Below are 230,686 nucleotides of genomic sequence, written 5' to 3'. Positions count from 1 at the left end.
GCGTACAATTTCATTATGGTGTTAAGGTTGTGAATGTGGAATTTGATATTCAGAAGGGGCAGAAGACGGCCCGCCGTGTCGATATCATCCGGGAAGAAAAAGAAGAAGCCATTGATCTGACGGAGAATGACCTGGTGTTCATCACCAACGGAGGCTGTGTGGAGAATTCCGCCCTGGGAAGCCAGGAAAGCCCCGCCCCCTTTGTCAGTGATATAAAAGAAGGCGGCGGCTGGGATATGTGGCGAAAAATAGCGGCGCAGGACTCCTCCTTCGGACATCCGGATAAGTTCTGCAGTGATCCGGAAAAAAGTAATTGGATGAGCGCAACAGTTACCACGCTGGATCAGAAAATTCCTCCCTATGTGCAGAAAATCTGCCGGCGGGATCCTTTCTCCGGAAAGGTGGTGACCGGGGGAATTGTCACTGCCAAAGATTCCAACTGGCTTCTGAGCTGGACTTTTAACAGGCAGCCACAGTTCCGCAGCCAGCCGAAGGGACAGCTGGTGGGGTGGATCTACGGCCTGTTCAGCGATAAGCCGGGCAATTATGTGAAAAAAGCCATGAGAGACTGCAGCGGGAAAGAAATCTGCATGGAGTGGCTATATCACATGGGAGTGCCTGAACAGGAAATTCCGGAGCTGGCGGAGAAGAGCGCCAACACAGTTCCCTGCATGATGCCTTATATTACTGCATTTTTCATGCCCAGGGCAAAAGGAGACCGGCCGCTGGTAGTTCCGGAGGGAGCTGTGAATTTCGCCTTTCTGGGACAATTCGCGGAAACGCAGAGAGATACCATATTTACAACGGAATATTCTATCCGCACCGGTATGGAGGCGGTTTATACACTTCTGGATATTGACCGCGGGGTGCCGGAGGTTTGGGGAAGCACCTATGATATCAGGGATCTTCTGAATTCAACCGTACAACTGCGGGACGGCAAAAAACTGACGGATATGGATATGGGACTGAAGGGAAAGATTGTTATGAAAGAAGCTTTGAAAAAGATTAAAGGTACGGATCTGGAAAAGCTGCTGGAAGAGCATCACGTAATCTGAGCCGTCCCTTCGCCGCGTCTGGCACGCCGGAAGTTCATGCCGGGCGCCGGATGAGGAGGATGGAAGAATTAAGGAAAATATGACAAAGCTGTCCTGAAATCGTTACTCTTGATAACATTTTCAGGACAGCCTTGTCATATTTTGATTGCATCGTCTATACGGTTCGGATCATTTTGCACATAAAATTTTGCCAGACCATTGATACCTGTCTCCCGGTAGCCATGGTGAATATCCTTGCCGGTCTCATACATCGTGTTGACAATGGTGTCAAAGGATACATTTCTGGTAGTAGCCAAAAAATTTGACAGGGAAACCGCATTGATCGCCCTCATCGCAGCTACAGCATTTCGCTCGATGCACGGGATCTGTACCAGTCCCTTTACAGGGTCGCAGGTCAGTCCCAGATGGTGTTCTATGGCTATTTCGGCCGCATATTCAATCTGTTCCAGGTCCAGCTCATACAGCTCAGCCAGTGCCGCCGCCGCCATGGCGCAGGCAGAGCCGATTTCCGCCTGGCATCCACATTCCGCTCCGCTGATGCTGGCATTTGTTTTTATTAAATTGCCGATGATCCCTCCGGTTGCCAGTGCATTGCAGATCTGCTTGTCCGTAAAATGATGTTTTTGCTGCATGAAAAACAGTACGGCCGGCACTACGCCGCAAGACCCGCAGGTGGGAGCGGTTACGATGGTTTCTCCGTCCGCATTCTGTTCGCTTGTCGCAAAAGCGTATACAGAGATGAGCCGGTTTTCCCGGATGACATCTGTCTCTCCTATATGTCTGGATTTCAGGAGAAACCGGGCTTTACGCTCAACCCCCAATCCTCCCTGCAGATAGCCTTCTCTCTCCGTGCCCTCTTTAATGGCGGCCTTCATCTGCTGCCAGACCTTTTGAAGATAGAGGAAAATTTCCTCTCCCTCACATTCACGGACGTAATCGAATATGCGCATATTGTGATTTTTGACATATTCGGATATCTGGTAAAAGGAAGTCAGTTTATACGGCGTAGATTTCTGGGGATGCACTGTATCAAAAGAAATTGCGCCGCCTCCGAGGCTGTATGCGCGCTTCATCTGATGATTTTCACCATAATAAGCATACAGATCCATCGTGTTTGGGAATTCTATCGTCTGGTGCTGAGTGTCAAAGACGATCTCTGCCTTGTCACCGAATACCTTCTGAATCGCCTTGTCTGTCCCATGGCCTCTCCCTGTTAGGGCGAGAGAACCGTATAAGACCACTTTATATCTGTCGGCAGTACGGTGCTGAGAATAAAAGATACGGCAGATTTTCTCAGGTCCCATAGTGTGAGAGCTGGAAGGACCCACTCCGATCCGGTATAATTCTCTCAATGATTCCATGCCACTCTTAGGGCTCTGTTCCTCATGAACGGACGAGACAGGTTCGTGGGAATCGTGTATTCCATATAGATCATCAAGGGAAACCTCTAATTTGTCAGCAATTTTAGGCAAAAGCATGACATCAGGCAGAGAAACCTCAGATTCCCATTTAGATACTGCCTGATTTGTCACGCCAATGGTTTTGCCAAATTCTTCCTGGGTCATCTTTTTTCTTTTCCTGAATTTAGCGATATTTTTTCCTATCGACATGGTTGAATCTCCTGACTGTACATTAAAGATATTATATTGAATTATTGCCAAAATCTCAATAGAAGAAATGGGGATAAGAGATCTTTTTAAGATAAATAAATCGCCATTTGGTTGGAAAATTATAGTTTTGTGGCGAGGGGTGTGGATGGCCGGACGAAAAGCAGCGGCAGGCCGCAGCCGCCGGAGGTCTCCCGCCGCTTTTCTGGCTGTTCCAGACGGTACAATGGCTCTCGCCAGGGCTGGGAACCCCGATGGTCTCAGGCGGTAGATTTCAATATTCAATAAAACAATACTGGCGCCCGTCGGCCGCGATTAGCCAGTAATTACTGTCTGAAATGATCCTGATGGTACTTTCGGGGAGCCTGGGTGAAGCGTTTTAGATCACCAGAGAGGGTGGGGGGAGGCGGGGTGGAACAGGGACGGCGCAATGGAAGGCTTCGCCTCCTCCCAGCCTTTTGTCCGGGTATCCAAAACCCTCCCCCCATCCCCGACCAATTGGAAGCAAAATCGAAATTAATAAAAAATTTAAAATGCTATTGCAATATACCCTGTAAGGGTATATAATTTTCCTTAGAAGATATACCTATAGGGGGTATATTGATAATGGAAAGGATGGTCAAAATGGCTGATAAGAAGAAAAAAAAGAATAAGATAGATGACAAAGCAGAGACTAAAGTAGATTTGAAAGTGGATAATAAACCAGATTCTGTATCGGAATCTGAAGTAGTGACGGGCTCGTGTGAATGCTGCAGTAAAACGAAAGAACGTTCAGAGAAGGAGTACAAAGACCTTCAGAACCGTCTAAGCCGCATTGAGGGGCAGGTGCGAGGCATCCGCGGGATGCTGGAGAAGGATGCTTACTGCACGGATATACTCGTTCAGGTGGCGGCGGTGAACGCGGCTTTGAACAGCTTTAATAAAGTCCTGTTGTCGAATCACATCCGTACCTGTGTGGCGGACAGTATCCGGTCAGGGAATGATGAGGTGATTGATGAGCTGGTAACACTGCTGCAGAAGCTGATGAAGTAAAGGAGGTAATTATGGAACAATATACAGTTACTGGTATGACTTGTGCGGCCTGCAGCGCCAGAGTGGAGAAGGCAGTTTCAAAAGTTCCCGGCGTGACCGGCTGTTCTGTCAGCCTGCTGACCAATTCGATGGGTGTGGAAGGAACGGCGTCTCCGGACCAGATAATCACGGCTGTAGAAGAAGCGGGATACGGCGCGGCGCAGAAGGGCGGCAGGGGGAAGAGTGGAGGTTCCACTGCTGCAGCCTCCGGAACGGCGTTTGAATATGAAGAGATGCTGAAGGACCGGGCTACGCCGGTTTTAAAGAAACGTCTGATTGCATCCGTGTGTCTTCTGATCCCGCTGATGTATGTATCCATGGGCCATATGATGTGGGGCTGGCCGGTGCCTGCGGTACTGGAAGGCAACCATGTGGCGATGGGGCTGATACAGCTGCTGTTTACTTCTGCAATCATGGTAATAAACCAGAAGTTTTTTATCAGTGGCTTTAAGAGCCTGATTCACAGGGCGCCCAATATGGATACCTTAGTTGCTCTGGGGGCAGGGGCTTCCTTTGGCTACAGCCTCTATGCTCTGTTCGCAATGACAGACGCCCAGCTGAAGGGGAATGCCCATGCAGTGATGGAATATATGCATGAATTTTATTTTGAATCAGCCGCCATGATCCTGACGCTGATTACTGTAGGGAAGATGCTGGAGGCTTATTCCAAAGGGAGGACTACCGATGCGCTCAAAAGCCTGATGAAGCTGGCGCCGAAGACGGCGACGGTGCTGCGGAATGGCCAGGAAGTGGAGGTGGGAATTGAACAGGTAAGGACCGGCGACCGTTTTGTGGTGAAACCGGGAGAGAATATCCCGGTCGATGGGGTCGTTGTAGAAGGCAGCAGCGCTGTCAATGAATCTGCCCTGACCGGGGAAAGTATTCCGGTGGACAAGGAGCCGGGGGACGCAGTATCTGCCGCAACCCTGAACCAGTCGGGCTACCTCCAGTGCGAGGCCACAAGAGTAGGAGAGGACACAACTCTTTCTCAAATCATTCAGATGGTCAGCGACGCCGCAGCTACCAAAGCGCCGATTGCGAAAGTAGCCGATAAAGTATCAGGCATTTTCGTGCCGGCCGTTATAATCATTGCGTTAGTCACGATCGGCATCTGGCTTCTGGCCGGAGAAACCATAGGATTTGCCCTGGCACGCGGCATTTCCGTTCTGGTTATCAGCTGCCCCTGCGCGCTGGGACTGGCTACTCCGGTGGCGATCATGGTGGGCAACGGCATGGGGGCCAAGCACGGCATAATGTTCAAGACGGCCGTATCCCTGGAAGAGGCCGGAAAAGTACAGGTTGTCGCCTTAGATAAGACCGGCACCATTACCAGCGGCGAGCCGAAGGTCACAGACCTGTTTCCGGCAGAGGGCATCGGGGAAGAGGATCTGTTGTACGCAGCGTTAGCGCTGGAGCAGAAGAGCGAACATCCCCTGGCCAAGGCTATCCTGGTTCTGGCAGAGGAACGGGAAATGAAAAAGCAGGAAATCAGTGATTTTCAGGCGGTACCGGGCAACGGCCTGACCGGGACCTGGAAGGAGCAGCAGCTGGCAGGAGGCAATCTGGCATTCATCCGCGGAAAAGCGGAGATCCCGGATGCTGCAGAACAAAAAGCCGCAGAATTTGCCGAGACAGGGAAAACCCCGCTGTTCTTCAGCCGTGACGGTGAATTTATAGGGATTATCGCTGTAGCCGACGTTATCAAGGAAGACAGCCCCAAAGCGGTAAAAGAACTGCAGAACATGGGCATTCATGTAGTCATGCTGACCGGAGACAACGAACGGACCGCCAGAGCGATCGGTGCCCAGGCTGGAGTAGACGAAGTGATTGCCGGCGTCCTGCCAGACGGGAAAGAAGCGGTCATCCGTTCACTGAAAAAGAAAGGGAAAGTAGCCATGGTGGGAGACGGAATCAATGACGCCCCCGCCCTGACACGCGCCGATATAGGAATCGCCATCGGAGCCGGAACCGACATAGCCATCGATGCGGCCGATGTGGTGCTCATGAAAAGCCGCCTCAGCGATGTACCGGCAGCCATACGTTTGAGCCGTGCAACCCTGAGGAATATCCACGAGAACCTGTTCTGGGCGTTCTTCTATAATGTGATCGGAATCCCCCTGGCCGCCGGCGTGTGGATACCGATCTTCGGCTGGAAGCTAAATCCCATGTTCGGAGCCGCGGCCATGAGCCTGTCCAGTTTCTGCGTGGTCAGCAACGCATTAAGGCTAAATCTTTTCTCCATGTATAGTGCCAGAAAAGATAAAAAAATAAAAATTAAAAAGAAAAAGGAGAAACAAACAATGGAAAAAACAATGGAGATCAAAGGAATGATGTGCGGTCACTGCGAGGCAAGAGTAAAAAAATGCCTGGAAGCCCTGCCGGAGGTAAACGAAGCGGCTGTGAGCCATGAGGAAGGAACGGCAGTTGTAAAGCTGAATGCAGAGGTGGCAGATGAACTGCTGAAAAAAGTGGTAGAAGATCAGGATTATGAAGTGACGGCAATTCATTAAATTATGGTTTTGTGGCGAGGTGGGGGTGGATACCCGGACGAAAAGCAGCGGGGGACCTCCGGCGGCTGCGGCCTGTTGGGCAGACTGGGCTTCGGGTTGAAGTGATTCTAAGACTTCCGGAGGCCGCTCTCCAGGGGTACCGGGGAAAGTCCGGTGGAAGGCTTGATGCCTTCCATCCTCCGTTCCCCTCGCCCGCCGTGCTTGAGGCACAGCGGACGCCCCCTGAAGAGCGGCCTCCGGAAGTCAAGAATCACTAACAAGCCTGCAGAGGTCTGCCCAACAGACCGCAGCCGCCGGAGGTCCCCCGCTGCTTTTCTGGCTGTTCCAGACGGTACAATGGCTCTCGCCAGGGGTGGGACCCCGATAGTCTCAGGCGGTAGATCTCGATATTTAATAAAGAAATACTGGCGCCCGTCGGCCGCGATAAGCCAGCAATTACTGTCTGAAACCATCCTGATGACACTTTCGGAGAACTTGGGTGAAGAGTTTTAGATCACCAGAAAGGCTGGGAGGAGGCGGGGCGGAACAGGGACGGCGCCATGGAAGGCTTCGGCCTGAAGTTCTGCTTAGCGGGCAGCAGCGCCGGAAGGGAGGGCAGGTATTGTGCCTCACGCACAATGCCTGAAGGGCACGGAGGATAGAAAGACATCAGTCTTTCTACCGGACTTGCCCTGGTACCTCCCTGTAGGTGCTGATGGCCGCTAAGCAGAACTTCAGGCCGAAGCCTTCCATGGCGCCGTCCCTGTTCCGCCCCGCCTCCTCCCAGCCTTTCGTCCGGGTATCCAAAGCGCCCTCCCTTCCCCGACCAATTGGAAGCAAAACCAAAATTTAATTTTCCTGAGCCTTTAGTTTTCCTACCGCCAGTGTGAGGCAGAAGCATGCCAGTGCGAATGCCGCTTGGATCAGGAAGCCCTGAAATACGGTGTTTTGCATTTCTGCTGACAGGGTATTGTGGCTGCCCAGCAGGTCGTTGGTGGTTTCGTACCAGTAGACGGGCAGGAATTGCGAAACTTTTTTTACACCGTCGCTCAGGAATTCCAGTGGGACGAAGACGCCGCAGAGAAAAGACATTCCCAGGGAAAGGATGTTGGTGATTCCGTTGATTGCGTTGTCTCCACGGATCAGATGACCCACCAGGAAGGCGATGGAGGCTGCTACGGCCAGCATGAGCAGCGAATTGGCCAGGTAGAGGAGTATGTGGCCTCCGGTATAGAAGGAGCGGTAGCCTGCGATGAGCGGAAGAAGCATGCTGATACCCCAGAAGACCATGAAGAGGAACAGGAAGGCCATGATCCCCTGAAAGTTCTGGCTGGCCGGGGAGATGGCGGAGGCCATCATCCTGCGGTGTATTTCACGGTTGTTGAAAGCTGTCAGTATATAGCTGACACAATAGCAGAGAACCGAAATATACAGGTAGGGGAGGAAACGGAAAAGGTAGGCATAGCCCGGCATTTCCCCGCCGTTTCCGCTGGAATCCTTCAGCGTCACGGGCGCTTCTGTTTCTGAAAGGGCCAGCGCCTTTTCTATGGCTTCCGGCCTATCGAAGCCGGCAGCCTGATAGACCCGGACCTGGTTTAAAAAAGAATCGGTCTGTGTGTCCAGATAGTAGCCTTCTGTAGAACCCGGGACCTTTGTGGCCTTTAATGTCTCACCGCCATCGGGGAAAGAGCTGCCGAATCCTTCCGGGATGGTCAGCACATAGGCATAGGTCCGGTAGTAAAGGGCGGCGGTGAGCTTCTCCTGGTCGCCGTCGGTGAGAGTGACCTGGTTGTGGAGCGATAAGTAATCTATCAGGCCCTGGGACAGGGTGCTGCTGTCCAGGTCTACGACGGCGATATCTACGCTTTCTGCCCTGAAGATCCCCTTCTGTGCATCACTGGTAAAGGAGTCCATCATCAGAGTGATGATGAGAAAAATGAAAATCCAGGAAATCATATAGGTCAGATTTTGCTTTATAATTTTAAGATAACCTTTAAATACTGTCATAGCGTTCCCTCCTCATGCTGAAGAAGGCCAGTGAGGCCAGCCCCAGACTGATGACAGCCAGTGTGATCAGGTTGACGGCCAGCTTGCCGAAGTCATTGTAGACGATCAGATAGTAAAAGGCGTCGCTGATCAGTGTGGCCGGATTAATGCGGTTGATGACTGGACAGGTCTGTTCTATGAGCTGTTTGATATTGCCGAACATCAGGCCGGCCAGGAAGCAGGTGATCAGCGGGCAGACGACTGCCAGAAATGTTTTCATTCCTGCTTTCAGCCTTCCGGCACAGCCAACAGCGATTCCAAAGGACACACCTGTTAGGGTGCCCAGGAGGCAGATCAGCAGCATACCGCCCCAGTTCCCGGAAAAATCGATTTTCAGGACAAAATTCAGGTAACAGAGCAGCAGAACCACATTGATAAAATGGATCAGGAAGCCGGTTCCCATGTCTACAGCCACCAATTTCAGCTTGCTGACAGGCGCGCTGCTCCGTCGGGCGCCCAGTGGGGACATGTTGGCCATATTTTCGTTAGCGAGAGAAATTCCCAAAAAAGATCCGTAGAAACAGCCCATAGCGATCAGGGCGAAAAAGTAATCCAGAACATTGTCATAGGTCCGGCCTCCCAAAGAGGAGTTTTCTGTAAAGGAAGAATAGTCTGACAATTCGGACAAGGCAGTTTGGAGATTTTCAGGATGCGTCTGCAAGATGTCAGCAATCATAGAAGCATTTTTGGCATAGGAATCCATGAGAGAAGAAAGCATCGTTTCTTCCATCCCATTGGCCGCCACAGTCAGAGAGGGTTCTGTTTCTTCATAAAAGATGCCGATGACGGTGCCTTCCTGCAGTGCGTTTTCTGCCTCCTGCTCCGACATGCAGGTAATGTCCAGAAGGTCGCCGTCCAGAGCGTCCATATACTGGGAAAAGGCCTCATTGCTGGAAGCTTCAACAACCGCCACCGGGATGTTATTCCAGGTTTCCGTTCCCAGGCTCCCGAAGGCGAAATAGAAAAAAGTGCCCAGGATAATGGGAAAAGCCAGGCCCCAGAACATGTTCCCTTTTTCGCGCAGGGTCTGAATAAAACGGTACTTAAATAAATTAGCCATGCTGCTCCTCCTAATCCCTCAGCTCTTTTCCTGTGATTTCCAGGAAGACGTCGTTTAATGTGGGCAATTCCGAAAAGACTCTTCCGAAGGTAACTTCCTGTGATTCCAGATAATGAAGAATCCTGACAAAATTGTGGTGAGCGCTGCTGAGGCTGATTTTCAGCGTCTGATCATTATAAGTGAGGGAAAACACATGCGGCAGGGCCCGGATTTCTGAAAGCTGTTCCTCTCGCAGTGCAACGGCCTCAATCGTTACAGTTTCCCCGGTTTTAATCATAGATTTTAATTCTTCGCTCGTGCCGGAGGCAATGCAGCGGCCGTGGTCCAGGATTGCGATTCTCGTGCAGATCTGCTCTACCTCTTCCATATAGTGGGTGGTGTAAATGATTGTAGAGCCCTGACGGTTTAATTCCTGAATACCCTCCAGGATGCGGTTCCGGCTCTGGGGGTCGACAGCTACGGTCGGTTCATCCAGAATAATCAGCCTGGGCTTGTGGGCGATGCCGCAGGCAATGTTCAGTCTCCGGAGAAGACCACCTGACAGTTGTTTCGGCCGTTTTTTCCGGAAATCTTCCAGACCTGCAAAAGTAATGGCTTCTTCTACCAGCGCCTTCCGCTTTTCCTTGTCTGTTACATAAAGACTGCAGAAATAATCTATATTTTCATAAACAGACATCTGTTCAAAGACTGCCACATTCTGAAGCACTACGCCAATCTGCCTTTTCGATTCGTAAGAGGCCGGGGTCATGGGTTTGCCAAAGACCTCGATGGTGCCTTTATCATATTTCAGAAGGGCCAGCAGGCAGTTCAGAGCCGTAGTTTTTCCGGAACCGTTGGGGCCGAGAAGTCCGAAGATTTCCCCTTCCTTGATCTGCAGGTTCAGATGGTCCAGCGCCAGCAGATCGCCGTAGCGCTTCACCAGATTTTCGATTTTAATCATAAAAACTCCTCCTTATCTTTGCCGCATCCGTCTGCAGGGTCATGATGTATGATAGGCAGGCGGATGGTTCAGGGACTGCTTGATATGATTAAAGTTTAACGGAAAAAATGATTGAGCGGTAGTGAAGAATGTCAGGAAACCGTATGACAAATGTCACATTCAGCCTTGCTTCCGGGTAATCGTGGAAGATATCCTTGTCATAGATTTGGAAATGCGTTAATATGAGCACAGAATGGAAATTATCTATTAGAGGATATGAATATGAGAAGGTTGGCGGATAAGGGGTTTTTAACCATATATGGAATAGCGGCCGTTTTATTTGTGCCGGTAACGCCGGTGTATGTCACGGGGTTTTTTTGGGCTGTGGCTGTGTCGGCCTGTGCGGCGTTTCTGGAAAAGCGGACGGCGGCGGCGGTATTGTTGGGTGGTTATTGCGCGGGTGCGGTTATCTGGCCGGGTATGGTATGTTTTTTACCGCTGATCTCTTACGATATTTTGAGATGGAGGCTGTATCTATTGCTGGTTCTGGTTGCGCCGGCTATGGCCCAGAGCGGCGGTGCGGGCATAGAAATGATCATATTCCTGCTGCTGGGAATTGGAGCTGCAATGCTGCTGGAGGTGAAAAGCACGCAGTTGGAAATAAAGGAAGAGAAGCTAAAGAAAATCCGGGATGACAGTGCAGAGAGGAACCTGCTTCTGAAAGAGAAGAATAAAGAACTGCTTGAGAAACAGGATTATGAGATTTATACGGCTACCTTAAGGGAGCGTAACCGGATCGCCAGAGAGATTCATGATAATGTGGGTCACCTGTTGTCGAGGACGATATTGATAACAGGCGCGCTGAAGGCAGTGAATAAGGATGCGACGGTGGGGGAGCCTTTGGCTCAGCTTGAGAATTCTCTTAACCAGGCCATGGACAGCGTCAGAAAAAGTGTTCACGATATCCATGATGATTCTGTAGATCTACAGAAGGCAGTGGAAGGGTTGATCCTGGAATTTCAGTTCTGCCGGGTGGGGCTGGAATATGATATGGATATGGACGTCCCGAGAACGGTTAAGTATTGTTTATTGTCAATTCTGAAGGAGGCTCTGGTTAATGTGGCCAAGCACAGCGATGCTACAGAAGTGCATGTGCTGATGCGGGAGCATCCGGCGCTTTATCAGATGAAGATACAGGATAATGGCTCCGGAGCCGGGATAGCTGAGAAAACAGGAGGAATAGGGCTTTTAAACATGAAGGAGCGGGTAAAGGCCCTGGATGGAAACATTCAGATTAGCAGAGACCACGGCTTCGGAATATTTATAACTATACCGAAAGAGGGGTAAACTATGAGAGTAGTAGTGGTAGATGATGATCCGCTGATTACCATGGCGTTGAAGACAATACTGGAAGCAGACCCGGAGGTGGAGGTCTGCGCAGAAGGGAGCAGCGGCCTGGAGGGTGTGAAGCTGTACCGGCAGGAACGTCCGGATGTGCTGCTGATGGATATACGGATGAAGGAAATGAATGGTCTGGAAGCTTCAGCCAGGATTCTCAGGGAGTTTCCGGAGGCCCGGATTTTACTGCTGACCACATTCCTGGACGATGAATATATTATCCGGGCAATCAGGACCGGCGCCAGAGGATATCTGCTGAAACAGGACTATGGAAGTATTCTGCCGTCTCTTCGGGCTGTGTGCACCGGTCAGACGGTGTTTGGCAATGAGATTACGGCTAAGATACCGGATCTTTTGAAAAAAAAGGGAAATTTTAATTATGAAGTCCATGGGCTTCTGGAGCGGGAGTATCAGCTGATCTGCCTGGTTGCGGAAGGTTTGTCTAACCGGGAAATTGCAGAGCAGATGTATCTAAGCGAAGGTACGGTCAGGAATTATCTCAGCAGTATCCTGGACAAACTGGAGCTTAGGGACCGGACGCAGCTGGCAATCTTTTATTACAGGAATTTGCCCTGAATCGCCAGATGCTTCCAGAAAAAGCTTGAACTGGCCGGAGAAAAAGGTTACTATATAAAAAGAATTCTGAAGGAGGTACTGGTGAGTGCTTGACGTGTTAAATGATTTTATGACTAAATTCGGCCAGGTTGCGGTAGTGTTTTCTGTAGCGTTTGCTCTTCTGCAATGCTTTTTGGGCTATCGCCTGCTGAAGGTATGGGTTACCGTGATCGGTTTCCTGGTGGGATTTGCGCTCGGATTCGGCATATCCTCAGTGCTGATCAAAGGAGAAGCATATCTTCCCGCGGTAATCGGACTTGTGGCAGGTATTTTGCTTGGGCTGATTGCTTTCAAGCTCTATCTTGCGGGAGTGTTTGTTTTCTGTGGTTTTATCGCTTTTGCAGCGGTTAGGACGATTCCCCTTCCCGATGAACAGGTATGGAATATCGTACTGATGGTATTGGCAGTGGCTGCGTTTGTGGTGGCTGGAATACTGGCGGTAAAATTTTCGAGGCCCTGTATTATTGCTATTACGGCGGTCAGCGGCGCTTTCAATGCCGTTCATTCCCTGAAGACGCCCATACCGGTTCTGGGTTCCAATTATGCGCTGGGTCTTGTGGTGACGCTTGTGATTGCTGCCCTGGGAATAGCCGTGCAATTTGCGACGACGAAAGAAGTGAGCAGGAGAAGAAGATAAAAGGAATAGCGGAATGCTGAACTGCTGCCAGGGATACTGTGATGAGGCGAAAATAGGTTGACACCCGAAACTGCAGATGATAGTATAATATATAGTTTTGAAAACTACATCATAAGGTGTGGAAATATAAAATTTGGAGATTAGAAAATATGTCAGATTATGTGATTACCTGTTGTTCAACTGCAGATATGGCCCCAGAATTCTTTGAAGAGCGGGGGATTCCCTATGCCTGTTTTCATTTTACCATGGATGGCAAGGAGTATCCGGACGATATGGGGAAATCAATGGCACTGGATGAATTCTACAGAAGAATATCGGCAGGGGCCACGCCGGTCACTTCCCAGGTGAATGAAGAAGATTATATGAAGCTGTTTGAACCATTCCTGATCCAGGGTAAGGATGTGCTCCACATCACGCTTTCCAGCGGAATCTCCGGAACCTATAATGCGGCCAGCATTGCGAAGCAGCGTCTGGAAGAGAAATATCCGGAGAGGAAGGTAACTCTCGTGGATTCACTGGGTGCCTCATCGGGTTATGGGATGCTGGTAACCATAGCGAAGGATCATCAGGACGCCGGGATGTCCTACGGGAAGAATGTGGAAGAGCTGGAGAAAATCAAGCTCCATATTCATCATTGGTTTTTTTCCACGGATCTGAGCAGCTATTTCCGTGGAGGGAGGATCTCAAGAACTTCAGCGATTTTCGGTACAGTTCTGAATATTTGCCCTCTGTTGAACATGAATACGGAAGGAAAGCTGATTCCCAGGAAGAAATACCGCGGGAAAAAGCGAGTGATGGAAGAGATTGTGAAGCGCATGGAAGAACATGCGGAGGGCGGTCATAATTACTCGGGAAAGTGTTATCTGTCACAGTCGGCATGCTATAAAGACGCCCGGGAGGTAGCGGATGTGATTGAAGAACGTTTTCCAGCGCTCAGAGGGAAAATTATCATCAACAATGTAGGAACGGTGATCGGTTCCCATACGGGGCCGGGGACGGTTGCGTTGTTCTTCCTGGGCGATATGCGGGAAAAATAAGTAATCCAACAGGGCAGTTTAGAATTCTTCCGGATTCTGAACTGCCCTGTTTATGAAACGGTAAATATAAAATTTTTTTCAGAATGGTGGACTTCTGTAAAAAATTTGCTATACTTAATGGGTGACATGAAATATTCAGGGGTATTAATTGGAGGAGGCTGTACATGATGGATAGCATTGATTATAAAATTTTGAAGATCCTGCAGAAAAATGCCAGGGAAACTGCATCCAATATCAGCAAGGAGATTCATCTCTCTGTCTCTGCAGTGATTGAGCGGATCCGCAAGCTGGAGGAAAATAAAATCATCAAGGAATATACGATCATTGTTGATGAGAAACGCACAGGGAACGCAATGACAGCTCTGATGGAAGTGAGTCTGGGGAATCCGAAATATTTTGACAGCTTTTCAGAGGCCATCAACAGTATGGATACGATTGTATCCTGCTATTACCAAACGGGGGATTTCGATCTTCTGCTGAAGATATCCTGTGAGTCTTCAGACGAGCTGGAACATATTCACAGGGAAATCATGAGCTTGGACGGTGTGTCCGATACCAGGACCCATGTAGTGCTGAAGAATGTCAAGAATATTTATTCAGCGATCAGAAAACCGGAGAAGCGGTGAGGCAGCGCCTCCCAGATGAAAGAAGGAAAGATCATGAGCGACTATCTGAGATGCTATGCAGAAGTATCTTTGCCTGCGATAGGACATAACATTGCTGAAGTGAGAAAAAGAATTGCCCCGGATGTAAAGCTTTTGGCTGTAATCAAGGCTGACGCCTATGGACACGGGGCGGTAACGGTGGGAAAATATCTGGAAGACCGGGTGGATTATTTTGCAGTGGCCACTCTGGAGGAGGCGGTGGAACTGCGGGAGCACGGGATACAGCTGCCGGTGCTGATCCTGGGATATACGTCGCCGCAACAATATGAGGATGTGGTGGCTTATGACATCACTCAGACGATCTATAGCCGGGAGACGGCGGAGCTGCTGGATGCGGCTGCCGCGAATCAGGGGAAAAAGGCTAAGATACACATTGCCCTGGATACCGGGATGACCCGGATTGGCTTTCAGGCGGCAGAGCCTGACGCAGATGAGATCAAAGGAATCTCCTGCCTGGAACATATTGACCTGGAAGGGATGTTTACGCATTTTTCCTGCGCGGATCAGGTGGATAAGACGTACTGTTCTTCACAGCTGGAGAAGTTCGACCGTATGGCAGCCATGCTGGAACGGCGGGGAGTGGACATACCGGTTAAGCATGTGTGCAACAGCGCCGGCATCATGGAATTTGATGATTACAGATACGACATGGTGCGGTCGGGGATCGTGACATACGGACTTTATCCGTCTGAGGCAGTGCAAAAGGAACAGCTGGACCTGATCCCCGCCCTGGCGTGGAAAAGCCATGTGATCCATGTCAAAGATGTGGGGCCGGGGCTTGGAGTGAGCTATGGCGCTACCTATGTGACCAGCGGGCCGTTGACGAGGATTGCCACGGTATCTGTGGGGTATGCCGACGGATATCCCAGGGCTCTTTCTTCCAGAGGGCGGGTCCTGATTCACGGGCAGTACGCGCCGATACTCGGGCGTGTCTGCATGGATCAGATCATGGTGGATGTTACGGGGATACCGGAAGTGAAGACTGAAGATGTGGTAACTCTGGCAGGACGTGACGGGGACAACTTTATCTCCCTGGAGGAAATTGCAGATCCGGCAGGCAGATTTAATTATGAGATGGCCTGCGGCATCAGCAAGCGCGTGACAAGAATATATCAGGAAGAATAGGCGGCAGGATATCATCTGGCCCTGGATACCGGAATCCTGGGATATAATGAAACCGTAAGACTCCTGTCAATGTGCGCTGCGCTGGGTAATGGGCCTTTCGCGGCAGATTAAAAGGCAGTTGGGTAATAGAATCGTTGAAAGAAAGAGACAGACCGGTGGAGATTCAATGCTTTGAAAAAGCTAGAATTTCACAGGGCTGTCTCTTTCTTAAGTTTTAGGAGGCTAATATCGGAATGATCCGATTGCCTCCTCTTTTTAACTTAAGTTTTAAAGCTTAGATTTTTATTCCTGGTCATATGCTGCTTCGGGTTCCTCCCATGTGCGGGAAGTGGGGCATTTCCACAGATACAGCCTGTTTCCTGAGGGATCATTGACATAAGCGGAGGATGTCCAGCCTTCGGTTTCTTCAGGAATTCCGTCAACTAACACGGCGCCTTTTGACTCCATCATTTTCAGCGTGTCTTCGAGGGGCTTCCACATATCAATTTCCAGCATGCAAACGATGGGTTCCAGCTCGCCGTCTGCTTTGTGGCACATAGCGTTCATATGTCCGGGCGTGGCGCCCTCGTAGGTTTCGTAGCTCGGACCGGTTGCAATCAGGAGTGTCGGGCTGGCGCTTCCCTTGGGCTGGCCTCCGGCAGCTTCCGGCAGCTCAAACATATCCCATCCGAATACGTTTACGACGAATTTGTGCCAGCGCTCATAGTCGAGATAGGAATAGGTGATAAAACGAAGGCGGCCATGAAGATCCTTTTTTGGGTATTTTTTTGGCGCTCTTCCAGGATACCTGTTCGGGTCGGCAAGGGCTGTGGAAACATAGGGCTCGATTTTTTCAGGACGTTTGGAAAGGTAAAGAGCCTCAGGAAGCGACCAGTCCATATCTGCGGGAGTTTCCCAGAGATAGAGGATATTACCTTCGCTGTCTTTGATCATAACATATGTATTTCCGGCCGCTTCATATTTCTCTGAAAGCACTTCTCCGCCATATTTGACAACATTTTCAAGAGTCTCCTCCATATTGTCAATTTCAACAACAAAGCTGGCTTGCTGTACTGCGTGCCCGCTGGCCTTTGACTTCAGAAAACCGTATCCGAAAGAAGGAACGCTGGGTTCCCAGTTGGCATTTCCGGGGCCTGTCGCGCAGTACATGAGCGGATTGGCGGGATCGGTGTTTTCCACATTGATGATATCCCAGTCCATCGCTTCGGCATAGAATTTACGTGTCTTTTCAGCGTCGTCATAGGGAAGGACAAAGCGGCGGATTCTGCCCTGCATGCTTTGTGGTTTAAAGTGCTTGGGATGATGGAAGCGGATATCCATAGGATCCCAGTCAGGATCGGGGACAGGGAAGTCCACATGAATTCTGCGGGCTTCAATACTGCCGTTCCAGGGCTCTTCCAGGTACTGTGATTTTGGAGAACCGCAGGCGGGACATTCCGCGGGAACATCTTTTTCATCGACAGCAAACGGAAATCCGCAGGTAAAACAAGTATAGATTTTTTTCATTGTTGTGCCTCCTTTAGCTTGTTGGTTAACATTACTAAATAAGTGATGTTTTTATGAAAGTAACACAGACAAAATAACGAGTGCAAGGGAGAAAAAACTCCTCATGTAATATAAAAATTACAAAAAATAAAAACTGTCTCATTATTAATAAAGTCTTGTCAAAACGGACAAAATCCAGGAAATATTATGAAATAAAATTTGTATAAAATGTATAATTGACCGTTAAGTAACACAACGATTTAAATTAAAAACAGAAAACACAATACACTTGGCTGCAGCAAGTGCGGCTAAATATGTGAAAGGCAGGATGAAACGTATATGAAAATCGGAGTTTTGTTTCGTCAGATTCAAGAGGTTCCGCCTGAAAACCGGGAACTGCAAAAGGAGCTTGAACACAGAAGTGATTTGGCAGCGTTACGGCTTGGCATACCGCTCCCCGTGAGGCTAACGCCTTTTACAGGCAGCCTGAAGTCCACCGTACGGGTGCATGAGCGGGAATATGATTCCATCGCTGAATTCACGAGCCTGCATGAAAAATGGCTCAGGGATGAAGAATGCCAGAGAATCGCCAGGGAATGGGAGCTCGTGTATCGCTGGCAGAAGCAGGAGATACTCTATATCGATGATCCGTCAAGGCCTGTGATTCCCTGGCTGCAGATGGCCGCCGTACAGGATTACCAGCCCAAATATACCGTAAACCCAAATTACAAAATGCCGGAGAAGCAGGAGAATTACACTGGCTGACAGTGAGGAGTGATGAATATGAGAATCGTATACAGACAGATACAAAACATCCCTTTTGAAATGTGGATGAAGGAACTGGAACTGGAGCATATCACAGATGAGGAGGAGGCCAGGCTGGGACATCCGATGCCCAAAAGATACCGCTATTACAGCGGCGGGGAAAATTCCCAGACCCGCGTGCATGAAAGAGTCTATGAGGATTTTGAACAATTTGGAAGGCTGTTTGAGGAATGGGCGGAGGATGAGACCGGGCAAAAGCTGGAAATTGAGCGCCACAATTATTACAACTGGGAAAGAGAAGAATTGTATCTGATAGACGATCCGGCCGATGTCGGAAAACTAAGGAAAGAGCTCGAAGCGATGAGCAGGATGGCGGAGGAAGAATGAAACATGAAAAAAGATATTATAAAATCGGCGAATTTGCTGAAATGTGCGGAACAAAAAAATCTACCCTGCAGTATTACGCCAGGGTGGGAGTGCTGCAGCCAGCGTTGATCGGCGAGAACGGATACTTTTATTACGAGTTGTCTCAGATTTACATTTTTGAAGCTATTTATGCGATGCGGGTGATGCAGATTCCACTGGAGGAAATCAAGGAATATCTGAAGGAGCGCAATCCCGGCAGATGTGTGGAGATGCTGAAAAGCAGGCTTGCGAAGCTTGAAGAACAAAAGAAGGTGATTGAACGGACCGAGAATCTGATTAAAAGGTCTCTGGAGGAAAGTGAAGCGGCGCTCAGCGCGAAATGCGATGAGTTCGAGTTTGTGACCTTTCACGAGGATGCGCCCTATTACGCCTATACATTTCATGACAGGCTGGCGGCAAACTATAGAGCACTGAAAAACGCCAGAAAATGGATCACTCATTGCAGAGATAACGGATATAACGAAAGCTTGCGTGTCAGCGAATTTGTAATGCCCAAACACGTCAGGGACGGCAGCTTCGAGAAAACCTACGGAGCATTCAAAATGTTTGATGAGAACTCGTCAGACAGAGATACGGATGGAAATATATTCATCAGGCCCAAGGGGATTTATGTGACAGCCATCAGGCATAGCAGCGGAACCGACATTCCTTCAGTGTACAGGGCACTGGTGCAATATGCGGTTGAAAACGGGTATGAACCGTGTGGGATAGCCTTTGAAGAGGACCTGATGAATCAGATGATCGACCAGAACAGAGATAATTACCTGGTACAGTGTTATGTGCAGGTCCGTAAAGTGTAACACACAAGTGACGAAATGAAAAAAATGTCACATTTATCAGAGAAGTCCCGGATATTGTATATTGAAAATGCACATATAAATTTATATTATTATAAAAAACATAAACAAAATGCATAAAGGGAGTTTAAAAAATGAAGAAAATCTATACTTGTTTTACATGCGGCTTTCCGTTTGCAGTGGATGAAAGCGAGGTTCCCCAGTGGTGTCCGAGCTGCGGAGCAAATAAAGATCAGTATCTGTCTGAGCCGTGGAATGGGAGTATCGAGACGAGAAGGATCCATGTAGATCCTCCGCTGGCGGATAACAACTGGGATCCGATGGATTACTCCTATCATATAGCAAAAGATTTTGCCGACTTAAAGGGAGAGGGAAGAATCCGCCGCTGGATTATGAGATACGACGATCCGGATGTGTCGAGAGCGTTTTATGAAAAAGTATTTGGATGGGATATTGTCAGTACGGCAGGCTCTGATAAAAATGAGCCGCTGATGTATTGCGCCACTGGCCCTGGAACGCCTGACTGGGAGCCGAGGGTTCCCTCCTTCGGATACGGATACCTCACTCCGAAAAAAGGAATTTCATCCCCCTCGTTTGTTGTCGAGGTGAAAAATATTAAAAAGACCCTTGAAAAAATACCAGCTCTCGGTGGAAGGGTGCTTGCAGCCAGTATGGAGATAGAGGGAGAAACCTGCGCGGCTGTCGAGGACTCAGAGGGCAATCCCTTTTATCTCTGGGAAATAGAAGGAACACAAAAGCAGGCCGTGAATCCTGGAAGACCTCCTAAAAAATTTACAGCAAAGGATCTGCACGGGAGAACCAGATGCTATGTGATGTCCTACAAAGAAAGGGACCGCTTTATCAGATTTTATACTACTTTATTCAAATGGGATATGATCGAGGCCCCGGAAGCGGCCAGCGGAGTAAAGCCGGGAGATCCCCATCCGATGCTGATCTGCGCAACAGGGCCAAGCCAGCCTGATTATGAAGGCGCGGTGGCGGGACATATGACCATGTTTGTACATCACGCGCCGGAGGAACTGTTTACGCCCGGACCGTTTATGGAAATACATATGGATCAGCCGCTGGATGAAACACTGAAAATGATTACAGACAACGGCGGAAAGATCATTACTGATAAAAAACGCTCCGCATTTGCGAAAGAGCCCACCGACGAGGGCTGGCTTGTTACGGCTGTTGCGGAGGACCCGGCCGGTAATCTGCTTTATCTGTGGAAATGCCCTCCGTCAAGAACCTGGGAGGAACCTGAGACGGATTACGACAGAGAGTAACTTATAAAACACATGAAGGAGGCTGAGCAATGACAACAAAGACCACTTATCCCAACACCGGCAGAGCGCCGAAAAAGTTTACGGCGAAAAGTCTGCACGGAAGAACGAGACTTATGTTTGTAACCTATAAGGAACTGAGACGTTTCCAGAATTTCTGCATCCATGTATTCGGATGGGACATGATCGAGACGCCTGAGGCAGCCAGCGGAAAACCGGCGGGAGATCCCCATCCGGGCATGCTGATCGCCACAGGACCTGCGCAGTACGACTATGAAGGCGTTACGCCGGGGCATATGAATCTGTTCACACACTGGGCGCCCGGAATACTCAATAAAATCGGGCCGTTTATGGAGATAGACATGGAGCGCCCGCTGGAGGAAACCATTGAGAAAATTCTCGGCCACGGCGGGAAACTGATACTGGATAAGTCCAAAGCGGTGGTTGCAAAGCCGTTGGACGACAGCAAGCAGAGCTGGGAGCCTCACGCGGTGATCGAAGATCCGGCAGGAAATTACCTCTATCTGTGGAAATGCCCGTCATCCCGAACCTGGGACGAGCTTGAAACGGAATACGACGAGGAAGAAGGCTGAAGCAGTTATCTGTACATAGAAATGAATACGGCAAGGAGAAAGAATATGAAAAAAATATATACATGTTTTGCGTGTGGATTTCCCATCGCGTTTGAAGAAACAGAGGTTCCGAAGGCATGCCCCGGATGCGGCGCTCCCCGTTCACAGTTCTTGGAGGAGCCGTGGTGCGGAAGTATCGACAAGAGAAGAATCCATGTGGATCCGCCCGTGGTAGATCCCGACAGAGACCCCTTTGACCTTTCCTTCCATCCGGCCAAAGATTTTATTCCTCAGAAGGGAGACGGCCGGGTGAGGAGATGGATTATGCGGTATCACAAAGGCCAGGCGGAAGAGATGCGTTCCTTTTATGAGGATCTTTTTGGCTGGGATATCATCGATGTAGAAGGTACCGATCCTGAAAATCCGGTCATGTACTGTGCAACCGGTCCCGGAACTGCCGACTGGGAGCCGAGAGTCTGTTCCTTCGGATACGGCTTTCTCGTGCCGGTCAGCGAGGAGTGGGGCGATCAGCCGTGCTTTATCGTGGAAGTCAAAGATATTGATGAAACAGTCAGAAAAGCTGTGAAATGCGGCGGAAAGCAGGTGAAAGGAAAGTTTGAACTGCTTGGCGATACATATTCGGTGATTGAGGATTCCGAGGGCAACCTTTACTGTCTCTGGGAGCTTCCGGACAGTGTTCCGGATTACTGTATTCAAGGCGTGATCAACACAGGAGCTCAATAATTACTCCGTAAATATAGGGAGGAGAAGAGATTGAAGGAAGTAGTATTAAAAGCTGAACATATGTATAAAGATTTTGGCCCCACAAAGGCAGTGACTGATATGACTCTGGAACTGAAACGGGGAGTTGTGACGGGCCTGGTGGGCGAGAACGGTTCAGGCAAATCAACGATTTCAAGTATGATTTCCGGGGTTTATCCGCCGACGAAGGGAACGATGACCTACAAGGGTCAGCCGTACAGCCCTAAATCCGTGCTTGATGCCCGGAAGCAGGGAATCCAGTACCTGACGCAGGAGCAGGGAACAATCGACGGAATGACGGTTGCGGAAAACATGTTTTTGGGTGAAGAGGAATCTCTCGGTAAAAAGGGCATTGTGAATATCAAAAAGATCAATGCAAGAAGTGCTGAGATCCTGAAGGAAAATGGGCTGGAAAATGTAATTCCGACAAAGATGGTGGATGATTATTCTTTTGAGGAGCGAAAGATGATCGAGACGGCACGGGCGCTCAGCCATCAGCCGGAGATCCTGATCATAGATGAGACGACAACCGCCCTCTCTCAGAAGGGCAGGGACAGGATTTATGAAATTATCGCCGAACAAAAGGCAAAAGGAACGGCGGTGCTGATCATTTCTCATGATCTTGACGAGGTGAAACACCTTTGTGACGAAGTGGTCGTGATGCGTGACGGCATTTATATCAACACTCTTACCGGCGGGGATATAGAACCTCACAATATCCGGCAGAATATGATCGGCAGAGAAATCGACGGCTCCTATTACAGAGCCGACTATGAGTGTAGCTACGACGAGGAAGTAGTCTTAGAAGTAAGAAACCTGAGTGTCAGCGGCATCTTCGAGGATATCAGTTTTGAACTTCATAAGGGTGAGATTCTCGGCATCGGAGGCCTCAGCGAATGCGGAATGCACGAGCTGCTGAAGACGGTTTACGGCGCTTTAAAACCCAGCTCCGGAAGCGTGATTCTCAAGAAAAACGGAGTGCAGCTTAAGAATACGACAGTTTCTGTTAAAAATAAGATCGCCTATATCCCCAAGGACAGAGATAAAGAATCCCTTTTCCAGGCGACGAGCATCAAGGATAATATTGTCACCGCGGCGCTGGATAAGTTAAAAAAGGGATTTATCATCACCCCATCGTCTGAAAGGAAAATGGCAGATAAAGAAGCCGCAAACATAGAGGTTAAGATGCGGGATATTGAACAGCAGGTGCGTGATCTCAGCGGAGGAAATAAGCAGAAAGTCGTAATCGCCAAATGGATGGCAAATGATTCCCGGCTGTTTATTATGGATTGTCCCACAAGAGGAATTGATGTGGGCGTCAAGGAAAAAATCTATAAGCTCATGAACAGGCTGAAAAATGAAGGCATCGCTATTCTGATGGTTTCTGAGGAAATGATGGAACTGATCGGAATGGCAGACAGGATTATCACGATGAAAGATGGAAAGCTCAGCAAAGAATTTGAACGTTCCGCAGGGCTTACAGAATCCACGATCATCAGTGCAATCGTCTGAGGAAGGAGAATCATCGACATGATAGATATAATTAGAAAGATTGTCCCGATTGCCGGACTTATTATTCTGTTTGTACTGTTTTCGGTCACTACCAGCGGGATGTTTTTGAAATGGAATAATCTTCAGAGCCTGATCTTGCAGTCTGCAATTACCATGGTGGCGGCAGTCGGTACGGCGTTTGTAATGGCCCATAACAACCTGGATTTCTCATTGGGCGGCGCATGTGCCATGAGCTGTGTGTTCGCTTATTTGATCGTCGGAAATAACCTGTGGCTGTTTTTCCTCATGTGCATCGTGATCGGCGTTTTATGCGGCTTGTTTTCTGCAGTGCTGCATATAAAGGGAAAGGTGCCTGCCTTTATAGCCGGGCTCTGCCTGATGTTCGCGGGCCGCGGAATCGCAGAGAGTGTCTGCTCTACGCAGTCGATGCTGTTGGTTCAGGCGGCAGCGCTGAACCATATTGGGTTTTTTATCATTGTTCTGGTCATAGTGGTGGCTGTGGGGGTCCTTTTGTTCAATTTTACAAAGATAGGAAAATACCAGAAGCTGATCGGAACCAATCCCAAAGCGGCGGAGCTCAGTGGTATCAGTGTATCCAAATATAAAACCATCGCCTTTGTGCTCAGCGGACTGACCCTGGGGATTGCCGCGTGCCTGACGGTTGTGCGAAGCCCCAATATCGTCTCGAGCATTGGTACGAATCTTGAGACAAATGTATTGCTGGCTCTCAGCCTCGGCGGAATGTCGATGACCGGGGGATCTTCATCGAAGATGCGCTCAGCGGTGATAGGTACCTTAATCTTCTACATACTTAATAACGGCCTTACGCTGTGGGGGCTGGACGCCAACTATGTGGATATTGTCAAGGCGGCGTTCTTCCTGTTTACAGTAACGATATCCATAGACCGGTCACAGTATGAAGTGATCGTCTGAGATATAAAAAACAAAAAGGAGAGAAAAGAAAATGAAAAAAAGAATTCTTGCCATAGTGATGGCAGCAGCAATGTGTTTGGGACTCACTGCCTGCGGCGGTTCCGATTCAACGAGTGTATCCGCCGGCACAAGTTCAGCGGATCAGAGCGCGCCGGCGCAGCTCTCAGATGATGGGAACGCTTCATCAGCCGCCGGCGCGGATGCATCAAAGGAAGAGAAAATTAAAATCGGAATGATTTGGTATGGAAATACCGACGCGATGGGCGGGACCTTTTATTCATGGGCCAATCACGCGGCAGAAATACTCAACGTAGAGCTGATCTGGAAGCTGGGAAGCTACACAACGGCCGATGAGCTTACAGACTGTGAAAATCTGATCAGCGCTGGATGCCAGGGTATCTATTTTATTCCCATGGATACATCGGCAAATCTTCAGCTGGGAACTGCCTGCCAGAACGCGGGCGTTTACTGGTCCATCAGCAACCGCCAGATTTCTGATGAAGAAATCCTGGCTGCGTGCGAAGCGAACCCGTATTTTGTCAACAGAATTTATGACAACAGCTATGATGTATGTAAGGAGATGGTGAAGGTCCTGGCGGATCAGGGCATCAAAAAGGTATGTGTGCTTACCGGAGATCCCAACGACGGCATGATGGTTGAGAGAAATCAGGGATTTGCGGATGGCTGTGAGGAATACGGCGTGGAGGTTCTGGCGGAATCAAGGCTGGTATCCGGCGACGCCTCGGCGAATGTAAACAGCGTCAACAACTTTCTCACTCTTTACTCTGACATGGAAGGGATACTCGCCGCGTCAGGCACCGCAGGTGTCGGCGAGGGAATTATCACTGCTCTGAACGCATCGGGACGGGAGCCCGGATCTGTTAAGGTAGCCGCATTTGATACCTTTGATGGAAATCAGGAAGCCTTTGAGCAGGGCTGGATCGCGGCGAGCTGCGGCGGTTATACCTCCGAATGCCTGGTTTCCTTCCTTTCACTGGTAAACAGAGTGCGTGGAAATGAGATTTCTGATCAGGTAGCCGTGTGGTCGCTTTCCCCGCTTCTGATCACGAGCACAGAGGAAATGGAAATCTTCTCAAAGTACGTGGATAACCCGGATGTACAGCTTTACAGCGATGAACTGATCAAAAGCCTCGTAGGACCGGATGTGACCGCAGAGGATTATCAGGCAGTCCTTGACGACTGGAACATCGAATTTGTAAAAGAGGCTGTTGGAATCTGATCAGATTGAGGTGAAACGAATGAATGTTGTTTCGGCTATAAAAAAGAATGCGCTGGCGGCAGCCGCTCCCATAATGATTGTCGTGCTGCTGTTGGCGATATCGCCAGCCACAAGGTCTGTGGAAGCGATCGCGTCTCTGCTCAGGCAGGGGTTTGCGCCGGCAGTCCTGGGCTGGGGTGTGTTATTCAACATGAAGGTTGGAAACTGGGATTTTTCGATAGGTGCGAGGTTTGTCCTGGCGTCTATCGTAGCGGGAAACATGGCCATGGGAATGCGGCTGGGTGTATTGGGCGTTGTCGTTCTTTGTATCGTACTTTCGCTGATCATGGGAGTTGCAGTGGGACTGGCCTACAGGTTCCTGAAAATTCCGACGCTGATCGTATCCATAGGCATTTGCCTTATTTTCGAGAGTGTGACAAGAATCATATACGGTGGTGCGGGAACGCATCTCACACCGGAATACATGATTCTCGGCACCCTGCCTTATGAGGTGATCGTATTTATTATCTGTTTTGCAGTTGCGGCGTATTTTTATTACAAGAACAAACTGGGCTATAATGTACGCGCAGTGGGAAGCAATCCGACGGTTGCCCAGACCAACGGCATCAGCGCGCTCAATACAAAGACAAAGGCGATTATCATATCAGGCTTGTTCGCGGGTCTGTACTGCATTATGACCCTCAGCAGATCCAGCGTATGCTCAGCAGTTTCAGGGACTCTCGGAAGCGCGGCGACGGTATTTGACGCCATGATGTGCGTTCTGATCGGAATGGCAATCTGTGGGAAAGGCAATATTATATTTGCCATCTACAGTGGCGCGCTGATCACTCAGGTCCTGAAAATGGGAATGATGGCAATCGGCCTGCCCACCTCGTATAATAAGGTGATTATCGCTGCGTTCGTAGTGCTCTTTATGGTCATCTCCTCTTATTCGGATGATCTGAAGAAAGTCTTCAGCAAGAGAAGAGCAGGGGCGGCAGCATAACAGACAATGTATAAAATAAAGGAAGTGGGGGGAAGGAATTGAGTACTTTCTCCCATTTCTGTAATAAGGGAGGAAATAAACAGACATGAAAATCCTGGCGCTTGACTTTGGCGGCAGCTCTGTAAAATACGGAGTAATTGATGAAAACGCGACACTTTTAACATCAGGCAAACGCCCTGCTCCGCTGAATTCGGCGAATGAGTTTTTGGATACGGCAGAAAAGCTCTGCCATGAATTTAAAGGTGCGATTGAAGGAATCGGAATCAGCCTGCCTGGGAATATTGATCCTGACAGCGGTGTTCTTCTGGGAAGCGGAGTGTATGACGAGATACTGCATGGATGCAGCATAACGGAGATGGTGCATGATCGCTGCGGGCTTCCCGCTGCCGTTGAAAACGACGGAAAATGCGGCGCTCTTTCTGAAGCGTGGAAGGGCTCGCTGGCGGATGTGGATGATGGGATAGTCATGATACTCGGAAGCGGCATCGCCGGCGGACTGATCAAGGATCATAGGGTACACAGCGGAAAAGGCTTTAATGCGGGCGAATTTTCCTATACGGTGTGCAGGCCGGGCGATTACAGCATGATGTCCTGCGCGACGATGGCTGTCGGAGCCCTCGGCATCACCTATAAGCTCTGCAAAATGAAAAATTTAGACCTGTCCGTGCAGGACGCGGCTCCCACCCTTCTGTTTCTGGATACGGTACTCGGAAAGTATTTTCCGGCGATGGACGGTGAACCCGGGAAAACAGTGGCGGATGGAAAGCAGTTCTTTGCCTGGGTGAAAGAAGGGGACAGGGACGCGCTCAGGGTATATCAGGATTTTATTACCGCTCTGGGAGCGATGGTGTTCAACGCCCAAATCTGCTATGCGCCGGACCGCATTGTGATAGGCGGCGGGCTGAGTATGGGGGAAACCGTTCTCACGGATCTGAAGGCCGAGCTCGCAAAATATGATGCCGGTTTTGGAATGAACGGCCTGATGAGCGCGGAGGTGGTCAGAAGCACTTATCTTGGCGAGGCAAATCTGTATGGCGCCGCCTATCATTATATTGGACGTTGTGTAAATCAATGATTACCAGGACAGAAGGAGGATATGTATATGTTTAAAGAAGGATTCCTGTGGGGCGGAGCAACGGCCGCCAACCAGTTTGAGGGAGGATGGAACGCAGATGGAAAAGGAGTCTCTATATCGGATATGTGTACCAATGGCAGCCGGGATGAGGCTAAGTGGTTTACACAGGCAATTCACGCGGACCGGCTGTATCCCAGCCATGAAGCCAGTGATTTTTACCATCATTACAAGGAAGACATTGCGCTTCTCGGAGAGATGGGCTATAAATGCTTCCGTCTTTCCATCGCGTGGTCTAGAATCTTTCCTACGGGTATGGAGGAAACGCCAAACGAGGCAGGGCTTCAGTTCTATGACCGTGTGTTTGATGAATGCATCAGATACGGCATAGAGCCGCTGGTTACTATTTCTCACTATGAAATGCCTTTTGAACTCGCCAGAAAAAACAACGGCTGGCTGTCAAGGGAGACGATAGGATGCTATGTGCGCTACGCGGAGGCAATCCTCGACAGATATCACGATAAGGTTAAATACTGGATTACCTTTAATGAGATCAACTGCGCTCAGATGCTGATGGGAGATATCGTGGCTACCAGCATGATCCGTGATTTTGAAGGCCCGATTGACACGATCAGGCGCACGGAGCAGGACAGATATCAGGCGCTCCATCATCAGTTCGTTGCTTCTGCAAGGACGGTAAAGTATGCCCATGAAAACTATCCGGAGTGCAAAATGGGAAATATGACCGCTTTTCTGGCGGCGTATCCCGGAACCTGCAATCCCACGGATATCCTCACCGCGCAGAGATTTATGCAGGATGATAACTGGTATTGCAATGACGTGCAGATAAAAGGGGAATATCCATATTTTGCGGAAAGACTGTGGAAGGAGCATCAGGTGTCCCTGTCCATTGAGGACGGCGATTTGAATATTTTGAAGGAAGGAACGGTGGATTTCACCAGCTTTTCGTACTATATGTCGGTATGCGTGGGAGAGAGCGGCGAGGAGAACAGCATAGGCGGCAATCTCACAAACGGAAAGAAGAACCCGTATCTGAAGGCCAGCGACTGGGGCTGGCAGATCGATCCGGAGGGCTTGCGGTATGCCCTGAATGAGACGTATGACCGCTACAGGATACCTGTAATGGTGGTAGAGAACGGCCTGGGCGCCTTTGACGAGATTGTTGACGGCAGGGTCCATGATATCTACAGAATCGATTATATGAGAGAGCATATCCGTCAGATGGAGCTTGCTACGGAGGACGGGGTTGATCTCATGGGATACACCTGCTGGGGATGTATCGATCTTGTGAGCGCCACCACCGGCGAGATGAGAAAGAGATATGGCCAGATTTTTGTCGATAAGTACGATGACGGAACAGGGAGCCTGGAGAGAATCAGGAAAGATTCGTTCTACTGGTATCAGAAGGTTATATGTTCTAATGGGAAAGAGCTTGACTGAAATCATTGATTTCTTTGCTTGAAGGCCGTCATGTTAAGCTGCTCGTAATTGCTGATTGCCCGCTCAAGCTCTTTGCCGGACAGAATATCGCCGACAGGAAGGTTCGAGCACAGCGTATGATATACCTCAGGTATGGGAGTTTTATAGCCTGCTGTGATCCATTCACGGATAGTGCAGAGCCATATATGGCTGGTGTAGGAGGAGGCGCTTGTGCCGGTCAGTTCCCTGGAAATTCTGTAAACGGCCTTCAGGAATATTTCCGTGCCCTCCAGATCTGTAACAAGGTTTTTAAAATATTCTTTGTTGTTTAAAATGATGGCAAGCAAAGAATAAGATGTATCCTTCCAGGTGGCGTTGGGGCCGTAGATTGCCTGAAAACTCCAAAGCAGCTCAAATACGGCGGTTTCTGCGAGATTATATTTATCCAGAAACAGGCGGTAGAAGGTCTGATGGGAAACACCGCTTACGCGGATGATATCTACGGTTTTTATTTTTGAAAAAGGCTGTTTTCCTAACAACGAAGTAAAAGCATTCTTGATTTTATCAATAGCGAATTCTGTTCCTGCTGCCATAGGTTTACCCCTCCCTGGATGAAAAACTGTGAGTTAATTGAAATTATATAAAACCATTAAAAGTTTAACATGTTGCAGTTTTGAAATCAAGGGGGAGGGGGTAGTATATAGGGGGCGGCGGAAGTGTCATCAGGTTGTCCGTATTTGGCTTTGAAAGGCGGTTGACAGATTTGCAGGCGGTATGATAGTATAACACTTGTGAATACAGTTTCGCGTGGTAGAGTGGCTCATTGATAAAAGAGTGAATTCCCGCGCGGGCGTGTTTCAAGTCAAAGGAGGAAAAGGGATTATGAAAAAGAAAATAGTTGTATGCATACTGGCTGCTTCAATGGCGGCAGCGCTGGCAGGGTGCGGAAGCGGGAACGCGGCTGCGGGGAGTTCTAAATCTGAATCAAAGAGTACGTCATCCGGCGTTTCATCTGCTTCCAGCGAGAGCAAATCTGACAGCAGCGCGGCTTCCAAGAGCACTTCTTCTGAAGGCGCCGGGACCGGTGTGGAAGACGGCGTCTTTACGGTAGGGTTTGATGCGGAGTATCCGCCCTATGGATATATGGGCGAAGACGGTGAATATACCGGATTCGACCTGGAGCTGGCTCAGGCTGTCTGTGATCTGGAGGGCTGGGAGCTGGAGAAAAAGCCGATTAACTGGGATTCCAAGGATATGGAGCTGGAGTCCGGATCTATCGACTGTATCTGGAACGGATTCACCATGAATGGCCGTGAGGATGACTATACGTTCTCTATTCCTTATGTGGACAACAGCCAGGTGATCGTGGTAGCCGAGAATTCCGGAATCGATAAGCTGACGGATCTGGCCGGAAAGGTAGTGGGCGTACAGGCTGCGTCTGCGGCGCTGGACGTGCTTCAGAGCGATGAAGAGGGAGGCAAGAAGGAACTGTCCGATACCTTCTCGTCATTGAATGAGTTTGCTGATTACAATACGGCGTTCACGGAGCTTCAGGCAGGCGCTCTGGATGCTCTGGCAATCGATATCGGCGTGGCCAAATATCAGCTGAATTCCAGAGGAGAGGGCTTTAAGATGCTGGATGAGACGCTGAACACTGAAGAATATGCGATCGGCTTCAAGAAAGGCAACCAGGCACTGTGCGACATTGTAAACGCAGATCTTCAGAAGCTGGCGAATGACGGAAAAGTGGCAGAGCTGGCAGAGAAATACGAAATTGCGGATATGGTGAGCCTGAAGGCCGAATAAAGCAAAAAAAGCAGCAGACCCCGCGGGATTTACCCGTGGGGCGCGCTTGTTTCTGGGAGGATCGTGTATGAGCTTTCAAGTGATGTTGGAGAAGCTGGCAGGAGGGTTTGGGCAGACCTGCCTTATTTTTGCGCTGACTCTGGTTATTTCGCTGCCCGTGGGAATGATCGTGTATTTTGGCCGGGTGTGCCGGTTTAAGCCGGTTAGCTGGCTGGTCAAGATCTTTATCTCCATCATGCGGGGAACCCCGCTGATGCTGCAGCTCTTAATCTGGTATTTCGCTCCATACTATCTGTGGGGAATGAATATCGGAGGCTATAAGTTTACCGCGATCATTCTGGGCTGTTCGCTGAATTACGCGGCGTATTTTGCGGAGATTTACCGTTCCGGAATTGAATCAATTCCGAGAGGCCAGTATGAAGCAGCCCAGCTGCTGGGATATGGAAGGCGCCAGACCTTTCTCAAGATTATTCTTCCCCAGGTGGTTAAAATCGTAATGCCTTCTGTGACGAATGAGGTAATTACGCTGGTAAAGGATACCTCTCTTGTGTATTCACTGTCCTATGTGGAGATGTTCGCGGCGGCAAAGCAGATTGCGGCTGCTGAAACTACGGTGCTCCCGCTCTTTATTGCCGGAATTTTCTATTATGTCTTTAACTTCGTTGTGGCATGGGTGATGGAACGGATTGAGAAGAAACTGGATTACTATCATTAGGAGGAAACCGGTATGAGCCTTTTGGAAATGAATCATATACAAAAAGAATTTGACGGGCTGGAAGTGTTGAAGGATATTTCGGTTTCCGTAGAGGAAGGAGAAATCCTTTCAATCATCGGACCCTCCGGTTCGGGAAAATCAACGCTGCTCCGGTGTGCCACCATGCTGGAGGCCATTGACGGGGGAGAGATATTCTACCTGGGCGAGCAGGCCGCCACGGCCCGTGAGGGCAGGGCAGTCTATGTAAAAGGGGAAGCGATGAAGCGAGTCCGCAGCTATTTCGGGATGGTCTTTCAAAATTTTAACCTGTTTCCTCACTATTCTGTAATGAAAAATATCACGGATGCTCCGATCCACGTACAGAAGCGGAACCGGGAGGAGGTCTGGGACGAAGCCAGAGAGCTGCTGAGAAAAATGGGGCTGGAGGATAAGGAAAACGCATATCCCTGCCAGCTGTCGGGCGGCCAGTGCCAGCGTGTGGCCATTGCCAGGGCACTGGCTCTGAATCCCAAAATACTTTTCTTTGATGAACCCACATCGGCCCTGGATCCGGAGCTGACCGGAGAAGTGCTGAAGGTCATCCGTTCACTGGCTGATCTGGATATAACGATGGTCATTGTCACGCATGAGATGCAGTTCGCCAGAGATATATCTGACCGTATTGTGTTCATGGATCAGGGGGTGATTGCGGAGGAGGGTACGCCGGAACAGGTATTTTCTTCGGGAAATGCCAGGATGAAGGGATTTTTAGGGCGTTTTCACCAGATGTAAGGCATCGTGCATTTTAAATTTGCATTGCTTTTGGTATTGCAATGCATTATAATTTATACGGAATACCCCAAGCCGGGTATCGCTGTGAAATGGCGGATAACCGCCCCGTTGATAATAAAAATACGTCAGGAAAAGAAAGGTGTCAAAGCTCATGGAGAAAAAAGAACAGCTATATGAGGGAAAAGCAAAGAAGGTATACGCAACCGAGGATCCGGCAGTTGTAATCGTAGACTACAAGGATGACGCTACCGCATTTAACGGTGTGAAGAAGGGTACAATTGTAGGCAAGGGCGTGATTAACAACAGAATGTCTAACTATGTCATGAAACAGCTGGAGAAAGAAGGCGTTCCCACCCATCTGGTAGAAGAGCTGAGCGACCGTGAGACTGCTGTCAAGAAAGTCAGCATCGTGCCGCTGGAAGTGATCGTGAGAAACGTGGCTGCCGGAAGCTTTTCCAAGAGAATGGGAGTGGAAGAGGGAAGAGAGCTGCTCTGCCCGATTCTTGAATTCAGCTACAAATGTGACGAGCTGGACGACCCGTTTATTAACGACGATTATGCGTTGGCACTGGGCCTGGCCACACAGGAAGAGATTGATATGATTAAGAAATATACAAGAAAGGTGAATGAATTCCTGAAAAAATATTTTCTGGAAGTGGGCATTAAGCTCATTGACTTCAAGATTGAATTCGGACGCCTGGCAGATGGTACGATTATCCTGGCAGATGAGATTTCTCCGGATACCTGCCGCCTGTGGGATGTGCATACTAATGAGAAGCTGGACAAGGACCGTTTCAGAAGAGACATGGGAAATGTTGAAGAAGCGTATCAGGAAGTATTCCGCCGTCTGGGCCTCGCCTGAAGCTGACAGGGAGGACATGGGAATATGAGTACAACGGACAGATATGTAAGCCCTCTTTCTGAGCGGTATGCCAGCAAGGAGATGCAGTACATTTTCTCACCCGATATGAAGTTCAGCACCTGGAGAAGGCTATGGATCGCTCTGGCGGAGACGGAGATGGAGCTGGGGCTTCCGATCACCCAGGAGCAGATCGATGAGATGAAAGAGCATGTATCCGACATTAATTACGATGTGGCAAAAGCGCGTGAAAAAGAAGTCCGCCATGACGTCATGTCTCACGTATATGCATACGGGGTACAGTGTCCAAAGGCCAAGGGTATCATCCATCTGGGGGCCACCTCCTGTTATGTTGGCGACAATACAGATATCATTGTCATGAACGAAGCTCTGAAGCTGGTGAAGAAGAAGCTGGTGAATGTGATCGCGGAGCTGGCCAAGTTCGCCGGCGAGCAGAAGGGGCAGCCGACGCTGGCGTTCACCCACTTCCAGCCGGCGCAGCCGACGACAGTGGGCAAGCGTGCGACCCTGTGGATGCAGGAGTTTGCCATGGATCTGGAGGATCTGGAATATGTGCAGAGCACGCTGAAGCTGCTGGGCTCTAAGGGGACTACAGGCACACAGGCCAGCTTCCTGGAGCTGTTTGAGGGAGATCAGGAGACCATCGACAGGATTGATCCGATGATCGCTGAAAAGATGGGATTTTCGGCCTGTTATCCTGTATCCGGGCAGACCTATTCCAGGAAGGTGGATACGAGAGTGGCCAATGTTCTGGCAGGAATCGCTGCCAGCGCCCATAAATTTTCCAATGATATCCGTCTGCTGCAGCATCTGAAGGAGGTAGAAGAGCCATTTGAGAAGAGCCAGATTGGTTCCTCAGCCATGGCCTACAAGCGGAATCCAATGAGAAGTGAGAGAATCGCATCTCTGTCCAGATATGTGATGATCGACGCGCTGAATCCCGCGGTTACTTCGGCTACCCAGTGGTTTGAGAGGACTCTGGATGATTCGGCCAACAAGCGCCTGTCCATACCGGAAGGCTTTCTGGCGATTGACGGCATTCTGGATCTGGTGCTGAATGTGGTGGATGGCCTGGTAGTATATCCGAAGGTAATCGAAAAGCGCCTGATGTCCGAGCTGCCGTTTATGGCAACAGAGAATATCATGATGGACGCGGTGAAGGCGGGCGGAGACCGTCAGGAGCTGCATGAGAGAATCCGTGAGCTTTCCATGGAGGCGGGCAGGTCCGTCAAGGTGGAGGGGAAGGATAACGATCTTCTGGAGCGGATTGCGGCTGATCCGACCTTTAACCTGAGCCTGGAAGATCTGAAGAAGACCATGGACCCGTCCAGATATACCGGACGCGCGGAAGTGCAGGTTGAAGCTTATCTGGAGCAGGTGATCCGTCCGCTTCTGGAAGAGAACCGTGAACTTCTGGGGATGAAGGCTGAAATCAACGTGTAAAACAGCTTTAGTTATAAATTTTGGTTATAAAATAAGAGCACTTTATTAGTAATAATAAGTTTAACTTATGAGATGTTTATGGTATACTTTTTCCTGCGGGGGCCGTTCTGAGCATCCCGCGGGAAAATTATCTTAGGAGGAATTTAAAGATGATCAAGGCAGTAGTCGGAGCAAACTGGGGAGACGAAGGGAAAGGAAAGATTACGGATATGCTGGCTGAAAAGGCCGATATCATCGTACGCTTTCAGGGAGGAGCCAACGCGGGACATACCATCGTAAATAATTATGGGAAATTCGCGCTGCACACTCTGCCTTCTGGTGTGTTCTACAATCACACGACCAGTGTGATCGGCAATGGTGTGGCATTGAATATTCCCGTGCTGAAGAAGGAATACGACGATATTGTCAGCAAGGGAGTGCCGGCGCCGAAGCTTCTGGTATCTGACAGGGCGCAGATGGTCATGCCTTATCATATTTTATTTGACGGGTATGAAGAGGAGAGGCTGGCCGGCCGTTCATTCGGCTCCACAAAATCCGGCATCGCTCCCTTCTATTCTGATAAATACGCGAAGATCGGTTTTCAGGTGAATGAGCTTTTTGATGAAAAAGTGCTGCTGGAGAAGCTTAAGAATGTCTGTGAGACTAAGAACGTGCTGCTGGAGCATTTATATCACAAGCCGCTTCTGGTTCCGGAGGAGATTTTCGGAGAGCTGATGAAATGGAAAGAGATGATCGCGCCGTTCGTGTGCGATACCTCCTCATTCCTGTATGAGGCGCTTCAGGAAGGCAAGGAGATCCTGCTGGAGGGGCAGCTGGGTTCGCTGAAGGATCCGGATCATGGGATTTATCCCATGGTTACCTCTTCTTCCACGCTGGCCGGGTACGGCGCTGTGGGAGCCGGTGTTCCGCCCTGTGAGATCAAGAAGGTTATCACGGTCACAAAAGCATATTCAAGCGCTGTGGGAGCAGGGGCGTTCGTTTCTGAGATCTTCGGAGATGAGGCGGATGAGCTGAGGCGCCGCGGCGGTGACGGCGGCGAGTATGGCGCGACCACAGGAAGGCCAAGGAGAATGGGCTGGTACGACTGTGTGGCTTCTAAATATGGTTGCAGAATACAGGGTACCACGGATGTGGCGTTCACCGTGCTGGATGTGCTGGGATATCTGGATGAGATTCCGGTCTGCGTGGCCTACGACATTGACGGCAGGATCACGACAGAATTTCCGACCACGGGGCTCCTGGAGAAGGCAAAGCCAGTCATTGAGACTTTGCCCGGTTGGAACTGCGATATCCGGGGCATTAAGAAATATGAGGATTTGCCGGAAAACTGCCGGAAATATGTAGAATTTATTGAAGAAAAGATCGGATTCCCGATTACGATGGTTTCCAACGGACCGGGAAGAGATGATATCATCTATCGTGAAGGGAAATAATATGAAGAGATGCAGATGGACTCTGCTGGGAACACTGCTGTCGGTTCTTCTGCTCCTGTCTCTGGGCGGATGCCAGAAGGCGCAGGATGTGGAGACGACGACGGTCTCCGCTGATAAGAAAGGGAAGATTGAACAGATGATTGTAGAGCCGCTGGGCAGCGACGATTACACTGCCGAAGAGCTGGAAGCCTACATCAGCGACAGTCTTGCCGCTTATACAGAAGAAGCCGGATCAGAGAACATTAAGCTGGAATCCTGTGAGATGAAAGAGGGAACTGTGAAGATTCGTATCAGTTATGAATCCTGGAGCGACTATATGGGCTTTAATCAGGTTGCCTGTTTCTTTGGCACGCTGGAGGAGGCGCAGGAGGCTGGATATTCATTTGACAGGAATTTCCTGGACAACAGCGGTAAAGCAGCGGCGGGGGCGACGATCCTGGCTCACGGGCAGGAGTGGAAGATCCTGATTTTGGAAGAACCTGTGCAGGTAATGGTGCCTGGGACAGTCCTTTATACCACCGATAATGTGTCGGTGACCGGGACCAGGACAGCATCGATCGGCGGCGGCACTCCGGAAAGCATTGCGGGACAGTTTGTGGCCACCACTGATGAGGCAGCATACATCATATTTAAACCGTAAAAATCAGCTGCTCTGCCGTACCGGCCGTTGCTAATTGCGTGTTTCTGACATGACGCAATCGGGAAAAGGCTTTTATAGCAGTGTAAGAGCATCTGTGCAGGTGGATGAATTAAGTAAGGAGATGATAGACATGGAAAAGACAATGGACAAAATAGTAGCTCTGGCAAAATCCAGAGGCTTTGTATATCCCGGCTCCGAGATTTACGGCGGCCTGGCGAATACCTGGGATTACGGCCCGCTGGGTGTGGAATTGAAAAATAACGTGAAAAAAGCCTGGTGGCAGAAATTTGTGATGGAAAGTCCCTATAACGTGGGGGTGGACTGTGCGATCCTGATGAATCCCCAGACCTGGGTGGCTTCCGGTCATCTCGGAGGTTTTTCAGATCCGCTGATGGACTGTAAGGAATGTCATGAGAGATTCCGCGCGGATAAGCTGATTGAAGATTTCTGTGAGGAAAAGGGCATGCCTATTGAAGGCGGCAGTGTGGACGGCTGGACCCAGGAGCAGATGATGGAATTTATTGAGAGCAATCAGATTCCCTGCCCGACCTGCGGAAAGCACAATTTTACAGATATCCGTCAGTTTAACCTGATGTTCAAGACTTTTCAGGGGGTCACCGAGGATGCGAAGAATACAGTTTACCTGCGTCCGGAGACCGCACAGGGCATCTTTGTCAATTTTAAAAATGTCGCCAGAACTACCAGGAAGAAGATTCCTTTCGGCATTGGTCAGATTGGAAAATCTTTCCGGAATGAAATCACACCTGGAAACTTCACCTTCCGAACCAGGGAATTTGAACAGATGGAGCTGGAATTCTTCTGTGAACCAGGTACGGATATGGAATGGTTCCTGTACTGGAGACAGTTCTGCATCGACTGGCTGAAGAGCCTTGGTATGAAAGAAGAAGAGATGCGCGCCAGAGACCATTCCCCGGAGGAGCTTTGCTTCTACAGCAAGGGCACGACAGACATTGAGTTCCTCTTCCCCTTCGGATGGGGCGAGCTGTGGGGAATTGCCGACCGGACGGATTATGACCTGACACAGCATCAGAACACCTCTGGCCAGGACATGACTTATTTTGATGATACGAAGAATGAAAAGTATATTCCCTATGTCGTAGAACCTTCGCTGGGAGCCGACCGTGTAGTGCTGGCCTTCCTCTGCAGTGCTTATGATGAAGAGGTGCTGGACGCGGAAAGAAACGACGTGCGAACCGTCATGCGTTTTCATCCGGCGCTGGCTCCGGTTAAGATTGCGGTGCTGCCGCTGTCCAAGAAGCTGAATGAAGGCGCAGAGAAGATTTTCACAGGCCTTTCAAAGAAATATAACTGTGAGTATGATGACCGCGGCAATATCGGGAAGAGGTACCGCAGGCAGGACGAGATCGGAACGCCTTACTGCATCACGTATGATTTTGACTCAGAGACAGACGGCGCCGTAACTGTCCGTGACCGTGATTCCATGGAGCAGGAACGTGTGAAAATCGAAGAGTTAGAGGCATATTTTGCAGATAAATTTGTATTTTAATGACATATGATTCAGGAGACTCCCGGATAGGGCGGCATATTGATTCCGCTGCTGTCCGGGAGTTTTCTGCTTTTCTTCCTGTCCTGAGCCAAAAGGAAAAAGAATAACCGGGATATTCGGACATTATGCTGGGAAAAATAATGTTCAGGAGGTAAAAATATCATGAAAGGAAAAGTAGAAGAATATCTGGAATATCTCGAGAAGGAAGAAAAGAGTATTGCTACCCGGAAGCAATACGGGCGGGATGTCATGAGCTTTCTGCGTTTTGCCGGAGGAGCGAGGGTCACGAAAGAGCTGGTGATCCGTTACAAGGAAAACTTGCAGAAAGCTTATCAGCCTGCCAGTGTCAATACAAAGATTGCAGCAATTAACGGTTTTTTTACATTTTTGGGCCGGGAGGATCTGAGAGTGAAACAGCTTAAGATCCAGCGCAGAGCATATTGTTCCAAAGAAAAGGAATTGACCAGGGCGGAGTATCTGCGGCTCATTCAGGCGGCAGAGTCCAGAAATGATGGGAAACTGGCCCTGATGATCCAAACTATCTGCGGCACCGGCATCCGGGTATCTGAGCTTTCAAGCATCACTGCTGAAGCAGTTCAGAGTGGGGAAGCAGTCATATATCTCAAAGGCAAGACCAGGAGCATTCTGATTCCGGGTAAACTGAGAAAGGTTCTGAGTGCCTACATGAAGCGTCTCAATATCGTCTCAGGCCCCGTATTCATCACCAGGACGGGCAGGCCGGTGGACCGGTCCAATATCTGGAAGATGATGAAGTCACTGTGCGCCTGCGCCGGTGTAAAACCCAGCAAAGTATTCCCACACAGCTTCAGACACCTTTTTGCACGCTGCTTTTATGCGATAAACCGGGACATCGCCAAACTGGCCGACATCCTGGGGCACAGCAATATCAATACCACGCGCATCTATATTATCTCGTCCGGCCGGGAGCACCGCCGGCATATGGATGCCCTGGGTTTGGTACTCTGAAGGCAGCAGGCATAAAAAACCACATAATTTACATTATGTGGTTCGTATGAAGCGGATGGCGCCACAGGAAAGAAGCCTCAGCCTGTAAAATCTATTTATGAGCCTTTATTCTGAAAATTTTGTACACGAAACAAAGCCCTCGCATAAGAGCCGCGCCAGAGGGCCTATTTGTCATACCTGTAAGCCGGACTGCCGTTGAATGGCCCCCGTTTATCTTGACGAAAATCTGAAAATTTGCTATGCTAATTAGCAAAGATGGACTGAATATGTAAACTCACCACCACATAATGTAAATTATGTGGTTCGTATGAAGCGGAAAAGGAGGAGGGCATGGATCTTAACAAACTTCAGCAGACAGAGGCCATATTTCAAAAACTGCCTTCTTTTTTTCAGGAACACTGCCGGAGAACAGGGAAGCTTGCGGGAGGCTTCCTTGAATATCTCATGAAGGAGCAAGCCGTTTCCGGGATGTCTGATCCCGGCGGCTTTCTTCCGTCGGATATGGAGCTGATGGGAAAGTATCATGATATAGGAAAAACAGCTATTTCCCATTCAGTCTGGCTGAGCAGAAGGCCTTTAACGGCGGCGGAACAGAGCCTTGTGCGCACTCATCCGCTCTTTGGCGCCTATCTGATCCGGGGTATGGCAGTCCCGCCGGAAGCGGAGTCCCTGGAGAACGGATTTTGGGAAGAGGCTGCACGATGCTGCCAGTACCACCATGAGCGTTGGGACGGGGCAGGTTATCCCTTCGGCATTTCCGGTGAGAGTATTCCTTTGCTTGCCAGGATCATCTGCATTGCAGACGCATATGACGCCATGACGTCAGTTCGGCCTTACCGTGCCGGTATGCCGGAGGAGGAGGCGCTGGAGGAAATCTTCCGGAATAAAGGCAAACAGTTTGATCCGGTGCTGGCCCCGCTGTTTTGTGAGCTTATGCAGGCAACACAGGTCGCGGCCGTACAGTAGCGGCAACTGTTTCATTCCGGAGCTTGCTTTTTCTGTATAGACTAATTATAATAGAGCTATAGTTTTAAACAATTAGTCCAAGAGAGGAATTATTTCATGCAGAAAAAAAAGGTTGTTGTAGCCCTGGGCCATCGGGCGCTTGGAACGACGCTGCCGGAACAGAAAGCTGCTACAGAGAATTCAGCAAAGGCAGTGGCTGATCTGATAGAAGCCGGTGCGAATGTGGTGATCACACACAGCAACGCGCCGCAGGTGGGTATGATTCATACCGCCATGAATGAATTTAAGAAATTACATCCGGACTATACTGTAGCGCCCATGTCCGTCTGTTCGGCCATGAGCCAGGGATATATTGGCTATGATCTTCAGAATTCCCTGCGCGCTGAGCTGCTGAGGCGGGGGATTTATAAGCCTGTGGCGACTGTTTTGACACAGGTGACTGTCGATCCCTATGATGAGGCATTCTATAATCCTTCTAAAGTGATCGGCCGGATCATGACGAAGGAGGAAGCGGACGCTGAAGAAGCCAAGGGGAATTACGTAACCTCTGTAGAAGGTGGTTATCGCAGGATTGTGGCTGCGCCGAAACCGCAGGATATCATTGAAATCGATACCATTCAGCTGATGCTGGATGCCGGACAAGTTGTTATCGCGGCTGGGGGCGGTGGAATTCCAGTCTTGGAACAGGGAGAAGAGCTGCGGGGTGCCAGCGCGGTCATTGAGAAGGATCTGGTCAGCGGGAAGCTGGCGGAGCTGCTTCACGCCGATGAGCTGATGATCCTGACCAGCGTGGAGCATGTTGCAGTCGGTTATCATACAGAGCATCCGTCTCCATTGTCGAAGATCACGGCAGCGGAAGCGGAACAATATATTGCGGAAGGGCAGTTTGAACCGGGAACCATGCTTCCGAAGATAGAAGCCGCCGTAGAATTCCTGAAAAAAGGAGGAAAGAGGGCGGTGATCACCTCCATTGACGAGGCGAAAGCGGGATACCTGGGCAGGACCGGAACGGTGATTGAATGAATAAAGTCAAAATAACGGTGCTTAAGACAACTCTTGACCGGGAGCTGGCGGAAGAATACGGCGTTCAGGGCCTGACAGCCTGCCCGATGATGCAGGCCGGACAGATTTTTTATGCGGATTATGCGAAGCCAGAGGGGTTTTGCGATGAGGCGTGGAAGGCCATCTATCAGTATGTATTTGCTCTGTCGCATGGCATGGGGGATGAGCTGTTTTATTATGGGGACTGGATCAGGAAGCCGGGAGTTGCGATCTGCAGCTGCAATGACGGGCTGCGCCCGGTGATTTTCAAACTGGAAGCGACAGACGAGGAATCAGTGATAGATTATGAACCCATCACGAGATAGAACAGGCCGGGTGTTCCCCGGCCTGAACATTTTCAAACAACAGGAATACTCCCCGGCCCGTGAGGGCATAAAAAAAGAAGCGCAGCAAAATGGTTCGCATCACAGCCGTCCATTTTATCAGCACTCCTTTTCATGAGGGGGGAGATAGTGAGTGGTTAATCAACTATCTGACTCTTATTATAAGAGGAAGATGTGTTCAAAATATGTCCACATTCTGAAAGAATCCTAAAAATCCTTAAGAATTATTAAAGAAAGAGATCGGAAAGACCCGGTTACCGTTCTGGCAGCCGGGCCTTTTCAGACAATGGAGGAAGGCATGAAAATTCAATTATCAGATCATTTTACTTACAGAAGGCTGCTGCGTTTTACCCTGCCTTCAATTGTAATGATGATTTTCACATCCATTTACAGTATCGTTGACGGTCTTTTCGTATCTAATCTTGTGGGCGATCTGGCGCTTTCGGCGGTGAATATTGTAATGCCGGTCATTATGATTGTCGGGGCCTTCGGTTTTATGCTGGGGACCGGGGGGAGCGCGGTGACTGCCAAGACCATGGGCGAAGGAAAGCAGGAACAGGCAAACCGGTATTTCTCCATGTTCGTATGGGTGATTGCTATTTTGGGAATTGTCCTGTCTGTGATTGGCATCATTTTTATGGAGCCGCTGGCGAGACTGGCTGGAGCCAGTGACCTGCTGATCGGGGACAGTGTCTTATACGGGCGGATACTTTTGGCTGGTTCAGCTGCTTTTATGCTTCAGACCACATTCCAGAGCTTTCTGATTGTCGCTGAGAAGCCGCACATGGGCCTGGGGCTCTCATTGGCGGCAGGAGTGACGAATATGGTGCTGGACTATGTGTTTATCAAAATCGTTGGGCTGGGGATAGCCGGGGCCGGGTTTGCAACCGTTATCGGCTATGCGGTGGGAGGAATCATCCCGCTCGTTTACTTTCTGAACAAGAAAAGCGGGGGCCTTCGGCTGGTCAGGACGAAGTTTTACGGGAGAATCCTTCTGAATGCCTGCGCCAATGGTTCTTCTGAGATGATGAATAATATAGCGGCGTCCCTTGTGGGTATCATTTATAATATTCAGCTCATGAGGATGTTGGGAGAGGCAGGCGTGGCCGCCTATGCGGTTATGATGTATGTGGATTTCATTTTCCTGGGAACATTTCTGGGATTTTCTTTCGGCGGCGCCCCTGTAATCAGTTATCACTACGGGGCAGGAAATCATGGGGAATTGAAAAATCTGTTCAGAAAAAGCTTGGTGGTAACCGGAGTGTTTTCAATTATAATGGTAGCGGCATCTGAGGTATTAAGTTATCCGCTTTCTGCAATATTTGTGGGTTATAACCGTGATTTGCTGGATATGACCGTGCATGGCTTCCGGTTGTTTGCGCTGAATTATGTCATTTGCGGGATTAATGTTTTCTCTTCTTCATTTTTCACTGCACTCTGTAATGGAAAGATATCTGCGTTCCTGTCATTTATGCGTGCTCTGGTGCTGAGAGGAGGGATGGTACTTTTTCTTCCGGTACTTCTGGGTGTGGATGGAATCTGGCTGGCGGTAGTGGCGGCGGAAGCGCTGGGCGCGGTGTTCTCTATTTTGTTTTTTATCACGCAGAGGAAGAGATATGGATATGCGTAAGCTGAGTAACATAAAAAGAAGAAACCGAATCACTCCGGTTTCTTCTTTAATGAGGGGGGAGATAGTGAGTGGTTAATCAACTATCTGAGATTTATTATAAAAGCAAGATGTGATCAAAATATGTCTATATTCTGAAATAATCCTAAAAATTATTAAGAAATATTAAAAGCAGGAAATAGCAGTCCGTGTATAAAACAAGACGGCCTGCGATGGCAGGCCGTTTGTTTTAAAAATGAGGGGGGAGATAGTGAGTGGTTAATCAACTATCTGAAACCTATTATAAATGGAAGTTGTGTTCAAAGTATGTCCATACCCTTAAAGAAAGATAAAAATCTTAAAGAAATACTAAAAATAAAAGAAATGTATTCAAAACCGGGAATTGACGCGCCGGGTTACTTCAGAGATAATAGTGAGAGAGAAAAATGTAGAGGAGAAAAGCGATGATTCAAATAGAGAAAGAGATCCAGGCCAGGCTGTTTGAACTGCAGGATTTGAAATATAGGGATTTCCAGTGCAAATTGATGCCGACGGTTGATCCTGATTCTGTAATCGGAGTGCGGACGCCGGAGCTGCGGAAGCTGGCGAAGGAATATGCGAGAATGCCGGCGGCGCGGGAGTTTTTGGACGTTCTGCCGCACAGGTATTATGAAGAAAACAATCTCCACGGATTTTTGCTGGAAACAGTTAAGGATTATGAGGATGCCGTAAAGGAGGTGGAACGGTTTCTGCCATATGTGAATAATTGGGCCACCTGTGATATGATGTCTCCCAAGGTATTCGGCAAGCATTTGCCAGAGCTGTTCGATAAGATCAAGGAGTGGGTGAAGAAGGATGATACGTATACGGTGCGATTCGCTGTCGGCATGCTGATGCGGTTTTACCTGGATGATGCATTTAAGCCGGAGTATCCGGAGCTTGTGATTGGTATCCGTTCGGATGAGTATTATGTCAATATGATGCTTGCCTGGTATTTTGCAACGGCCCTGGCCAAGCAGTACGGGCAGATACTTCCGTTCCTGGAGCAGAGACGGCTGGATAAATGGACGCACAATAAAGCGATCCAGAAAGCAGTGGAGAGCTGCCGGATCACTGAGGAGCAGAAGGCCTATCTGAGGACATTGAAGATAAAATAGAAGCGCTTTTCTGGTGATCAGCCTTTAATGAGGATCAGGAGCATTTTGAATGGCGTGAGTGCTTCGACCGCGTGGGGAATTTCTGCCGGCATGACAATCACTTCGCCGGCGGTTAAGTGATGGCTTGTCTGGTCAACGGTGATTCTGGCTTCGCCTTCGAGGATATAGGCCATAGCGTCTCCGGGGGCGGTGTGGGGGTTTAGTGCTTCTGTAGCGTCGAAAGCAAACAGCGTGATCCCGGCGTTTGGCTGTGCGGCCAAAGTCAGGCTGACAATTTTTCCGGGCTCATAATTTACCCGGTCTTTCAGGGACAATGGCTGCGCTCTCCCAATGTTTTTAATCAGATCATTCATAATTATATACCTCCATATTTTTTGAGTGGTTTTCAGTAAATTTAATTTTCCCGCGGCATGAGTTGCAGTAATTTCAGCGGTTGTTCTGCTAGTATTGCATGTGGTAATCCGGCCGGGACAGCGATGTAGCTGCCGTAACAGAAGGTTTTTCAGATATTCTATGTGTTTATATCTTACTTATTTCAGTATACCCCAAAATCTAAAAAAACTGTTTCCGCAATAACCTTTAAAAAACATACAGGATATATAACAGTAAGTATTTTTTAGATCAGAATCAGGAATGCCGCAGAAATCTATGGTGCATTTCCAGTTTTGGCCTGCCCCCGCCTGTCTTTCTTGTGACCTAAAACGCTTCAATGAGGTTCTCCAAAAGTGTCGCCGGTATAGCTTCAGACAGTAATCATTGGCCAATTATGGCTGACTGGTGCCAGTATTTCTTCGTTTGTTTCAAAGCCTATTGTCTGAGACCATAGGGTATCCATTATCTTGCTACAAAACCCAGATTGGGTTGTGTAGGTAGATTGTACACAAAATCTTCATCAACTTAAGCGGTTCGCATAATTGAAATCTCATCCTGAGTATGTTATTCTATTAAGGAATATAAACAGTAATCCATGCTGTGTGGAGGATAAGCCTATGCGATTATCAGTATTGCTGAAAGAGATACAATATACGTGTCTGAGGGGGAGCGAGGACATTGATGTTGCAGGAGTAGCCTATGATTCCAGGAGGGTGGAAACAGGCTCTCTTTTTATTTGTATACGTGGCGCTCTGGCCGACGGGCACGAATATGCCGGGGATGCAGTAGCCAAGGGGGCGGCTGCCCTTGTGGTACAGGAGCCGGTGGAGGTTCCGGAGGGTGTTACTGTGATTCTTGTGGAAGATACGCGCTATGCGCTGTCGCTGATCTCAGCCGCCTGGTTTGACTATCCGGCCAGGAAGCTTAAGACCATAGGCGTCACAGGGACCAAGGGTAAGACGACTACCACTTATATGATTCAGTCCATTCTGGAGGCGGCCGGCCATAAGGTGGGACTGATCGGAACGATTCACTGCATCACGGGCAAGAGGGTATTTTCTTCTGAAAACACCACGCCGGAGTCCTATCTGGTGCAGGAATATTTTGCTGAGATGGTGGATGCCGGTTATGACTGTGCGGTCATGGAGGTATCTTCCCAGGCGCTGATGCTGCACCGGGTGGCGGGGGTGATGTTCGATTATGGCATTTTTACTAATATTGAGCCGGATCATATCGGGCCGAATGAACATTCCAGCTTTGAAGAATACCTGGAGTGCAAACGCCAGCTGCTCCGTCAGTGCAGGGTAGGGATTGTCAACAGAGATGACAGGCATTTTGACCAGATGATCCGGGGACACACCTGTGAACTGGAAACCTATGGCTTTTCAGAGCAGGCGGACTTGAGGGCGGAAGAAGCCCGGCTGGTGGCAGAGCCGGGATACCTGGGCATCCGGTACCATGTGAAGGGGCTGCTGGATCTTCCAGTGGAAATTGACATTCCGGGGAAATTCTCTATATATAATTCTCTGGCTGCCATAGCTATCTGCCGCCGCTTTGGCGTGACGGAAGAAAATATACGGTCCGCGCTGAAGAAGGCGAAGGTCAAGGGACGTGTGGAGATGGTGAAGGTTTCTGATGAGTTCACTCTTCTGATCGACTACGCCCACAACGCTATGAGCCTTAAGAGCCTGCTGACTACCTTGCGCGAATATAAGCCCCACCGGCTGGTGTGCTTATTCGGCTGCGGAGGCAACCGGTCACGCTCTAGGCGCTTCGAGATGGGAGAGATTTCCGGGCGGCTGGCCGACTTAACCATCATCACTTCGGATAATCCGAGGAATGAAGCCCCCCAGGCAATTATTGACGATATCAAGACAGGGATCGGAAAAACAGAAGGGAAATATGTGGAAATCATTGACCGGAAAGAGGCCATCGCCTATGCGATCCATCACGGTGAACCGGGCGATATAGTCATATTGGCCGGAAAAGGGCATGAAGATTACCAGATCATCAAGGGCAGGAAGTATTCAATGGATGAACGTGTTCTGATTCAGGAAATCCTGGAGGAGGACAGGAAAGCACAGTGAGGGGAGAACGAGGCAGGTAAAGAGGCAGCTGGTCACGAAGTGAACAGTAACGTTAAGGAACTGCCGCGGGCGGCTGATAAGAAATAAGAGGGCAGCATGAACGAACGATACGCGGATATTATTGTTGACATCACTCACGAGAAGCTGGACCGGACCTTCCAGTACCAGATACCTCCGGAGCTGGAAGGACGGGTACAGGCGGGAACGCGGGTGAAGATCCCTTTCGGCGGAGGCAACCGCATCATAGACGGCTATGTGATCGGCCTGGGGAGCAGGCCGAAATACGAACCCGCTAAAATTAAAAAGATTGCTGCGGTGGCGGAAGACGGGATCACCGTGGAGACCAGGCTGATCACGCTGGCCGCCTGGATTCGGGAAACCTACGGTTCCACGATGATTCAGGCGCTGAAGACAGTGGTGCCGGTGAAGGATAAGAAAAAAGCTAAATCCGGCAGGAGAATCCTGCTGAATGTTGACCAACTGCAGGCAGCCTCCTGGCTGGAGCAGTTTCGGAGAAGGAAATACAAGGCTAAGATCCGGCTGCTGGAGGCGCTGGTGGAGCGGCCGGAGCTTACCGATGAGTATGTTTCCAAGGAGTTGAAGATACCGGGAGAGACGCTGAAAAGCCTGGCAGAGCAGGGAATTATCCGGCTGGAACAGTTTACGGTATACAGGAACCCTATTGGGGAATCGGATGTTTTGGTTCAGGAGAAAGAAGCTCCCGGTTTGACGGCGGAGCAGAAGGAGGTTCTGGACGGAATCCTCAGAGAATGGGAAGCCGGGGGACGCCCCTGTCTGATTCAGGGAATAACGGGCAGCGGCAAGACTCTGGTCTATATGGAGCTGATAGAGAAGGTGCTTCTGGAAGGCCGCCAGGTGATTATACTGATTCCGGAAATTGCCCTGACCTGGCAGACGGTCCAGCGGTTTTACCGGAAATTTGGCAGTCTGGTGACTGTTCTGAATTCTAAAATGTCCCCGGCAGAGAGGTATGACCAGTTTGAACGGGTGAAACAGGGAGAGGTCCAGATTGTGATAGGGCCAAGATCAGCTCTGTTTACCCCGTTTCCGAGGCTGGGGCTGATTGTGATCGATGAGGAGCATGAGAACTCGTACCGGAGCGAGGGAACGCCCAGATATCATGCGCGGGAGACTGCGATTGCCAGAGGAAAGCTGGAGGGAGCGCATGTGGTTCTGGGATCGGCGACGCCGTCGGTTGATGCTTATTATCGCTGCAGACAGGGGAGCTATGCGCTGTTTCAGATGAAGAGCCGGTATGGAGGCGCAGTTTTGCCGAAAGTATATCCTGTGGATATGCGGGAAGAATTAAAGAAGGGAAACCGTACAGTTTTGAGCGGTCCCCTTCAGGAGGCCATCGGGCTTCGGCTGAGGGCCGGAGAACAGGTTATGCTGTTTCTCAACAGGAGAGGCTACGCAGGCTTCATTTCCTGCAGGGCCTGCGGCCATGTGGTTAAATGTCCCCACTGTGACGTTTCCCTCACGTATCACAATAACGGCAGGCTGATCTGCCATTACTGCGGTTTTGAGAGGGAACAGCTAACGAGCTGTCCGGAGTGCGGATCACCGTATATCGGAGGCTTTCGCGCCGGAACCCAGCAGGTGGAGCAGGTGGTGAGGAAGTTTTTTCCTGAGGCCAGGACTCTGCGTATGGATGCGGATACCACCAGAGGAAAGGACGGCTATGAGAGGATTCTGAAAGCGTTCTCCGGAGGAGAGGCGGATATTTTGATCGGCACTCAGATGATTGTGAAGGGGCACGATTTCCCGAAAGTGACGCTGGTGGGCGTGATTGCTGCCGATGTATCTCTGTTCGCCAGTGACTACCGGGCGGCAGAACGGACGTATCAGCTGCTGGTGCAGGCGGTTGGCCGTGCAGGCCGGGGAGAATTGCCGGGAGAAGCCGTGATACAGACTTACCATCCGGAGCATTACAGCATACAGGCGGCCCTTTCCCAGGATTATGAAGCTTTCTATGAGGAGGAGATCGGCAGCCGCGAGCTGATGGGCTATCCGCCCGTGTCAAATCTGCTGGCCGTTCATGCCTCCTGTGACAGGGAGGATACCCTGCAGAATGCTATGGAGTATATCAGAAGATATTTGATCAGGATCAGGAGGAGGAACGATCTGCAGCTGGTAGGCCCGGCGCCGGAAAGCGTTGCCAAGGTCCAGGATTATTACAGGGAAGTGCTGTATCTAAAGAGCGGAGAGGAACAGGAGCTGATCCGGATGCGGGAGCTGCTGGAACGTTACATAGAGATCAACAGGGGCTTTGCTTCTGTTCATATACAATTTGATTTTAATGCTTAAAGGAGAGATGAAAATGGCGTTGCGGAATATCAGAATCATGGGTGACAAGGTGCTGGAAAAGGTTTGCAGGCCGGTGGATGCGGTGACCCCGCGAATCCGCGAGCTGGCGGGAGACATGCTGGAAACTATGTATGATGCCTATGGAGTGGGCCTGGCGGCCCCTCAGGTAGGGATACTGAAAAGGATCGTGGTGATTGATGTGGATGGGGAGCATCCCCATATCCTGATCAATCCGGAGATTCTTGAGACCTCCGGCGAACAGACGGGGGATGAAGGCTGCCTGAGCCTTCCCGGCAAGTCGGGTACGGTCACACGGCCAAATTACGTGAAGGTCCGGGCCTTTGATCTGGATATGAACCAGTTTGAACTGGAGGGAGAGGGCCTTCTGGCCAGGGCGATCTGCCACGAGTGTGATCATTTGGACGGGATTCTGTATACCTCCCATGTCGAGGGAGAACTGCGGGACAATGCCGCGCTGGAGGATGAGGACGAGGAATGAGAATAGTATTTATGGGAACCCCGGATTTTTCTGTGGGTACACTGGAAGCGATTTTGGCGGCCGGCCACCAGGTGGCGGCGGTGGTGACGCAGCCTGATAAGCCGAAGGGGCGGGGCAAAGCCCTGCAGGCCACACCTGTGAAGGAAGCTGCCCTAGCCCACGGTCTGACTGTCTATCAGCCCAGGAAGGTCCGTGAGGACAGTTTTTTGGAAGAATTGAAGAAAATTAATCCGGATGTAATAGTTGTCGTGGCATTTGGGCAGATTATTCCCAGGACGATTCTGGAACTGCCTAAATTTGGCTGTATTAACGTGCATGCCTCGCTGCTGCCTAAATACCGTGGGGCGGCGCCGATCCAATGGGCTGTGATTGATGGTGAAGAGGTTTCCGGAGTAACGATCATGCGGATGGACGCCGGGCTGGATACGGGGGATATGTTGTCTAAGGTTGAGGTTCCCCTGGCAGAGGACGAGACGGGCGGCTCACTGTTTGACAAACTGAGCGAAGCGGGAGCCAGGCAGCTGGTTCAGACGCTTGACCGTCTGGAGGACGGCACGGTTCAGCCGGAAAAGCAGCCGGAAGAGAGTCCTACGGGTTATGCGAGGATGATAACCAAAGCGGACGGGCTGATTGACTGGACGAAGGACGCGAAATCCATCGAGCGTCTGATACGGGGGCTGAACCCCTGGCCCAGCGCTTTCACGCGCCTGGAAGGCAAGAATCTGAAAATCTGGAAAGCGGCTGTACAAGAACAGGATTCCGGCCTGGCGCCGGGAACCGTCATCAGTGCGGGCAGAGAGGGCCTGTCTGTCCAGACCGGACAGGGACGGCTGAACATATTGGAGCTGCAGTTGGAAGGGAAGAAGCGCATGGAAGCAGATGCATTTCTGCGTGGCTGCACCCTGGAGACGGGCGCGGTTCTGGGCTGAGAATAAAAGGAGGCAGTTGAATGGGACTTTATTACTGGGGGTTTGACTGGACGTATCTATTAATTTTGGCGGCTTTTTTGGTTTCCCTGGTGGTTCAGATGAACATGAACGGGACGTTTCAGAAGTACAGCCGGGTCAGAAGTATGAGCGGGATGACGGGAGCAGAGGCAGCGGAACGGATTCTGCGGAGTGCCGGAATTTTCGATGTTCAGGTGGTTCATATTCAGGGGAACCTGAACGATCACTATGATCCCCGGACGAAGGTGATTAAGCTGTCTGATCCCATATACGGCAGCTCTTCTCTGGCGGCGGTGGGAGTAGCGGCACATGAGTGCGGCCACGCGATGCAGCATGCCACGGAATATACGCCTCTTTCTGTCAGAAGCGCCCTGGTACCGGTTGCCAATCTGGGTTCCCAGCTCTCATGGCCGTTGTTCCTGATAGGCCTGATCTTTTCCGTGAGGCCTCTTTTGACGGCCGGCATTTTCCTCTTCTGCGGAGCGCTGCTGTTTCAGTTGATTACGCTTCCTGTGGAGTTTAATGCTTCCCGCAGGGCGCTCAGGACGCTGGAACAGACAGGGATTATGGGGCAGCAGGAGATATCAGGGACCCGTAAGGTGCTGGGAGCCGCAGCTATGACCTATGTGGCTGCCGTTGTGGCATCCCTGCTCCAGTTGCTGCGGCTGATCTTACTTTCAAGGAGACGCAATGACTAATTATGTGAATATGCGTGAGCTGGCTCTGGAGTCCATGCTGAAGCTTCAGAAGGAGGGACGCCAAAGCCATACGGTTTTCCGGAAGGTTTTGGAGAAATACCAGTATCTGCCCAAGCAGGACCGGGCTTTTTATACCAGGCTCTGTGAAGGAACGCTGGAGTACAGAATTTTGCTGGATTATGTGATCAATTATTTTTCCAAGGTTCATACGGAGAAGATGAAGCCCGTGCTTCGGGAAATCCTGCGGCTTTCTGTCTATCAGATAAAGTATATGGATGGAGTCCCGGATTCGGCCGTGGTAAATGAAGCGGTTAAGCTGGCGCAGAAAAAAGGTTTTTATCAGTTGAAGGGCTTTGTGAACGGCGTGCTTCGGACGATCTCCCGGGAAATTGGACAGGTCCGGTATCCGGACTGGAAGACGCCCGTGGATTATTTATCGGTCTGTTATTCAATGCCGGAATATCTGGTGAATCAGTGGCTGGATCAGTTTGGATTCGTGGATACGGAGGCGATCTGTCAGTCGTTTCTGGAAACAAAACCGATGACGGTGCGGGTCCGCCAGACCGGGAATTCAGAGGAAGAGACCCTTGAAAGTCTCCGGAAGCAGGGTGTGACGGTCAGTAAGGCGCCTTACCTGGATTATGCCTGGTATCTCTCAGGATATAATTACCTGAATGGGCTGGATGCATTTGCAGAAGGCAGGATACAGGTGCAGGATGTGAGCTCCATGCTGGCGGTGGAGGCAGCGGGCATCCGGCCGGGTGACCGGGTGCTGGATCTCTGTGCCGCGCCGGGTGGGAAGAGTCTGCTGGCTGCGGACAAGATGGGGCTGTACGGCCATGTGGAAGCCAGAGATCTCACATTACATAAGGTAGAATTGATACAGGAAAATATTGAGAGAAGCGGAGCGATTAATATCACAGCCAGGCAGGCCGATGCCACGGAATTTGACCGGAGCCTGGAGGGGAAGGCCGATGTGGTGCTGGCTGACGTACCCTGTTCCGGATATGGCGTGATCGGCAGAAAGCCGGATATCAAATACCGTGCCAGCGCCCAGAGCCAGAGGGAGCTTGTCCGTCTGCAGCGCAGGATTCTGGAAAATGCTGCGGCGTATGTGAAGCCGGGCGGAATCCTGGTTTACAGTACCTGTACGATTGGAAGGGAAGAGAACCAGGATAACATAGAATGGCTGTTGTCCGGCAAGCCGTTCCGGCTGGAAAGTCTGGAACCCTATCTGTGCCGGGAACTGCAGGGAGGTACGGCGCCGGAGGGTTATCTGCAGCTCCTGCCGGGCATTCATAAGTGTGACGGTTTTTTCATGGCCCGGTTAAAGAAGGCAAAAGGCTGATCAGCGATACAGATTGGAAGATTAAGAGTATGGATGAATTGTGTGAACAGGCAGATATTAAATCAATGCTCCAGGAAGAGTTGCAAAACCTGGCCGCCGGGCTGGGGGAGAAGCCCTTCCGGGCAAAACAGCTGTTTTCATGGCTTCATGAGAAGCGGGTGGAAAGATATGAGGAAATGACCAATCTTTCTAAAAAATTCAGGGAGCAGCTGGAAGAAAAATATCCGCTGACGGTTTTAAAGCCTGTGGATATGCAGGAATCGAAGATAGACGGCACCCGTAAATACTTGTTTGCCCTGGAGGACGGGAATGTGATTGAAAGCGTTTGGATGCGGTATCAGCACGGCAATTCAGTCTGCATTTCTTCTCAGGTAGGCTGCAGGATGGGCTGCCGTTTCTGCGCGTCGACCATCGGAGGAAAAGTACGTTCCCTGAAAGCTTCAGAGATGCTGGAACAGGTCTATCAGATTCAGCGTCTGACCGGGGAACGGGTGTCCCATGTGGTAGTCATGGGGACGGGAGAGCCTCTGGACAATTACGATCATCTGGTGCGTTTTGTGAAACTGGTGAGTTCTCCGGAAGGTCTCTGCATCAGCCAGAGGAACCTGACGGTATCCACCTGCGGCCTGGTGCCGGAAATGTACAAGCTGGCGGAGGAAGGCTTTGCGATTACTCTTGCGCTGTCTCTTCATGCACCCAATGATGAGAAGCGCAGAGAGCTGATGCCGGTTGCGAATAAATATTCGATGGAAGAGGTAATCGGCGCCTGCAGGAATTATTTTGAGAAGACAGGGCGGCGGATTACCTTTGAATATGCTCTCGCAGGGGGCAATAATGACAGCGACGAGGACGCGGGGGAGCTTGCCAGGCTGTTGTCGGGGTTGAACTGTCACGTAAATTTGATCCCGATTAATCCTGTAAAAGAAAGGAATTTTGTGCGTTCTGACAAAAAAGTGATCGTGAATTTTCAAAATAAACTTGAAAAATACGGAATTAATGTTACTATTAGAAGAGAAATGGGCAGCGATATCGATGGCGCCTGTGGACAATTAAGAAAAAGCTATTTGGATAACCAGCGCAGTTAGTGCGTCATGGGAGGAAAACATATGAAGGTATTTTCTGCGACCGACATAGGACAGAAACGACAGATGAACCAGGACTTTATATATACTTCAGAAGAGCCGGTGGGAAACCTTCCCAATCTTTTTGTGGTGGCTGACGGTATGGGCGGCCATAACGCGGGGGATTTCGCATCCCGCTACGGCGTGTCCGTGCTGGTGGAGACAGTCAGGAAAGACAAGAATTTTAATCCTGTCAAGATCATCCGGAACGGAATTGAAGCGGCGAACCGGGAGGTGCTGGATCAGTCCAGGAAGGACCCGTCCATGTCTGGAATGGGTACGACGATGGTAGCCGCGACGGTTGTAGGCGGCTATGCATATGTGGCAAATGTGGGAGACAGCCGTTTATATCTGGCAGGCGAGAAGCTGGACCAGATTACGCAGGACCATTCCCTGATTGCTGAAATGGTACGGCTGGGGGAATTAAGTCCAGAGGAAGGAAGAAATCATCCGGATAAGAATATTATCACCCGCGCAGTAGGAACAGGGGATGAGATAAAGATTGATTTTTTCGACATCAAACTGGAACCCGGAAATCAAATTGTGATGTGCTCGGACGGCCTGTCCAACATGGTGGAGGATGGGGAAATCTTCAGCATCCTGAAGGAAAGCGGCGCAGAGGACAAGGCCCAGGCGCTGGTTGACCGGGCAAATGCAAATGGCGGCAAAGATAACATAGCTGTTATTGTCGTTGAACCATTTACAAACGAGGTGAGAGAATGTTAAAAGAGGGAATCATTATTGGAGAGAGATATGAGATCATATCCAGGGTAGGGTCCGGCGGTATGGCTGATGTCTACAAGGCGAAGGATCATAAGCTGGACCGGATGGTGGCAGTAAAGGTATTGAAGGCGGAGTTCCGTGAGGACACGACCTTTATTGCGAAATTCAGGAAGGAAGCCCAGGCCGCGGCCGGGTTGTCACATCCCAATGTCGTCAACGTGTTTGACGTGGGAGAAGACAGGGGGCTCTATTACATTGTGATGGAATTAATCGAAGGCATTACGCTGAAGGATTACATCACGAAAAAAGGCAAACTGAGCGTTAAAGAGGCCACCAGTATTGCGATACAGGTTTCTCTTGGGCTGGAAGCCGCACATAACCGCGGGATCATCCACAGGGATGTAAAACCCCAGAATATCATTATTTCCACAGATGGCAAGGTAAAGCTGTCTGATTTTGGAATTGCGAAGGCGACAAATTCGAATACGATCACCGCCAACGTGATGGGATCTGTGCATTACAGCTCTCCGGAACAGGTGCGGGGCGGTTTTTCCGATGCGAAAAGCGATATTTATTCGCTGGGCATCACGATGTATGAGATGGTGACAGGCCGCGTGCCCTTTGACGGAGATACGACGGTTTCCATTGCGATCAAGCATCTTCAGGAGGAGATGATTCCTCCGTCCAGATACACGCCGGATCTGCCTTATTCGCTGGAACAGATCATATTAAAGTGTACCCAGAAGAATCCGGAGCGCCGGTATGCGAATATGGCTCTTCTGATTGAGGATCTGAAGCATTCGCTGATTGATCCTCAGGGGAATTTTGTCGCCCTGGCGCCGCTGAGCGCACATGCGCAGACAGTGAAGATGTCAGACCGGGAAATGGAGGAGATCCGTGCGGGGATGACTTCCTCTACCAAACCGGTGAGCTCAAAGACCTCGAGATATGATGATTATGACGATGACGAAGATGAAGAGGATTATGAGGATGACATTGACGACGATGAGGATGACGATGATGACGCAGTGAGCTCGAAGCTGGAAAAAGCCATTACGATTGGCGGATTTCTGATTGGGGCAGTAATCATTATCATTCTGATCGTTGTAATTGGAAATATGGCGGGACTTTTTAATAAGAAATCCCCCACAAAAGATAATTCAGCAAGTACGTCTATTTCCGCCAGCAGCCCATCCGATTCAGAAACTGAGGAGGTTGCGGTTCCTGATTTCCGGGGAAAGACGCTGCAGGAGGCCCAGGAATTGGCCGGAAAGCTGGGTATCGGGGTGAAACAAACGGCTACACAGGCGTCAGATGAATATGCGCAGGGGCAGATTATCTCTCAGGAGACGGAAGCCAAGACCAAGGTGGCCAAGAATTCCACGATTAATGTAACGGTGAGCAGCGGAAAGGCGAATGTGACTATTCCCAGCGGCCTGGCGGGAGCCACCCAGACAGATGCAGAAAGCATTCTGCAGGGACTGGGGCTTGTGACCAGTGCAGAGCTGCAGTACAGTGATACGGTGGAGACGGGAAGGGTTATATCTGTTGATCCAGCTGAAGGAACATCTGTGCTTCCGGGCTCCGCAGTTAAACTGTATGTGAGCAAAGGCGCTGAGCCGACCCAGGATCTGGTCGAGGTACCTTCTCTGAGAGGATACAGCGAGGCCGATGCCAAAAGCATTCTGGACAGCAAGGGGTTGAATTATACAACAACTACGGGATATACCAATGAGCTGAACATCGGCGATGTAATTTCACTGAGCCCGGGTCCCGGAGAGCAGGTTCCGGCAGGAACCACCATCACTCTGACGATCAATACGCAGAGCGCGTCCGGCGGGGATACTAATTGGGTTTGTTACAGCCCGCTGACAGAGCCGGAAGCCTATAACGGAGGGAGCGTGCGGCTGGAGCTGGTGCAGAACGACACTGCGATCACAATTTATGAAGGCGCCAATCCATGGGCCAACGGGGCGTACAGTGAACCTATTTACGGTGCGCCGGGAGTTTCTACAGGCGTGATTAATGTGTATGAAAATGATGAACTGATCGCGAGATATCCAAATGTGACGTTTGAGGCGCCGTAATTTATTATGATAGGTAAGATTGTAAAAGGTATTGCCGGGTTCTACTACGTTTCTGTAGTGGAATCCGGCATCTATACTCCCGAATATCCCAAAACACAGGCCCCTGACGGGCGGGGAAACGGTTTACGCTGTTCCACAATGTATACTCCCGAGTATCCCGCAACACATGCCCCTGACGGGGCGGGGGAACAGCTTTGCTATTCCACAATGTATGAATGTAAGGCGAAGGGGATTTTTAGGAAAGAGGGCAAAAAGCCTTTGGTAGGCGACAATGTCCGGATTGAGGTTCTGGATGAGGACGATAAAACCGCGAATCTTGTGGAAATTCTTCCCCGGAAGAATGAACTGATCCGGCCCGCTGTATCCAATGTGGATCAGGCTATGGTGATTTTTTCACTGGAAAGCCCGAAACCAAACGGAGCCTTGTTGGATCGTTTTCTGATTATGATGGAAAAACAGGGGGTTCCTGTTTTTGTCTGTTTCAACAAAGAAGATCTGGTTTCCCTGGATGAGGCGGAGCACTGGAAAAAGATTTACAGGAGCTGTGGCTATGACGTGCTGCTCTGCAGCGCCGGAGATGGAAAGGGCCTGGATGAGATAGAAACACGGCTGACCGGGCGCACAACAGTTGTGGCCGGGCCTTCCGGTGTGGGAAAGTCGACAATCACGAATCTGATGCAGACAGAGATCTGCATGGAAACTGGTGAGATCAGCCGCAAGCTGAAGAGGGGAAAGCATACTACCCGTCATTCCCAGCTGATCCCGCTGGGAGGTGATACGTATCTGTGCGATACTCCAGGATTCACGTCCCTGTATACAGCGGAGATGGACAAGGAAGAGCTGAGGAATTATTTTCCGGAATTCGCCCCCTTTGAAGGTGGATGCCGTTTCCAGGGCTGTGTGCATGTGAATGAACCGGACTGCAGGATTAAAGAGGCTGTGGAAGCGGGAAAGATCAGCAGTGAGCGGTATGAAAATTACAGGATGTTTTATGAGGAGTTAAAAGAAAAAGAGAAAAGGAGATATTAATATGTATCAGTTGGCACCTTCTATGCTTTCAGCAGATTTTAACCGTCTGGGAGAGCAGCTGGCCCTGCTGGAACAGTGCGGATGCCAGTGGCTGCACATCGATGTGATGGACGGGATGTTTGTGCCCAGCATTTCCTTCGGTATGCCGGTAATCTCTTCGATCAGGAAAGAAAGCGGGCTGTTTTTTGATGTCCACATGATGGTGGAGGACCCGGGCCGTTATGTGGAGGAGATGAAGAAAAGCGGCGCAGACATGCTGACCGTCCATGCGGAAGCCTGCAGACATCTGGACCGGACGCTGCAGACGATCCATGAATGTGGAATGCAGGCGGCCGTCGCCCTGAATCCCGCCACCCCCCTGAATGTGCTGGATTATGTGCTGGATAAGACGGACATGGTACTGCTGATGACTGTGAATCCGGGCTTTGGAGGCCAGTCTTATCTGTCTGCGATGACGGATAAAATCAGAAGCCTTCGGAAAAAGCTGGACGAGGCCGGATATCGGGAAACCTCCATAGAGGTAGACGGCGGAATAAACAGTGAGACAGCCGGACTGGTATTGGAAGCAGGGGCCAATATTCTGGTGGCCGGTTCAGGCGTATTTAAAGGTGATATCCCGTCGAATGTTGCCCAGTTCCAGGAAAAATTTAACCAGAGGAAATAAAAAATGAAAACGATCATTATATCCGGGGGCGCCATAGAAGATGGCTTTGCCCTCGGTTTTCTCGAAAAAATAAAGCCTGATTGTATGGTAGCCGCCGACCGCGGTCTGGATTTCTGCTACCGGAACAGAATTCAGCCTGATTGCATCGTGGGAGATTTTGACAGCATAGCTCCGGAAGTGATTGGGTATTACCGCGCAAATAAGGAAATACCGATCTACACCTTCAACCCGGTTAAGGATACCACCGATACGGATATTGCTTTAAATCAGGCTTTAAAGCTGGGAGCAACAGAAGTCTATTTCCTGGGAGCTACCGGAAGCAGGCTGGATCATGTCCTGAGCAATATTTACAATCTATACTTACTCTGGCAAAAAGGAATCACCGGCTGGATTGCCGACCCGGGTAACCTGATTACAATGCCTGTAGAGAGAGAAATAGTTCTCAGAAAAAAAGAACAATTTGGAAAATATGTGTCTTATTTTCCGTTTCGGGGTGAGGTGCGCGGATTGACGCTGGAAGGTTTTCAGTATCCGCTTCAGGAGTATACACTCGTGCAGGGCGATGGGGGGCTTTCAGTCAGCAATGAAATTCTGGAAGAAGAAGCTAGGATAAGGTGGAGAGAGGGGATATTGATCCTGATGCAGAGCAGGGATTAATTATGGTTTTGAGGCGAAGCGGGGATGGATACTTGGACGAACACACCGGGGCAGGACTTGTACCGGAATGTAAAGAAAGTGCCGGTAAAAAGATGAGCAGCCGAATACAAAAGGGAAAAAATGGCTCCTTTTTGGTAAGAATTCAGATATGATAATTCTTATTAAAAAGGAGTATTTTTACTTTATAGGAAAGTTCTCCTTTTGGAGAACTTCTGAATTAAAAAAGCTCGGGGGGAGGCGGGCATGAGAAACAGACGATCCTGGATCAGAAGAGATAAAACCCTTCTTCGTCAAAATCGTCATCATCAAAATCGTCAAATTCATGAAGAAAATAGTCCATGTCCAAGAGATCTTCATCACTCATTTCACGGACTTCATCAGAAGTTACACCTTCTGGCGGTTCTTTAATATATTGTTCTCGAAGTTTCTTTGCAAGTTCTGCTTCTGTTATGTATTCCATAGTGACAGCCTCCGCTTTCTGATAGATAGTTTGATTGTATCACGAAAACGTTGGAGTTGGAAGATTTGGAATTAGGGCGGGAGACCGGCACATGTGCTTACGCATTACCTTTTCATATAATTCATGCAAAGAAACAGGTTTATGATTGAAATATAGTTCTTGAAAAAGCATTTTGCTGCCACAGTTAGGACATTTCAAAGGATCATAGCCAAAAGAGGAAAGGATACATTCTCGCCAACGGTTAAAGGATAAGAGAATCTTATGTTTTTCCTTGGAAATAGCTCGTCGCAGATAACAATCCGATTTACAATGCCTTGCATAGATACCATAATAGCGAATCATTTTGAAATGCTTTTCCGGTATGTGTTGCGTAAGACGAGAAATAAAATCAAGGACTGGAAGATTTTCAGTCATAAGTTTGTTATCCTCATGACGGTTGTAATGGAAGGTAACAAAGTCACCATCGTAAGCATCGATACGAGAAGTAGCAATTACAGGCCGGCCAAGATATCTTCCAATATATTTGATTACATTGGAAGGATTGCATTTATTAGGCATGGCACGGACATAGAAACCATTTTTGTGGTCAGCATAGATGGTAGATTTTACTTTTTTAAAGGAGTTGCCAAGGTGTATATGCAGTTCGTTAAGCAGGGCGGTTTGAAAAGAATCCCGAAGGAGCTTAAAGTTGAAATGTTTTATATGACGCCAAAGCAGAGAATTGCCGACCCCACCTTCTGAGACAAGACAATGTATATGGGGATTCCATTTTAAGTCTCGTCCAAAAGTATGCAGGACACAGATAAAGCCAGGAGTGAAGGACTCTGATTTGTTGAGCTTATGGAACATACGGGAGACCACGCTGTTAACAGCGGAGAACAGACAGTTTAGAAGGGAACGGTCTTCGAGAAAAAAATGACGGAGTTCGCTGGCGATGGTAAAAACACAGTGTCGATGCTGGACATCAATGATTTTAAAAGACATGGAAGTAGACCTGTCAATGGAGTACATGTTGCCACAGGTAGGACAGAAACGGGAATGGCATCGAAAGGGAACATATTTGAAAGTACCACAACAAGGGCAGGCAAACATGGCGCCACCAAAGGAAGGATCGCCACAATGAATCATTTTTTCGACATTTTCGATGACAGAGTCACGAGGATGTAAGATATAAAACATTTCTTCGTAATGGTCTTTAAAAATATTTTGTAAGATATTCATAAAACTATTATGAACCAAAGTAACAAAAAAGAAAACCCCACCCCTCATGAATGAGGGGCAGGGGAGTTGAATAGGCGAAGCCTATTTTTTATATAACGGATCTTTCAATAAAATAGCCCACATAAATGCGGACATAGAAAACAAACGATGCCAGAAAAGGTCGATGTAAAACCCTTCTTCAAATTCATCATCGTCAAGACCATCAGCACGATAGGGAAGTAGCACATATCCGGCAAATCAGAGTCAGTCATGTTTTTGACGGGTTTTGCAGTCCTTCCTTCTGGTAGATTTCTGATATATTTTTGTCTGAGTTCCTCTATAACTTTATGAAAGGACAATGGTGAAAGCCAAATCCTGTATCATACTAAATTTATTAACAGGCATGAGGCAGCGCCAATGGATCCAAAACTTGTCAGAGAAGACAGCGGCCCGGAATAGGCGGCTAGTGTTGCATTGTTTTCTGGTGTTTGATATAATTGAAATGAGTAGGATTCCTCTGCTTTAATGGAGGAATAATATAGTGTTGAAAAAGAAGCTGGATGAGCTTACTCTGAAAGATAATTTCATGTTTTGTGCTGTTATGGCGGACGTTGATAATTGCCGTGGGTTTTTAGAGATGTGTCTGGGGATCTCCGTTGGAAGGGTGGAGGTCAGCAGTGAGAAGAGTGTGGTATTCCGGCCGGAGTACAGGAGCGTGCAGCTGGATGTCTATGCGAAGGATGCTGACAATACCCATTACGACATAGAGATGCAGGTCGTACAGAAGCCCGGGCTGGCAAGGCGCAGCCGTTATTATCACAGCCAGATGGACATGGAGCTTTTGCACTGTGGGCAGGATTATCAGGAGCTGTCGGATTGTTTTGTGATATTTGTCTGCGATTTTGACCCGTTCGGGAAAGGACGGTATCTGTATACCTTTGAGAATTGCTGCCTGGAGGAAGGGGAGCTGAAGCAGGAGGAAGGGTGCCGGAGTGTTTTCCTGAACACCTGCGTGAGGAACCTGGAGGAGGTTCCGGCCGGACTGGTAAATTTTTTGGAATTTGTGAAGGCGAATTTGGCAGAGAGCCAGAGGAATTTCAGGGACGTCTATGTGACGCAGCTTCAGGATTCGATCCGCCTGATAAAATCAAGCAGGGAGATGGAGGATAAATTTATGACCTTACAGGAAGTAATTTTGGATGAGCGGGCAGAAGCGAAAGTAGAAGGAAGGGCAGAGGTGATTTTGGAATTGTTAGAAGATCTTGGAGCCTTACCTGATGAGGAGCTGGCCGAGAAAGTCATGAATGAGAAGAGACCAGAAGTGCTGAGGCGATGGCTGAAGCTGGCTGCCAGGGCCACCTCTGTCGGGCAGTTTATGGAAGAAATCCAGTAAGTCAAATCTTAAAGTATCTTATGGCGGGTGCTGCAGGTCAACAGTACCCAATGCCTGTTTCTGTTTTTATCTTATAGTCGATACCGTATCTGGTAATTTCAATAGAACAGGGAAGAGGAGTTCTACGCAAATTTAATAAAATAAAGATATCTGAATCAATGTAAAAATAAATACGCAAGCCTGAATTACTGTTTAATTCCTGTACAACTGGGGTGGAGTGCTTGCTTTTACACAATATATATCCCAGAAGTGTCCTGTAACACATGCTCCTGACGGGGCGGGAAGCAACAGGGCGGGAAACAGCTTGCGCTGGTACACAAAGTGTGCTAAAATGACGAAAGAATTTATAGAATAAAGAGGTCATGATCGATGAAATTAGGTATTGTGGGGCTTCCCAATGTGGGAAAGAGTACCCTTTTTAATTCTTTGACCAAAGCCGGGGCGGAGTCTGCTAACTATCCGTTCTGTACGATTGATCCTAATGTGGGAATAGTACCGGTTCCGGATCAGCGGATTCAGCTTTTGGGAGATTTTTATCATTCAAAGAAGGTGACGCCGGCCGTTGTGGAATTTGTGGATATTGCGGGGCTGGTCAAAGGAGCTTCCAAGGGCGAGGGACTGGGGAACCAGTTTCTGGCCAACATCCGGGAGGTAGATGCAATCGTTCATGTAGTGCGCTGCTTTGAAGATGAGAATGTGGTGCATGTGGATGGGAACATCAATCCGTTGAGAGATATTGAGACGATTGATCTGGAGCTGATTTTTGCCGATCTGGAAGTTCTGGAGAGGAGAATGTCCAAGACCGGTAAGAGCGCCCGGATGGACAAGACTGCGGCGAAGGAATTCGCCATGCAGGAGCGGCTGAAGCAGCATCTGGAGGACGGGAAGGACGCGATTCTTTTTGAACTGGAGAGTGAAGATGAGGAAAGCTGGTTTGCTGAATATAACCTGCTGACGGCCAAACCGGTCATTTATGCAGCGAATGTCAGTGAAGATGATCTGGCGGACGATGGGGTATCAAACGGGAATGTGCAGGCTGTCCGGGAGTATGCTGCAGAGCACGGCAGTGAAGTGTTCGTGATCTGCGCGGAGATTGAGGCGGAAATCTCAGAACTGGACGATGATGAGAAGCAGGAGTTCCTGGAAGATCTGGGACTGGCGGAGTCAGGCCTGGACAAGCTGATCGAAGCCAGCTACCGCACGCTGGGTCTCATGAGCTTTCTGACCAGCGGGGAGGACGAGACCCGTGCATGGACCATTAAGGTGGGTACGAAAGCGCCCCAGGCTGCAGGTAAGATTCATACGGATTTTGAGAGAGGTTTTATCAAAGCCGAGGTGGTGAATTATCAAGATCTTCTGGATGCCGGTTCTTATGCGGGAGCCAGAGAAAAGGGCCTTGTACGGATGGAAGGAAAAGATTATGTGGTTCGGGATGGAGATGTAATATTGTTCCGGTTCAACGTATAAAAATAAGAGCACTGTCTGAGAAAATATTTTTCAGGCGGTGTTTTTTTACTTTTCATGATTGAGGAGTGGAAGAAATGAGGTGGGCCCGCCCACTTGATTCATGGCAAAAAATGTAGGCCAAATCCGACATTTTTTGCAGCGGACACCACATCTTGTGGTAGACATAAAATAATTTTGCAGGTATTGTGTAGGAGGGGAAATGCGGAGTCATTTTCCCTCCTTTTGTGCCCGCAAATGCCCGTAAATGGAGGATTTTACCAATAAATATTAAATGTGAATTTTCAAAAAAAGTATTGATCTTTTAGGGCTGATGGGATAGAATAGGGACATAAGTGGTAGAAAGTGGTGAATAGTGGTGGTAAATGGAGGGAATGTGGCAGTTCTCTCCATACCACTCAGAAAGTGGAGGAGGGGAGCCCTTCACTTTTGCTAAAGAGGGAAATGCTTATGTTCATGGGAGAGTATAGTCATTCAATCGATGCGAAGGGCAGATTGATCATACCGTCCAGGTTCAGAGACGAATTGGGAGATGATTTCGTACTGACGAAGGGACTGGATGGTTGTCTTTCGATTTACCCGCAGAATGAATGGGAAGCCTTTGAACAAAAGCTCCGCGCCCTGCCACTTACAAGTAAAAATGCTAGAACTTTTACCCGGTTTTTTGTTGCGAGTGCAGCACCGTGTGAACTGGACAAGCAGGGGAGAATTCTCGTACCGGCGACGCTGCGGGAATATGCTGGTCTGGAGAAGGATGTGGTGCTGACGGGCAACATCAACCGGATTGAGATCTGGAGTAAGCGCAAATGGAGCGAAAACAGCAATTATGATGATATGGATGCCATTGCAGAAGGGCTGCAGGATATGGGCATCACCATCTGAGGCTGAGTGCTCCGGAGACAGGAGCCTTAAGTCTATGGAGTTTAAACATGCATCCGTATTGCTGGAAGAGACCATTGAAAATCTAAAGGTAAAACCTGATGGGATCTATGTGGACGGCACCCTTGGCGGCGGCGGACATGCCCTGGAGGTTTGCAGGCGATTATCTGCCACGGGGAGATTTATAGGAATAGATCAAGATGAGGATGCAATCGCTGCTGCGCGCGGACGTCTGAGGGAGTATGAAGAACAGGTGACGATCCTGCGCAGCAACTATTGCAACATGGTCGGCGAACTGAAAGCAAGGGGTATTCAGGCCGTTGACGGGATCCTGCTGGATCTGGGGGTATCCTCCTACCAGCTGGATAATGCTGACCGGGGATTTACGTACCGGGAGGACGCGCCTCTTGACATGCGTATGGACAGAAGACAGGCGCGCACTGCTTATGAGATCGTAAATACCTACGGTGAAAGTGAGCTGTATCGAGTCATACGGGATTATGGCGAAGAAAAATTTGCGAAAAATATTGCGAAGCATATTTGTTTGGAAAGGGAGAAGAAGCCGGTTTCAACGACTGGGGAGCTGATTGAAATCATTAAGGCTTCTATTCCGGCAAAAATGCGGGCAACGGGCGGTCATCCGGCCAAGAGAACGTTTCAGGCCCTGAGGATTGAGGTAAATCAGGAACTGGAGGTTCTCGAAACTTCACTGGACGGCATGATTGATTTTTTGGGAGATGGCGGCAGGCTTTGTGTGATCACCTTCCATTCACTGGAGGATCGCATCGTAAAAAACATTTTCAGAAGGAACGAGCATCCGTGTACCTGTCCGCCGGAATTTCCGGTGTGTGTATGCGGAAAGAAGTCCAAAGGATTTGTAGTAACCAGAAAACCCATAGTACCAACAGAAGAAGAAATCAAGGCCAACAAGCGCTCAAAAAGTTCAAAGCTGAGGGTCTTTGAGCGAAAGAGGGAGTAACGGCGGACGGGAGATTTTTTTATGGCTAGAGCAGCAAGAAGGGTAAATTCACGTTCGGAAAAATCAAGGATACAGAATTATGAAGACGGCAATGCAGTAAGGCAGATATATGAGCTACCGGAAGAGGAATATGAGAGCCGGCGCTCTGCGAAGCCAAGGGTCAGCACCCAGGTCAGGAAAAACCGTGTGCGTGCCAGAAATATAAGCGTAGGATACGTCATGTTTCTGGCGGTCATTTGTGTGGCAACGCTGTTTTTATGTGTGAACTATCTGCAGATGAAGGCAACACTCACGACTCAGAATGAGACGATCGCGTCCATGGAGAGCCAGCTGAGCAAATTGAAGGCAGACAACGATGCTTATTATAACCAGGCAATGGCTTCCGTCACACTGGAAGATGTGAAGGATGCCGCCCTGAACAGGCTGGGCATGCATTATGCTACGGAGTCCCAGATACAATATTATGACACCACTGAGAACAGCTATGTAAGGCAGTATCAGAATGTGCCCAATGAATAATAGCTGTAACCGGATACAAAGCGGGTGAACGTGTGAAAAGTAACAGGGAAAAAAGACGTCAGGCGAAGATGCGCGGGCGGAAAATAAGCGGCAGAATGAGTAAAAAGCTGGTAGGATTGTTTGTTGCAGTCATACTGGCTTTAGTCGGTTTATCCATCCGTATCACTTATATCAACGCCACAGACGGTGAACAATATAAAAGAATTGTGCTGAGCCAGACACAGCAGCAGTACGAGAGCCGGGTGATCCCATTTCAGAGAGGCGATATCCTGGACAGGAACGGGACGATTCTGGCCACCAGTGAAAAGGTCTATAATGTGATTCTGGACTGCAAGGTAGTGAATGATATCAGCAAGGATAAAGAGGGCAAAGACGTCCAGAAATATCTGGAGCCTACGGTAAAAGCCCTGGTAAAAGTGCTGGGCTTAGAGGAAAAGGAGATCCGGAGCAGGCTGGAAAATGAAGAGACGAGGAACAGCCAGTATCAGATCCTGAAATCGGACCTTTCAATAACTGAAAAGAAAAAGTTTGAAGAATACCTGGCGGAAGCAGAGGACGAGGAGTCGGAGCTTTCAGATGAAGAGAGGCTGGAACGCCAGAATGTAAAAGGAATCTGGTTTGAAGAGGATTATCTGCGTGTATATCCCATGAATTCACTGGCCTGTGACCTGATTGGATTTACTTATTCGGGAAACGTGGCGGACTGGGGGATTGAAGGCTATTATTCCAGCGTGCTGAACGGTGTGAACGGCCGTCAATACGGGTATTTTAATACGGATGCGGATGTGGAGCAGACGATTATATCGCCGGTGGATGGCAAGAATGTGGTTTCAACAATCGATGTAAATGTGCAGCAGATCATCCGGAGCGCTCTGGAGACTTACCAGACGGAAATGGCCGCAGGGCCCAACGGGACGAAGGGAGCCCAAAATGTTGGCGTAATCGTTATGAATCCCAATAACGGTGAAATCCTTGGAATGGATTCTTCTGACTGGTATGACCTGAATGACCCAAGAGATCTGACTCCTTTCTATACCCAGGAAGAGATCAATGCCATGGACAATGAAGCCATGCTGGAGAATCTCAACAATATCTGGAGAAATTACTGTGTGTCCGATGCTTTTGAGCCTGGTTCCACGGTAAAACCCATGACGGCGGCAGCAGCGCTGGACACGGGCTCGATCAACACGGCGGAAGGCTTTTACTGTGACGGCTATGAAATGGTCGCCAATCAAAGAATCCGCTGCTCTATTTTCCCGGATGAGCACGGGGAACAGACGGTGGGAGACGCTCTGGTGCACTCCTGTAATGACGCCATGATGCAGATCGCGGCAAAGACGGGCAGTGAGAATTTCCTCCGTTACCAGGACATTTTTAATTTTGGATCTAAGACCGGGATTGACCTGCCGGGTGAAAATTCCGGAATTTTGCATACGGCTGACAGCATGGGCGAAGCGGAATTGGCTACGGCGGCGTTTGGACAGGGCTTCACCTGCACGATGGTTCAGGAGGCGGCAGCCTTTTCCTCTGTCATTAACGGCGGATATTATTATAAGCCCCATGTGGTCAGTGCGATCACCGACAGCCAGGGAGCCGTGGTTCAGGTGGTTGACAGTGTGCTGGAACGCCAGACGGTTTCGTCTGCGGTCAGCGACGCCATCAGAAAGGATCTGGGCGGTGTTGTGGAAGAAGGCGGAACGGGTACGGATGCCAAGGTAGAGGGCTACAGCATGGGCGGAAAGACAGGTACGGCTCAGAAAATCCCGAGGGACAGCGGTAAATATCTGGTTTCCTATATCGGATTTGCGCCTCTGGACGATCCTCAGGTGGTAGTCTACGTGGTGGTGGACGAGCCGAATGCGGCGGATCAGGGCAGCAGCGTATATGCCCAGAAAATCGCTAAGAATATTTTCACCGAGCTATTGCCATATATGAATATATTTCCCGATGAGGGAACGGCTGAAGGAGGAAACGGCGGAGGGGCGCCGGAGCAGGGCGTTTCTGATCCCGGTGTGCCGGAGCCGCCGGCCAGCCAGCCGGATGAATCGGTGGTAAACGGAGGAAACGGACTTCTGAGCGACGGGATCAGCAACAATGACCAGAAGCTGACAGAGTAAAAGAACTGAAGTGCAGGAACGCACTTTTGCATAACTCCGCAGAGCCTGCCATATAGTAGAATGACAGGTTCTGTGGGGTTTTTTATGCGGAAAAATAAGACATCCAATAAAAAGAAGGTAGTGGTCATCTTCTTCCTCTGCGCCGGCCTTCTGCTGGTGCTGGCAGGGCGTCTGGTCTATCTGATGGTTTTCCGTTCGGATTACTATTCAGAGAAGGCAGATGACCTCCACGAAAGAGAGAGGGATATAAAAGCGGCCCGCGGTAAAATACTGGACGCCAACGGGACGGTGCTTGCGGCCAATAAGACAGTTTGCACGATTTCCGTCATACACAGCCAGGTAAAAGAGCCGGAAAAGGTGATCGCCATGCTGGTAAAAGAGCTGGGTATCACAGAAGAAGCGGCGCGGAAACGGGTGGAAAAAAGATCCTCCATTGAGAGAGTAAAAACCAACGTGGAGAAGGACGTGGGCGACCGCATCCGGGCCTATGGTTTTGCCGGAGTTAAAGTGGATGAGGATTTTAAACGGTATTATCCCTATGATGAACTGGCGTCCAAGGTGCTGGGGTTCACCGGCGGCGATAATCAGGGCATCATTGGTCTGGAGGTGAAGTATGATGAGATACTTCAGGGGATTAACGGGAAAATTCTGACCACCACTGACGCCAGGGGGATCGAACTGTCAGAGATCGGGGAAAGCAGAGTGGAGCCGATTGCCGGGTATAATCTGCAGATCAGCCTGGATATGAACATACAGGAATACTGTCAGCAGGCAGCTCTGAAGGTAATGGAGGAAAAGCAGGCAGACAGCGTTTCTGTGCTGCTGATGAATCCTCAGAACGGTGAGATTTATGCCTGTGTCAATGTGCCGGAGTTCAATCTGAACGAGCCGTTCACTTTGAATACTGATGTGGATACATCAGGAATGACCGATGAAGAGGTGCAGGATCTGCGGAACAGAATGTGGCGGAATGCCTGTATCAATGATACATATGAGCCAGGTTCCACGTTCAAGATCATCACTATGTCTGCGGGGCTGGAGGAGGGCGTCGTGACGCCGCAGGATACTTTTTCCTGTCCGGGATATAAGATCGTCGAGGACCGGAGAATCCATTGCCATAAAAGGGCCGGGCATGGGGCGGAAACCTTTGTCCAGGGCGCCCAGAACTCCTGTAATCCTGTTTTTATCGAAGTGGGTCTGCGCCTGGGTGTGGATAATTATTACAAATACTTTGAACAGTTCGGGCTGCTCACTAAGACGGGGATAGATCTGCCGGGTGAAGCCGCTACGATCATGCACAAGAAGGAGAATATCGGCCAGGTGGAGCTCGCGACGATTTCTTTTGGCCAGAGTTTTCAGATCACGCCGATCCAGCTTGCTACGACAGTCAGCTCACTGATTAACGGCGGGACCAGAGTAACCCCTCATTTTGGTGTCCAGGTGATGGATGATGACGGAAATCTGGTAAAAACCTTAAAATACGATACCAAGAAAAATATAATTTCTGAGGAGACTTCAGAAACCGTGCGGACGATCCTGGAGACGGTTGTGTCCGAGGGGTCCGGCAAAAACGCATATATTGAAGGATACACGATTGGAGGCAAGACGGCTACTTCACAGACATTGCCCAGAAGCGCCAACAAATATATATCCTCATTCCTGGGATTTACGCCGGCTGAGAATCCAACGGTACTTGGATTACTGGTGATTAATAATCCACAGGGAGTATATTATGGAGGAACGATAGCGGCGCCTGTCATGAAAGATATCTTTGAAAACGTGCTGCCTTATCTGGGAATAGAAAAGGCGGAAGTGCCGGATGCTGAACCGTCTGAAGAGGCACAAAACAGTTGATTATTAAATAGAAAAGCTATATACTGTTACGTGTGTGAAATACCCTGCACAGGCAGAGTATTTCACCCCGCGGACAGCCGCCGGCCGGTTCATGTGGAGCAGCGGAGGCTGCTTCCTGCCGTTTTAAGGGGCGGATTCCGGTCTGCAGGAGAATGTGTCTTATGAGGCACGGGCAATACATATGTATACTCTGGAATATGAAAATGGTTGGGGAATCTCGCGGGAATAAATACGATTATGAGTACTGATAAGAGGTGGATTATGGATTTGACTTTTGTGGTTCCGGTTTTAATTTCTTTCGCTGTCAGCGTGGCTCTCGGCCCGGTGATCATACCTTTTTTGAGACGGCTGAAGATGGGGCAGACTGAGAGAAAGGAAGGGGTGCAGTCCCATCTGAAGAAGGCGGGGACTCCGACGATGGGAGGTTTGATTTTTCTCATCGCGACGACAGTGACTTCACTGTTTTTTGTCAGGGATTATCCGAAGATTGTCCCGATCCTGTTCCTTACGCTGGGATTTGGGCTGATCGGATTTTTGGATGACTACCTGAAGGTGGTGCTGAAGAGGTCTGACGGACTTCTGGCCTGGCAGAAGCTGCTGTGTCAGTTCGTGGTGACCGGCATTTTTGCTTTTTACATGATACGCTATACGGATGTTACGCTGGAGCTGCTGCTCCCGTTCTCCGGCGGTAAGGCCCTGGATATCGGCTGGCTTGCCATTCCGCTGCTGTTTATCGTGGTTCTGGCGGTTGTCAACGGCGTGAATTTTACCGATGGCCTGGACGGCCTTGCTTCCAGCGTGACTGTAATGGTAGCCGTATTCTTTACGGTGGTCGCAGTGGGGCAGAAAAGCGGGATATCACCGATTACCTGCGCGGTTGTGGGGAGCCTCCTGGGCTTTTTACTGTTTAACGTATTTCCGGCCAAGGTTTTTATGGGAGACACGGGTTCTCTGGCTCTGGGCGGCTTCGTGGCAGGTACGGCGTATATGCTGAACATGCCGCTGTTTATACCGATTGTGGGGCTTATCTATGCCGTTGAGCTTCTGTCTGTTGTGCTTCAGGTGACCTACTTTAAGGCGACTCATGGGAAACGCCTCTTTAAGATGTCTCCGATCCACCATCACTTTGAGCTGTGCGGATGGTCAGAGACCCGCATTGTGGCGGTTTTTTCGATCATCACGGCACTGCTCTGCCTGGTGGCGCTGATGGGTATTTAAGGAAGACAGATAGTTAAGAGGAGGACAAGCAGCTATGGATTGGAAGGATAAAAAAGTGCTGGTATTTGGCTCGGGCAAAAGTGGAACCGGAGCCTGTGAGCTTTTGATAAAGGAAGGAGCGCGGCCGGTCATCTACGACGGGAACGGTGAGCTTTCCAAACAGGAGATTCTGAATAAACTGAGTGAGCCGCAGCGGGCAGAGGTGGTTCTGGGTGAATTCCCGGAGGAGATGATACGGGAGCTGTCGTTGGTGATCATGAGTCCGGGCGTGCCCTGTGACCTGCCGGTGGTCAGAAAATTTAAAGATTCCGGCCTGCCGGTTTGGGGAGAAATCGAACTGGCCTACAGGCTGGGCAAGGGAAAAGTGCTAGCTGTGACTGGAACCAATGGAAAAACCACCACCACGGCCCTTCTCGGACAGATCATGAGAGACTACTGTCCGGAAGTATACGTGGTTGGAAATATCGGGACCCCCTATACCGGTGTGGTGCCGGAGCAGACAGAGAATGCGGTGACCGTTGCTGAGATCAGCAGCTTCCAGCTGGAGACAATCGATACCTTCCATCCGGAAGCAAGCGCGATCACGAATATCACGGAGGATCATCTGAACCGCCACCATACGATGGAAGAATATATCCGGGTAAAAGAGCTGATTGTAAAAAACCAGACAGAAGAGGATGTATGTGTCCTGAACTACGAGGATGATGTCCTGAGGGAATTTGGAAAAGCCATCCGCCCGAAGGCCATATATTTCTCAAGCAGAAGAGTTCTGGATCGGGGGATTTACCTGGAAGGCGGCGAAATAAAGATTTCTAATGGAAAAACAGTTACCTCAGTGGTGCGCACCGGCGATCTGAAGCTTCTGGGGCTTCATAATTATGAAAATGTCATGGCAGCTGTTGCAATGGCCAGCCATGCTGGTGTTCCCCTGGCCAGCATACGGAAAACCATCTGCAGTTTTGCAGGAGTAGAACACAGGATCGAATATGTGGCGGAAAAAGACGGCGTCAAATACTATAACGATTCCAAGGGGACCAACCCGGACGCTGCCATAAAAGGTATACAGGCCATGAACCGGCCCACTGTGCTGATTGGGGGCGGTTTTGATAAGGAATCCTCCTATGAGGAGTGGATTAACAGCTTCGACGGCAAAGTAAAAGACCTGGTTCTGATCGGCCAGACCAGGGAGAAAATCGCGAAAGCAGCCATTGCCTGCGGTTTTCCGGAGGAGCATATCCTATTCTGTGAGAACCTGGAAGAAGCGGTGAGGACCTGCGCCGCAAAGGCAAAAAGCGGAGACGCAGTGCTGCTGTCGCCGGCTTGTGCGAGCTGGGGGCAGTTTGACAATTATGAACAGAGAGGCGATAAATTCAAAGAGTATGTGAAGCAACTTTAAATATGGGTTTGTGGCGAGGGGGGAGCCAAAGACATCCCCTTCCCGCCCAATTAGAAGCAAAATACATATTTTGGGGGTTGGGTTAATAGGATAGGATAAAGAATTAAGGCCGGGCCATGTGATGAAAAAAACAGATAGCCGGAAGGTTGACGGCACTCTTTTGATACTTGTGTTGATCCTGGTGATTTGCGGGCTGGTGCTTTTGTACAGTACCAGTGCGTATAACGGACGGGTGAAATTTAATGATCCTGCCTATTATTTTAAGAAGCAGATTTTTGCTACGGCGCTGGGGGTGCTGGGGATGTATGTGGTTGCGAAGATGGACTACCACAATATCCTTAAGTATGCTCCGGCTCTGTATCTGGTCGCGCTGGGGCTGTCTACGGCTGTGTTGTTTTTTGGCCAGGAATATAATGGCTCTAAGAGATGGCTGTCTCTGGGGCCGCTGTCATTTCAGCCCTCGGAATTTGCCAAGGTGGCTGTGATTCTGTTTCTGGCATGGGTGATCGAAAGGACGAGGCGGAAAACCACTAGCTTTCTGTTTATGGTTTTGGTTCTGGTCAGCATTCTTCCGATTGTGGGTTTGGTCGGATCGAACAATCTGAGCACGGCAATTATTGTTCTGGGGGTGGGAATAATCACCATATTTGTCTCTAATCCCAGATATCTGCCATTTTTCTGGATTGGAGGCGCCGGGATAGGGTTTATCGCGGTGTTTCTGAGTGTAGAAAGCTACCGGATGGAGCGTCTGGCGATCTGGAAGAATCCGGAGGCTTTTGATAAGGGGTTTCAGACGATTCAGGGGCTTTATGCGATAGGCAGCGGAGGGATTTTCGGAAAAGGGCTGGGAAGCTCGCTGCAGAAGCTGGGATTTGTGCCGGAAGCGCAGAACGATATGATATTCTCTATCATCTGCGAGGAGCTGGGGCTCGTGGGGGCGATTTTGGTCATGCTGGTGTTTGCCCTGCTGATCTGGCGCCTGATGGTGATTTCTACGCATGCGCCGGATCTGTGCGGGGCGCTGATCGCGGCCGGTATCATGGGACATATAGCAATTCAGGTTATCTTAAATATTGCCGTGGTGACAAACTCAATTCCTAATACTGGTATTACGCTTCCATTTATCAGCTATGGAGGAACCTCGGTTGTGTTCCTTCTGGGAGAGATGGGGCTGGCTCTTTCGGTATCCAGGAATCAGGGCTTTTATCTGGAAAGGTGATAACAGTCCCGTCCGGGGGTTCCTGTGTGGCAAATTCCGGAAGCCTGCATATGATAATATGAGAAGGTGTACGGGAGAGCGGACGGTGGATCTATATCAAATGGAAGGCGGATATCCCCTGTCGGGAAATGTCCGGATACAAGGATCAAAAAATGCGGTTCTGCCCATGATGGCTGCCGCCCTTCTGCAGCGGGGAACCGTAGTATTTCATCATTGTCCCAGAATCGCAGACGTATGGTGTATGGAAGAAATTCTAAAATCTGTAGGCGCCAGAACCAGATGGTGCAGGGATAGCCTTTTGATAGACTGCAGCAATATATATTCGGGCGAAATTCCGGGAGCGTATGCGGATAAAATGCGCTCCTCTGTTTTTTTACTGGGCAGTTTTCTTCCCAGATACGGGCAGATTTCAATCAGTTATCCGGGCGGATGTACGATTGGCCGGAGGCCGATCGATCTTCACCTGGCAGTGCTTAAGGCTCTGGGGGTGGAGATCTATGAGGATAGCTGCGGCCTTCATGCCCGTGCGGGAAAGCTGACGGGGTGCCGGTACTGTTTTCCGAGAATCAGCGTAGGGGCCACTGAGAACGCCGTGATGGCGGCAGTTGTGGCGGCGGGAGTGACTTGCCTGTCCAATTGCGCCAGAGAACCGGAAATTATCCATCTCTGCCATTTCCTGCGGGCCATGGGTGCCAGGATTAAAGGAGAGGGAACCGGAGAAATCCTCATTAAAGGCGTATGCCGGCTGCATCCGGCTGAATTTTCGGTGCCTTCCGACCGGATCGTGGCAGGTACGTATCTGTTTGCCGGCGCCGCGACCAGGGGAAAGGTTGCCCTGGAGAGTGCTCCGGTAGAGGAGATGGAGGCTGTCCTGGGCGTATATCAGAAAATGGGTGGACAATATCAAGTGAAAAGTGGTACACTAGTTACGGACAGCAGCCGCGTGAGAAAGGCTGTTCCTTTTCTGGAAACTGCAGGATATCCGGGATTTCCGACGGATCTTCAGTCACCGCTGGCAGCAGTGTGCGCTACGCTGGAGGGAAGCAGCAGGATCCGGGAGACGATTTTTGAGGATCGTTATAAAGCGGCTATGCAGATGCGGAAAATGGGCGCCGATATCCAAAAGTGCGGCGATGTGCTGGAGATAAAGGGCGGAAGCCTGCACGGTGCCTGTGTGAGCGCCGAGGATCTGAGAGGCGGCGCCGCTCTGGTTGTGGCCGGTCTGGCAGCCGAGGGCAGCACTGAGATTGATGAGCTGACCTATATTGACCGGGGCTATGAGCATATAGAAAAAGACATTACTCTGCTGGGAGGAAGAATCAGCAGGATATACAGGAGTTAAGATGCGTAAAAGAAAGTCAAATTACCGAAAAGCCTCCAAAAAGACCAGGCGGATGATCCGGTGGTCTGTTGTTGGTGTGGTAGTTCTGGCGCTTTTGCTGTTCTGGGGGTTGTTTTATATCACAGAGGTGGAGGTTGTCGGGAATACCAGGTATACAGAAAAGGAAGTGGAGAATATGGCGCTGGAGGGCTTCTTCGCCCACAATTCCGTTCTGCTTTCCACCTTCCAGGGGCATATTAATCTGGATGATATCCCGTTTATGGAATCCGTAGATGTGGAATACTTAAACAGGAATAAGATCCGCCTGCATGTCAATGAAAAACAGCCCATCGGCTATGTCCGGCAGGAGGATATGGATTACTATTTTGATAAAGACGGTCTGGTGCTGGAATCTCTTTCGGCAGCGGAGTCACAGAGTACGGATGACAGCAACTCCCCGGCCGCCGGACCTGCCGGAGAGGATGGGCAGGCAGAGAGCGGCGGCGCCATGAGCGGAAGCAAGACAGATACCACAGCCTTCCGTCCGGCTTTGACGGACGTCCCTCTGATTACGGGCCTGAATTATGAGAGTGTGGCTGTCGGGGAGATTCTTCCGGTGGAAGATCCTTCGGTATTCAACACCATACTGGCGCTGACCCGTATGATTGACAAATATGAGATTCAGCCTGACAGCGTGGAATTCGCCAGAAATCAGTCAATGACCCTGAATTATGGACAGGTCCGGATCTCGTTGGGCACAGATTCCTATCTGGAGGAAAAGATGACCAGGGTTGCGGCAATATTGCCGAAGCTCTCAGGAATGTCAGGAGTCCTTCATCTGGAAGATTTTACAGACGATACCCAGAACATCATATTTGACCAAGATTAAAGCGCCTTCCGACAGAAAAAAAGTGGGGAAAAAATCGAAAAAACAGTTGATAAATTCAGGAATAAATTATATTATATATCTGTATACGTAACTGATAATGAGATTAAGATACATTTCGAGGAGAATATAAATAGGCGAAAGCCGTGAAGGAGGAAGTACTTTGTTAGAAATTATGACAAATGAAGCAGAATCATCTGCAAAAATCATCGTCATCGGTGTCGGGGGAGCAGGTAATAATGCTGTGAATAGAATGGTGGAGGAATCCATCGGTGGTGTGGAATTTGTAGGCGTAAATACAGATAAACAGGCACTGACACTCTGCAAAGCGCCAACCGTACTTCAGATCGGCGAAAAGATCACGAAGGGTCTTGGAGCCGGGGCTAAGCCGGAAGTGGGGGAGAAGGCGGCCGAGGAGAGCATAGAAGAGCTGAAGCAGCTGATGGAAGGTGCCGATATGGTTTTCGTAACATGCGGAATGGGCGGTGGTACTGGTACCGGCGCTGCTCCTGTTGTTGCCAATATTGCCAAGGAGATGGGCATACTGACCGTCGGGGTCGTGACAAAACCCTTCCGTTTTGAAGCGAAGACCCGTATGAGCAACGCCCTGATGGGTATTGAAAAGTTAAAACAGAGCGTGGACACATTGATTGTGATCCCGAATGATAAGCTGCTGGAGATCGTTGACCGCAGGACAACCATGCCGGAAGCCCTGAAGAAGGCTGATGAAGTGCTGCAGCAGGCCGTACAGGGAATCACTGACCTGATTAACCTGCCGGCTCTGATTAACCTGGATTTTGCGGATGTGCAGACCGTCATGACGGACAAGGGCATCGCGCATATCGGTATCGGCGAAGCGAAGGGAGACGACAAGGCTCTGGAAGCTGTACAGCAGGCCGTATCCAGCCCGCTGCTGGAGACAACCATTCAGGGAGCGAGCCACGTTATTATCAATATTTCCGGTGACATCAGCCTTATGGATGCCAACGACGCCGCCAGCTATGTACAGAATCTGGCAGGCGAGGATGCGAATATTATCTTTGGCGCGATGTATGATGATACCGTTGCAGATACTGCGAAGATCACGGTGATCGCTACGGGACTGGATGATGCGACAGCAAGGCAGGCCAGCGTATCCGATGCCAAGAAGGCGGCCGAGGCCACTAAGAAGAGCGCTTTCAGCAATGCCGGCTTTAAGATGCCGACCTTCCAGATGCCGCAGCAGCAGGCTCCGGCACAGGGGTATAACATGCCGAAGGCTTCAGCGCCTATGACCAGCAATGTACCGAAGAAGGATATCCAGATCCCGGATTTCCTGAAGAACAGAAAGTAAGAATAACAAAGAAAATAGCTATGAAAAATCTCAAAAGTCCCTTGCAGGGCAGGCAGATGCAAACGTGTGATCTGGCTGTCCTGTGAGGGGCTTTTTGGTCGTATACCTCAGTCCCAGAACCAGAAGGGTCCTTCCAACTCCCGGAGACTCAAGGAAAATAAATATCCGATGAAAGAAGAGGAATACGGGCTATCTTAAAATTTCGTTTTTTGCCGAAGAGACTTTAATGAATTATATGAATATGATATAATTGAAATGTATAGTCGGTGTGTTACAGGGCAGTTGGAGCTTTTTTATTGATATTCTAATACATTTAAATAATAGGGGCAAATATTCCCCATATGAAGTTTAACAATAGTCCTGAATAAGCACTTAAAAGAAAAACAAGATCTGAATTGATGATAAGTTTCCAGAGGACTTGTGGTTAGAAAAGGCAATAGGGGTCTTTTCTTTTTTTGTGCTTGTGTAAAGGCTCTGGCGTAGTGAAAGATGTACAAAAAGAATTTCGGAAAAAGCACAAATGTGCTTAATTAAACAAAAGAATTTTGAATAAAAAAAGATGATAATATAAAACTACAAAAATTAAAGATCAAAAGCCGAGGAGGATTGTAAAATGGCTGAAAATTACAGAGAACCGGAGATTATTTTTGAAGGGTGGATGGCTCCGGAAGGTACCGGGATTATTGTGACGGGAGCAGCGTCAGGAATTGGAGCGGCGACGTGCATTCTGGCGGCCCAAGGGGGACTGAAGGTAGCTGCCTGGGATATGTTTGCTGAGGGAATACAGGAAACGATTGAACGAGCCGGGGAATTTGGGGAAAATATTAAAGCTATTCAGGCAGATTTAGGATCGGATGATGCGGTAGATAGGGCAATGAAGGAAACTTTGGATTTCTGTAAGCCGTTATACCTTGCAAATGTTGCAGGGCCTAAGATGCTGAATAGCCAGTGGAATTTTGAAGAAGTAATTGCCCTTGCCCTTGGAATGATTCATCGTGTTTGTCTGGCTTTTGAAGCGACTAATCCGGGACCTGGTTCAGCGATTGTAAACGTTGGGGCTCTGGCCGGAACTTTTGAAGCCGGAGGAGGACTTCCCTGGTATGCGGCAGCTAAAGCAGGAATTACCGGCTATACAAAGCACCAGGCAGTAGCCTTAAAAGGTGAGCCGCGAATGAACTGTGTCTGTCCCGGCGGCCCGATTCATACCCCCAGGAATCATGAAGCGCAGATGGGAGAAGAAATGCAGCATCTGATTTCAATCAATCCCATGGGAAGGGCCGGGCGGCCGGAGGAAGAAGCAACGGCGATTATGTTTTTGCTGAGTCCTGCTTCCAGCTATGTGAACGGAGTAATACTGCCGGTTGACGGCGGACTTTGTCAGGCAAGATAAAGAGGAGGAGAAAAATGGTTACGGAAATCAGAAAAAAAGAACTGATAAAAAATATTGAAAAACTGGAGGCTTATCAGGAAATCCAGAATGAGATGGGAAGAACGATAGCTGCATTTAATTTCAGGGAAGCGGATAAGGTACTTTCACACTTCGCCCTGGAGGCAGAGGGCGTATCTGTGGAAGTAGCGGATGAAGGTGTCTTTGAGGGAAAGGAAGCGGTAGAGACAATCATCAAGGAAACAGTCGGGGCAGAGCCTAAGGCCGGAGAAATGATAGATATTCAATTGACTACACCGATGATAGAAGTGGCTGGTGACAGGAAGAGTGCCAAAGCGGTATGGTGGTGTCCCGGAGGGGGTGCAATTCCCAGGGAGGGAGAGGATCCTGAGGCAATCTGGGCATGGGGAATGCTGGCTGCAGATTTTATAAATCTGGGCGGAGAATGGAAAATCTGGCATCTGCATTATTTTCGATATATCAAGTGTTTATATTCAAAGGGATGGGTTGAAGACACCAGCATGATTCATCGTCTGAATAAACCGGTGCATCCGCTTGCGAAGCCCACTACATACCATAATCCCTATTCACCCCTCTCTGTCCGTGAAGCAATCCCGGCCTGTCCGAGACCCTATGAAACTTATACAGATAACGGCTGGATGCTTGAAAAAGATAAGACAAAATAAAAGCGGGGGATATGGCGAATGGATGATTATATGGAAATTATAAATGAGATGTCTGACGAAGAATTTGCCGCATTGGAGATCAGGATTGAAAAATTGCTCTCCGTGTGGGAAATAAAAAATCTTCGGGGGCAGGCCGCTACGTTCCATGATGACCAGCATATTGGGGAACGACGCAGAGAACTGAAGGCGCTGAAACACCCCAGTTTTGATGTGGAAGGAGAGATGGCGTTCCGAGCGAAAGCGGTAGTGGACAGTCTGGAAGGAAACTCGCTGATTCATCCGCTGACGACACCAGTGATCGAGATAAATGATGATTGTTCAAAGGCCCGTGCGGTGTGGTGGTCCTTGGGGGTAGAAGGTTTATCAAAATTCAGGGAACAGCCGATGGCAATCATCAGCCTTGGGATGGTACCGGGTACCCATGTGAAGGAGGACGGAGAATGGAAAATTCTGTCTGGCGCTTGGCAAAGGACAACAAAATGCGAATATCATAAGGGGTGGGTACACAGCATGGAGCCGACAAATACAAGGCCTCCGCTTACACCGGAGCAGGATAGGAATTTTCTAGGAAAATATGCGTATCAGAAGGATGAGATCAGAAAAGCCGTTCCGGAGCCGCCCCGAAAGGATACCTGGGAACAATTTCCAGAAGAAACAGATAATCAGTGGATGTATATTAATATTAAGTAACCCTGGTAAGAAGTATAAAACGGAGGATGATGTATGCTTAAGTATATTTTCAAGCGGATTTTGATGATGATTCCCGTGTTAATAGGGGTGTCAATTATCGTATTCATGCTTCAAGTTCTAACTCCAGGAGATCCGGCCGATATGGCATTGGGGGCGGATGTTACGGAAGAGGCGAAAGATGAGTGGAGAGAATCTTACAACCTGAATGACCCTATTGTAGTCCAGTATGGAAAATATATGTTTCGTTTGATTACAAAAGGAGATCTGGGGCTGAGCTATCGGTCTGGAACATCAGTGAACGCAGAAATTGCCTATCGTTTTCCGATTTCCTTTCAATTGGCCCTGTACGGGACCATTGTTGCATCCCTGATTGGCGTACCGCTGGGAATTGTTTCAGCTAAGCACAGAGGAAAAATCTTAGATTCTCTGTCAAGGCTGGTTGGAATTGTGGGAATTTCAATCCCCATTTTCTGGTTTTCCTTCCTGATGATTATGCTGTTTGCTGTGAATCTTGGATGGTTTCCGGTGTCTGGCCTCTACAGCTGGAAACACTGGGTGCTGCCGGTGGTTACACTGGGGGTTCTGAGTTCGGCCTCTATCCTGCGTGTTACCCGTTCCTCTGTACTGGACTGCATTTCTCAGGATTATGTACGGACTGCGCGGGCCAAAGGGCAGGCTGAAGGAGTAATTACGAAACATCATATATTGAGAAATGCTATGATACCGATTACTAACAGTATTGGAACGCAATTTGCTAATGGGCTGGGCGGTTCGGCAATTATAGAATCGGTCTTCGTGCTGAATGGTCTTGGAACCTGTATGGTTACAGCAATCAACAGCCGTGATTATGCGTTGCTTCGGGCCTGTGTACTTTTGATAGCGGTAGCAGTATCTGTTGTAAACCTGTTGATTGACGTTATTTATACATTTATTGATCCACGGGTGAAATCTCGTTTTAGTTCAGGCAAAAGAAAAGAAGCAAAAAGAAGGGAGGTCATAGACAATGTCGAAGCAGGCGAAGAAAAACCAACAGGTAAAGCATAGAAGTATGCTGAATGTAGCAATGCGGCGTCTTGTGAAAAATAAGATGGCAATGATTGGCCTGGCGGTGATGCTCGCGATTATCCTTCTCTGCGCTTTGGCAAATATTATTTGCCCAGAAGGTTATGACGCACAGAATATTGCAGACCGTTTCATTGCCCCCTGCAAGCAATATCCGTTTGGTACGGACAGTCTGGGACGTTCCATGGTGGCCAGGATCCTTTATGGTGGCAGGTCTTCATTGATGATTGGTTTCTGTGCAGCAGGTCTCAGCACGGTGTTTGGCGTGATACTTGGCGTGTGTGCAGCCTTTTTCGGAGGAAAAACTGATAACATCATCATGAGAATCCTGGATGTTTTGAATGCAATTCCTGCTATGCTGCTGGCTATCTGTGTCACTGCGATTTTTGGTGGAACGGTGCAGAATTGTATTATTGCAGTTGCCATTGCTAGTATTCCGGGTGCTGCAAGGACGATCCGCGGACCGGTGCTTTCTGAAATGAGTCACGAATATGTGGAAGCGGCACGAAGCATTGATGCTGGGAATGTCCGAATTATGTTTAAACATATTTTACCGAATGTGAGCAGCTTTTTAATCGTGCATTTTACGATGCAGGTAGGGTTTTCCATTTTGACTGCAGCCGGGCTTAGTTTCCTGGGTCTGGGTGTCCAGCCGCCTTCACCAGAATGGGGGTCTATGCTGTCAACGGCAAGAGAATATATGCGGCAATATTCCTATCTTCTGACGATCCCGGGTTTGGCGATTGCGAGCGTGGTACTCTCCATCAATCTGTTTGGGGATGGTCTGAGGGATGCATTGGATCCCAGACTGAAATACTAGTATGAGGAGAGGGATATGGAGAATAATATTTTATCGGTAAAAGATTTAACGGTTCATTATGTTACCAGTGATGCCGGGGTCTGCAGAGCGGTTAATCATATTTCCTTTGATCTGAAAAAAGGCGAAACCCTTGGCTTGGTAGGAGAGACGGGGGCAGGAAAAACAACTGTAGCGCTGAGTATTTTGAGCCTCCTGCAGTCGCCTCCTGGAAAGATAATCAGTGGGAACATAGAATATGAAGGGAAGGATCTGCTGAAAGCAGGCAGGGCAGAAATGCGAAAGATTCGTGGAAAACAGATTTCCATGGTATTCCAGGATCCGATGACGGCTCTGAATCCTGTTGATTGTGTGGGTGATCAGATTCTGGAGGTTCTTTATCTGCATCAGAAGATCAGCAAAAAAGAAGCAAAAATAAAAGCTATTGAGATGCTGGAGATGGTTGGAATTTCAGGGGAACGGTATAATGAATATCCCCATCAGTTCTCAGGCGGGATGAAGCAGCGAGTGGTAATTGCGATGGCACTGGCGTGCTCTCCCAAGATTTTACTGGCCGATGAACCTACAACGGCTCTGGATGTGACCATTCAGGCTCAGGTGTTGGATATGATGAATGATTTGAAAAAAAATCTGGACACGTCAGTTGTGTTGATTACCCATGATCTGGGCGTAGTGGCACAGATGTGCGACAGAGTGGCAATTATGTATGCGGGCGAGATCGTAGAGCTTGGCAGTGCGGAGCAGATATTTGATCAGACGGCTCATCCGTATACCGTCGGATTGTTTAATTCGCTGCCCGGATATGTAAAAGACAGTAAACGCCTAAAACCGATAAAAGGGCTAATGCCAGATCCTGCGAATTTGCCGGAATTCTGTAAGTTTGCTCCACGGTGTGAATATAAATGCGAACGGTGTGAAAAAGAACTGCCTGAACTGATGGAACTTGAGGAAGGACATTTCGTGCGGTGCCTGCATCCACATAAAAAGGGGGTGAAGTGATATGGGAGAATTAATTTCTGCAAAGCATTTGAAGAAATATTTTAATGTTGGTTCCGGTACACTTCATGCCGTTGATGATGTGAACTTTTCGATTAACGAAGGCGAGACGCTGGGCGTGGTCGGTGAATCTGGCTGCGGAAAGTCAACTTTGGGACGTGTGCTGATTCATTTGCTGGAGAGCACAGAAGGCCAGATCATTTATAAGGGGAAAGACATCACAAAAGTGAAAAGGAAGGAGTTGCATGCACTTAGAAAAGAAATGCAAATTATTTTTCAGGATCCGTTTTCTTCCTTGAACCCACGTATGACGATTTATCAGACGATCGCTGAACCTATGAAAATCAGCGGAGAGTTTTCAGCAAAGCAGATAGACGAGGCGGTTATGGGAATTATGGATACGGTTGGCCTTGCAAAGAGGCTAGTGAATGCGTATCCGCATGAGCTGGATGGAGGAAGGCGTCAGCGTATTGGAATTGCTCGTGCATTGGTTATGAATCCGAAGTTTGTCGTATGTGATGAACCGGTATCGGCCCTGGATGTTTCTATCCAGGCACAAATCATCAATCTGCTGCTAGATATACAGGAAAAAAATAGCCTGACCTATCTGTTCATTACCCATGATCTCATGGTCGTAAAGTATATCTCTACTAAAATTATGGTTATGTATCTGGGACAGGTGGTGGAATTCACAGGGAATGAGGAATTGTTTGCGAATCCCAGGCACCCTTACACAAAGGCGCTTTTGTCGGCGGTTCCGGTGCCGGATATTCATTGTCCGCAGGAGCGGATTATGATGGAGGGAGAAATCACTTCTCCGATCGATCCAAAGCCCGGCTGCCGTTTCGCAGCAAGATGTAAAGAGGCAACAGATAAGTGCAGACAGGAAACACCGCGGCTGACGGAAGTTAGTTCAGGGCATTTTGTAGCGTGTCATCTTTGCAAAATTGATAGTAAGGTGTGAGGACACCTGAATATAAAGTGAAAGGAGAAAGAAATATGAGAAAGTGTAGTAAAATCAGTAGGTCTGTACTGGCAGGAATTCTTGCTGCATCCATGCTGGCGATTACTGCCTGTGGAGGGGGTAATGAGTCTAAGAACACCAGTACTAGTACAAGTGGGAATGCAGGGAGCAGTGAGATAGGATCGGGAAGTGCAGCCGAAACTGGCGGCGCAACGACCAAGGACGAAATGGTTATTATTTTTAATGGGGATCACGGAAATGTAAATATGGCTGTTTCAGTTGGAAATAATGCTTCTGCACTGACATCTATGTGTACAAACTATCTGGTGGATAATTATTATCTGGAAGACGGTTCTTACGAAGTAGGAGTCTGTGACCGTAGTTTGGCTGAATCTTATGAGTGGGACGAAGATTATATGGGGATCACTTTTAAGCTCAGGCAGGGTGTAAAGTTTCAGAATGGAGAGGAACTGACTGCGGATGACGTGGTGATGAGCATTGGATTTTTTACTGTTAAGAATGGCATGGAATTTATAGATTTTGACAATGTAAAAGCAGTGGATGATTATACAGTTTATGTTCCGTTTACGGAGCTTCATAAAAGCGCATTGACACAGATTGGGCTGATTGGGATCTGGAACAAAGACTATTATGATGAAGTGGGCGGGGATGAGAATGTATTTTTCCATGATGCGCCGATTGGTACCGGAGCTTTCCAGATTAAAGAATACGTGACGGATGATTATGTTTCCTTGGAGAGGTTTGATGATTATTTTGAAGGAGCTGCTATTCTCTCCAAAATTACAGCCCGGTTTATTGCTGATACGTCTGTGGCATTTTCTGAGCTGGAGACAGGGAATGCGGATTACATATTTGTTCCGGGTGGAACGGATGCAGCAAATGTGTTGAATGGCGACTATGAGAATCTGGCATGTTCGGAAGCACCGTTGGAGGATGCGCTCAGCATCGGATTTAACGGGTATTCAGAAAAACTGCAGGACCTGCGAGTGCGTCAGGCATTGTGCTATGCATTTGACCGTGAGGCCATGGTATCTGTATATGACGGTATGGGTGAGGATATCTATACAATTATGAGCAATAAACCGGGCACAATGACGGATTTCAGTGATGACTGGTTCTATGAGTATGATTTAGAGAAGGCTGCTGCCCTTTTGGATGAAGCAGGCATCAAGGATACGGACGGCGATGGCATGAGAGAGGATGCTGACGGCAACGACTTCTCCATTACTTATCTATACATTGGAACCAATAATATCTATGCTACGATCGGCGAAATTATGAAAAACAGTCTGTCCTCCATAGGTGTAACTCTGGAGCTTGGCGGATATGATGTAAGTACCTATGACGATATGATGAGAAATGATGTAGATTCCTGGGATATTTTTGAAATGGGCCTGGGAAGCATCGCCAGTTCCAATGGCTGGAACTATACACCACAGACTCAGATGAATACATATGCGCATTCGGAGCAGTTTGATTCCTGGGATGAGTATTACAACACCTATATTGAGCCGCTGAATACGACCATGGATGACGAGAAGTGGTGGACCATGTTCCGTGAATTTGAAGAGGTTGCGTTAACGGATTATCTTTATTGGTATCCGATTGTGCAGAGGATGGACAAGTCTGTTTATGCGGCTAATCTAAAGGGGTTAGAAAGAATAGGATGGCAGACCTGGAATCTGACAGGTGTTTATTTTGAATAAAAAAGATTGAGGTACAGGGCTGCTGCATTGTTAGATATCATGTGGCAGCCTTGACTGTTAAAAGGGAATGAGGAATGGATCAAGAACATGATATACCGGAGATTCCTGTAACAAAGGGGCTTGTTTTTGTCAGCGGTTCTTGGCATCAGATGGGAGTACAGTATGGAAAACAGGCTAAAGATGCCGTACGCATAAAGTGTGCCAGCGGTATCGCTAATGCGGTAGATTACTGGCGCAGAAAAGGAACGGCATTGGAAGCAGTACAGGAGTATCAGAAGCTGTTAGAGGAGAAAGCACCTCAAATCAGCATGCTTTGGCATGGGATTGCAGAGGGAGCAGGGCTTGATTTTACAGATATTGGTTTGGCATATATGGATTTTCGCAAAACAGATATGCGCTGCAGTAATATATCGGCCTGGGGGCAGGCCGCAGCAGGTCAGAAAACATATTGCGGTATGAACTGTGATGAGAAAGAACTTGTGAATTATTATGCGCCGACGGTTATAGCCTATCCAGATTGTGGATATCCGTTTATTTCGGCAAGCGGGTTTACCTGCAATTGTGTGTTAAATACTCAGGGATTAGTGCTGATGGCATCTTGCGGTCAAAATGCAATGCCGGAAGATGTGGGGGTGGGGCTGCCTAACTGCATTTCGCTAATATTGTGTGCCGTAAGCTGTAAAAATGCAGAGGCGGCGAAAGAAAAAATATTAGCAGAAAGACTGGGCCCTGGGGGCGGAGAAAATATTCATATTGCAGATAAAGGAGGTAAGGCTTTTGTAATTGAACATACAGCAGCACGGGATATGGTCAGGATGGCTGGAGACAATGGAGAAAAAGACTATTTGCTGGCCACTAATCATTTTATGATACCACAAATGGAAAGTTCAAATTTTTTTGGACAGAAGCATGAAGAATGGATGAACAGTTATTTTCGCTATTGGTCAGAGGAACAGGTACTGGTTGAAAATTATGGGAAGATAGATTTGGAGCTGTTGAATAATGCATTAGGAAACCGGCGCTTTTTTGCCAAGGACCTGTCTGTCCTGGGCAAAAAGAGATGGAAAGTTCCGGAAGCAGTCAGATCAGGGTGGAACGATTTATGGGGTGGAGGCAGCCAGCTCGCTGCACGTCATACCGGAAAATTTTCGCCGGAAATCCGTACAGCGGATGCAAAATGTGTATTTAGTGCGTTAATTTATCCGGAAAGATTGGAATTTTATCTCCTAAATGGGTGCCGGGATAAAACGATGTCCATGAATCCATGGGCAACGGGAGTGTTTACCAAAACTATTATGGCTCATTCAGCGCGGGAAGTTACAGAATCTGTCTGGGAAGAGGCAGCCCGGCGTATTTATGAAGTCTCATGTATGAATGATATGGGAGATTCTCTTAAGGAAGCAAAACTTGCTTATGCGGAGGGAATATACTGGAGAAATCTGGCAATATGTGAAGAGGATTGTGAGGGAGACCTGGAACTATGGAGCCATTCTGCCTCGGCGTTTTTAAAAGCGCAGCAATATGCGTTTTTAAATATTGGGGAAGGAAAATGCAATGGGTTTTAATGAGTTTTTAAAAAAGGATTATGAATGGGAACGGAAAGCCTGTAATAATAAAAAGGGATATCGTTGGGTCTACAGCTATAAAGGTAAGTGGAAGCAATTGAATTTGACAGGCTGGAAATTATGGCTGTATAAGGCTGGACTTTTAATTTTTATGTTTTTCGGTTCATTTGTATTTTTATATGGAAGTTCTATACGGTGTAAAGTGAATCAGGTAAAAGAAAGTGAAATTTTTCTTCTACTGGTATTAGGTGCAATGGCATTCCTATATACCGGGGTGGGGTGTTTTTTGTTTTCCAAGGAAAAGGTGGCAGAACCAGATATTGTCTTGCAGAAACGGCTGATTACCTGGAGTGCCGGAATTGGGTTGCTATTATTAATCATATCGGTGGTCTGCTCTGCTTTGCAGTTCAGGGGCAGATTTACAATTCAGGATAAAGTGGCGATTATATGCCAGATATTGACGGCTGTTTGTGTATTTGTAATTCTGCTGTTGCAGAAATTCTTAAAAGCGACAGACATCTGATTACAGAGAACATCATAAAAAGCACAAAGGTGCGGATTGGCTTAAACTGCGTTCACTGGGCAGGTTTATGCTATATTCGGATTAGAATAATGATGGAGAAGTAATAAAGATGAACATATTAGTAATTGATGTTGGCACATCCAGTATCCGGGGTATATTATATCGGAAAAATGGCGAGAAAGTATTTGCAAAACAAGTAAAATATCAGCCTGTTCATGGGGAAAATGGACGAGTGGAACAGCCGGCGAAAGATTTCGAGGACGCATTAATTCTAATTTTGCGGGCGTTCACAGCGAGGATACACATCTTTAATGCAGAAATAGAAGCAGTTGCAATAACAGCTCAGCGTTCATCAGTAATCCCGCTAGATGCATCCGGCCAGCCATTAATGAATGCAATCATGTGGCAGGATACACGGAACCGTGATATCTGCAGAGGCCTGGAAAAATATGATAATGAAATATTTGCCCTCAGCGGCGCGAAAACGAATTGTGTATTCTCAGGTGGGAAGATGCTCTGGCTGCGTATGGTCAGACCGGATATATATGAAAAGGTATATAAGTTTGTAAATATTCCGGAATATCTCATTCATTTGATGACAGGTGAGTATGTGACAGATCACACCTATGGCAGCCGATCTAATCTGATGAATTTGAGAACAAGGGAATGGGATGACCGTTTACTAGAATTATTTCAAATTGAAAAGGAAAAGCTTTGTACCCTTAGAGAACCGGGGAGCGTTGTCGGAGTGATTACTGAAGAGTTCTCACATATTTCCGGTCTTCGAGAAGGAGTACCGGTAATCAGCGCCGGTGGCGACCAGCAATGTGCGGCAATTGGCCATGGGGCTTATAGAGAAGGGGCAGTCTCTATTGTGACCGGAACGGGAGCATTTTTGGTTGCGGCAAGCCGGCAAATACCTGATAATCTCACGCCGGATATTATCTGTAATTGCTCTTCGATTGCGGGTGAGTACATTATAGAGGCAAACGTTTTAGCCTGTTGTTCTGCGTTTGACTGGTTTTGCCAAACATTCTATGACTGGGAGCGAATTGACTATGGTCAGATAAATCATGAGTTGGAAAAATTGTATAAGGAAGATGTTTCCTGTATTGTCCTTCCGTATTTTCAGGGAAGAAGTACTCCGAAATGGAATGCGGAAGCAAGAGGCGCTTTTTTGAATATTACTTTGGGGACACGGCGTGAAGAAGTTTTAAAAGCAGTTCTGGAAGGGATATTTTTGGAGATCAGCAATAATATAAGCATTTTTAGAAAATATGTGGATGTAAATGCAGCTTATATCAGCGGGGGATTAACGAAGAGTGAAATTATGAACTGCATGCAGGCGGATATTTATGGTATTCCGCTATATCATCTGGAGGATTCAGAATCTACATCGGTAGGAGCTTTGATTGTTGCCATGAAAAACCTGACAGGAAAAAACATTTCCGTTGAAGAAATCTTCGCCGCTGTCCGCAGAAAAGACGCGATTGAAAAATATGATTTTGATGATGAGAAACATCTGATATATCTGCAGAAGCAGGAAAAAATGAATGAATTATATTCCAAAATTTATGAATAGCGGAGGCAGAGATATGAGCAAAATTGACAAAATCTCCAGAGAGAGCTGGATTATGAGCACCTTCCCTGAATGGGGGACCTGGCTGAATGAAGAAATAGAGAACGAGGAGGTAAAACCAGGAACGGTCGCGATGTGGTGGCTGGGCTGCACCGGCATCTGGTTCAAGACTCCGGGCGGCTGTAATATTTCTGTGGATCTCTGGTGCGGCAACGGAAAACGCACCCATGGGGACGGCAGGATGAAGGTGGGCCATCAGATGGCGAACATGTGCGGCGCCCGCGCCATGCAGCCGAACCTGCGGGCGGTGCCCTTTGTCATTGATCCTTTTGCGGTGAAACAGGTGGACGCCGTTCTGGCCACCCATTACCATCAGGACCACATGAGCGCGGAATATGCCGCCCATGTGATCAAAAGTGGTCTGACGACTGTGGATGAGAATGGGAAGGAGATTCCGGTACCGTTCATCGGGCCGAAAAAATCCGTGGAACTGTGGCAGAAGTGGGGAGTCCCTGCGGACCGCTGCATCACTGTGAAGCCGGGGGATTCCATCAAGATCAAGGATGTGGAGATCATCGCCCTGGACTCCTTTGACCGCACCTGTATTGTGACCACAGATTCCCAGGGGCCCGACCGGGAAGAGCTGACGGGGAAATGCCCGACAGACATGGACGATAAGGCGGTCAACTATCTGATTAAAACGCCGGGAGGGAACATCTATCACAGCGGGGATTCCCATTATTCCATTTACTTCGCGAAGCACGGGAAGGATTACGACGTCGATGTGGCGTTCGGCTCCTATGGGGAGAATCCGGTGGGGATGGCGGACAAAATGACCTCCTGCGATATCCTGCGGATGGCTGAGGCGCTGCGCTGCAAGGTTGTGATCCCGATCCACTATGACGTCTGGACGAACTTCATGGCGGATGTGAATGAGATCAAGGTACTGTATGACATGAAGAAGGACCGCCTGGAATACGGCTTTCATCCTTTCTTCTGGGAAGTCGGCGGAAAGTATGTCTATCCAACAGACCAGGAGAAGAGAGCGTACCATCACAGAAGAGGATTTGAGGATTGCTTTGAGGCGCCTCAGAACATACCATTCCGTTCCCTTTTGTAGAAAAGAGGAACAGGGAGGAGGTGGCCGCATGAAACGGGAACGGGCGTACATAGATGAGAGAAGGAGAAAACTCCTGGAAATTGTGCGGAATAACCAGCAGATCCGGATTGAAGAGCTGGCCGTGAAGCTGCAGGTATCCATGCTGACCATCCGTAGGGACCTGCAATATCTGCAGGACCAGAAGCAGCTGGTGTGTGTCCGGGGCGGCGCTGCATTTCCGGAGTCAGAGAGCCGGAACCCGGAGGAAGCGGAAGATGATGAGAGGAACAGGTACCAAAGGCTGATTGCCCGGTATGCGGCTGAATTTGTCGAAGAAGGCGATACTCTGTTCGTTAATTCCAGCGCCAATGCCCTGCAGATGCTGGAATACATTAGGGCGGCAAACGTGACGGTTATCACCAACAACGGACTTGCGGTTCAGGCAAAATATTCCCGTGGTGTGAACCTTATACTGACCGGGGGAGAGGTGCGCCATAACAGGAATGTGATGGCAGGTGATTTCGCCGTGAGGAATCTGCAGACAGTGTATGCGGGTAAAGCGTTCCTGGGATGCTCCGGCATTTCAGCGCATACTGGCCTGACCACGGAGGCGGCAGGGGAAGTGGAAATCAATCAGCTGATGATCCGCAACTCCGGCTGTGAGGTGTACGTGCTGGCAGATTACAGGAAGATCGGGCGTGAGAGTGGATTTATCAGCGCTCCGGTACGGAGTATCCGCCATCTGGTCACTGACGAAAAGGCTCCGGCTGAGGCAATTGCCGGGCTGCAGGCGACCGGCGTGCAGATCCATCAGGTTCATAAAGGGGATTTTAAGGAATGAAAGATTATACGATTGGGCTTTATGAAAAGGCGATGCCGGGTACCTTGAGCTGGCGGGAGAAAATGGCTGCGGCGGGAAAAGCCGGCTACGATTTTATAGAAATCAGCATCGACGAGACGGATGAAAAGCTGGAGCGGTTGGATATGGGAAGGGCGGAGCGGCGGAAGCTGGTGGAGCTGATGTGGGAGACAGGCCTTCCTATCCGGACCATGTGTCTGAGTGGCCACCGGAAATATCCTTTAGGCAGTGAGTCTGAGGCGGTCAGGGAGCGGGGGATGCAGATCATGGAAAAGGCGCTTATTCTGGCCGGAGATCTGGGAATCCGGATCATACAGCTGGCCGGCTATGATGTATATTACGAGCAGGGAAATGAAAGAACCAGAGCGCTTTTCCTGGAAAATCTCCGGAAAGCAGCCGATATGGCCGCCGCGCGCGGGATTCTCCTGGGCTTTGAAACCATGGAAACAGAATTTATGAATACGGTTCAGAAGGCGATGGAGATTGTGCGCCGGATGGATTCCGCTTATCTGAATGTCTATCCGGATCTGGGAAATATCACCAACGCGGCCGCAGACAGCGGCGGAAATGTGCAGGACGACCTGGAGACAGGGCAGGGGCGTATCATCGCCATGCATCTGAAAGAAACCGTGCCGGGGAAATTCCGTGAGATTCCCTTCGGCACAGGCCATGTGGATTTTGAGAAGGGTATCCGGAAAGCCTGGGAACTGGGCGTGCGCCGGTATGTGACTGAATTCTGGTATACAGGAAGCCCGGATTGGGAACAGGACCTGGATTACGTGGCCAGAACCATGTCTGCCATTCTGGACAGGCAGAGTTAGGAGGAGATTTCTGTGAACATAGAGAAAAAAGTGATGGCAAACCTGACAAAATGCTATTCCATTGCCCCGCTCACCTACAGGGGACGGGAGCATATCCTGGTGGCAGCAGAAAAGAAGGATCCCTGTTATCTGTTTGACACAGACGGGAATCTGGAGGACACGGTATGGGAAGGGCCGGGCGGTGTCATGAGTATGGTGCAGGTTCCGGGCAGCGACGGATTATTCCTTGCCACGCATAAATTTTATTCGCCCAACGATTCTAAGGAAGCGAAAATTGTGGTGGCAGTTCCGGTTTCCGGGGGAAACTGGCAGGTCAGGACACTGGCGGAGCTGCCACATGTCCACCGTTTCGATATCGTGAGCAGGAACGGATTTAAGTATCTGATCGCCTGTACGCTGAAATCAGGCCACGAGTACAAGAATGACTGGTCGAAGCCCGGTAAGGTCTATGCGGCAGTCCTGCCGGAAAGCCTGGACGGTTATGATGAAGGGCACCAGCTAAAGCTGGAGGTCGTTAAGGATGGCATGCTGAAAAACCACGGTTACTATAGAATCGGGGGAGAAGAGGGTGATACCTGCCTGATCGCCTGTGACAGCGGCGTCTATCAGTTTATTCCTCCGGAGGCGCCGGGCAAGGCATGGGAGATCCGGCGTCTGACAGAGGAGGCGGCCAGCGATGCGGTGCTGGTGGATATGGATCAGGACGGAATCGGGGAGCTGGCCGTAATTTCGCCATTCCACGGGCAGCATATCTCCTTCTACAAGCATAGGGAGGCCGGATATGAAAAGATTTACAGCTATGACAGGGCAGATTTTGCCCACGCGATCTATGGCGGGATGCTGGCAGGCCGGCCTTCCGTGGTCATCGGGCACCGGGAAGGCGAGAGGAGCCTGTTGTTGTTTACTTATGACAAGGAGAAAAAAAGCTACCGGGCGGAAGTCCTGGACACGGGCTGCGGGCCGGCCAATGTCTGTCACTATATGAAGGATGGGAAGGATGTCCTGATCGCCGCCAACCGCGAGATTGACGAGGTGGCCATGTACAAGCTTTCGGATAAATAAAAGAGGTGGGAATATGCTGGGGCAATTAAAAGAAGATGTATACCGTGCAAATATGGAGCTGCCGAAAAGGGGGCTTGTAACCTATACCTGGGGAAATGTCAGCGGGATAGACCGCGGCAGCGGCTGTTTCGTCATTAAACCCAGCGGGGTGAGCTATGACAGGCTGCGGCCGGAGGATATGGTGGTGGTGAATCTCCAGGGAGAGTGTGTGGAAGGCAGCTGCCGCCCGTCCTCCGACACACCGACTCATTTGGAGCTGTACAGAAAATATCCCCGGATCGGGGGGATTGTGCATACGCATTCCTCCTGGGCCACTTCCTGGGCACAGGCAGGGAGAGATATCCCATTATACGGAACGACACAGGCAGACTATTTCTTCGGGCCGGTGGCCTGCGCGAGGGAGCTGACGGATGAGGAAATCGACGGAGAATATGAGAAAAATACGGGCCTGGTGATGATCGAATGCCTGGAAGCGCGAAAGATGAACCCGGAGTATCATCCGGGCATGCTGGTGAAGAACCATGGCCCCTTTACCTGGGGAAAGGATGCGGCTGAAGCAGTGCACAACGCGGTGGTTCTGGAGGAGATCGCGAAGATGGCGTTCCGGACGGAGCAGTTAAATCCTGAAGCGGTGCCTGCAGGGCAGGCGCTGATTCAAAAGCATTTTTACCGCAAGCACGGAGAAAATGCCTATTATGGTCAAAACTGACAGGAGAAAGAGGAAAAGTTTATGCAGAAAGTACCGTTTAGCGAGGGCGAACTGAAGGTCCGCCGCGTGATCCCGAATCCCCGGGGAACCATCGGTGTGCCGGTGTACAGCGCTCCGGTTACGGCCGGAACGAATATTAAGGAGGCCATCTTCCGGAAAGTCCCGGTGTTTCTTCCGGATTTTAAGCATTATCAGTTTTTCACGCCCAGAGTTGTCCCGGATAATGAGGCCAGAGGCTTTGTGGCGGACGGCGGGGATCCGGTACGACATCCGGAGGGCTTTAAGGATATGTTCGGGATCAACTGGCTGTTTATTGAAGTGGCCGGAGGGGCCATGGTGGAACCGGGGAATCCTCTGATGCAGGACATGAATGAGTGGAAAGAGAAGGTGCGGTGGCCGAAGATTGATTCCTGGGACTGGGAAGGTCAGGCGGCGCTCAGCAGGGAATTCGTGAATGATCCGGAGCTGGCGGTTGTCCCGGTAATTATGAGTGGTTTTTTTGAACGGATGATCTCTATGATGGATTTTGAAAATGCGGCCCTGGCTCTGATCGATGAAGATCAGGAAGAGGCTGTTCACGGGTTTTTAGACCGTTTAGCTGATCTGTACTGTGGGCTGATTGATAAGTATACAGAGTATTTTCACGTGGACGGGATCTGTATCCATGACGACTGGGGCAGCCAGCGGGCGCCGTTTTTCTCCCTTCAGACGGTCCGTGAGATGCTGGTTCCCCACATCCGTAAGGTGACGGATTATGCCCATGGAAAAGGGCTGTTCTATGACATGCATTCCTGCGGGCAGATTGAGGCGCTGATCCCGGCCATGATTGAAGCGGGAGTTGATTCCTGGACGGGTCAGGATATGAATGATAAGCGGAAGCTGTACCGCCAGTATGGAAAGGAGCTTCTGATCGGTGTGGAGACTCCCGTGATTCCGGCAGAAATGCCGGAAGCGGAGGTGGAGAAGGCAGCCAGGAAATTTGTGGATGAATTCTTGAATCCGGGAGCGCCGTGTATGATCGGGGACCGCTCCCAGATCCATCATCCGCATTTTTATGAAAAGCTGTACCGGTATTCCAGAGAACGGTTACTGGGATTTTCGCAGTCAGACGCCGGAGAATGCAATGACAGAGGATAGCGGGAAACGGTCCGGGGCGGAGACCGCCAGACGGTATGTATTATTTATGATCAGCCTGTTTTTTTCGGCACTGGGCGTCGCGTTTACAAAAAAGGGAGAGCTGGGCGTATCGCCCATTTCGTCTGTGGCAAATGTGCTCAGCATCCGGTTTGACGCACTGTCTCTGGGTAACTGGCTGATTGTCTGGAACTGTGTGCTGATCCTGGGCCAGATTGTAATATTGAGAAAAAAATTCCAGTGGATACAGCTGCTTCAGGTTCCTCTGTCTGTGTTGTTTGGATGTTTTACTGATTTTGGAATGTGGCTGGTGTCGCCTGTCAGAGTGGAAGGCTATCCGGCCAGACTGGCCATGGTGGCAGCAGGGACTGTGATTCTGGGATTTGGGATTTCGCTGTCAGTCATAGCGAATGTCATTATGAATTCTGGGGAAGCGTTTGTAAAAGCGGCGGCGGATACTCTTCACAGAGAGTTTGGCTCGGTTAAAATTATCTTTGATGTGGGCTGTGTGGCGCTGGCGGCAATCCTGTCTCTGGCATTCATCCATGGGACAGTAGCAGGCATCAGAGAGGGAACCGTCATAGCCGCGCTCTGTACGGGAATGATAGTTAAGGTTTTCAGGGGCAGGCTGGAAAAAGGGCTGGACCGGCTGCTTAAATGGCAGAGAGGTAATTGATCACGCACTGCATTTCCGGGGAGCACCATTTATCGCGGTGGTATAAAAGCTGAACCCAAATATCCGTGGAGAAATCCCTGATATCCAGCCTGGATATTTCTCCGGCTTCCACCGCTTTCTGAGTGACGAAGTCGGGGAGGAAGGAAAGCCCCATATCCTGTCCCACGAGGCGGCAGATCAGCGGTGTATCGCCGATTTCCAGAAACGGGCGGATCTCCAGGGAGCGGCTGGCAAGATGCTCTTCCAGGAGCTTACGATAGCTCATGCCTTTTTCCGTGAGGATAAATGGCTGGTCCGCGAGCTCGGCCATATATATGCTTTTCTTCCCGCACAGCGGATTGCGGGAGGAAGCGATAAAATGCGCGGATACCTGTTTTTCGGCGGCGATCCTGTAATTCTGGTTGTAGATGTGCTTATCCAGCGTATAGACCAGATCTGTCTCGTTCTGGTTCAGAAGGCGGAACATCTCTTCCGTGCTGGCGGAGGTTACCTTCAGGGTGATGCCGGGATATTGCCGGTGGAAGGCCTCGAATTGGCGGCCAAACAGCCAGTGGCACAGGGAGGAGGCGGTCGCAATCCGGATATGGCCGCCGATCTGGCGCTGCCCGTCCGCCACTTTTTTCATATCTCCCGTGAGCTTGAGGATCTCATGGCACAGCGCCAGGATCTCGCTTCCGCGGGCGGTCAGCTTGACCGTGTGATTGACCCGTTCAAACAATTGGATTCCCAGAGCCTCTTCCAGCTGCCGGATCTGGAAGGAAACGGTGGACTGGGAGTATCCGAGCTTTTCGGCCGCTTTTGTAAAGCCGCCCAGCTCTGCAGTCTGTATAAAGGTTTCCAGATTCTTAATTTCCATCTTTGATAGTTCTCCATCGAAAATTTACATGTATATAAGCAAAAGCATCAATTTTACAAATGTATACTGGCATTATATACTAAATAATATGGGGTTTCAAGTGCTGAATAAAATTGTGTGATTCCGGGCCGGTGTTCACGAGGCTGCTGCGCGGGATATTTTTGTGAGAGCTTTTTTACCCCACAGCGACTGTGATTGAGGGAGGAAGAACTGTTGAAAGAACGAGAGAAATTCAGCTCGCGTCTTGGGTTTATCCTGGTGTCTGCGGGATGTGCCATCGGGCTGGGAAATGTGTGGAAATTCCCCTATATGGCTGGGAAATTCGGGGGAGCTGCATTTATATTGATTTACCTGGTGTTTCTGGTGATTCTGGGCCTGCCCATCCTGATCTGTGAGTTCGCCGTAGGGCGTGCCAGCCGCAGGAGTACGGCGAAAGCCTTTCATATGCTGGAGCCTGAGGGCTCTAATTTCCACAAATTCAGTTATATGAGCATGGTGTCTAATTATGTGCTGATGTTTTTCTATACGATGGTTTCCGGCTGGATGATGTATTATTGCTACGCCACCGCCTCGGGCAGGCTGGCGGGTAAGGATACCCAGGCTGTTGCGGATTACTTTTCCGGCCTGAAGGCTTCGCCGGGGACGATGACCTTCTGGATGGTTCTTGTGGTCGTGCTGTCCTTCGGCATCTGCGCCCTGGGCGTGCAGAAAGGGCTGGAGAAGATCGTTAAGGTCATGATGATCTGCCTCCTGGCGCTGATTACGGTCCTGGCGGTACACTCTCTGAGCCTGGACGGCGCCGCGGAAGGTGTGAAATTTTATCTGGTGCCTGATTTTGATGCCATGAAAGAGATCGGGATAGGGAACGTCATATTCGGGGCCATGTCTCAGGCGTTTTTTACCCTGAGCATCGGCGCCGGTTCCATGACGATTTTTGGAAGCTATCTGGAAAAGAAGCGTTCGCTGGCGGGAGAGTCTATACATATCACGATTCTGGATACCTTTGTGGCGCTGATGGCCGGATTAATCATCATCCCGGCTTGCTTTGCCTTTGGCGTAGAGCCGGATGCGGGGCCGGGGCTGATCTTTATCACGCTGCCGAATGTGTTCAACCAGATGGCCGGAGGAAGGATCTGGGGATTTTTATTCTTCCTGTTCATGTCCTTCGCTTCACTGTCAACGGTCATCGCGGTGTTTGAGAACATACTCTCATACGCGATAGACCTCCGGGGCTGGAGTCGAAGGAAGGCTGTGGTTGTGAACCTGATCCTGATGATCGGCCTTTCCATGCCGGCCATCCTGGGCTTTAACGTACTGTCGGGCGTACAGCCGCTGGGGGCGGGAACCAGCATCATGGATCTGGAGGATTTTATCGTATCCAACAACATCCTGCCGCTGGGCTCCGTTGTCTATGTGATGTTCTGCGTGTCGCGGTATGGCTGGGGATTCGACGGATTTCTCCGGGAGGTTAACACAGGCGACGGGATTCAATTCCCAAAGGGCATCCGGTACTACATGCTGTTCGTCATTCCGGCTGTTATCCTGGTGATTTATCTGAAAGGATACTATGATATGTTCTGCCAGAAAGGGCCGGTGACACTGGCGCTGTGGATGGTGATAGGCGTTCTGGTGCTGGCGCTCGTCGGGTGGTTTATATTTGGCAGAAAGAAACGAACAAAAAAATGTTGATTTTTACTCGAATATACAGCTACAGGTGAAAGTAAAAGGGAACCGGCGGGTTCCCTTTTTGCATGGTTTTCTTTAATTAATGCCTGCGTCTGTCACAGGCCTCACAGAACCTCTGACGGTCAGCTGCGTGCCGATCCTTGTCTTGGTGGTGCGCACAATCGCGGACGGGTCATTTTTGATCTTGCCGATCAATGAAACGATGGCGTCCACGGCGGCAGTGCCGAAGGAATATCTGGGCACGTTGACAGAGGTCAGAGGCGGCTGGGTCAGGCTGGTATTGGGCCTGTCGTTGAAGCCGATCAGGGAGATATCTTCCGGGACCCGCAGTCCGGCCGCCTGGAACGCCCTCAGAGCGCCCACGGCAATTGTATCGTCATCACATACGAAAGCGGTCGGCAGAGGGACGTTTTCCCTCAGAAGGGCCGAGATATCCAGATAGCTGCTTTCTTCCGCATAACGGACCCGGTAGATGTACCGCGGATCCAATTCCAGGCCGAATCTGGCCAGCGCTTCCTTATAGCCCCGTTCCCGTTCGCCAAAACTGCTGATATAATCCTCGCTCTGGAGGTAGCCAATGGCCTGATGGCCCTGGTGGACCAGGTATTCGATGGCCTGGTGGGTTCCAAGCTGGTTGTTGATGGACACGGTGTTGATGTTGAGATGTGAGAAATCGTTATCTATGGCCACGTAGGGGATCGTCAGGCCGGAAAAATATTCAATGTCTTCTTCCAGCATCTCCGTGGCGAACAGAATGACTCCGCTGGCGTTCATCTGATTCAGGCTCTCAATCTGTGGCCTGACAGGAGAATGGGAGTCTATCGTCCTCATCATAATATAATACCCGAATTTCCTGGCCTGGGCTTCGATGCTCTCCATCAAAAGCAGGAAGAACGGATGCTGGTTCAGCACCCTGCCATGCCGGAGATAAACCACGAAGCACAGCATCTGCTGTTGTACAAAGGCCTGCTGCTCCTGCTGGGCAGATTTTATTAAATTGTCGTAACCCATCTCGCCCAGCTGGTGCAGGACGCGTTCTCTGGTTTTTGAAGATATTCCGGGCTTGTTGTTGATAATCATGGAAAATGTCGCCGGGGATATTTTCAGCATATGCGCGAGTTCTCTATTCGTCATCTGAGGGCCTCCTCGATGTAGTCGTATACATTTCATACTAATGTAAATATCTGCATTAATTCCATTATAAAGAATCAGAATAAAAAGTCAATAAGTAAATTTAAATTGTTCAAATAATTTATTAAACGATATAAACGGGAAATACCACTTATCAATTACTGAAATAAAAAACATGGGCATTTATATAGCGATTTAAAAGGAAAATCCAGATGGATATTCAGAGATGAGGGCGATATTACCAAAAAATTTAATAAATATTTGTGAACTTAACCGATTTACAATTGAATGTTTAATGAATATAATTGAATCTATCAGTTGAACAGATTTAAACCGAAAGAGAGGGATTTAGAAAATGATTGAGTACAAAAAAGTAGACGGAAGCTTTGACCTGAGCGGGAAATCTGCGGTTGTCGTGGGCGGCGGCGGAGGCATCGGCGGCGCCACGGCGGAAATGTATGCGAAAAAAGGCGCGAATGTCGCGATCGTTGACTGCAAGGATAATGTAGAGGAAGTGGCAGCGGAGCTGGCGCAGAGGTTTGGCGTCAGAACCGTCGGGATCAAATGTGATGTTACTAAGCAGAGTGAGATTGAGAATACCGTTCAGGCAGTTGTCGGCTCCCTGGGGGAGATTGACATTCTGGCAAATATGCCGGGTTATGTGGAGCTGGAAAGCGCGGAATCCATCGGCATTGATATTGTGGAAAGGCATATTGCAATCAATGCCGTGGGAGTATTCAGGATGTGTCAGGCTGTGGCCAACCAGATGATCAAACAGGGGAAAGGAGGAAAGATCGTATGTGTGACATCACAGGCTGATTTTATTGCCATTGACAAGCATGTGGGCTATACCATGTCAAAAGCGGCTCTTGTGGGGATGATTAAAGTCTGCGCCCTGGAATGGGCAGAGTTCGGCATCAATGTCAATGGCGTTGCGCCTACCGTGGTAAATACATATATGGGGGATAAGGCATGGCAGGGCCAGGTTAAGATTGACATGATCAATTCTATTCCGGCGCACAGATTTGCAGAGACAGATGAAATTGCGGCTGCGGTGCTGTTCCTGTCCTGCGATGAGTCCAATATGATAACAGGCGAAGATCTGGTTGTAGACGGCGGTTTCACAATAAAATAAAAAATGGAGGGTTTAACAATGAAAAAGAAAGTATTAGGTTTTGCACTGAGTGCAATTATGGCGGGTAGTTTACTGGCGGGCTGCGGCAATACGGCTGCAACGGGCAATACGTCTTCAGCCTCATCCGCAGGCGCGTCGTCAAGCGCCTCACAGGCGGCATCTTCAGAGAGCACAGGCGCTTCATCCGCCGCTTCATCGGCAGCAGCCGACGGCACAGGCTTGAAGATCGGCTGTGTATTCGCGGATTTGGGCAATACCTCCTATGTGGCCATGGGCAATGCCATGGAAGAGGCGGCAAAGGCCAGAGGGGCAGAATTCATCCTGAAGGATACCGGCAATGATTCTTCTACGCTGGTGGATGTGATTGAGAACTTTATCGCGTCCGGATGCAATGTCATTATCGAACAGAATTCAGACGCAGAGGTTACAGAGACGGTAAATCAGGAAGCGCTTGACGCGGGGATCATCATCCTTTCATTTGATAACGAGATGGAAAATGCCAGCGCGTCTTATCTGGCGTCAAACTATGACCTGGGCTACCAGATCGGGACCATGTGCGCGGAATGGGCGAATGAACAGTTTGAGGACGGCAAATGCCAGATCGGCCTTCTGAATGCCAGCTCCTATGATTTCATTCTGGACAGGGTGGAAGGCATTCATGCGGCTCTGGCCGAAAAAGATCCCAATTGTGAGATCGTCATTGAGACAGACGCGGTTTCAACCACAGACGGCCTGGAGGCTGCGGAAAATTTCCTGCAGGCTTATCCGGAACTGAATGGCGTGGTAGGCATCAATGATTCAGTGGTTTTAGGCGCTTATGAGGCATTCAAGGGCGCGAACAGGGTCGGAGACGATGTGGGACTGTTCGCCTGCGACGGTTCACTGGAAGGCCTGGAGGCAGTGGCGGAAGGGAGTATTCACAGAGGGACAGTTTCACTTCATCTGAATGAGGTAGGAGTGCAGATGATTGAAGACGGCATCACTCTGGCTACCGGAGGAATCCTTGAAGAGACAGTGAATTATTTCCCGCTGGAGGCCGTGACGAAAGATAATGTACAGAGCTTTCTGGATGCGCTGAAATAATAAAAGCAATTTGCAACCGGTACGCCCTGGCGGGCCTGGAGTGTTACCGTTCGCGGGCGGTGTATTTGTGAACGGAGAAGCGAAGGCCGCAGAGAACCCGCGGGTCAAAGATCAGTGCGCGGTGTTCCCGCGGCCCGCCGGGGAATGTTTCATGAGTGATCATTTGGGAAGGAGAGACTGGCGTGGAAGAAAATATATTGGAATTAAAAGAAATCACAAAAAAATATCCAGGTGTGACCGCACTGAACCAGGTGTCGCTTGGGTTGAAAAAGGGGGAAATCCATGCTCTGGTAGGAGAGAATGGGGCGGGGAAATCTACTTTGATTAAAGTGATTTCCGGAGCCATCACTCCGGACGAGGGGGAGATAGCCGTAGAAGGCCAGAGTTATGCAGCCATGACGCCGGCGCTCTCCAAAAAGCTCGGTATCGAGGTGATTTATCAGGAATTTAACCTGATCCCCAATCTGTCGGTTGCCGAGAACATGTTTATGGGCAATTTTATCGGAAACAGAGTGACAGTAGATTTCAAGGCGATGGAACGGAAAGCGGCGGAGATTTTCCGGATGATGAAAATAGATATACATCCCCGGACTCTGGTGAAGGATCTGTCAGTCGCTTATATGCAGATGGTTGAAATCGCGAAAGCGATAGTAAAAAACGTGAAAATCCTGATTATGGACGAGCCTACGGCGCCGTTGACCAACAATGAGGTGGATATTTTGCTGAATCTGGTGGAGAACCTGAAACGCGAAGGCGTCACCATCATATATGTTTCACACCGGATGGATGAGATTTACCGAATCGCGGACCGGCTCTCGATTTTCAGAGACGGACAGTGGATTTCCACACATAAAATCAGTGAGATCTCCAGACATGATCTGGTGTGCGCTATGGTTGGCCGTGAAATTACAGAGACCTATCCCAGCCGGGGAGACTGTATCGGTGAAACTGTGCTGGAGGTGAAGCATCTGACCGGAAAGGGTGCTTCGGACATCAGCTTTGAGCTGAGGAAGGGAGAGATTCTCGGCCTGGCAGGCCTTGTGGGAGCCGGGAGGACGGAGACGGCAAGAATGATCTTCGGGGCGGACCCCATGGAATCGGGGACAATCCTGATCAGGGGCCGGGAAGTGAAAATCCGTTCGCCGAAGGATGCGGTGGATAACGGTATCTGCCTGGTGCCGGAGGACAGAAAGCAGCAGGGGGTGATCCTGAGCCTGCCGATCCGGGACAACATCACATTGCCGATCATTAAGAAGATATCAAGGTTTGGCGTAGTGAACCGCCAAAGTGAAAATAGAATATTGCAGAAACACAAAGATGATCTGCGGATCAAGACTCCTTCTTTTGGGCAGAAGGTGGGCAATCTGAGCGGAGGCAACCAGCAGAAGGTCGTATTGAGCAAATGGCTGGCCAGCGACGCGGAAATCCTGATATTCGACGAGCCCACAAGAGGCATTGACGTAGGCGCAAAGCAGGAAATCTATTTCCTGATGAATGAGCTGGCTGAATCGGGGAAGGCCATCCTGATGATTTCCTCTGAGATGGAGGAGCTGATGGGGATGTCTGACCGGATCGTTGTGCTCTATGAAGGACGCCAGACCGGTGAAATCTCAAAAGAGAATTTTTCGCAGGAAGGCATCATGGCGAAGGCGTCAAATATAACAAAGTAGGAGGATGAGAAAGTGAACAAAACAAATACGAAGAAGTTTGATTTCAAAAATATCATTCGGGAGTCTGCGGTTTTGCTGGTGCTGATTGTGATTATCATTGTTTTCTCCTGCCTTTCACCGCAATTCTTTAAGATCAGCAACTTTATAACGATTCTTCGCCAGATATCCATTCTGGCAATCGTGTCCGTGGGCATGACCCTTGTTCTGATATCCGGTGGGATTGACCTGAGCGTAGGTTCTATCGTATCGGTTGTCAGCGTCATTACCTCTATGGCAGCGGTCAATCTGGGAATGCCCGCCGGCGCTGCGATTCTGGTCGGACTGGTGATCGGTATTCTCATGGGCCTGATCAACGGGCTGATGATTACCCTGACCGGCATGCCGCCGATGATCGGCACGCTGGCCACCCAGCTGGTGTTCCGGGGGCTGGGCTTCATCATCTGCAACGGAGCGTCCATCTACCATCTCCCTGAAGGATTCAAGGTATTTGGACAGGGCTATGTGGGCGCAGTCCCGGTGCCGGTGATTATCATGGCTGTCGTGCTTCTGGTCTTTGCGTTTTTCCTCAGCAAGACTTATATGGGACGTTATTTCTATTCCGTGGGCAGCAACTCGGAAGCTACCAGGCTCTGTGGGCTGAATACAAGAAAAATACAGATCCTGGCGTATGCCATGTGCGGGTTTTTAAGCGCTGTGGGCGCGATCATCATGACCTCCCGCGTGAATTCCGGGCAGCCCAAGGCCGGCGACGGATATGAGATGGACGTGCTGACAGCCTGCGTGGTGGGCGGCATCAGCATCAACGGCGGAGAAGGTAAGATCCGTCATATCATCGTAGGCGTACTGATCATCGGCATTCTTTCCAACGGACTGACGATCATCGGCGTCAGCGAATACTGGCAGCAGGTGGCCAAAGGGCTGATTCTGGCCATGGCGGTTGCTTTCGACGCGGTTCAGAAGAAGAGAAAGGCAGCATAAATGATTGAGAGGATAGAGAAAATCGCAACCACGGAAGAATCACATCCCTTCGCGGCGGCGGCCGTCAAATGCGGCTTTGCTGAAAAGGGATACCTGGAGGAGGAATATTTTATCCATGGGAGCTCCAACGTTTATGGCTGGAAAGAGGGCAGGAAGACGGTGATTTTTCCGGAATGTCCCTATACCAACAGATTGCTGGTGCGCCGGCCGGAAAATCCTCAAGGATTCAGCGGGAATGTGGTGGTTGAGATACTGAATTCCACCAGCTTCATAGATTTTGACCGGTGCTGGGCGCTGAACTACCGTTATCTGATGAGAAACGGGGATATTTACATAGGGATCACAAGTAAACCCAACGTGATCCCCGCTATGCTGAAGGTGGATGAGGCGAGATACAGGCCGCTGAACTGGGCTAATCCCGTGAAAGATCCCGTTTACGGTATGGAGGATAAGGACCTGGGGAACATGGAAGGGGCTTCTTCTCCTGAGACAGAGGACGGCCTGTTCTGGGACATGCTGACTGACCTGGCTCTGCTGCTGAGGAAAAAGGGAAATGAGCTGATCGGGAATTACGGGCCTTATTACCAGTACCTGGCAGGCTGGTCCCAGTCGGGAGGCTACATGATCCGCTTTATTAACGAATTTGCTTATGAAAAAGAGCTGGAGGTCCCGTATTTTGACGGATACTATTCTGCGGGAAGCGCCGGAAGCTGCATGCCTGACCTGAACCAGGGCTGCGGCCGCACGGCGATGAAAAGCTCCCGGAAATTGAAAAAGGTTTTACAGCCTTTCCTGGAAATGCATACAGAAAGTGAAAATGCTCTGTGGGGGAATGCAGAGTCGAGAGGGGTCACCACCTTTGAGAAGGAAATGCAGTATTGTGTGTATGATGTTCCTGGAGCCACCCATGATGGGAAATCTACGATGATTGATTACTATCTGGGGGATGTGGATGTGTTCCTGGCAGGCATTGTGCCCAATTATCCGGGAAAAGAGACGCATCCCAATGATTTTCCCTATGAAGTGGCGTTTCAGGCAGCCCTGAGTCTTCTGTACGGCTGGGTGAGAGACGGACGGCGTCCGTTCACGGCAGAGCCGGTCAGGGTGGATGAACATCTGGTCAACCTGGTGGATGGTTCAGGCAACGCGGTGGGAGGTTTCCGCCTGCCCTTTGTGGAAGTGCCCCTGTGCATCTATCACCCGGTATGTACGCCCATGAAGCCGGATTTCGCCTTTGCCAGCACGCTGTTCGGCTATGTGGAGAATTACTCCAGAGAAAGGGCGGAAGGGCTGTATGGCTCCAGAGAGGGTTATCTGGAACGGTTCCGGAAGAGCCTGAGGGACTGTGTGAGCCGGGGGCTGGTCCTGGAAGCGGATCAGGAGCTGTGTATGGCTTATGCGCTGCGGAAAGCGGCGGAGGTATTTGGTGAATAGATGCTTTTGTATGAAAGGAGAGCGTATGGACGATCTGAGGAAATTAACCTATCAGCTGCGGAAAGATATTATAGAGATGATACATAACTCCGGAGCCGGCCATGTAGGAGGGGATCTGAGCGTCGTTGACATTCTTGCGACCCTGTATTTTCAGGTGATGAATGTGTCGCCTGACAACTGGACAGATCCGGACAGGGACCGGTTTCTGCTGAGCAAGGGACATTGCGCGGATGCCCTGTACTGTGTGCTCGGTGAAAAGGGCTTTTTTGACAAGCAGGAGGCGATCCGGACTTTCAGTCATTATGGATCCAGGTATATCGGCCATCCGAATGCGGAGGTTCCGGGGGTGGAAATTAACTCCGGTTCCCTCGGTCACGGGATATCCATAGGAGTAGGGATGGCGCTGGCGCTGAAGCGCGACCACAGTCCGGCCAGGGTCTATGTGGTGACCGGCGACGGAGAGATGGCGGAAGGTTCTAATTATGAAGGCATGATGGCGGCGGGCCATTATCACCTGGACAATCTCTGTGTCACCGTCGACCTGAACCGCCTGCAGATCAGCGGCAGGACGGACGAGGTAATGTGCAGCGCCGATCTCGAGAGCAAATTCCGCGACTTTGGCTTTCATGTGATCCAGGTGGCGGACGGCAACGACTGCGGGCAGCTAAGGGCCGCTTATGAGCTGGCGAAGAGTTATCAGGACGGGCCAACCGCCGTGATCGCCCATACGGTCAAGGGCAAAGGAGTATCCTTTATGGAAAACCAGGCTTCCTGGCATCACGGCGTGATGAGCGGGGAGCAGTACAAGCAGGCGGCGGCCGAGATCGAGGAGGTGCTGGTATGAATAAAATAACGAACCGGCAGGCAATTTGTGACACCCTGTTAAAAGCGGCAAAAACGGACCCGGATCTCGTTGTGTTGTGTTCGGATTCCAGAGGGTCCGCGTCTCTGACGCCGTTTTTTAAGGAATATCCGGACCAGAGCTATGAAGTGGGAATCGCTGAGCAGAATCTGGTGTCGGTATCGGCCGGAATGGCGTCCTGCGGAAAGAAGGTTTTCGCGGCCTCGCCAGCCAGCTTTCTGTCCACCAGGAGCTACGAGCAGGCGAAAATTGATGTGGCCTATTCTAAAACAAATGTTACCCTGATTGGAATCAGCGGGGGAATCAGCTATGGAGCGCTGGGCATGACTCATCACTCCTGCCAGGATATTGCGGCCATGTGTGCCCTTCCGGATATGCGGGTGTATCTGCCCAGCGACCGTTTTCAGACCAGCCGGCTGATAGAAGCCCTGCTGGAGGATGAGCTTCCGGCGTACGTCCGCGTCAGCAGGTCGGCTACGGAGGACGTATATGACGAGCAGACAGAATTCACCCTGAACAGGGCAAAAGTGATCGCTCAAGGAGCAGACGTCACACTGGTGGCCTGCGGAGAGATGGTGCCTTATGCGGTGGAGGCGCGGCGTATTCTGGAAGAAAAGGGGATATCCACGGGGCTGATTGATATGTACTGCCTGAAGCCTTTTGACCGGGAGACTCTGCTGCAGGCCGCGGGAAGAACCGGCTGTTTTGTAACGGTGGAAGAGCATGCGCCCCATGGGGGGCTGGGGAGCCTGGTATGCCAGGCGCTGTCTCAGAACATTCCTAAAAGGGTGCTTCAGCTGGCACTTCCGGACGGGCATATCATTCCCGGAGAAAATAAAAAAGTGTTTGCAGCGTACGGAATGGACAGCCAGGGAATTGCCGGGAGGGCTGCGGCATTTTGGGAGGAAGGCCGGGTATGAAATATATACTTTCAGTGGATCAGAGCACACAGGGAACCAAAGGGCTGTTGTTTGATGAAAACGGGATTCTGACAGAGCGGGCGGACCGTCCCCATGCGCAGCTCATCAATGACAGAGGCTGGGTGGAGCACGATCCTGTGGAAATTCTGAAAAATACCCTGGCCGTATGCCGGGACGTGGTGGAGAAAGCCGCCGTTTCAACGAAAGACATTCTGGCGTTTGGGATTTCCAATCAGAGAGAGACGGCAGTAGCCTGGAACCGCAGGACGGGAGAGCCTGTGTATCCTGCGATTGTCTGGCAGTGCGCCAGGGCGGCGGAGATCTGCGAACGGCACCGGGGCGAAGCGGAGATGATCCGTACAAAAACCGGAATTACCCTGTCGCCGTATTTTCCGGCCTCCAAGCTGGCGTGGATCATGGAACATGTGCCGGAAGCCTGGCGGCTGGCAAAAGACGGCGATCTGGCCGTGGGAACTGTCGACAGCTGGCTGATCTATCAGCTGTCTGTGGAAAGGGCCCATAAAACAGACTATTCCAACGCATCCAGGACGCAGCTTTTTAATATCTTTGAGCTGTGCTGGGACGGGGAAATCTGTGACAGCTTCGGAATCCCGCGGGAGGCTCTTCCGGAAGTCTGTATGTCGGACAGCTGCTTCGGCACGACGGATCTGGGAGGCCTGCTGCCGGGTGCGATTCCCATACACGGCGTGCTGGGAGACAGCCATGGAGCGCTGTTTGGACAGGATTGCCGGAAACCGGGACAGATGAAGACCACCTATGGGACAGGCTCTTCAGTTATGATGAATATTGGGGAAACGCCCAGGCTGAGCGATAAAGGAATTGTCACCAGCCTTGCCTGGGGCATGAATCACCGGGTCAGTTATGTGTTTGAAGGAAATTTGAATTATACAGGAGCCGTTATCAGCTGGCTGAAAAATGATGTGGGACTGATTGGCCGGGAATCGGAGACCGGAGAAATGGCAGAAAAGGCGAATCCCATGGACCGCGCCTACTTTGTGCCGGCTTTCACGGGGCTGGGGGCGCCTTATTGGGATTCCAGAGCCACCGGGCTTCTGACCGGGATCACCCGGACGACGGGAAAAAATGAAATCGCCAAAGCCTGTCTGGAGAGCATCGTTTATCAGATTACAGACCTGATCCATCTGATGCGGGAAGAATCAGGAGAAAAACTGGAGGAAATCCGTGTGGACGGAGGCCCCACCGCCAATGAATACCTGATGCAGTTCCAGAGTGACATGGCGGATGTGCGCGTCAGCGTCCCGGAGCTGCAGGAGCTGTCTGGGATGGGGGCCGCTTATGCGGCCGGCATCGCCGCGGGGCTGTACGACCCGGAGCGCATCTATCAGCATATCGCCCACAGGAGTTATGAGCCGGCCATGGAACAGAGGCTTAGGACAGAGTTGTATAGCGGATGGAAGGATGCGGTGCGCCAGGCGCTGACCCATCGCTGAATAGAGAAAATATATTGATAAAAGGTAACCGGCCGGAATGGCAGAGGAACATATAGAAGTATTGCGAAAATACTAACCTATGCCAAGTGAACGGGAAATAAGAAAACTCTATGTGAATGGACGAACCATTTGCATAGAGTTTTTCTTTTGCTTATTAAAAATTTTTCAGCGTCCGCAGGACGCGCAGCCGCTACCGAAGGTAGCGATCTTGGGGGCTTGGGGGTTATCCCTCAACAAGCATTTTGGCGGGTAGAAAACCCGCCAAAATCGCAAACATGTACATGTTTGCATTGCTTGCCAATCTGTGAAAACAGCTTATGAATATGTTTCTCCAAATCTCTGCTGAAAGACATGGTAGAAATTTGATACTCCATGATAGCCAACTGCTTTTGCGATGTTGCCAGTGGACATATCGCTTTTTTCAAAAGGTTCCAGAGCAAGTTCCATCCGCAATGCCCGAATGTATTCCCTAATGCTTATGCCTTCTGTAAGCTGAAATGCTTTTTGGAGCTTGTTTTTGTTAAGCGCAACCATAATATAAAATGCCACAGGATCAACGTGAACTTCTTGCGGCATTTATTTTCGTCAAATCCTCTATATTTAAGGCGCTAATTTCAAAGTTGTTTTCGATCCAGCGCTATACGCTCGCTCAAAACTTGTTGACAAATCACACTGCTTATGTTAATATACCAATGGTATATACCGATGGTATATGAAGGGAGAACAAAACGTGAAGCTGACTGATACGCAAAAGCGCATTCTTGAGGTTGGAAAGCGGGAGTTTTTGGAGAAGGGCTTTAAAGATGCTTCCCTGCGGGCCATTGTCAAAGAAGCCGGTTTTACCAAAGGGGCCTTTTATGGCTATTACAACAGTAAGGAAGCGTTGTTTGACGCTTTGGTAGCTCCGGCGGCCGACGAACTGATCGCTCAGTTTAAACAGGCGCAGCAAGCACATTATGAATTGGTTACAGAGGATAAAACGGGACAGAGCCAAGATTTATCTACCAGCTACCTGAATTACTTTATCAATTACATCTATGATCATTTCGATGCGTTCAAACTGGTGATTTGCTGCTCCGAGGGAACCCGGTATGCCAACTATATTCATGAGCTTGTGGAGCTTGAAGTCGATCAGACGGAGGATTACTATCAGCAGCTCCGGCAGCTCGGGAAATTGGAGGGGACGGTCAACCGTGACCTTCACCATATGATCACAAGCGCCTATTTTACCGCCGTTTTTGAAACAGTCGCCCATGATATGAGCCGGGAACAGGCGATTGGCTATGTCAATGAACTGGCAGTCTTTTTCAACTGTGGCTGGAGCGGCCTTTTAAGGTTCAAATGAACCTTAAATTTTTGCGCGATGGTTAGCGTAGGCTAACTCTAAGGAAGGAGGATATTCGTTTGGATGATGCAACCGCCTTTCCGCTGTCCGGAATGCGGGCCATCCCCTTGTGTTGAAATGGGGGCGGACCGTACAGCGGGGAACACATCAGGAACTCATGATACAGGACGGCCTGTACGGCGGTTTATAGGGGCTGCGTGAAAAGGCATTAAGCTGGAAGCTGCAAGAATCATAAGAGAAAATAAAGGAGAATCAAAAATGGAAAACGCAAAAAAATGGTCTGTAAAAGACGTTATCACACTGGTACTGATGACCGTGCTGCTCATTGTCATTCAGCTGGGGCTCAACATGGTCTGCATGGTAAATGATTTTGTCAGCATGGTGCTTTCCGTAGGCATTAGCATGCTTGTCTGCGGGCCTGTCTATTTTTTGATGGTAAACCGCATCCGCAAACGGTTTGTTTCACTGGTATACATGACGCTGCTGGGCCTTGTCTTTCTGATGATGGGCAACTGGTTTTTGCTCCCGTGGTTTATCGTGGTAGGAATCCTCGCGGAAATCATCCTTTGGAAAGGAATTACGCCAAACCGATTGACTGTCTCCTGGACGCTTTCCAGCCTGTTATACAACGGGGTAAATCTGCTTCCCATCTGGTTTTTCTGGGATACCTATTACAGTTTTGCGGTTGCCAGCGGTATGGAGCAGAGTTATATCGACGCTTACGTTCAGTATTATACAGCGCCGGGCTGGGTGATTTTTATCCTGATTTTTACCGTGCTCTGCGGATTCTTGGGCAGCTTGATCGGACGGAAGCTGATTCAAAAGCATTTCAAAAAAGCGGGTGTTCTGTAAATGCGGGAAACAGCCTTATCCGTTCCGGTAAAAGTGTGGGCGACGGCCTGCGCGATCCTTGGAGTGTCGCTTACCGCAAACACCCTGCTGACCTGTCTTCTTGCGCTGCTTGCTTTCTGCCAGTTGGTTTTTGAAAAGCGGTGGCGGCTCTGCCTGACCTTCGGCATTTTTTATCTGGCGCTGGCGCTGCTGCTGTATCTCATTCGCTTTCACGGCCTGCGTATGGTGTTTTTTTCGGAGTTCTATGTGCTGATGTTTTACAACCTTATGCCGGTATTCCTGGTGGCGTGGGAGCTCATTACCACGCCTCCGGGACAGCTCTCGGCCGCCCTGTCGAAAATTCATACCCCCACTCCGGTTATCTTAGGGCTGCTGGTGGTATTTCGGTTTTTCCCAACCATGAAGGCGGAACTGAAGGGGATTCGGCAGTCCATGAAGAACCGAAGGCTGACCGGACCAGTGCAGGTGCTCCGCCACCCTGCCGTTACCTGCGAATATGTGTTGGTGCCCATGCTGCTGCGCTGCCTGCAGATTGCGGATCAGCTTTCCGTATCGGCGATAGCGCGTGGCGCCCAGGCACCGGGGGTGCGGGGAAGCTACTATGCCAGAAAGCTTCAGCTGGCTGATTTCCTCTGGATGGGAATATGGGCGATTGGAATCATCCTGTTTTTCATAATAGGAGGGATAAAGTGATCCGGTTTGAACATGTGAATTTTCAATATGCCGACTCCGAGGCAGGCGTGACCGATATTTGTCTGCATGTCCGGAAAGGCGAATGCGTGGTATTGACCGGCCCTTCGGGAAATGGGAAAACCACCTTGATCCATATAGTGAACGGCATTGCGCCTGCCTTTCATATGGGCCGGTTTTCCGGCCGCCTTCAGATTAATGGGAAAGACAGAAGCGATGAGCCATTGTGGAAACGGGGAAAAACGGTGGGCAGTGTGTTCCAGGATCCGGGAAGTCAGTTTTTCTCCTCTGAAATGCCGGGAGAAGTTGCTTTCAGCTGTGAAAATTACGGCTTCCCGCATGAAAAAATAGTTCTGCGAACAGACGTGGCTATCCGGCGGTTTCGTTTGGAACAATTGCGTGACCGCTCCCTTGATGTGCTTTCCAGCGGAGAAAAGCAGCGTACAGCCGTGGCCTCTGTCTACGCCATGAACCCTCCCGTTTATGTTTGTGACGAGCCTACCGCCAATCTGGACGGCCAAGGTGTTAAAGAACTGCGGGAAGTTCTCCAAGGGCTAAAGCGGGAAGGCTGCACGCTTCTGATTGCGGAACATCGGATTTCCTGGCTGATGGATGTAGCGGATCGCTTTGTGTATATCCGGGATGGAGCCATCCAGTGGGAGCGCACGCCTGAACAAATGCGACTGCTCCCTTCTGAAGTCATGAAACAGTTGGAACTGCGCGCTGTACAGCATTGTATGCCTTCAAGGCTCTCCATACCTGCCGTCACAGGCTCGCCTCTTCTTTCCCTGAAAAGCCTTTCCTGTAAGCGAGGGAAGCATACAATTTGGGAGAATTTAAACCTTGCAGCCTGGGCGGGGCAGATCATTGCCATCACCGGACACAACGGGGCGGGAAAAACAACACTGGCAAAAATCGTTGCCGGCTTGGAACGTCCGTCCAAGGGCAGTATTTCCCTTCACGGTCGGAAAGCCGGTTCGTCACGGCGGCGGAAAAGCTGCTGGTACAGTTCCAACGACACTGGCACACAATTCTTTACAAACAGCGTAACAGAAGAACTGTTCTTAGGGATTTTCAGGACAGAGGAACAATTGGAAAGGGCCAGAAATTTGCTGAAGAAATTAGATCTTTACGCTTACAAAGACGCGCATCCGGCTATTCTGTCCGGCGGACAGAAGCAGCGCCTTTCCATTGCCTGCGGCCTTTTATCCGACAGGAAAATTTTATTGTTCGATGAACCTACGTCGGGGCTGGACGGCGGGAACATGCGGAAAATTGCCTCTGCATTGGAAGATGCCGCGGCCGAGGGAAAAGCCGTATTAGTGATCACCCATGATGAGGAACTGATTCAAGCCTGTTGTAGTTTTCAGTGGGATTTGAGTAAATAAGAACTAAAAGAGAGGAGCCTTTATGTCTTTAACTTCTTCGATGGAAGATTATCTGGAGGCCGTTTTAATAATGCAGCAGCGTCATGGCTATGTCCGTTGCGTGGATGTTGCAAAGCAGTTGGGGGTAAAAAAGCCTTCCGTAAGCCGGGCAGTCAAGGAGCTTTCTAAATCCGGCTATCTTGTTAAAAATGCTGACGGCACACTCTCCCTCACAGAAACAGGATTGCAGCTTGCCGAACAGATTTTTGAAAAACATCGTTTTTTTACAGAACGGCTCATAGCGGCAGGCGTAGCCCCCAAAATAGCAGAACAAGACGCTTGCAACATTGAACATGCGATCAGCGCGGAGTCTTTTCAAAAGTTAAAGAAAGCATTGGATGATGGTTAGGTGGTGGTGATATGGGAAATTAGCCGTACTTGATTTAGCTGAAACCGGCTGGCAGATCGGAGAAAAACTGTTTGCCCTGCTTTCCGCAGATCAGCAGCGGGAACTAGCGCAGTTTATCCTTAAAGGGGATATAAGCGGCATACCGTATCAAACCATCTTCCGTGGCAAATATTCTATCCCCCAAAAGTCAAATCATCCCCTGACGGAAGCTCGAGCGGGAGATTTGTACTTCTGCTTGGATCATCGGCTTGTTACAATCCGGGAGCAGCCGATAGAATTAACCGTCAAGGAATTTGAAATCTTTTCCCTGCTTATCTTAAACCCGAAGCGGGTATTTACCTATGAAATGCTTATGGATCTGGTGTGGGAAGAAGATTATACTTACTATTCCCGCAAAGCAGTCAACAATCATGTGAGTAATTTACGGAGGAAACTAAAGATTGCTCCCGATCTGCCGGACTATGTGAAAAGCGTCTACGGTATTGGCTATAAGTTTGAGGGCTGATACGATACAAAGGCATGGTAGCTACAAAATTCGCTACCGTGCTTTTTTTCTTTCTCTAATGAAGTAAAAAACTTAACAAAAGCCACATTGACAGCCCAGAGGTTTTGTGATAAAATGAAAACGATTTTCAAATTGCAGGAGGCGGTTCAGTGGCACGCAAAGCACAATATCAAACAAAGCAGATGGCCGAATTGCTGGCCTTTCTGAAATCCGTCCCCGGCAGCCATGTCACGGTCAATGATATTTGCGATCATTTCAAAAAGGAAGGCATCGCAGTGGGAATGACGACGGTGTATCGTCATTTGGAGCGCATGGTAAAGCAAGGCGTGGTTGCAAAATACACGATTGAGGGAACAAACAGCGCCTGCTTTGAGTATATCGGAGAACAGGATGCCTGTGAACCGCCGAGCCGCTACCACTGCAAATGTGAAAAATGCGGCAGGCTGATTCATGTTCAGTGTGATGAAGTCGCTCATTTGGGACAGCACATGCTGGAGCACCATGATTTTGAAATGGATTCCCTGCGGACGGTATTCTATGGGATTTGCAGCGAGTGCAGACAAACAGGCTGCTGACGGATAAATCATTTTTTTGAAGGAGGGAAAGGTATGGATAAAAAGGCGCAAAGAATCCTTGCCGGGTTTACCTGTGCTGCCTTTGTTATTGTCGCCTTCTTTTCTCTCTTTTTTATTGTGAAAGAAGCCCATCACGACTGCACAGGAGAGGATTGCCCTGTATGTGCCTGTATTCATCAGGCCGAACAAACATTAAAGCAGATCGGAACCGGCTCGTCTGGAACAGCCGGGGCGTTTGCGCCTCAGTTTCCGCTGGTTGTGGCATTTCTTTGCCTCCCTCTGTTTGTACCTGTCGCTTCCCTTATCAGCCAGAAGGTAAGAATGAACAATTAAATAGAATCCTTTGATACAAGGGAATACTATGCCCATTTTGTAGCAGGGAAGGTTATCCCTTGTATTTTTGCGCCCATTTTTAAGCAAATACGCGAATTTACGGAGGATTCAATTTTATGAAAAAATACATTTCAATTCTGTTGGCGGCGATACTGGCCCTTGCCTGCCTGTCCGCCTGCGGCACTTCCGATAAACCGGCAGATGCCGATAATTCGGAGAAGCTGTCTGTTGTAACTACGATTTTCCCCCAATATGATTTTACCCGCCAGATTGTAGGCGACAAGGCAGACGTTACAATGCTGTTGAAGCCCGGCGCGGAAAGCCATTCCTATGAGCCGACCCCGCAGGATATTAAGACGATTCAGAACTGCGATTTGTTCATCTACACCGGAGGCGAGAATGATGTATGGGTGGACGATATTCTGAACTCTATGGGCGATCAGAGGCCGGACACCCTGCGTTTGATTGATTGTGTTCCCACCGTCAATGAAGAAATCGTTGAAGGGATGGAGCACGAGCATGACCACGACCATGGGGAAATTGTGGAAAGCGAAATAAAAGACCGCCCGCTTTCTGATTTTGCCGGAGATTTTCAATCGGTGCTTCCCTACTTTGAGGATGGAACGCTGGACGAGTATATCACAGAAGAAGCCGAGGAAAATGAAAAATCCTTTGATGAAATGAAGCAGGAGTTTTTGGAAAAGAGGAAATCCGATTACAATACGCTTTCCATTGAGGGGAACAGCGTTTCTTTCCACACGCCCTCCGGGACTGTATCTGCGGAGTATGAATATCAGGGGGTTCAGACGGTAAAAGACGACGATGGAGATATTACCAGCGTGTGGTATACATTCCAAGCCAAAACGCCTGATTCAGGAGCGCCGGTTTATCTGGCCTTTAACGACCATGGCACCGGCGCCGACAGTCATGAAGAAGAACACGAGGAACATGAAGAAGAAATCGCTCATTTCCATCTGCGCTATGGTAATGAAAGCGTGGAAGCTCTCATGAGCGTAGAAAATTGGGCCCCCACGTTTTACGATGCTGACGCTACAGCAGACGAGATCAAGGAAGCCCTGGCAGGACACTCCCACGAGCACGAGGAGGAAACCGACGAACATGTGTGGACTTCTCCGAAAAATGCGATTGAAATTGTAGATAAGATTACTTCTCTTATCTGCGAAAAAGATCAGGATAATGCCGATACCTATGCGAAGAACAGCGCCAATTACAAAGAGCAGTTGGAACAGTTGAACGCTTCTTTCCGAGAAGTTGTAGACAGCGCAAAACGTAAAACGATTCTGTTTGGCGACCGTTTCCCGTTCCGGTATTTTGCCGACGAGTATGGCCTTAGCTATTACGCCGCCTTTACAGGCTGTTCGACAGAAACCGAAGCCAGCGCCGCAACGGTTGCATTTTTGACCGATAAGGTGAAGGAAGAACAGATCCCGGTTGTCTTTACCATTGAGCTTTCCAACGGAAAAATCGCAGATTCTATCTGCGAGGCTACCGGAGCGAAAAAGATGACCCTGTATTCCTGCCATAATGTGACGAAAGAGCAAATGGAGAACGGGGCTACCTACCTGTCTATGATGACGGAAAATGTAGACAGCCTGCGCGCTGCCTTAAACTAAAATGAGCAGCGGCGGCGCGTGAGTACTGCCGCTGCTATTTTTTCAAAAGGAGGGTACAAAAACGCAATGGATTTAATTACATGCAAGAATATATCTTTTGTATATGACGGCGTTCTCGCCGTAAAGGATTTGGATTTTTCAGTAGAGCCGAACGATTATCTTTGCATTGTCGGGGAAAACGGCGCAGGAAAAAGTACGCTGATTAAGGGGCTGCTGCGTTTGAAGAAGCCAGCATCCGGTACGATTCATATGGGAAACGGGCTTTTGGCAAAAGAAATCGGCTACCTGCCGCAGCAGACGGCGGTACAAAAGGATTTTCCCGCCAGCGTTTACGAAGTCGTCCTTTCCGGCTGCTTAAACCGATTGGGATTCAAGCCCTTTTATACCAAACGGGAAAAAGAGCTTGCAAATGAAAACCTGCAAAAAATGGGAATTGCAAAGCTGAAAAACCGCTGCTATCGTGAATTATCCGGCGGCCAGCAGCAAAGGGTTCTGTTGGCCCGCGCTCTATGCGCCACGAAAAAGGTGATTTTATTGGATGAACCCGCTGCCGGGTTAGATCCTGTGGTGACACAGAGCTTATACGAGCTGATCCGGCAGATCAATGAAGATATGGGGATCACGGTCATCATGATTTCCCATGACATCCGCGCAGCGGTACAGTACGCAAAACATATTCTGCACCTGTGCCATTCCCAGCTTTTCTTTGGTACAGCGGAGGACTATCGGAACAGCGAAGTGGGCAGCCGTTTTATAGGGGGTGTTTCCCATGCTTGACTTGCTGAAAGAGATGTTTTCCTACCCCTTTATGGTTCGCGCAATCCTCGTGGGAACCATTGTAGCCCTTTGTTCCTCTCTGCTGGGGGTAAGCCTTGTCCTAAAACGGTACTCCATGATTGGGGACGGGCTTTCCCATGTCGGCTTCAGCGCGCTGGCTTTAGCGACAGCGCTGAATATGGCCCCGCTGACGGTTTCCATTCCCATTGTGGTATTGGCGGCCTTTCTGCTGCTGCGAATCAGCGAAAGCAGCAGGATTAAAGGCGACGCGGCGATTGCTCTAATTTCCACTGGCGCATTGGCTGTAGGGGTTATGGCTATCTCTTTAACCACAGGAATGAATACGGATGTGTGCAACTATCTGTTCGGAAGCATTCTGAGCATGTCGCAAAGCGATGTGAATTTAAGTGTGGTTCTATCCGTCATTGTATTAGTGCTGTTCATTTTATTCTATAACCGTATTTTCTCCGTTACGTTTGACGAATCTTTTGCGAAAGCAACAGGCACGAACGCGGGCCTTTACAATATGCTGATTGCCCTGCTGACTGCTTTGATTATTGTTTTGGGGATGCGGATGATGGGCGCTCTTTTGATTACCAGCCTGATTGTGTTCCCTGCGTTGACCTCTATGCGGTTATGCAAAAAATTTAAAGCTGTGATTATCAATTCGGCTATCATATCCGTAATATGCTTATGGATTGGACTGACGGTTTCCTATGTATACGCAACGCCCACGGGAGCCAGCATTGTCCTATGCAATATCATTGTCTTTTTCCTCTATTGGATGATACAAACCGTGAAAGGGGTGGTTGGACGTGCGTAAAATATGGAAAAGGATTGCGCCTGCTTTATTGCTGTGCCTGCTGTTGTCTGCTTGCGGCAATGGCGGCGGCAAAACAGGGTTCAATGTTACGCCTCCCGATTCAAACAGCCGGGAGCCTTCCTTAAATATTGAATCTGCCGCTCCAGAAACCAACGCCTCGGAAGAACCTTCTTCCGGCGGGACGGAAAGCCCGTCCTCCACGCCTGACAGCGATCCTTCCAGTGCACCGGCAACAGACCCGGCGGGTGAATCGGCTGAGGGCGATGTGTTGGAAATCGGGGAGAAGATGTTTTTAACGCAGATCAACGATATGTACTACAATTTCGATCACTATAAGGATAAAACAATTATCGTGGAAGGGATGTATGCACAGTTTTATTCATGGGACGGCAGCGAAACTGCTCCGGTTGTATATCGAAAAGGCCCCGGCTGCTGTGGAAATGATGGCTGGGGTGGTTTCCTGCTAAAATACGACGGGGAGTATCCCAACGAGAACGACTGGATCCGAGTGACTGGCACTCCAGAATTGGTTGAAGAAGGATACTACCTAAATTTATATCTGAATGTTACATCGCTCGAGGTAAAAACAGAACGCGGGGCAGAGTTTGTCACGCAGTAAATTATGGCGAAAATAAAATCACTTCGATATATTGACAGTTTGGTGGTGATGATATGGGAAATTAGCCGTACTTGATTTAGCTGAAACCGGCTGGCAGATTGGAGAAAAGTTGTTTGCCCTGCTTTCCGCAGATCAGCAGCGGGAGCTGGCACAGTTTATCCTTAAAGGGGATATAAGCGGCATACCGTATCAAGCCATCTTCCGTGGCAAATATTCTATGCCCAAAAAGTCGAATCATCCCTTGACGGAGGCTCGGGCGGGAGATTTGTACTTCTGCTTGGAGCATCGGCTTGTTACGATTCGGGAGCAGCCGGTAGAACTGACCATTAAGGAATTTGAAATCTTTTCCCTGCTTATCTTAAACCCCAAACGGGTATTCACCTATGAGATGCTAATGGTATGGGAAGAAGATTACACCTACTATTCCCGCAAAGCAGTCAACAACCATGTAAGCAACCTGCGAAAAAAGCTAAAGATTGCTCCTGATCTGCCGGAGTATATCAAAAGCGTCTACGGCATCGGCTATAAGTTTGAGGAAAAATAGGAAGGTGAGGTAGTATATAAATGCTGCCTCGCCTTGCTTTATCTCCAATGTCTGAAATGCTTCTATGGGTAATTTCCCTCTTGACAGAACCCGCTTCTCGGTATAAAATATAACAGCGATATATAACAGTGTTATAAGGGGGCGAAGAAAATAGACGGAAATCTGACAACCTTAGAACGCATCCACCGGGCCGCAAAAGCAGAGTTTTTGCAAAAAGGCTACAAAGACGCTTCCCTGCGGAATATCGTAAAATCCGTAGGTATGACAACCGGAGCCTTTTACGGCTACTATAAAAGTAAAGAAGAATTGTTCGAGGCTTTGGTGGGTGAGCATTATGCGTATCTCCTGAACTGTTTTCAGAAGGCGCAAAAAGATTTTGCCAATCTCCCCCACGAGCAGCAGCCGGAGGTTATGGGAGATATTTCCGGCGCTTGCATGTTTGATATGCTTCATTACGCCTACGAACATCTGGAAGAATGTAAACTGATTCTCTGCTGTTCGGAGGGCACGAAGTTTTTCGGTTTCATTGATGAAATGGTGGAAATTGAAGCAGAAGCGACCCATGCCTATCAGGAAGTCTTGCAGGAGCTTGGACGGCCTTCCCCGCAGATCGACCCTGTGCTGGAGCATATTCTGATTACCGGCATGTTCCACACCTTTTTTGAATTGGTGATTCACGAGATGCCACTTCGGGACGCGGAAAACTATGTGAAGGAAATGCGAGCCTTTTATACAGCCGGATGGATGAAAATTATGGGGCAGTAACGCCCTGTAATTTTTGACCAGCGGTTAGCGATAACTAACTTATACGGATATAAGAAGAACGCGCTTGTGTTCTCTTTATCATAAATAAACGAAAAGGAGGAATCTTTTTTGAAAAAACAATCCAATCTATCACGGCTGCTTGCGGTTGCAGGCGGCCACAAATACCTGCTCTATGCTTCATGGGTGCTTTCGGCCATCAGCGCCCTCATAGCGTTAGTGCCTTTCTACTATATCTGGAAGGTCATGCAGGAAGTGTTGGCAGTTGCGCCGGATTTCAGCCACGCGCAAAACCTGACCCATAACGGCTGGATGGCGGTGCTGTTTGCCGTCATTGCGGTATTGATCTACATAGGAGGGCTGATGTGTTCCCACAAAGGGGCGTTCCGCATCGCCACCAACCTGCGTCTGCAAACGATGGAACATATCGTTAAACTTCCCCTGGGTTTTGCAGAGCAGTTTGGCAGCGGCAAGCTGCGTAAAATCGTCAATGAATCCAGCGCCGCCACCGAAACCTATCTGGCGCATCAGCTTCCCGACCGTGCCAATGCCATTGCGACACCATGCGGCCTTTTGGTTCTGCTGCTGGTGTTCGACTGGCGGCTGGGACTTTTGAGCCTTGTGCCAGTTTTGTTGGGCTTTCTGATTATGATGACGATGACCGGAAAGAAAATGCAGGAAAAAATGAAAGAATACCAAAACGCTCTCGATGATATGTCCAATGAAGCGGTGGAGTATGTACGGGGGATTCCCGTTGTGAAAACCTTCGGGCAGACCATATTCTCCTTCAAAAAATTCAAGGATTCCATTGATAGGTATAAGGTGTGGGTAATTGCCTATACCAAGCAGCTTCGAGCACCCATGATGTTTTATACGGCAGCCATCAACGGCGTCTTTGCCGCGCTGATTGCCGGTGCGTTGATTTTTACAGGGGGCGGCGTTACGAAGGATTTCCTGCTGGATTTGATGTTCTACATCATCATCACGCCCATCATCTCCGTCACCCTGACCCGTATCATGTTTCAGAGCGAAAATGCCATGATCGTGGACGATGCCCTGCATAGAATCGACAGCGTATTGAATTTGAACCCTCTTGCAGAAGCAGCACAGCCGGAACACCCAAACGGCGCTTCGGTACAGCTTAACCATGTTCATTTCAGTTATGATGGAAAAAACGAGGTCATCAAGGATATTTCCCTTTCAATTCCCGCAGGGCAGACGGTGGCCTTTGTGGGACCTTCCGGCGGTGGCAAGACCACGCTTGCCAATCTGATCTGCCGGTTCTTTGAACCGCAAGGCGGGCAGGTGAAGATTGGCGGCGTGAATGTGAAGAACATCGCCAAAGAGGAACTTATGAATACCGTTTCTTTTGTATTCCAGAACAGCCGCCTAATCAAAGCCTCGATTTTGGAAAATGTGCGCATGGGAAAACCGGATGCTACCCGGGAAGAAATCATGGCTGCCCTCCACAACGCCCAGTGCGATGATATTCTGGAAAAGCTGCCGAGGGGCGCAGACACCGTGATAGGGACAAAAGGTGTGTACCTTTCCGGCGGCGAACAGCAGCGGATCGCCATTGCCCGCGTGATGCTGAAAAATGCGCCTATCGTAATCTTAGACGAGGCCACCGCCTTTGCCGACCCGGATAATGAATCCCGCGTACAGGCAGCTTTTTCCAAGCTGTCACAGGGGAAAACGGTGATTATGATCGCCCATCGGCTCTCTACAGTGGCTGGCGTAGACCAAATCTATGTCATTGAGGACGGGCAGATCACAGAGAGCGGCAAAAGCCGTGAGCTGTTGGAAAAAGGCGGCGTATTCAGCCGCATGTGGCAGGACTATCAAACTTCTGTTCAATGGAAAGTTGCAAAGGAGGTACAATAACATGATAAAACGGCTGCAAAAACGGTATGCCCTTTCCGAGCAGGGGGTGAAGGATCTGGTAAAAGGCTGCCTTGCCTGCGTTCTTCAAAATCTTTCCTTTATGTTCCCAGTGGGCCTCTTGTATTTTTTAGTCGGCGATTTGATGGCTGGCGGCGTACCCGGCGAAAAAATTGCTTTTTACATCGTGGGCTGCGTGGTGTGTATCGGCCTGATCCTGCTTACCACATACTTTCAGTACAACGCCACCTACTTTGCCACTTATACAGAAAGCGGTGTGCGGCGGATTACGCTGGCCGAACAACTTCGGAAGATTCCGCTGTCCTTCTTTGGAATAAAGGATTTGGCGGATCTCACCAGCACCATCATGGCCGACTGCACCTTTTTGGAGCAGAGCTTTTCCCATTTTATTCCCGAACTGGCAGGCTCCATCATCTCCACTGTCTTAATTTCCATTAGCCTTTTGGTGTTCGACTGGCGCATGGCATTAGCGGCGCTGTGGGTGTTGCCGGTTGCCTTTGCCATTGTGGGGTTCTCCTCCAAGGTGCAGGAACGGCTCAATCAGAAAGCGATGGATGTAAAGATGGCTTGCGCCGACGGGATTCAAGAGTGCATTGAAACTGTGCGCGACTTAAAAGCCAACAACGCCGAAGCAGAATACCTGAAAGGCTTGGAAAAGAAAATCCGCGCCGTGGAACGTCGCTCCATTCTCAATGAGTTTGGGTTGGCTGCCTTTGTGGTGTCCGCGTCACTCATATTAAAGCTGGGAATTGCCACCGTTGCGCTGATAGGCTCTATTCTGCTGATAGGCGGCAACCTCGATGTCCTGACTTTCTTCATGTTCCTGCTGGTTGTTTCACGGCTCTACGACCCGCTGCAAGGGGCGTTGCAAAATCTGGCGGCGGTTATCAGCACCCGCACTAATATCGCCCGCATGAATGAAATTCTCGATCACCCGATTCAGCAGGGAGAAAACAGACTTTCCAACAAAGGCTATGATATTACCTTCGACCATGTAGGCTTTGCTTACAACACAGGAGAAACCGTATTGAAGGATGTTTCCTTTACCGCAAAACAGGGCGAAGTCACAGCTTTAGTAGGGCCCTCTGGCGGCGGCAAAACCACGGTATCGCGGCTTGCAGCAAGGTTTTGGGATGCGAGCCGGGGAAAAATCACTGTGGGAGGTATGGATATTTCCAAAATGGACCCGGAGGCTCTGCTTTCCTTGTTCTCCATTGTGTTTCAGGATGTTACGCTGTTTGACAATACCATTTTGGAGAATATACGAATTGGGAATAAGGATGCAACCGACGAACAGGTATTAGCAGCGGCAAAACTTGCCAATGTGGATGAATTTGCCGAAAAGCTGCCGGATGGCTGGCATACCAACATCGGGGAAAACGGCTGCGAGCTTTCCGGCGGTGAACGGCAGCGTATTTCTATTGCCCGGGCTTTCCTGAAAAACGCGCCGATTATTCTCTTGGATGAAGCAACCGCTTCCCTCGATGTGGAGAACGAGACCCTGATTCAAACTGCCCTCTCCCGTCTGATTGCGGATAAGACGGTGCTGGTGATCGCCCACCGGATGCGCACCGTAGCCGGGGCAGATAAGATCGTGGTGCTTTCTGAAGGAACCGTGGCCGAAGAAGGCGCACCGGAAAAATTGTTAAAGCAAAACGGCTTGTATGCCCGAATGGTGAAGTTACAAACGGAGAGCCAAAGCTGGAAACTGGCGTAAAATTTTTGTTTCCTCCGGTTTTATTATCCGCCGCATCGGCTATAAGTTTGAAATTTGAGAAATACCATCATGGCTTGAAATAGTCGTGGTGGTATTTTTTTAACTTTATAGGAAATTGCTTAGTTATGGATTTGGGAATGAAAATAGCCGTTTCTGATTTAGAAAATATAGAATCCTTCTTCATCAAAATCGTCCTCATCGATATCATCGAATTCATGTAAAAAATAGTCCATATCCAGAAGGTCATCGTCATCCATGTCACGGACTTCATCAGAAGTCATGCCTTCCGGAGGATTTTGAATATATTGCGCCCGTAGTTCTTTTGCAAGCTCCGCTTCAGTCATACGTTTGATTGTAACCGCCTCCATTCAGATTTAAGATAGTTTCATTGTATCACGAGAATGAAGGATGTGAAAGTAACAGAAGAGGAGCAGGGGAACGGCAGCGGTATTTCCGCATTGCCTTTTCGTATAATTCATGCAAAGGAACGGGCTTGTGGTTAAAGTAAAGCTCTAAGAAGAGCATGGTTGTGCCACAACTGGGGCATTTTAACGGGTCATATCCAAAAGAATGAAGGATGGAGTCCCGCCAGCGGTTGAAAGAGAGATAGATTTTATGTTTTTCTTTAGAAATAGCTCTGCGTAAAAGCAGGTCAGATTGACGATGTCTGGCATAAATGCCATAGTAGCGGATCATTTTAAAGTGTTTTTCGGGGATATGCTGTGTTAAACGGGAAATGAAATCAAGGGCATAAATCGTTTCAGTAATCAATTGATTATCTTCATGGCGGTTGTAATGGAAGGTTACACAAACGCCGTCATAAGAGTCAATGCGAGAAGTAGCGATGACAGGTCTGCCAAGGTAGCGGCCGATATACTTAATGACTTGACTGGGATTGCATTGATTGGGCATAGCTCTGACATAGAACCCATTGTTGTGGTCTGCATAGATGTGGGATTTTACATTTTTAAAAGAATCCCCCAGCCGTTTGTGCAATTCGTTGAGGAGAGCGGTCTGAAAGGAATCCCGTAAAAGTTTGTAATTGAAATGCTTTTTGTGACGCCACAGGAGCGAGGAACCAACGCCACCTTCCGGGACTAAGCAATGGATATGAGGATTCCATTTGAGATCCCTGCCAAAGGAATGGAGGACACAAATGAAACCGGGAGTAAATAGCTCTGATTTGTTATCTTTATGAAACATGCGGGAAACAACGCTATTAACGGAGGAAAAGAGAGAGTTTAAAAGGGAACGGTCCTGCAGAAAAAAGGGACGAAGTTCTCTGGCGATAGTAAAGACGCAGTGCCGGTGCTGGACATCAATGAGCTTAAAAGACATAGAAGTAGTCCTGTCAATGGAATACATGTTGCCGCAGGTAGGGCAGAAGCGGGAATGACAGCGAAAAGGGACAAATTTGAAATAGCCACAGCAAGGGCAGGCAAACATGGCACCCCCAAAGGAAGGATTGCCGCAGTGAATCATTTTTTCTACATTTTCGATGACAGAGTCACGAGGATGTTGAAGATAAATCATTTCTTCAAAATGGTCGGAAAAAATCTTTTGTAGTATATTCATAAGACTATTATGAAGGAAAGTAACAGAAAAAGAAACCCCTAACCCTTCAAGATTGAGGGGCAGGGGAGTTGAAGTGTCGAAGACACTTTTTTACTTTATAGGAAAGTTCTCCTTTTGGAGAACTTCTGAATTAAAAAAGCTCGGGGGGAGGCGGGCATGAGAAACAGACGATCCTGGATCAGAAGAGATAAAACCCTTCTTCGTCAAAATCGTCATCATCAAAATCGTCAAATTCATGAAGAAAATAGTCCATGTCCAAGAGATCTTCATCACTCATTTCACGGACTTCATCAGAAGTTACATTTTCTGGCGGTTCTTTAATATATTGTTCTCGAAGTTTCTTTGCAAGTTCTGCTTCTGTTATGTATTCCATAGTGACAGCCTCCGCTTTCTGATAGATAGTTTGATTGTATCACGAAAACGTTGGAGTTGGAAGATTTGGAATTAGGGCGGGAGACCGGCACATGTGCTTATGCATTACCTTTTCATATAATTCATGCAAAGAAACAGGTTTATGATTGAAATATAGTTCTTGAAAAAGCATTTTGCTGCCACAGTTAGGACATTTCAAAGGATCATAGCCAAAAGAGGAAAGGATACATTCTCGCCAACGGTTAAAGGATAAGAGAATCTTATGTTTTTCCTTGGAAATAGCTCGTCGCAGATAACAATCCGATTTACAATGCCTTGCATAGATACCATAATAGCGAATCATTTTGAAATGCTTTTCCGGTATGTGTTGCGTAAGACGAGAAATAAAATCAAGGACTGGAAGATTTTCAGTCATAAGTTTGTTATCCTCATGACGGTTGTAATGGAAGGTAACAAAGTCACCATCGTAAGCATCGATACGAGAAGTAGCAATTACAGGCCGGCCAAGATATCTTCCAATATATTTGATTACATTGGAAGGATTGCATTTATTAGGCATGGCACGGACATAGAAACCATTTTTGTGGTCAGCATAGATGGTAGATTTTACTTTTTTAAAGGAGTTGCCAAGGTGTATATGCAGTTCGTTAAGCAGGGCGGTTTGAAAAGAATCCCGAAGGAGCTTAAAGTTGAAATGTTTTATATGACGCCAAAGCAGAGAATTGCCGACCCCACCTTCTGATGTCGTATAAATAAAGTTGGCACCTTATTCTCAAAGAATTCATGTATAATAAAGAGAATAAGGAGGAACTCTCAATGTCACGTACTCAACGTAAATACGACCACGAATATAAGATCCAGGCTGTCAAACTTGCCAGAGAAATCGGCGGTGCTAAGGCAGCCAAAGAATTAGGTATTCCAGAAGGAACCATCCATACATGGCTGAAAGCAGTTAGAGCCGGTACATTGGATATTGGCGACGGTGCACATACTCCAGAAAGTGCCATGAGTCTCGCTGAGGAACTTGCTATGCTCCGCAAACGTGTTAAGGATCAGGATAAAGAAATCCGGCGTCTAAAAGAGGAAAATGAATTTCTCGAGGAAGCAAGTGCTTTTTTCGCAGCCAGCCGTCGGAAGTCAGCAAGAACCAAAGAATGATGTTCATTGCCATAAAAACGGAAGACGGCGCGATTAAGGGAAAACTCTCATTCTATTGCCGGATGCTTGGTGTCAGCCGCCAGGGGTTCTACAAATATCTTGCTAATAAAGACCGGCCCTGGAAATATCAGGATCTCGCTGATGCTATGATAGCAATCCATACTGAAGATGAATACAATGATACATATGGGCGCATTCGCATGTATCAGGCACTTCTCCTTAAGAAACCGGAAGGACTCAAGATTCCCAGTGAGCGAACCGTCTACAGGGTCATGGATGAAATAGGCCTTAGTCATCAACCAAAGCGTAAGCCGAATGGTATTACCAAGGCTGATCGGGAAGCTCGTAAGTCAGATGATCTTCTGAAGCGAGATTTCAAATCCGACAAGCCACTTGAAAAATGTGTAACTGACATTACAGAAATCAAGGCTAAAGATGGGAAACTGTATGTTTCAGCTATCTTTGACTGCTTTGATTCCGGTGTCCTTGGTCTGGCAATGGAAACCAACATGAAAGCAACGTTGTGTGAGCATACCCTGGATAATGCCTATCTGGCATATCCTGATCTGCGAGGGGCTATTGTACACTCTGACAGAGGAACACAATATACCAGTGAAACTTATCGTAAGGCTCTTGCTAAATACGGTATTATTCAAAGCATGAACAGTGCTGGTGGCAGGTGCCACGATAATGCCCGATGCGAAAGCATGTGGGCCAGAATGAAAAGTGAGCTTCTCTATGACCGCTACAATACGGAGACTATGACCATAGAGGAACTGAAGGTTCTCATTTGGAGATACTTCATCAGTTACTGGAATAACAGGAGGATCTGCTCTGCCAACGGTGGGCTTCCTCCGATAATTAAGCGACAGAGATACTACCAATCTCTGGAACAGGCTGCATAGGCAGTGATATCTTTGAGATAAATGTGTCAACCAATATTGACAATATCATTCTGAGACAAGACAATGTATATGGGGATTCCATTTTAAGTCTCGTCCAAAAGTATGCAGGACACAGATAAAGCCAGGAGTGAAGGACTCTGATTTGTTGAGCTTATGGAACATACGGGAGACCACGCTGTTAACAGCGGAGAACAGACAGTTTAGAAGGGAACGGTCTTCGAGAAAAAAATGACGGAGTTCGCTGGCGATGGTAAAAACACAGTGTCGATGCTGGACATCAATGATTTTAAAAGACATGGAAGTAGACCTGTCAATGGAGTACATGTTGCCACAGGTAGGACAGAAACGGGAATGGCATCGAAAGGGAACATATTTGAAAGTACCACAACAAGGGCAGGCAAACATGGCGCCACCAAAGGAAGGATCGCCACAATGAATCATTTTTTCGACATTTTCGATGACAGAGTCACGAGGATGTAAGATATAAAACATTTCTTCGTAATGGTCTTTAAAAATATTTTGTAAGATATTCATAAAACTATTATGAACCAAAGTAACAAAAAAGAAAACCCCACCCCTCATGAATGAGGGGCAGGGGAGTTGAATAGGCGAAGCCTATTTTTTATTTTTACCCCCCACTGTAAAAATCTCTGAGAAATGAAGTGACTATTAGAAGCATATTTTTGTGTTTACCCATGCAACAATCCCCCGAAAAATGTACGGATATATGAAAGATATTTTGAGCCATCTCAAATTTATTTTCAAAAGGGGGTGTCATTTTGCTTTCAAAATGTACAGATAGATAGGGAGAGTTTTTTAACAGCCTGAAATGAGGCGATGGAAATCAAAGAAAAAATCCCCATCATGACCTATTCCCAGTACCGCAGAGCCAGAAAGCTGGTTCATCAGTGCTGCAACTATGAGAGCGGGAACTGCCTTGCCCTTGACGATGGAGAAGAATGCGTGTGCGTACAGAGCATTTCCTACTCCCTGCTGTGCAGGTGGTTCCGTGCCGCTGTCCTGCCCTTGGATGAACCTCTGGCGGCTGCTTTGCTTTACCGGAAGGAACATAAACGGTGTACTGTCTGTGGCCAATCCTTTTTCCCCGGTTCCAACCGGGCAAAATACTGTAAGGCCTGCGCCGCCATCTTTGTAAGCGCCGGTCAATGGGATAGAGGGATAAATCCCTTATACCTATCCCAAACGGACTTCTAATTGTCCGAACAGGCTCTTGACCTAAACGGGATTTTCCCGAACAGGCAGCAAGCTGCGTACATATAGGCTGCCGCCTCATTTTACCTCCTAAACGGGAATATCCAGGATTGGTTTTTCAGAACATGGCAAAGCTGACGCTCTGAAACGTCCATATCCTGTTTTTCAGTCCGCAGCTTTCCCGCCTCTCTGACAGCCCGGATTTAGACGGTAGTTAATAAGAAAAAGTTAAATACAAAACAGTCAATATCAATCTATCTATCATGCCGATGGATAGGAAGGAGAATTTATGATCCCATTCAAAACAGATACGGAGATTTCGTCTTACATCATTTTCCCACGTTCCCTTATCCCCCTGGACTTATCCAATGACGCCAAGGTGCTGTACGCCCTGCTTTTGGACCGGGCAGGGATTTCCAGAAAGAAAGGCTATATCGAAGCGGATGGGACCATCCGCTTGTACTTCGCTGTGGAGGACGCCAAAGCGAAACTCCGCCGGAGCAGGCAGGTAGCAACACGGGCGTTTCACGAACTAGAATCCTGCGGCCTGATCGTCCGCCGGAAACAGGGCTTCGGAGGCCAGCTATTATCACATTGAATTTGCCTGTTGACAAAAGGAGGGACGCCAATGACTGATGAACAAAAGCTGTATGAACTGCTGAAAGACTTTGACCCCGCTGTGGGGGAACGGATGGAAAAGTATTTCAAAGACGGTGCGTATCACTTTGATTTGGGAAACAGCAAATATACATACTTTGAAGGTGCCTCCGTCTACACGGTCATTCCCCACTTTGCGGAAAAAGGCTCGGAAGGGATCGTGATATTGTCAATATTGGTTGACACATTTTTCTCAAGGATAACACAGACTATGCTGCCAACTCCAAACTATCATAGTACTGCTTGCGTTTTAGCATAGGAGGAAGACCACCATTGGCGGAGCATATCCTCCGATTATTCCAATAACTGATAAAGTATCGCCATATGACCACCTTTAATTCTTCTACAGTCATCTGCTCTGTATCATAACGATTATATAGTAATTCGCTCTTCATCCGTGCCCACATACTTTCGCAGCCAGCGTTATCATGGCACCGCCCACCGGCACTGTTCATGCTCTGACAAATCCCGTATTTTGTAACTGCTTTGCGATAGATTTCACTGGTGTATTGTGTTCCGCGGTCTGAATGGACAATCGCTCCTCTTAGAGTTGGATAGGCAGTCAGTGCATGATCCAGCGTGTGTACGCACAAGTCAGCCTTCATGTTTGTTTCCATTGCAAGACCGAGAACTCCAAGATCAAAACAATCGAAAATAGCTGATACATAAAGTTTCCCATCCTTCGCTTTAATTTCTGTGATATCTGTAACACATTTTTTAAGCGGCCTATCGGATTGGAAATCTCTTTTCAGCAGATCATCAGTCTTCATAGCTTCACGATCTGCTTTCGTGATACCGTTTGGTTTACGCTTTGGACGGTGGCTGAGACCGATTTGTTCCATTACCCTGTATACGGTTCTTCCACCAAGAATGCTGACTCCTTCCGGAGGCTTCAGCAACAGTACCTGATACATACGGATACGCCCATAGGTATCGTTATATTCATCTTCGCTACAGATTTCTCTCATCGCTTCGGCCAGATCCTGATATTTCCATGGGCGATCTTTGTTGGCAAGATATTTGTAAAATCCTTGACGGCTAACGTCTAGCATATGGCAATAGAAAGAAATGTTCCCTTTCCGTGCGCCGTCTTCTGTCTTGAGAGCAATGAACATCATTCTCAGGTTTTTGCTGACTTCCGACGGCTGGCTGCGAAAAAAGCACTGGCTTCCTCCAGAAACTCGTTTTCTTCCTTGAGGCGGCGGATTTCCTTATCCTGATCCTTTACACGCTTACGCAGCATCGTGATTTCCTCTGCCAGGCTCATTGCACTGGAAGGGGTATGGGAACCCTCTCCAATATCCAGAGAGCCGGATCTGACCGCTTTAAGCCATGTATGAATCGTTCCTTTCGGAATTCCTAATTCTTTAGCGGCTTTGGCTCCACCGATTTCTTTTGCCAGTTTGACTGCTTGTACTTTGTATTCATGGTCATATTTACGTGCCATCTTGAATACCTCCTTATTCTCTCGATTTTATTATGAAATCCTTGAGAATAAGTTGTCAACTTTTTTTATACCACACCATACATATGACTGCGGCTCATTTGTGGTGAATTGAAAAGCAGTTATAGGAAAGGAGCGAAATCGTATAACCGCTGAAATCCAACACAGAAAGGAGCTGTTGCTTTATGAAATCCCTGTTTGAACAGATGGGCGGCACTTACCGTCGGGAGGGCGATTACCTCATCCCAAATCTCGTCCTGCCGGACATCGGCGATAATCAGATCGGCAAATACGGGCGTATGCGCCGCCGTTATCTGAAAGAACACCGAAAGGTGCTTTACACAAACCTGCTGACATCAGGCAATTTGCGTCGCCATCTGGCGGAAATCGATCAAGTCTGTAACGAATGTATGGAAAGCATCTTATCTGCTATGGCAAGGCAGGAAGGCGTAACCGAAGCGCTGAAAGCGGCTGACCAGATGGAATGGGTGCGCCGCTTGAACAGCATTCACAACCGTGCAGAGGAAATTGTTCTGACTGAACTTGTATATGCTTAATCGGATGCCCGTTATCGGCTGTATGGCTGATAACGGGCGTTTTCCACTTCATCAATCTTCTTTCTCTGCGCTGGCTACAAGACGGTCAAAATCGCTCTGATACAAACGATCTTGGATAATCCGGTACTGCTCAAATTCACTTTCCGCAAAGGCTTTGGCGATTGCCGCAGTAACCTTTCCCTTGTCCTGCAAAATTTCAGCGTCATTGAATTGCAGAAACGCATCCAGCTTGGAAGCCCAATCCGCCATTGTCATGGGAATATGCCGTCTGGCCTGCCTTGTGGCATAGTCCAGATACATCGTGACAATCTCGTTCAGCTCCTGCATCTCATCAACGGATAAGTAATTTTTTGCGATAGAAACATCGGCTTTTACAATCTTTCCATTGGGAGCGTTGCGCCATGAAGTCAATCCCATATGTTCCTTTGTGTGGTCAGCCCTTGCCACAATAACCTCCGCTGCGGTATTTCCGTGAACGGCATAATGCATCTTGTTCTGTACCGTCGCAAAAAAATCTTTTGTAATCTGACTGTCAACGGAGTAATCAACGGCAGTGGCATAAATATCCGTGATTTTCTGGTAGAAACGGCGCTCGCTGGCCCTGATTTCCTGTATTTCGGAAATCAGATGGTCAAAATAATCCTCATCGAAGATCTGGCCGTTGATCAGTCTGCTTTTATCTAAGACATATCCCTGCTTTGCAAAGGTGTCCAGCACTTTTGTTGCCCATTGTCGGAATTGTGTTGCCCTGCCGGAGTTGACACGGTAGCCGATGGCGATAATAGCGGACAGCGAATAGAATTTGTATTGATAGGTTTTCCCGTTATCTGCAACTTGTGCAAAATTTGCACAAGTTGCATCTTCGGACAATTCGCCGCTTTCATAAATATTTTTAAGGTGCTTTGTAACAACGCTTCTGTCCACATCAAAAAGCTGGCCGATTGCCTTTTGTGTCAGCCATACATCGTGATCCTGCACACGGACTTCAATGCCGTCTTCGTGAGCGTCGTTCGTAAATACAAGGAAATCCACCGTGCTGTTTCGGATTTGTAGTTGGTTGTTTTTATTTTCAGCCATTGTATATCACCATCCCATCAATTATCTTCCGATTTCGTTTTCTTTGCCCTGCTCTTGTAAACATTGTGCTTATTCTTACACTGCGGGCTGCAAAACACAGCGCTCGGCCTGCTTGCGACAAAGGCTTTTGTGCAGTGCCTGCAAAGGCGGATCGGATTTTTGCTGTCGGTCAGCATAAAGCTGAACATCATTTGTATGCCCAAAAGCAGGGAATGGAAATCCCAGATAATGGTCGGCTTATCCAGCAGAGCAATATGGTAGGTGGGTGCATTGCCGCCAAAGGCTGCCATGCTCTGCTGCATAAGACGACGGGTATCTTCGTTCAATGTGTCGTAATCCTCATAATAAAGCATACTGTTGACATAGGTAAACGCCCAGTCGATGAACTGCTGCTTCATCCAGTCATACCGTTCCGCATACTCCCACTGAAAGCTCATATTGACCGCCATCGGCTTGTCCGTCATGGTCATCGCCAGCGCCATCATCACACGGTCATTTTCGATATTCCACATGGATTCGATTCCATGTTTAATCACATCCAGCTTGTCAAAGGGAAAGAAAAGTTCTAGGTATTTTTCGGTGGGCATCGTTTCTGCTTTTATAAAATGGTTTTTCGGCAGGTACACCGCTTCATATTCCATAAAATCCGGTGTGGTGGGCAGTGCGGTCATCAGGCCGAAAAGCCCGTACTTTACAGCAAATTGGCGGATAGCAGTCTGGATCTCCGTATCCGGTTTCTTTGCCATTCCCATGCGCCCGATGTCGATGGTGTCCAGCACGATCTGCCGGTATTCCGCCAGAGGATCGTAGATGCCCGGCTGCGCTGCTTTTGTGGGTGTAAGATACAGAGTCCCATCCTCTGCCGCTTTCCATTCATATTCGCTGTACCGCACCCATTGAGAACTGGTGCGTTCAAAAAGGTTCGTCATTTTCTCACCCCTGTTTCCAATCGTTTATGCCGTACTTGGATAAAAGCTTTCTTGCCAGCTCCATGCCGCTTTCCGTAATATATACCGACTTGGAACGGGACGGATGATTACCTTACCGGATATAGTCCGCATCATCCATTTCGTTCAGTATATCAAAATCATAGCCTTTCCACGCATAAAAATCGGTTGCCTCGTGAAACTTCTCTCCCTGCGAAAATCTTGAGAGATATAACAGCATCAGCGTTAATTCCCTCATTGCTTCTTCTGCTTTTATATTTCCCATATCAGTCTAAGCCTCTCTTAATATTGTAACCTAAATAACTCGAATTTATATTATCTATTATACTATTTCTTTGTTCCGTTATCAACCTTCAGTCCGCACTCTCTTAAAAATTCTTTTTCCAGCAAGGTCATCGGCTGCTGCTTTTCTGCCTTGTCCGTCAGGGCGGCAAGCAGCTTTTTTCGTATCTTTTTGAGCATTGTGCCACGCACCTTGCGGATATTCCGGTCGCTTTGTCCCCGTATTCTGGCAATCCGTGTGGAGCTGAACAACCGGACGGCGCAGAGGAACAGCAATTCCTTGTGTTCCTCATTCAATTCCAAAAGGATTTGTGACAGTTCTTCCTCCGCTACAAGCTCGTGTATATCATAGGGACAGCAGAAAATCACATCAAGAAAATCCCCTTTTCGGAGCTGCTTTTCCAGCACCCCGTTTAGTGTGCCCGGGAAAAAGAGCTCATTCACTGACACACCGTATTCTAACGGAAGATCGTCCCCGTTGCGGCTGAGCTCGTGATAGCGTTCCCTGCGCTCCCGGTTAGCGTCCAGCCTGTCCCACCATGCGATGACATTTTCAAAATCCTTTTGCGTTCTGGCAGCGTCCTCCAGACGGGCAAGGGCTTCCGCTTGCAATTCCCGCCTGAGTCTCTTCCGTTCCGGCTCTTTCTCTTCGGCATCTTCCTCAAAGGGATGTTCTGCGGCATCGGTTTCCAGCTCTTCAATGAGACGCTGCTCTTTTACAAGCTGCCTATGAGCCTGCCCGGATAAACCAGCTTGTTCGACATCACTGTCGTTTTCATAATCATCTTCAAACACCACAGAAACCTCCCTTCAGAAATATTGTTCAAAATTTCTTTGATGTTGCGAAAAAACAGTTCCGCTAACTGCCCTGTATTTCTCCTCTTAGTGAGGGGGTAATCTGTTTCTCTTGTTTTAGATTACTTCCGACAGTGAGGAAGGAGGAATGACCAATGCCAAGCCAAAACTGTGAACTGACAGGCCGGGAAAAGCAGCGGATAAAAAAGCTGATTACTTCCCTGTGCGCCAACTACGACAAGGAATACGGATGTCTGCCGTTGGACTGCAACTGTCCCATGTTCGGTATCTGTTATACAAACAGCGCCCTGTGCCGGTATTTCCGCAGCGCAGTGCTGCCGACCGACGCAAAGCTGCAAGCTGTATTTAACAGCGAGCCGATGCCATTAACAGCTTGCAGGCAGTGCGGCAAACCGTTCCCGGCTGACGGGAAACGGGTGTACTGTTCACAGCGCTGTGCCGAAGAAGCCCGGCGCAGGCAGACCGCCGCACGGGTACGGAAATACCGGGAGAAAAAACAACAGCAGATGTAACGCTTTTGCCCTCGGAAAGCCTTGCGGTACAAGGCTTTTCCGGGGGCATTTCTGCACCGGCAGGGTTATTTATCCCTAATGTTCGCTTTCGGCCGCATAAATGGTTACACCATGCCGGAACCAAAGACATTATACGAAAATTTTATGAATTTTTCAACAGGAGGTGCCTATGGCAAACAATGAAAACAGTAGCGCTTCCTATATGACATGCCGGATCGGCGGCACCACCTACAAAGTCAGGGTGTGTTTCAGTGAAACGGCACAGGAAACGCTGGAAGATAAAATTTTACGAATGATCCGAAATGAAACGGTTACAAATGCCGGAACTTGTGATATAATGAAATCGCCACAAATGAGCCGGAAGTCTGAAAGGAGCGCATCATGAGCGTGAAACAGACGGAAGGAAAGATCACAGCATTATACGAAAGGCTGTCCCGTGACGATGAACTGACCGGGGACAGCAATTCAATCATCAATCAGAAAAAATACCTCGAAACCTATGCCCGCCAGCAGGGCTACGAAAATCTTGTCCACTACACCGACGACGGGTATTCGGGCGGCAATTTTGACCGCCCGGCATGGAAAGATTTGATTGCGGATATTGAGGCTGGGAAAGTAGCGCACGTCATCGTAAAGGATATGAGCCGGGCGGGGCGTGATTATCTGCAAACCGGCTTTTATACTGAGGTGTTTTTCCGGCAGCACGGCGTACACTTTGTTGCCATTGCAAATAGTGTGGACAGCAACGACCAGAACAGCAATGAGTTTGCGCCTTTCCTGAATATCATGAACGAGTGGTATTTAGGGGATCTGAGCTGCAAGCAGAAAGCCGCTGTCCGGGTGAAAGGCGAATCCGGCAAGCCGACCACCAATATTGCTATTTACGGATACAAAAAAGATCCACAGAACAAATACCACTGGCTGATCGACAAGGAAGCCGCCGCAGTTGTCCGCAAGATATTCTGCCTGACCATTGAGGGAAACGGCCCGTATGAGATTGCCCGCATCCTCTTTGATGAGCAAGTGGAAACGCCCGCCGTTTACTTCGGCAAAAAAGGAATGGGCGTCTGGAAGAGCAGGAAGGAATTTCCCAACCCGTATAACTGGAGCGGCTATATGGTCGGGCAGATTTTATCCAAGCAGGAGTATATGGGACATACAGTGAACTTCCGTTCTCACAAGGTATCCTATAAGGATAAGAGCAGTGTCCCTAACCCAAAAGATGGATGGCTGATTTTTGAAAACACCCACGAAGCTATTGTGGATAAGGAGACATGGGAGCTGGCGCAGAAGCTGCGGAAAACGCCCAAACGCATTGACACCATCGGCGAGGCAAATCCTCTGACCGGGCTTTTGTGCTGCGCCGACTGCGGCGAAAAGATGTATAACCACCGCTCCAGAGGCGGTACAGCGAAAAAGCCGTACCCGTCAGACTTCTTTGACTGCTCCTCCTATACGCTGGCACACCAAAAGCGCACCCACGCTTGCAGCGGCCACTATATTCGGACAAAAGCGGTCAGAGAGCTGATTCTGGAAACCATCCGTACAGCAAGTACCTTTGCCATTACCAATCAGGATGAATTTATGAAAAAGGTACGCTCCGCTTCCCGGATACGGCAGGCGGAAGCCGCAAAGGAAGCCAAGCGGAAACTAAGCAAGGACAAAAAGCGCATTGCCGAGCTGGATACCATCATCAAAAAGCTCTACGAATCCTTTGCTGTCGGGCGCATTTCAGAAGATCGCTTTGACAGTCTTCTGGCAGAGTATGAAGCGGAACAGAAATCGCTTCAAATATCGGCTGCGGAGGCCGAACAGCAGGTATCCGCTTTTGAGGAAGATACCGACCGTGCGGCGCAGTTCCTTTCGCTGGCAAAGAAATACACTGATTTTTCCGAGCTGACCACTCCGATGATCAACGAGTTTATTGACAAGATTATTGTCCATGCCCCGGAGAAGATCGACGGGGATCGGGTGCAGGAGGTGGAGATTTACCTGAAATTCATCGGACGGTTTGAACTGCCCGCCCCGGAACTGACGCCGGAGGAAATCAAGCGGCAGGAGCTGCTTAAACGACACCGCATAAAAAGCCGGGAACGGTATCAGAAAATCAAAGCCGGTGAACACGCTGTGGGACAGCCGTTCAGGCTGACCTGTAAATGCTGTGGGAAAGAGTTTGAATCCAGACGGTCAAACACGCTGTTCTGCGGCCCAAACTGCCGGGCAAAATTTTACCGGCAGGAAGCGGCGGAAAACCGAAAGCGGGAATGCGTCTGCGAGAACTGCGGCAAAGCCTTTACCACAACGAGAAATAATGTGAAATACTGATGTGATGAGTGTAGGACGTAGGCAAACCGGGAAATGCAGAAGGAACGCAATATGGCAAAGAGAGCGGCAAGCACTGTGCCGGTGTTGAAGACGGCCAAATCTTCTAAAAAGATGAAACAGAAAACAGCATAATGATATGGAAAGCGGATTGATGTATGTCGATCCGCTTCTTCTTTTTTGAGATGGTTTTTATTACTGCTTTCGCCCCTTGTTTGGTATGGCTGCGATACCAAACAGAGGCATTTTTGCTATTACTAATATTTACAGAAAAAGCATGATACCAAACGGGAGGATATTTGGTATTACGCCGAAATCAATTAACCCTATTTTAATACCAAAGGAGGATGTTCTATGACCGATAACGAGAAGAAACTATTACAGGCTGAGCACCGGCTGGAGGAAGCGCAGATGCGTGACCGGCAGAAAGAACGCAAGGCACGGACACGGCGGCTGATTCAAGAAGGCGCTATATTGGAAAAAGTCTATCCGTCTGCTGCTGACATGGATTTGACGAAGCTGGAGGATTTTCTTTATTGGGCATTACGATAAAGTGTTATGGAGGCGCTCCGGGTAATGGCGGTTACCTTTTATCATTGATGGATCAGTGCCGTTGCCTGTGAATTTATGAACCGAAGCTCTGCAGATGAGTGATCCCACTGCTTGTGACTCTGTCAGTACCTTTATAAGTTTTAAGATCTTCGCCCACGGGACATACATCAATGCACATTCCGCAAGGCCAATGGTGCTGGTTTTTGACTTCTGCATTGTATGCCGTGCAGGCGATCTTATCCATAGTATAGATTTTATCAGGGCCGGGATTTGTAAAACATTTGCTGGGACAGGCTTTCAGGCATTTACCACAGTGAAGGCAGAGATCGCCTTTAAGCATGGGGTCGCTGTCTATGGGCGCATCGGTAATAATTGAAACAATTCTCACTCTGGGGCCAAATTCCTTTGTAATTAAATTATGGCTGTCTCCGATTGTACCCATCCCCGCATAGTACGCGGCAATCACGTGAGAAAACGCCGCGTTTGGATTATCCAGCAAAACATCAATGCTATAGTAACAGTCTCTCGGAAACCAGACTGCTTTATATCCTAAAGTATTCACTATGTAATTCGTCAGATGATAGGATATATCATCCAGGATTCTGTTGCTTGTATCATATAGCTCCTGATATACCATTGACGGGGTAGAATCGATCATAGGTGCAAATAAGGGGATCCCCAGACAAATAACCTTTTTCGACCAGGGCCAAATATTTTGAGGCCAGAACTCCGGCGGCTGGACCGGCAGCCGTTCCCATTGTTCTGCGTCACAGGTCCGCACGAGATTCACCCTTAGTTCTTTTGCTTTTGAATAGATCTTATCCTTTATCATAGTCAGGCCTCCGCATACAAATTATATTCTTATATATCCATTAAGGATATGTTCGTGGTATTACACTTGATTCTTGGGATTCAATCCCAGTATGGCGCTGGCGGTTGTCCCGTCCGTGATCAGCGTGTTGATCAGGCTGGCCTTCAGGGCATAGGAGATGGCTGTCGCCTTCTGCCGCCCGGAAGCGATGACTACCACGTCGGGCACGCCCTTGATATGGTCGAAGGAGATACTGATGCAGCGGTGATTCCAGGAACAGTCCACTTCGTTGCCGCTCCTGTCAAAGAAGCGGGCGAACATGGCTCCTACGGCTCCTTTGCTGCAGATTTCCTGGTACATTTCCGGAGTCATATAGCCCAGCCAGAAGTCTTGCTGGCTGATGGTCTCTACAGCGCTTATGCTGGTCAGTATCATATCTGAAAACATTCCCTGGTTTATAATTTTCTTGTTATTTATGTCATTACAGATCACCTGACGGGCATAGTCGTCATGTATGTACAGAGGAAGATTCAGGAAGCTACCCTGGCACTGGAATAACTCTGCCATCGTGGACACGATCCCCTGAGGAGTGTGGTTTGGTGAGTTACAGGGTACAGAACCCATCAGCTGGACCACATGCACCGGGAACGGGGCCGGTTTGATGTGCTTGATCGTGTCAGCGAGAGTTGTGCCCCATGAAGTGCCGATTACCATGTCTTTTTTCAGAGATTCCATGATGTAGGAAGCTCCGAGACAGCCTACATCAGCCTGGATGCGGTCTTTCGGCCGGTTGCGGTTATTAAGCACGCGGACATTCTTGACAGAAAAGAGACTTTTGATTCGTTCTTCCAATTCATAGTGCCGCTCAAAGTTATAATTAATGGAGACCTGGACGATTCCGGCTTCTTCCGCCTCTTTCAGAAGACGGGAAACCCGCGTTCGGGACAGGCAGATGCGCTCAGCGATTTCGTTCTGGCTCAGTCCTCTTTCATAATAATCACAGGCCACTTCTGCGAGCAGACTATATTTTTTCATTTCTTTTGGATTCAATGATAATCGCTCCTTTAACTCTGGTAATGAACTTATTCGTTCCTTTATACCCATAATATATCATATGCTAAAAAATTGCAAGAAAAGCACAAAGGTGCTTAATTAACCAAAAATAATTTGCTCAAAAGAAGAATGTTAATATAAATTAAGAGCCTGTGGCAGAAGAAGATTGAGAATTTATGAGCAGTAAGGAGGAGGTTATGGCATTGTTTGTGACGGCAGCGGAAGCTGCAGAAAAGATTAAAGACGGAGCCACGGTGGGGGTGGCCGGCATGGGATTGTCCGGATGGCCGGAGGAGGTCGCGGTGGCGGTCGCAGAGCGTTTTAAGAAGACGGGGCATCCCAAAAATCTCACTCTGAAACAGGGGAGTGCGATGGGAGACTGGCATGACAGGGGGATTACCTGCCTGGGCATAGAGGGGCTGGTCAGTAAATGGTCGTCGGCGCTGGTGGGTTCTGCATTTGCGCTGAATGACCTGGTGCGGGCGAACAAAATTGCCTGCCATTGCCTTCCTCAGGGCGTCATCGTGAATCTGTGGCGGGAGATTGCGGCCCACAGGCCCGGCCTTCTGACGAAGGTAGGGCTTGGGACCTTTGTGGACCCGCGGCTGGAAGGCGGCAAGATGAACGAGGTTACGAAGGAGGATCTGGTGGAGCTGGTGGAATTCCAGGGAGAAGAATACTTGTTTTATAAAGCATTTCCGCTGGATGTGGCGCTGCTCCGGGGAACGACAGCAGATGAAAACGGTAACATTTCCTTTGAGAAGGAGGCTTCTATCAATGAAGGCTATGCGGTGGCACAGGCCGCGAAAAACAGCGGAGGCATAGTTATCGTACAGGTGGAGTATGCCACACAAAAGGGGACGATTAAGCCTAAGGATGTGAAGATCCCGGGTGCGCTTGTGGATTATGTGGTGGTGGCCACGGATCAGAGAGCGTGCTGGCAGACGGAAGGCACCTATTATGAGCCTGCATTTGCAGGAAATATCCGGAAGCCTCTGGATGCCCTGCCGGTGCTGCCGCTGAACCCTAAGAAGGTGATTGCCCGACGGGCGGCCGCTGAGGTGAGGAAGGGCAGCCTGGTCAACCTGGGCTTTGGCATCCCGGCAGATGTGGCCAGTATCATATCGGAGGAAGGCTACATAGACAGCATCACACTCACGACGGAAATAGGAGCCTTTGGAGGCGTGCCTGCGGGCGTGCCGAATTTCGGCAGCTCTTATAATGCGGAAGCGATCGTCGACCACGGGTCCATGTTTGATTTTTATGACGGAGGCGGCATTGACCTGGCAGTCCTGGGGCTGGCCCAGGCGGATGAGGAAGGGAATATAAACGTCAGCAAATTTGGCAGCCGGCTGAACGGGCCAGGCGGTTTTATTAATATCACGCAGGGGTCTAAGAAGGTTGTGTTTGCAGGGCTGTTCTGTGCGAAAGCGGAGGAATCCATTCAGGACGGCTGTCTGGTGATCGGGCGGGAGGGAACAGGAAAGAAGTTTCTGAAAAGGGTACAGCAGGTATCCTTCAGTGGAAAATATGCCAAAGGGCAGGAGGTTCTGTATGTGACAGAACGGTGTGTCTTCCGTCTGCTTGACGGGAAAATGGTGCTGACAGAGATTGCTCCCGGCGCAGACCTGCAGAGGGATATACTGGACCAGATGGATTTTATACCGGCCGTTTCAGACAAGCTGCGGCTGATGGATGCCCGCCTGTTTGAAGAAACCTGGGGCGGGCTGGAACCAGTGCTGAAATAGGGCCGCTAAAACATTAAATGGGCTTGTTATGGACAGGAGGATAGAATGATGGAATATAAAGAATATTTTACGGAAGAGCATGAATTGCTCCGTAAGCTTGCCAGAGACTTCTGCGAAAAAGAATTTACAAAGGAAGTCCTGGACGAAATTGAGGAAAGCGGAGTGTTTCCGGAAGAATTAAAGGTGAAAATGGGGAAAGCCGGATTTTACGGTGTTAAGATTCCCAGAGAATATGGAGGCGCCGGCAGCGATAACCGGGGGTATGTGGCCGTCCTGGAAGAATTCGCCAGGGTCAGTGCGACAGCAAGCATCTACATGAATTCCCCGAACTCTCTGGGAGGGGGGCCGCTGCTTCTGTCGGGAACAGAGGAACAGCTCCGGAAATATCTGGTGCCTGTGGCAAAGGGGGAGAAGAGGATGGCCTTCGGCCTCACCGAACCCGGCGCCGGATCAGATGCAGGAGGGACACAGACACTGGCTGAGGAAGACGGCGGCTGCTATGTGCTGAACGGGAGAAAAGCCTTTATCACAGAGGCGCCGGAGGCGGACTACGCGATCATTTACGCCAAAACCGATCCTGCACAGAGAGGGGCCAGAGGAATTTCGGCCTTTATTGTGGATATGCACGCTCCCGGCGTCTCTACCGGAAAGCCGGAGCGGACCATGGGCCTGATCGGGGATTCAGTGAGTGATATCATCCTGGAGGACGTGAGGGTTCCCAGGGAGGATATGCTGGGAGAGAAAAATAAAGGGTTCCTGAACGCCATGAAGACGCTGGACTATGGAAGGATCGGCGTGGCCGCCCAGTCCATCGGCGTGGCGGGGGCCGCCCTTGAGGAAACGGTGAAATATATGAAGGAAAGAAAACAGTTCGGACAGCCTCTGGAAAAATTCCAGGCGCTGCGTTTTATGGCGGCGGAAATGGCCACGAAGCTTGAGGCGGCCAGAAGTCTCGTTTACCGCGCGGCTTATCTCAAGGATATGAATCAGCCTGCCTCTATGGAATGCTCCATGGCGAAATATTATGCTTCAGAGGCCTGCAATGAGATTTGCGCGAAGGCTGTGCAGATCCATGGGGGCTATGGATTCACAAAGGATTATAAAGTAGAACGGCTGTACCGTGACTGCAGGATATTTACGATTTATGAGGGCACGTCACAGGTTCAGCAGATCGTAATCAGCGGTCAGCTTTTTAAGTAGGAGGCAGAGAGGATGAAGATAGTTGTATGTGTAAAACAGGTGCCGGATACGAACGAGGTGCGCATTGACCCGGTAAAAGGGACTTTGATCCGTGACGGTGTGCCCAGCATTTTGAACCCGGATGACGCAAACGCCCTGGAGGCGGCGCTAGAGCTGAAGGACCTCTATGAGGATGTGGCCGTGGAGGTGCTCACCATGGGGCCGCCTCAGGCGGCGTATATGCTCAGAGAATGTCTGGCTATGGGGGCGGATCATGCCTATTTGCTCAGCGACCGGGCTTTTGGCGGCGCAGATACCTGTGCCACGTCCACAACTCTTGCCGCGGGAATCCGGAAGATTCAGGATGTGGATCTGGTGTTTGCCGGGAGACAGGCCATAGACGGGGATACCGCGCAGGTAGGGCCTCAGACAGCCAGCAGGCTGGGGCTGCCCGTTGTGACTTATGTACAGGATATCCGGCTGGAGGAAGACGGAATCATCGCGGAACGGAATATGGAAGACGGCTGCGAGATCATCCGGGTGCGGCGACCGTGTCTTCTCACGGTTATTAAAGAGCTGAATGAGCCGCGCTATATGACCACCTGGGGAATTGTGGATGCTTTTAAACAAGAAATAACGGTGTGGAACCACGAGGATGTGGGGCTGGACGCGGCAGATTGCGGCCTGAGCGCTTCTCCGACCCAGGTTCTGCGTTCCTTTACTCCTCCGGCGAAGGGAAAGGGCGAGAGGCTGCAGGGGACACCCCGGGAAATTGCGGAAACGCTGGTTTCCAGGCTGCATGAGAAGCATTTGATATAGGAGGATAAAGCTGTGGCAATACGTGTGATTGAAGAAAAATGTAAAGGCTGTGCTCTCTGCGAAAAAAACTGCCCCTTTGACGCGATTCAGGTAAAAGGTCAAAAGGCAGTGATTGGCATGGGCTGCACGGAGTGCGGAAATTGTATAGAAAACTGCCCTTTTGACGCGATAGAAAAGACGTCTCCTGAAAAGAAGGCAGCCGATGTCAGCGCCTACCGGGGAGTCTGGGTGTTCGCGGAACAACGGGACAATGAGATCCAGAGTGTGGTATTTGAGCTGCTCGGAGAAGGACGGAAGCTGGCTGACGAGCTGGAGACAGAGCTGTGCGCGGTGCTCTGCGGCTGCGGTATCCGGGAGCAGGCAGAGGAGCTGATCGCCTGCGGAGCCGACAAGGTATATGTGGCTGACCACGAGATTCTTAAGCATTACCGGACGGAAAGCTATTCGCGTGTTATTTTTGAGGCGATTGAACGATATAAGCCTGAAGTGGTGCTTCTGGGGGCGACCCACATAGGCAGGGACCTGGGGCCATGCCTGGCAGTTAAGGCAGGAACCGGGCTGACGGCTGACTGCACGAAGCTGGAAATCGACCGGGAAAACCGGAGGCTTCAGCAGACCCGGCCGGCCTTCGGAGGGAATCTGATGGCGACGATCATCTGTCCGTCCCATCGGCCGCAGATGTCGACAGTCAGGCCCGGAGTCATGCAGAAAAGTGTCCGGGACGGCGGCCGGACAGGAGCGCTCATCGACCTGCCCATAACGTTTACAGAGGACGAGATTCCTACTAAAATTCTGGATATTATAAAAAGTGTTGGAGAAAAAGTATCTCTGACGGACGCAAAAATCATCGTGGCCGGAGGTATGGGGCTGGGTTCGGCGGAAGGGTTCAAACTGTTGAAAGAGCTGGCAGACAGGCTGGGCGGAGTGGTCGCCTCTTCCAGAGCCTGTGTGGATGCGGGATGGATCGCCCCTTCCTATCAGGTGGGCCAGACGGGAACGACGGTAAAGCCGGCTGTCTACATCGCCTGCGGAATTTCCGGCGCCATACAGCATCTGGCCGGTATGCAGAATTCCGACTATATCATAGCGATTAATAAAAATGAAAATGCGCCGATTTTTGAGGTGGCAGACTATGGAATCGTGGGTGATCTCTACCGGGTGATTCCGGAGCTTATGGAGGCGCTGGGTTAATTATAAAAGGCTATGCCTCCGGGAATTGCTTCCGAAGGCATAGCCTTTTATGATTGCTGATAGAATTATTGTTTTTCAAATGTCATATCTACGCCGCTGCTGCTAAGCTTAAAGGAAGAGCCTGATACGGTGGCGGTAATCGTGTCGCCTTCGGCTGTCAGGTCCAGGGCGCCGTCCTTCTCTTCCCAGGTTCCCTCAATCGCTGAGGTTCCGGTTAAAGCGCTGGTATCTAATGTAAAAGTGCCATCATCCTTGAGCTCTGCCGTTACGCTGCTCAGTGCGTCTGCAGATTCGCCGAGAGAATCGGCCAGCTCATCCAGATCCATGGTGACGCCCTGAGTTGTAACGCTCTTAAGCTTGTAGGTGCCGGCAAGGGCGCTTTTTTTGCTGCCTCCGCAGGCGGCCAGGCTGAACGCGCAGAGCAGAGTCAGCATCAGGACTGCTAATTTTGTACAAAGATTCTTTTTCATTTTCTTCCTCCTCATATTTGTTATGCAAACATTCACATTATAGCACGGACTATGTATATAAACAAGCGGAAGAATATTATTTTTTTTATGGGTATCAGGGGCATTTATCACTTGGAATGAGATGCACTGCAGCGCCCTGCTGCGGGAGGTGGGAAGGTATGCCTTCTAGCCGATGGACTTCTATCCGGGAATGTGGTACAATTTTACCATTCTATGAATGGAGGCAGACATGAAATACGATTTTACGATTACCGGTTATACCGGGCTGACTGGCTTGCTGGGAAGTCCGGTTTCACACAGCCTTTCTCCTCTGATGCACAATGAGGCCTTCCGGCTTCTGGGCCTGGATTACGTATATTTATGTTTTGATGTGGGGGAAGATACCCTGGAAGCTGCGGTTAAGGGTCTGAAGGCCTGCGGGATTCGCGGTTTTAACCTGACGATGCCTGATAAGAACCGGATGGCTGAGCTGGCAGATGGGCTATCGCCGGCGGCGCAGATGATCGGGGCCGTCAATACGGTTGTCAATGAGGGCGGAAAGCTTATGGGCCACAATACCGACGGGATCGGCTTTATGCGCTCTGCGCGGGAAGCGGGATTTGAGCCGGAGGGACAGACGATGACGATTCTCGGAGCGGGGGGAGCGGCCACCGCCATCTGCGCCCAAGCGGCTTTGGACGGAATTCAGACTTTGAACATATTCGCCCGCCCTTCCAGCCGTTTTCATCAGAGGACTTTACAGCTGGTTGACGCAGTCAACCGCACCACCGGCTGCCGGGCAGCACTCTACGACCTGGCGGATACAGAGGTGTTGAAATCGTCTCTTTTGAACAGCACACTTCTGGTCAATGCCACTTCGGTGGGTATGGCGCCGGACACCGGACATTCTGTTCTGGAAGATACTTCCCTGTTTCATCCGGGGCTGACTGTCGCCGATATCATATATAACCCCAGAGAGACGAAGTTCCTGTCACTGGCGAAGGCTGCCGGGTGCCGTACATTTAACGGACTGCATATGCTGCTTTACCAGGGCGCGGAGGCCTTCCGGCTCTGGACAGGCCGGCAGATGCCGGTGGAAGCCATTAAAGAGAAGTATTATATCTGACATGTATAGGAGAGCGGCACATGACGGTAAAACATACGGTTCAATTAAAAAACATAACCCTGGGCGATGGATTCCCCAAAATCTGTGTGCCGGTCCTGGGAGGGACGGAGGGGGAGATACTGGAACAGGCCCGCGTGGCTGCCGGTGCGGAGCCGGACCTGGTGGAATGGAGAGCTGATTTTTATGGCGGAATTACGGATTACGGGAAAGCCGCCGGAGTTTTGAGCGCATTATCTGAGATTTTGGGACAGATTCCGATTCTTTTCACTTTCAGGACGGGCCGAGAAGGCGGAAATCGGGAAATTTCGCCGGAAGAGTACAGGGAACTGAATCTCTGGGCGGCGTCCCGGGCGGAGACGGATTTAGTTGATGTGGAGGGGAGATGGCCGGAGCTTCAGGCTGACAGGCTGACAGAGGCTGTTCACAGGATGGGGAAACCGGTGGTGGCTTCCAGCCATTTTTTTGACAGAACGCCGGGGAGGCCGGAGCTTGTCTCTGTATTTGAAGAGCTTCGCGACACGGGAGCGGAGATTTTGAAAGTTGCCGTCATGCCGGAGAGCCGGGAGGACGTGCTGGAGCTTTTGAGTGTGACGCTGGAGATGGACCGGAGGCTGCCCAATCCGCTGATCTCCATGTCCATGGGGAGCCTGGGCGGTATCTCCAGAGCCAGCGGCCGTCTGACCGGTTCAGCCCTGACGTTCGGGGCCGCGGGAAACGTTTCGGCGCCGGGTCAGCTGCCTGTGGCTGAGCTCCGCCGGATGCTGGAATTGCTGTAAAACTTCTGTCCCAACCTGTCGAAACTCTCTTTCTTTCGACACACGGGTTTTGACAAAATAAATACCCCCTGTAACCTATAATGAAACTTGCTTATTCCAGTAAGTGTTCATAGGATACAGGGGGTATTTCATGCACTATGAGCTTTACATCGATGTATTCTTCATGGAAAATCTGATTATGGATTATTTCCTTTTGCGGCTGGTTAACAGGCTTATGAAATGTTCTGCCACACATTTGAGAAGCCTGGCAGCCGCTGCGATCGGGTCTGGACTGGCCTGTATCAGTATCATTTTCTTAAGAAAATATCTCCTACTGAATACCATACTGGTTTCTGTGGCTGTTACTACATTCATGGTAAGGTTTGGCTGCAAAATCAAAGATAAAAAGCGTTTTTTACAGGGATTACTGTGCCTGTATCTTTCAGCGATCCTGTGCGGGGCCGTATGGAGGCTTCTTCTCCGGTTCACCGGCACGGTGGAGATGAAAGGTTTTGTGCTGTGGGGTACGGCGGCCTATGCTCTGGTCACATTTTTTCTATGGCTGTTTGAGGTGCTGAAGAAGAAAGCTGCCACGATCTGGAGAGTTGTGCTGTACCAAAAGGGTGCCTGTAAAGAGGTAAAAGGACTTTATGATACGGGAAACGGGCTATGGGATGCCACTTGCCGCAAGCCGGTTTCCGTAATCAGCTATTCTCTGATAAAAGAATTATTTTCCTTGGAAATGCAGAAGGAACTGGAGGCATTTTGCACATGCCAGCTGGGTGAGCTGCCAGGAGAGCTGGCCGAGATACATCCCCATTATATTCCGTTCCAGAGCGTTGGATGCCAGGGAGGTTTCCTTCCGGCTGTCATTTTAGATTATATATATCTGGAAAATGGAAATACAAGCAGGGTAGTCACCCATCCGGTGATTGCCATCGACAGAGAGCGTAGTTCTTCTCCCCGGAGCTATCAGATGATTTTGAATCCAAATCTGATAAACAGTTAGGAGGAATGCATCATGATTATGCACGCTGCACTGCCGAACCGATTTCGGCTGCGCATGTTACCAAGGTTTTCCCCGGTTGTTTTTGGTAAGACCGGGGAGCTGTACTATATAGGCGGGACGGATGTATTGCCGTCGCCTCTCTCCCCGGACGCGGAAGCGGAAGCGATCGCAGGTCTTGCGGATCCGGAAAACACAGAAGCCCGGTCTGATTTAATTGAACATAATCTGCGGCTGGTCGTCTATATCGCCCAGAAATTTGACAATACGGGAGTAGGGGTGGAGGATCTGATCTCCATCGGTACCATAGGGCTGATTAAAGCCATCAATACTTTTAATCCGGAGAAAAAGATCAAGCTGGCCACCTACGCTTCCCGGTGCATTGAAAATGAAATACTCATGTATCTGCGCAGGAACAGCAAGACGAGAATGGAGGTGTCCATTGATGAACCGCTGAATGTAGACTGGGATGGAAATGAACTCCTGTTGTCTGACATTCTGGGAACGGACGAGGATGTCATCTACAAAGGGCTGGAGGATGAGGTGGAAAAAAGCCTTCTGGGCAAAGCGATCGGCAAGCTTTCCGACAGGGAACAGACGATTGTTAAGCTCCGCTTTGGAATTAACATGCCGGAAGGCGGTGAAAAGACACAGAAAGAGGTAGCCGATCTGCTGGGTATCTCTCAGTCTTATATTTCCCGCCTGGAAAAACGGATCATGAAGCGGCTGAAAAAGGAAATTGTGCGTTATGAATAGCACAGTTTTGACAAAGCTTTCATAATATGATATGTTTACAGCGTAGCGCCTGTGAATGGGAAACAGGCTGTGTTCCCATTTGCAGGCGCTGTTTAGAAAATGGAATGACAGGTAAGATACGGAGGAGAAAAATGAAGAAACGGATCGTAAATTTACTGCTGGCAGGAATCCTGTCTGTAACTGCAGTTCTGGCTGCGGGATGCGGAAGCGGGAAGAGCAGCAGCAACAGTGGTGAAGAGGGAGAGAATACAGTATCAGCAGGTTCTGAAAATGCCGGCAGCAATTCTGCGTCCAGTTCCGGCAGCTCTGATAACGCTGAAGGAGATGAGAAGGGCACAACCGTCTATCCTCTGACGGTGGAGGATGACCTGGGCAATGAGGTAATTATTGAGGAAGAGCCGGAACGGGTAGTTTCCCTGTCTCCTGCCAATACGGAGACGCTGTTTGCCCTGGGCGCGGGAGAGAGGATTGTGGGCAGGACTGATTACTGCAGCTATCCTGAGGAAGCGGCTGAGGTAGAATCGGTGGGGACCTATACTGCGCCCAATACTGAGCTGATTATATCTCTGTCGCCGGATGTGGTATTCGCGTCCGATTATATTGACGACGCTGTCAGAGACCAGGTAGAAGAAGCAGGTGCAAAGGTGGTTGTCTTCTCGGCCAATGATGTGAAGAGTGTGGAGAAGAACATAGAAACAGCCGGGCAGATTCTGAATCTGAATGAAAAAGCTCAGGAACTGACAGAATCCATGACGGCGGAGCTGGAAGAACTCAAGGATGTAATTGCGGAAGGCGGCGCAGAGAAATCTGCATTTATCGATCTGGGTTCTTATTACAGTGCCGGGACAGGATCTCTGCTGGGCAATATGCTGAATGATCTCAGCGTCCGGAATATCGCTGAGGATACGGGCGAGACATGGCCGCAGCTTTCACTTGAAAAAATCATAGAGAGCGATCCGGATATTTATATTTCGCTGTTCACATCGCCGGAGGAGCTAAAGCAGACGTCAGGGCTTAACGACCTGGAGTGCATCAAAAATGGCAACATCATTTATTTTGAAGGTCTGTCGCCGGAGGCGGATATGATCCAGCGGGCAGGCCCCAGAATTGTAGAGGGAACAAAGCTGTTGGCGGAAAAAATCTATCCGGATTTGTTTTCCTGATAAGTATTTGATTACATCAGAGGAAAGCGTTATGAAGATCAAACGGAAAAAACTGGCAATCGTATTGGCGGTCATTCTGTGTGTGATTATCATTTATATCTGCACAGTGATCGGGGCTGCCTCGATTTCTTTCGAGGATGCCAACCGAATTTTGCTGCATGAACTGTTTCATATGAATGTGGACATGGAGGGAATCAGCCAGGGAAGTATATCAATTATCTGGAATGTGCGCCTGCCCAGGGTGATTCTGGGCTTTCTGGCCGGGGCGTCCCTGGCTGTATGCGGCGCGGGGTTTCAGGGGATTTTTAAAAATCCCATGGCTGACCCGTTTGTGCTGGGGGTTTCATCGGGAGCGGCGCTCGGGGCGTCCGTCGGCATTGTGCTGCATTTTACCGGCGGGTTTTTGGGGCTGAACGGAACTACGCTGTTGGCTTTCATGGGCGCGTTCTTGTCTATCGCCCTGGTTTACAGTATTTCCCGGGTAGGAAAGAGAGTTCCCGTGGCTACTCTGCTGCTGTCGGGGATTGCGGTGAACCAGACGCTGACGGCGGTGATTTCTCTTGTTATGATATTCAATAAACAGAGTATGGACCAGATCATGTTCTGGACCATGGGAAGTTTGAATGGAAAGGGCTGGAATCAGATTCTGACTGTGCTTCCCTACGTGGCGGCAGGATTACTCCTTTTGTTTACCTCCTGCCGGGAGTTGGATATCATGCTGACGGGAGAAGATACTGCTGTCCAGCTAGGAGTCAATGTGGAATTCCTGAAAAAGAAGGTTCTTTTTGCTTCCAGTATTATAACGGCAGCAATTATATCCGTGACAGGCATAATCGGCTTCGTGGGCCTGGTGGTGCCCCATGTGGTGAGAATTCTCACAGGGCCGAAGCACAGGCGCCTGATGCCTCTTTCGCTGGTTATGGGAGGCACCTTTTTGATCATATGTGATACGGTATCCCGGAGTGTCGCCACCCAGGAAATACCGGTAGGGATCATCACCGCGGTCTGCGGCGGTCCTTTTTTCCTATACCTGCTGCGCAAGGCGCGGAAGGGAGGGAGTTCTCTATGAATGCAGAGATGCTGAAATTTTCCCATGTGGCTGCCGGATACAGGGACCGGGAGATTCTCCATGATGTGACCCTGTCGGTGGAAGAGGGGGATTTTGTCGGGCTGATAGGTTCCAACGGGACCGGGAAATCCACGCTGATTAAATGTATTTCCGGCCTTCTCCCGCTGACGAAGGGCGAGATTACTATCTGCGGAAGAGAACAATCTCTGTTAAAAAGCCGTGAAAGGGCCAGGCTGGTGGCCGTGGTGCCGCAGTCTTACCACGTGGATTACGATTTCACTGTGGAGGATATTGTCATGATGGGGAGAAATCCCTATCTGGGCTTCGGAAAGCGGGAGGATGAGAGGGATTTTGAGATCGTTAAAAATGCCATGGAAGCCACGAACACAGAAATATTCCGGGGCAGATTATATAATGAGCTGAGCGGGGGAGAGCGCCAGAGAGTGATTCTGGCCCGCGCGATTGCGCAGCAGCCCCGTGTGATCCTGCTGGACGAACCGACTTCCGCCCTGGACATCCATCATCAGATTGAAGTGATGGAGCTGATCGCCCGCCTGAACCGGGAGGAACATATGACGGTGCTGGCCGTTCTGCACGATATCAACATGGCGGCCCGTTTCTGCCGGAGGATCGTCATGCTGCGGGATGGAACGGTGACCGCTGACGGTACGCCGGAAGAGGTGGTGAACCGGAAAAATATGGAGGAGCTTTATGCTATGAAGCTCATGGTTCGTGAAAACCCGCTGTTTCATAAGCCAGAAATCGTGCCGATCCGGGTGATGGGCGAAGAGCAGGTGGGGAATCCGTTCCATATCCATGTGATCTGCGGCGCCAGCGGCGCTGCCAAAATCATGGAAGAACTGGATGCCAGAGGATACCGGGTGACTGCAGGCGTGGTGAATGTGGGCAGCGACGACTGGGATATCTGCCATTTTCTCGATCTGGAACGGGTGGAAATCGACCCGTTCACGCCAGTGACAGAGGAAGACCAGAAGCGGAACCTGAAGCTGATGGAGGATGCGGATGTGATACTGATCTCGGACGTGCCTTTTGGGGAAAGCAATCTGAAGAACCTGGAAGGGCTGGAGAGCAGGAGGGGACAGATATTCTTTCATAAAAATGCACTGAGCAATGATTACACCGGGGGAAAGCTGGTGCGCAGGCTGGAAGAAATAGGCGTTAAGAAAAATATTGTATATTTTGGCGACCATGATGAGTTCCTGAAAAGCTTGGAAAAAATGCATGAGGAAGGAATATGAAATTTTAATGAAAATTACAGAGAACAGTAAAAATATTTTCGTTATATAAAATATTCACAGAAATAATTCATATTTCACGGATTTTTTATAATATCTATAAAACATTTAGAATTAAAGGACGAATAGATTGACAGCTGGTTTTCTGTGTGCTATCCTTTACCCATCATTTTAGCAAAGACGCTATGGATTTTATCCACAGCGTCTTTTTAATATGTATGAGGCAGACCGGCCTGGCGGAAATGCTACATTTACCGGGATTCCGGAGATACCGGATTGGCCTCTGCCTGTTTTCTCCATAACATGTTATGCAGGACGGTATGACGATACCAAACGAATATGAAGGAGGGAAAATGTATGTTTAGCGCAGTGAACACAATATGGGTCCTGGTAGGGGCCGCGCTGGTATTTTTTATGCAGGCAGGTTTTGCAATGGTCGAAACAGGGCTGACGAGAGCAAAAAATGCCGGGAATATTATCATGAAAAACCTGATGGACTTTTGTATAGGTACTCCTGTATTCTGGCTGGTGGGCTTTGGCCTGATGTTTGGAGCGGGCAGTGGGATTATTGGAAATATTGGAGGAATTGCCTCAGAAGCAAATTATGGGGCGGGGATGCTTCCCGAAGGCGTGCCGTTCTGGGCGTTCCTGATTTTTCAGACTGTATTCTGCGCAACATCGGCAACCATCGTCTCCGGGGCCATGGCGGAGCGGACAAAATTCTCGGCGTATTGTATTTACAGTGCAGTGATCAGTCTGGTCATCTATCCGATTTCAGGCCACTGGATCTGGGGCGGCGGGTGGCTCGCCCAGATGGGTTTTCATGATTTTGCGGGTTCCACTGCCGTCCACATGGTAGGCGGCGTTGCGGCTCTTGTGGGTGCGTCGATCCTGGGTCCCCGGATCGGTAAATACGGCAAAGATGGAAAACCGAAGGCGATCCCGGGCCACAGCCTGACACTGGCGGCTTTGGGCGTGTTCATTTTGTGGTTCTGCTGGTTTGGGTTCAACGGGGCGTCCACCGTCAGTATGGGGGATGATACCATGATTAATCTGGCGGGCAAGGTATTTGTCAATACGAATTTGGCGGCTGCGGTAGCTACAGTCGTAGTGATGCTGTTTACCTGGGTACGGTACAAGAAACCGGATGTTTCCATGTCACTGAACGGCTCGCTGGCGGGCCTGGTAGCCATAACCGCGGGCTGCGACGCGGTAACGCCGGTGGGCGCGGCAGTCATAGGAATTGCGGCAGGATTTGCGGTAGTGTTGATCGTGGAATTTGTTGATAAAGTGTTGAAGGTTGACGATCCTGTGGGGGCGGTTGCGGTACATGGCGGCTGCGGTGCCCTGGGAACAATTCTGACCGGCCTGTTTGCAGACGGCTCCACTACGGAAGCGGGGCTGTTCTACGGAGGGGGCGTCCATTTCCTGGGAGTGCAGCTGCTGGGTGTGGTGACGGTGATTGCTTATGTGGCGGCGGCAATGTTTTTAGTGTTCCAGGTCATTAAACACACGATCGGGCTTCGGGTCACCGAAGAAGAGGAGATTGACGGTCTGGATATCCATGAGCATAACCTGGTGAGCAGCTATGCAGATTTTATGAGCGGAGACGGAGCAGGCGGCAGGATAATCCCCTCTTCGGAGGAGGCGCCGGCGGCAGCCGGGGCTGTGCCTGATGTATCCCATGCCGGATCAGGAGTGTCCGAAGAGGTGGAAGCTGCGCCGCTGTCTAAGGTAGTGATTGTCACCAGGCAGAATAAGCTGGATCGTTTGCTGGAGGCCATGAATAAGATTGGCGTGACAGGTGTCACTATCACAAATGTGCTGGGCTGCGGCGTGCAGAAGGGTGCCGCAAAATACTATCGGGGTGCCGAAGTAGAGATGAACCTGCTGCCTAAAGTGAAGGTAGAGGTCATTGTCAGCACCGTGCCTGTCAGCAATGTAATAGCGGCTGCAGAAGATGTGCTGCATACCGGAAAATTTGGAGATGGAAAAATATTCATTTATAACGTGAGGAATGCTGTAAAGATCAGGACAGGAGAAGAAGGAGCCGCCGCCCTGGCAGATACAGAGGCAGAAGTCACTGTGGCTGGAGAACGGAAAAATAAATAACACGTATGCGTGGCTCCCGCCGTCTGCATGTGGGAATGTCTTATCGAAACTGTCCTCCGTTTCCCTGTCGGTGAAACTGGGAGAGAAAAAGCCCTCTATGCTGGGCTTTGACAGCCTGGCTTCCGTACAGCCTAGGCTGATGGTGGACAGAATCCCGCTGACGGAGATGGAGGAGGGCGCTGGTCACTAAGGGAAAGTGGCTGTCAGAGCTGCTTCAGAATCTGCGCCATCCGGAGAAGCTGCAGAAGAGCCAGGTGCCCGGAACAGTTCATGCGGTGCTGCGGCGCCTGCCTTATAGTCCCTTTATTCTTCGGCGAGATAATTCCGCATGGCCTTCAGTGCGTTTTTCTCCAGCCTGCTGACCTGAGCCTGAGAGATCCCAATCTCTGCGGCTACTTCCATCTGTGTTCTTCCTTCAAAAAAGCGGAGCTCTATGATATGCTTTTCTCTTGGATTCAGCCGGGCGATCGCATCCTGCAGGGCCAGATCCTGCACCCAGTTTTCTTCCTTATTTTTCTTATCGCTGATCTGGTCCATAACATAAAGGGTATCCCCGCCTTCTGTGTACACTGGTTCAAACAGGCTCATGGGGCTTTGGATCGCGTCCAGCGCATAGACGATATCTTCTTTATCAATGCCAATTTCCTCTGCAATTTCCATGATGGTGGGTTCACGAAGGTTCTTTTTTACATAAGTTTCACGGGCATAGATTGCCTTGTAGGCCGTGTCCCGCAGGGAACGGGAGACCCTGATAGAATTATTGTCCCTCAGGTACCGCCGGATTTCCCCGATGATCATGGGGACGGCATAAGTACTGAACTTCACCCCCAGGGAGGTATCGAAATTGTCAATTGCTTTCATTAATCCGATACATCCGATCTGAAACAGGTCATCCGCATTTTCGTTGCTGTTGGAAAAGCGCTTGATGACACTCAGCACCAGGCGCAGATTTCCTTTAATATAGGTCTCACGGGCTTTGCTGTCTCCCTGCTTGATTCGCTGAAAGAGCTGCTCCTTTTCTTCATTGGTCAGTACCGGAAGCTTGGATGTGTTTATCCCGCATATTTCAACTTTATTAAACGCCATAACCAGAATCCTCCTAGAAAATGTTCTAGTTTAAGAATTCTCACTCTGAGGGCCGGATATGCGCAGAGGGCAGAAATTTTATAAAGTTTTAGTCCTTGACAAAACAGTTTCAGGTTCTAAAATTTCAGTTTTGATTCCAAATGGGCGGTGAGGGGGGAGCGTTTGGATACCCAGTCTTTCTGGTGATCTAAAACGCTTCACCCAGGTTCTCCTAAAGTGTCATCGGTATGGTTTCAGCCAGCAATTACTGGCCGATTGGCGCCAGTATTGTTTTATTGAATACTAATTTCTATCGCCTGAGACCATCGGGGTTTCCACCTCTGGAGAGAGCCATTGTACCGTCTGGAACAACCAGAAAAGCAGCAGGAGACCTGCAGAGGTCTGCCCAACAGGCCGCAACCGCTGAAGGTCTCCTGCTGCTTTTCGTCCGGGTATCCATCCCCCCTCGCCACAAAACCATAATTTTATAAAAAATTAATGAAGGATGAATTGCTTTTATCCCCAAAAAGCGATACAGTATTATCATTAGTATTTTGGAAAGGGTCAGGTTTGAATGAATAAATTAAGGGATAAGTTTCAAAACTTTATGGAGGGACGTTACGGAATTGATGAGCTGGGCAGGTTTTCGATGTTTCTGTCTCTGGGGCTGATTGTGGTATCCTTTTTTGTGGCGACTTTGATTTTGTCTACTCTGGCTGTTTTGCTACTGGTGTGGGGGTATTTCAGGATGCTTTCCAGGAATCAGACAAAGCGGTGGGAGGAGAATCAGAAGTTTCTGGAAGTTAAGGAACGGTTTTTCGGATTTTTCCGAGGCAAATCCCGGGCCTTTAAGGATAAGGACCACTGCTATTTCAAATGTCCTAATTGTAAAAAGCTGCTTCGTGTGCCGAAGGGGAAGGGGAATATTTCCATACATTGTCCCCAGTGCCATACAGATTTTGTTAAACGTACCTGAGGGAGAATGAATGTTCGGATATATTACAGTTAATAAGGAAGAATTAAAGGTTAAGGATTTTGAACGGTACCATTCTTATTACTGCGGGATCTGCCGGGATCTGAAGCAGTCGTGCGGAGAGCTGGCCAGGATGACGCTCACGTATGATATGACTTTTCTGGCGATTCTTCTCACGGGGCTCTATGAGGAGAAGAGCAGTCAGGAGCGGCATTTTTGTGTTCTGCACCCCATGCAGAAGCGACCTTGCACAAGGAACCGTTATACCAGTTATGCGGCGGATATGAATATTCTGCTGGTTTACCACAACCTGATGGACGACTGGCAGGATGAAAAGAAGCGGGGAAGCCTGGGTGCGGCCCGGCTGCTGAGGAGGTCTTATCTGAAGACTGCGTCGCGCTATCCGCGGCAGGTCAGAGCGATCCGCCGCTATTTAAAAGAACTTCACAGGGCGGAAGAGGAACGCGTGGAGGATATTGATCTGGCGGCCGGGCTGACGGGGCAGTTGATGGAAGAAATTTTTGTATACCAGGAAGATATATGGAGCAGCGATCTGAGGAAGGTGGGTTTTTATCTGGGAAAGTTCATTTACCTGATGGATGCCTATGAAGATCTGCAAAAGGACCGGAGGACGGGAAATTATAATCCGTTTCTGCCGATCATGGGACGTCCTGACTACGAAGAGAATGCGCTGCAGATACTTACGATGATGGCGGCGTCGGCTTCCAAGGCTTTTGAGAAGCTTCCTGTTCTGGAAAATGTGGACATTTTAAGAAATATATTGTATGCTGGTATTTGGACGAAATATAAAATGCTGAGAGCAGAAAAAGAAAGCAAGCATGAGGAGAATAAATAACGAATGCAGGACCCATATGAGGTACTGGGCGTATCGAGAGATGCCAGTACAGACGAAATAAAAAAAGCCTACCGGACTCTGAGCCGGAAATATCATCCAGATGCCAACATTAATAACCCCAATAAGGCTCAGGCTGAAGAAAAATTTAAACAGATACAACAGGCGTATAAGCAGATCATGGATGAAAAAGAACATGGTACTTCTTCTTCCGGCGCCTATGGAAGCGGCAGCTACGGGTATGGCGGTCAGGCCGGCGGAGGCTACGGCAATGACGCAGAGATGCAGGCTGCGGCCAATTACATTAATAATGGCCATTACATGGAAGCTATGAGTGTGCTGAACAATATTTCCAACAGGAACGGCACCTGGTATTATCTGCATGCAATTGCCAATGCAGGGCTGGGCAATAATGTGAACGCTCTGGAGGATGCGCAGATGGCCGTCAATCTGGAACCGGAGAATCTGCAGTTCCAGAGGCTGCTTCAGCAGCTATCCGGGAACAGTGAATGGTATTCCAACATGGGAGGCGGTTACGGTGCGGGCGATTGCGGCCAGGGCAGCATGAGCAAGGTCTGCTGCTCCTGCTGTGCGATTAACGCGCTGTGCAGCTGCTGCTGTCCATACGGCAGAGTATGCTGTTTCTAAAAAATATTAAATAAAACTGAATAAAGCGGGGCGGGGCGGTAATACTATAAATGTTCATTGGAACCCCTCCAATGAGATACGAAAGATGAGTGAAATACTTATCCTCCCCTATTGAAGAAGCAGGTCAGCGGCAAAGGCGCCGCGGGCCTGCTTTTTTTCGCTTCACACTTTTTTCACAGGATTCAGGTCCTTTTTTAGGTTCATTTAAGGTTTCTTATCTACAATATAAACAGTGCCCCAGGCGGGCGCTGGGCAGAATCAGAAATTCAGGAGGAATCTTCATGAGGAAAAAAGGGCAGATCAAGAAGGAGCAGAAGGAGACAGCCGCAGTTCCGTCCGGCCGGAAGCGGCATGCGAAAAAGAAAAAAGTAATGATTGCGGCAACAGCACTGGGGGCGGCTGCCGTCGCGGGCATTTTTATTGTGCTGACAGGCCGCAGCGGGAAAGCGGCGGTGGCATTGGGTATTACGGTTAATGAGGTGGCGGCTGAGGCCGGAGATATTTCTAATACGGTTGTGGGAACCGGCAATCTGGAGGCGGGCGGGGCTTCGGCCCTGAACATTCCCTCAGGCCTTGTTATTGAAGATGTGCTGGTTGAAAGCGGGGATCAGGTGAGCGCCGGTGACGCGCTGGCGACGGTCAGCGAGGCTTCGGTGCTGGGCGCGATGGAAGAAGTCCAGTCGGCTATTTCAGAGTTGGATGAACAGATACAGGAAAATTTAGAGTCCACTGCAGAAGTTACCGTGACGGCCGGTGTCTCGGGAAGAGTAAAGGTGATATATGGAAGCGCAGGAGCAGACGCAGGTGACTGCATGGTCGGGAATGGTGCCATTATGGCGCTGTCAGCAGACGGCAAGATGGCTGTGACGACGGATAATGGAGCCGGTGCGGCAAAAGGGGATGCGGTAACGGTGTCCCAGGCTGACGGGACAACATGGAACGGCACGGTAGAAAGCGTCAGCGGACAGAGCTGTGTGACTGTATTTTCGGATGAGGGAGCCGGTGACAATGAAACCGTGACGGTGACGGCATCGGACGGCGCCGTTCTTGGAAGCGGTTTGACTTATATTCACCAGAAAATAGATGTGACTGTGACGGGGGGCACGATTTCAGAGATCAGCGTGTCAGAAAATGAAGAGGTGGAAGCCGGGGATACGCTGATGGTTCTGGAAAGCGATGCACGGACCGTGAAGGGAAGAGAGCTTTCAGCAGAACGTGAAGCGCTTGTTGCAACTCTCCAGGAGCTGCTGACGATCTCGAAGACATGTACCATAACAGCAGCAGTCGACGGGACGGTCAGCAGTGTCAACATTTCCGGAAGCGGTATTTCCGGAAGCCAGAGTGGGTCTTCCCAGGCTGTAGTCGCGTCATTTGCGTCATCATATACCGGAAGTGCCCAGGCTGGCACGGCACGGCTGACATCCGTTTCCGGCACAGAGCTTCCGCAGCCGGGAGAGGAGGATGCAGGCACTCAGCTCAGGCTGGCAGTGAAAAGTGCGGGAACGGGCACGGCAGACATACTTGCGCTACCCGCGCCGGAAAAAGGGAAGACGCCTGTGGCCGGCATACAGGCGGAAGACGGCAGTTACAGCGGAACGGTTGTCTGGTCCCCGGACGATACGGAATTTCAGGCTGCTACAGTGTATACGGCAGAGATTGAACTGACTGCCGGCGAGGGGTATTATTTCGGGGCGGACAGCATTCTGTCGGTGGAGATTGGCGTTATTTCGGGCATTACTGTATCTGAAGACAAAAACAGCCTGAGTTTCCGGATTTCGTTTCCGGAGACAGAGACGGAGCAGCAGACGCCTGAAGATTCAGGGGATCATCAGAGTCAGCAGGGCGGTTCAGGTACAGAGCAGTCATCGGAAAAAGGAAGTTCCGGCAATGGCAGCGTTTCCGGCGACGCCGGTGCTGTAAATATGAACGCTGTTAACACTTACAATACAGGGGCGGCGGTGCAAGGCGAGGCGTCATCTGCAACAGAATCCGGCGGGAGCGGTACTGTTTCGGGCAGCGGGTCCGGCTCTTCAGATGATAGCACCGATATCACAGCTTTTACGATAGCGTCCGGCGATGAAATGATATTATCAGTAAACGTGGATGAGCTGGATATAAATTCGATATCAGAAGACTAGGAGGCAGAAGTGACGCTGGATGCCATAGAAGGAAAGAGCTTTGCAGGAACAGTGACAAAAGTGGGCGCCAGTGCCAGCGCCAGCGGTGGAGTGGCAAAATACACCGTGGAAATCACGATTCCAAAGGATGAGCTGATGAAAGAAGGGATGAACGCTTCGGCGACAATTGTCATTGAGAAAAAAGAGAATGTTGTGACAATACCGGTCAATGCGCTGCAGGAACGGGGGAATGAAACTTTTGTCTATACGGAAAAAGATGACGAAGGGAATCTCAGCGGTGAAAAGACTGTGACTACCGGTCTGTCTGACGGCGATATCGTAGAAATTACGGAAGGGCTGGATGCAGGAGATACGGTATATTATCAAAAAAGCGGCAATACAGATTCAGGGTCCGGAAATATAGGCAGTTTCGATTTCAGCCAGATGCCGGGAGAAGGTGATTTCGGCGGGGGCGGCTTTGGAGGCGACATGCCGGACGACATGCCGGACATCATGGCGGGCGGGCAGGGAATGCCTTTCGGAAAGTAGAGGTGGCCGGTATGATACAACTAAGAAATGTCTCGAAAATTTACCGGATCGGCGAAGAAAAGCTGTATGCCCTGAACCGTGCGAATCTGGAAGTCAGGCAAGGGGAATTTGTCAGCATCGTCGGCCCGTCAGGCAGTGGTAAATCTACGATGATGAATATTATCGGATGCCTGGACACGGCAGATGAAGGGGAGTATCTTCTGGACGATATTCTGGTGGGGGAATACTCGGAGAAAGAGCTGTCCGGGATCAGAAACCGGAAGATAGGGTTTATATTCCAGAGCTTTAACCTCCTGCCCAGGCTTACGGCGGCGGAGAATGTGGAACTACCGCTGATCTATCAGAATGTCAGGACACAGGAGCGAAGAGAACGGGTACAGGAGGCGCTGGAATGGGTACGGCTGACGCACCGCATGAATCACAGGCCGCAGGAGCTGTCCGGCGGGCAGCAGCAGAGAGTGGCCATTGCCAGGGCGCTTGTGACCCATCCGTCCCTTTTTCTGGCTGACGAACCGACAGGCAATCTGGATTCAAAGACGGGAGAGGATATCATGGATCTGTTCCATACGCTCCACGATGCGGGAAACACGATTGTGCTGATCACCCACGATCAGCAGCTGGCCGGTGAAGCCGGCCGGAAAATTGCAATTCATGACGGACAGGTAAAGGAGATGGCGGAATGATCAGACAAACCCTGAAAATGTCCTGGAATGCCATACGTTCTAACAAGCTCAGATCCTTTCTCACTATGCTGGGAATAATCATAGGCGTAGTTGCCCTGGTAGTTCTGGTCTCTATCGCGTCGGGAGCTACCAGCTCAGTGGCGGATGAAATTTCCGGCATAGGATCTAACTATCTGACGGTGCGCATCAGCGACGATAAAGAGAACCCTGTCACATATACGGAATTTACGACGTTGTTAACGGATGAGGAAATCGGCGCCGCGGCGCCTGCAGGCACTTCCAGCGTAACAGCCAAAAGCGGATACACCAGCGGCACCATGACGCTGACAGGTACGACCGGAGGATATGCGCAGATCATGGATCTTGCGGTCAGGTACGGCAGATTTCTGAAGAACACGGATCAGGATAACCACTCTTATGTAGTAGTGATAACGTCAGATACGGCGGTGGAGTTTTTCGGGCATGCGGATGCGGAAGGAGAGACGCTGTCACTGGATGGAAAGAAATTCCTGGTGGTGGGAGTGCTGGAGGAAGAAAGCTCTTCTTCGGGCCTTTCGATGGGCAGCAGTTCAGAGAGCGGCACTTCAACTGTGAGCCTGGAAGGCTATATCCCCTATACGACGCTGTGCCGTATGTCTGATTCCATAAGAGATGTAACGCAGTTCTATGTGTCCTCGGTTTCAGAAGAATCGATGGACGGAGCGGAAGAGGCTGTGGAAAGAATCATGCTGAATCGGCTGAAGGGTGATGAAGACGCTTTTACAATCCAGAACCAGTCAGATATCATGGAAGCCGCACAAAATGTCAGCAATATCATGGCGCTGATGCTGGGCGGCATAGCGGCGGTTTCACTGCTGGTTGGGGGAATCGGCATTATGAATATCATGCTGGTATCCGTGACGGAACGGACCAGGGAAATCGGGATCCGCAAGGCGATTGGGGCGGGCAGAGGTTCGATCATGTTCCAGTTCCTGATGGAAGCGCTGATACTCAGTCTGCTAGGCTGTGTGATCGGGATCGGCTCATCTCTGGGGATCCTGCAAATTATAGAAATGGTTATAGGAGACGCCATGAGCTTTCAGATGAACTGGCAGACAGCAGGAGTGGCCGCAGGCTTCTCCGTGATCATAGGTGCCGTATTCGGCTGGTATCCGGCCAGACAGGCAGCGGGAAAGAAGCCGATTGACGCATTGCGGTATTCCGGATGAATGAGAAAGATACAGGCAGAAATCCAGCAGATGGATTTCTGCCTGTTTTGTTTGCCCAGCATGGGCGTATTCTAATGGGTGAAAGTCCCTAGTGCGCGTAGGCAACGACGAAGCACATAGCCGAACAGCAAGGGTGTCCGCCGTGAGGCGGAATCTGAAAGAAGCTGTGAGCAAATCTCTGACCTGACGGACAGGAATCGCATATAAGGCTCGGAAATACGGATAAGGTGGCAAAAGGCACTGAAGTCCAAAAGGTTGCCGGAAGTACGAGTAAATGCGGCAGGGACATGGAGAGAAAGAATGCGCACCTTAACTGGGGAGGTCTCACTGGCGGTTTCATCAGCCGTAGCAACAGCGAACAGTGAGGAGTCAGCAGAAGCCATAGTAGTGGGGAAGTTCCTGTAATGGGAATGGAGCGAAGGGCTGAACAATCAATCAGTTGAAGTACGTTCCACTTCGTAGCCGGAGCAACGTCTGACGATAACTTCAAAGGCGGCAAAGGCAAAAGGGGCAGAAAGGAAACAACGCATGGACACAGGTAGTCTAATGGAGCAGATATTGAGCAAAGAAAACCTTAATGCGGCATATCTGCAAGTCGTCAGGAACAAAGGAGCAGCAGGGGTAGACGGAATGACCGTTGAAGAACTAGGCCCATACCTTTCGGAAAACGGCGAAAACATCAGGGAACAGCTGCGGACGAGAAAGTATAAGCCGCAGCCGGTACGCAGAGTGGAGATACCGAAGCCGGACGGTGGAATAAGGAACCTGGGAGTGCCGACGGTGGCCGATCGTTTTGTACAACAGGCGGTAGCACAGGAGCTGACTCCGATATTTGAGGAGCAGTTTCATGACCACAGCTATGGATTCAGACCAAACCGGTGCGCACAGCAGGCAGTCTTAAAAGCACTGGAGATAATGAATGACGGACACAGTTGGATAGTAGACATCGACCTTGCGAAGTTCTTTGATACAGTAGACCATGACAAGCTGATGACAATCATCGGACGAACCATAAAGGACGGGGATGTGATATCAGTGGTAAGAAAGTTTCTGGCCAGCGGAGTGATGATAGACGATGAGTATGAAGATACAATAGTCGGCACACCGCAGGGAGGGAATATCTCGCCATTATTAGCGAACATCATGCTCAACGAGTTGGACAAGGAACTGGAAGCAAGGGGACTGGATTTTGTCAGGTATGCAGATGACCTCATCATCATGGTCGGGAGCAGGCAGGCGGCGGAACGGGTCATGAAGAGTGTGACGAGATTTATAGAGAATAAACTCGGACTCAAAGTGAATGGCGAAAAGAGCAAGGTGGATCAACCGAAAGGCATAAAGTATCTCGGGTATGGATTTTACTATGACACATTTGCCAAAGGATATAAAGCCAGACCACACACGAAAGCGGTGGAAAAGTTCAAGGAGCAAATGAAGAAACTTACATGTAGGAGTTGGGGAGTCAGCAACACCTATAAGGTGAAGAAACTCAACCAACTGATACGAGGATGGATTAATTACTTCAAAATCGGAAGCATGAAAAGGTTATGTAGAAAGCTCGATAAGCATATCCGCTTTAGAATGCGAATGTGTATCTGGAAACACTGGAAAACACCTAAGAACAGGGAAAAGAATCTTATCAAGCTCGGACTGCTACGGCGTGGGGCGCATGGTATTTCGTATGCAAAGGGATATGCCAGAGTGAGCAGAAGCTGGAATCTCCACATCGGTATCAGTAAAGAGAGACTGGCTAAGTTTGGGCTTGTATCTATGGAGGACTACTACGCCGAAAGGCGGGTTACTTGTTAAGTTGATTGAACCGCCGTGTACCGAACGGTACGCACGGTGGTGTGAGAGGTCGGTAGGCGAAATAATCGCCTACCTCCTACTCGATTTAATTCGCTCTCCAGCGCGATAGTCCGGCAAGCCTAACTCTTTGTACGGAGGAGAGGACTGCTCAACGAATCTCCAGTCCTATATGGAGAAAGATATCTCCTGTATATGCCTCCATGGAAAAGAAAAGTTCTGAGAGCAGGGAAGCGAAGCCGCTGATGTCTTGGTTCCTGATTTTTTCCAGCAGCCCTGCAGCAGCAGCTTCATAGGTACTGCAGACAGGAGATTGCTGAATGAACGCCCGAAGCGCATGTCCCCATAACAGCAGGTGGTATAACTGACTGCACACTTCCCGGATAAAAGCAGACGGGCTGTTGTCCCCGATAAAACGCAGGCATGTCTCAGCGGTGAGATAATATGCCCGGTCTCTGATGTGCTCCTGCAGCAGATGGATGAGAGGTCGGAAGCTGTCGGCGTCCATGGGCGAGAGAACGTGTATGGCCAAATCTTTGCAGGTGATGGCACAAAGCCGCATGGCGCGCAGAGACAGGAGCAGGCTTTTTTGTATTTGGGGATGGGCGAAATTGGGCAGTTCAGGATTATTTTTGGGTGCGATTTTGGTTCCGACCCCATTGATAGTCACAGTAGAGCGCATATCGCTGAGAAGCTCCAGGGTGCGCCGCATAGTGATCTGAGACACGCCGAATTCCCGCGCCATGGCCTGGCAGGACGGAAGCAGCTGTCCCGGATGATAGATCTGCCTGCTGATTCTGCTCATGATTTTTGTGGCGAGGGTATAGCACAATTGGGGATGATCCCGGTATATCTGCCACCGGAAAGGAAGCTGTTCTGCCGCAGGCCCGCCATCAAGTTCATCGAAGCGGTTTTGCAGAAACAGTTTCGTGATTCTGCTGTTATATTCCAGCATCTTATCAGCCGCCGCACCGGGACTGCCTTTCAGGATGAGCGCGAGCACCTGGTCCAGCTGCTGCGCAGCCTGGGATGCAATCTGGCCCGAACCGGCAGAATGCTGCAGGTAGGGAAGCCTGAGATAGCGCACAACCTCCCAGTGGAGATTAAGCGCCAGAGGATTTTCCATGGATTGCATAGTCACCGCATAGAAATGAGTAATTTGCCTGACTGGAAAATCGCTTGCCTTCTTCAACTGCCGGCGAAATTTTTTGATAGCGGCGAGATCCAGATTCTGAAAATAGAAACGTATGATTGGGTTGAAGACGATTCCCGAAAAACGGCAAATATCATTGATCCCCTCTTTACGTGCCAGAAAGGACGGGACGTTCTGCTGGTCCGCATGCCCAGCGGGCTGATAAATGACAGTGGCGGGCACCCGCTCCCGCGTTTCTATATAGCCTCTTTCGCGCAGTCTGGCAAGAGCGGTGCGGACGGTCAGGGCGCTGACCTGGAATTGTCTGCTGATATGGCTGATGGAAGGAAGGGCGCCGCCCTCTTTATAACAGCCAAACTCAATCTGTGAAGCGAAGAAATCAAAGATGATCTCTGTCATGCTGTCTGTTTGCAACGGTAGTTCCTCCTTTTAACTGGTTTATTATAACACAGCATCAGCGGGAAAGCCACCTTAGCGGCAGGAGAAAACTGCCCTCTGTTTAAGATTGCAAAAGATATTGAGGTTTGTTATAATGAACTGATAATATAGTGAACAAGGTTGGGAGTTTAGAAAGGGGTCTTGATTTTGGAAAATCTGCTTAAGGTACGGGACAGAATGAAGGAGAGCGTTAACAAGAATTTTCGGCATGCAACTCTGAATTTTATTTTTATAATCATCTATGTAAATGTATTCCAGCTCGTTTTTGGGATGGAAAATTCTATTGTCGGCGTCATTTTTACAATCATGATGTCTGCATCAATGGTCCGGGATCTGACAGGAGCCCCGGTCAAACATTTTCTGTGCCAGGCGCTGATTCTGGTACTGATGGCTGCCGCGGCCTGCTTTGTGGCTGCCGTGCCCCCATTGGCGGCAGTGCCGGTGAACCTGGCAATGATTTTTCTGATTCTCTATGCGTATACATATGAATATGTCAGTCATATCTATTTTCCCTATATTTTATCTTATCTGTTCATAGTGTTTATCTCGCCTGTCCCTCCGGAAGGGCTGCCCAAGCGCCTCCTGGGTACGGCCGCGGGCGCTGCCGGCATCATTCTCTATCAGTTGGTAAACGGACGGAATCGGGTGGCAGAGACGGCCCGGGAAGTTCTGACCGCCATGATTGATGAGGCGGAGTCATGTATCGAAGGTATTCTGTCCGGAAAAGATATTTCCAGGAATCCGGAGAAATTAAGAGGTGATCTGTGCAGGCTCAGCAAAATTGTCTATGAACGTCGGAAAAAAGCGCTGTGCATATCAGACGCGGGCTTTGCAATGATCGATTCCGGACAGGGACTGGAAAATCTTGTGCTTCTGCTCTATGAGATGGAAGGGCCGGTTACACCTGGCCGGGAGGAACTTCTGAGGAGAATCTCTTTTCAGCTAACCAATTTCCGTACTTTTATGATGAGAAAAGGGACGTCGCTCACGCTTCCGGCACGTTCCAGGTTTTGCGCGCAGGGAGATGATGAAGCTGGCCGGTTCTATCAATGCCTGCAGTACATCTCGGACCACCTGCTGAAGATGACGCTTCCGGAGGAAAAGAAAAGCTGCCGCAAGACGCTGATGTCATTTACAGTCCGCCTGAAGGCCGCTCTGCACGTGAGCCCTGTGAGAGTCATATATGCCCTGAGGGTATCCTGTCTGCTGACGCTCTGTACGCTGGTAGTACAGCTTCTCCAGCTTCCGCACGGGAAATGGCTGCTGTTCACAGTAGCTTCGGTTTCCCTGCCTTATGCGGATGATGTGGGTGCTAAGGCGGGCAAGCGCTTGATCGCTACGTTGATTGGAGGGGTTTGCAGCGTGGTGGTATATTCGCTCATTCCCACGGCAGGCGGCAAAACAGCCGTGATGATGATATCAGGTTATCTTTCGTTTTATTTTTCTGATTATTCGGCTACCTTTGCCTGTTCTACTGTGGGTGCCCTGGGGGGTGCTGTTTTTATGGGAAAATTTGGGTGGGGACTGGTCGGAAGGATGCTGCTCATCCGGCTGGGCTATATCGGAGCGGGAATCCTGGTGGCTTTAGCCGCCAACTGTTTGTTTTTCCCGTTTAAAAGAAAAACAGCCACCAGGCAGCTGTGGAAAAAATACGTGTCCACAACCAGGCTGTTGTCAGAGGTGTGCCGGAAAGAGCAGGCTGATCCACAGCTCTATTACAGCCTGGTAATCCAGGCTCATCTGCAGGAGGACAGACTCATGCAGAATGCGAGCGAGCTTAACTGGGAGGGCGCAAAGGGGCTGCTGGAACAGTGCAGGCAGGCTGTCCGCCTGGCTCACAGAGCCAGACCTGTCACCATTTAATCGATCATTGAGCCGGGAAGGCGGAGGAGCATTACTAATATGTTAAACAAAAAGGATGTGGAAAAGAGGGACGGACAGAGGGCGGCAGCTTATGAATACAATACACTGATGCGCCTCCTTGGAGCCAGCGTGAGCAAACATCTGATGGATGAGCATTTTACTTTGATATGGGCCAATGACTTTTACTATCAGCTCATCGGATGGCCAAAGGATGAATACGAAGCAATTTTTCACAACCGTCCGGATCTTTATTATCAGGACGATCAGGAGGTGTGGGAACAGCTTACCCAGACAGTAATTGCAGCAGTCGGTGCCGGGCAAAACGGATACAGGCTGGTCACGCGCATGAGAAGAAAAAGCGGGGACTATATCTGGGTGCAGTTTTCCACACAGTTTGCGGATGAATATGTAGACGGATTCCAGGTGGCGTATACGGTAATCACCAATATTGATGATTTTATGCGGGTTCAGAAGGAACAGTCGGTAACATATGAAAGTTTGCCGGGAGTGGTGGCGAAATACAGGATTGACAGTGAATTTCATATATATCTGCTGGAATCTAACACAAGATTTATAGAATATTTTGGGAATGAGGCTGAAAGGGAACAAAATGCTTTGTATCTGCGCAACTTCAGTGACAACATAGAAATAATCAGAAGACAAAAAGACAGCGTGCCCAGGGGAGATCAGCTTCAGTTCGTAATACATGTGAAGAACCTGAAGGGGCAGAAGCTGTGGCTGCAGGTGAATGCTACCTGTATTGACTGGCAGAACGGTGATCCTGTTTATCTGGCTATCTTTATAGATATTACCGATGTGACAGAGCTGAGAGAAATGCAAAAAAGGCTTACAGATCAGACAATTGCTTTAAAAGAGGCATTGGAAGCGGCAGAGAAGGCGAACAGGGCAAAATCAGATTTCCTGTCCCGGATGAGCCATGATATCCGCACGCCAATGAACGCCATACTGGGCATGACCACGATTGCGGCATCGCACATAGATGATCCGGAGCGGATTACAGACTGCCTGAAGAAAATTTCAGTGTCTTCCCGTCTCCTGTTGAGCCTGATAAATGAAGTGTTGGATATGTCTAAGATAGAGAGTGGCCGGATCGTCCTGGCGGAGGAAGAGGTCAACCTTGCGGAGCTTGTTCAGGGAGTTGTCACAATGGTACAGCCGCAGATTCATGACAAGAGCCTGGTTTTTAAATCACATGTAGACCATGTAACCCATGAGACGGTTGTGGGAGATTTGCAGCGTCTGCAGCAGCTTCTCCTGAACCTGCTGTCCAACGCGGTAAAATATACGCCGTCCAATGGTGGTATTCTGCTGGAAATAAGGGAAACTCCTTCCGGACAGGAAGGCACGGCCCAGTATGAATTTATGGTAACAGATACGGGAATCGGTATGAAGCAGGAATTTCTGGAACGTATCTTTGAACCATTTGAACGTGCGGAGGATGAAAAGATCCAGGCAATACAGGGCACAGGACTGGGGCTGTCTATCTGCAAGAGCATTGCAGAACTGATGAGCGGTGATATTACGGTAGACAGCGTCTATGGGCAGGGCAGCTGTTTTACCGCTTCTGTCCGCCTACGCGTCCAGGAGGAGATGATCGATGAAAGTGTTTTATACGGGAAATCGGTTCTGATCGTAGATGACGACGAAACCATTTGCCAGAGTACCTGCGAACGTCTGGAAAGCTACGGGATCAGAACGAAGTGGCTGACGAATGGAAAAGCGGCACTGGATGAGATCGGACGTGTGCACGCGGCCGGACAGGATTATTTTGCAGTCATCCTGGATTATAAGATGCCTGGAATGAACGGTATTGAGACGACCAGGAAGATCCGGGAAAGCGTTGGCTATGAACTGCCTGTCATTATGATATCTGCCTATGACCTGTCGGAGCAGATTGATGCAGCTAAAAAAGCAGGTGCTGATGGCTTCATAACAAAACCGCTGTTTTGTTCGAGCCTGATTTATAAATTAAAACAATATGTAGCGGGTTATGTGCAGGAACCGGTGAACCAGCAGCCGGTCAGCGGTTCTTATCCGGGCAGCAGGATACTGTTGGCGGAAGATAATGAGCTGAACAGGGAGATCGCGGTGGAACTGTTATCCAGCACCGGGGTTACGGTGGATACGGCAGAGAACGGTAAGAAAGCGGTGGATATGATGAAGGCTTCGGAGGAGGGTACTTATGATTTGATTTTTATGGATATGCAGATGCCGGTGATGGACGGCTGTGCTGCCACGGTATGTATACGGGCGCTTCCGCGGAGGGATGCAGCTACGGTTCCAATCATAGCCATGACGGCCAGCGCTTTTGCAGATGACCGGCAGAGGACGAAGGATGCCGGAATGAACGGCCATCTTGCGAAGCCTGTAGAGGTTAACCAGTTGCAGCAGGTGCTGCAGAAATGGCTGGGCAAGGCTGAATAGTTTTTGTACATAAACGGGGCTGGGGAGAGGGCAGTTATGAAAAAAAATGTTTTGTTTCGGACTAATTTTGCGGTTTGTGCTGTCATCATTATTGGTTTCCTGGTGACATCGTTTATCAGCTACAGGTCTAACCAGGGGATATTCCGTAAGGATGTAGAAAGGGTGTCTGAACTGACATCGGAAGGGATTTACCATCAAATTGATTCAATCTTTACAAAACCCATCAACATATCGCTGACCATGGCCAATGACAGCCTGCTCAGGGACTTTCTGGATGGTGAGATCCAACATCTGGAGGATCCGGAATTTACCGGTACCATGCGGGATTATCTGGGAACTTACAGGGATAAGTACAGCTATGATTCGGTATTCCTTGCATCTGTCCAGACAAAAAGGTATTATTACTTTGACGGTCTCGACAGAATTCTGGAAGAGGGAGAGCCGGAAAATGTCTGGTTTTATGATTTTTTAGCCAGTGATGAAGACTATGGGATTCAGATTGACAATGATCAGGTAGGCGGTGCAGGTAATGAGGTGACTGTCTTTATCAATTGCCGGATCGCAGGCAGCGACGGTGAGACGATAGGTGTAGTCGGCGTGGGATTCCGGGTGGATTCCATGCAGGAGCTGCTGAAGAGCTACGAGAGTGATTTTGGAGTCAGAGCGTTCCTTGTGGACGGGAATGGGAATGTGGAAATCTCCGGCGACAGCACCAAATACGAAGGAGAGAGTGATTTGTTTGCGGCCAGCCCTTTTTCCAGTCTCAGGGCTTCAATTCTCGGGAACAGGGAAGAGGTGCTGAAGCAATGGTATTCATCGCAGAAGGGAAATGGTTATGCGGTTAGCCGGTATATCGTGAATCTGAACTGGTTTCTCATCATAGATCATGACACGACAGCTCTGGATCAGAAGCTGACAATACAGCTGCTCCGGGAGGTTTTGATCGTGGCGGTGACGATCCTTTTGGTTCTGGTCACTATTACCACCGTAATCAGACGGTATAACCGGAAGCTCATAGAACTGGTCACGGCGGCGGAAGAGGAGCACCAGACTGTATTCCGGCAGGCGACCGAACAGTTCTACGAGAATATCTATGAGATAGATATCACACATAACCGGGCGGCCAGTGAGGCGACAGCCCATTATTTTGAAGAATTGGGGGCGCCCTCGAACGTAGCATATGATAAGGCACTGCGCATTATCGCGGAGAAACAGATTAAAGAGGAACACCGGGAAGGGTATCTGGAAACCTTCAGTCCGGAACATGTACTTAAGACCTATGAAAATGGCAAGGGGAATCTGAGGTATGACTTTATGATAACCTCTGATGGAGAGACATATTACTGGATGCGCATCAGCGCTCATATTTTTTATTGGGAAGAGGACAATTCGGTCCGTATGATGGTATACCGCCAGAACATTGATGAAGAAAAACGGCGGGAGCTCTATATGATGGGGCAGATGCAGAAAGACCCCCTGACAGGTCTGTACAACAAGGTGGCGGCCCAGGAGCATGTGCGGCGCTTGTTAGAACACAGGCCGGAAGGAACATTTGCTTTCTTTATTTTGGATATTGATCATTTCAAAGCGGTTAATGACCATCTGGGACACGCCGCCGGCGATGCAGTGCTTGCAGAGTTTGCCCGGACTCTGCGGGAAGAGTTCCGGAAAGAGGATATCGTGGGACGGATCGGTGGAGATGAATTTGTAGCGTTTATGCCTGTGCCCAACAGAAGGCTAACGGAAGAACGTGCGGAAAGGCTGGTTACAGCCCTGCGCCATATGAACGCGGAGGAAGCGGGCGGCTGGAAGGTCACCGCGAGCATCGGCGTGGCTTTGATCCAGGGAGAAAAGACAGAATTTCAGACAATGTATAAGCGGGCAGACCATGCTTTGTATGAGGCGAAAAAACGGGGCAGGAACCGGTATGTGATTGTATCGGATGAATCATATTCCGGCGGGGGTGCATGATGAGACATTTTTTAAAAAAAGGGCTGGTGATTTTATTCACATTGCTCATGCTGTTTGGTGGATTTACGCTTAACATTGTGATCCAGTTTCAACATTACGGCCGTTTAATCAATTATGTGGGGATTGTCCGCGGCGCGTCCCAGCGTCTTGTGAAACTGGAGCTGGAAGACAGGCTCAGCGATCCGCTGATCGGATATCTGGATGGAATACTGGAAGAACTCACAACCGGAAAGGGAAAATATGGGCTTCCGCTTCCGAAGGATGAGAATTACCGGAAGAATCTGAATGAGTTGTATCAGATGTGGGATTCTATTAAAGACCAGATTAAGAATTACCGGAGTGGCGGAAGTGATGGAGAAGAGCTGCTGGCCCTCAGTGAAGAATATTTTGAGCAGGCCAATAACACGGTCTTTGCAGCGGATGAATATACGTCACAGCGGACCCGTATCCTTCTGGTGATCTGTGCGGTAATGCTGGGGATTATTCTGTTAACCTGGCTGTTTATTCTCTGGGCATTTTCTAAAAAAATCCTGCGGTTGGAGGATATGAATTCCAGGCTCAGCGATCTGACACAGAGGGATGTCCTGACTGGCGTGTACCGCATTGACGCGTTCAAGGAAGAAGCGCAGAAGCTGCTGGATGCCGGAGCAAAGGAACGGATGGCAGTCGTTTATACGGATTTTTCTGATTTTAAATATATTAATGATGTGTTTGGATATGATTATGGGGACAGCATCCTGAAAAAATACGGAGAAATACTGTCCGGCGGATTGCGTGAGGGAGAATTGTGCGGAAGGGTTTCGGCGGACAATTTTGTCCTGCTGCTGCATTACCAGGAAAAAGGAGAGGTGGCGGACCGCCAGCGTGCAGCCGATGAGAGGATCACGTTCTACATGCATAATTCCTTTGACCGGCAGACAGTTCCCACCAGTTGTGGAATCTGCTGTGTGGAGGATGTGATTGAAGATTTGAAGATTGACGGTTTTTTAGACCGGGCGAATTTTGCCCGGAAAACAGTGAAAAACGGGACAAACGCCAATTACGTCTATTACAACGAGAACATCCGTAACCGGCTGAGAGAGGAAAAGGACGTGGAGAGCCGGATGCTGGAGGCTCTGGACCGGCGGGAATTCACAGTGTACTATCAGCCGAAGGTGGAACTTAAGACGGGAAGGGTCGCCTGCGCGGAAGCTCTGGTACGCTGGAAGACGAAGGACGGGAAAATAATCGTACCTGACCAGTTTATTCCTGTATTTGAAAGCAAGTATATGATTGACCGCCTGGACCGTTACGTGTTCGAGGAAGTATGCCGTTTTCAGAGGAAGAGAATGGAGGAGGGCGGCAGGGTTCTGCCTGTATCGGTCAACGTCTCCAGGCTGCAGTTTTATGACCAAAATTTTGTGGAACGATATGTGGAAATCAGAGATAAATATCAGATACCGCCGGAGCTCCTGGAGATTGAATTTACAGAATCAATTGCGATTGATAATTCCGCGCTGCTTCTGCGGATTGTGAAGCGCCTGAGAGAGGCCGGGTTTGCCTGTTCAATTGATGACTTTGGAAAAGGATATTCTTCGCTGAGCCTGTTGAAATCTCTCCCGGTGGATATATTGAAGATTGACCGCTTCTTCTTTACATCTGATGATAACCCGGAGCGGGATATGGCCGTGGTACAGGGAATTATTGAGCTGGTGCATAAATTTCATATCCGGATTGTGGCGGAAGGGGTAGAATCTCCCGGCCAGGTGGAATACCTGCGTAAGGCCGGCTGTGATTATGTCCAGGGCTATGTATTTTACCGCCCGATGCCGCAGGAGGACTATGAAAAGCTGATCGCGGAACGATCCCCCGGCGTATGACCTGTTACAAAATCTGCAGCCGGCCGCTGTAAGTCCTTCAAAACAAAGTTGTTTTATCCGGCATAATATGATAAAATATATACACTATTGTAGAATGTGTACATTTGGTTTGGCGGAAAACAGGAGGTTACAGTGATGAGAGAGACAACTTGGGTGGAGCAATACTACCTGGAAGTTGATAAAGAACAGAGAAAAGAGATTCTGGATGAGGGAATTGAAGAAGAGGGAATGACCCCGGAGAATGAACTGCGCACCAAGCTCTGGGAGGTCAGATACAGCAGGCAGGCAAAAGAGACGGCGGAAGTGGATCACTACATCCGGGGCTGGATGTCTATGTATTATCTGAAACATTCTTCCAAAGGTTTTTTCAGCAAGAAGAATTACAACAAAGAAAAGGATCAGATCCTGAAGGACTGGGGCGTGGATATTGCCAGGGAATACGGGGAAGCCGGCGAGAAGGTTCTGTACCAGGAACTGTGCAATATGACCCGGCTCTATCTGAAGCTTTGCAAGGACGATAAATCATACTCATCAATCCTGCTGGGGATCGGGCGTATGAAAGATTCTTCTCTGGTTAATAAAATAGCGAAAGACGTGTATACGCTGGCATATGAAATTCCTCAGATTACAAATACGGTTGATGTTTTCCGTATTTTTACAAAAGCGGCTACGGACACCTTCTATGCGGTATTTCCGAAGGAAAGAGGTGTGCTGGAAGCGCTGATTGAAGGAACAGCCCGCTGATCTCACAGGATGTTAGGACAGGCAGCCGCATATCTATGGGCTGCCTGTCTCATGTTTCACACCGAAGAATAACCGGAAGTGTGGATTATGAAAAAGTTTGCACAGTTTCATGAGGTGCTGAAGACAGAAGGAGGAGTCAAAATGTATGATCCAAAATCAAAATGCGCGGATAATTTTATAAATCATGAAGAGATCATGGATACCCTGGCTTTTGCCGAAAGGAACAAGGGGAATGAAGCGCTGATCCGGGAGATCCTGGAAAAGGCCAGTCTGCGCAAAGGGCTGACTCACCGGGAAGCGTCTGTGCTTCTGGCCTGCGAGCTTCCCGGCCTGAATGAAGAAATCTATGCTTTGGCTGAACAGATCAAGAAGGATTTTTACGGCAACCGGATAGTCATGTTTGCGCCGTTATATCTGTCCAATTATTGCATCAACGGATGTGTCTACTGCCCTTATCATCAGAAGAACAGCCATATTGCCAGAAAGAAGCTGACTCAGGAGGAGATCCGGAGGGAGGTGACTGCCCTTCAGGATATGGGGCATAAACGGCTTGCCATCGAAGCGGGCGAGGACCCGAAGAACAATCCCATAGAATATATTCTGGAGAGTATCCGGACCATATACAGCATTAAGCATAAAAATGGTTCCATCCGGCGGGTGAATGTGAATATAGCCGCGACCACAGTGGAGAATTACAGGAAGCTGAAGGAAGCCGGGATCGGCACGTATATCCTGTTCCAGGAGACATATCATAAAGAAAGCTATGAAAAGCTGCATCCTACCGGACCGAAGCATGACTATAATTATCATACGGAGGCTATGGACCGCGCCATGGAGGGTGGTATTGATGATGTGGGATTGGGCGTCCTGTTCGGCCTGGAGCTGTACCGGTATGAATTTGCGGGCCTGCTGATGCATGCGGAGCATCTGGAGGCGGCTTTCGGAGTGGGGCCGCATACGATCAGCGTGCCGCGGATCAAACACGCGGATGATATTGATCCGGGTGTATTCGACAACGGGATCAGTGATGATATTTTCGCGAAGATCATTGCCTGTATCCGCGTGGCTGTGCCCTATACGGGCATGATCATTTCCACCAGAGAGTCGAAGGAATGCCGGGAAAAGGTGATCCGATACGGCATTTCCCAGATCAGCGGAGCTTCCAGGACCAGCGTGGGCGGATATTGTGAGCCGGAGCCGGAGGATGCCCGTTCTGAACAGTTTGACGTCAGCGATAACCGGACTTTGGACGAGGTGGTTAGGTGGCTGATGGACATGGACTATATCCCCTCCTTCTGTACGGCCTGTTACCGTGAAGGCAGGACGGGAGACCGTTTTATGAGCCTGTGCAAACAGCAGCAGATTCTGAACTGCTGCCATCCCAATGCGCTGATGACTCTCCAGGAGTATCTGGAAGACTATGCGTCGCCAGAGACGAAGGCCGTTGGAGAAGCGCTGATCAGAAAAGAGATTCCCAATGTTCCAAGGGAAAAGACACGGGAGATCCTGGTACGGAATCTGGAGAATATTCGGAACGGACAGAGAGATTTCCGCTTTTAATGGCCGCTGAGCCGTTTGGCCTGCCTGAAAACGAAGGTTGATAAAACACAGGTTTTCACTTATAATATATTTTGTGCAGTTAGTGAAAGGGACAGAGTGAGTGGTTCCCCCGCCCGTCAGGGTTATTATGAATAGATTGTGCGCGGGCGGAAAGCATTTGCATGAGCGCATTACTGGAGGAAAAGAATGGATCAAGAACCAAAGAACCAGAAGGACAATCAGGATCAGAACGGCCCGAAGAATAAACAGACGCTTCTGATGGTTATGATCTGTCTTCTGATCAGCCTGCTGTTTTTCGGTTTGTACAGCAATTTTTCCGGTCAGCCGGCATCAAAAGAGATTACCTATGATAAATTTGTGGAGATGGTAGAAGAGGATCAGGTCCGTAAGGTTGTAATTGATTCGGACACGCTGGTCATAACGCCGAAGGAACAGAAGGTGGAGGGGATGACTCTCACGTATTCTGTAACTCTGGTCGGCGATGAAAATGAACTGGGCAAACTGCTGGATAAACATGATGTGGAGTACTCCAAGAAGACTCCGGATATGACTTCGGCGGTCCTGTCTACCATATTCAGCATTGCTCTTCCCATCCTTCTGCTGGTTGTGGGCATGAACCTGATCATGCGCTATATGAATAAGAGCGGCGGAATGATGGGTGTGGGCAAAAGTAAGGCAAAGGCGTACATCCAGCAGGAGACAGGAATAACCTTTAAGGATGTGGCAGGCCAGGATGAGGCCAAAGAATCGCTTCAGGAGGTGGTAGAGTTTCTCCACAATCCGGAGAGATATGTGGCCATCGGCGCCAAGCTGCCCAAAGGCGCGCTGCTGGTGGGGCCGCCTGGAACAGGAAAGACGCTGCTGGCCAAAGCAGTGGCTGGAGAAGCCCATGTGCCGTTCTTCTCCCTGTCCGGATCGGAATTCGTGGAGATGTTCGTGGGTGTGGGCGCTTCCCGTGTCAGGGATCTCTTTGAGGAAGCCAAGAAGAACGCGCCCTGTATCATATTCATTGATGAGATAGATGCTATCGGCAAGACAAGAGACACCCGCTATGGAGGAAATGACGAGAGAGAACAGACCCTGAACCAGCTTCTGGCGGAGATGGATGGGTTTGACAGTTCAAAGGGGCTATTGATCCTGGCTGCCACCAACAGGCCGGAGGTTCTGGACCCGGCGCTGCTGAGGCCCGGCCGGTTTGACAGGAGGATTATAGTGGATCGCCCGGACCTGAAGGGGCGGGTGAATATCCTGAAGGTACATGCCAAGAAGGTTCTTCTGGATGAAACGGTGGATTTCGACGCCATCGCGCTGGCAACCTCCGGAGCCGTGGGGTCCGACCTGGCGAATATGATCAATGAGGCAGCTATTCTGGCTGTCAAGAACGGCCGCAATGCGGTATCCCAGAAGGATCTGTTTGAAGCGGTGGAGATCGTTCTGGTCGGCAAGGAGAAGAAGGACCGCATTCTGAGTCAGGAAGAGCGCAGGATCGTATCCTACCATGAGGTGGGACACGCGCTGGTCAGCGCCCTGCAGAAAGATTCCGAGCCTGTCCAGAAGATCACAATTGTGCCCAGGACCATGGGGGCGCTGGGATATGTGATGCAGGTGCCGGAGGAAGAGAAATATCTGAATACGAAAAAAGAGCTGGAAGCCATGGTCGTGGGCCTGCTGGCAGGCCGCGCTGCTGAGGAGCTGGTATTTGATAATGTGACGACGGGAGCTGCCAATGACATTGAGCGGGCGACTAAGGTGGTGAGGGCCATGATTACCCAGTACGGCATGTCTGAGAAATTTGGGCTGATGGGACTGGCAGAACAGGAGAATCAGTATCTGGAAGGGCGCACCTATCTGAACTGCGGCGACGCCACGGCCACAGAGATTGACCATGAGGTCATGGAGGTGCTTAAGGCAGCCTATGGACAGGCCAAAAAGCTGCTGGCGGATAACCGGGATGCCCTGGACAAAATAGCCGACTTCCTGATCCAGCGGGAAACCATAACCGGAAAAGAATTCATGGAGATTTTTCATGAAGTTCAGGCTGACAGAAAGCCGGATGAAGGTGCCGGAAATATCCCGGACAGGGAGACGGAATTGATGGCTGAGTAGAACAGAGATGTTGAGGAGCTGCTGCAGAATGATTGCGGCGGCTCTCATTTTCTCGTGGTTTCAGCAGGATTCTGCCGGGACCGGACCGATCGGAAGGAGGAGGAATATGGCTTTCAATATAGATGAAGAACTGAAGAAACTTCCCGCCAGGCCCGGGGTCTATCTGATGCATAATGCGAAGGATGAAATCATATATGTCGGAAAGGCGGTCAGCCTGAAAAACAGAGTGCGCCAGTATTTTCAGAGCAGCAGGAACAAGGGGCTCAAGATTGAACAGATGGTGCCTCAGATCGCGCGCTTTGAATATATCGTGACGGATTCTGAGCTGGAAGCGCTGGTTCTGGAGTGTAATCTCATCAAGGAATACCGCCCGAAATACAACACCATGCTTAAGGACGACAAATCCTATCCTTTTATACAGGTGACGGTACAGGAGGAGTTCCCCCGGGTGCTGTTCGCCCGGCGGATGAAAAAGGACAAATCAAAATATTTCGGGCCGTATACCAGCGCGGGAGCGGTTAAGGAAACCATTGATCTGGTGAGAAAGCTGTACTGCCTGCGGGCCTGCAGTAAGAAGCTCCCCGCGGATCAGGGGAAAGAACGGCCCTGCCTGTATTATCACATCCATCAGTGTAAAGCGCCCTGCCAGGGATGGATCACCCCTGAAGAGTACAGACAACAGGTGGATGACGCGCTGAATTTTCTCAACGGGAATTTCCAGGGAGTGATACAGGAGCTGACGGTTAAAATGGAGCAGGCCTCAGAGGAGCTGCGTTTTGAGGAGGCTTGTGAGTACCGGGATTTGATTGAAAGTGTCAGAAGGATTGGGGAGCATCAGAAGATCACCGGCAGTTCCGGCGAGGACCGGGATGTGGTGGCCCTGGCTCTGGACCGGGAAGATGCAGTGGCGCAGATATTCTTCATACGGGACGGGAAGCTGATCGGAAGAGATCATTTTTATCTTCGTGTCGCCGCCGGTGAAGAACGGAGCGGCGTGCTCCTGAGCTTTCTGAAACAATTCTATGCGGGAACTCCATTTATTCCCAGGGAACTGATGCTGTCCGATGAGATTGAGGATCATGAGGTGCTGGAGGAGTGGCTGGGCCGGAAGCGGGGGCAGAAGGTTCACATTAAGGTGCCGAAAAAAGGCTCTAAGGAAAAACTGGTGGAGCTGGCGGCGCACAATGCGCAGATTATTTTGAACCAGGACAGGGAACGCTTAAAGAGAGAAGAAGGGCGGACCATCGGTGCGGTGAAGGAAATCGGAAGATGGCTTTCCATGGAGCCGCCGGAACGGATAGAGGCCTATGACATTTCCAACATCAGCGGGTTTCAGTCTGTAGGCTCCATGGTCGTCTATGAAAAGGGTAAGCCCAAGCGCGCGGATTACCGGAAGTTCCGGATTAAGTCCGTGGAAGGCCCGAATGATTATGCGAGCATGGAGGAAGTCCTGAGCAGACGCTTTCAGAGGGGGATAGACGCGGACAGCGGATTCGAAAAGCTGCCGGATCTGATCATGATGGACGGCGGCCAGGGCCAGGTGAATGTGGCGTTAGAGGTGCTGAACCAAATGGGGCTGCAGATTCCGGTCTGCGGAATGGTCAAGGATGACAATCACCGGACCAGAGGGCTCTATTTTAACAACTGTGAGATACCCATTGACAGGAACGGGGAGGGATTTCATCTGATCACGAGGATTCAGGATGAGGCCCATCGTTTTGCCATAGAATATCACCGTCTGCTGCGGAGTAAAGGGCAGGTGCATTCCGTCCTGGACGACATTCCGGGGATTGGTCCCGGCCGGAGGAAAGAACTGATGCGCCATTATCAGAGCCTGGATGAAATCAGAAATGCCGGCCTGGAGGAGCTGAGGAAACTGCCTTCCATGAACGAAAGAGCAGCCAGGTCAGTCTATGATTATTTCCACAAATCTGAGAACCATGAAGGTTGAAGTGCCCGTGGGAATATGCTACAATGGGCTCATAACTCAAAGGAGTAAAAGGATAAGGAGAAGGGTATGAAATCTATCTCGTTAACAAAGCTGGTGGAGGTCATGAATCTTCGGAATATGACCCCGGAAATTGATATGACAGACTGCAAGATCACTATACCGGAGATTAACCGCCCGGCCTTGCAGTTGACCGGCTATTTTGAGCATTTTGCCAATGAAAGGATTCAGATCATCGGTTATGTAGAGTACACTTATCTGCAGCATCTGGATATGGAGACACGCCGGGCAGCTTATGAGGCGTTTGTCTCTAAGGAGATTCCCTGTGTGATATTTACTACCCTTACCCAGCCAGGGGAGGAATTGCTGGAACTGGCGAAAAAATACAGCGTTCCCACTTTTTGTACGGATAAAAGTACCTCTGCGTTTACCGCGGAGATCATCCGTTGGATGAATGTGCAGCTGGCGCCTACCATATCGATACACGGGGTGTTGGTCGATGTGTTCGGTGAAGGCGTATTGATTATGGGTGAAAGCGGCATCGGAAAGAGCGAAGCAGCTCTGGAGCTGCTCAAGAGAGGTCACCGTCTGGTCAGCGATGATGTGGTTGAGATCAGCAAGGTGAGCGATATTACCCTGGTGGGGACGGCGCCGGATATCACCCGGCATTTCATCGAACTGCGGGGGATAGGAATCATAGACGTGAAAACCCTGTTTGGCGTGGAGAGTGTTGAGAATACTCATTCCATCGATCTGGTGATTAAGCTTGAGGAGTGGAATAAGAATAAAGAATATGACCGTCTTGGTCTGGAGGAGGAATATACGGAGTTCCTGGGCAATAAGGTGGTCTGTCATTCCCTTCCCATCCGTCCCGGACGGAATCTGGCAATTATCGTCGAGACTGCCGCTGTCAACCATCGTCAGAAAAAGATGGGCTATAATGCGGCACAGGAGCTCTATAAGAGAGTCCAGGCGAACCTTGCCAAGAAAAGAGGAGACATCTGAGAATGGGAAAATATATATTTGGTATTGATGTGGGCGGCACGTCCGTCAAATTTGGACTGTTCTGTGAAGAAGGGTCGCTGCTGGAGAAATGGGAGATCCCGACACAGACAGAGGAAAATGGAAAATGGATCCTTCCGGATGTTGCGGAGGCCATACTCGGCAAATGGAAGGAGAGAGGGCTGAGGAAAGAGGAGATCATCGGTGTTGGCGTGGGCGTTCCTGGTCCAGTTTCCAGGACAGGTGAGGTGCCGGCCGCCGTTAATCTGCACTGGGGCTACAAAGATGTTGCCGGGGAGCTGGAGCAGGCTCTGGGGCTAAAGGTGAAGGTAGGTAATGATGCCAATGTGGCCGCGCTGGGCGAGATGTGGGCCGGAGGCGGAAAAGGTGCTGAGAACCTGATTATGGTGACGCTGGGAACCGGTGTGGGCGGCGGCATTATTGTAGATGGGAAAATCGTGACCGGTGCCCATGGGGCCGGAGGCGAGATTGGACATGCGATACTTGAGCCGGGAGAGGCGGAACCGTGTAACTGCGGGAATCATGGCTGCCTGGAGCAGATGGCGTCCGCCACAGGGATCGCCCGGCTGGCCGGCAGGAGGCTTGCAGCGGACAGTGCGCCCAGCGTGCTGAGAGGAGAACGAGTAACGGCGAAGGCAGTCTTTGACGCCTATAAGGCCGGAGACAGTGTGGCCGCGGAGATTGTGGAACAATTTGCTGATTATCTGGGCAGAGCTATGGCAGTCTATGCGTGCGTGACAGACCCGGAGGTCTTTGTCATCGGCGGCGGCGTCTCTAAGGCCGGAAAGGTACTGATCGAGGTAGTAGAGAAATATTATATGAAATATGCATTTCCAGCCTGCCGCGCTGCCCGGCTGGTTCTGGCCACACTGGGCAATGAGGCCGGAATATATGGCGCGGCAAAACTGGTGATGGAAGACTAGCGGTAAGGATGGACATATAGAATTTTGAGCTTGTTCAGGCGTTTCAAAGGAGGCGCTTTGAATGAGCTCTTTTTATGTTTAGCAGCCTGTAAAGAATAACGCAGGTGTATATTGTAAGCGATTTTAAACTTAGGCGTAAATGAAGTTCACCTTATGTTTTTTTAAAAATTCTTCAATATCCTCTGTGAAAGGTTTATCGGTTATGATGGCGTCCACTTCGTCAAAATCTGCCACTTTTGAAATGGCGTGGGCGTTAATTTTGCTGGAATCCATAAGGTAATAAACTTTGTCCGCAGCGTTCATCATCAAGCGCTTGACGGCCCCCTGAAAGGGGGAGAAAGTGGAAAATCCCATCGGTATGCGCATGCTGGTGGTTCCAATAAAAGCCTTGGAAACGTGTATAGAACGAAAAAAGTTTTCTGCCTCCGTACCCACGAAACACATATTTCTCCGCTCCAGCGAGCCGCCGCTGCACTGCACGGAAAAGTTGTTGTCAGTCAGCGCGTTGATGGCCAGCAGGGAATTGGTTACCACTGTGAGATTCTTGAAACCTGCCGTCAGTTGGTTAGCCAAGGCCATAGTGGTTGTTCCTGAGTCTAAGATGATGGAATCTCCTTCTTGAATTAGTTTCAGTGCACAGGAAGCGATGGCTCTTTTTTCAATCCAGTGGGAATCAGCCCGGACAGAAGCCATTGGAATAGTAGAAGTATTTTCTTCTTTACATAGGGAAGCCTTTCCCCAAGAGCGTTTGATCAGCCCTTTCTGCTCCAGGTCTTCCAGATCCCTTCGGATGGTGGGCAGGGATACCTTTAAAATTTCTGAAAGCTCATTTATAGACATTACAGCGTTTTCATCCAAAAGTTGAATGAGCTGTTTTTTTCGAAAATCCGACGCAGACATTTCTTTATCCTCCGATTATATAATATCTTTGAAAAGATTATACCCCCCAAAAAGAAAAAAAACAATAAAAATAGAAAATATATAGAACAAATTTTTGCATATAGAAATAATGAACAAATCTTCAAATGAAAAAATGTTTATAATTCCTAAAAATACTAAATAGAAACAAGTAAATATTGACTTTCATACAGATGAGATATATAATAAAATCAATCAAAAAAAGAAAATAATTTTCTAAATATGGAATAAATAGAAAAAATAGAAAATTAATATGGAGAATTTCAGCAAATGAAATTAAAATACAAAATGGACAGAAGGAGGATTTATGAAAAAGTAGCAGGGTATCAAAAGCTGAAGAGTTATGTAGATGGAGGGCATAATGGAAACAAAGTATATCATTGAAATGAACGGTATCAGCAAGAGGTTCGGAGGCGTACAGGCGCTGAAAAATGTACAGCTGCAGATTCTTCCGGGGGAGGTTCACGCTCTGATGGGTGAGAACGGAGCCGGTAAATCAACATTAATGAAGATACTGGGCGGGGCCTACACGTGCACGGAAGGCACAATCAAACTCGTTGGCAAAGAGGTAAGGTTCCGTAGCCCAGTGGAAGCCATTCAGCAGGGAATTGCCGTCGTTTATCAGGAACAGGCTCTGGTAGATTCACTGAGTGTCGCTGATAACATCCTTTTGGGACGTTACCCTAATAAGTGTGGATGGATCCGGCGCAAAGAAATGCTGAAGATTGCAAAGGATGCTCTGGATGCGGCGGGAGCCGATCTGGATTTGAATGAGGAGGCGGGAAAGCATACGGTGGCTCAAAAACAGTTTATCGAAATCGCCAAAGCGCTGTCCATGAATGCAAAAGTGATTGTAATGGATGAACCCACCTCTGTGCTAACGATGTCAGAGACTCGTATACTGTTTGAACTGATACGGCAATTGAAAAGCAAGGGCATTAGTATCGTGTATATCTCCCACCGCATGGAAGAACTATTTGAAATCTGTGATCGTTGTACGGTGCTGAAGGACGGCGAGTACGTCGGGACAGTACAGATGAGCGAGGTGGACAAGCCGGAACTGATCCGTATGATGACCGGCCGGAAAATCGTTAATATTTATCCGCCAAAGACCAGTGCTGTGGAAAAAAGAGAAGTCCTAAGAGTAGAGCATCTGACGAAGAAGGGCGTATTTGACGATGTAAGCTTCTCAGTCTGCTCGGGAGAGATCGTGGGTATGTCAGGATTGGTGGGAGCAGGCAGAAGCGAGGTGTGCCGGGCGATTGCAGGTATTGACAGGCTGGAATCCGGCGATATCTACATAAACGGAGAAAAAGTCCAGATCTGCTGCCCTGCGGATGCCATCAGACAGGGGCTCGCCTACGTGTCGGAGGATCGCAAAAAGGACGGGTTGAATCTGAAGCTTTCGATTGAGAACAATCTTACCATTACAACCATTCATGATTACGCTAAGGGCGGAATCATAGACACGAAGAAAGAAAACGAAGCGATAGACCGAATGATGACACTCCTGGATGTGAAAGCGGGAAGTGTTAAACAGAAGGTTAGCGATCTGTCTGGCGGAAATCAGCAGAAAGTGATGCTGGCCAACTGGATGCTGGTGGGAGCGAAGATCATGATCATTGACGAACCTACGCGGGGCGTTGATGTGGGCACTAAGGTGGAAATCTACAAGATCATCCGCAATCTGGTGGAGTCCGGAACGGCCGTCTTGATCATTTCTTCAGAACTGCCGGAGGTTTTGGGAGTTTGCGATCGGATCCTTGTCATGAGGGAGGGAAAGTTGTCTGGCGAGGTGAGTGCTGACGAAGCCACCGAAGATAAGGTTCTTACCATGGCCACCTGTTAGGGCTGGAAATGCAATTATCAGAAAATGATGAAAAGGAGTTATGTTTGAATGGATAAAAAATTAGAAAACGAAGGCGAAGTAGTGTCCGTTAAAACAAAGGCTAACCAGAACAAGCTCGTGGAGTTCATTAAGAAATATCCGATACTTCTGGTTTTGATCGCATTTATTATTTTTGCGTCCATCGTCAGTGAAAAATTCCTGACGGCGGACAACATCTTAAACGTGTTGAGGCAGGTGGCTACGAACGGCCTCATTTCCATCGGTATGACATATGTCATCCTGACAGGAGGGATTGATATTTCTGTTGGGTCTGTGGTGGGCCTTTCGTCTATCTTGTTCGCGGGCTGTTTCCAGCCCAGCGGTCTGGCAGGGCCGTTTTCGGGAATCATGGGGGCTGTCAACAAAATAATGCCGGGCGGTGTGGGCTCGCTGATCGTTGCGGCGCTTTTCGTGCTGATCATTTGCGGCCTGCTGGGGTTTCTCAATGGATTGGGAGTGAGTAAGGGCAAGATGCCGGCTTTTGTTATGACCATGAGCACGCAGGTGATCATCATGGGGCTGGCACTGGTTGTATGCGACGCGAAACCACTGTTCCTGGATCAGGAATACAGGGCACAGATCAATTGGCTGGGTTCCGGCAGAGTGCTCAACATCCCCAATCCGGTAATTGTACTTGTGATTGCCTGCGCGGTATTTATTTTCATATTAAATAAAACGGTGTTCGGCCGCTATGTAAGAGCTATCGGCGGCAATGCCGAAGCCGCCAGGGTGGCGGGCATCAACGTCGGAAAATATCAGGCGATTACATACATTATCCCTGCGGTTATGGCAGGTTTGGCCGGCATCCTGATTTCCTGCCGGACGGCTACGGGAGAGCCCCTTTTGGGCGACGGCTATGAGCTGGACGCGATCGCGGCCACCGTTATCGGCGGCACTGCTCTGGAAGGCGGTGTAGGCAATCTGGTAGGTACAGTGTTTGGCGTTTTAATCATCGGAATCATTAACAATGTGATGAATCTGATGAATGTGTCACCTTATTTCCAATACATCATCAAGGGGTTGTTCATTTTTGTGGCGGTACTGATCAGGACCGACAGAAAGAAAAAATAGGAATCAATAAAATATCAAATAAAGGGAGGAAAAGTAGGATGAAGAAAGTGATAGCATTGGCACTGACATTGACAATGGGAGGAGCATTGTTGTTAGGATGCGGAGACAAAGAGACGTCAGGCGGCTCGTCGCAGGCGGCAAGCTCTGCGTTATCCGGAAGCACGTCTGATTCTTCTGGTGAGAAGAAGGCTTCCGGGGAGAAGTTCAAAGTGGGATTCTCGATGGATTTTACTACCAACGTGTGGCGCGCGGTTCTGCTGGAGAAAATGGAAGAGGCGGCTGCGGCACATGCTGACGAAATGGACTTCGTCGTCACGAATGCCAACGCAGACTCAAACAAGCAGATTTCGGACGTAGAAGACCTTCTGGCGCAGGATATCGACCTTTTGATTATTACGCCTTATGTGACAGAGCCGCTAACTCCCATCATCGAAGAAGTGTACGATCAGGGAATTCCGGTAATTGTGATTGACCATGAGAGTGGAAGCGATAAATACACGACTTTTATAGGAGCCAGTAATTCACAGATCGGTCAGAAAGCTGGAGAAACCATTGTGGAACTGTTGGACGGTAAGGGCAACGTGATTGAACTCAGCGGAACGCCGGGGATGCAGGCCACGATCGACAGAGGAGATGTAATGCACGAGGTGGTGGATGAATATCCGGACATCAAATTCCTGGCAAATGTGAACTGTGAGTATGACCAGGCTACGGCTATGCAGTCCATGGAGGATATCCTTCAAAATGTGAACCCGGAAGACATTGACCTGATTTATACCTATAACGACGCTATGGCGCTGGGAGCGCGGCAGGCGATTGTGGACGCGGGCTACGGGGATTTAGATATTAAGATCCTCAGCATCGACGCCCAGAAAAAAGCTATGGAATATATTAAAGAAGGCGCCATGTATGGAACCTTTACCTATCCGTGGCCCTCAGAGAAAGCTATTGAAACGGCTCTTGAAATTCTGAACGGAAAAGAGGTTGACAAATATATCGAATTGGAGACAGTGCTGATCACAGCCGAAAACGTGGATGAGTATTATGATCCGGATTCCGATTATTAATCCGCAGGCGGCAGACATCAAAGGAATGGATATCTAAATGAAAGAAGGGATAAATTATGGAAGCAATTAACATGAAATGCAGCCTGGAGGCGCTGGTTCAGTCGGGCAGACTGCAGGTGGCATCGGATACGGGAAAGGATATGTTTGACCGCGTCAAGCATATTACCCTGCCCTTTAAAACAGAGATGAAGCTGGGCGAGACGGTGAAGGCCATTGGTGTGACTGACGAATTCCGAAAGGTCATCAACCTGTTCCAGGTGCCTGCCGGAGAGACTCCCGCCGGATTCCGGCATGAATATGTGTATGGAGCGGATGGCAGTATGCGGATTAACCTGGTAAGGGATATATCCTTTGGCGCGAATGGGGTCAGACGGCCTACGAATGTGCTGTTTTCTGCGAACACAGCTAACCCGTTTTCCGTATATACGATGAGAAACTTCATCGCCAACCTGACAACCAATCCCCAGATTATCTATGATTCATTTTTGAATAACCCTAAGGCCAATAAGAATAACCAGTTTAAGGATCGTTATGAGGTGCTGAAGGAGTTATGCAAGATCGTTGGTCCGGGTGTGGATATCAGCGTGGAGGTTAACAATCCTTTTGCGGAGGAGAGCGCTCTGATGGAGGAGATCGCCCAGTTCGAAGAGATTTTAACGCCTTACCGTCTGGTGGTTAAGGTACCTCATACAGGCCCTCTGAACGCGGACAACGTGGATAGTTTTCTCAGCGGAAAATATCCGGCGGTGAACGACGGAAAGCCAGAGGATTTCTTCTATGGACATAATCTGGCTTACCGCTTGCATGAGAAGGGATACCGGGTGAATTTCACGCTTATGGCGGAGCCGTATCAGACGGCTCTGGCACTGACGGCGAAGCCATATTTCATCAATGCATTTGTGGAGCGGCGCCATATCCATACGCAGGGTCTGAGTTCCCTCCTGAAACGGTTGGACGAGACTGGTGATCCCATGTACCGTGAGCAGATTCATGCGTTTATGCTCAAGTCGGACATGCTGGCTTCCGATGACACGGACTGTGAAGCTGCTGAGAAAAAGGCCCGACAGATCGTGGCATACAGGGGGTTAGATACGGCCGACGGCCATGATGGACTGGACAGCGCGCGCCATAGCCTGCGGCTTCTCAAGCAGGCCAATCTGCCAGATACCCGGCTGATCCTGTGCAACACCAAGAGTGCCCAGATGTATTACGATATTGATAAGATGATGGTAGAGCCTGAATTTGCGGATATGAAGCAGAGAGTGATCCTCACCTGCGAGCCGGAGTACTTTGGACAATTTACCAGTTCACCGACAATCTATACTTACCAGCGTTCTTTCCTGAACAGTGTTAAATAATTATAAAAAGGAGGATTTTAGAATGTCTAAATGGCAGATTCCCGCAGAAGGCGGGCACATGGAAAAAAATGAAGGTATCTATTTCCAGAACATGACCAATCTTGATGTAAAAGAGCGCCTGAAAAAGAATGATGTGATTCTGATTCCCATCGGCTCGACAGAAAATCACGGACCGGACGCCCCTTACGGAGAGGATACTTACCTGGAGACCAGGATGTGTGAGCAGGTGGCTCTGGCTACTGGCTGTACAGTGGCGCAGCCCATCTGGTATGGCTCCCATCCCTATCAGCATCTGGGTATGCCCGGAACCATCATGATTCCGGAAGAAATATTGGCTGATTATATCGTATATGTGATGGCCGGGTTCTGGAACACAGGTTTCCGCAAAATGGTATTGGTAAACGGCCACGGGCAGGATTATGTGATTCCGCTGGCAATTCATAAATTCGGAAAGAAATTTCAGGTTCCTGCAATTGCAGTCTATCCGCACCTGTGGCATGTGGCAAAACAGGAGCTGGCGGATCAGGAACACGGCGGTAATTACACCAAGCATCTGACCCATGCCTGTGAGGTGGAGCAGAGCTGGTCTATGTGCATGTTTCCGGATCTTTGCCGCCCGGAAGACGCTGTAGAAACCCAGGGGACACCGCTGTTTCCGGCTGGTCACATCGACTATGCAGATGAGCTGGGTATAAACGGACCTATCAAATGGTATAACGCTTTGGGTAACTGTGGTATGGAAGTGATTTGTACCCCGGAAGGCGTCATCGGCAATCCAAAGCTAGCCTCCGTCGAGAAGGGACGCAAGGGCTGCGAGGCCACAATGGATTACCTGGAGAAACTGGTCAACGACATCCTGGAGAAATATCCGGCAGGAGAGCTTCCGCCTATCGACCTGGTGACAATGCGCAAACGAGAGGATATCGAGGCGGTCATCAAAGGCCCCACCAACGGAGGACGCCATATCTACACATTGACTTATTAATATACATGGAAGAACAAAAGGAGGAAACAATCTATGAAAACAATAGCAGCGCGCATGTATGGCCCCCATGACCTGCGGGTGGAGGAAATTGAGCTTCCGGAGTTGAAGCCGAATCAGATTTTAATCCAGTTAAAGGCCTGCGGCATTTGCGGATCTGATTTGTCCTGCTTCATGGGACAGTCCACTGAAGGCCGCTACGATATCGCTCCTTATACCCCCGGACACGAATGGGCCGGACAAGCGGTTCAGGTAGGCTCCGCCGTCACCTCCATCAAGGTGGGAAATAAAGTGGTGGGCGATTGCCTTTGTCCCTGCTACCGCTGTGACAACTGTAAGGATGGCAAGATGCCTTCCGTATGTGAGAATATGGATGAGGTAGGCTTCCTGCCCACTTCCGCCGGCGGTATGGCCTATTATATGATAACAAACGAGGAATATACCCATGTGATTCCTGATGATTGGTCCTATGAAATGGGAGCTCTGGTAGAAAACTTTAACGTAGGCTATTGGGGAGTCTGGGGCAATCACCTCGATCCTGACGCCCAGGACATCTGCGTGATTATAGGCGCTGGCACCATCGGACTTTCAGCGGCCATGAGCTGTAAGGCTTCCAATGCCACAGTGATAGTGGTTGACCCGCTGGAGAGCCGCCGTGAGAACGCGAAAAAATACGGTGCGGACTACACCATCGACCCCACCGCCTGTGACGTGGCGGAGGAAGTGCGCCGCCTGACGAACAGCGATGGAGCCACCGTGCTGGTGGAGTGCTCCGGAAGCGACGCAGGCATCGCATCCTGTTTTGAGATCGCGGCACCGGGAGCCCGGATCGCGGCTATCGGACATTCCCATGAGCGAATGGTTCCTATTAAATGGGAGCGCGTAATCTGGAAGACCCTGACCATCAAGGGCTCCGCAGGAACGAAATTCTGGTTCCCGCGCACCATTCGCTTTATGTCCCGTATCAAAAATACCTATGATTTTGACGGACTGGTATCACACAAATTTAATTTCAAGGAGATTCATGAGGCGTTTGACTTTGCATTGAATAATAAAGCTATAACTCAGAAGGTTATGCTGACGTTTGAGTGATCCGAGGAATGCCGGAGGGAAAGGTGTGGCCACTTGAGCCGCTCCTCCTCCGGCATTACTATTAGAGTAAATATAAGCACGGCGGGAGGAAGACTATGAAATTAGCTTGTTCAACCTGGATGATGCCGGGTAGGGATTTTTCTGAGAAAATGGAGAAGGCGGCAGAATATGGCTTTGAGGGTGTGGAAATCCGCCTGTTCGAGGAAGAAGCCACGCAGGAAAAGATAAAAGAAATCAGAGGAGCGCTGAAGTCTGCGGGAGTGACGGCGTGTTCGCTGATCATGCCGGGGGAGACGTACCGGAAGCCCCTTCTGGATGAAGCGGCGAAGAGGGAAAAAACGGAGCTGGCGAAAAAGGCCATAGCCGCTGCCGCGGAATTTCACTGCCCGACAATCATCTGTCCGGAGTATGGGCCGCAGATCCCGTTACCATTATTTGATCATCCACGCCGCCCCTCTGCTGAGCAGCATCGGCTGTTGGTGGATTACCTGGCGGCAGCGTCGGAGTTTGCCGGACAGAATGGTACGCAAGTGATGATCGAGCCTATTAACCGTTATGAGACACGGTTTTTTTACACATTGGCTGATGGGCGGGCAGTTATTGAAGAGGTGGGAAGCGATCATTTGTTTCTGCTGGCAGACTTTTTCCATATGAATATAGAGGAGAGAGACATCCCGGAGGCGGTCCGTACCGGAGGAGAACGCATTCTGCATGTGCATCTGGGAGACAGTAACCGTTACTTGCCAGGGCAGGGACATACAGATTTCCGGGGAGGCTTTGCGGCGCTCAGGGAAATTGGTTATGACCGTTTTATGGCACTGGAATGCAGCATCCAGGGAGAGCCGGATACCGTACTCCCGCAGTGTGCCGCGTATCTCAGGGAATGCCAGGACGGAAGGGGTTGAAGAAGGAATATGAAAGTAGTGATTGGTTCAGATGGAGCCGGATTTCAGCTAAAAGAAGAAATACGGAGACATCTGATGGAAACAGGTCATGAGGTGTTGGACCTGGGAACACGTGAGTTGGAACATGCCCTGACTTACATAAAAGCGGCGGACAATGTTTCACAGGCTGTGCTTGAAGGGAGGGCGGAACGCGGCATCGTGTTTTGCGGCTCCGGGTCGGGCGTAGCCATTGTGGCTAATAAGCATAAAGGTATTTACTGTGTGCCGGCAGAAAGCTTGTGGTCTGCCTGCAAGGCGCGGTTTATCAACAATGCCAACGTGTTGGCGCTGGGAGGTTCTATCCTGGGCGCAGCCATGGCCAGGGATATGGCGGACATATTCCTGCACACGGAATTCCATGGAGGAGCGGCTCCTGAGCGGGCGGCAGTGCTGGAGAACCTGCTGGCGGAGGTTAAAGAGCTGGAAGACCAGCTTTTCTAAGAAGGTTTGCAGTGAACAGAAAGAAGGGTAGTAATGAGAGAATTATTGATTGCACCACAGATAGACAGTTTTGAGACATTTGCGGAATTTGCGGCCGGGTTTTCCGTTGGGGCGGAGGATCTGATCCTGACCAACGAGTATATTTATGATCCGATTATGAAAAAAGAAAATCTGGACTGTCATTATATTTTTCAGGAAAAGTACGGAGCGGGAGAGCCTACGGACGTGATGGTTGATGCGATTCTGGAGGAGATGAACTCCATAGGATGCACACGCGTTATTGCAATAGGCGGCGGCACAATTATTGACATCGCTAAAATCCTGGTACTGGAAGGAGCACAGAATGTGGATGTGCTCTATGATCAGGCAGAACTTAAAAAAGAAAAAAAACTGATGATTATTCCCACGACCTGTGGCACAGGCAGTGAGGTGACAAATATATCCATTATCAACCGCACCCGGAAAGGGACAAAGATGGGTCTGACATCTTCCTCCATGTACGCAGATCACGCAGTGCTTATTCCGGAGTTTCTGCAAACGCTTCCCTATTATGTGTTTGCCACCAGTTCGATTGACGCATTGATTCATGCGGTGGAATCCTATCTGAGCCCCGGATGCACTGCCTATACGGAGATGTACTCAACAGCGGCCATGGAGGCGATTTTGAAGGGGTACTGCCGGATTGCGCGGGAAGGACAGGACGCCCGTTTCGAGGACAGCAGATCTTATCTGGCGGCGAGCAATTATGCTGGGATTGCTTTCGGAAACGCGGGCTGCGCAGTTGTACACGCTATGAGTTACGCTTTGGGAGCTAAATACCACGTGCCTCACGGCGAGAGTAATTATCAGTTCTTCACCAGTGTCCTGCGAAAATATCAGAAGAAAAAGCCCCAGGGGAAAATACAGGCGCTGGACGTCTTGCTTGGGCAGATCATAGAAGAGGGCGGTTGTCCCGACGGCGTCCGGGGAAGTGACGGCATCGGGACGCTGGAAAACCTGTTGGGGGTGATCCTGGAGCGGAAGCCCATGAGCGCTTACGGCGCGGTACCGGAAGACGTGCCGGCTTTCGCGGAAAGCACTGTGATGAACCAGCAGAGGCTGTTGAAGAATAGCTATGTGGAACTGAGCCGGGAGGATATTCAGTCACTTTATCAGGATAGTTTGGAGGGCTGAAAAGTCTCCTATTGAGAAAGAAAGGAAGTAAACGATTATGATGACAGGGGAACAGTATGTAGAAAGCATTCGTAAAATGAACATGCAGGTGTATATGTTTGGTGAGAAGGTGGAGAATCCGGTGGATCATCCGATTTTACGGCCGTCCCTGAACTCGGTGAGGATGACGTATGACCTGGCGCAGATGCCGGAGTATGAGAACCTGATGACGGCCACGTCGCCGTTTACCGGAGGGAAGGTCAACCGGTTTACACATATACATATGAGCACGGAAGATCTGAAGAATAAAGTAAAGATGCAGAGGCTTTGCGGCCAGAAGACGGCGGCCTGCTTCCAGAGATGTGTGGGCATGGATGCTTTTAATGCCGTATACAGCACCACTTATGAGTGTGACCAGTCCCATGGCACCAAATACCATGAAAATTTTGTGAAATTTCTGAAATATGCCCAGGAGAATGACCTGACGGTTGACGGGGCTATGACAGACCCCAAGGGTGACCGTTCCAGGGCTCCCCATGCCCAGGAAGACCCGGATCTGTTCCTGAGGGTTGTAGAGAGAAGAGAAGACGGTATCGTAGTGCGCGGAGCGAAGGCGCATCAGACAGGTATCATCAACTCCCATGAAGTCATTGTCATGCCGACCATCGCCATGGGGGAGGATGATAAGGATTATGCCGTATCTTTTGCCGTTCCGGTGGATACCGAGGGAATCTTCATGATCATCGGACGTCAGTCCTGCGATACCAGGAAGCTGGAAGAAGGAAGCCTGGATGTGGGCAATCCGGAATTTGGCGGCGTAGAAGCGCTGACTGTATTTGATGATGTATTTGTGCCCAATGACCGGATTTTCCTGAACGGCGAATATGAGTACGCGGGCGTGATGGTAGAGCGGTTCGCCGGATATCACAGGCAGTCCTACGGCGGATGCAAGGTAGGGGTCGGTGACGTGCTGATCGGCGCGGCGGCAGTTGCGGCGGATTACAACGGATGCCCGAAGGCATCCCACATCAAAGATAAAATTATTGAGATGCAGCATCTGAACGAGACTTTATATTGCTGTGGAATCGCCTGCTCGACAGAAGGAACGAAGACGGCGTCCGGCAACTATATCATTGACCTGCTGCTGGCCAATGTGTGCAAGCAGAATATTACCAGATTCCCCTATGAGATCGCGCGGCTGGCAGAGGATATTGCCGGCGGCCTGATGGTAACCGCTCCGGCGGAGAAGGATTTCCGTGATCCGAAGATGGGGCCGGTCATTGAAAAATATTTTAAGGGCAGGGCGGATGTGTCCACGGAAAACCGCCTGAAGATCATGCGCCTCATCGAGAATCTGACCCTGGGAACGGCCGCGGTCGGTTACCGTACGGAATCCATGCATGGAGCGGGCTCTCCCCAGGCACAGAGAATTATGATTTCCCGCCAGGGCAATCTTCAGATGAAAAAAGCGCTGGCAAAGAAAATTGCAAAAATCAGCGAGTGATTGGGAGAATGCGTATGGATTGGGAAAAACTTTATGAACAACGAAAAATGACAGCGGAAGAGGCAGTGGGTTTGATCCATTCCGGCGATCGGTTAGTGTTGGGCCACGCGGTGGGGGTGCCTCTGGCAATCACGGACGTATTAGTGGAGCATAAAGAGGACTATCAGGATGTGGAAATTGTTCAGATGGTGTCTATGGGCAACGCAAAATTCTCTGCGCCGGGCACGGAAGGTCATTTTAGGCTTAACAGCCTGTTTGTGGGTGTTCAGTCCCGGGCGGCAGTCAACGAGGGAAGGGGAGATTTTACCCCCTGCTGCTTTAGCGAAATTCCTGAGTTGTTTCGGTCCTCCCTCACGCCGGATGTGGCGGTAATTCAGGTTGCGCCCCCGGATCGAATGGGATATGTGAGTTGCGGTGTCTCTGTAGATTATACGCTGACGGCGGCCAGATGCGCAAAACGGGTAATTGCTCAGGTGAACCGGGAGATGCCCAGGACACTGGGCGATACCTGCCTGCATGTGTCAGAAGTCGACGCCTTTGTAGAAATCAGCCACCCAGTATTGGAACTTCAGCCCCCCAAAATTGGGGAGGCGGAAAAGGCCATCGGAGAAAACTGCGCCCGGCTGATCCGGGACGGCGATACTCTGCAGCTGGGGATTGGAGCAATTCCTGACGCTGTGTTGCTGTTCCTGAAGGATAAAAAAGATCTGGGCATCCATTCAGAAATGATTTCTGATGGGGTGGTGGAATTGATTGAGGGCGGCATCATCACCAATCGGAGAAAAACTCTGCATCCGGGCAAAACCGTGGTGACATTTTTAATGGGTACCCGGCGGCTATACGATTATGTCAATGATAATCCCGCGGTAGCTATGTATCCTGTGGATTACGTCAATGATCCTTATGTGATCGGACGAAATGACAACTTAGTGTCCATCAATTCCTGTGTGCAAGTTGATCTGATGGGGCAAGTAGCTTCAGAAAGCGTGGGGCTGAATCAGATCAGCGGCATCGGCGGCCAAATCGACTTTGTGCGCGGGGCGCATATTAGCAAAGGAGGCCGTTCCATTATCGCCATCAGTTCCACGGCTGCTCACGGGAAGGTCTCTAAGATCGTACCATTCCTGGATAAAGGAGCGGCTGTGAGCACTTCCCGGACAGATGTGGATTATGTGGTGACAGAGTACGGGATCGCTCACCTGCGGGGCAAAACCCTCCGTGAGCGGGCCAGGGCACTGATTGGCGTGGCGCATCCTGATTTCCGGAAAGAACTGTCGGCGGCCTATATGGAGCGGTTCGGGGAGCGTCCTGGCAGGGGCCTTTGAGACAAAGTGTTAGTAAGGGAGCAGTCAGAGGCTGCCGGGTGGAGAATTATATGTACCATAAAGGGATAAAGGTGATTGGGGTGTTGACCAGTGGAGGAGACGCGCCGGGCATGAACGCAGCTATCCGCGCTGTTGTCCGCAGGGGGCTGTTTAAAGGTTTGAAGGTAAAAGGCATTTTAAAGGGCTATGACGGCCTGCTCCAGGGTGAGATCACAGATATGAGTGCTAAAGATGTTTCAGACATCATCGGGCGAGGAGGGACAATCCTGTATACCGCCCGATGTGCGGAGATGCGTACACCGGAAGGACAGGCACAGGCTGCGGAGGTATGCCGTCAAAACGGCATTGACGGTTTGATCGTAATTGGCGGTGACGGTTCCTTCGCCGGGGCAGGAAAACTGTCTGCTCTAGGTATTAATACCATAGGGATTCCCGGAACTATTGATCTGGATATCGCCTGCACTGATTATAGCATCGGCTTTGATAGTGCTGTCAATACGGCAATGCAGGCCATTGACAAGGTACGGGACACCTCAGCTTCCCATGAACGTGTCAGCATTATAGAGGTCATGGGAAGGAACGCAGGTTATCTGGCACTGTGGGCGGGAATCGCCACTGGGGCGGAGGACATTCTTCTCCCAGAAGAATACAATTACAATGAGCAGGAGATTATCACGCAGATTATAGAAAATCGGAAAAAGGGGAAAACCCATCATATCATCATTAACGCGGAAGGGATCGGCCATTCTCAGGAATTGGCCAAGCGGATAGAAGCGGCCACGGGGATCGAGACCCGCGCGACGATCCTGGGCCACATGCAGAGAGGAGGAAGCCCCACCTGCAAGGATAGGGTCTATGCTTCCATAATGGGCGCTTACGCCGTAGATTTGTTGTTGGCTGGAAAAAGCAGCCGTGTGGTGGCGTTCAGAGGCGGAGAATATGTGGATTACGATATCCAGGAGGCATTGGAAATGCATAAGGGCCTTCCGGGATACCAGCGTGAGATTGCGGGGACACTGTCTTATAATTATGTGAAAGATTAACTCTATTAGAATAATAATCAGGGGTGAGCTAACATCCCCAAAGGAATTGGCAGGTTACAGAAAAACTGATTTTTACAGAACAGGGTGTTTCCTTCTGGAAACACCCTGCTGCTTTTTGATGTGTGATTTATTCGCTTGGCTCCGGACTATCTGTTGGTTCGGGAGTCGGTTCTTCCGTGGGTTCTTCCGTCGGTTCCTGCGTTGGTTCAGCCGTTGGTGTCGGTGAAGGCGTTGCAGTTGGCGTCGGCGTGGCGGAAGGCGTTGGGGTTGGCGTCGGTGTCGGAGGTACGTAGTGCTGCGTACACCGTGTGGTAGGTACCTGTGACAGTTCAAAATACTCTTTAGCCCTGGGACATCCGTTGCCTGCCAGCAGTCCGGTCTCCGAACAGATGGTGACTTCCTTGACGGAGGTGGGCGCTTTAAATCCGACATCCGGAAGATCCTGATGGATCCGGTTCATTACGTTGGTCCAGAGCGTCTTATGAAAGTGGCGGTATTCCTCAGGAAGCTCCACGTTGACGTCACAGCCGGCCCAGATGGCAGCCGTGTAATAAGGGGTAAAACCTGCGAACACTAAATCTTTATAGGATGAAGTAGTACCGGTCTTTCCGGCGACAGTCATGCTGTTCAGCTTGAAATCCACACCGGTTCCGGCTGTTACAACGTCCTCCATGGCGCTGGTCAGGAGATAAGAGGTGCTTTCTTTAAAAATCCTTGTCTCAACAGGCGTGTTTTCCAGAAGCACATTGCCGTCCTGGTCAGTTACCTTTGTGTAGAAAATTGGTTCGATATAAACGCCGCCATTGGCGATTGCCGCGTAAGCAGCCGTCAGCTCCAGGTTGCTGACACCGTTGGTAATACCTCCCAGCGCCAGAGGCTGGATGACATCCCAGTTCTTGTCGTTGATTAATTCTGAAAATCCCATGCGCAGCAGATAATCAAAACCGGTCTGGGGAGTGATCTCTGTCAGCGTCTTGACCGCAACGACGTTATAGGAATTCGCGATAGCGGTCCGGATCGTCACATTTCCATGGTAGGCGTTGTCAGAGTTGTGGACCGGGCTGCCGTCGGAATAATTGTACGGTTCATCAGCCACTACGGTAGCGAGATTAATGCGTCCCAGATCCATGGCAGGGCCGTAGGTTGAGAGTATCTTAAAGGTAGAACCGGGCTGCCGGAAGGTGTCTGTGGCACGATTCAGTGTGAGGCTGGCAGTCTTCTGGCCGCGGCCTCCCACAATGCCCTTAACATAGCCTGTCCGCTGGTCGATGACTGTCATGGAAGCCTGGGGCTGTGGCGTAAAACTGCTCCGCTCAGCCACAATGGTATCATTCGGGCCGACGATCGCCGCCTTATACTGGTCGATATAGCTTTGGGCTTCTTCCTCAGAGCTGAATAACAAGTCAAAGGTGGGATCGATATCCCGGAAATATACCTGCATCATCTCCCGGCTGTAATTCTGGCGTTTGCCGTCCGCATGATCCACGGTCAGAGCCCAGTCCAGGCCGATCTGGATATTCTCCGGGAAGTTGGCTTCATTCTGGAATTCTTCATCCATGATCTGCTGAATCTGTGGGTCCTGGGTGGTATAAATCCGGAGACCGCCGCTATAGATAGCGTTGCTGGCCTGAACGGAAGTGTAGCCCTTCTGCTCCATCAGATCCTGCTTGATCTGGCTGATCAGCTCATCTATAAAATAAGAATAGGGAGTAGCAGTAGATGAGGAAGAGCTTCGCTCCTGAATCCTGGCATATACGTCGTCAGCCATCGCCTCATCGTGTTCGGCCTGAGTGATATATTCCTGTTCCAGCATGTAATCGAGAACGGTTTCCCGGCGTTCGGCGTTCTTCTCCGGATGATTCCGCGGGTTCCATTTCGTGGGGTTCTGCGGAATTGCCGCCAGTACGGCGCATTCGGAAAGCGTCAGATCCTTGCAGTCCTTCCCGAAGTAGGTCTGGGCGGCCGTCTGTACACCGTAGGCTCCGGCGCCGAAATTGACAGTATTCAGGTAATTCTCAAGAATGACGTCCTTGGCATTCTTGCCCTCTGCGGCCAGAGATTTTTCCAGCTCGACAGCCAGGTATTGTTCCTGGAGTTTCCGCTTGATGCTCTGAAGACGGTTTTCCTCTGTCCAGTCTGTGAATACGTTGTTCTTTAAAAGCTGCTGTGTGATCGTACTGGCGCCCTGGGTCCGCTGGAATCCGGTGCTGATGGCCACTGCCGCCGCACGGAGCATCCCACGCGGGTCCACGCCGTTATGTTCATAAAAACGGGAATCCTCGATCGCCACGATTGCGTGCTGCATATTCTTGGGGATCTCACTGATGGAAACCGAAATACGGTTGCCCTCGGCTGAATTCAGCTTCTGAAGCTGATTGCCGTCTGCATCATAGACAAAGGTGGCATAGCCCAGAGGCATGATATTAACATCAGAGATGTCCGGCGCGCTGTCAATAATGCCCCGGTATGCCCCGACGCCCAGGCAGATGACTATCGTACAAAAGGCGATGATACTCAGGAACAGCACCCGAAGCGCAGAAATCCCGGCCTTTTTCCCCATCATGGTTGATGAGGAGTCCAGCTGTTCCTTCTTCCTCTGAACACCCTTCTTACCAAAATTCATTTATGTTCCTCCTTAAAGGTAGACAAGCTATAATCTTATATAGTATACCAAAATTCCTGTTTTAAATAAAGTCCTAAAAAAATAATAGTTCACATTACTGGTAAAATTATGATACTATAAAGAAAAATTAATACATATCTGGAGGCAAATATGCTGGATTTATATAAAACTGTCTACAGGGGCGGCGAGGCCGAGATCGTTGAGAAGAAATCCCGGTTCATTGCGACCGTCAGGCTGGTGGAGACGGAGGAAGAGGCGCTTCAGTTTATCGAAGAAATGAGAAAGAGATATTGGAATGCCAATCACAATTGCTTTGCCTATGTGATCGGGGAACGGAGGGAAACTGTACGGGCCAGTGACGATGGGGAGCCTTCCGGGACAGCGGGGCGGCCGATGCTGGATGTGCTGCTGGGAGAAGAGCTGTATAATACGGCAGTTGTGGTCACCAGGTATTTTGGCGGAACTCTGCTGGGCACCGGCGGACTGGTCCGGGCTTATTCCAAGGCGGTTCAGGAAGGGCTGAAGAACACCGTGCTGATTGAGAAAAAGTCCGGTTCGCTGATGGAAATCAGAACGGATTATACAGGTGTCGGCAAGATTCAGTATTTGCTGGGACAGAAAAAGATACCGGTTCTGCAGGCAGATTATACGGATATCGTGGCACTCCGGGTAATCCTTCCGGTCCGGGAAGAAAAAAAGTTCTGCCAGGATGTGACAGAGGCTACGAACGGAAAAGCGGAAATCAGAAAAGAAGAGACACTTTATTATGCGGAGCTGGATGGAAGAATTCTGATGGGAGAAGAAATGAAGGCGTGAGCCCAGAGGATGCGCAGACAAAAGGGGCTGTAAAAAAGGACTTATTTTACAGCCCCTGCAGATTGCAAGGAACCGGGAAACATCAGCATTTTTCGGGTGCAGGATATTCCGTTCCCTGAGTATCTACGGCCATGGAAGCAATCTTCTGAGCTTCTTTTGGACAGTCCCGGAAATCTGTAGGCACGCCGGCTATTTTATCTACTACGTCCATGCCCTCAATGATTTTACCGAAGGAAGCGTATGCGCCGTCCAGATGGGGAGCGTCCTTGTGCATGATAAAGAACTGACTTCCTGCGGAATCCGGATGCATGGCGCGTGCCATGGAGAGAACGCCTTCCTTGTGGGCCAGATCATTCTTAAAGCCATTCTGGGCGAATTCGCCCTTGATGGAATAGCCGGGACCGCCTGTGCCGTTGCCGAGGGGGCAGCCGCCCTGGATCATAAATCCGGGAATTACCCGGTGGAAGGTCAGGCCGTTGTAAAAGCCCTCCTTAATCAGACTGATAAAGTTGTTGACAGTATTGGGAGCTGTTTCAGGATACAGCTCAGCTTTCATAATGTCACCATTTTCCATGGTGATTGTAACGATGGGATTTGCCATTGTTGTCTCCTTTCAGTTGCGCCGGCCGGCGGCACCAGTATTTTTCCATTATCCATGTCCGCCGGACAGGATATCCCTCCGCAGGATGCGTGGGATTAGCAGCGGAAATCGTCCCTTTTCCGGCCGCAGCCCGGCGCTGGTATAATGCCTGACGACATTATACTCTGAAAAGGGACGATAGGCAAGCCTCTTGTTCAAAGGCAGCAAATGTGATAAGATATCAGCAGTTTTGAGCTGTTTGCTGAGTAGAACTAAGGCGTCAGGAACAGATGGAAGTCAGAAACAGATAGAACAGTTAGGAGCAGATAGATGAGAGTTGAAACGAATAGCCCGGAGGAAACCTTTGATTTGGGAAGGCGCATGGGAGCGGACGCAAAGCCGGGTCAGATTTATACGCTGAACGGGGATCTGGGCGCCGGAAAGACTATTTTTACGAAGGGGATGGCGGCCGGGCTGGGTATTGAGGAGCCGGTCAGCAGCCCCACGTTTACGATTGTGCAGGAATACAGCGGCGGCCGGCTTCCGCTGTATCACTTTGATGTGTACCGGATCGGTGAACCGGAAGAGATGGAAGAGATCGGATATGATGATTATTTTTTCGGAGAGGGAGTCTGCCTGATCGAATGGGCGGAACTGATCCGGGAGCTGTTGCCGGAACGGGTGATTTCTGTATCGATAGAAAAGGATCTGGAGAAAGGCTTTGATTACCGGCTGATTCATATAGAAGGGATGGAAGAACGATGAAATTACTGGCGATTGACAGCTCGGGGCTGGTGGCCTCTGTGGCGTTTCTGGAGGACGGTGTGCTTCTGGCGGAATATACGGTGAATTATAAGAAAACGCATTCTCAGACGCTGCTTCCGATGCTGGATGCGGCGGCTTCGATGATAGACATGGATTTGAAAACTCTGGATGCCATAGCGGTGGCGGGAGGGCCTGGTTCGTTCACCGGGCTGCGGATCGGGTCGGCCACGGCGAAGGGGCTGGGGCTGGCTCTGGATAAGCCTCTGATTTCGGTGCCGACGGTGGATGCGCTGGCCTATAACCTGTATGATGCGGAGGGGTTGGTGTGTCCGATGATGGATGCACGGCGCTGTCAGGTCTATACGGGGATCTACCGGTTCAATAATCACGAGCTTCTGACTGTGGCGGCTCAGAAGCCGGAAGCGGTGGCGGATTTGGCAGAGGAGCTGAACCGTTTGGGCGAGCCGGTGACCGTGCTGGGAGATGGGGCGGCCGTCTACAGGGAAAAGCTTCAGGAGCTTCTGAAGGTGCCGTTTACAGAGGCGCCGCCCCATCTGAACAGACAGAGGGCCGGAGCTTTGGGCGCCCTGGCGCTGAAATATTATGAGGAAGGTAAGATTCAGACTGCCAGAGAGCACCAGCCGGAGTATCTCCGGCTCTCTCAGGCAGAGCGTGAGCGGGCGGAGCGTGAACAGTCCGGACGGGAGCTATCCGGGCGTGATAAGTCTGAACGCGGACGGTCAGACTGCAGGCAGTTTGCATGCAGGCAGCCTGAGTCAGGGCAGGGATATTCAAAAGGGGGGATAACAAATGGTTAAGGTGCGGGAAATGACGCTGGATGACCTGGAGCAGGTTATGGTCATTGAACGGGAGAATTTTTCAGTGCCCTGGACGGAAAATGGCTTTTTCTCCTTTCTGCTGCGCCAGGACACCCTGTTTCTCGTGGCGGAAGATGGCGATCAGATTGCAGGATACTGCGGCGTAGTGATGGTGCCGGATGAAGGCGACATCACCAATGTGTCCGTAGCAAAAAGCCGTCAGGGCCAGGGAATCGGCAGTCAGCTTGTGAAGGAGCTGATCGGGCGCGCTGCAGAGGCAGGGGTTACCCGGCTTTACCTGGAAGTGAGAAGGAGCAATGACAAGGCTTTGCGGCTGTATGAACAGCTGGGCTTTGTCAGGGAGGGTATCAGGAAAGATTATTACGAGGAACCGGTGGAAGATGCGGTGCTGATGTCCAGACGGTGAAGGAGGCCATGCGCTGCGCTAGCTTTTTCCAGAACTGACGCTACTTCCCACTAGGCGCGGTCATCCGGATGCGTTATACTGAGGATGAACCAACAACCTGTCTATTGAACCGGGGAGGAATTCACATGAGAAAATATGACAAAAAAACAAACGAGCTGGAACTGGCAGTCTGCAATTGCTGCGGGAAACAGCTGCTGATAGAAAACGGCGTTTTGAAAGAAGGAATCTGCTCCGTGGATGTGACCTGGGGGTACTTTTCTAAAAAGGATACTTCCATTCATCACTTTGATCTTTGTGAAGAATGCTATGATAAACTGACGGCGCAGTTTGCAGTTCCTGTAAAAGAGGAAGAAGAAACAGAAGTCGGATGGACAAGCCTGTAAAAATCTGGTATGATAATTAACAGACATGTTCGCTGACGCGGGCGCGCCCCGGCTTATGGCTGCCGTCCGGGGCTTTTATAGTAAACATTAAGAACAGTGGGGTAAGGAACATTATGTTTAGTCCAACATTTGACTGGGTGTTCGCAGGAATTATGGGTGTGCTTGCCGTAATATTTTTTGCAGGCAAGGGAAACGGAATTCTACGGGCATTTTCTGGAAAAGACACCATGGCTCAGAAGAAAAAGAGAACGCCGGAGCAAGAAATGCGTTACCAGAGAGCAATTGCCTGGTTCCTCCTGGCCATTGGCTTAAGCGAGGTACTGATGGCTGTGCTAGGCTTCACCTACCGATGGGTGCCGATCGTGACCATGGGGATCGTCATTCTCAGCATGATACTTCTGATTATCTATCTGAAGAAAAATTTTCCGGAATGAGAAGGAGCGTGGTAGGATGTATCCGGTTGAAGTGAAGTTGAACAACTGTTATGAAAGCATCCGGGCAAAGATTCCTTTTGCCCCTGAGGTTGCGCTGATCCTTGGTTCCGGGCTGGGAGAATTCGCAGATGAGATTCAGTCGGAGGCCGTTATAGGCTATTCGGAAATTGAGGGTTTTCCCGTCTCTACGGTACCGGGCCATAAGGGGCGTTTTGTATTCGGGTACGTCCAGGGAGTTCCGACCGTCATCATGCAGGGCAGGGTCCATTACTATGAGGGATATCCGATTGCCGATGTTGTGCTGCCTGTCCGGCTGATGTGGAAGATGGGCGCTGAGATTTTATTCCTGACCAATGCGGCCGGGGGCATGAATCCGGAATTCCGGCCGGGTGACTTTATGATGATAACGGATCAGATCAGTAATTTTGTTCCGTCGCCGCTGATCGGCCCGAACCTGGATGGGTTGGGGCCCAGATTTTGTGATATGAGCAATATCTACAAGAGGGAGCTTCAGGAGATCCTGCGCAGTACAGCCGCAGACCTGGGGATTTCCCTGAAGGAAGGTGTTTATGTCCAGCTGACAGGACCCAATTATGAGACGCCGGCCGAGGTCAGGATGTGCCGTCTGCTGGGCGCGGATGCGGTGGGAATGAGCACAGCCTGTGAAGCGGTGGCTGCCAATCACTGCGGGATGAAGGTATGCGGGATTTCCTGCATCACGAATATGGCCTGCGGGATCACGGACAGCCCATTGTCCCACGGTGAGGTGCAGAAGGCGGCCGATGAAGCTGCGCCGGCTTTTAAGAGAATACTGTCAGAGGGCATCCGCCGGATGGGAGCCCTGCCCGGCTGCTGAGCGCCGTGTATGGACCAGGGGAACAGAAAGGGGTGACAACTACGGGAGAAGTAGTAACAGTTCCGTCCGCCTATGATGGTTTAAATCTGGAGGTGCTCATTACGTTGCCTTCCGAGGGAGAGACGGTGAAAGGTATCTTCCAGATTTCTCATGGCATGTGCGAGCATAAGGAGCGCTATCTGGACTTTATGGAATTTATGAGCCAGAGGGGGTTTGCCTGTGTCATCCATGACCACAGAGGCCATGGACACAGCGTCCGGGAGGAGAAGGATCTGGGATATATGTATGGAGGCGGAGAAGAAGCGATGCTGGCCGACCTGCATCAGATCACTGCCTTTGCCAGAGAACGCTGGCCCGGACTCCCGGTCATCCTGTTTGGTCACAGTATGGGTTCGCTGGCAGCCCGCTGCTATGCGAAGCGTTGGGATGATGAGCTTAAGATGCTGATCGTCTGCGGTTCCCCCAGCAAGAATCCAGGAACTGCCTTTGGGCGCATACTGGCCAAGATGGAAAAGGCCTCACACGGAGACCGACATATCAGCAAGCGGATAGAAGGCTTATCTTTCGGTCCCTATGTCCGCCGTTTCGCCGCGGAAAAAAGTACCTTTTCCTGGATCTGTTCATCAGCCGCAGTAGTAGAAGCCTATGAACAGGACCCTGGCTGTGGCTTTACATTTACGGTAGACGGATATCTGACACTGTTCGATCTGATGGACGATACCTACAGGCTGAAAGGCTGGCAGTGCAAATGCCCTGAATTACCGGTCCTTTTTATCGGCGGCGCCGAAGACCCTTGTATAGTAAATCCCAGGAAGTTCAAACAGGCCCTGGAGACCATGCGGATGGCAGGCTACCGGAACGTAAGAGGTAAGCTATATCCGGGGCTGCGCCATGAAATATTAAATGAAGAATGCCGGTATGACATCTATGCGGATGTGGAAAAATACATAACAAAAAATTGGTGACAGGAAGCCCTGAAGGCAGGAGACAGCGAAAAAAGCTGTGCTGCGTTCAGGGCTTTTAAATTACGGTTTTGTGGCGAGGGGGGGGATACCCGGACGAAAAGCAGCGGGAGAGTTCCAGAGGCTGCAGTCTGACGGGCAGACTGGGCTTCGGGTTGAAGTGATTCTAAGACCTCCGGAGGCCGCTCTCCAGGGGTACCGGGGAAAGTCCGGTGGAAGGCTTGATGCCTTCCATCCTCCGTTCCCCTCGCCCGCCGTGCTTGAAGCACAGCGGACGCCCCCTGGAGAGCGGTCTCCGGAAGTCAAGAATCACTAACAACCCTGCAGAGGTCTGCCCGTCAGGCCGCAGCCCCTGGAGCTCTCCCGCCGCTTTTCTGGCTGTTCCAGACGGTACAATGGCTCTCGCCAGGGGAGGGACCCCGATGGTCTCAGACGGCAGATTTCGATATTCAATAAAGAAATACTGGCGCCAATCGGTCGCTATCAGCCACTGATTACTGTTTGAAACCATACCGATGACACTTTCGGAGAACCTGGGTGAAGCGTTTTAGATCACCAGAAAGGGTGGGGGGAGGCGGGGTGGAACAGGGACAGCGCCATGGATTTCTGCAGGCCTGATTAGTTCTGCTTAGCGGGCAGCAGCGCCGGAAGGGAGGGCAGGTATTGTGCCTCACGCACAATACCTGAAGGGCACGGAGGATAGAAATCCATCAGGATTTCTACCGGACTTGCCCTGGTACCTCCCTGTAGGTGCTGATGGCCGCTTAGCAGAACTTCAGGCCGAAGCCTTCCATGGCGCTGTCCCTGTTCCGCCCCGCCTCCCCCCACCCTTTCGTCCGGGTATCCAACTCGCCCCCCCTTCCCCGACCATTTGGAAGCAAAACCTATAATTTTACGTGGATTTAACATATGGCTGATTTTGCATTTTACATTCAACTGCTATGATTGGATTGTAAAAAAGAAATGTAAAATCATAAAACGAAGAAAAAGAGGAGAAAATTAGTTATGAAAAAAGGTATTGCAATGTTTATGGCACTGACTGTTGCGGCTGGTCTGCTGGTGGGCTGCGGCAGCAATTCTAATTCTGGTTCGGGCGAAGGAAGTAATTCTTCTTCAACGGCCGCAGAAGCTGCTTCAACTCCTGAGGCGAATACAGAGGCGAAGAGTGAGAGCAAAGGAACGAACAGCACTGCAGCGGCGGAGGGGCCGATTAATGTTGTATCCCGTGAGGACGGTTCCGGTACAAGAGGCGCTTTTATCGAGCTGTTTGGGATTGAAGAGAAGAATGATGCGGGCGAGAAAGTAGATATGACTACAGAGGCTGCCCAGATCACCAATAACACCTCAGTTATGATGACAACCGTAGCGGGCGACACTTCATCCATCGGTTATATCTCTCTGGGATCTCTGAATGATACCGTTAAGGCGGTTAAGATCGACGGGGCGGAAGCGAGCGTGGATAATGTCAAGGCAGGCGAATATAAGGTGACGAGACCGTTCAATATCGTGACCAAAGACGGTCTGAGTGAGTCCGCACAGGATTTTGTGGACTACATCCTGAGCACTGAGGGACAGGCAGTAGTGGAAGAAGCAGGTTATATTCCGCTTGACGGAACAGAGGCTTACAGCGGAAAAGCCGGAAGTGACAAGGTTGTGGTTGCAGGTTCATCCTCAGTAACTCCGGTAATGGAAAAGCTGGCTGAGGCGTACAAGAAACTGAATCCGGACGCAAACATCGAAGTACAGCAGTCTGATTCTACCACTGGTGTTACCTCGACTGTTGACGGGCTGTGCGATATCGGTATGGCTTCCCGTGAGCTGAAAGAGGAAGAAACCAGCCAGGGCGTAACGGCGACTGTAATCGCAACGGACGGCATAGCGGTAATTGTCAACAATGACAATCCAACGGAGGAGTTAACCAGTGACCAGGTAAAAGATATCTTTACCGGAGCAGTCACCGATTGGTCTGAACTTCAGTAACTGGAAATAGGAATACATAAGACCAGGTAGGGGACAGGGCTTGCCCTGTCCCCCTTTTCCAGACAAGGGTCTTTACATTCCTTTAACATAAGCCAAGGAGAACGATTTTATGAAATCAAGAGCGAAGTTGAAAGAAACAGGAATGAAGATAGTCTTTCTGATCGCTGCCTGTGTCTCTGTATTCGCAGTAGTCCTGATCTGTGTATTCCTGTTTGCCAACGGCATTCCAGCCATGCGCGAAATTGGCATTTTTGATTTCCTGCTGGGAGAGACCTGGAAACCGGGCAATAACATTTACGGGATTCTGCCTTTTATCCTGGGCAGCCTGTATGTGACTGCGGGAGCGATAGTTCTGGGTGTTCCGATCGCCATATTGACCTCCATATTTATGGCTTTCTATTGCCCCAAAAAGCTATACGGACCGTTGAAATCCGGGATCAATCTGATGGCCGGCGTGCCTTCCGTCGTATATGGATTTTTTGGACTGGTGCTGATGGTTCCGGCGGTAAAACAGATTTTTAACCTCAGGAGCGGAAGCACCATGCTGACGGCTTCTATACTGCTGGCAATCATGATATTGCCGACAGTAGTCGGCGTGGTGGAGCCTGCGCTGCAGAGTGTGCCGGACAGCTATTATGAAGGAGCGCTTGCCCTGGGGGCGACTCATTCTAAGAGTGTGTTTTTTACGGTGGTCCCGGCTGCCAAGTCGGGCGTAGTCGCCGGGCTGGTGCTGGGCATCGGCCGCGCCATCGGGGAGACTATGGCGGTGATCATGGTAGCAGGCAACCATGTCTGGATGCCCAAAGGGCTGACAGAAGGAGTCAGGACGCTGACTTCTAATATTGTTATGGAGATGGGATATGCGTCCGGCCTGCACAGAGAAGCCCTGATTGCCACAGGCGTAGTCCTCTTCGTGTTTATCCTGATCATTAACCTTTCGGTATCCTTACTGAACAGGAGGAAAGCCCATGAATAACAGAGATTCTGAAGCCGCGGCGGAAATGGCGGCTGTGAAGAAGCCAATAACAGTCGTTTATAAAAAGAGCATTCTCTCTTCAGTCCTGACAGCAGCCACCTGGGCGGCCTCCCTTCTGGCGATTGCCGTACTGATATTCTTAGTCGCATTTATTCTGATTAAGGGTGTCGGCAACATAACCCCGGACCTCTTTGCGCTGGAATATAGCAGTGAAAACAGCTCCGTGCTGCCCGCGATTGTAAACACACTGGAGATGACCGTGATCTCCCTGCTGATCGCCGTACCGATTGGTGTGTTTGCAGCCATTTTCCTGGTAGAATATGCCAACAACACTGGCAGGATCGTAGGAATCATTCGGATCACGGCTGAAACCCTTTCAGGCATTCCCTCTATCGTGTACGGCCTTTTCGGACTGCTGTTTTTTGCAACTACGCTGCATTGGGGGTATTCCATGCTGTCAGGCGCGTTTACGCTGGCAATTATGATCCTTCCGTTGATCATGCGTACCTCGGAGGAGGCCCTGAAGTCTGTGCCGGTGGCCTATAGAGAAGCCAGCTTTGGCCTTGGGGCCGGCAAGCTCCGGACTATTTTCAAAATTGTTATTCCGGCTGCAATGCCGGGGATTTTGTCCGGCATCATTCTGGCTACGGGCCGGGTGGTAGGCGAGACGGCGGCCCTGATATACACGGCGGGAAGTGTGGCTAAATATGCTTCGCCCATGGAATCCGGGCGTACCTTGGCGGTGCATATGTATGTGCTTTCCACGGAAGGGCTGCATATGGATAAAGCTTTCGCGACAGCAGTGATCCTGCTGGTCATGGTGCTTTTGATCAATGCGGTGTCCGGCTACTTTGCCAAAAAGCTTACGAAAGGACAATAGAGATGGATAAAATTACGATAGAAAATATGAATCTTTATTATGGAGATTTCCATGCTTTAAAGGATGTAAACCTGAAAATCCCCGAAAAAGAGATTACGGCGTTCATTGGTCCTTCCGGATGCGGAAAATCAACGCTGCTGAAATCCATTAACCGGATGAACGATCTGGTAGACGGGTGCAAAATAACCGGGAAGCTGATGCTTGAGAACCTGGATGTGTATGGAAAAAATACGGATGTAAATATGCTGAGAAAGCGCGTGGGAATGGTGTTCCAGAAGGCCAACCCCTTTCCGATGAGCATCTATGACAACGTGGCTTACGGACCTAAGACTCATGGAGTACATTCCAAGGCGAAGCTGGATGAAATTGTAGAACAGTCTTTGCGCCAGGCCGCGATCTGGGATGAAGTGAAGGACCGGTTGAAGAACAGCGCATTGGGAATGTCCGGAGGACAGCAGCAGCGGCTCTGCATCGCGAGGGCTCTGGCTGTGCAGCCGGAGGTTCTGCTGATGGATGAATCCACATCAGCCCTGGACCCTATATCCACATCAAAGATAGAAGATCTTGTGGCTGAGCTGAAAAAAGATTATACTATTGTCATGGTCACGCATAACATGCAGCAAGCCGCGAGAATCTCTGATAATACTGTGTTTTTCCTGCTGGGAGAAGTGATTGAGCAGAATAAGACAGAAGAACTTTTCTCCATGCCGAAGGATAAGAGGACAGAAGACTATATTACAGGGAGGTTTGGTTAATATGAGAAATAAATTTGACAGGCAGCTAGAGAAACTTCACACGGAACTGATCGAGATGGGAGCGCTCTGTGAAAAGGTGATCGGTGAAACCTATAAGGCATTGATGAGCGAGGATATTACCGCGGCGCAGACCATCATGAAGGAGGACAATGCCATTGACCTGAAGGAAAGAGATATAGAGAGCCTGTGCCTGAAGCTTCTCCTGCAGCAGCAGCCGGTTGCCGGCGACCTGAGGAAGATATCGGCGGCGCTGAAGATGATCACTGATATGGAACGGATTGGCGACCAGGCGGCGGATATCGCGGAGATCGTACAGACGACGGGGAGCCTTAAAGCGCCGGCGCAGACCGTCCGGATTGGTGAAATGGCAAAGGCAACCAGGAAAATGGTCACGGACAGCATTGACGCCTATGTAAAGCAGGATCTGGAGATTGCCAGGGAAGTGATCAATTATGATGACGTTGTGGACCGCCTGTTCGATGAGATCAGAGACGACCTCGCTCACGGGATCGGCAAAGGAGTGGCCAACCCGGAACAGACCATGGATCTGCTGATGATCGCCAAATATTTTGAACGGATCGGAGACCACGCCACGAATATTGCTGAGTGGGTGGAATTTTCAATAACAGGACAGCACAGAGGAGAATAGGATCATGATTTATTGTGTGGAGGATGAGAGAAATATCCGGGAATTAATCGTATATACCCTGGAATCCAGCGGCTTGCGGGCCAAAGGGCTGGAGAGCGGGGCGGAACTCTTTGAGGAGCTCTCCTCGCACCAGGCATCTCTGATACTGCTGGACATCATGTTGCCGGGAGAGGATGGGCTGGAAATACTGAGCCGTCTTAAAGCTTCGGAGGTGACGAAGGATATTCCTGTGATCATGGTAACTGCCAAAGGCGCAGAATATGATAAAGTACGGGGACTGGACTGCGGGGCGGACGATTACATAACGAAGCCGTTCGGCATGATGGAATTCATTGCGAGAGTCCGGGCGGTGCTCCGGCGGACCGGAAAAGAGGACAAGAATAATGCGACGCTGCAGGTCAATGACCTGCAGGTTCTGGTGCAGCAGCATCAGGTGATTGCGGACGGACAGAAGGTGACGCTGACCCTTAAGGAATTTGAGCTTTTGAGATTCCTGATGGAAAACCAGGGAATCGTGCTTTCCAGAGACCGCCTGCTGGGCCATGTGTGGGGCTATGATTTTGACGGGGAAACCCGGACGGTTGATGTTCACATACGGACCCTGAGGCAGAAGCTGGGCTCCTGCGGCGAGTACATCGAGACGGTCCGCGGGGTCGGATACCGGATAGGAGGATAACGCCCTATGAGAAAACGGATTTTAAAAAATACGGCCTTGCTGGTGGTGCTTTCGATTATACTGACGTTTCTGGTCATGGAGTTTGTGATGTATAACCGGATGTACGATCAGATGAGGCTGCGGGTGGAGGATGAATGTGAATACCTCCAGACCTCTATCAATGATATGGGACCTGAATACCTGGATGAGCACGTCTCCCGTATTTCCACCAGCAGAATCACGCTGATTGATACGGACGGCAGCGTGCTTTTTGAATCAGAGGAACCGGCTGATGAGCTGGGCAACCACAGCAAGAGGCCGGAGGTGCTGGAGGCCATGAAGGATGGCGTGGGACATGACGGGCGCCTTTCCCAGACGCTGTCAAAGCAGACCTATTATTACGCGCTGCGGCTGGATAACGGGATGGTGATCCGGGTGGCGAATACCATGGACAGCGTGTGGAAAACGCTGTTTTCCGGCCTGGGGATCGCGGTCACGCTGATGGTGGTACTGACGGTACTGGCACTGATCTGTGTGCGCATCATGACTAACCGGATTGTGGCGCCTATCAACCGTCTGGACCTGGAGCATCCGCTGGACAATGAAAACGAAGCTTATGAAGAGATCAGCCCGCTGTTGGGCAGGATCTATCGGCAGAACCAGCAGATTGCCAGCCAGATGGAGCTGCTGAAGCAGAACCAGGAGGAATATCTGGCGATCACAGAATATATGAAAGACGGCCTGATTGTGACTAACCGGACCGTAGTGCTGTCCATAAACCGGGCAGCCCAGAAATTATTTGATGTGAAGCTGGAAGAGTGTATCAATCACGATATCGTGACGGTGAGCCGGAACGAGGTGCTGAAAGAGGCCCTTCAGGAAGCGCTCCGCGGCAATTCCAATGAAAAGCTGCTGAAGCTGGGCGGCAGAGTCTACCAGCTGCTGGCGAATCCTGTCCGGGTGTCCGAACAGGTATCCGGAGCCGTGATCCTGGTGCTGGATGTGACAGAAAAACAGGAGGCGGAGAAAATGCGGAGGGAATTCTCAGCCAACGTATCCCACGAGCTGAAGACGCCTCTGATGTCTATTTCCGGCTATGCCGAAATCATCGAAAATGGGATGGTCCGTCAGGAAGATATCCAGAATTTTGCAGGCAGAATCCATACAGAAGCCAGCCGCCTGTCTGCCCTTGTGGAAGACATCATCCGCCTGTCGCGGCTGGACGAGGCCGGAGAAGATGAGCTGCCGATGGAACCCACGGATCTGTACGAGATCTGTGAAGACGTCCGGAGCCATCTGTCCAAGAGCGCTGCGGATCAGAAGGTAACATTTGGTTTCAGGGGCGTTCGTGCGGAAATCACGGGAGTGCGTCAGGTGCTCTATGAAATGGTCTATAACCTCTGTGACAACGCCATTAAATACAACAGGCCCGGCGGCCGGGCAGACCTGATCCTGGATGTGGTGAACGGAAGGCCTAAAATCACTGTGAAGGATAACGGGATCGGAATCGCCAAAGAAGATATAGACAGGATTTTTGAACGGTTCTACCGGGTGGATAAAAGCCATTCACGGGAAACTGGCGGAACCGGGCTGGGGCTGTCAATCGTTAAACACGGTGCTATCCTTCACAATGCAAAAGTGACCGTAGACAGTGAACCAGGCAAGGGGACAGACATAGAGATTGTATTCAACTGACAGAGCGGAAGATCCCCGGGCCGCAACAATCCAGCTCAAGAATATAGAAACACCCTGCTCCTGATAGGCAGGGTGTTTTATAATCGGAATATTTCTTCGGATTTTTGGTATATTATGAATTGTAAAAGTACATCGGATATGATATACTAAGACTATATTGGAAACGTTACCGATAACGATTCCGGAAGGGTTTCTGAAGGAGAAGCGTATGAGATCAAGTGGCATATTATTACCCGTATCATCACTGCCGACGAGATACGGGATCGGAGGTTTTTCGAGAGAAGCGTATGAGTTTGTGGACCAGCTGGAGCGGGCAGGCCAGAGGAACTGGCAGATACTTCCGCTGGGCCCTACCGGTTATGGGGATTCGCCGTATCAGTCATTTTCAACATTTGCCGGCAATCCGTATTACATCTCGCTGGATCTTCTGAGAGAGGAAGGGCTGCTGACTGATGAGGAATGCAGAGAAGCAGACTGCGGCGAGGAGCCTGGAACTGTGAATTACGGAAAAATCTATCAGACACGTTTTCAAGTGCTGCGGAAGGCCTTCGGACGCTTCCGGGAGACGGAGGAATATCAGCGGTTTGCAGAAGAGAATGGTTACTGGCTGGAGGATTACTGCCTGTATATGGCTATTAAGCGCCAGCAGCAGGAGAAATGCTGGAACGAATGGCCGGAGGATTTAAAGAACCGGCGGCCAGAGGCATTGGAGGCCAAACGGGGAGAGCTGAATGAGAAAATCTCATTTTACCGCTTTCAGCAGTATGAATTCAGCCGCCAATGGAGAAAATTAAAAGGATATGCGAATGGGAAAGGAATCCGGATCATCGGGGATATTCCGATCTATGTGGCGCTGGACAGCGCGGACGCCTGGGCCGGACCCGGCCTGTTCCAATTTGACAGGGAGAATCTTCCGGTCGCCGTCGCGGGCTGCCCTCCGGATGCTTTTTCGGCAAAGGGGCAGCTGTGGGGGAATCCCCTGTATCGCTGGGACTATCACAGAGAGACGGGTTTCGAGTGGTGGGTCCGGCGGATGAGATACTGCTTTCAGCTGTATGATGTCGTGCGTGTGGATCATTTCAGAGGGTTTGATGCCTACTATTCCATCCCCTATGGGGATCAGACAGCAGAGAACGGCCACTGGGAGCAAGGTCCGGGCATGGAGCTGTTCCGCGTTCTGAAGGAAAAGCTGGGGCCGGTCAGCATCATCGCAGAGGATCTGGGATTCTTGACGGAGAGCGTTTTACAGTTAGTGCGCGAGACAGGCTATCCGGGCATGAAGGTGCTGGAGTTTGCTTTTGATTCCAGGGAAGAGAGTGATTATCTTCCCCACAACTATTCCCACAACTGTGTGGTGTATACAGGAACGCATGATAATAACACTATTGCAGGGTGGTATGAAGAAATGAGTCCCGGAGACCGGGAATTTTCCAGGGAATATATGAACAACAGGAAAAGCAGTCCGGAAGAGATCCCGTGGGATTTTATCCGGCTGGCGCTGGCGAGCGTGGCTGATCTTGCGGTGATTCCTCTTCAGGATTATCTGGGGCTGGGTAAAGAGGCGCGTTTCAATTACCCCTCTACCCTGGGGAATAACTGGAGATGGAGGCTGCTGCCCGGCGAGCTGACGGAAGAGCTGCTGCAGAAGATCAGGCATGTGACAGAGCTGTACGGAAGGGCGTAGTGAGAAAATCATGGATACAGTTACGATCAAAGATATTGCAAGAAAATGCGGGGTGGGCGTCAGTACAGTGTCCAGAGCCATGAACAATCATCCGGATATTAACCCGAAGACCAAGGAAATGATCCTGCAGGTTATCGCTGAATCAGGATTTGTGCCCAACAACAGCGCCCGGAACCTGAAACGGGTGGATGCCAGGGCGGTTGCGCTCCTTGTGAAGGGTATGGATAATATGTTTTTTACAGATATCATCCATACGATTGAGAAAGAGACTCAGGAGCAGAAATATTCCTGCATCCTTCAGCAGGTGGAGGAGGATGAGAATGAGCTGGAGCTGGCTTTAGAGCTGGTGAAAGAGAAGCGTCTGAGAGGGATTATTTTCCTGGGCGGTAATTTCGCCCATCCGGAAGAGCTGCAGAGGCGGCTGACCGTGCCATTTGTGATCAGTACCATCGGTCAGCTGGAAAAGGCCGGCGGATATATCGGCGGCAGCGTGTCGGTGGATAACCGGAAGGAAAGCTTCAAAATAGTCGATTATCTGTGCAGCCTGGGTCATCGGCAGATTGCCGTGCTGACCTCTGCAGAGGATGATGAAAGCATTGGGAAATTAAGGCTGGACGGTTACCGCCAGGCACTGGAGAACCGGGGTATCGCCTTTGACCCTTCACTGGTGGTATATATGGAGCCGGAGATCGACCGCTATTCCCTGGCCAGCGGCTACCGTATGACGAAGAAACTGCTGGAGGCAGGAGCCAGGTTCAGCGCCCTGTATGCGACAGCCGATACCCTGGCCCTGGGAGCGTGCCGAGCGTTGAAAGAGGCAGGGGTAGAGGTCCCGGCAGACTGTTCGGTGGCGGGCTTTGACGGGCTGGATGCGGGGAAGTATTATATTCCCAGCCTTACGACGCTGGAGCAGCCGGCGGAGGAGATTGCGGAAGCTACGGTCCGTCACCTGTTTCAGCTGATACGGAAAAAGGAAAAGCCCAGAAGGCTGTTTTTTGAGGGGAAGCTGGTGGTCAGGGAATCCACGCAGGAATATAGAACGCGCGGCGACAGCGCGACTGGAGGTAATCATGGAAGAGAGAATTGAAGCGTTATTAAAGCAGCGGTTTGGAAGAAGGATCAGTCAGTGCACGAAGAATGAGATCTTTGACGTCCTGATGGAAATCACAAAAGAAGAGATGGAAAAACGGCCGAGAATCCAGGGGAAGAAAAAGCTGTACTATATCTCGGCTGAATTCCTGATCGGTAAGCTCCTGTCCAATAACCTCATTAATCTGGGGCTCTATGAAGAGGTGAATGAGGTGCTGAAGAAGTACAGCCTGGATCTGGCGGAGGTTGAAGAAATGGAAATGGAGCCTTCGTTGGGGAACGGCGGCCTGGGGCGTCTGGCAGCCTGCTTCCTGGATTCCGTGGCGACCCTGGGCCTCTGCGGGGACGGTGTAGGGCTGAACTACCACTACGGCCTGTTTCGCCAGCAATTTGTGAACAACAAGCAGCGGGAGCTGAAAAATCCCTGGATTTCCAGAGACAGCTGGCTGGTGCGCCAGAATGTCTCCTTCCAGGTGCCCTTTAAGCAGTTTACCCTGCAGTCTGTGATGTATGACATCGACGTGCCGGGGTATCAGAACGGCTGCAACCGCCTGCATCTCTTTGATCTGGATTCTGTGGACGACAGCATCGTGGGGAATGACGGGATCAATTTTGACAAAAAGGATATCCGCCGCAACCTGACGCTGTTCCTCTATCCGGATGACAGCGACAGCCAGGGGCAGCTGCTGAGGATCTACCAGCAGTATTTTATGGTGAGCAACGCTGCCCAGCTGATTCTGAAGGAATGTGCGGACCGGGGCGTGGATCTGCATAAGCTGGATGAGCACGTGGTCATTCAGATTAACGATACCCATCCGTCCATGGTCATACCGGAGCTGATCCGCCTGCTGCAGGAGAGGGGATTTACATTGGATGAAGCCATTCGTGTCGTAAGCCGTACCTGCGCGTATACCAACCACACAATATTGGCCGAGGCTCTGGAAAAATGGCCCATCGAATTTCTGGAACAGTCGGTTCCTCAGCTGCTGCCGATCATACGGGAGCTGGACGCGAGGGTGCGGGAGAAGTTCCAGGATGAGAGTGTCTACATTATCGATGCCAAAAAGCGGATTCATATGGCTCATATGGATATTCATTATGGATTTTCCGTAAACGGGGTGGCGGCCCTGCACACGGAGATTCTGAAGAATTCTGAACTGAAGAATTTTTATAAAATATATCCGGAGAAGTTTAACAACAAAACCAACGGGATCACTTTCCGGCGGTGGCTGCTCCATTGCAACCCGGAGCTGGCGGGGCTGGTGCGGTCCCTGATCGGCGGCGGCTTTGAGAAGGACGCTATGGAGCTGGAAAAGCTGCTGACTTACAGAGACGATCAGGAGACTCTGGAGAAGCTGGAGAAGGTAAAACGGAAGAATAAAAAGAAGCTGCGCCGGTATTTGTATGAGACACAGAATCTGGATGTGGATGAGAACTCTATCTTTGACGTGCAGATCAAGCGGCTTCATGAGTATAAACGGCAGCAGATGAACGCTCTCTATGCGATCTACAAATATAAGGAAATTAAAAAGGGCAGGAAGCCGAAGACGCCGGTCACGCTGATCTTCGGAGCCAAGGCAGCTCCGGCCTATACCATTGCCAAGGACATCATCCATCTGATTCTCTGCCTGCAGCAGCTCATCGCCCAGGACCCGGAGGTAAGCCCCTGGTTCCGGGTGATCATGGTGGAAAATTATAATGTGACAAAAGCCTCCAAACTGATACCTGCAGCGGACATTTCGGAGCAGATATCGCTGGCGTCCAAGGAAGCCTCCGGCACCGGTAATATGAAGTTTATGTTGAACGGCGCCGTAACTCTGGGCACGGAGGATGGAGCCAATGTGGAGATTCATGAGCTGGTGGGCGACGAGAATATTTATATCTTCGGCAGAAAGCCGGAGGAGGTGATCCGCCTCTATGACACGGAAGGCTACTGTGCGAAAAAATATTACGACAGCGATCCGGTCATTCGGGAGCTGGTGGATTTTATTGTCAGTGAAGAGGTCATGGAGCTGGGAGATCCGGTAAGCCTGGAGCGGCTGCATCACGAACTTGTGAGCAAGGATTGGTTCATGACGCTGCTGGACCTGGAGGATTATATAAAAACTAAGGAAACCATCTATTCGGATTATGAGAAACGCACAGAGTGGAACCGGAAAGCGCTGGTGAACATCGCAAAAGCCGGATACTTCTCCTCCGACCGGACGATCGCCCAGTATAATGAGGATATCTGGCATCTCTCCTGAGAAGGGTGAGGAAGAAAAGGACTGGTGGGATACGGACATGGAGAAAAAATGGTGGCTGGAAACAAGAGCATATCAGGTGTATCCGAAAAGCTTTTATGATTCTGACGGCGACGGGACCGGTGATCTCAGGGGAATTATCCGGAAGCTGGATTATCTTCACCTGTTTCACCGGAAACAGCCGGATCTGAACTGGGAGAACCCGGAGGTGCGGGAAGCGATTTACCAGATGGTAAACTGGTGGCTTGACAAGGGAATCGCCGGTTTCCGGATCGACGCGATCATTAATATTAAAAAAGCGCTTCCGTTCCGGGATTATCCCGCTGACCGGCCGGACGGCCTCTGCTCCGTTCAAAATATGCTGAAGGAAGCCCGGGGGATTGGGGTATTTCTGACGGAGCTTAAGAAGAGAGCCTTTGAACCGCACCAGGCGTTTGCGGTGGGCGAGGTATTTGATGAGAAAGAAGAGGAATTGCCGGACTTCATCGGAGATGGAGGGTGTTGTTTACGGAGTTTTCCGTCCGGTCCTGGAAGAGCAGGAGAATATCATTGCCTTTTACCGCACGGGCGGCGGCAAGTGCCTTCTGATGATCGCGAATTATCAGAATAGTCCCCAGAGCGTTCAACTGCCGGGAAAGCTTGCGAAGGTGCTCCTGAATAATTATGACAGGCTGAAGATATCCGGAGAAATCCTAAATCTGGAAGGATATCAGTCTGTACTTCTGGATATGGAAAAAAATACTTGAAAAGCAGGACGGGCTGGAGTATAATAAGCCCATAATTAAAAAAATAACAATCTTCAGGGCAGGGTGTGATTCCCTACCGGCGGTAAAGCCCGCGAGCCGAAAGGCAGGATCCGGTGAGATTCCGGGGCCGACAGTATAGTCTGGATGGAAGAAGATGTATGGCAGTTTGTCTGCTGTGTGCATGAGGCCCTGAAATGGATGACCATTTCAGGGTTTTGATATTTTCCGGGTGAGTAATTTCATGGATGGACCATGAAAGACTTACGGAAGTTTTGGAGATGTGCTGTAGAATCTCTGTCAAGCGCAGGATGAATGTCATAGAATGAAATGTCTCAGAACCTGAAGAATGGCGCCGGCCCCCAGAAGGGCCGGCGGAGCGCCGATGGGTTCCGGGGCATTTTTCTATTGCGGTTTTTGTTCCTCCGGGAGATTCCATGCCTGGCGCTTAGGAGGCAGAGAGGCAGCGCCGGACGTTTCCGGAATCCTCAGGAAGCAGCGGCGTGAGCCGTCTGGATGCCGGCCGGCGCTTGAACAGATCAAGAAAGAAGGGATGAGAGATGACGGATCGCAGATTTATGGAACGGGCGATAGAGCTGGCCCGGCAGGGGAAGGGATGGACGAATCCGAATCCCCTGGTCGGGGCGGTGATCGTGAAGGACGGAAGGGTGATCGGCGAGGGGTACCACGCCCGCTGCGGGGAACCCCATGCCGAACGGAACGCCATAGCCGCCCTGACAGAGCCGGCGGAGGGGGCAGATCTGTATGTCACGCTGGAGCCGTGCTGTCATCAGGGAAAGACTCCGCCCTGTACGGAGGCCATTCTGGAACACAAGATCGCCAGAGTGATCATAGGGTCCAGGGACCCGAATCCTAAAGTGGCCGGGAAGGGGGCTGCTATTCTGAGGGAGGCTGGCGTCTGTGTGGAAGAGGATTTCATGAGAGAGGAGTGCGACCGGCTGAACCCGGTGTTTTTTCATTACATCACTGAGAAGCGGCCTTATGTAGTGATGAAATACGCCATGACCGCAGACGGGAAGATCGCCTCCAGAACCGGCGCTTCCAAATGGATTACCGGGGAAGAGGCCCGGGCGAGGGTACAGGAGCTGCGCTGGACGTATATGGGGATTATGGCGGGAATAGGAACTGTTCTGGCCGACGACCCGCTGCTTACTGTGAGGGAAGAGGGAAGGAGAAGCCCGGTACGGATTATCTGTGACAGCAGGCTGCGGATTCCGGAGGACTGCAGGATCTGCAGGACAGCCCGTACATATCCCACGGTTGTTGTCTGCGCCATGGATGAGGCTGGAACAGATTACCTGGAGAAACGTAAGCGGCTGCAGGAGGCGGGCCTCCATGTGGTTTCAGTTCCAGGTGAAAAGGGACAGGTGGATCTGGGGCGGCTGATGGAGCTGCTCGGAGGCGGGGATATCCCGGGAATCGGGGCGGTTGACAGTATTTTGCTGGAGGGTGGGGGCATATTGAATGACAGCGCCCTGCAGGCAGGCATCGTCCGGGAGGTGAAGGCATTTATAGCGCCGAAGATCTTCGGAGGCGGCGGACGGACTCCTGTGGAGGGGACAGGCGTGGAGCTTCCCTCAGAGGCAAGGCGGCTGCGCCTGGATAAAATCACCCGGATCGGCGGCGATCTGCTGCTGGAATATCTGGCGGAAGGAGGAGATGGAACATGTTTACGGGAATAGTGGAAGAAAAAGGTGTGATCCGGTCGTTATCCCTCACTGGTTCATCAGGGACCATTGCAGTGCGGGCGAAGAAAGTCCTGGAAGGAACACGGACCGGGGACAGCATCGCGGTGAACGGCATCTGCCTTACGGTGGTTTCTCTGCAGGCAGATGGATTTACGGCGGATGTGATGGCAGAGACAATCAGGAGAAGCAGCCTCGGCAGATGCAGCCCGGGAGATCTGGTGAACCTGGAACGGGCCATGGCGGCGGACGGGCGTTTCGGAGGGCATCTGGTGTCTGGCCATATAGACGGAACAGGAACCATCCGTTCTCTCCGCAGAGAGGAAAATGCGGTCTGGGTGACGATAGAGGCCGCGAGGGAACTATTGGAACTGATTGTGGATAAAGGATCGGTCTGTATAGACGGGATCAGCCTGACCGTGGCGTCGGTGGACGACAGGGCGTTTTCTGTATCGGTGATCCCTCATACAGGCGGGGAGACAGCCCTCCTGGATAAAAAACCCGGAAGCCTGGTGAATCTGGAAAATGATATGATCGGAAAATACGTAAAAAAATTATTAGGCGTTTCCCGGGAAGTTACAGGGGGCGTGCAGGGAATTACAAATGAAACAGCCGGAAAACGGGAAGGCCTTACCATGGAGCTTCTCGAAGAATATGGGATTTAAAGAGGAGGACAAAGAACGATGAAGCAAACGTACCACACGATTCCGGAGGCTCTTGAGGATTTGCGGGCCGGCAAGGTCATCCTGGTAACGGATGATCCGGACAGGGAAAATGAAGGGGACATGATCTGTGCGGGAGAATTTGCCACACAGGAGAACATTAATTTCATGGCGTGCCAGGCGAAAGGGCTGATCTGTACGCCGATGAGCGCGGAGGTGGCGGGAGGGCTGGGCCTGCCGCAGATGGTGTCCGAGAATACAGATAACCATTCTACGGCGTTCACGGTGTCCGTTGACCACGTGGACACGACGACAGGGATTTCGGCTGCCGAGCGGTCTCATACTATGCTGAAATGCGCCGATCCGGCGGCAAAACCACAGGATTTCCGCAGGCCGGGCCATGTATTTCCGCTGGTATCCAGAAGCGGAGGGGTACTGGTGCGGAACGGGCATACAGAGGCCACGGTGGATCTCATGCGGCTGGCCGGGCTGCGGGAGTGCGGCGTCTGCTGTGAGGTGATGGAGGAGGACGGAACGATGATGCGCACGCCAAACCTCTGGAAGCTGGCTGGGAAATATGGGCTGAAATTTATCACAATCAAGGAGCTGCAGGATTATTGCCGTATCCATGAGAAGCATGTGAGCCAGGAGGCCTGCGCCGACCTGCCGACGAAATACGGGCATTTCAGGATCTGCGGCTATGTGAATGATATTACCGGGGAACATCATGTGGCTCTGGTAAAAGGGGAGATCGGAGATGGTGAAGATGTGCTCTGCCGGGTGCACTCGGAATGCCTGACAGGTGATACCTTCGGCTCTCTGCGCTGTGACTGCGGACTGCAGCTTCAGTCAGCCATGCAGCAGGTGGAGGCTGCCGGGCGCGGCGTTGTGCTGTACATGCGCCAGGAGGGCCGGGGAATCGGGCTGATTAACAAGCTGAAAGCCTATGAGCTTCAGGAACAGGGGCTGGATACGGTGGAAGCAAACCTGCGGCTGGGATTCGCTCCGGATCTCCGGGAATACTGGGTGGGCGCCCAGATCCTGTCAGACCTGGGGGTGAAATCTCTCAGGCTCCTGACGAATAACCCGGATAAGGTCTACGGGCTGGAGGGCTTCGGGTTGGTAATTAAGGAACGGGTTCCCATTGAGATCACCCCACAGAAGTACGACAATTTCTATATGAAAACGAAGCAGGAGAAAATGGGACACATATTCAGGCAAATCAGTTTTTAATTGTTCAATAGAATCATTCAGGAGGAATAAGCAGATGAAACAGATACAGGTATTAGAAGGTAAGGTTGTGGCGCCGGAGGGCATGAAGGTGGGAATCGTTGCGTCCCGTTTTAATGAAATCATTGTCAGTAAGCTGCTGGGAGGGGCGGTGGATGGTCTCGTGCGTCACGGCGTAGAGGAAGAGAATATTACGGCAGCCTGGGTGCCGGGCGCCTTTGAAATTCCGGTTGTCGCTGCCAAAATGGCCAGATCCGGAAAATATGACGCAGTGATCTGCGTGGGAGCCGTGATCCGGGGAGATACCACGCACTACGATTATGTGTGTAACGAGGTTTCAAAAGGAGTGGCGCAGGTAGGGCTTTCTGCAGGAATTCCTGTTCTGTTCGGGGTGATTACCACGGAAAACATCGAACAGGCCGTAGCCCGGGCGGGCAGTAAGGCCGGAAATAAAGGATATGACTGCGCGCTGTCGGCAATTGAAATGGTCAATCTTCTGGGGCAGATGTGAAATGGGAGCTTCTCTGATTTTTGATTACGACGGCACGATCCACGACACCCTGCGTATCTATGAACCGGCGCTTCGCCGGGCGTTCAAATGGCTGGAAGAGGAACATGGAGTCAGGGTGCCGCATACTTCCAGGCAGAGGATTGCGTCCTGGCTGGGCATGAACAGACGGGAGATGTGGGATTCCTTTCTCCCCGGCCTGCCTGTTGAGCTGCGGGAAGAGGCAGGCGCCATGGTGGGCGCGCATATGGAACGGGCAGTGCGCGCCCGCCGGGCGGCCTGGTATCCGGGAATCCGGCCGGTTCTGGAGGAGCTGAAAGACAGGGGATGCCGCCTGGCGGTTCTGAGCAATTGCCAGGCCTCATACGGAAGGGTCCACTGGGAAACATTCGGCATGGACCGGTGGTTCGAGGGCTTTTATGACTGTGAATCCTTTGGGTATGCGCCGAAGACACAAATCATCCGTCAGATTGGAAAAGAATTTCCGGGTCCGTATGTGGTCATCGGTGACCGGAGAATTGATATGGAATGCGCCAGGGCCAGCGGCAGCCCATTTATCGGCTGCCGTTATGGTTTTGGAATAGCGGGAGAGCTTGCGGGCGCCGATGTGATGGCAGAGAAGCCTGAGGATATTCTGGCAGGGATATTAAAAACTCTGTAGAAATGATGCGTTCCATATGATAGAATAAACAGGCAGAGATAAAAACACAGCCTGGTTGGTAGTCCAGGCGTATCCTCAGGGATATCAGTAACCTTCCTCCTTAGGTCGTCCGTTCTTTGCGGAATATTTATTAAGGAGGAACGAATATGGACAGAATTTCTGTAGCAGTGAAGGTGTTTTTTGAAGAGCCATTCTGGATCGGGGTGGTGGAACGGACGTCTGAGGAGGGACTGCGGGTCTGCAAAGTGACGTTTGGTGCGGAACCGAAGGATTGTCAGGTGGCGGAATTTTTTCTGGAACATTACTACAGGCTGCGATTCAGTCCGGCTGTGGAGGCAGTCGTGAGGGTGGAACGCCTGAATCCCAAGAGGATGCAGCGGGAGGCTCACAGGCAGGTACAGGAAGCGGGGATCGGAACAAAATCCCAGCAGGCCCTGAAGTTGCAGCACGAGCGGCTGAAGACGGAACGCAAGGCGTCCGGCCGGGAACGGCAAGAGGCGGATCAATTGCGGAAGTTTATGCTGAAACAGCAAAAGAAGAAAGAAAAGCACAGGGGCAGGTGACTGCCCTTGTGCTATATAAAACAGGATCAAGCGGCCAGGAACTTCAATTGAGGTTGTTAGCAGAAGCTGATGCGGATGCCTCCTGATTGTTGAGGATATGTTCAAGAACAATATAAGCGGCAAGCAGCATATCTGCTTTTGTATCATCGAAGATATCCAGATAGTAAATTCCGTGGGCTGAGAACCATTTACGGTGGGCGGCAGCTAAGACATTGCCGTTAGAATCTGCAATTTCATAATCATGTGCGGCAAATTGACCTCTGATCTGCCAGCCAAACTCTACGATATCCAGAACATTGTGTATCGGATGGCCTAATTCCAGCCGTATTTCAAAATTTATTGCCGTATATGAGTATGCTTGCTGTTGTGACCGGAGATTTCTGTCGGAAATCAATCAGAAGGCACATCGAAAATGGACGGATTTTCTGAACTATGGGGTGGCACGGGGGGAATTTGCCCCGGTCAGAGCGGAACAGATGGCCGATGTGATTCTCTATCTCTATCAGGGAGTCCGGATGTGGAGCAGGGTAGTGCCATTGGATGAAAAGACCGTGAAGAATATGCTTGATAAGATCAGAAGCGATCTGGAAAAGGAGAAATCATGAATTTTGTTTTGAGAAAATGGAAAATATCGGATGCGGCTGACGTTGCCCGTTTCGCTGATAATGAGAAAATTGCTGCGAACCTGAGGAACGTTTTTCCCTGTCCCTACAGTCTGGAGGATGCAAGGCAGTACGTGGAGGGATGCGCTGCCGACCCTGAAGAACGTCAGATCTGCCGGGCGATTGAGATTGACGGACAGGCTGCCGGGAGCGTGGGTGTCTTCTGCGGGACAGATGTCTATGAGAGGAGCGCCGAACTGGGTTACTGGCTGGCTGAGGAATACTGGAAAAAGGGGATTATGACAGAAGCTGTCCGGCAGATCTGCGAGGAGGCCTTTGAGAAATTTGAAATCTGCAGGATTTACGCGGAGCCATTTGCCTATAATATAGGTTCCAGAAGAGTGCTTGAGAAGGCAGGATTTACCCTGGAAGGAATTATGCGCCGGGGCGTCTATAAACGGGAGCAGTATTTTGATTATTGCATGTATGCCCTGCTGAGAGAAGATATATAATTTTTTGTTTTTACCTCTTGACTTTGACGCTGCGGAAAGAAGTATGCTGTTTCCATCAGAGGAGGTGATCCCATGTATGAACCGGAACAGGAAAATGTCCGGAGTGACGGGCGGGAATATGGCATCAGAGAATTATCGGAGCTGGCGGGAGTGAGTGCACGCACTCTTCGCTACTATGATGAAATCGGGCTCCTGAAGCCGTCATATGTCAATGAAGCCGGATATCGTTTCTATGGGAGAGCGGAGGTGAACCTGCTGCAGCAGATCCTGTTCTACCGGGAACGGGGATTCGGGCTGAAAAAGATTCAGAGGATTCTTTATCAGGAACATTTTGATACGCTGCATGCATTGGAAGAGCATCTTCTGGAGCTGGAGGAACAGAAGGTCCATATGGAAGCCCTGATCCGGACAGTTCAGCAGACGATTTTGTCAATGAAGGGAGAATATGAAATGAGTGATAAAGAAAAGTTTGAAGCATTTAAAGAAAGAGTCATCCGGGAAAATGAGGAGCGGTTCGGCCCTGAGGCGAGAGAAAAGTACGGAGACGGAGAAGTAGACGCGGTGAACCGGAGATTGATGAACCTCACCGAAGAAGAGTGGGAAAGGTTTCAGAATCTGGGTGCGGAAATCCGGCAGCGGCTGAAGGAAGGTGTTCTTGCAGGCATCCGTCCGGACAGTGAGGAGGCCAGGCGGATTGTGCTTCTCCATAAAGAGTGGCTGGGAATGACCTGGAAGAAATATACGGAAGAGGCGCACCGGGCGATTGTGAATATGTATATCGCAGATGAGAGATTCCGGGACTATTATGACCGGGAAGTGGAAGGGTGTGCTTCTCTGCTGGAACAGTCCGTCCGCTGCTGGGTATGCAGCAGCTATGGCAATGGCCAATAATGCGTAAAAACTTGTCAATGGAATGATAACAGAGCTGCGCATTATGAATAATAAGTTTACTCAATATGAGAAATATGGTATACTTCATAGCTAAAGGTGATCATGATCAGATTATATTTAAGTATGGCGCCGGCGCTACAGTAAATCTGTATTTAGCTGAAGTGGTCAACAGTCCGGATATATGGATCGATGAAAGAAAAATTGGAGGATGAATGTCATGCAGGAGAAGGATTTTGTTGATCCAGAGATACTTAAAAACGGAAATGTACTTCTTTTATTAAAGCAGCGTTTCATCGAAAATAGAAGCGAAGAAACAATAATCCCTTTACTGTGCTGTTTAGGAGATTCACAGGTGATAGTACCTATGAATGTTACTATGAGCAAAGAAGATGAAGAGATGTTTCTGCATGCCCAAAAAGGGGAAATAGTCACAACCAGTGGAGACATCCGAATGAAACCAGAAGAATAAGATGATTGGAAACGGAAGATATGAAAACGATTAGAGTTGTTGCGGCGGTTATTCGGAAGGGTGACGCGATTTTTGCCACGGCCAGGGGCTATGGAGAGTTCAAAGGCCAATGGGAATTTCCAGGCGGAAAGGTTGAAGAGGGAGAAACTCCGCAGCAGGCGTTGATAAGAGAAATTGAGGAAGAACTTGATACGGAGATTGAAGTTGGTGAACTCATTCAGACTGTAGAGTATGATTATCCTAATTTCCATCTATCCATGGACTGCTTCTGGGCTGTCGTGAAAACAGGGAAGCTGGTCCTGAAGGAAGCAGAAGCCGCCAGGTGGTTAACGAAAGAGGAATTGGACAGCGTAAACTGGCTGCCTGCGGACATTGACCTGATTCAGAGACTGAAAGGAAAGCTATAAGCATGAGGACGAGAGAAGAGGCTATACAATATTGTCTGTCCTTTCCGAATGTTTATGAGGATTATCCGTTTCGGGATGAAGGCTGGACCTGTATGCGTCTGCGGACAAACCGGAAAATCTTTGCATGGATCTATGAAAGAGAAGGCAATATCTGGGTGAATGTAAAATGCGACCGCCAGTGGAGGGATTTCTGGCGTGATGCTTATGAAGCTGTGCTGCCTGCCTATCACATGAATAAAGAACACTGGAATTCTATTATATTAGACGGTACTGTGCCGGTGCAGGAGATACGCCGGATGATTGCGGAAAGCTATGACTTGTGCTCGGGAGCGCGGTGAGAGGTCTAAGAATAACAGAGAAATACCCGGACGGTACGGCAGCTGCCGTACCGTCCGGGTATTCGCATTTCTGTACCTTGCGGAACAGCATGAGCTGTTCCCCTGACCATCCGGGCATGAGTGACGGGTGCCCTGTGGGTACATTTCCTGATTGCCAGGAATCAAACCGCCAGATGGAATACCATTGTGGCGATTTTGAAATAGATGATTACCGAGCAGGCGTCTACGATGGTGGTAATCAGCGGTGCGGCCATGATGGCCGGGTCCAGCTTCACCTTCTGGGCGAGGATCGGGAGCGTGCAGCCGATCAGCTTGGACAGTATAATCGTCCCGATCAGGGAACAGCCTACTACAAAAGCGATGGCCGGGTTCTGGTACATGATAAGCAGGCGGATTCCGTTCGCTATGGCCAGCCCGATTCCGACAACCAGAGAGATGCGGAATTCCTTGAACATCACGCGGAATATGTCTGAGAAGTGGATCTCATCCAAAGCCAGGCCGCGGATGATCAGAGTTGAACTCTGGGAGCCGCAGTTTCCTCCTGTGTCCATCAGCATGGGGATGAATGCAACCAGGAGAGGCATCACTTGGAAAGCGTCTTCATAGTGCGTAATAATCATTCCGGTGAAGGTGGCGGAGAGCATCAGTACCAGAAGCCATACGATACGGTGCTTGGCGTGATCCAGTACAGAGGTCGCAAAATATGATTTCTCGTTGGGGGTGATGGCGCTCATTAAAGCCATATCTTCTGTGGTTTCTTCCTCCAGAACATCCATGGCGTCGTCAAAGGTGACGATGCCCACCATCATTCCATCTGTATCCAGGACGGGAATGGCCAGGAGATCATATTTGGAGAATAGCTTTGCCACCTCCTCCTGATCTGTGTGGGTGGTGACGGATATGATCTCGGTTTCCATCAGTTCTTCCATCGTCATGGTATCGTCCATGGTTAGCAGATCCTTGGCGGTCACTATGCCGATCAGCCTGCGGTTTTCCAGTACATAGCAGGTATAGATGGTTTCCTTGTGAATGCCGGTATGCTTGATGTGGCGGAGAGCTTCCGCCACTGTTGTGGTTTTGCGCAGGTCCACATATTCGGTGGTCATGACGCTTCCGGCGCTGTCCTCAGGATAATTCAGCAGGATATTGATCTGCCGGCGTTTTTCTGCGCTGACGGATTCAAGAATCCTGGTTACCAGGTTGGCCGGGAGGTCCTCCAGCAGATCGACGGTGTCGTCCAGGAACATTTCGTCCAGCATTTCTTTTAATTCTTTTTCCGTAAAAATCTCCACCAGGTAGGACTGCATGGGGCTGTTCATGTTGGCAAAAACTTCAGCCGCTTTATCCTTGGGTATCAGGCGGAAGGCCAAAGCCAGATCCTTATCCTCCAGCTCCTCCATGAGAGCAGCAATGTCTACGGCATTCATGACATTCAGAATACTTCTTACAGCCTTGTATTCCCGCGCCTGTAAGAGATTCATAAAAATTTCTTTGTTCATGTTGAATTCCTCTCTTTGTTATGAAATTTTCAATCAGGCTACACGAGTGATAACTGGCACCTGCATCCATGCTGCTCACCTCCTTTTATGGCAAAATCCTGAATGCTACAATATAAAAAAGCCTTTGCTTCCGGCAGGGTGAGCAAAGACATCATAAAATGACCGTCCAGTCGTTCAAGCTTTAGCTTCACAGAGCATATATAAATTGCATTAGGTTATGCCTTTTTGGACGACATAGCCTGCTAACCATCTCTTTGTGTCTCCACAAATTCGCGGCAGCAATCTTAGGAAATTCCTATCTCTGTGGTAGCCTCACCTACCGAAAGTATTCTGTTTTTAATTCGTTCTCATTGTACGACTTATGCGCGAAATTGTCAATAGGGCTTGTTTTATTTGAGAATTTATGGTATGATTCAAATGGAATATAATTCTGGTATTCTTAGAAATCACAGCGTATTCACTGTGATTGATCTGTTGTTCATCTGCGTATCGCAGCGCTTGGAATTTTTCCATGCAGATTACCCAATTACAGGATGGAGAGAATTCTGGGCCTTCATGCAGAGTTCTCCCGGATATAAGGAGGACTCGATATGAAATTGTCTGCCTATGATGCAGAAGTATATGAGGCGCCCAGGAAGCCGGATATCTTTGCCGATCTCTATAATGGTACAGTTTTCCAGGGAGAGCAGGTGCTGCGGCCGGAGATGCTGCAGTATGCCAATGAAAAGGAACAGCTTCTGGCGGAGGACCGCATGGGGAATCCGGCGATTCTCTACCGCATCAGGGATGCCAGCCGGAATTGCAGCCTGTCGGATGGGCTGCTGCGGGTTGTATTGAATGTGGAAGGCCAGCGCAGTGTACATTACGGAATGCCGGTCCTCACGCTGGTTTTCTATTACGGGGAGCAGCAGGAATGGGATGGTCCTGTCAGCCTGCATGAGATGCTGCATTTTCCGGAGGAATTAAATGTGAAGAAGGATTTTTTCCCGGACTATAAAATTAACCTGGTCAGCAGTAAAACAGTGAATAAAGACAATTTCCGGACAGGACTAAGAGAGGTCTTTGAATTGCTGGAAGTCATGGGCAGGGCTGAACGGCTGGCCCGCATGATGGAAGACAGGAAAGAGCATTACAGCCACCTGGATGCGGACAGGGCCTGGCTGGTTGCCCGGTTTCTGGATATTCCACTTCTGAAGGAGCGGATGGAGTCAGAGAAACGCTTTGGCCCGGAAGGAGAAGATTGATATGTGTACGGCAATACAGGAAATGATGAAAAGCAGTGAGGCAAAAGGTGAAGAACGCGGGGAGGCGAGAATAAATCAGCTGAATCTGTGCCTGATTATGGATCACAGGTTAAAGGAACTGGAGAGGGCGGCGCGTGAACCGGAATATCAGAGCCAGCTTCTCAGGGAATATAAAATTTCCCGTTGACAAAAACCTGTATTTTTCTTATACTGTTTGTGTAAACTG

Annotated in this window: 221 protein-coding genes, 3 pseudogenes and 3 riboswitches (2 of these 227 cut by a window edge); of the genes and pseudogenes, 189 read left to right on the top strand and 35 right to left on the bottom strand. The window is 49.9% G+C overall.

Annotation, left to right across the window (positions count from 1 at the left end):
• Nucleotides 1-1,055, top strand: the 3' portion of a protein-coding gene (locus H9Q79_RS11040) for an oleate hydratase (protein ID WP_118642958.1). The gene continues 721 nt to the left of window position 1, outside the view; only the last 1,055 of its 1,776 coding nucleotides appear in the window; its start codon lies off the left edge, out of view; its stop codon occupies nucleotides 1,053-1,055.
• Nucleotides 1,056-1,189: 134 nt separating this feature from the next.
• On the opposite strand, the gene H9Q79_RS11035 is transcribed toward H9Q79_RS11040, so the two are convergent.
• Nucleotides 1,190-2,665 (bottom strand): L-serine ammonia-lyase, iron-sulfur-dependent, subunit alpha, encoded by a 1,476-nt coding sequence (locus H9Q79_RS11035; RefSeq protein WP_118642960.1) that lies wholly within the window; start codon nucleotides 2,663-2,665, stop codon nucleotides 1,190-1,192.
• 621 nt (nucleotides 2,666-3,286) lie between these two features.
• Here H9Q79_RS11035 and H9Q79_RS11030 point away from each other — a divergent pair.
• Together H9Q79_RS11030 and H9Q79_RS11025 are read left to right on the top strand one after the other, a co-directional pair.
• Nucleotides 3,287-3,694, top strand: coding sequence for a metal-sensing transcriptional repressor (locus H9Q79_RS11030; protein ID WP_330596805.1), 408 nt, complete (start codon nucleotides 3,287-3,289; stop codon nucleotides 3,692-3,694).
• A gap of 11 nt (nucleotides 3,695-3,705) precedes the next feature.
• Nucleotides 3,706-6,243 (top strand): heavy metal translocating P-type ATPase, encoded by a 2,538-nt coding sequence (locus H9Q79_RS11025; RefSeq protein WP_118642962.1) that lies wholly within the window; start codon nucleotides 3,706-3,708, stop codon nucleotides 6,241-6,243.
• A 657-nt stretch (nucleotides 6,244-6,900) separates the two neighbouring features.
• On the opposite strand, the gene H9Q79_RS18285 is transcribed toward H9Q79_RS11025, so the two are convergent.
• The 4 genes from H9Q79_RS18285 to H9Q79_RS11010 are packed head-to-tail and all read right to left on the bottom strand — an operon-like array spanning nucleotide 6,901 to nucleotide 10,268.
• Nucleotides 6,901-7,029 (bottom strand): hypothetical protein, encoded by a 129-nt coding sequence (locus H9Q79_RS18285; protein WP_283245078.1) that lies wholly within the window; start codon nucleotides 7,027-7,029, stop codon nucleotides 6,901-6,903.
• Nucleotides 7,030-7,071: 42 nt separating this feature from the next.
• The gene (locus H9Q79_RS11020; RefSeq protein ID WP_249328291.1) at nucleotides 7,072-8,229 is read right to left on the bottom strand and encodes an ABC transporter permease; all 1,158 of its coding nucleotides are present in this window, start codon (nucleotides 8,227-8,229) and stop codon (nucleotides 7,072-7,074) included.
• The gene (locus H9Q79_RS11015; protein WP_118642968.1) at nucleotides 8,216-9,328 is read right to left on the bottom strand and encodes an ABC transporter permease; all 1,113 of its coding nucleotides are present in this window, start codon (nucleotides 9,326-9,328) and stop codon (nucleotides 8,216-8,218) included. The genes H9Q79_RS11020 and H9Q79_RS11015 overlap by 14 nt, the downstream gene beginning before the upstream one ends.
• Before the next feature lie 10 nt (nucleotides 9,329-9,338).
• The gene (locus H9Q79_RS11010) at nucleotides 9,339-10,268 is read right to left on the bottom strand and encodes an ABC transporter ATP-binding protein (RefSeq protein ID WP_118642970.1); all 930 of its coding nucleotides are present in this window, start codon (nucleotides 10,266-10,268) and stop codon (nucleotides 9,339-9,341) included.
• Nucleotides 10,269-10,529: 261 nt separating this feature from the next.
• Between H9Q79_RS11010 and H9Q79_RS11005 the strand changes: the two genes are divergently transcribed.
• The 6 genes from H9Q79_RS11005 (at nucleotide 10,530) to alr (ending at nucleotide 15,724) form a co-directional block, all read left to right on the top strand.
• Nucleotides 10,530-11,594 (top strand): sensor histidine kinase, encoded by a 1,065-nt coding sequence (locus H9Q79_RS11005; protein WP_249328290.1) that lies wholly within the window; start codon nucleotides 10,530-10,532, stop codon nucleotides 11,592-11,594.
• 3 nt (nucleotides 11,595-11,597) lie between these two features.
• The gene (locus tag H9Q79_RS11000; RefSeq protein WP_118642972.1) at nucleotides 11,598-12,221 is read left to right on the top strand and encodes a response regulator transcription factor; all 624 of its coding nucleotides are present in this window, start codon (nucleotides 11,598-11,600) and stop codon (nucleotides 12,219-12,221) included.
• 85 nt (nucleotides 12,222-12,306) lie between these two features.
• On the top strand, nucleotides 12,307-12,897 hold the full coding sequence (locus H9Q79_RS10995; RefSeq protein WP_118642974.1) for a TM7S3/TM198-like domain-containing protein: 591 nt from the start codon (nucleotides 12,307-12,309) through the stop codon (nucleotides 12,895-12,897).
• 149 nt (nucleotides 12,898-13,046) lie between these two features.
• Entirely contained in the window at nucleotides 13,047-13,934 is an 888-nt protein-coding gene (locus H9Q79_RS10990; protein ID WP_118642976.1) for a DegV family protein, read from the top strand.
• A gap of 167 nt (nucleotides 13,935-14,101) precedes the next feature.
• Complete coding sequence (locus H9Q79_RS10985; RefSeq protein ID WP_118643060.1) at nucleotides 14,102-14,560, top strand: Lrp/AsnC family transcriptional regulator; 459 nt, start codon at nucleotides 14,102-14,104, stop codon at nucleotides 14,558-14,560.
• A gap of 33 nt (nucleotides 14,561-14,593) precedes the next feature.
• Entirely contained in the window at nucleotides 14,594-15,724 is a 1,131-nt protein-coding gene (gene alr, locus H9Q79_RS10980) for an alanine racemase (RefSeq protein ID WP_249329714.1), read from the top strand.
• A gap of 282 nt (nucleotides 15,725-16,006) precedes the next feature.
• Here alr and H9Q79_RS10975 read toward each other — a convergent pair whose 3' ends face one another.
• Nucleotides 16,007-17,230 carry a VOC family protein gene (locus tag H9Q79_RS10975; protein WP_249328289.1) on the bottom strand — a complete coding sequence of 408 codons (1,224 nt, stop codon included), beginning with the start codon at nucleotides 17,228-17,230 and terminating at the stop codon, nucleotides 16,007-16,009.
• A gap of 318 nt (nucleotides 17,231-17,548) precedes the next feature.
• Between H9Q79_RS10975 and H9Q79_RS10970 the strand changes: the two genes are divergently transcribed.
• From H9Q79_RS10970 to H9Q79_RS10915, 12 genes are all read left to right on the top strand, one after another.
• Nucleotides 17,549-17,974, top strand: coding sequence for a hypothetical protein (locus H9Q79_RS10970; RefSeq protein ID WP_118642984.1), 426 nt, complete (start codon nucleotides 17,549-17,551; stop codon nucleotides 17,972-17,974).
• Nucleotides 17,975-17,992: 18 nt separating this feature from the next.
• Nucleotides 17,993-18,361 carry a hypothetical protein gene (locus tag H9Q79_RS10965; RefSeq protein ID WP_118642986.1) on the top strand — a complete coding sequence of 123 codons (369 nt, stop codon included), beginning with the start codon at nucleotides 17,993-17,995 and terminating at the stop codon, nucleotides 18,359-18,361.
• Nucleotides 18,358-19,200 (top strand): MerR family transcriptional regulator, encoded by an 843-nt coding sequence (locus H9Q79_RS10960; RefSeq protein WP_118642988.1) that lies wholly within the window; start codon nucleotides 18,358-18,360, stop codon nucleotides 19,198-19,200. Before H9Q79_RS10965 ends, H9Q79_RS10960 begins: the two co-directional genes overlap by 4 nt.
• Nucleotides 19,201-19,331: 131 nt before the next feature.
• Nucleotides 19,332-20,489 (top strand): VOC family protein, encoded by a 1,158-nt coding sequence (locus tag H9Q79_RS10955; RefSeq protein ID WP_118642990.1) that lies wholly within the window; start codon nucleotides 19,332-19,334, stop codon nucleotides 20,487-20,489.
• Between the two features lie 29 nt (nucleotides 20,490-20,518).
• Nucleotides 20,519-21,079: a VOC family protein gene (locus tag H9Q79_RS10950; RefSeq protein WP_249328288.1), complete on the top strand. Its 561-nt coding sequence runs from the start codon at nucleotides 20,519-20,521 to the stop codon at nucleotides 21,077-21,079.
• A 45-nt stretch (nucleotides 21,080-21,124) separates the two neighbouring features.
• Nucleotides 21,125-21,802 carry a VOC family protein gene (locus H9Q79_RS10945; protein WP_147371407.1) on the top strand — a complete coding sequence of 226 codons (678 nt, stop codon included), beginning with the start codon at nucleotides 21,125-21,127 and terminating at the stop codon, nucleotides 21,800-21,802.
• 30 nt (nucleotides 21,803-21,832) lie between these two features.
• A complete protein-coding gene (locus H9Q79_RS10940; protein WP_249328287.1) occupies nucleotides 21,833-23,332 on the top strand; it encodes a sugar ABC transporter ATP-binding protein in 1,500 nt (499 codons plus the stop codon).
• A gap of 18 nt (nucleotides 23,333-23,350) precedes the next feature.
• Nucleotides 23,351-24,265, top strand: a complete 915-nt coding sequence (locus H9Q79_RS10935; RefSeq protein ID WP_249328286.1) for an ABC transporter permease — start codon at nucleotides 23,351-23,353, stop codon at nucleotides 24,263-24,265.
• A 31-nt stretch (nucleotides 24,266-24,296) separates the two neighbouring features.
• Entirely contained in the window at nucleotides 24,297-25,505 is a 1,209-nt protein-coding gene (locus H9Q79_RS10930) for a sugar ABC transporter substrate-binding protein (protein WP_118643000.1), read from the top strand.
• Between the two features lie 19 nt (nucleotides 25,506-25,524).
• Entirely contained in the window at nucleotides 25,525-26,490 is a 966-nt protein-coding gene (locus H9Q79_RS10925) for an ABC transporter permease (RefSeq protein ID WP_249328285.1), read from the top strand.
• A gap of 85 nt (nucleotides 26,491-26,575) precedes the next feature.
• Nucleotides 26,576-27,565: an ROK family protein gene (locus H9Q79_RS10920; RefSeq protein ID WP_249328284.1), complete on the top strand. Its 990-nt coding sequence runs from the start codon at nucleotides 26,576-26,578 to the stop codon at nucleotides 27,563-27,565.
• 21 nt (nucleotides 27,566-27,586) lie between these two features.
• The gene (locus H9Q79_RS10915; RefSeq protein ID WP_249328283.1) at nucleotides 27,587-29,023 is read left to right on the top strand and encodes a glycoside hydrolase family 1 protein; all 1,437 of its coding nucleotides are present in this window, start codon (nucleotides 27,587-27,589) and stop codon (nucleotides 29,021-29,023) included.
• 2 nt (nucleotides 29,024-29,025) lie between these two features.
• Here H9Q79_RS10915 and H9Q79_RS10910 read toward each other — a convergent pair whose 3' ends face one another.
• Nucleotides 29,026-29,595: a TetR/AcrR family transcriptional regulator gene (locus H9Q79_RS10910; RefSeq protein WP_249328282.1), complete on the bottom strand. Its 570-nt coding sequence runs from the start codon at nucleotides 29,593-29,595 to the stop codon at nucleotides 29,026-29,028.
• A 289-nt stretch (nucleotides 29,596-29,884) separates the two neighbouring features.
• Between H9Q79_RS10910 and H9Q79_RS10905 the strand changes: the two genes are divergently transcribed.
• From H9Q79_RS10905 to H9Q79_RS10840, 14 genes are all read left to right on the top strand, one after another.
• On the top strand, nucleotides 29,885-30,808 hold the full coding sequence (locus H9Q79_RS10905) for an amino acid ABC transporter substrate-binding protein (protein ID WP_118643012.1): 924 nt from the start codon (nucleotides 29,885-29,887) through the stop codon (nucleotides 30,806-30,808).
• A gap of 67 nt (nucleotides 30,809-30,875) precedes the next feature.
• Entirely contained in the window at nucleotides 30,876-31,523 is a 648-nt protein-coding gene (locus H9Q79_RS10900) for an amino acid ABC transporter permease (protein ID WP_118643014.1), read from the top strand.
• A gap of 12 nt (nucleotides 31,524-31,535) precedes the next feature.
• On the top strand, nucleotides 31,536-32,294 hold the full coding sequence (locus tag H9Q79_RS10895) for an amino acid ABC transporter ATP-binding protein (RefSeq protein ID WP_118643016.1): 759 nt from the start codon (nucleotides 31,536-31,538) through the stop codon (nucleotides 32,292-32,294).
• Between the two features lie 151 nt (nucleotides 32,295-32,445).
• Nucleotides 32,446-33,156 carry a phosphoribosylaminoimidazolesuccinocarboxamide synthase gene (gene purC, locus H9Q79_RS10890; RefSeq protein ID WP_118643064.1) on the top strand — a complete coding sequence of 237 codons (711 nt, stop codon included), beginning with the start codon at nucleotides 32,446-32,448 and terminating at the stop codon, nucleotides 33,154-33,156.
• Between the two features lie 24 nt (nucleotides 33,157-33,180).
• Nucleotides 33,181-34,617 (top strand): adenylosuccinate lyase, encoded by a 1,437-nt coding sequence (purB, locus tag H9Q79_RS10885; protein ID WP_118643018.1) that lies wholly within the window; start codon nucleotides 33,181-33,183, stop codon nucleotides 34,615-34,617.
• A gap of 149 nt (nucleotides 34,618-34,766) precedes the next feature.
• Nucleotides 34,767-36,050, top strand: coding sequence for an adenylosuccinate synthase (locus H9Q79_RS10880; RefSeq protein WP_249328281.1), 1,284 nt, complete (start codon nucleotides 34,767-34,769; stop codon nucleotides 36,048-36,050).
• Between the two features lies 1 nt (nucleotide 36,051).
• Nucleotides 36,052-36,690 carry a hypothetical protein gene (locus H9Q79_RS10875; RefSeq protein ID WP_118643020.1) on the top strand — a complete coding sequence of 213 codons (639 nt, stop codon included), beginning with the start codon at nucleotides 36,052-36,054 and terminating at the stop codon, nucleotides 36,688-36,690.
• A gap of 130 nt (nucleotides 36,691-36,820) precedes the next feature.
• Nucleotides 36,821-38,218, top strand: a complete 1,398-nt coding sequence (locus H9Q79_RS10870; RefSeq protein WP_118643022.1) for a glycine--tRNA ligase — start codon at nucleotides 36,821-36,823, stop codon at nucleotides 38,216-38,218.
• 162 nt (nucleotides 38,219-38,380) lie between these two features.
• Nucleotides 38,381-39,205 carry a tyrosine-type recombinase/integrase gene (locus H9Q79_RS10865; RefSeq protein WP_118643024.1) on the top strand — a complete coding sequence of 275 codons (825 nt, stop codon included), beginning with the start codon at nucleotides 38,381-38,383 and terminating at the stop codon, nucleotides 39,203-39,205.
• Between the two features lie 330 nt (nucleotides 39,206-39,535).
• Nucleotides 39,536-40,171 (top strand): HD-GYP domain-containing protein, encoded by a 636-nt coding sequence (locus H9Q79_RS10860; RefSeq protein WP_249328280.1) that lies wholly within the window; start codon nucleotides 39,536-39,538, stop codon nucleotides 40,169-40,171.
• A 96-nt stretch (nucleotides 40,172-40,267) separates the two neighbouring features.
• Nucleotides 40,268-41,194 (top strand): carbamate kinase, encoded by a 927-nt coding sequence (gene arcC, locus H9Q79_RS10855; RefSeq protein ID WP_118643028.1) that lies wholly within the window; start codon nucleotides 40,268-40,270, stop codon nucleotides 41,192-41,194.
• Entirely contained in the window at nucleotides 41,191-41,538 is a 348-nt protein-coding gene (locus tag H9Q79_RS10850; RefSeq protein ID WP_118643030.1) for a TIGR04076 family protein, read from the top strand. The genes arcC and H9Q79_RS10850 overlap by 4 nt, the downstream gene beginning before the upstream one ends.
• A gap of 316 nt (nucleotides 41,539-41,854) precedes the next feature.
• On the top strand, nucleotides 41,855-43,186 hold the full coding sequence (locus tag H9Q79_RS10845; protein WP_249328279.1) for an MATE family efflux transporter: 1,332 nt from the start codon (nucleotides 41,855-41,857) through the stop codon (nucleotides 43,184-43,186).
• A gap of 440 nt (nucleotides 43,187-43,626) precedes the next feature.
• The gene (locus tag H9Q79_RS10840) at nucleotides 43,627-44,319 is read left to right on the top strand and encodes a DNA alkylation repair protein (protein WP_118643034.1); all 693 of its coding nucleotides are present in this window, start codon (nucleotides 43,627-43,629) and stop codon (nucleotides 44,317-44,319) included.
• Between the two features lie 17 nt (nucleotides 44,320-44,336).
• Here the strand turns inward: H9Q79_RS10840 and H9Q79_RS10835 are convergent, their stop codons facing one another.
• Complete coding sequence (locus H9Q79_RS10835; protein ID WP_249328278.1) at nucleotides 44,337-44,672, bottom strand: cupin domain-containing protein; 336 nt, start codon at nucleotides 44,670-44,672, stop codon at nucleotides 44,337-44,339.
• A 636-nt stretch (nucleotides 44,673-45,308) separates the two neighbouring features.
• On the opposite strand from H9Q79_RS10835, the gene H9Q79_RS10830 reads away from it, so the two are divergent.
• The 12 genes from H9Q79_RS10830 (at nucleotide 45,309) to H9Q79_RS10775 (ending at nucleotide 58,879) form a co-directional block, all read left to right on the top strand.
• On the top strand, nucleotides 45,309-46,778 hold the full coding sequence (locus H9Q79_RS10830) for a UDP-N-acetylmuramoyl-L-alanyl-D-glutamate--2,6-diaminopimelate ligase (protein ID WP_249328277.1): 1,470 nt from the start codon (nucleotides 45,309-45,311) through the stop codon (nucleotides 46,776-46,778).
• Between the two features lie 96 nt (nucleotides 46,779-46,874).
• Entirely contained in the window at nucleotides 46,875-49,106 is a 2,232-nt protein-coding gene (gene priA / locus H9Q79_RS10825) for a replication restart helicase PriA (RefSeq protein WP_249328276.1), read from the top strand.
• A 13-nt stretch (nucleotides 49,107-49,119) separates the two neighbouring features.
• Entirely contained in the window at nucleotides 49,120-49,605 is a 486-nt protein-coding gene (gene def / locus H9Q79_RS10820; protein ID WP_249328275.1) for a peptide deformylase, read from the top strand.
• Complete coding sequence (gene fmt / locus H9Q79_RS10815; protein WP_118643038.1) at nucleotides 49,602-50,534, top strand: methionyl-tRNA formyltransferase; 933 nt, start codon at nucleotides 49,602-49,604, stop codon at nucleotides 50,532-50,534. Before def ends, fmt begins: the two co-directional genes overlap by 4 nt.
• Before the next feature lie 20 nt (nucleotides 50,535-50,554).
• Nucleotides 50,555-51,250, top strand: a complete 696-nt coding sequence (locus tag H9Q79_RS10810; protein ID WP_118643040.1) for a zinc metallopeptidase — start codon at nucleotides 50,555-50,557, stop codon at nucleotides 51,248-51,250.
• Nucleotides 51,243-52,598 carry a 16S rRNA (cytosine(967)-C(5))-methyltransferase RsmB gene (gene rsmB, locus H9Q79_RS10805; protein ID WP_249328274.1) on the top strand — a complete coding sequence of 452 codons (1,356 nt, stop codon included), beginning with the start codon at nucleotides 51,243-51,245 and terminating at the stop codon, nucleotides 52,596-52,598. The genes H9Q79_RS10810 and rsmB overlap by 8 nt, the downstream gene beginning before the upstream one ends.
• Nucleotides 52,599-52,627: 29 nt before the next feature.
• The gene (rlmN, locus tag H9Q79_RS10800; RefSeq protein WP_249328273.1) at nucleotides 52,628-53,683 is read left to right on the top strand and encodes a dual-specificity RNA methyltransferase RlmN; all 1,056 of its coding nucleotides are present in this window, start codon (nucleotides 52,628-52,630) and stop codon (nucleotides 53,681-53,683) included.
• Between the two features lie 21 nt (nucleotides 53,684-53,704).
• On the top strand, nucleotides 53,705-54,445 hold the full coding sequence (locus H9Q79_RS10795) for a Stp1/IreP family PP2C-type Ser/Thr phosphatase (protein WP_118643044.1): 741 nt from the start codon (nucleotides 53,705-53,707) through the stop codon (nucleotides 54,443-54,445).
• A complete protein-coding gene (gene pknB, locus H9Q79_RS10790; protein ID WP_118643046.1) occupies nucleotides 54,439-56,529 on the top strand; it encodes a Stk1 family PASTA domain-containing Ser/Thr kinase in 2,091 nt (696 codons plus the stop codon). The genes H9Q79_RS10795 and pknB overlap by 7 nt, the downstream gene beginning before the upstream one ends.
• Nucleotides 56,530-56,736: 207 nt before the next feature.
• A complete protein-coding gene (rsgA, locus tag H9Q79_RS10785) occupies nucleotides 56,737-57,558 on the top strand; it encodes a ribosome small subunit-dependent GTPase A (RefSeq protein WP_249329713.1) in 822 nt (273 codons plus the stop codon).
• A gap of 1 nt (nucleotide 57,559) precedes the next feature.
• Nucleotides 57,560-58,222 carry a ribulose-phosphate 3-epimerase gene (gene rpe, locus H9Q79_RS10780; protein ID WP_249328272.1) on the top strand — a complete coding sequence of 221 codons (663 nt, stop codon included), beginning with the start codon at nucleotides 57,560-57,562 and terminating at the stop codon, nucleotides 58,220-58,222.
• 3 nt (nucleotides 58,223-58,225) lie between these two features.
• Entirely contained in the window at nucleotides 58,226-58,879 is a 654-nt protein-coding gene (locus H9Q79_RS10775) for a thiamine diphosphokinase (protein ID WP_118643048.1), read from the top strand.
• Nucleotides 58,880-59,144: 265 nt separating this feature from the next.
• Here the strand turns inward: H9Q79_RS10775 and H9Q79_RS10770 are convergent, their stop codons facing one another.
• Together H9Q79_RS10770 and H9Q79_RS10765 are read right to left on the bottom strand one after the other, a co-directional pair.
• A complete protein-coding gene (locus H9Q79_RS10770; protein WP_249328271.1) occupies nucleotides 59,145-59,339 on the bottom strand; it encodes a hypothetical protein in 195 nt (64 codons plus the stop codon).
• Nucleotides 59,340-59,378: 39 nt separating this feature from the next.
• Complete coding sequence (locus H9Q79_RS10765; protein WP_249328270.1) at nucleotides 59,379-60,560, bottom strand: IS91 family transposase; 1,182 nt, start codon at nucleotides 60,558-60,560, stop codon at nucleotides 59,379-59,381.
• A 520-nt stretch (nucleotides 60,561-61,080) separates the two neighbouring features.
• Here H9Q79_RS10765 and H9Q79_RS10760 point away from each other — a divergent pair.
• From H9Q79_RS10760 to H9Q79_RS10610, 31 genes are all read left to right on the top strand, one after another.
• On the top strand, nucleotides 61,081-61,932 hold the full coding sequence (locus H9Q79_RS10760) for an Rpn family recombination-promoting nuclease/putative transposase (RefSeq protein WP_330596800.1): 852 nt from the start codon (nucleotides 61,081-61,083) through the stop codon (nucleotides 61,930-61,932).
• Between the two features lie 369 nt (nucleotides 61,933-62,301).
• Complete coding sequence (gene ychF / locus H9Q79_RS10755) at nucleotides 62,302-63,399, top strand: redox-regulated ATPase YchF (protein ID WP_249328269.1); 1,098 nt, start codon at nucleotides 62,302-62,304, stop codon at nucleotides 63,397-63,399.
• 447 nt (nucleotides 63,400-63,846) lie between these two features.
• On the top strand, nucleotides 63,847-64,278 hold the full coding sequence (gene mraZ, locus H9Q79_RS10750; protein ID WP_118647989.1) for a division/cell wall cluster transcriptional repressor MraZ: 432 nt from the start codon (nucleotides 63,847-63,849) through the stop codon (nucleotides 64,276-64,278).
• 34 nt (nucleotides 64,279-64,312) lie between these two features.
• A complete protein-coding gene (gene rsmH, locus H9Q79_RS10745; RefSeq protein WP_249328268.1) occupies nucleotides 64,313-65,254 on the top strand; it encodes a 16S rRNA (cytosine(1402)-N(4))-methyltransferase RsmH in 942 nt (313 codons plus the stop codon).
• Nucleotides 65,255-65,275: 21 nt separating this feature from the next.
• Nucleotides 65,276-65,773 carry a hypothetical protein gene (locus H9Q79_RS10740; protein ID WP_249328267.1) on the top strand — a complete coding sequence of 166 codons (498 nt, stop codon included), beginning with the start codon at nucleotides 65,276-65,278 and terminating at the stop codon, nucleotides 65,771-65,773.
• A gap of 32 nt (nucleotides 65,774-65,805) precedes the next feature.
• A complete protein-coding gene (locus H9Q79_RS10735; protein WP_249328266.1) occupies nucleotides 65,806-67,890 on the top strand; it encodes a peptidoglycan D,D-transpeptidase FtsI family protein in 2,085 nt (694 codons plus the stop codon).
• Nucleotides 67,891-67,974: 84 nt separating this feature from the next.
• The gene (locus H9Q79_RS10730; RefSeq protein ID WP_249328265.1) at nucleotides 67,975-69,744 is read left to right on the top strand and encodes a peptidoglycan D,D-transpeptidase FtsI family protein; all 1,770 of its coding nucleotides are present in this window, start codon (nucleotides 67,975-67,977) and stop codon (nucleotides 69,742-69,744) included.
• 261 nt (nucleotides 69,745-70,005) lie between these two features.
• Complete coding sequence (mraY, locus tag H9Q79_RS10725; protein WP_118647993.1) at nucleotides 70,006-70,962, top strand: phospho-N-acetylmuramoyl-pentapeptide-transferase; 957 nt, start codon at nucleotides 70,006-70,008, stop codon at nucleotides 70,960-70,962.
• Nucleotides 70,963-70,996: 34 nt separating this feature from the next.
• On the top strand, nucleotides 70,997-72,358 hold the full coding sequence (murD, locus tag H9Q79_RS10720) for a UDP-N-acetylmuramoyl-L-alanine--D-glutamate ligase (RefSeq protein WP_249328264.1): 1,362 nt from the start codon (nucleotides 70,997-70,999) through the stop codon (nucleotides 72,356-72,358).
• Between the two features lie 121 nt (nucleotides 72,359-72,479).
• Complete coding sequence (locus tag H9Q79_RS10715) at nucleotides 72,480-73,577, top strand: FtsW/RodA/SpoVE family cell cycle protein (RefSeq protein ID WP_249328263.1); 1,098 nt, start codon at nucleotides 72,480-72,482, stop codon at nucleotides 73,575-73,577.
• Between the two features lie 85 nt (nucleotides 73,578-73,662).
• Nucleotides 73,663-74,919 (top strand): UDP-N-acetylglucosamine 1-carboxyvinyltransferase, encoded by a 1,257-nt coding sequence (gene murA, locus H9Q79_RS10710; protein ID WP_249328262.1) that lies wholly within the window; start codon nucleotides 73,663-73,665, stop codon nucleotides 74,917-74,919.
• A gap of 1 nt (nucleotide 74,920) precedes the next feature.
• The gene (locus H9Q79_RS10705; protein ID WP_249328261.1) at nucleotides 74,921-75,787 is read left to right on the top strand and encodes a cell division protein FtsQ/DivIB; all 867 of its coding nucleotides are present in this window, start codon (nucleotides 74,921-74,923) and stop codon (nucleotides 75,785-75,787) included.
• Nucleotides 75,788-75,959: 172 nt separating this feature from the next.
• Nucleotides 75,960-77,117 carry a cell division protein FtsZ gene (ftsZ, locus tag H9Q79_RS10700; protein ID WP_118648021.1) on the top strand — a complete coding sequence of 386 codons (1,158 nt, stop codon included), beginning with the start codon at nucleotides 75,960-75,962 and terminating at the stop codon, nucleotides 77,115-77,117.
• A gap of 613 nt (nucleotides 77,118-77,730) precedes the next feature.
• On the top strand, nucleotides 77,731-78,507 hold the full coding sequence (locus H9Q79_RS10695) for an SDR family NAD(P)-dependent oxidoreductase (protein ID WP_249328260.1): 777 nt from the start codon (nucleotides 77,731-77,733) through the stop codon (nucleotides 78,505-78,507).
• Between the two features lie 14 nt (nucleotides 78,508-78,521).
• A complete protein-coding gene (locus H9Q79_RS10690) occupies nucleotides 78,522-79,190 on the top strand; it encodes a nuclear transport factor 2 family protein (RefSeq protein ID WP_249328259.1) in 669 nt (222 codons plus the stop codon).
• An 18-nt stretch (nucleotides 79,191-79,208) separates the two neighbouring features.
• Nucleotides 79,209-79,880, top strand: coding sequence for a nuclear transport factor 2 family protein (locus tag H9Q79_RS10685; RefSeq protein WP_118648003.1), 672 nt, complete (start codon nucleotides 79,209-79,211; stop codon nucleotides 79,878-79,880).
• Nucleotides 79,881-79,913: 33 nt separating this feature from the next.
• Nucleotides 79,914-80,924 carry an ABC transporter permease gene (locus H9Q79_RS10680; RefSeq protein ID WP_118648005.1) on the top strand — a complete coding sequence of 337 codons (1,011 nt, stop codon included), beginning with the start codon at nucleotides 79,914-79,916 and terminating at the stop codon, nucleotides 80,922-80,924.
• Nucleotides 80,884-81,762, top strand: a complete 879-nt coding sequence (locus H9Q79_RS10675; protein WP_249328258.1) for an ABC transporter permease — start codon at nucleotides 80,884-80,886, stop codon at nucleotides 81,760-81,762. The genes H9Q79_RS10680 and H9Q79_RS10675 overlap by 41 nt, the downstream gene beginning before the upstream one ends.
• Before the next feature lie 15 nt (nucleotides 81,763-81,777).
• On the top strand, nucleotides 81,778-82,758 hold the full coding sequence (locus H9Q79_RS10670; RefSeq protein ID WP_249328257.1) for an ABC transporter ATP-binding protein: 981 nt from the start codon (nucleotides 81,778-81,780) through the stop codon (nucleotides 82,756-82,758).
• Nucleotide 82,759: 1 nt separating this feature from the next.
• Nucleotides 82,760-83,719: an ABC transporter ATP-binding protein gene (locus H9Q79_RS10665; RefSeq protein WP_118648009.1), complete on the top strand. Its 960-nt coding sequence runs from the start codon at nucleotides 82,760-82,762 to the stop codon at nucleotides 83,717-83,719.
• 35 nt (nucleotides 83,720-83,754) lie between these two features.
• On the top strand, nucleotides 83,755-85,446 hold the full coding sequence (locus tag H9Q79_RS10660; RefSeq protein WP_118648011.1) for an ABC transporter substrate-binding protein: 1,692 nt from the start codon (nucleotides 83,755-83,757) through the stop codon (nucleotides 85,444-85,446).
• Between the two features lie 74 nt (nucleotides 85,447-85,520).
• A complete protein-coding gene (locus H9Q79_RS10655) occupies nucleotides 85,521-87,011 on the top strand; it encodes a C45 family autoproteolytic acyltransferase/hydrolase (protein ID WP_249328256.1) in 1,491 nt (496 codons plus the stop codon).
• Complete coding sequence (locus tag H9Q79_RS10650) at nucleotides 87,001-87,534, top strand: hypothetical protein (protein WP_249328255.1); 534 nt, start codon at nucleotides 87,001-87,003, stop codon at nucleotides 87,532-87,534. The genes H9Q79_RS10655 and H9Q79_RS10650 overlap by 11 nt, the downstream gene beginning before the upstream one ends.
• A gap of 109 nt (nucleotides 87,535-87,643) precedes the next feature.
• Nucleotides 87,644-89,116 carry an FGGY-family carbohydrate kinase gene (locus H9Q79_RS10645; protein ID WP_118648017.1) on the top strand — a complete coding sequence of 491 codons (1,473 nt, stop codon included), beginning with the start codon at nucleotides 87,644-87,646 and terminating at the stop codon, nucleotides 89,114-89,116.
• Between the two features lie 13 nt (nucleotides 89,117-89,129).
• Nucleotides 89,130-90,233 carry an L-ascorbate 6-phosphate lactonase gene (ulaG, locus tag H9Q79_RS10640; protein WP_249328254.1) on the top strand — a complete coding sequence of 368 codons (1,104 nt, stop codon included), beginning with the start codon at nucleotides 89,130-89,132 and terminating at the stop codon, nucleotides 90,231-90,233.
• A gap of 28 nt (nucleotides 90,234-90,261) precedes the next feature.
• On the top strand, nucleotides 90,262-91,053 hold the full coding sequence (locus H9Q79_RS10635) for a DeoR/GlpR family DNA-binding transcription regulator (RefSeq protein ID WP_249328253.1): 792 nt from the start codon (nucleotides 90,262-90,264) through the stop codon (nucleotides 91,051-91,053).
• The gene (locus H9Q79_RS10630; RefSeq protein WP_118647704.1) at nucleotides 91,050-91,892 is read left to right on the top strand and encodes an L-ribulose-5-phosphate 3-epimerase; all 843 of its coding nucleotides are present in this window, start codon (nucleotides 91,050-91,052) and stop codon (nucleotides 91,890-91,892) included. Before H9Q79_RS10635 ends, H9Q79_RS10630 begins: the two co-directional genes overlap by 4 nt.
• A 12-nt stretch (nucleotides 91,893-91,904) precedes the next feature.
• Nucleotides 91,905-92,954, top strand: coding sequence for a hypothetical protein (locus H9Q79_RS10625; protein ID WP_249328252.1), 1,050 nt, complete (start codon nucleotides 91,905-91,907; stop codon nucleotides 92,952-92,954).
• A 13-nt stretch (nucleotides 92,955-92,967) separates the two neighbouring features.
• On the top strand, nucleotides 92,968-93,663 hold the full coding sequence (locus tag H9Q79_RS10620) for an L-ribulose-5-phosphate 4-epimerase (RefSeq protein WP_118647702.1): 696 nt from the start codon (nucleotides 92,968-92,970) through the stop codon (nucleotides 93,661-93,663).
• A 21-nt stretch (nucleotides 93,664-93,684) separates the two neighbouring features.
• A complete protein-coding gene (locus H9Q79_RS10615) occupies nucleotides 93,685-94,800 on the top strand; it encodes a uroporphyrinogen decarboxylase family protein (RefSeq protein ID WP_118647700.1) in 1,116 nt (371 codons plus the stop codon).
• The gene (locus H9Q79_RS10610) at nucleotides 94,787-95,473 is read left to right on the top strand and encodes a YczE/YyaS/YitT family protein (protein ID WP_118647698.1); all 687 of its coding nucleotides are present in this window, start codon (nucleotides 94,787-94,789) and stop codon (nucleotides 95,471-95,473) included. Before H9Q79_RS10615 ends, H9Q79_RS10610 begins: the two co-directional genes overlap by 14 nt.
• Here the strand turns inward: H9Q79_RS10610 and H9Q79_RS10605 are convergent.
• Complete coding sequence (locus H9Q79_RS10605) at nucleotides 95,451-96,329, bottom strand: LysR family transcriptional regulator (RefSeq protein ID WP_118647696.1); 879 nt, start codon at nucleotides 96,327-96,329, stop codon at nucleotides 95,451-95,453. The genes H9Q79_RS10610 and H9Q79_RS10605 overlap by 23 nt on opposite strands.
• Nucleotides 96,330-96,542: 213 nt before the next feature.
• On the opposite strand from H9Q79_RS10605, the gene H9Q79_RS10600 reads away from it, so the two are divergent.
• Nucleotides 96,543-98,018 (top strand): sodium-dependent transporter, encoded by a 1,476-nt coding sequence (locus H9Q79_RS10600; RefSeq protein WP_330596798.1) that lies wholly within the window; start codon nucleotides 96,543-96,545, stop codon nucleotides 98,016-98,018.
• A 72-nt stretch (nucleotides 98,019-98,090) separates the two neighbouring features.
• Here H9Q79_RS10600 and H9Q79_RS10595 read toward each other — a convergent pair whose 3' ends face one another.
• Nucleotides 98,091-99,149, bottom strand: a complete 1,059-nt coding sequence (locus tag H9Q79_RS10595) for a LacI family DNA-binding transcriptional regulator (RefSeq protein WP_118647694.1) — start codon at nucleotides 99,147-99,149, stop codon at nucleotides 98,091-98,093.
• 352 nt (nucleotides 99,150-99,501) lie between these two features.
• Between H9Q79_RS10595 and H9Q79_RS10590 the strand changes: the two genes are divergently transcribed.
• The 8 genes from H9Q79_RS10590 to H9Q79_RS10555 all read left to right on the top strand — a co-directional run bounded on the left by H9Q79_RS10590 (nucleotide 99,502) and on the right by H9Q79_RS10555 (nucleotide 108,700).
• On the top strand, nucleotides 99,502-100,281 hold the full coding sequence (locus H9Q79_RS10590) for a GolD/DthD family dehydrogenase (protein WP_249328251.1): 780 nt from the start codon (nucleotides 99,502-99,504) through the stop codon (nucleotides 100,279-100,281).
• 18 nt (nucleotides 100,282-100,299) lie between these two features.
• Entirely contained in the window at nucleotides 100,300-101,364 is a 1,065-nt protein-coding gene (locus tag H9Q79_RS10585; protein ID WP_249328250.1) for a sugar ABC transporter substrate-binding protein, read from the top strand.
• 182 nt (nucleotides 101,365-101,546) lie between these two features.
• The gene (locus H9Q79_RS10580; RefSeq protein ID WP_118647690.1) at nucleotides 101,547-103,034 is read left to right on the top strand and encodes a sugar ABC transporter ATP-binding protein; all 1,488 of its coding nucleotides are present in this window, start codon (nucleotides 101,547-101,549) and stop codon (nucleotides 103,032-103,034) included.
• A 12-nt stretch (nucleotides 103,035-103,046) separates the two neighbouring features.
• A complete protein-coding gene (locus H9Q79_RS10575; RefSeq protein WP_118647688.1) occupies nucleotides 103,047-104,012 on the top strand; it encodes an ABC transporter permease in 966 nt (321 codons plus the stop codon).
• Entirely contained in the window at nucleotides 104,013-105,446 is a 1,434-nt protein-coding gene (locus H9Q79_RS10570) for an alpha/beta hydrolase domain-containing protein (RefSeq protein WP_118647686.1), read from the top strand.
• 25 nt (nucleotides 105,447-105,471) lie between these two features.
• Nucleotides 105,472-106,290 (top strand): transketolase, encoded by an 819-nt coding sequence (locus H9Q79_RS10565; RefSeq protein ID WP_118647684.1) that lies wholly within the window; start codon nucleotides 105,472-105,474, stop codon nucleotides 106,288-106,290.
• Complete coding sequence (locus H9Q79_RS10560) at nucleotides 106,287-107,228, top strand: transketolase family protein (protein WP_249328249.1); 942 nt, start codon at nucleotides 106,287-106,289, stop codon at nucleotides 107,226-107,228. Before H9Q79_RS10565 ends, H9Q79_RS10560 begins: the two co-directional genes overlap by 4 nt.
• A complete protein-coding gene (locus H9Q79_RS10555) occupies nucleotides 107,225-108,700 on the top strand; it encodes an FGGY-family carbohydrate kinase (RefSeq protein WP_118647680.1) in 1,476 nt (491 codons plus the stop codon). The genes H9Q79_RS10560 and H9Q79_RS10555 overlap by 4 nt, the downstream gene beginning before the upstream one ends.
• 315 nt (nucleotides 108,701-109,015) lie before the next feature.
• On the opposite strand, the gene H9Q79_RS10550 is transcribed toward H9Q79_RS10555, so the two are convergent.
• The gene (locus H9Q79_RS10550; RefSeq protein WP_118647678.1) at nucleotides 109,016-109,276 is read right to left on the bottom strand and encodes a helix-turn-helix domain-containing protein; all 261 of its coding nucleotides are present in this window, start codon (nucleotides 109,274-109,276) and stop codon (nucleotides 109,016-109,018) included.
• A gap of 154 nt (nucleotides 109,277-109,430) precedes the next feature.
• Between H9Q79_RS10550 and H9Q79_RS10545 the strand changes: the two genes are divergently transcribed.
• The 16 genes from H9Q79_RS10545 to H9Q79_RS10470 all read left to right on the top strand — a co-directional run bounded on the left by H9Q79_RS10545 (nucleotide 109,431) and on the right by H9Q79_RS10470 (nucleotide 123,554).
• Nucleotides 109,431-110,045: a TetR/AcrR family transcriptional regulator gene (locus tag H9Q79_RS10545; protein ID WP_118647676.1), complete on the top strand. Its 615-nt coding sequence runs from the start codon at nucleotides 109,431-109,433 to the stop codon at nucleotides 110,043-110,045.
• 258 nt (nucleotides 110,046-110,303) lie between these two features.
• Nucleotides 110,304-110,897 (top strand): MptD family putative ECF transporter S component, encoded by a 594-nt coding sequence (locus H9Q79_RS10540; RefSeq protein ID WP_249328248.1) that lies wholly within the window; start codon nucleotides 110,304-110,306, stop codon nucleotides 110,895-110,897.
• On the top strand, nucleotides 110,898-111,590 hold the full coding sequence (locus tag H9Q79_RS10535; protein ID WP_118647674.1) for an energy-coupling factor transporter transmembrane component T family protein: 693 nt from the start codon (nucleotides 110,898-110,900) through the stop codon (nucleotides 111,588-111,590).
• Nucleotides 111,587-112,975, top strand: coding sequence for an ABC transporter ATP-binding protein (locus tag H9Q79_RS10530; protein ID WP_118647672.1), 1,389 nt, complete (start codon nucleotides 111,587-111,589; stop codon nucleotides 112,973-112,975). Before H9Q79_RS10535 ends, H9Q79_RS10530 begins: the two co-directional genes overlap by 4 nt.
• 22 nt (nucleotides 112,976-112,997) lie before the next feature.
• Entirely contained in the window at nucleotides 112,998-113,363 is a 366-nt protein-coding gene (locus H9Q79_RS10525; protein WP_249328247.1) for a metal-dependent transcriptional regulator, read from the top strand.
• Between the two features lie 235 nt (nucleotides 113,364-113,598).
• Complete coding sequence (locus H9Q79_RS18375) at nucleotides 113,599-113,868, top strand: winged helix-turn-helix domain-containing protein (RefSeq protein ID WP_330596797.1); 270 nt, start codon at nucleotides 113,599-113,601, stop codon at nucleotides 113,866-113,868.
• Between the two features lie 149 nt (nucleotides 113,869-114,017).
• Complete coding sequence (locus H9Q79_RS10515; RefSeq protein WP_249328246.1) at nucleotides 114,018-114,443, top strand: Fur family transcriptional regulator; 426 nt, start codon at nucleotides 114,018-114,020, stop codon at nucleotides 114,441-114,443.
• 33 nt (nucleotides 114,444-114,476) lie between these two features.
• Nucleotides 114,477-114,776 carry a hypothetical protein gene (locus tag H9Q79_RS10510; protein ID WP_249328245.1) on the top strand — a complete coding sequence of 100 codons (300 nt, stop codon included), beginning with the start codon at nucleotides 114,477-114,479 and terminating at the stop codon, nucleotides 114,774-114,776.
• Nucleotides 114,777-114,892: 116 nt separating this feature from the next.
• Entirely contained in the window at nucleotides 114,893-116,410 is a 1,518-nt protein-coding gene (locus tag H9Q79_RS10505; RefSeq protein WP_118647667.1) for a metal ABC transporter solute-binding protein, Zn/Mn family, read from the top strand.
• Nucleotides 116,411-116,476: 66 nt separating this feature from the next.
• Nucleotides 116,477-117,187 (top strand): metal ABC transporter ATP-binding protein, encoded by a 711-nt coding sequence (locus H9Q79_RS10500; protein ID WP_118647665.1) that lies wholly within the window; start codon nucleotides 116,477-116,479, stop codon nucleotides 117,185-117,187.
• Nucleotides 117,180-118,010, top strand: coding sequence for a metal ABC transporter permease (locus tag H9Q79_RS10495; protein WP_118647663.1), 831 nt, complete (start codon nucleotides 117,180-117,182; stop codon nucleotides 118,008-118,010). The genes H9Q79_RS10500 and H9Q79_RS10495 overlap by 8 nt, the downstream gene beginning before the upstream one ends.
• The gene (locus tag H9Q79_RS10490; protein WP_118647661.1) at nucleotides 118,003-118,629 is read left to right on the top strand and encodes a TIGR03943 family putative permease subunit; all 627 of its coding nucleotides are present in this window, start codon (nucleotides 118,003-118,005) and stop codon (nucleotides 118,627-118,629) included. Before H9Q79_RS10495 ends, H9Q79_RS10490 begins: the two co-directional genes overlap by 8 nt.
• Nucleotides 118,630-118,906: 277 nt before the next feature.
• On the top strand, nucleotides 118,907-119,173 hold the full coding sequence (locus H9Q79_RS10485; protein WP_330596796.1) for a winged helix-turn-helix domain-containing protein: 267 nt from the start codon (nucleotides 118,907-118,909) through the stop codon (nucleotides 119,171-119,173).
• A 150-nt stretch (nucleotides 119,174-119,323) separates the two neighbouring features.
• On the top strand, nucleotides 119,324-119,938 hold the full coding sequence (locus H9Q79_RS10480; protein ID WP_249329710.1) for a TetR/AcrR family transcriptional regulator: 615 nt from the start codon (nucleotides 119,324-119,326) through the stop codon (nucleotides 119,936-119,938).
• 108 nt (nucleotides 119,939-120,046) lie between these two features.
• A complete protein-coding gene (locus H9Q79_RS10475; RefSeq protein WP_118647659.1) occupies nucleotides 120,047-121,819 on the top strand; it encodes an ABC transporter ATP-binding protein in 1,773 nt (590 codons plus the stop codon).
• 1 nt (nucleotide 121,820) lies between these two features.
• Nucleotides 121,821-123,554, top strand: coding sequence for an ABC transporter ATP-binding protein (locus H9Q79_RS10470; protein ID WP_249328244.1), 1,734 nt, complete (start codon nucleotides 121,821-121,823; stop codon nucleotides 123,552-123,554).
• 158 nt (nucleotides 123,555-123,712) lie between these two features.
• Here H9Q79_RS10470 and H9Q79_RS10465 read toward each other — a convergent pair whose 3' ends face one another.
• The 4 genes and pseudogenes from H9Q79_RS10465 to H9Q79_RS18510 all read right to left on the bottom strand — a co-directional run.
• Nucleotides 123,713-123,898, bottom strand: coding sequence for a hypothetical protein (locus tag H9Q79_RS10465; protein ID WP_249328243.1), 186 nt, complete (start codon nucleotides 123,896-123,898; stop codon nucleotides 123,713-123,715).
• Nucleotides 123,899-123,947: 49 nt separating this feature from the next.
• Complete coding sequence (locus H9Q79_RS10460; RefSeq protein WP_249328242.1) at nucleotides 123,948-125,129, bottom strand: IS91 family transposase; 1,182 nt, start codon at nucleotides 125,127-125,129, stop codon at nucleotides 123,948-123,950.
• A gap of 178 nt (nucleotides 125,130-125,307) precedes the next feature.
• The gene (locus tag H9Q79_RS10455; RefSeq protein ID WP_118648872.1) at nucleotides 125,308-125,502 is read right to left on the bottom strand and encodes a hypothetical protein; all 195 of its coding nucleotides are present in this window, start codon (nucleotides 125,500-125,502) and stop codon (nucleotides 125,308-125,310) included.
• A gap of 39 nt (nucleotides 125,503-125,541) precedes the next feature.
• Nucleotides 125,542-126,243 (bottom strand): annotated as a pseudogene (locus tag H9Q79_RS18510) (IS91 family transposase); the annotation flags it as partial.
• Nucleotides 126,244-126,317: 74 nt separating this feature from the next.
• Between H9Q79_RS18510 and H9Q79_RS10445 the strand changes: the two are divergent.
• Both H9Q79_RS10445 and H9Q79_RS10440 read left to right on the top strand, forming a co-directional pair.
• Entirely contained in the window at nucleotides 126,318-126,659 is a 342-nt protein-coding gene (locus H9Q79_RS10445) for a transposase (RefSeq protein ID WP_118648886.1), read from the top strand.
• Entirely contained in the window at nucleotides 126,656-127,564 is a 909-nt protein-coding gene (locus H9Q79_RS10440; protein ID WP_118648884.1) for an IS3 family transposase, read from the top strand. Before H9Q79_RS10445 ends, H9Q79_RS10440 begins: the two co-directional genes overlap by 4 nt.
• A 48-nt stretch (nucleotides 127,565-127,612) precedes the next feature.
• On the opposite strand, the pseudogene H9Q79_RS18505 reads toward H9Q79_RS10440, so the two are convergent.
• Nucleotides 127,613-128,098: pseudogene (locus H9Q79_RS18505) on the bottom strand (IS91 family transposase); the annotation flags it as partial.
• Between the two features lie 303 nt (nucleotides 128,099-128,401).
• On the opposite strand from H9Q79_RS18505, the gene H9Q79_RS10430 reads away from it, so the two are divergent.
• From H9Q79_RS10430 to H9Q79_RS10420, 3 genes are all read left to right on the top strand, one after another.
• Entirely contained in the window at nucleotides 128,402-128,779 is a 378-nt protein-coding gene (locus H9Q79_RS10430; protein WP_118648868.1) for a cysteine-rich VLP domain-containing protein, read from the top strand.
• A 286-nt stretch (nucleotides 128,780-129,065) separates the two neighbouring features.
• A complete protein-coding gene (locus H9Q79_RS10425) occupies nucleotides 129,066-129,374 on the top strand; it encodes a replication initiator protein A (protein WP_249328240.1) in 309 nt (102 codons plus the stop codon).
• A 30-nt stretch (nucleotides 129,375-129,404) separates the two neighbouring features.
• Nucleotides 129,405-129,692, top strand: coding sequence for a hypothetical protein (locus tag H9Q79_RS10420; protein WP_249328239.1), 288 nt, complete (start codon nucleotides 129,405-129,407; stop codon nucleotides 129,690-129,692).
• Here H9Q79_RS10420 and H9Q79_RS10415 read toward each other — a convergent pair.
• Complete coding sequence (locus H9Q79_RS10415) at nucleotides 129,643-130,551, bottom strand: IS3 family transposase (RefSeq protein ID WP_249328238.1); 909 nt, start codon at nucleotides 130,549-130,551, stop codon at nucleotides 129,643-129,645. The genes H9Q79_RS10420 and H9Q79_RS10415 overlap by 50 nt on opposite strands.
• A gap of 2 nt (nucleotides 130,552-130,553) precedes the next feature.
• Complete coding sequence (locus tag H9Q79_RS10410; protein WP_118648888.1) at nucleotides 130,554-130,880, bottom strand: transposase; 327 nt, start codon at nucleotides 130,878-130,880, stop codon at nucleotides 130,554-130,556.
• Nucleotides 130,881-131,062: 182 nt separating this feature from the next.
• Between H9Q79_RS10410 and H9Q79_RS10405 the strand changes: the two genes are divergently transcribed.
• Entirely contained in the window at nucleotides 131,063-131,434 is a 372-nt protein-coding gene (locus H9Q79_RS10405; RefSeq protein WP_118647827.1) for a TnpV protein, read from the top strand.
• Nucleotides 131,435-131,485: 51 nt separating this feature from the next.
• Here the strand turns inward: H9Q79_RS10405 and H9Q79_RS10400 are convergent, their stop codons facing one another.
• The 4 genes from H9Q79_RS10400 to H9Q79_RS10385 form a co-directional block, all read right to left on the bottom strand.
• A complete protein-coding gene (locus tag H9Q79_RS10400; RefSeq protein WP_249328237.1) occupies nucleotides 131,486-132,511 on the bottom strand; it encodes a virulence RhuM family protein in 1,026 nt (341 codons plus the stop codon).
• Between the two features lie 17 nt (nucleotides 132,512-132,528).
• Nucleotides 132,529-133,440, bottom strand: coding sequence for a hypothetical protein (locus H9Q79_RS10395; protein ID WP_118647829.1), 912 nt, complete (start codon nucleotides 133,438-133,440; stop codon nucleotides 132,529-132,531).
• A 112-nt stretch (nucleotides 133,441-133,552) separates the two neighbouring features.
• Entirely contained in the window at nucleotides 133,553-133,723 is a 171-nt protein-coding gene (locus H9Q79_RS10390; protein WP_249328236.1) for a DUF6429 family protein, read from the bottom strand.
• Between the two features lie 62 nt (nucleotides 133,724-133,785).
• Nucleotides 133,786-134,538 carry a hypothetical protein gene (locus H9Q79_RS10385; RefSeq protein ID WP_249328235.1) on the bottom strand — a complete coding sequence of 251 codons (753 nt, stop codon included), beginning with the start codon at nucleotides 134,536-134,538 and terminating at the stop codon, nucleotides 133,786-133,788.
• A gap of 152 nt (nucleotides 134,539-134,690) precedes the next feature.
• Between H9Q79_RS10385 and H9Q79_RS10380 the strand changes: the two genes are divergently transcribed.
• The 4 genes from H9Q79_RS10380 (at nucleotide 134,691) to H9Q79_RS10365 (ending at nucleotide 137,942) form a co-directional block, all read left to right on the top strand.
• Nucleotides 134,691-135,068, top strand: a complete 378-nt coding sequence (locus H9Q79_RS10380; protein WP_118647831.1) for a cysteine-rich VLP protein — start codon at nucleotides 134,691-134,693, stop codon at nucleotides 135,066-135,068.
• A 169-nt stretch (nucleotides 135,069-135,237) separates the two neighbouring features.
• Nucleotides 135,238-135,453, top strand: coding sequence for a transposon-encoded TnpW family protein (locus tag H9Q79_RS10375; RefSeq protein ID WP_118647833.1), 216 nt, complete (start codon nucleotides 135,238-135,240; stop codon nucleotides 135,451-135,453).
• A complete protein-coding gene (locus H9Q79_RS10370; RefSeq protein ID WP_118647835.1) occupies nucleotides 135,450-137,393 on the top strand; it encodes a DUF4368 domain-containing protein in 1,944 nt (647 codons plus the stop codon). The genes H9Q79_RS10375 and H9Q79_RS10370 overlap by 4 nt, the downstream gene beginning before the upstream one ends.
• Nucleotides 137,394-137,744: 351 nt before the next feature.
• The gene (locus H9Q79_RS10365) at nucleotides 137,745-137,942 is read left to right on the top strand and encodes a DUF3847 domain-containing protein (RefSeq protein ID WP_118647837.1); all 198 of its coding nucleotides are present in this window, start codon (nucleotides 137,745-137,747) and stop codon (nucleotides 137,940-137,942) included.
• Between the two features lie 73 nt (nucleotides 137,943-138,015).
• Here H9Q79_RS10365 and H9Q79_RS10360 read toward each other — a convergent pair whose 3' ends face one another.
• Both H9Q79_RS10360 and H9Q79_RS10355 read right to left on the bottom strand, forming a co-directional pair.
• Entirely contained in the window at nucleotides 138,016-138,774 is a 759-nt protein-coding gene (locus H9Q79_RS10360) for an epoxyqueuosine reductase (protein WP_118647839.1), read from the bottom strand.
• 60 nt (nucleotides 138,775-138,834) lie between these two features.
• Nucleotides 138,835-139,803 (bottom strand): sugar-binding transcriptional regulator, encoded by a 969-nt coding sequence (locus H9Q79_RS10355; RefSeq protein ID WP_249328234.1) that lies wholly within the window; start codon nucleotides 139,801-139,803, stop codon nucleotides 138,835-138,837.
• A gap of 200 nt (nucleotides 139,804-140,003) precedes the next feature.
• Between H9Q79_RS10355 and H9Q79_RS10350 the strand changes: the two genes are divergently transcribed.
• Genes H9Q79_RS10350 through H9Q79_RS10335 form a run of 4 tightly spaced genes read left to right on the top strand, consistent with a single transcriptional unit; the run spans nucleotide 140,004 to nucleotide 144,743 of the window.
• Nucleotides 140,004-141,554, top strand: a complete 1,551-nt coding sequence (locus tag H9Q79_RS10350; RefSeq protein WP_249328233.1) for an acyl CoA:acetate/3-ketoacid CoA transferase — start codon at nucleotides 140,004-140,006, stop codon at nucleotides 141,552-141,554.
• Between the two features lie 45 nt (nucleotides 141,555-141,599).
• Nucleotides 141,600-142,754 (top strand): acyl-CoA dehydrogenase family protein, encoded by a 1,155-nt coding sequence (locus tag H9Q79_RS10345; RefSeq protein WP_330596795.1) that lies wholly within the window; start codon nucleotides 141,600-141,602, stop codon nucleotides 142,752-142,754.
• A 12-nt stretch (nucleotides 142,755-142,766) separates the two neighbouring features.
• Nucleotides 142,767-143,552, top strand: coding sequence for an electron transfer flavoprotein subunit beta (etfB, locus tag H9Q79_RS10340; RefSeq protein WP_249328232.1), 786 nt, complete (start codon nucleotides 142,767-142,769; stop codon nucleotides 143,550-143,552).
• A 12-nt stretch (nucleotides 143,553-143,564) separates the two neighbouring features.
• Nucleotides 143,565-144,743 carry an electron transfer flavoprotein subunit alpha gene (locus H9Q79_RS10335; RefSeq protein ID WP_249328231.1) on the top strand — a complete coding sequence of 393 codons (1,179 nt, stop codon included), beginning with the start codon at nucleotides 143,565-143,567 and terminating at the stop codon, nucleotides 144,741-144,743.
• 65 nt (nucleotides 144,744-144,808) lie between these two features.
• On the opposite strand, the gene H9Q79_RS10330 is transcribed toward H9Q79_RS10335, so the two are convergent.
• Nucleotides 144,809-145,213, bottom strand: a complete 405-nt coding sequence (locus tag H9Q79_RS10330) for a hypothetical protein (RefSeq protein WP_118647845.1) — start codon at nucleotides 145,211-145,213, stop codon at nucleotides 144,809-144,811.
• A 229-nt stretch (nucleotides 145,214-145,442) separates the two neighbouring features.
• On the opposite strand from H9Q79_RS10330, the gene H9Q79_RS10325 reads away from it, so the two are divergent.
• The 8 genes from H9Q79_RS10325 (at nucleotide 145,443) to H9Q79_RS10290 (ending at nucleotide 154,435) form a co-directional block, all read left to right on the top strand.
• Nucleotides 145,443-146,318 carry a shikimate dehydrogenase gene (locus H9Q79_RS10325; protein WP_249328230.1) on the top strand — a complete coding sequence of 292 codons (876 nt, stop codon included), beginning with the start codon at nucleotides 145,443-145,445 and terminating at the stop codon, nucleotides 146,316-146,318.
• Nucleotides 146,319-146,338: 20 nt separating this feature from the next.
• The gene (gene aroD, locus H9Q79_RS10320; protein WP_118647847.1) at nucleotides 146,339-147,094 is read left to right on the top strand and encodes a type I 3-dehydroquinate dehydratase; all 756 of its coding nucleotides are present in this window, start codon (nucleotides 146,339-146,341) and stop codon (nucleotides 147,092-147,094) included.
• A gap of 130 nt (nucleotides 147,095-147,224) precedes the next feature.
• Nucleotides 147,225-148,082 (top strand): sigma-E processing peptidase SpoIIGA, encoded by an 858-nt coding sequence (locus tag H9Q79_RS10315; RefSeq protein WP_249328229.1) that lies wholly within the window; start codon nucleotides 147,225-147,227, stop codon nucleotides 148,080-148,082.
• Nucleotides 148,083-148,094: 12 nt separating this feature from the next.
• Nucleotides 148,095-148,835 (top strand): RNA polymerase sporulation sigma factor SigE, encoded by a 741-nt coding sequence (gene sigE, locus H9Q79_RS10310; protein ID WP_118647853.1) that lies wholly within the window; start codon nucleotides 148,095-148,097, stop codon nucleotides 148,833-148,835.
• Nucleotides 148,836-148,966: 131 nt separating this feature from the next.
• Nucleotides 148,967-149,998 carry an ABC transporter substrate-binding protein gene (locus H9Q79_RS10305; protein WP_249328228.1) on the top strand — a complete coding sequence of 344 codons (1,032 nt, stop codon included), beginning with the start codon at nucleotides 148,967-148,969 and terminating at the stop codon, nucleotides 149,996-149,998.
• A 31-nt stretch (nucleotides 149,999-150,029) separates the two neighbouring features.
• A complete protein-coding gene (locus H9Q79_RS10300; protein WP_249328227.1) occupies nucleotides 150,030-151,067 on the top strand; it encodes a FecCD family ABC transporter permease in 1,038 nt (345 codons plus the stop codon).
• Nucleotides 151,064-152,326, top strand: a complete 1,263-nt coding sequence (locus tag H9Q79_RS10295; protein WP_118647857.1) for an ABC transporter ATP-binding protein — start codon at nucleotides 151,064-151,066, stop codon at nucleotides 152,324-152,326. Before H9Q79_RS10300 ends, H9Q79_RS10295 begins: the two co-directional genes overlap by 4 nt.
• A gap of 354 nt (nucleotides 152,327-152,680) precedes the next feature.
• Nucleotides 152,681-154,435, top strand: coding sequence for an ammonium transporter (locus H9Q79_RS10290; protein ID WP_249328226.1), 1,755 nt, complete (start codon nucleotides 152,681-152,683; stop codon nucleotides 154,433-154,435).
• A 303-nt stretch (nucleotides 154,436-154,738) separates the two neighbouring features.
• Here the strand turns inward: H9Q79_RS10290 and sigG are convergent, their stop codons facing one another.
• The gene (gene sigG, locus H9Q79_RS10285; RefSeq protein WP_118647861.1) at nucleotides 154,739-155,521 is read right to left on the bottom strand and encodes an RNA polymerase sporulation sigma factor SigG; all 783 of its coding nucleotides are present in this window, start codon (nucleotides 155,519-155,521) and stop codon (nucleotides 154,739-154,741) included.
• 553 nt (nucleotides 155,522-156,074) lie between these two features.
• On the opposite strand from sigG, the gene H9Q79_RS10280 reads away from it, so the two are divergent.
• The 8 genes from H9Q79_RS10280 (at nucleotide 156,075) to ltrA (ending at nucleotide 164,340) form a co-directional block, all read left to right on the top strand.
• Nucleotides 156,075-156,476: a hypothetical protein gene (locus H9Q79_RS10280; protein ID WP_249328225.1), complete on the top strand. Its 402-nt coding sequence runs from the start codon at nucleotides 156,075-156,077 to the stop codon at nucleotides 156,474-156,476.
• Between the two features lie 10 nt (nucleotides 156,477-156,486).
• Complete coding sequence (locus H9Q79_RS10275) at nucleotides 156,487-157,329, top strand: DUF5685 family protein (protein ID WP_118647865.1); 843 nt, start codon at nucleotides 156,487-156,489, stop codon at nucleotides 157,327-157,329.
• A gap of 3 nt (nucleotides 157,330-157,332) precedes the next feature.
• A complete protein-coding gene (locus tag H9Q79_RS10270; RefSeq protein ID WP_118647867.1) occupies nucleotides 157,333-157,974 on the top strand; it encodes a J domain-containing protein in 642 nt (213 codons plus the stop codon).
• A 281-nt stretch (nucleotides 157,975-158,255) separates the two neighbouring features.
• Nucleotides 158,256-160,112, top strand: a complete 1,857-nt coding sequence (locus H9Q79_RS10265; protein WP_249328224.1) for an efflux RND transporter periplasmic adaptor subunit — start codon at nucleotides 158,256-158,258, stop codon at nucleotides 160,110-160,112.
• Nucleotides 160,113-160,121: 9 nt separating this feature from the next.
• A complete protein-coding gene (locus tag H9Q79_RS10260; RefSeq protein ID WP_249328223.1) occupies nucleotides 160,122-160,640 on the top strand; it encodes an efflux RND transporter periplasmic adaptor subunit in 519 nt (172 codons plus the stop codon).
• An 11-nt stretch (nucleotides 160,641-160,651) separates the two neighbouring features.
• Nucleotides 160,652-161,323, top strand: coding sequence for an ABC transporter ATP-binding protein (locus H9Q79_RS10255; RefSeq protein WP_249328222.1), 672 nt, complete (start codon nucleotides 160,652-160,654; stop codon nucleotides 161,321-161,323).
• The gene (locus H9Q79_RS10250; RefSeq protein WP_249328221.1) at nucleotides 161,320-162,531 is read left to right on the top strand and encodes an ABC transporter permease; all 1,212 of its coding nucleotides are present in this window, start codon (nucleotides 161,320-161,322) and stop codon (nucleotides 162,529-162,531) included. Before H9Q79_RS10255 ends, H9Q79_RS10250 begins: the two co-directional genes overlap by 4 nt.
• A gap of 528 nt (nucleotides 162,532-163,059) precedes the next feature.
• On the top strand, nucleotides 163,060-164,340 hold the full coding sequence (gene ltrA, locus H9Q79_RS10245) for a group II intron reverse transcriptase/maturase (protein ID WP_118648862.1): 1,281 nt from the start codon (nucleotides 163,060-163,062) through the stop codon (nucleotides 164,338-164,340).
• A gap of 148 nt (nucleotides 164,341-164,488) precedes the next feature.
• Here ltrA and H9Q79_RS10240 read toward each other — a convergent pair whose 3' ends face one another.
• On the bottom strand, nucleotides 164,489-165,904 hold the full coding sequence (locus tag H9Q79_RS10240) for a GntR family transcriptional regulator (protein ID WP_249328220.1): 1,416 nt from the start codon (nucleotides 165,902-165,904) through the stop codon (nucleotides 164,489-164,491).
• 171 nt (nucleotides 165,905-166,075) lie between these two features.
• Here H9Q79_RS10240 and H9Q79_RS10235 point away from each other — a divergent pair, with 171 nt between their 5' ends.
• The 10 genes from H9Q79_RS10235 (at nucleotide 166,076) to H9Q79_RS10190 (ending at nucleotide 182,370) form a co-directional block, all read left to right on the top strand.
• A complete protein-coding gene (locus tag H9Q79_RS10235; RefSeq protein WP_330596794.1) occupies nucleotides 166,076-167,791 on the top strand; it encodes an FUSC family protein in 1,716 nt (571 codons plus the stop codon).
• Between the two features lie 39 nt (nucleotides 167,792-167,830).
• Entirely contained in the window at nucleotides 167,831-170,236 is a 2,406-nt protein-coding gene (locus tag H9Q79_RS10230) for a hybrid sensor histidine kinase/response regulator (protein WP_118648443.1), read from the top strand.
• Between the two features lie 36 nt (nucleotides 170,237-170,272).
• Nucleotides 170,273-172,207, top strand: coding sequence for a sensor domain-containing diguanylate cyclase (locus H9Q79_RS10225; RefSeq protein ID WP_249328219.1), 1,935 nt, complete (start codon nucleotides 170,273-170,275; stop codon nucleotides 172,205-172,207).
• Entirely contained in the window at nucleotides 172,207-174,066 is a 1,860-nt protein-coding gene (locus tag H9Q79_RS10220) for a putative bifunctional diguanylate cyclase/phosphodiesterase (protein ID WP_118648453.1), read from the top strand. The genes H9Q79_RS10225 and H9Q79_RS10220 overlap by 1 nt, the downstream gene beginning before the upstream one ends.
• Before the next feature lie 135 nt (nucleotides 174,067-174,201).
• Entirely contained in the window at nucleotides 174,202-174,810 is a 609-nt protein-coding gene (locus H9Q79_RS10215; protein WP_118648445.1) for a DUF6553 family protein, read from the top strand.
• Between the two features lie 141 nt (nucleotides 174,811-174,951).
• Nucleotides 174,952-176,370 (top strand): [FeFe] hydrogenase H-cluster radical SAM maturase HydG, encoded by a 1,419-nt coding sequence (gene hydG / locus H9Q79_RS10210; protein ID WP_249329706.1) that lies wholly within the window; start codon nucleotides 174,952-174,954, stop codon nucleotides 176,368-176,370.
• Between the two features lie 186 nt (nucleotides 176,371-176,556).
• Complete coding sequence (gene ftsH, locus H9Q79_RS10205; protein ID WP_249328217.1) at nucleotides 176,557-178,476, top strand: ATP-dependent zinc metalloprotease FtsH; 1,920 nt, start codon at nucleotides 176,557-176,559, stop codon at nucleotides 178,474-178,476.
• A 106-nt stretch (nucleotides 178,477-178,582) separates the two neighbouring features.
• The gene (gene uvrC / locus H9Q79_RS10200) at nucleotides 178,583-180,427 is read left to right on the top strand and encodes an excinuclease ABC subunit UvrC (RefSeq protein ID WP_118648455.1); all 1,845 of its coding nucleotides are present in this window, start codon (nucleotides 178,583-178,585) and stop codon (nucleotides 180,425-180,427) included.
• 66 nt (nucleotides 180,428-180,493) lie between these two features.
• On the top strand, nucleotides 180,494-181,429 hold the full coding sequence (gene hprK, locus H9Q79_RS10195) for an HPr(Ser) kinase/phosphatase (RefSeq protein ID WP_118648447.1): 936 nt from the start codon (nucleotides 180,494-180,496) through the stop codon (nucleotides 181,427-181,429).
• A 2-nt stretch (nucleotides 181,430-181,431) separates the two neighbouring features.
• On the top strand, nucleotides 181,432-182,370 hold the full coding sequence (locus H9Q79_RS10190) for an ROK family glucokinase (RefSeq protein WP_249328216.1): 939 nt from the start codon (nucleotides 181,432-181,434) through the stop codon (nucleotides 182,368-182,370).
• A gap of 129 nt (nucleotides 182,371-182,499) precedes the next feature.
• Here the strand turns inward: H9Q79_RS10190 and H9Q79_RS10185 are convergent, their stop codons facing one another.
• Nucleotides 182,500-183,270 carry a DeoR/GlpR family DNA-binding transcription regulator gene (locus tag H9Q79_RS10185; RefSeq protein WP_118648451.1) on the bottom strand — a complete coding sequence of 257 codons (771 nt, stop codon included), beginning with the start codon at nucleotides 183,268-183,270 and terminating at the stop codon, nucleotides 182,500-182,502.
• Nucleotides 183,271-183,649: 379 nt separating this feature from the next.
• Between H9Q79_RS10185 and H9Q79_RS10180 the strand changes: the two genes are divergently transcribed.
• The 12 genes from H9Q79_RS10180 to pfkA all read left to right on the top strand — a co-directional run bounded on the left by H9Q79_RS10180 (nucleotide 183,650) and on the right by pfkA (nucleotide 197,155).
• The gene (locus H9Q79_RS10180) at nucleotides 183,650-185,137 is read left to right on the top strand and encodes a sugar ABC transporter ATP-binding protein (protein WP_249328214.1); all 1,488 of its coding nucleotides are present in this window, start codon (nucleotides 183,650-183,652) and stop codon (nucleotides 185,135-185,137) included.
• A 48-nt stretch (nucleotides 185,138-185,185) separates the two neighbouring features.
• A complete protein-coding gene (locus H9Q79_RS10175) occupies nucleotides 185,186-186,247 on the top strand; it encodes an ABC transporter permease (protein WP_118648776.1) in 1,062 nt (353 codons plus the stop codon).
• Between the two features lie 38 nt (nucleotides 186,248-186,285).
• Nucleotides 186,286-187,314 (top strand): substrate-binding domain-containing protein, encoded by a 1,029-nt coding sequence (locus H9Q79_RS10170; protein ID WP_118648774.1) that lies wholly within the window; start codon nucleotides 186,286-186,288, stop codon nucleotides 187,312-187,314.
• 56 nt (nucleotides 187,315-187,370) lie between these two features.
• On the top strand, nucleotides 187,371-188,672 hold the full coding sequence (locus tag H9Q79_RS10165) for a transaldolase family protein (RefSeq protein WP_249328213.1): 1,302 nt from the start codon (nucleotides 187,371-187,373) through the stop codon (nucleotides 188,670-188,672).
• Nucleotides 188,673-188,694: 22 nt separating this feature from the next.
• A complete protein-coding gene (gene iolN / locus H9Q79_RS10160) occupies nucleotides 188,695-189,657 on the top strand; it encodes a 3-dehydro-scyllo-inosose hydrolase (RefSeq protein ID WP_118648768.1) in 963 nt (320 codons plus the stop codon).
• A 33-nt stretch (nucleotides 189,658-189,690) separates the two neighbouring features.
• Nucleotides 189,691-190,746 (top strand): zinc-dependent alcohol dehydrogenase, encoded by a 1,056-nt coding sequence (locus H9Q79_RS10155; RefSeq protein WP_249328212.1) that lies wholly within the window; start codon nucleotides 189,691-189,693, stop codon nucleotides 190,744-190,746.
• 95 nt (nucleotides 190,747-190,841) lie between these two features.
• Nucleotides 190,842-191,651 carry a sugar phosphate isomerase/epimerase family protein gene (locus H9Q79_RS10150; RefSeq protein WP_118648766.1) on the top strand — a complete coding sequence of 270 codons (810 nt, stop codon included), beginning with the start codon at nucleotides 190,842-190,844 and terminating at the stop codon, nucleotides 191,649-191,651.
• Nucleotides 191,652-191,660: 9 nt separating this feature from the next.
• Nucleotides 191,661-192,131 carry an RpiB/LacA/LacB family sugar-phosphate isomerase gene (locus H9Q79_RS10145; protein WP_118648764.1) on the top strand — a complete coding sequence of 157 codons (471 nt, stop codon included), beginning with the start codon at nucleotides 191,661-191,663 and terminating at the stop codon, nucleotides 192,129-192,131.
• 33 nt (nucleotides 192,132-192,164) lie between these two features.
• Nucleotides 192,165-193,304, top strand: a complete 1,140-nt coding sequence (locus H9Q79_RS10140; RefSeq protein ID WP_118648762.1) for a 4-hydroxybutyrate dehydrogenase — start codon at nucleotides 192,165-192,167, stop codon at nucleotides 193,302-193,304.
• A 37-nt stretch (nucleotides 193,305-193,341) separates the two neighbouring features.
• A complete protein-coding gene (locus H9Q79_RS10135) occupies nucleotides 193,342-194,787 on the top strand; it encodes a 4-hydroxyphenylacetate 3-hydroxylase family protein (RefSeq protein WP_249328211.1) in 1,446 nt (481 codons plus the stop codon).
• 14 nt (nucleotides 194,788-194,801) lie between these two features.
• Nucleotides 194,802-196,112 carry an acetyl-CoA hydrolase/transferase family protein gene (locus H9Q79_RS10130; RefSeq protein WP_118647542.1) on the top strand — a complete coding sequence of 437 codons (1,311 nt, stop codon included), beginning with the start codon at nucleotides 194,802-194,804 and terminating at the stop codon, nucleotides 196,110-196,112.
• Between the two features lie 50 nt (nucleotides 196,113-196,162).
• Nucleotides 196,163-197,155: a 6-phosphofructokinase gene (pfkA, locus tag H9Q79_RS10125; RefSeq protein WP_249329705.1), complete on the top strand. Its 993-nt coding sequence runs from the start codon at nucleotides 196,163-196,165 to the stop codon at nucleotides 197,153-197,155.
• Between the two features lie 127 nt (nucleotides 197,156-197,282).
• On the opposite strand, the gene H9Q79_RS10120 is transcribed toward pfkA, so the two are convergent.
• Nucleotides 197,283-199,778, bottom strand: coding sequence for a transglycosylase domain-containing protein (locus tag H9Q79_RS10120; RefSeq protein WP_249328210.1), 2,496 nt, complete (start codon nucleotides 199,776-199,778; stop codon nucleotides 197,283-197,285).
• A 150-nt stretch (nucleotides 199,779-199,928) separates the two neighbouring features.
• Between H9Q79_RS10120 and H9Q79_RS10115 the strand changes: the two genes are divergently transcribed.
• Nucleotides 199,929-200,594 (top strand): YigZ family protein, encoded by a 666-nt coding sequence (locus tag H9Q79_RS10115; RefSeq protein WP_118647546.1) that lies wholly within the window; start codon nucleotides 199,929-199,931, stop codon nucleotides 200,592-200,594.
• 82 nt (nucleotides 200,595-200,676) lie between these two features.
• Here H9Q79_RS10115 and H9Q79_RS10110 read toward each other — a convergent pair whose 3' ends face one another.
• Nucleotides 200,677-201,195: a peptidylprolyl isomerase gene (locus tag H9Q79_RS10110; protein WP_118647548.1), complete on the bottom strand. Its 519-nt coding sequence runs from the start codon at nucleotides 201,193-201,195 to the stop codon at nucleotides 200,677-200,679.
• A gap of 309 nt (nucleotides 201,196-201,504) precedes the next feature.
• Between H9Q79_RS10110 and tsaE the strand changes: the two genes are divergently transcribed.
• The 7 genes from tsaE (at nucleotide 201,505) to H9Q79_RS10075 (ending at nucleotide 205,822) form a co-directional block, all read left to right on the top strand.
• On the top strand, nucleotides 201,505-201,939 hold the full coding sequence (tsaE, locus tag H9Q79_RS10105) for a tRNA (adenosine(37)-N6)-threonylcarbamoyltransferase complex ATPase subunit type 1 TsaE (protein WP_118647550.1): 435 nt from the start codon (nucleotides 201,505-201,507) through the stop codon (nucleotides 201,937-201,939).
• A complete protein-coding gene (tsaB, locus tag H9Q79_RS10100) occupies nucleotides 201,936-202,757 on the top strand; it encodes a tRNA (adenosine(37)-N6)-threonylcarbamoyltransferase complex dimerization subunit type 1 TsaB (protein ID WP_118647552.1) in 822 nt (273 codons plus the stop codon). The genes tsaE and tsaB overlap by 4 nt, the downstream gene beginning before the upstream one ends.
• The gene (rimI, locus tag H9Q79_RS10095; RefSeq protein WP_118647554.1) at nucleotides 202,750-203,184 is read left to right on the top strand and encodes a ribosomal protein S18-alanine N-acetyltransferase; all 435 of its coding nucleotides are present in this window, start codon (nucleotides 202,750-202,752) and stop codon (nucleotides 203,182-203,184) included. The genes tsaB and rimI overlap by 8 nt, the downstream gene beginning before the upstream one ends.
• Before the next feature lie 125 nt (nucleotides 203,185-203,309).
• Nucleotides 203,310-203,567, top strand: coding sequence for a hypothetical protein (locus H9Q79_RS10090; protein WP_118647556.1), 258 nt, complete (start codon nucleotides 203,310-203,312; stop codon nucleotides 203,565-203,567).
• A 113-nt stretch (nucleotides 203,568-203,680) separates the two neighbouring features.
• Nucleotides 203,681-204,001 (top strand): DUF3784 domain-containing protein, encoded by a 321-nt coding sequence (locus tag H9Q79_RS10085; protein WP_249328209.1) that lies wholly within the window; start codon nucleotides 203,681-203,683, stop codon nucleotides 203,999-204,001.
• Between the two features lie 16 nt (nucleotides 204,002-204,017).
• On the top strand, nucleotides 204,018-204,857 hold the full coding sequence (locus H9Q79_RS10080) for a purine-nucleoside phosphorylase (protein ID WP_249328208.1): 840 nt from the start codon (nucleotides 204,018-204,020) through the stop codon (nucleotides 204,855-204,857).
• A 32-nt stretch (nucleotides 204,858-204,889) separates the two neighbouring features.
• Nucleotides 204,890-205,822, top strand: coding sequence for an alpha/beta fold hydrolase (locus H9Q79_RS10075; protein WP_118647604.1), 933 nt, complete (start codon nucleotides 204,890-204,892; stop codon nucleotides 205,820-205,822).
• 163 nt (nucleotides 205,823-205,985) lie between these two features.
• Here the strand turns inward: H9Q79_RS10075 and H9Q79_RS10070 are convergent, their stop codons facing one another.
• The gene (locus tag H9Q79_RS10070) at nucleotides 205,986-206,330 is read right to left on the bottom strand and encodes a hypothetical protein (RefSeq protein ID WP_249328207.1); all 345 of its coding nucleotides are present in this window, start codon (nucleotides 206,328-206,330) and stop codon (nucleotides 205,986-205,988) included.
• Between the two features lie 494 nt (nucleotides 206,331-206,824).
• Here H9Q79_RS10070 and H9Q79_RS10065 point away from each other — a divergent pair, with 494 nt between their 5' ends.
• The 18 genes and pseudogenes from H9Q79_RS10065 to H9Q79_RS09980 all read left to right on the top strand — a co-directional run bounded on the left by H9Q79_RS10065 (nucleotide 206,825) and on the right by H9Q79_RS09980 (nucleotide 224,498).
• On the top strand, nucleotides 206,825-207,799 hold the full coding sequence (locus H9Q79_RS10065; RefSeq protein WP_118647560.1) for a substrate-binding domain-containing protein: 975 nt from the start codon (nucleotides 206,825-206,827) through the stop codon (nucleotides 207,797-207,799).
• Between the two features lie 109 nt (nucleotides 207,800-207,908).
• Nucleotides 207,909-208,775 (top strand): phosphate ABC transporter permease subunit PstC, encoded by an 867-nt coding sequence (gene pstC / locus H9Q79_RS10060; protein ID WP_118647562.1) that lies wholly within the window; start codon nucleotides 207,909-207,911, stop codon nucleotides 208,773-208,775.
• Nucleotides 208,776-208,800: 25 nt separating this feature from the next.
• Nucleotides 208,801-209,655: a phosphate ABC transporter permease PstA gene (gene pstA, locus H9Q79_RS10055; protein WP_408646477.1), complete on the top strand. Its 855-nt coding sequence runs from the start codon at nucleotides 208,801-208,803 to the stop codon at nucleotides 209,653-209,655.
• Nucleotides 209,656-209,657: 2 nt separating this feature from the next.
• Nucleotides 209,658-210,410 carry a phosphate ABC transporter ATP-binding protein PstB gene (pstB, locus tag H9Q79_RS10050; RefSeq protein ID WP_118647564.1) on the top strand — a complete coding sequence of 251 codons (753 nt, stop codon included), beginning with the start codon at nucleotides 209,658-209,660 and terminating at the stop codon, nucleotides 210,408-210,410.
• A 1-nt stretch (nucleotide 210,411) separates the two neighbouring features.
• A complete protein-coding gene (phoU, locus tag H9Q79_RS10045; RefSeq protein ID WP_118647566.1) occupies nucleotides 210,412-211,059 on the top strand; it encodes a phosphate signaling complex protein PhoU in 648 nt (215 codons plus the stop codon).
• 4 nt (nucleotides 211,060-211,063) lie between these two features.
• A complete protein-coding gene (locus H9Q79_RS10040; protein WP_249328205.1) occupies nucleotides 211,064-211,735 on the top strand; it encodes a winged helix-turn-helix domain-containing protein in 672 nt (223 codons plus the stop codon).
• Between the two features lie 6 nt (nucleotides 211,736-211,741).
• Nucleotides 211,742-213,409 carry a sensor histidine kinase gene (locus H9Q79_RS10035; RefSeq protein WP_249328204.1) on the top strand — a complete coding sequence of 556 codons (1,668 nt, stop codon included), beginning with the start codon at nucleotides 211,742-211,744 and terminating at the stop codon, nucleotides 213,407-213,409.
• 208 nt (nucleotides 213,410-213,617) lie between these two features.
• The gene (gene malQ / locus H9Q79_RS10030; RefSeq protein ID WP_249328203.1) at nucleotides 213,618-215,093 is read left to right on the top strand and encodes a 4-alpha-glucanotransferase; all 1,476 of its coding nucleotides are present in this window, start codon (nucleotides 213,618-213,620) and stop codon (nucleotides 215,091-215,093) included.
• 10 nt (nucleotides 215,094-215,103) lie between these two features.
• On the top strand, nucleotides 215,104-216,180 hold the full coding sequence (locus H9Q79_RS10025) for a LacI family DNA-binding transcriptional regulator (RefSeq protein WP_118647572.1): 1,077 nt from the start codon (nucleotides 215,104-215,106) through the stop codon (nucleotides 216,178-216,180).
• The gene (locus H9Q79_RS10020) at nucleotides 216,164-218,428 is read left to right on the top strand and encodes a glycogen/starch/alpha-glucan phosphorylase (protein ID WP_118647574.1); all 2,265 of its coding nucleotides are present in this window, start codon (nucleotides 216,164-216,166) and stop codon (nucleotides 218,426-218,428) included. Before H9Q79_RS10025 ends, H9Q79_RS10020 begins: the two co-directional genes overlap by 17 nt.
• A 37-nt stretch (nucleotides 218,429-218,465) precedes the next feature.
• Nucleotides 218,466-218,924, top strand: a pseudogene (locus H9Q79_RS10015) (alpha-amylase family glycosyl hydrolase); the annotation flags it as partial.
• 88 nt (nucleotides 218,925-219,012) lie between these two features.
• Nucleotides 219,013-219,171 carry a hypothetical protein gene (locus H9Q79_RS10010; protein WP_249328202.1) on the top strand — a complete coding sequence of 53 codons (159 nt, stop codon included), beginning with the start codon at nucleotides 219,013-219,015 and terminating at the stop codon, nucleotides 219,169-219,171.
• A gap of 45 nt (nucleotides 219,172-219,216) precedes the next feature.
• Nucleotides 219,217-219,331, top strand: a riboswitch (FMN riboswitch).
• A gap of 397 nt (nucleotides 219,332-219,728) precedes the next feature.
• Nucleotides 219,729-220,871: a bifunctional diaminohydroxyphosphoribosylaminopyrimidine deaminase/5-amino-6-(5-phosphoribosylamino)uracil reductase RibD gene (ribD, locus tag H9Q79_RS10005; protein ID WP_249328201.1), complete on the top strand. Its 1,143-nt coding sequence runs from the start codon at nucleotides 219,729-219,731 to the stop codon at nucleotides 220,869-220,871.
• Nucleotides 220,856-221,539: a riboflavin synthase gene (locus H9Q79_RS10000; protein ID WP_249328200.1), complete on the top strand. Its 684-nt coding sequence runs from the start codon at nucleotides 220,856-220,858 to the stop codon at nucleotides 221,537-221,539. The genes ribD and H9Q79_RS10000 overlap by 16 nt, the downstream gene beginning before the upstream one ends.
• 18 nt (nucleotides 221,540-221,557) lie before the next feature.
• Nucleotides 221,558-222,769, top strand: coding sequence for a bifunctional 3,4-dihydroxy-2-butanone-4-phosphate synthase/GTP cyclohydrolase II (locus H9Q79_RS09995; protein WP_118647576.1), 1,212 nt, complete (start codon nucleotides 221,558-221,560; stop codon nucleotides 222,767-222,769).
• Nucleotides 222,770-222,803: 34 nt separating this feature from the next.
• Entirely contained in the window at nucleotides 222,804-223,277 is a 474-nt protein-coding gene (gene ribH / locus H9Q79_RS09990) for a 6,7-dimethyl-8-ribityllumazine synthase (protein ID WP_118647578.1), read from the top strand.
• Between the two features lies 1 nt (nucleotide 223,278).
• Nucleotides 223,279-223,935 carry an HAD family hydrolase gene (locus tag H9Q79_RS09985; protein ID WP_118647580.1) on the top strand — a complete coding sequence of 219 codons (657 nt, stop codon included), beginning with the start codon at nucleotides 223,279-223,281 and terminating at the stop codon, nucleotides 223,933-223,935.
• Nucleotides 223,936-224,081: 146 nt separating this feature from the next.
• Nucleotides 224,082-224,498: a YjdF family protein gene (locus tag H9Q79_RS09980; RefSeq protein WP_118647582.1), complete on the top strand. Its 417-nt coding sequence runs from the start codon at nucleotides 224,082-224,084 to the stop codon at nucleotides 224,496-224,498.
• A 43-nt stretch (nucleotides 224,499-224,541) separates the two neighbouring features.
• Here the strand turns inward: H9Q79_RS09980 and H9Q79_RS09975 are convergent, their stop codons facing one another.
• Nucleotides 224,542-224,892 carry an LURP-one-related/scramblase family protein gene (locus H9Q79_RS09975; protein WP_147371499.1) on the bottom strand — a complete coding sequence of 117 codons (351 nt, stop codon included), beginning with the start codon at nucleotides 224,890-224,892 and terminating at the stop codon, nucleotides 224,542-224,544.
• 82 nt (nucleotides 224,893-224,974) lie between these two features.
• Between H9Q79_RS09975 and H9Q79_RS18280 the strand changes: the two genes are divergently transcribed.
• From H9Q79_RS18280 to H9Q79_RS09950, 6 genes are all read left to right on the top strand, one after another.
• Nucleotides 224,975-225,103 (top strand): hypothetical protein, encoded by a 129-nt coding sequence (locus tag H9Q79_RS18280; RefSeq protein WP_283245077.1) that lies wholly within the window; start codon nucleotides 224,975-224,977, stop codon nucleotides 225,101-225,103.
• Complete coding sequence (locus H9Q79_RS09970; protein ID WP_118647586.1) at nucleotides 225,100-225,612, top strand: GNAT family N-acetyltransferase; 513 nt, start codon at nucleotides 225,100-225,102, stop codon at nucleotides 225,610-225,612. The genes H9Q79_RS18280 and H9Q79_RS09970 overlap by 4 nt, the downstream gene beginning before the upstream one ends.
• Nucleotides 225,613-225,684: 72 nt before the next feature.
• Nucleotides 225,685-226,503, top strand: a complete 819-nt coding sequence (locus H9Q79_RS09965; RefSeq protein ID WP_118647588.1) for a MerR family transcriptional regulator — start codon at nucleotides 225,685-225,687, stop codon at nucleotides 226,501-226,503.
• A 217-nt stretch (nucleotides 226,504-226,720) separates the two neighbouring features.
• Complete coding sequence (locus H9Q79_RS09960) at nucleotides 226,721-226,972, top strand: hypothetical protein (protein ID WP_118647590.1); 252 nt, start codon at nucleotides 226,721-226,723, stop codon at nucleotides 226,970-226,972.
• Nucleotides 226,973-226,992: 20 nt separating this feature from the next.
• The gene (locus H9Q79_RS09955; RefSeq protein ID WP_118647608.1) at nucleotides 226,993-227,379 is read left to right on the top strand and encodes a (deoxy)nucleoside triphosphate pyrophosphohydrolase; all 387 of its coding nucleotides are present in this window, start codon (nucleotides 226,993-226,995) and stop codon (nucleotides 227,377-227,379) included.
• A gap of 2 nt (nucleotides 227,380-227,381) precedes the next feature.
• Nucleotides 227,382-227,717, top strand: a complete 336-nt coding sequence (locus tag H9Q79_RS09950) for an MmcQ/YjbR family DNA-binding protein (RefSeq protein ID WP_118647592.1) — start codon at nucleotides 227,382-227,384, stop codon at nucleotides 227,715-227,717.
• Between the two features lie 161 nt (nucleotides 227,718-227,878).
• Here the strand turns inward: H9Q79_RS09950 and mgtE are convergent, their stop codons facing one another.
• Nucleotides 227,879-229,216, bottom strand: a complete 1,338-nt coding sequence (gene mgtE, locus H9Q79_RS09945; RefSeq protein ID WP_118647594.1) for a magnesium transporter — start codon at nucleotides 229,214-229,216, stop codon at nucleotides 227,879-227,881.
• A gap of 158 nt (nucleotides 229,217-229,374) precedes the next feature.
• Nucleotides 229,375-229,547: riboswitch (M-box (ykoK) riboswitch) on the bottom strand.
• 259 nt (nucleotides 229,548-229,806) lie between these two features.
• Here mgtE and H9Q79_RS09940 point away from each other — a divergent pair.
• Together H9Q79_RS09940 and H9Q79_RS09935 are read left to right on the top strand one after the other, a co-directional pair.
• On the top strand, nucleotides 229,807-230,460 hold the full coding sequence (locus tag H9Q79_RS09940; RefSeq protein WP_118647598.1) for a hypothetical protein: 654 nt from the start codon (nucleotides 229,807-229,809) through the stop codon (nucleotides 230,458-230,460).
• A gap of 1 nt (nucleotide 230,461) precedes the next feature.
• The gene (locus tag H9Q79_RS09935; protein WP_118647600.1) at nucleotides 230,462-230,647 is read left to right on the top strand and encodes a hypothetical protein; all 186 of its coding nucleotides are present in this window, start codon (nucleotides 230,462-230,464) and stop codon (nucleotides 230,645-230,647) included.
• Between the two features lie 32 nt (nucleotides 230,648-230,679).
• A riboswitch (TPP riboswitch) is annotated at nucleotides 230,680-230,686 on the top strand; it runs 100 nt beyond the window's last position.

This window comes from Wansuia hejianensis, from assembly GCF_014337215.1.
Classification (GTDB): Bacteria; Bacillota; Clostridia; order Lachnospirales; family Lachnospiraceae; genus Scatomonas; species Scatomonas hejianensis.
The sequence above is the reverse complement of the archived record's forward strand: the minus strand, read 5'-3'. Positions and strand labels throughout refer to the sequence as shown.

Coding starts and splice junctions, on each gene's coding strand:
- H9Q79_RS10535 (WP_118647674.1), top strand. CDS start 110,898: ATGCGGGAAACAGCCTTATCCGTTCCGGTAAAAGTGTGGGCGACGGCC.
- H9Q79_RS09935 (WP_118647600.1), top strand. CDS start 230,462: ATGTGTACGGCAATACAGGAAATGATGAAAAGCAGTGAGGCAAAAGGT.
- H9Q79_RS10300 (WP_249328227.1), top strand. CDS start 150,030: ATGAAGATCAAACGGAAAAAACTGGCAATCGTATTGGCGGTCATTCTG.
- H9Q79_RS10705 (WP_249328261.1), top strand. CDS start 74,921: ATGCGTAAAAGAAAGTCAAATTACCGAAAAGCCTCCAAAAAGACCAGG.
- H9Q79_RS10360 (WP_118647839.1), bottom strand. CDS start 138,774: ATGATAAAGGATAAGATCTATTCAAAAGCAAAAGAACTAAGGGTGAAT.
- ychF (WP_249328269.1), top strand. CDS start 62,302: ATGAAATTAGGTATTGTGGGGCTTCCCAATGTGGGAAAGAGTACCCTT.
- H9Q79_RS10185 (WP_118648451.1), bottom strand. CDS start 183,270: ATGTCTGCGTCGGATTTTCGAAAAAAACAGCTCATTCAACTTTTGGAT.
- H9Q79_RS10380 (WP_118647831.1), top strand. CDS start 134,691: ATGCCAAGCCAAAACTGTGAACTGACAGGCCGGGAAAAGCAGCGGATA.
- H9Q79_RS10550 (WP_118647678.1), bottom strand. CDS start 109,276: ATGCCGCAAGAAGTTCACGTTGATCCTGTGGCATTTTATATTATGGTT.
- def (WP_249328275.1), top strand. CDS start 49,120: ATGGCGTTGCGGAATATCAGAATCATGGGTGACAAGGTGCTGGAAAAG.
- H9Q79_RS11010 (WP_118642970.1), bottom strand. CDS start 10,268: ATGATTAAAATCGAAAATCTGGTGAAGCGCTACGGCGATCTGCTGGCG.
- H9Q79_RS10465 (WP_249328243.1), bottom strand. CDS start 123,898: ATGACTGAAGCGGAGCTTGCAAAAGAACTACGGGCGCAATATATTCAA.
- H9Q79_RS10150 (WP_118648766.1), top strand. CDS start 190,842: ATGAAATTAGCTTGTTCAACCTGGATGATGCCGGGTAGGGATTTTTCT.
- H9Q79_RS10945 (WP_147371407.1), top strand. CDS start 21,125: ATGAAAAAAATATATACATGTTTTGCGTGTGGATTTCCCATCGCGTTT.
- fmt (WP_118643038.1), top strand. CDS start 49,602: ATGAGAATAGTATTTATGGGAACCCCGGATTTTTCTGTGGGTACACTG.
- H9Q79_RS10330 (WP_118647845.1), bottom strand. CDS start 145,213: ATGAAAAAGAATCTTTGTACAAAATTAGCAGTCCTGATGCTGACTCTG.
- H9Q79_RS10525 (WP_249328247.1), top strand. CDS start 112,998: ATGTCTTTAACTTCTTCGATGGAAGATTATCTGGAGGCCGTTTTAATA.
- H9Q79_RS10965 (WP_118642986.1), top strand. CDS start 17,993: ATGAGAATCGTATACAGACAGATACAAAACATCCCTTTTGAAATGTGG.
- H9Q79_RS10290 (WP_249328226.1), top strand. CDS start 152,681: ATGTTTAGCGCAGTGAACACAATATGGGTCCTGGTAGGGGCCGCGCTG.
- H9Q79_RS10775 (WP_118643048.1), top strand. CDS start 58,226: ATGAAAACGATCATTATATCCGGGGGCGCCATAGAAGATGGCTTTGCC.
- H9Q79_RS10020 (WP_118647574.1), top strand. CDS start 216,164: ATGGAAGAGAGAATTGAAGCGTTATTAAAGCAGCGGTTTGGAAGAAGG.
- H9Q79_RS10430 (WP_118648868.1), top strand. CDS start 128,402: ATGGAAATCAAAGAAAAAATCCCCATCATGACCTATTCCCAGTACCGC.
- purB (WP_118643018.1), top strand. CDS start 33,181: ATGAGTACAACGGACAGATATGTAAGCCCTCTTTCTGAGCGGTATGCC.
- H9Q79_RS10850 (WP_118643030.1), top strand. CDS start 41,191: ATGAATAAAGTCAAAATAACGGTGCTTAAGACAACTCTTGACCGGGAG.
- H9Q79_RS10000 (WP_249328200.1), top strand. CDS start 220,856: ATGTTTACGGGAATAGTGGAAGAAAAAGGTGTGATCCGGTCGTTATCC.
- H9Q79_RS11020 (WP_249328291.1), bottom strand. CDS start 8,229: ATGACAGTATTTAAAGGTTATCTTAAAATTATAAAGCAAAATCTGACC.
- H9Q79_RS10080 (WP_249328208.1), top strand. CDS start 204,018: ATGTATCCGGTTGAAGTGAAGTTGAACAACTGTTATGAAAGCATCCGG.
- H9Q79_RS10905 (WP_118643012.1), top strand. CDS start 29,885: ATGAAAAAGAAAATAGTTGTATGCATACTGGCTGCTTCAATGGCGGCA.
- murD (WP_249328264.1), top strand. CDS start 70,997: ATGGATTGGAAGGATAAAAAAGTGCTGGTATTTGGCTCGGGCAAAAGT.
- H9Q79_RS10770 (WP_249328271.1), bottom strand. CDS start 59,339: ATGGAATACATAACAGAAGCAGAACTTGCAAAGAAACTTCGAGAACAA.
- H9Q79_RS10615 (WP_118647700.1), top strand. CDS start 93,685: ATGCAGAAAGTACCGTTTAGCGAGGGCGAACTGAAGGTCCGCCGCGTG.
- H9Q79_RS11035 (WP_118642960.1), bottom strand. CDS start 2,665: ATGTCGATAGGAAAAAATATCGCTAAATTCAGGAAAAGAAAAAAGATG.
- H9Q79_RS10440 (WP_118648884.1), top strand. CDS start 126,656: ATGATGTTCATTGCCATAAAAACGGAAGACGGCGCGATTAAGGGAAAA.
- H9Q79_RS10715 (WP_249328263.1), top strand. CDS start 72,480: ATGAAAAAAACAGATAGCCGGAAGGTTGACGGCACTCTTTTGATACTT.
- H9Q79_RS10860 (WP_249328280.1), top strand. CDS start 39,536: ATGGATCTTAACAAACTTCAGCAGACAGAGGCCATATTTCAAAAACTG.
- H9Q79_RS10275 (WP_118647865.1), top strand. CDS start 156,487: ATGTTCGGATATATTACAGTTAATAAGGAAGAATTAAAGGTTAAGGAT.
- rimI (WP_118647554.1), top strand. CDS start 202,750: ATGGTTAAGGTGCGGGAAATGACGCTGGATGACCTGGAGCAGGTTATG.
- aroD (WP_118647847.1), top strand. CDS start 146,339: ATGACGGTAAAACATACGGTTCAATTAAAAAACATAACCCTGGGCGAT.
- H9Q79_RS10765 (WP_249328270.1), bottom strand. CDS start 60,560: ATGAATATCTTACAAAATATTTTTAAAGACCATTACGAAGAAATGTTT.
- H9Q79_RS09995 (WP_118647576.1), top strand. CDS start 221,558: ATGAAGCAAACGTACCACACGATTCCGGAGGCTCTTGAGGATTTGCGG.
- H9Q79_RS10670 (WP_249328257.1), top strand. CDS start 81,778: ATGGAGAATAATATTTTATCGGTAAAAGATTTAACGGTTCATTATGTT.
- H9Q79_RS10250 (WP_249328221.1), top strand. CDS start 161,320: ATGATCAGACAAACCCTGAAAATGTCCTGGAATGCCATACGTTCTAAC.
- H9Q79_RS10660 (WP_118648011.1), top strand. CDS start 83,755: ATGAGAAAGTGTAGTAAAATCAGTAGGTCTGTACTGGCAGGAATTCTT.
- pstA (WP_408646477.1), top strand. CDS start 208,801: ATGGCGGCTGTGAAGAAGCCAATAACAGTCGTTTATAAAAAGAGCATT.
- rsmB (WP_249328274.1), top strand. CDS start 51,243: ATGACTAATTATGTGAATATGCGTGAGCTGGCTCTGGAGTCCATGCTG.
- H9Q79_RS10420 (WP_249328239.1), top strand. CDS start 129,405: ATGACTGATGAACAAAAGCTGTATGAACTGCTGAAAGACTTTGACCCC.
- etfB (WP_249328232.1), top strand. CDS start 142,767: ATGAAGATAGTTGTATGTGTAAAACAGGTGCCGGATACGAACGAGGTG.
- H9Q79_RS10395 (WP_118647829.1), bottom strand. CDS start 133,440: ATGACGAACCTTTTTGAACGCACCAGTTCTCAATGGGTGCGGTACAGC.
- H9Q79_RS10035 (WP_249328204.1), top strand. CDS start 211,742: ATGAGAAAACGGATTTTAAAAAATACGGCCTTGCTGGTGGTGCTTTCG.
- H9Q79_RS10880 (WP_249328281.1), top strand. CDS start 34,767: ATGATCAAGGCAGTAGTCGGAGCAAACTGGGGAGACGAAGGGAAAGGA.
- H9Q79_RS10665 (WP_118648009.1), top strand. CDS start 82,760: ATGGGAGAATTAATTTCTGCAAAGCATTTGAAGAAATATTTTAATGTT.
- H9Q79_RS10555 (WP_118647680.1), top strand. CDS start 107,225: ATGAAATATATACTTTCAGTGGATCAGAGCACACAGGGAACCAAAGGG.
- H9Q79_RS10345 (WP_330596795.1), top strand. CDS start 141,600: ATGATGGAATATAAAGAATATTTTACGGAAGAGCATGAATTGCTCCGT.
- H9Q79_RS10325 (WP_249328230.1), top strand. CDS start 145,443: ATGAAATACGATTTTACGATTACCGGTTATACCGGGCTGACTGGCTTG.
- H9Q79_RS10925 (WP_249328285.1), top strand. CDS start 25,525: ATGAATGTTGTTTCGGCTATAAAAAAGAATGCGCTGGCGGCAGCCGCT.
- pfkA (WP_249329705.1), top strand. CDS start 196,163: ATGTACCATAAAGGGATAAAGGTGATTGGGGTGTTGACCAGTGGAGGA.
- H9Q79_RS10570 (WP_118647686.1), top strand. CDS start 104,013: ATGATTGAGAGGATAGAGAAAATCGCAACCACGGAAGAATCACATCCC.
- H9Q79_RS10910 (WP_249328282.1), bottom strand. CDS start 29,595: ATGGCAGCAGGAACAGAATTCGCTATTGATAAAATCAAGAATGCTTTT.
- H9Q79_RS10090 (WP_118647556.1), top strand. CDS start 203,310: ATGAGAAAATATGACAAAAAAACAAACGAGCTGGAACTGGCAGTCTGC.
- H9Q79_RS10975 (WP_249328289.1), bottom strand. CDS start 17,230: ATGAAAAAAATCTATACTTGTTTTACCTGCGGATTTCCGTTTGCTGTC.
- H9Q79_RS10985 (WP_118643060.1), top strand. CDS start 14,102: ATGGATAGCATTGATTATAAAATTTTGAAGATCCTGCAGAAAAATGCC.
- pstC (WP_118647562.1), top strand. CDS start 207,909: ATGAAATCAAGAGCGAAGTTGAAAGAAACAGGAATGAAGATAGTCTTT.
- H9Q79_RS10990 (WP_118642976.1), top strand. CDS start 13,047: ATGTCAGATTATGTGATTACCTGTTGTTCAACTGCAGATATGGCCCCA.
- H9Q79_RS10645 (WP_118648017.1), top strand. CDS start 87,644: ATGAACATATTAGTAATTGATGTTGGCACATCCAGTATCCGGGGTATA.
- H9Q79_RS10915 (WP_249328283.1), top strand. CDS start 27,587: ATGTATATGTTTAAAGAAGGATTCCTGTGGGGCGGAGCAACGGCCGCC.
- H9Q79_RS10025 (WP_118647572.1), top strand. CDS start 215,104: ATGGATACAGTTACGATCAAAGATATTGCAAGAAAATGCGGGGTGGGC.
- H9Q79_RS10810 (WP_118643040.1), top strand. CDS start 50,555: ATGGGACTTTATTACTGGGGGTTTGACTGGACGTATCTATTAATTTTG.
- H9Q79_RS10400 (WP_249328237.1), bottom strand. CDS start 132,511: ATGGCTGAAAATAAAAACAACCAACTACAAATCCGAAACAGCACGGTG.
- tsaB (WP_118647552.1), top strand. CDS start 201,936: ATGAAATTACTGGCGATTGACAGCTCGGGGCTGGTGGCCTCTGTGGCG.
- H9Q79_RS10505 (WP_118647667.1), top strand. CDS start 114,893: ATGAAAAAATACATTTCAATTCTGTTGGCGGCGATACTGGCCCTTGCC.
- H9Q79_RS18280 (WP_283245077.1), top strand. CDS start 224,975: ATGGCCGATGTGATTCTCTATCTCTATCAGGGAGTCCGGATGTGGAGC.
- priA (WP_249328276.1), top strand. CDS start 46,875: ATGAACGAACGATACGCGGATATTATTGTTGACATCACTCACGAGAAG.
- H9Q79_RS10145 (WP_118648764.1), top strand. CDS start 191,661: ATGAAAGTAGTGATTGGTTCAGATGGAGCCGGATTTCAGCTAAAAGAA.
- mraY (WP_118647993.1), top strand. CDS start 70,006: ATGGATTTGACTTTTGTGGTTCCGGTTTTAATTTCTTTCGCTGTCAGC.
- H9Q79_RS09960 (WP_118647590.1), top strand. CDS start 226,721: ATGCAGGAGAAGGATTTTGTTGATCCAGAGATACTTAAAAACGGAAAT.
- H9Q79_RS10270 (WP_118647867.1), top strand. CDS start 157,333: ATGCAGGACCCATATGAGGTACTGGGCGTATCGAGAGATGCCAGTACA.
- mraZ (WP_118647989.1), top strand. CDS start 63,847: ATGTTCATGGGAGAGTATAGTCATTCAATCGATGCGAAGGGCAGATTG.
- H9Q79_RS10140 (WP_118648762.1), top strand. CDS start 192,165: ATGAGAGAATTATTGATTGCACCACAGATAGACAGTTTTGAGACATTT.
- H9Q79_RS10065 (WP_118647560.1), top strand. CDS start 206,825: ATGAAAAAAGGTATTGCAATGTTTATGGCACTGACTGTTGCGGCTGGT.
- H9Q79_RS10680 (WP_118648005.1), top strand. CDS start 79,914: ATGCTTAAGTATATTTTCAAGCGGATTTTGATGATGATTCCCGTGTTA.
- purC (WP_118643064.1), top strand. CDS start 32,446: ATGGAGAAAAAAGAACAGCTATATGAGGGAAAAGCAAAGAAGGTATAC.
- H9Q79_RS10620 (WP_118647702.1), top strand. CDS start 92,968: ATGCTGGGGCAATTAAAAGAAGATGTATACCGTGCAAATATGGAGCTG.
- H9Q79_RS10115 (WP_118647546.1), top strand. CDS start 199,929: ATGCTGGATTTATATAAAACTGTCTACAGGGGCGGCGAGGCCGAGATC.
- H9Q79_RS10835 (WP_249328278.1), bottom strand. CDS start 44,672: ATGAATGATCTGATTAAAAACATTGGGAGAGCGCAGCCATTGTCCCTG.
- H9Q79_RS10070 (WP_249328207.1), bottom strand. CDS start 206,330: ATGGTTTCAAACAGTAATCAGTGGCTGATAGCGACCGATTGGCGCCAG.
- malQ (WP_249328203.1), top strand. CDS start 213,618: ATGAGATCAAGTGGCATATTATTACCCGTATCATCACTGCCGACGAGA.
- H9Q79_RS10365 (WP_118647837.1), top strand. CDS start 137,745: ATGACCGATAACGAGAAGAAACTATTACAGGCTGAGCACCGGCTGGAG.
- H9Q79_RS10415 (WP_249328238.1), bottom strand. CDS start 130,551: ATGATGTTCATTGCTCTCAAGACAGAAGACGGCGCACGGAAAGGGAAC.
- H9Q79_RS10960 (WP_118642988.1), top strand. CDS start 18,358: ATGAAACATGAAAAAAGATATTATAAAATCGGCGAATTTGCTGAAATG.
- rlmN (WP_249328273.1), top strand. CDS start 52,628: ATGGATGAATTGTGTGAACAGGCAGATATTAAATCAATGCTCCAGGAA.
- H9Q79_RS10190 (WP_249328216.1), top strand. CDS start 181,432: ATGGGAAAATATATATTTGGTATTGATGTGGGCGGCACGTCCGTCAAA.
- H9Q79_RS10410 (WP_118648888.1), bottom strand. CDS start 130,880: ATGGCACGTAAATATGACCATGAATACAAAGTACAAGCAGTCAAACTG.
- uvrC (WP_118648455.1), top strand. CDS start 178,583: ATGGCTTTCAATATAGATGAAGAACTGAAGAAACTTCCCGCCAGGCCC.
- H9Q79_RS10655 (WP_249328256.1), top strand. CDS start 85,521: ATGGATCAAGAACATGATATACCGGAGATTCCTGTAACAAAGGGGCTT.
- H9Q79_RS10585 (WP_249328250.1), top strand. CDS start 100,300: ATGAAAAAGAAAGTATTAGGTTTTGCACTGAGTGCAATTATGGCGGGT.
- H9Q79_RS09970 (WP_118647586.1), top strand. CDS start 225,100: ATGAATTTTGTTTTGAGAAAATGGAAAATATCGGATGCGGCTGACGTT.
- H9Q79_RS10405 (WP_118647827.1), top strand. CDS start 131,063: ATGAAATCCCTGTTTGAACAGATGGGCGGCACTTACCGTCGGGAGGGC.
- hprK (WP_118648447.1), top strand. CDS start 180,494: ATGAAATCTATCTCGTTAACAAAGCTGGTGGAGGTCATGAATCTTCGG.
- H9Q79_RS10425 (WP_249328240.1), top strand. CDS start 129,066: ATGATCCCATTCAAAACAGATACGGAGATTTCGTCTTACATCATTTTC.
- H9Q79_RS11005 (WP_249328290.1), top strand. CDS start 10,530: ATGAGAAGGTTGGCGGATAAGGGGTTTTTAACCATATATGGAATAGCG.
- H9Q79_RS10375 (WP_118647833.1), top strand. CDS start 135,238: ATGGCAAACAATGAAAACAGTAGCGCTTCCTATATGACATGCCGGATC.
- H9Q79_RS10895 (WP_118643016.1), top strand. CDS start 31,536: ATGAGCCTTTTGGAAATGAATCATATACAAAAAGAATTTGACGGGCTG.
- ribH (WP_118647578.1), top strand. CDS start 222,804: ATGAAACAGATACAGGTATTAGAAGGTAAGGTTGTGGCGCCGGAGGGC.
- H9Q79_RS10930 (WP_118643000.1), top strand. CDS start 24,297: ATGAAAAAAAGAATTCTTGCCATAGTGATGGCAGCAGCAATGTGTTTG.
- H9Q79_RS11025 (WP_118642962.1), top strand. CDS start 3,706: ATGGAACAATATACAGTTACTGGTATGACTTGTGCGGCCTGCAGCGCC.
- H9Q79_RS09940 (WP_118647598.1), top strand. CDS start 229,807: ATGAAATTGTCTGCCTATGATGCAGAAGTATATGAGGCGCCCAGGAAG.
- H9Q79_RS10865 (WP_118643024.1), top strand. CDS start 38,381: ATGAAAGGAAAAGTAGAAGAATATCTGGAATATCTCGAGAAGGAAGAA.
- H9Q79_RS10950 (WP_249328288.1), top strand. CDS start 20,519: ATGACAACAAAGACCACTTATCCCAACACCGGCAGAGCGCCGAAAAAG.
- H9Q79_RS10740 (WP_249328267.1), top strand. CDS start 65,276: ATGGCTAGAGCAGCAAGAAGGGTAAATTCACGTTCGGAAAAATCAAGG.
- H9Q79_RS10130 (WP_118647542.1), top strand. CDS start 194,802: ATGGATTGGGAAAAACTTTATGAACAACGAAAAATGACAGCGGAAGAG.
- H9Q79_RS10920 (WP_249328284.1), top strand. CDS start 26,576: ATGAAAATCCTGGCGCTTGACTTTGGCGGCAGCTCTGTAAAATACGGA.
- phoU (WP_118647566.1), top strand. CDS start 210,412: ATGAGAAATAAATTTGACAGGCAGCTAGAGAAACTTCACACGGAACTG.
- hydG (WP_249329706.1), top strand. CDS start 174,952: ATGTATGATCCAAAATCAAAATGCGCGGATAATTTTATAAATCATGAA.
- H9Q79_RS10010 (WP_249328202.1), top strand. CDS start 219,013: ATGATCGCGAATTATCAGAATAGTCCCCAGAGCGTTCAACTGCCGGGA.
- H9Q79_RS10870 (WP_118643022.1), top strand. CDS start 36,821: ATGGAAAAGACAATGGACAAAATAGTAGCTCTGGCAAAATCCAGAGGC.
- H9Q79_RS10180 (WP_249328214.1), top strand. CDS start 183,650: ATGGAAACAAAGTATATCATTGAAATGAACGGTATCAGCAAGAGGTTC.
- H9Q79_RS09980 (WP_118647582.1), top strand. CDS start 224,082: ATGGACAGAATTTCTGTAGCAGTGAAGGTGTTTTTTGAAGAGCCATTC.
- H9Q79_RS10315 (WP_249328229.1), top strand. CDS start 147,225: ATGCACTATGAGCTTTACATCGATGTATTCTTCATGGAAAATCTGATT.
- H9Q79_RS10165 (WP_249328213.1), top strand. CDS start 187,371: ATGGAAGCAATTAACATGAAATGCAGCCTGGAGGCGCTGGTTCAGTCG.
- arcC (WP_118643028.1), top strand. CDS start 40,268: ATGCAGAAAAAAAAGGTTGTTGTAGCCCTGGGCCATCGGGCGCTTGGA.
- H9Q79_RS11000 (WP_118642972.1), top strand. CDS start 11,598: ATGAGAGTAGTAGTGGTAGATGATGATCCGCTGATTACCATGGCGTTG.
- pstB (WP_118647564.1), top strand. CDS start 209,658: ATGGATAAAATTACGATAGAAAATATGAATCTTTATTATGGAGATTTC.
- H9Q79_RS10840 (WP_118643034.1), top strand. CDS start 43,627: ATGATTCAAATAGAGAAAGAGATCCAGGCCAGGCTGTTTGAACTGCAG.
- H9Q79_RS10295 (WP_118647857.1), top strand. CDS start 151,064: ATGAATGCAGAGATGCTGAAATTTTCCCATGTGGCTGCCGGATACAGG.
- H9Q79_RS10495 (WP_118647663.1), top strand. CDS start 117,180: ATGCTTGACTTGCTGAAAGAGATGTTTTCCTACCCCTTTATGGTTCGC.
- mgtE (WP_118647594.1), bottom strand. CDS start 229,216: ATGAACAAAGAAATTTTTATGAATCTCTTACAGGCGCGGGAATACAAG.
- sigG (WP_118647861.1), bottom strand. CDS start 155,521: ATGGCGTTTAATAAAGTTGAAATATGCGGGATAAACACATCCAAGCTT.
- H9Q79_RS10370 (WP_118647835.1), top strand. CDS start 135,450: ATGAGCGTGAAACAGACGGAAGGAAAGATCACAGCATTATACGAAAGG.
- H9Q79_RS10540 (WP_249328248.1), top strand. CDS start 110,304: ATGGAAAACGCAAAAAAATGGTCTGTAAAAGACGTTATCACACTGGTA.
- H9Q79_RS10635 (WP_249328253.1), top strand. CDS start 90,262: ATGAAACGGGAACGGGCGTACATAGATGAGAGAAGGAGAAAACTCCTG.
- H9Q79_RS10255 (WP_249328222.1), top strand. CDS start 160,652: ATGATACAACTAAGAAATGTCTCGAAAATTTACCGGATCGGCGAAGAA.
- ltrA (WP_118648862.1), top strand. CDS start 163,060: ATGGACACAGGTAGTCTAATGGAGCAGATATTGAGCAAAGAAAACCTT.
- ulaG (WP_249328254.1), top strand. CDS start 89,130: ATGAGCAAAATTGACAAAATCTCCAGAGAGAGCTGGATTATGAGCACC.
- H9Q79_RS10605 (WP_118647696.1), bottom strand. CDS start 96,329: ATGGAAATTAAGAATCTGGAAACCTTTATACAGACTGCAGAGCTGGGC.
- H9Q79_RS10445 (WP_118648886.1), top strand. CDS start 126,318: ATGTCACGTACTCAACGTAAATACGACCACGAATATAAGATCCAGGCT.
- H9Q79_RS10265 (WP_249328224.1), top strand. CDS start 158,256: ATGAGGAAAAAAGGGCAGATCAAGAAGGAGCAGAAGGAGACAGCCGCA.
- H9Q79_RS10460 (WP_249328242.1), bottom strand. CDS start 125,129: ATGAATATACTACAAAAGATTTTTTCCGACCATTTTGAAGAAATGATT.
- alr (WP_249329714.1), top strand. CDS start 14,594: ATGAGCGACTATCTGAGATGCTATGCAGAAGTATCTTTGCCTGCGATA.
- H9Q79_RS10135 (WP_249328211.1), top strand. CDS start 193,342: ATGATGACAGGGGAACAGTATGTAGAAAGCATTCGTAAAATGAACATG.
- H9Q79_RS10565 (WP_118647684.1), top strand. CDS start 105,472: ATGGACGATCTGAGGAAATTAACCTATCAGCTGCGGAAAGATATTATA.
- H9Q79_RS10120 (WP_249328210.1), bottom strand. CDS start 199,778: ATGAATTTTGGTAAGAAGGGTGTTCAGAGGAAGAAGGAACAGCTGGAC.
- H9Q79_RS10510 (WP_249328245.1), top strand. CDS start 114,477: ATGGATAAAAAGGCGCAAAGAATCCTTGCCGGGTTTACCTGTGCTGCC.
- H9Q79_RS10085 (WP_249328209.1), top strand. CDS start 203,681: ATGTTTAGTCCAACATTTGACTGGGTGTTCGCAGGAATTATGGGTGTG.
- H9Q79_RS10595 (WP_118647694.1), bottom strand. CDS start 99,149: ATGACGAATAGAGAACTCGCGCATATGCTGAAAATATCCCCGGCGACA.
- ftsZ (WP_118648021.1), top strand. CDS start 75,960: ATGACAAATGAAGCAGAATCATCTGCAAAAATCATCGTCATCGGTGTC.
- iolN (WP_118648768.1), top strand. CDS start 188,695: ATGTCTAAATGGCAGATTCCCGCAGAAGGCGGGCACATGGAAAAAAAT.
- H9Q79_RS09985 (WP_118647580.1), top strand. CDS start 223,279: ATGGGAGCTTCTCTGATTTTTGATTACGACGGCACGATCCACGACACC.
- pknB (WP_118643046.1), top strand. CDS start 54,439: ATGTTAAAAGAGGGAATCATTATTGGAGAGAGATATGAGATCATATCC.
- H9Q79_RS10040 (WP_249328205.1), top strand. CDS start 211,064: ATGATTTATTGTGTGGAGGATGAGAGAAATATCCGGGAATTAATCGTA.
- H9Q79_RS09965 (WP_118647588.1), top strand. CDS start 225,685: ATGTATGAACCGGAACAGGAAAATGTCCGGAGTGACGGGCGGGAATAT.
- H9Q79_RS10470 (WP_249328244.1), top strand. CDS start 121,821: ATGATAAAACGGCTGCAAAAACGGTATGCCCTTTCCGAGCAGGGGGTG.
- rpe (WP_249328272.1), top strand. CDS start 57,560: ATGTATCAGTTGGCACCTTCTATGCTTTCAGCAGATTTTAACCGTCTG.
- H9Q79_RS10650 (WP_249328255.1), top strand. CDS start 87,001: ATGGGTTTTAATGAGTTTTTAAAAAAGGATTATGAATGGGAACGGAAA.
- H9Q79_RS10500 (WP_118647665.1), top strand. CDS start 116,477: ATGGATTTAATTACATGCAAGAATATATCTTTTGTATATGACGGCGTT.
- H9Q79_RS10955 (WP_118642990.1), top strand. CDS start 19,332: ATGAAGAAAATCTATACTTGTTTTACATGCGGCTTTCCGTTTGCAGTG.
- H9Q79_RS10170 (WP_118648774.1), top strand. CDS start 186,286: ATGAAGAAAGTGATAGCATTGGCACTGACATTGACAATGGGAGGAGCA.
- H9Q79_RS10935 (WP_249328286.1), top strand. CDS start 23,351: ATGATAGATATAATTAGAAAGATTGTCCCGATTGCCGGACTTATTATT.
- H9Q79_RS09950 (WP_118647592.1), top strand. CDS start 227,382: ATGAGGACGAGAGAAGAGGCTATACAATATTGTCTGTCCTTTCCGAAT.
- H9Q79_RS11030 (WP_330596805.1), top strand. CDS start 3,287: ATGGCTGATAAGAAGAAAAAAAAGAATAAGATAGATGACAAAGCAGAG.
- H9Q79_RS10590 (WP_249328251.1), top strand. CDS start 99,502: ATGATTGAGTACAAAAAAGTAGACGGAAGCTTTGACCTGAGCGGGAAA.
- sigE (WP_118647853.1), top strand. CDS start 148,095: ATGATTATGCACGCTGCACTGCCGAACCGATTTCGGCTGCGCATGTTA.
- H9Q79_RS10845 (WP_249328279.1), top strand. CDS start 41,855: ATGAAAATTCAATTATCAGATCATTTTACTTACAGAAGGCTGCTGCGT.
- H9Q79_RS10900 (WP_118643014.1), top strand. CDS start 30,876: ATGAGCTTTCAAGTGATGTTGGAGAAGCTGGCAGGAGGGTTTGGGCAG.
- H9Q79_RS10350 (WP_249328233.1), top strand. CDS start 140,004: ATGGCATTGTTTGTGACGGCAGCGGAAGCTGCAGAAAAGATTAAAGAC.
- H9Q79_RS10695 (WP_249328260.1), top strand. CDS start 77,731: ATGGCTGAAAATTACAGAGAACCGGAGATTATTTTTGAAGGGTGGATG.
- H9Q79_RS10690 (WP_249328259.1), top strand. CDS start 78,522: ATGGTTACGGAAATCAGAAAAAAAGAACTGATAAAAAATATTGAAAAA.
- H9Q79_RS10875 (WP_118643020.1), top strand. CDS start 36,052: ATGAAGAGATGCAGATGGACTCTGCTGGGAACACTGCTGTCGGTTCTT.
- H9Q79_RS10675 (WP_249328258.1), top strand. CDS start 80,884: ATGTCGAAGCAGGCGAAGAAAAACCAACAGGTAAAGCATAGAAGTATG.
- rsgA (WP_249329713.1), top strand. CDS start 56,737: ATGTATGAATGTAAGGCGAAGGGGATTTTTAGGAAAGAGGGCAAAAAG.
- H9Q79_RS10225 (WP_249328219.1), top strand. CDS start 170,273: ATGAAAAAAAATGTTTTGTTTCGGACTAATTTTGCGGTTTGTGCTGTC.
- H9Q79_RS10630 (WP_118647704.1), top strand. CDS start 91,050: ATGAAAGATTATACGATTGGGCTTTATGAAAAGGCGATGCCGGGTACC.
- H9Q79_RS10305 (WP_249328228.1), top strand. CDS start 148,967: ATGAAGAAACGGATCGTAAATTTACTGCTGGCAGGAATCCTGTCTGTA.
- rsmH (WP_249328268.1), top strand. CDS start 64,313: ATGGAGTTTAAACATGCATCCGTATTGCTGGAAGAGACCATTGAAAAT.
- H9Q79_RS10175 (WP_118648776.1), top strand. CDS start 185,186: ATGGATAAAAAATTAGAAAACGAAGGCGAAGTAGTGTCCGTTAAAACA.
- H9Q79_RS10110 (WP_118647548.1), bottom strand. CDS start 201,195: ATGGCAAATCCCATCGTTACAATCACCATGGAAAATGGTGACATTATG.
- H9Q79_RS10795 (WP_118643044.1), top strand. CDS start 53,705: ATGAAGGTATTTTCTGCGACCGACATAGGACAGAAACGACAGATGAAC.
- H9Q79_RS10220 (WP_118648453.1), top strand. CDS start 172,207: ATGAGACATTTTTTAAAAAAAGGGCTGGTGATTTTATTCACATTGCTC.
- H9Q79_RS10390 (WP_249328236.1), bottom strand. CDS start 133,723: ATGGGAAATATAAAAGCAGAAGAAGCAATGAGGGAATTAACGCTGATG.
- ribD (WP_249328201.1), top strand. CDS start 219,729: ATGACGGATCGCAGATTTATGGAACGGGCGATAGAGCTGGCCCGGCAG.
- H9Q79_RS10610 (WP_118647698.1), top strand. CDS start 94,787: ATGACAGAGGATAGCGGGAAACGGTCCGGGGCGGAGACCGCCAGACGG.
- H9Q79_RS10685 (WP_118648003.1), top strand. CDS start 79,209: ATGGATGATTATATGGAAATTATAAATGAGATGTCTGACGAAGAATTT.
- H9Q79_RS09955 (WP_118647608.1), top strand. CDS start 226,993: ATGAAAACGATTAGAGTTGTTGCGGCGGTTATTCGGAAGGGTGACGCG.
- H9Q79_RS10560 (WP_249328249.1), top strand. CDS start 106,287: ATGAATAAAATAACGAACCGGCAGGCAATTTGTGACACCCTGTTAAAA.
- tsaE (WP_118647550.1), top strand. CDS start 201,505: ATGAGAGTTGAAACGAATAGCCCGGAGGAAACCTTTGATTTGGGAAGG.
- H9Q79_RS11015 (WP_118642968.1), bottom strand. CDS start 9,328: ATGGCTAATTTATTTAAGTACCGTTTTATTCAGACCCTGCGCGAAAAA.
- H9Q79_RS10280 (WP_249328225.1), top strand. CDS start 156,075: ATGAATAAATTAAGGGATAAGTTTCAAAACTTTATGGAGGGACGTTAC.
- ftsH (WP_249328217.1), top strand. CDS start 176,557: ATGGATCAAGAACCAAAGAACCAGAAGGACAATCAGGATCAGAACGGC.
- H9Q79_RS10730 (WP_249328265.1), top strand. CDS start 67,975: ATGCGGAAAAATAAGACATCCAATAAAAAGAAGGTAGTGGTCATCTTC.
- H9Q79_RS10970 (WP_118642984.1), top strand. CDS start 17,549: ATGAAAATCGGAGTTTTGTTTCGTCAGATTCAAGAGGTTCCGCCTGAA.
- H9Q79_RS10155 (WP_249328212.1), top strand. CDS start 189,691: ATGAAAACAATAGCAGCGCGCATGTATGGCCCCCATGACCTGCGGGTG.
- H9Q79_RS10230 (WP_118648443.1), top strand. CDS start 167,831: ATGTTAAACAAAAAGGATGTGGAAAAGAGGGACGGACAGAGGGCGGCA.
- H9Q79_RS10455 (WP_118648872.1), bottom strand. CDS start 125,502: ATGGAATACATAACAGAAGCAGAACTTGCAAAGAAACTTCGAGAACAA.
- H9Q79_RS10215 (WP_118648445.1), top strand. CDS start 174,202: ATGAGAGAGACAACTTGGGTGGAGCAATACTACCTGGAAGTTGATAAA.
- H9Q79_RS10830 (WP_249328277.1), top strand. CDS start 45,309: ATGCGATTATCAGTATTGCTGAAAGAGATACAATATACGTGTCTGAGG.